We start from the raw sequence: 222,629 nt of genomic DNA on the forward strand, positions 1-222,629 counted from the left end.
ATCGCCATCGATGCCAAGCAGCTGGCCGAACACCCGCTGCGCATCGGCCTGTCGATGAAGGCTGAAGTGAGCCTGCGCGACCAGAAGGGCGAAGTGCTGCCGAGCACTGCGGCCAAGGGCACGGTGTTCGACACCGACGTGTATGCCAAGCAGCTGCATGATGCCGACGAGGTGATCCATACGATCATCCAGGGCAACCTGCCGCAGCAGCAGGCGAAGGTGGGCTGAGGTCGCCATGTCCGCACAAGCTCCAGCCGCGCCCGGCGCTCCGGGTGCACCGGCGGCGACGGGTGCGGCCTCCGGGTTCCTGCCGCCCAGCGTCGCCCTGTGTACCGTCGGCCTGGCGATGGCCTCGTTTATGCAGGTGCTCGACACCACCATCGCCAACGTCTCGCTGCCGACCATCGCCGGCAATCTCGGTGCCAGTTCGCAGCAGGCGACCTGGGTCATCACCTCGTTTGCGGTCAGCACGGCCATCGCGCTGCCGCTGACCGGCTGGCTCAGCCGCCGTTTCGGCGAACGCAAGCTGTTCGTCTGGGCCACGCTGGCCTTTGTCATCACCTCGCTGCTGTGCGGCCTGGCGCAGAGCATGGGCATGCTGGTGCTGTCGCGTGCGCTGCAGGGCTTCGTGGCCGGCCCGATGTACCCGATCACGCAGTCGCTGCTGGTCTCGATCTACCCGCGTGAGAAACGTGGGCAGGCATTGGCGCTGCTGGCGATGATCACGGTGGTTGCGCCGATCTGCGGCCCCATCCTCGGTGGCTGGATCACCGACAACTACAGCTGGGAATGGATCTTCCTGATCAATGTGCCGCTGGGCATCTTTGCCGCGCTGGTGGTGGGCAACCAGTTGAAGGGGCGCCCGGAGCACATCGAGAAGCCGAAGATGGACTATGTCGGCCTGGTCACCCTGGTGATCGGTGTCGGTGCGCTGCAGCTGGTGCTCGACCTGGGCAATGACGAGGACTGGTTCTCGTCGATGAAGATCGTGGTGCTGGCGTGTGTGGCTGTGGTCACGCTGACGGTGTTCCTGATCTGGGAACTGACCGACAAGGATCCGATCGTCGACCTGAAGCTGTTCCGGCATCGCAACTTCCGCGCCGGTACGCTGGCGATGGTGGTGGCGTACGCGGCGTTCTTCAGCGTGGCCCTGCTGATTCCGCAGTGGCTGCAGCGTGACATGGGTTACACCGCGATCTGGGCGGGCCTGGCGACGGCGCCGATCGGCATCCTGCCGGTGATCATGACCCCGTTCGTGGGCAAGTACGCATCGCGCTTCGACATGCGAATGCTGGCCACGGTCGCGTTCATCGTGTTGTCGATGACCAGTTTCCTGCGTTCGAACTTCAACCTGCAGGTGGACTACACCCACGTGGCCGGCGTGCAGTTGATCATGGGCATCGGCGTCGCGCTGTTCTTCATGCCGGTGCTGCAGATCCTGCTGTCGGACCTGGATGGGCGCGAGATCGCGGCGGGCTCCGGCCTGGCCACCTTCCTGCGTACGCTGGGCGGCAGTTTCGCGGCGTCGCTGACGACGTGGCTGTGGGCGCGGCGCACCCAGGTGCACCATGCTGACCTGACCGAGCACATCTCGGTCTATCAGCCGGGCATGCAGGACCAGGTGACGGCGATGGGGCAGGGCGACCTGCAACATGGTGCCGCGGTACTGAACAACATGATCAACCACCAGGCATCGCAGATGGGCTTCAACGACATCTTCTTCCTGCTGGGCTGGATCTTCCTGGCGATCATCGCGTTCCTGTGGCTGGCCAAACCGCCGTTCGGCGCAGGCGCAGGTGCGGCCGCCGGCGGCGGGCACTGAAAACTCCCTGGAAACACGTGCTGTATTTTGACCCCGCCGCAAGGCGGGGTTTTTGTTTGTGCAACGCGGGTCGCACGGGCCCTGCCGTTGGGGGAGTGCAGCGGCGCAGGTTCAGCGCGTGCGATAGATGCGCTTGAACACCACCCGATCACGGAACAATCGGGAAATGGCCCACATTCCCGCCACAAGTACGGCGCCGCACGTGATCCAGCCGGCAGTGGCCTGCAATCGGCTGCCGACCAGTGCGCCGCAGATGATGGCGGCGACAAAGACGAACATTACGGCCTCCTTCGATGCGCCGTAGTGGACCTCGGCCTGGCATCCCACGCATACGCGTACGCCGTGGTTCGAGCCGGTGTGGCAGTGAGGGCAGATGATGCTGCGCTGCATTGGGGCGTCCTTTGGGGAAAGGGGGGCGCTGGTCAGGTCGTGGCGATAGACCTGCAACCGGCTCCCGTAAATCTGCCTTCCACCGAAAAGGAATCGGGTAGATCTCCGACTAGGAAAATTACGAATTGAACGCGCAATGTGAAATGCGACCCAGAAGAAAGCCGTTCAGGGTTTGGTGACGACGCGCTGGGAGGAGGTATGCATCAGCGGGTGACGCCTGGGTGGTGCGAGATACGACAGTTCGAGCGGTAGATGCGATGCCACGCTCGCCAAACCCCGGAAACGAAAAAACCCGCTTTCGCGGGTTTGATCATCTTGAGTCGTGGTGCCCAGGAGAGGACTCGAACCTCCACGGTTTTACCCGCTAGTACCTGAAACTAGTGCGTCTACCAATTCCGCCACCTGGGCGACTCAGGAGATGAATTGTGCGGTACGGCAGAGGATGTGTCAACAACATTTCACAGCTCTCTCTGCGGCTGCACGTCCAGGTGAAGCAGCAGGCTGCGCATTGCCGATGACAACTGCGCCCACTCGGCAAAACAGGCGCACAGGCGGCGCTGTGCCCACGCATCGGCGAGCGGTACGGCGACGGTATGCGTGCTGCGCCGATGCTGGCGGGCGATGGTCCGCGGCACGATGCCGATACCAATGTCGTGGCCGACCATGATGCACACCCCTTCGAAGGTCTTCATGCGGATGCGCACGTCCAGGCGCCGCCCGATGTCGCGTGCCTGGTCCTCGATGTAGGTCTGCAGTGCATTGCCATCGGCCAGGGCGACGAAAGTCTCGCCGGCAACATCGGCGAAGGCCAGGCTGCGCCGCGATGCGAGGCGATGGTCTGCGGGCAGCAGCATCACCAGTGGATCTTCGGCCACCACATGCTGCTGCAGGCCGGCAGCGTCGACCGCATCACTGATGATGCCGGCCTCGGCCTGGCCAGCGCTGATCGCACGCACGACTTCGGGGCTGGTGCGCTCCAGCAGTTCCACGTGCAGGCGTGGGCGTTCGGCCAGCCACGGTGCCAGCCGCGAGGGCAGGTAGTTGGTCAGCGCAGCGGTATTGGCATACAGATGCAGGGTACCGCGCGCGCCATGCGCGAATGCCTGCAGTTCGCCGCGCAGCTGCGCCTGCTGCTGCAGGATCAGGCGTGCATGGTGGGCGAGGGCGGCGCCGGCTTCAGTCAGGCTGACGCCACGCGGATGGCGGTTCAGCAGCACGGTGCCGGCATCGGCTTCGATCGTGCGCAGGCGTTCGCTGGCCGAGGCCAGGGCCAGGTTCGCCTGCGCCGCGCCGGCCGTGATGCTGCCCGCCTCGGCAATCGCCAGGAACAGGCGCAGGTCGGCGATATCCATCCGCATGTCATGCCCTCATCGCAACGCCCGAGCCTTCGGATCAGCCGAAGGGTGGGCCGGGAAGACCGCATTGTGCGCCGGGCGACGGCCCGATCCAATGAGGGCATGAATGAATCGATGTACTTCTACGCGCTGCTGGTGGTGGTGTTCGTGCTGGCTGGCGTGGTCAAGGGCGTGACCGGCATGGGGTTGCCGACGGTGGCGATGGGGCTGCTCGGTGGCGCGTTGTCGCCGGTGGCGGCGGCATCGATGCTGTTCATCCCCACCTTTGTCACCAACGCGTGGCAGCTGTTGTCCGGGCCGTCGCTGGGCCCCATCGTGCGGCGCCTGTGGCCGATGATGCTGGCGGTGGTGGCGGTGACACTGGGTTCGGCGGCGCTGCTGGTGCGGGTCGATCGCACCTGGTCGCGCGTTGCGCTGGGAGTGGCGCTGGTGGTCTATGCCGTCTATGCCCTGCTTGCACCGGTGTTTCGCGTGCCGCAGCGGCGCGAGCGTTGGCTGGGGCCGCTGGTGGGGGCATTGTCGGGCGTGGTGACCGGCGCCACCGGCGTGTTCGTGATGCCGGCGGTACCGTATCTGCAGTCGCTGGGATTGCAGCGCGAGGAGCTGGTGCAGGCGTTGGGGCTGGCCTTCACTGTGTCGACGATTTCGCTGACCACCGGCCTGGTGCTGCATGGCGCATTCGGCATCCAGCAGCTGGGGCTGAGTGCGTTGGCGGTGCTGCCGGCATTGCTGGGCATGTGGCTGGGGCAGGTGATCCGGCAGCGCATCAGTGCACGGGTGTTCCGGGCCTGCTTCCTGGGTTTCCTGCTGCTGCTCGGGCTGGAGCTGGTGCTGCGGCCGTTGTTGTGATGCCGGCCGTCGATCGCGGCGATGCCGAATCACGGGCATGAAAAAACCCGCTTTCGCGGGTTTTTCTCATTCTCGACGTGGTGCCCAGGAGAGGACTCGAACCTCCACGGTTTTACCCGCTAGTACCTGAAACTAGTGCGTCTACCAATTCCGCCACCTGGGCGTCGAGGAGCGAAATTATGGGGTGTTGTGACGGGGGTGTCAACACCCTTGTGAAGATCATTGCGATTACCGGTCGGAGTTCCTTCCTGGAGGAATCAGGGGCGAGCCTCAGGGCCGGATTACAGGCAAAAAAAATCCCCGCCGAAGCGAGGAGTTTTTTCGTTGGTGCCCAGGAGAGGACTCGAACCTCCACGGTTTTACCCGCTAGTACCTGAAACTAGTGCGTCTACCAATTCCGCCACCTGGGCGTTCCAGAGGCGCAATTGTGAAGATGAATCCGCAGGCTGTCAACGACTTCCTGAATATTTTTCACGCAAGGCGTTCAAGACGGCCACTGACCCGTTCTGCACGCCGTCAACGGCTACCATGTAGGGCGATGACTACCAAAAAACCAAGCAAGGGCGGGAGCACCTCCCGCAGCCAGGGCCCGAAGAAGGGCGCCAAGGCGGGGACGGCCCACACCACCAAGCCGGGCAAGCCGTTGCCGGGCTGGTTCCCCGAATTGAATGAAGGCGGCGCACCACCGCGTGGCCGCAAGGTCCGCAATACCGACGCGCCAGGCCCGGCCCCGGGCCGCAAGCTGCCGCCGACCGGCAAGGTGATCGACGATCCCTATGCCGCGCGTGAAGCGGAGAAATACGAACAGCCCATCGCCAGCCGCGAGGCCATCCTGGCCCTGCTGGAGCGTTGCGACGGGCCGCAGACCGCCGAAGAACTGGGCGCGCGCCTGGGCCTGACCGCACCTGACCGGGCCGAGGCGCTGTCGCGCCGGCTTGGTGCCATGGTCCGTGATGGCCAGTTGGTGCAGAACCGTCGTGGTGGTTTCGCCCCGATCCAGACCCTGAACCTGGTCACCGGCGTGGTGATCGCCAACCCGGAAGGATTTGGCTTCCTGCGCCCGGTCGAGGGTGGCGACGACCTGTTCCTGCCACCGTATGAAATGCGCAAGGTGATGCACGGTGACAAGGTGCTGGCCCGTGTGACCGGCATCGACCATCGTGGCCGCCGCGAAGGCAGCATCGCCCGCGTGCTTGAGCGCGGCATGACCCGCCTGATCGGTCGCTTCAGCATCGAGATGGGCATCAACTACGTGGTGCCCGACGACAAGCGCGTGCAGCGCAACGTACAGGTGCCGCCGGACCAGACCGGTGGCGCGCGCGACGGCCAGCTGGTGGTCTGCGAGCTGACCCAGGCGCCGGACAGCCGGCGCCCGCCGATCGGCCGCATCATCGCCGTGCTCGGCGACAAGCTGACCGCATCGCTGGTGGTGGAGACCGCCATCCACGGCCACGAGCTGCCGTTCGAGTTCCCGCAGGAGGTGCTGGACGAAGCCGCCTCGGTGCCGATGGTGGTTGAACCGGCGATGATCGGCGACCGTGTCGATCTGCGCAGCACGCCGCTGGTCACCATCGACGGTGAAGATGCCAAGGACTTCGACGACGCGGTGTACTGCGAGCCGAATGCCGACGGTTTCCGCCTGGTGGTGGCGATTGCCGATGTTTCGAACTACGTCCGCCCCGGCACGCCGCTGGACGAGGAAGCGCAGAAGCGTGCGACTTCGGTCTACTTCCCCGGCTTCGTGGTGCCGATGCTGCCGGAGACGCTCTCCAACGGCATCTGTTCGTTGATGCCGAAGGTCGACCGCATGTGCTTCGTCTGCGACATGCAGATCGACCGCGACGGCCTGGTCACGCATTCGCGCTTCTACGAGGCGGTGATGAACTCGCACGCGCGCCTGACCTACACCCAGGTGTGGAAGGCGGTGGGCGAGGACGATGCCGATACCAAGGCCTGGATGGGTGACCTGCTGCCGCAGGTGCAGCGCCTGCACCAGCTGTACAAGGTGCTGTCCAAGGCGCGCGCCAAGCGCGGTGCCATCGAGTTCGAAAGCAGTGAAGTGCGCTTCGTGCTGGACAACCGCGGTGAAGTGACCCAGGCCGGCATGCTGGTGCGCAACGACGCGCACAAGCTGATCGAGGAATGCATGATCGCGGCCAACGTCGAGGCGGCGAAGTACCTGCTGTCGCGCCACGTGCCGGCCCCGTACCGCATCCACGAGAAGCCGCCGGAAACCAAGTACGCCGACCTGCTGGAGTTCCTCAAGGAGTTCAAGCTGAGCCTGCCGCCGTGGTCCAAGGTGCGCCCGGGTGACTACACCAAGCTGCTGAAGAAGATCCGCGACCGTCCCGATGCCACGCTGCTGGAATCGGTGCTGCTGCGCAGCCAGAGCCTGGCGATCTACAGCCCGGAGAACCACGGTCACTTCGGCCTGGCGCTGGAGGCGTACGCGCACTTCACCTCGCCGATCCGTCGCTATCCCGACCTGCTGGTGCACCGCGCGATCAAGCACGCGCTGTCCGGCAAGCCGTTGGACAAGTTCACCTACAACGCGCGCGAAATGGCTGCGCTGGCGCTGCAGTGCTCCGAGCGTGAGCGCCGTGCCGATGAAGCCGAGCGTGAGGTCGACGAGCGTTATCGCGCGGCGTGGATGGAAAAGCACGTGGGTGGACAGTTCGATGGCGTGATCAGCGGCGTGACCAGCTTCGGCCTGTTCGTCGAGCTGGATGAGTCGAAAGTGCAGGGCCTGGTCCACGTGACCCAGCTGCCGCAGGACTATTACAAGTTCGACGCCACCCGCAAGACGCTGACCGGCGAGCGCCGTGGCGCCAGCTACCGGCTGGGTGACCGCGTGCGGATCCTGGTGCTGAAGGCCAGCATGGAAGAGCGCAAGATCGACTTCCGCCTGGTCGAACACAAGGGCGAGGACGAAGGCGATGGCCTGCCGCCGCTGCCGGAGCGTGGAAAGCCGGCCAAGCGGACGAAGAAGCAGTATTGAAAGGTGTGCCGACCAACGGTCGGCACCTGCCTCACCCGGTAGGTGCCAGCCGTTGGTTGGCACATCCCTCACCCGGTAGGTGCCAACCTTGGTTGGCACGACGTTACGGAGGACCGCAGATGCAGGGCCAACCCGAGTACAGCGGCGGCTGCCAGTGCGGCGCGATCCGCTTCCAGGCGCGTGGCGCGCTCACCGACAGCTCGATCTGCCATTGCCGGATGTGCCAGAAGGCCTTCGGTGCCTACTACGCGCCGCTGGTGTCGGTGCGCGGCGTGCAGTTCAGCTGGACCCGCGGCCAGCCGCGCTATTTCCAGTCGTCCAACGTGGTGCGGCGGGGCTTCTGCGCCGACTGCGGTACGCCGCTGACCTACGAGGCGCCGGACGGCGTGGCGGTGGCGGCCGGTGCCTTTGACGAACCCGAGCGCCTGCCGCCGACGATCCAGTACGGGGTCGAGCGCAAGCTGCCGTTCGTCGATACGTTGGCCAGCCTGCCGGCCCGTCGTACCGAGGAAGACATCGCCGCGCTGGATTTCCTGGCCACGATCGTGTCCCACCAGCATCCCGACCACGACACCCCACACTGGCCGCCGCGCAGCCGTTCAGCCGAAGGGTGAACGGCGGGTAGCGCCGGGCCATGCGCGGCGAGCGCGAAGCGCGGCCGTCGCCGATGCTCTACCATAGCCACCCCCTTTCCGGTCCCCGCCCGCATGAGCAAGAACAGCCAGTGGATTGTCGGCTTCAACGCCGTCGCCTCCTCCATCGAGAACGACGCCGAGAACGTCCGCGAAGTGCTGGTCGAGGCCGGTGCGAAGAACCCGCGCCTGACCGAGATCGAGGAAAACGCCCGCCGCAAGGGCATCGACGTGCGCAAGGTGAACAGCCAGGCGCTGGATGGCGTGGGTGGTTCGGTGCGCCACCAGGGCGTGGCCGCGCGCTATGCCGCCGCTCGTACCTACAGCGAGAACGAGCTGGAAGGCCTGGTCACTGCAGCCGAAGGCAAGGCCCTGCTGCTGGTGCTGGACGAGGTGCAGGACCCGCACAACCTCGGCGCCTGCCTGCGCTCGGCCGCTGCGGCCGGCGCGACTGCAGTAATCATCCCCAAGGACAAGTCGGCCACGGTGAACGCGACCGTGCGCAAGACCTCGGCCGGTGCCGCCGATCTGATCCCGGTAGTGGCGGTGACCAACCTGTCGCGCTGCCTGAAGGACCTGCAGAAGCAGGGCGTGTGGATCTACGGTCTGGCCGGCGAAGCCACCGCTTCGCTGTACCAGCTGGACCTGAAGGGCAACATCGCCCTGGTGCTGGGTGGCGAGGCCGATGGCCTGCGCCGCCTGACCCGCGAGAACTGCGATGGCCTGGTCAAGATTCCGATGCCGGGCGAGATCGAGAGCCTGAACGTCTCCGTCGCCGCCGGCGTCAGCCTGTTCGAGGCCGTGCGCCAGCGCGGTTGATCTGTAGAGCCGAGCCCACGCTCGGCTGCTCTTCGTTGCAGCCGAGCGTGGGCTCGGCTCTACAGGACGGGCCTCAGCCCGCGCTGCCGCCCAGCGCCTTGAACAGGGTCACGTCGTTGTTCAGCTGGCCCTGGCGCACGCGCGCCAACGACAGCTCGGCATCACGCCGGGTCTGCTGCGCTTCCAGCCAGGTGCGCAGGTCGGTGGCACCCACGCGGTAGCGCACTTCCTGCGCGCGCTCCACTTCCACCGCTTCGTCATACGAAGCCTGCGAGGCCGCCACCTGGCGCGCCAGCTGCTCGCGTGCCGACAGTGCGTTGTCCACTTCCGAGAGCGCGGTGTACAGCGTCTTGCGGAAATTGGTCGCGGCGATCTGGTAGCCGGTGCCGGCGATGTCGGTATCCAGCTGCGCGCGCTGCAGATTGAGGAACGGCAATGACAGGCCCGCACCCAGGGTGGCCACCGGGTTGCGCAGCACATCACCCAGCGAGGTCGCACTGGAGCCGAGGCTGCCGGTCAGGCTCAGCGCCGGGTAGTACTGGGTGGCGGTCACCTTGATGGTCTTCAGGCTGTTGCGCAGGCGCAGTTCGGCTGCGCGCAGGTCGGGACGGCGGCCGAGCAGGTCGGTCGGCAGGCCTTCGTTGATCCCGGGGCTGCGTGCGGCCAGCAGGTCCTGCGGCTCGTCCTGCTGTGGCCACGGCGTGCCGTCCAGCAGCACGGTCAGCGCATTGCGCACTTCCACCCGCTGCTGTTCCAGCGCGCTCTGCGAGGAGCGCTGCGACTGCAGGTTCTGCAGTGCCTGGCGTACTTCCAGGCGCGATACCGCACCGGCGTCGAAGCGAGCCTGGACCAGTTCGCGGGTACGTTCCAGCCGCTCCAGGTTGGCCTGGCCGGTGGCGATCGACTGGTTGAGATAGGCCAGGTTCCAGTACTGGGTGATGGTGTCGCCGATCACCAGCAGCGCGGTGTTCTGCCGGTCTTCCTCGCTGGCCTCGGCTTCCCAGCGGGCGATGTCGCGCTGGGTGCGCAGGCGGCCCCACAGATCGACCTCCCAGCCCAGCGAAACGCCGGTGGAGTAGCTGCGGCGCCAGTCATCAGCCTGGTCGGTGGCGCGGCTGGCGCTGCCACTGACCCCGGAGGACGAAGGCTGCGGCCACAGCGCGTTGCTGGCCAGGCCAGCCTGCAGGCGCGAACGCTGCACGGCCAGGCCGGCGGCGGCCAGATCGCTGTTGGCGGCCAGCGCCTGCGCCACCAGGCGGTCCAGTCGTTCATCGCCGAAGCCGGTCCACCAGGTGTCCTGGCGGATGTCGCGGCCGGGTGTATCCAGGCTGCTGCGCGGGTCGTCGGCGGGTGCATTGAGAGTGGCGTCGCCACGCCCGTAGCTGGCCGCCACGTCGGGGGCCTGCACCGGGTAGCGGCCCACCGATGCACAGCCTGAGAGGGCGAGCAGAACAGCGCCCACCAGCAGCAGGCGCGAGGGAGCAGGGAAGGGCAGTCGGGTCATCATCTTCATTCGCGGGCCAGGGCCTCCACCGGGTCGAGCTGCGCGGCATTGCGCGCGGGCAGGAAGCCGAACGCCACGCCGATCAGGGTCGAACAGGCGAAGGCGGCGACAATCGAGGCGGTGGAGAACAGCACCTGGAAGTCGCTGGCGAAGCGGCCGATCATCGAGCCCAGCAGCAGGGCCAGGCCGATGCCGAGCACGCCGCCGAGCAGGCACACCAGCACCGCTTCGATCAGGAACTGTTGGCGGATATCACTCTGCCGCGCACCCACGGCCATGCGCACGCCGATCTCACGCGTACGCTCGGTGACCGACACCAGCATGATGTTCATCACGCCGATGCCACCGACCAGCAGCGCGATGGCTGCGATCGCGCCGATCAGCAGCGTCATCGTGCGCGTGGTCTGTTCGATGGTCTGGCGGATCTCGGCGCTGTTGCTGAGGAAGAAATCCTCGGTGCCATGGCGCATCGTCAGCAAGCGGGTGATCGCTTCCTGCGCCGCATCCATCGGCGTGTCGTCGTCCACGCGCACGGTGATGCTGGAGACGTGGCTCTGGCCGAGCATGCGCGACATCACCGTGGTGTACGGCACCCACACACCGAGGCTGGTGCTGCCGCCGAAACCGAAACTCTGGCGCTTGGCCACGCCGACCACGCGTGCTGGCACGTTGCCGAGCAGGATCACCTGGCCGACCGGGTCGACATCGGGGAAGAACTGGGTCTGGGTGTTCTCGTCGATCACCGCCACCTGGCCGAGGCCCTTCACTGCATCACTGTCGAAGAAGCTGCCACTGAGCAGGGTCACGCCCTTGACCCGGAAGAACTGTTCACCGACGCCGCTGACCTGGGCGGTGGACGACTGGTTGCGGTAACGCGCGGTGACCGAGGTCGACACGCTGGGCGTGGCGCTGTCCACGTAGCTCTGCTTTGCCAGTGCATCGGCATCGCTGGCCTTGAGCGTCTGTACCCGCGCCGACCGCATGTCGCCGAAACCACGGCCTGGATAGACGTCGATGGTGTTGGTGCCGAGCGCGCTGATGTTCTGCAGGATCTGCTGCTGCGAGCCATTGCCCAGCGCCACCACCGAGACCACAGAGGCGATGCCGATGATGATGCCGAGCATGGTCAGGAAGGTGCGCAGCCGATGCGCGTTCATCGCCAGCAGTGCCATGCGGAACGCTTCGGTGAAGCGGTCGCGGGCCGCCCGCCAGCTGTTGCCGCGGGCGACGCCGGTGCTGGCCTCGCGCTGCGCGCGGTAGGTGGGTGCGTTCGGGTTGGCGCGGTCGACGATGATCTCGCCGTCGCGGATCTCGATGATGCGCTGTGCGTGTTCGGCCACGCTCATGTCGTGGGTGACGATGATGATGGTGTGGCCTTCGGCGTGCAGCTCACCGAGGATCGCCATCACCTCCTCGCCGGATTTCGTGTCGAGCGCGCCGGTGGGTTCGTCGGCCAGGATCACCTCGCCGCCGTTCATCAGGGCACGTGCAATCGACACGCGCTGCTGCTGGCCACCGGACAGCTGGCCCGGCTTGTGGTGCATGCGGTCGCTCAGGCCCAGCCGCTGCAGCAGCTGCTCGGCACGCGCGTTGCGCACTGCGCCCGGGCTGCCGGCATACACCGCCGGTACTTCCACGTTGCCGCGCGCGTCCAGGTCGCCCAGCAGGTGATAGCGCTGGAAGATGAAGCCGAAATGTTCGCGGCGCAGTTCGGCCAGCTTGTCCGGTTCCATCTTCCCGGTTTCGCGGCCGGCCACCTGGTAGCTGCCACGGGTAGGGCGGTCGAGGCAGCCGAGGATGTTCATCAGCGTCGACTTGCCCGAGCCGGACTGGCCGACGATGGCCACCATCTCACCGGCGTGGATGTCCAGGTTGACGTCACGCAGCACGGCGATCACATCGTCGCCGGCCGGGAATTCGCGTCGCAGGTCGCGCAGGCGCAGCAGCGGCGCCGTCGTGCTCATCGGCGCCCCATGCCCGGGCCGCCGACCCGCATCTGCATGCCGCCGCGGTTGCCGCCGCCGGCGCTGGCACCGGCCGCACCGCCTTCGCCCACCACCACGCGCTCGCCTTCCTTCAGGCCGGACAGGATCTCGGCCGAGGCGCCGTTATTGATGCCCACGGTGACCTTGCGCGGCTGCGGCTGGCCCTTGTCGTCCAGCACCCGCACCATGCGCTCGTCGCCACGGCGCTTCGGCCCCAGTGCCACCGCCGGCACCATCAGCACATTCTTGGCCTGCTTGAGCAGCACGGAGACCTGGGCGGTCATGTCGATGCGCAGCGTGCCGTCCGGGTTCTCCACATCGAACAGCGCGTTGTAGTAGACCGCGCTGCTGGAACTGGAGCTGGACGAACTGCTGGAGCTGGACGAATTCTCGTTGGCGATCGAGGCCGGCGCCGGATTGATCTGGCGCAGGGTGGCGTGGTACTTGCGGTCCGGGTCGCCCAGCGTGGTGAAGTAGACCGGCATGCCGGCCTTGATCTTGACCACGTCGGCCTCGGAGATCTCGGCGTTGACGGTGACCACGTCCAGCCGCGCCAGCATGACGATGGTCGGCGCGGTCTGGTTGGCGTTCACGGTGCGGCCTTCCTCGGCCACCACCGCCACCACGGTGCCGTCCATCGGCGCGGTGATGCGGGTGTAGGCCAGGTTGGCACGGGCGGTGCCCAGTTCGGTTTCGCGGCCCTTGATCTGCGCCTCGTAGGACTGCAGCTGGGCGCGGGCGGTCTTCAGCTGTGCCTCGGCGGCATCGTATTCCTGGCGCGAGGTGGCTTCGGCGGCGAGCATCTGCTGCTGGCGCGCGAACTCCAGTTCGGCCTGGCGCAGGGTGGCCTGCTGCACGGCACGCTGGGCGGTGACCTGGTCCAGCGAGGCCTGCGCGTTGAGCACCTGGTTCTGCTGGGTGGTGGCGTCGATCTCGGCGATCAGATCGCCTTCCTTCACGGTGTCGCCCAGCTGCACCTTCAGCGACTTGATCTGGCCCGAGGCCTGGGCACCCACGCTGACCAGCTTGTAGGCGTCGATCACACCGGTGGCCTCCACCGTCTGCTCGATGTCACCACGGCTGACGGGCGTGGTCGCCACCGCCGGGGCGGCGGGCTTGCGCAGCAGCCACCAGGCGGCTGCGGCGACGGCAAGGGCAAGCAGGGCGATCAGTATCAGGCGACCCCGGCGGGTCGCGGGCAGCAGGCGGAACGTCACGTCGTGGCTTCACTCTCGGGGCCGCGGCGGCGGCGTTGGTGGGCATTGTGAAGACCGGGCGATGGGCGGCTCAATCCTCGGGGTATGTCTCTATGTAACACTGTCGGTGAATACGCGTAACCACAGGTATCCCGCCCACGGGTGGATACACTGGTACGCATTGCCCCGGATGCGGTTCAGCTGCCGACACGGGATGATCGCGACATGGAGACTGAAAACACGATGCACCGACTGCTGATCGTCGACGACGACAACGACATCCGCACCCTGCTGGCCGAACAGCTCGGCCGTGCCGGCTACCAGGTGAGCACGGCTGCCGACGGCACCGCCATGCGCCAGTTGCTGGACCGCGAGCACGTGGACCTGATCGTGCTCGACCTCAACCTGCCGCGTGAGGATGGCCTGACCCTGTGCCGCGACCTGCGCGCACGCTCGAACACGCCGGTGATCATGCTGACCGCACGCGCCGAGCCGATCGATCGCGTGCTGGGCCTGGAAATGGGCGCCGACGACTACCTGGCCAAGCCGTTCGAACCGCGCGAGCTGCTGGCGCGCATCCGCAACGTGCTGCGCCGGACCGAGGCGCTGCCGGCCAACCTGGAGCCGCTGGCGGTGCGCCGTGCGCGCTTCTCGCGGTGGGTGTTCGATCTGGAGCATCGCCACCTGGTGGACCCGGACGATCGCGTGGTGGTGCTGTCCGGCGCCGAGTTCCGCCTGCTGCGGGTGTTCATCGCCCATGCCAACAAGGTGCTGTCGCGCGAGCAGCTGGTCGCGCTCAGCAGTGGCCGCAACTACGAGGCACAGGATCGCGCGATCGACCTGCAGGTCAGCCGCCTGCGCAACAAGCTGGGCGACGATGGTGGCCCGGACGGGCTGATCAAGACCGTACGCAACGAAGGCTATGTACTGGCCTCCTCGGTGAACCTGGAATAAGCCGCGATGAAGCGCCTGCGCCATTTCCTGTCCTCGATGGTCGGGCGGTTGTTCGTGATCCTGCTGCTGGGCATGAGCGTGGCCGCGATCGGCGCGACCATGCTGGCCACCTCCAAGCGCCAGCAGGAGTTCGAGCGGCAGAACCTGAACCGCATCGCCGACCGCCTGCAGGGCTACGTCAACCTGCTCGACGGCAATCCCGAGCTGCGTGAGCGCCTGCTCGAAATCGGTGGGCCGAGCGTCCGCGCGCTGCAACCCGGCGCGCGCCTGGGGCGGGCCGACACGGCGTTGATGGAAGTCCTGGATGACCGGCCGGGGCCGGTCGCTCGCGCGCATGTGCACTTCGCTTCGTTCCGCTCCTGCATTCCCAAGCTGCAGGACCTGTTGCCGCCGCCGCCGCCCGGGCATCGCAAGCACCCGCGCGAGCGTGATCCGGCATTCATCCCGCCCAAGTGCCGTGCGGTCGACGTGACCCTCAACGACGGCACGTTGCTGAAGCTGGCGCTGGATTCGCCGGCGGTGGCGCACAACGGCATCCTCGCCGTTGATCCGTGGTTCCTGACCCTGCTGGTGCTGGCGATCGCGGTGCTGGCCTACATCGTCGCGCGCATCGCCAGCGCGCCGTTGCAGGAGCTGGCGGCCGCCGCTGAAGACTTGGGCGACGACCTGCAGCGCGATCCCCTGCCGCTGCGCGGGCCGCGCGAGGTGCAGCGTGCCGCGGAAGCCTTCAACGCCATGCAGCATCGCCTGCAGCGGCACCTGGCCGAGCGCACGCAGATGCTGGCGGCGATCACCCATGACCTGCAGACCCCGCTGACCCGCCTGCGCCTGCGCCTGGAGAACGTCAGCGACGAGGTACTGCGCGAGCGCCTGATCGGCGATCTGGCCGCGATGCAGGCGTTGGTGCGCGAAGGCCTGGAGCTGGCGCGCAGCGCTGAGAGCGCCGAGCAGCGTGCCGCACTGGACCTGGATTCGCTGCTGGAGAGCATCGTTGAAGACACCGCCGAGGGTGGCGGTGATGTCGTCTTCGAAGGGGGCAGCGGTGCGGTGTTGATGTTGCGTCCGCTGGCCATGCACCGGCTGTTTTCCAACCTGGTGGACAACGCGGTGATGTACGCCTACCGGGTGAGGGTACGGGTCGAGCGCAGTGGCGGCGCGATCACCGTGGTGGTGGCCGACGACGGCCCCGGCCTGGCCGAAGATCAACTGGAAGCCGTGTTCGACCCGTTCGTGCGGGTGGAGACCTCGCGTTCGCGCGAAACCGGCGGCGCCGGTCTGGGCTTGACCATCGCCCGCGCTCTGGCCGAGAAGGATGGCGCGAGGCTGTGGCTGCGCAACCGCGCCGAAGGCGGGCTGGAGGCGGTAGTGCAGTGGCCGGCCAGTGCACAGGTAACGCCGCCGGGGCGCGCGGGCTGAGTCTTCGCGGCTGGCGATGGTGACGCCGTGGGCCGGGTTTGGCCTATCATCTGCGCATCTTCCCAGTTTCCCCCCGATGAGCCAGCCCGTTCCCGCCGGCATGCCGTTCAGCGCTGCCTGGCAGCTCCCGCATGCTGCCAGGCCCGGCAGCCCTGCCTGGCCGCCGCCGCTGCACTGATGGCCGGACAGGGGGACATCGGGCGCTGGGCGGAGCGCTGCGGATCAGGTATCGGTCGATGGCTGCGACAGGGCCTGCTGTGGCTGCTGCTGGCCCTGTCACTGCCGGTGGCTGCGCAGGAGGGGGCACCGCCGCTGCGCGATTACGCCATCGATGTATGGACGTCGCGCAACGGCCTGCCACACAACTCGCTGCGCGACATCGCGCAGACCCCCGAAGGCCACCTGTGGTTCGCCACCTGGGAAGGCCTGGTGCGATACAACGGCCTCGATTTCACCGTGTTCGACCGCAGCACCCGCCCGGGCCTGCGCGACAACGGCATCGGTGCGCTGTTCGTCGACCGTCAGGGCGGGCTGTGGATCAGTGATTCGCGCGGCAACGTCAGCCACCGCGGTAACGATGGCCAGTGGCGGGTCTGGGAGCACCAGGCCGATACCCCGCAGGTACTGATCCAGTCCATGCAGATGGACAGCCAGGGCCGCCTGTGGCTGCTCTATGAAGGCAAGGGCATCGGCTATCTGACGCCGGACACCGGCATCGTCTACCAGGCGCCGGCCGCCGACCTGCCGATGGCGATGAGCTTCACCAAGCTGGTGGTCGATGCGCAGGACCGGGTCTGGGCCGGTACGTTGGACGGGCTGGTGCTGCGCGACAACGACGGCGTGCTCAAGCGGGCGCCCGCGGCGTGGGGGCTGGGCGCCGGCAGTGGCCTGTCGTGGCCGTACCGCGCTCCGGACGGCGCGCTGTGGATCGTCGCCGGCGAGCGCCTGTACCGCGTGGAAGATGATCAGCTGGTGCTGATGCACCGCCTGCCGGGCCAGCTGCACCTGACCTCGATGCTGCAGGATCGCCATGGAGACCTGTGGCTGGGCACCGAGAACCAGGGCCTGCTACGGATCTCCTCGCATGGACTGGAGCGGCTGCCGGCGGGCCTGAACCTGCCGGGTGGACGCGTGGTCAGCCTGCGCGAGGATGCCGAGGGCAGCATCTGGGTCGGTGCCAACGGCGGCCTGTACCGCCTGCGCGAAACGCTGTTCAGCAGCTACACCGAGCGCGATGGCCTCAGTGGTGATTATGTGCGCACCGTGTTCGAGGACCGCGACCGCCAGCTGTGGGTCGGCAGTGCCAGCGGCCTCGATCTGCAGACCGCCGATGGCCGCTTCCGTGCGATGCCGCTGCACAACCGCGGCGGCAAGGCACCTTCGGTGCTCAGCCTGGCGCAGGGCCCGGACGGTGACCTGTGGGTCGGAACGTTCGGCGATGGCGTCTACCGTCTTGGTCGTGACGGCCGGCTGCGGCACAACTATGCCGCCGCCGATGGCATGCCGGGTGGCAACATCCGCGCGATCAGCGTGGACCCGCAGGGTGTGGTCTGGGCCGGCACGCAGAAGGGCGTGGTCCGCATCGACGGTGACCGTGTGCAGGTATCGAACGTCCCGGGCATGCCCGGCGGCCTGATCACCGCACTTGAGCACGATCATCAGGGCAACCTGTGGATCGGCACCATCGAGGGAATCCGCGTGCTGCGCGGCGACCACGTGCAGTCGATCGACCTGGCGCCGCTGGGCGGTGGCCGCAGCGTGTTCGGCTTCCATCAGTTGGGCGACGCGATGTGGATCAGCAGCGACCGCGGCCTGTACCGCTGGCGGAACGGCACGCTGGCGCGGGTGGGGCTGGAGCAGGGCATGCCGGTAGATGCGGTGTTCCAGCTGGTGCCGGATCGCCTTGGCAATGTGTGGATCAGCAGCAACCGCGGTGTACTGCGCACCGACATGGCCACCCTCAACGCCGTGGCCGATGGTCGCGCACCCCGGGTGATGGTGGAGCGCTACAACGAGATCGACGGCATGGCCAATGCGCAGGCCAACGGCAGCTCCGGGCCCTCGGCGATCCTGCGCCAGGACGGCACGTTCTGGGTGGTCACCGCCGGAGGCCTGAGCACCGTTGACCCGCAACGCCTGCAGCGCTTCCGCGAGCGCCTTTCACCGCCGGCAGCGATTGAAAGCGTGCAGGTGGATGGCGCACCGGTGCATTGGGAAGGCCCGGACCGCAACTACATTCCCGGCGGCCGTCGCTTGACGGTGAGCTATGTCGGCCTGAGCTACCTGATGTCGGACCGGATCCGCTACCGCACGCGGCTGGATGGCCTGGATGCGGGGTGGGTCGAACGCGGCCCGCAGCGCAGCGTGGAGTTCGTCGGCCTGCCGCCGGGCGATTACACCCTGCACGTGGCCGCGGCCCATCCGAGTGGCAGCTGGGGCCAGCAGGAAGCGGTATGGAGCTTCACCGTGGAGCCGTTCTGGTGGCAGCGACGCAGCGTGCAGGGGTTGGGTGGACTGTTGCTGCTGGCCGGGCTGGTGGCGCTGTACCGCCTGCTGCTGCAGCAGCTGAAGGCCAGCAACCTGCGCTTGGCGCGGCGGGTGGACGAGGCCACCTTCGACCTGCAGGCGAAGACCGTGCACCTGCAGGCGCTGAACCAGGAAAAGACCGAACTGGCCGAGCGCCTGGCACGCCAGGCCGAGGCCTTCGAACGGCAGGCCCGCGAAGATGCGCTGACCGGCCTGGCCAACCGCCGTGCCTTCGATGAAACGCTGGCCCGCGACTTTGCGCGTTCGCAGCGCAGTGGTCATCCGCTGTGCCTGGTGGTGCTGGATATCGACCACTTCAAGGACGTCAACGACCGCCACAGCCACAGCATCGGCGATGCCGTGCTGGTGCAGGTGGCGCGGCTGATCGCCGCCGCCAGCCGCGACTCGGACCTGCCCGCGCGGACTGGTGGCGAAGAGTTCGCGCTGCTGCTCAACGACACCCGCCTGGAGGAAGCCGCACAGCTGTGCGCACGCCTGCGCGGCCTGTTCCATGACCACCCCGACTGGGCCGGTGTGGACGGCCTGCGCGTGACCTTCAGCGCGGGGCTGGTGGAGCTGGACGCCGACGACCGCACCCCGGCGCTGCTGTACCAGCGCGCAGACCGCGCGCTGTACCGCGCCAAGAGCGACGGCCGCGATCGCACGAGCATTGGTTGATCGCATCCACGCATGGCGTGGATATGCCTCTATCGATCGGTAGAGTCGAGCCATGCTCGACTACAGCGCGACAGCGCGGAAAAAGGCGCAGCCGAGCATGGCTCGGCTCTACAGAAAGCGCTGCCTTAGCGTGGCCAGGCGTTGGCGATGGTGCAGAACAACCGCGCGGTCTGCTCGGTGTCATACACCGCGCTGTGCGCCTCATTGGCATCCCACCCCAGCCCGGCGGCCGTGGCCGCACGTGCCAGCACGGTCTGCCCGTAGGCGATGCCGGCCAGGGTCACTGTGTCGAACACGCTGAACGGATGGAACGGATTGCGCTTGTGACCTGTACGTGCCACCGCCGCATTGACGAAACCTAGGTCGAAATGGGCGTTGTGGCCGACCAGGATCGCGCGCTGGCAGCCGTATTTCTTCATCGCCGCACGCACCGGGGTGAAGATGTGGTCCAGCGCGGCCTTCTCTTCCTTGGCCAGCCGGAACGGGTGGTCGAGGATGATGCCGGTCACTTCCAGCGACTTCGGGTCGATCTCCAGGCCTTCGGCCGGCACCACGTGGGCGCTGGCGGTCTGGCCGGGGTAGAGCAGGCCGTTCTCGTCCATCTCGATCGGCACGGCAGCGATTTCCAGCAGGGCGTTGCGCTGGCTGTCGAAGCCGCCGGTTTCCACATCCACCACCACCGGCAGGAAGCCGCGGAAGCGTTGTGACATCGCGCGCTGCGCCTGGGGTACTGCGGAATCGGGAGCGGCGGCAGGTGCGGGCGTGGGGTCAGTCATGCGTGAATTCTAGCAGAGCGACCCTGAGCGCCCGGCCAGCCTTCTGTGCATGGGTTCCCTGCGTGGTCGTGTGTCGACCAAGGTCGACACCTACCGGGCACCGCACGCTCAGGATTCCGGTAGGTGCCAACCTTGGTTGGCACGGTGCGCGCCGACCAGGGTCGGCATTTACCGGACTGCGGGCCGTGCCGTCGTGCCCGATGGCTGCCACCGCGCCAACCACGCATCCACGCTCAGCCTGCCGGCGCCGGTGAAGATCAGTGGCAGCAGCATCGCCATGAACAGCACCGGCAGCTTGAAGTTGCCGAAGCCCTGGTCAGTGATCGCGTAGCCCATGGCGAGGTCAGACAGCGAGTTCCACTCCATCGGCCAATGCACCGCATAGGTCGCTACAACGGTCAGCACCAGCAGGCTGGCCGCAGCAAACCGGGTGCCGAATCCAACCAGCAGGCAGGCCGCGCCGATCAGTTCGAACCACGTGGCGAGCTGCCAGTTCAGGGTGGCCGGCAGCTGGTCGAACGGGAACGGGAAGGCATCCTGCAGGTCGGCGAACCAGTTCTGGCCGTGCAGTTTTTCGCGGCCGGATTCGAAGTATTCCCAGGCCAGCAGCAGGCGCAGGCCGAGCGGGGCCAGCCAGGGGGCGAGACGGTCCAGCTGGCCGCGCACGGCGGCCAGGGTCGGGAGGTTCATCGGTGGTTCTCCGGGGGAAGGGGGCGTCAGCCGGGGACTGCGAGCGGGCCGATCACGCCGGCCTGCAGGAACTGCTGCAGCAGCGCGGCACCGGGTCCGGCCAGCGCGTCCTCGGCCAGGCCGTGCGCGGCGGCCAGGTGCCGCAGGTAGCCATGGCCATCGAGGCCGGGGTGTTCGCCGATACTGGACAGCAGGTACACCGCCAGCGGGCTGAGTACGGCAAAGCGCACCTCGCCATCGGCCTCGCGACGGACCAGCAGGCCGGTCGGTTCCGCCGGCGGTTGTGACGGTGCGTCCTCGGCACCGAGCCGGTGCACGGGCCACTGATACAGCAGTGGCCATGCCAGCGGCGAGCGCCGCAGCGGAACCCGTAGTGGGTCGATGTCACCCGGCACCGGCAGCGGCTCGGCAGGAAGCTGGTACAGCGCGGTTTCCACCCACTCGTAATGAGCAAGTTCGGCCAACGCCGGATGCGGCAGCTGTGGCTGCGCCTGCAGCCACTGCACGAATTCGGCGGCCAGTTCGGTGAACAGCGGCGTCTGGCAGCGATGGGTCGCGAAGTACTGGCGCAGCAGTCCGCTCCAGGCCGGTTCGCCGAGCAGGCGCACGCAGACCGGGAAGCCGTTGCTCAACAGGCCGAGCAGATTGTCGAACAGCAGCCGTTGGTACACCGCCACCCGGCGTGGCTCCAGACCGGCCGGTGGTGGTACGCCCTGCGGATCGCGCAGGTGAGCGGTGAACGCGTGCTGCTGCGCGCGCAGGGTGTCGGTGGTGTCAGCCATGTACAGCCCCGGCGTGCGCGGCCTGCAGGCGGCGGATGGTCTGCAGTTCGCCCTGCAGTTCGGCGTAGGGCGGGAAATTGAAATCGCGTTCGAGCAGGGTGGGGCGTGGGCCGATGCGCGCGTAGGTACGCGCCAGCAGCTCCCAGACCGGGTCGATCACCGCGCTGCCATGGGTATCGATCTTCAGGTCCGGTGCCTCGTCCAGGTGCCCGGCCACATGCAGGCAGACGATGCGCTCTGCAGGCAGCCCGGCAATGAAGACGTCGGCGTCGTAACCATGGTTGCAGGCGTTGACATAGACGTTGTTGACGTCCAGCAGCAGGTCGCAGTCGGCCTCGGCGAGCACGGCCTTGGTGAAGGCCAGTTCGTCCATTGCCGGCTCCGGTGCCAGGTAGTAGGACACGTTTTCCACCGCGATGCGGCGACCCAGCAGGTCCTGCACGCGGGCGATGCGTGCGGCGGTATGGCGCACCGCTTCGTCGGTGAACGGAATCGGCAGCAGGTCGTACAGGTGGCCGTCGTCGCTGCAGTAGCTCAGATGTTCGCTGTACAGCGGCACGCGGTGCATTTCCAGGAATTGGCCGACCTGTTCCAGCAGCTGCGTATCCAACGGCGCACTGCCGCCCAGTGACAACGACAGACCGTGGCAGCTCAACGGATGGCGCTGCGCGAGCTCGGCCAGCGCATCCCCAGCGGGGCCACCGACATGGATCCAGTTCTCCGGCGCGCATTCGAGGAAATCGAAGTCACCCGCCGGTGCATCGCGCAGATCCTGCAGCAGCGCCCTGCGCAGCCCCAACCCTGCGGCCGCCGCATGAAGCGGCGGCCGCAGGTGGACGGCGCTGGCGCGGACGTCAGTGCTTGGCACCGCACTTGCCTTCGCCGCACTTGCCCTCGGCCGATTTCTTGTCGCCGGTCTTGGCCTTGGCGCCTGCCGCAGCACCGGCGGCCTTGCCCTTGTCGGCGCCGCACTTGCCTTCGGCACTCTTGCCGTCGGCACCACATTTGCCTTCGGCGTGCTTGGTCGCGTCGGCGGCCATCCTGGTATCTGCTGCCTTGGCATCGGTGCTGGCCTTGGCTGCCTGGCCGGCCACCAGATAGCCCTGGGCCAGGTCGCTCATGCTCAGCGCCGAGGCACTGGCGGTCATGCCCAGGCCGGCGGCCAGGGCGGTAGCAGTCAGCAGGGACAGGGTCTTGTTGGAACTGCTCATCGGTCGTGCTCCTGGGTGGTGTGGGCGGGTGCCCGGGTGGCCGGCAGGGATGCCGGTGGAAACGATGGTGCAGCGATCCTACTCAACGAATCCTCGCCAAGACCTCAAATTTTCGTGAGGTTTGTTACAGAAGCATCCGGAAGGTTCGCACCGGGCAGGCCCGGCGCCCACAACGCGGGTGGAACGCCCAGAAACAGGAAGGCCGCTGTCACCAGGACAGCGGCCACCTTGGAGTCGACTCCGGTGTTGCAGTGCAGCGTCAGGGCTGGCCGGTGCTGGAGGTTTCGTCGCGCTTCTCGCGCGGCGGCAGCGGCTGCTCGCCGTGCACCAGGAACCACACGTTCTCGGCGATGTTGGTGGCGTGGTCACCCACGCGCTCCAGGTTCTTGGCCATGAACAACAGGTGCGTGCACGGGGTGATGTTGCGTGGGTCTTCCATCATGTAGGTCAGCAGCTCGCGGAACAGCGCGGTGTACTGCGCGTCCAGGCGGGCATCGTCCTCGCGCAGTGCCAGCGCGGCGTCGGCGTCGTTGTCGCGGTAGGCGGCAATGGCGCGGCGCACCTGCTGCGCGGCCAGGCGGCCCAGTGCGCGCAGGCCCTGGATCTGCGGCAGCGGCGGCACCTTGCCCAGGGCGATGGAACGCTTTGCGACGTTGGCGGCGTAATCGCCAATGCGCTCGATGTCGGCCGGAATGCGCAGGCCGGCGAGGATCTCGCGCAGGTCGCGCGCCATCGGGCCACGCAGCGCTAGGCGCATCACGTCGTGGCTGATCTGCTGCTCAAGCGCATCGATCGCTTCGTCGTTGGCGATGATGCGATGGGCGGCGTTCTCGTCGCGCTTCTCGATCACGTCCATCGCCGCTTCGAGCTGGGCGACGGCCATCTCGCCCATGCGCACGATTTCGGCCACCAGGCGCTGCTGCTCTTCGTCGTAGCTCTTGACGATGTGGTCGTTGGGAAGATTCATGGTCTGCAATCCGGGTAGAGCCAGGCCATGCCTGGCTGGAACATGTGGCGAAGGAACAGCGTCGATCAGCCGAAGCGACCGGTGATGTAGTCCTCGGTCTGCCGCTGCGACGGCTGCGAGAAGATCACTTCGGTGCGGTCGTGCTCGATCAGGTCGCCCAGGTACATGAAGGCGGTGTAGTCGGATACGCGCGCGGCCTGCTGCATGTTGTGGGTGACGATCACGATCGTGTACTCGTGCTTGAGCTCTTCCACCAGCTGCTCGATGCGGCTGGTCGAGATCGGATCCAGCGCCGAGGTCGGCTCGTCCAGCAGCAGCACCGACGGGCGCAGGGCCACGGCACGGGCGATGCACAGACGCTGCTGCTGGCCACCGGACAGGCCCAGCGCGCTCTGCCCCAGCTTGTCCTTCACTTCGTCCCACAGCGCGCCCTGGCGCAGCGCCTGCTCGACACGGTCGGCCATGTCGGCCTTGCTCAGCTTCTCGTGGTGGCGGATGCCGTAGGCCACGTTCTCGAAGATGGTCATCGGGAACGGCACCGGCTTCTGGAACACCATGCCGACCTTGCTGCGCAGGCGGTTCATCGGGTACTTCGGCGACAGGATGTTCTCGCCGTCCAGCAGCACTTCACCGCGCGCTTCCAGCTTCGGGTACAGCGCGTAGATGCGGTTGAAGATGCGCAGCAGGGTCGACTTGCCGCAACCGGAGGGACCGATCAGCGCGGTTACGCGCTTTTCCGGAATCTCCAGGTTGATGCCCTTCAGGGCGTGGAACTTGTCGTAGTAGAAGTCCAGTCCACGCGCAGCCAGCTTCACCGGCGACGGCGTGTGCAGGCTCTCGTGCGAGGACGGCACGGCGATGCGCTGCATCGGCACGGCGTTGGAAAGGTCGTTCATGGCGTTATCCACGGAAAGGTCAGTCATGGGAGATACGGTTGCGCAGCAGGATGCCGCGGGCGGCAAGGCTGACCAGCAACACGAAGACAGTCAGCACCAGGGCACCGGCCCAGGCCAGCACCTGCCAGGATTCATACGGGCTGCCGGCGAACTGGTTCATCACCACCGGCACCGAGGCCATCGGCTGGAAGATGTTGTTGTTCCAGTACTGGTTGCCGAAGGCAGTGAACAGCAGCGGCGCGGTCTCGCCGGAAATGCGGGCCAGCGCCAGCAGGATGCCGGTGATGATGCCGGCCGATGCACTGCGGTACAGCACCTGCACGATCACCTTCCACTGCGGGATACCCAGCGACAGGGCCGCCTCACGCATCTGCGAGGGCACCAGGCGCAGCATCTCGTCGGTGGTACGCACCACCACCGGCAGCACGATGAAGGCCAGTGACAGGGCACCGGCGAACGCCGAGAAGTTGCCGCCGGTCTGCATCACGTACAGGGTGTAGACGAACAGGCCGAGCACGATCGATGGCGCCGACAGCAGGATGTCGTTGACGAAGCGGACCACGGTGCCGGCTTTGCGGGCGTTGCCGTACTCGGCCAGCCAGGTGCCGGCCAACACGCCCAGCGGGGTGCCGATGCCGATCGCCATCGCGCACATCACCGCGCTGCCGAAGAAGGCGTTGGCGAGGCCGCCTTCCTGCATCGGCGGCGGCGTCATCTTGGTGAACAGATCCCAGTTGATGCCAGCCATGCCCTTGGAGGCCAGAGTGAACAGGATCCAGCCCAGGAAGAACAGGCCGAACAGGGCGGTGGCGCAGGAGGCAGTGATCGCAACGACGTTGCCGATGCGACGGCGCAGGTACAGCGAATCAGCGGTGGTGGACATCAGTTGCCCTCCTTGCGGGACAGGCGCATCAGCATCAGTCGGGCAATGGCCAGCACCACGAAGGTGACGATGAAGAGGACGAAGCCGAGCAGCAGCAGGGCCGAGCGGTAGGTTTCAGTGGCTTCGCCGAAATCGTTGGCGATCAGCGCGGCGATGGTGGTGCCCGGTTCCAGCAGCGACGGCGACAGGCGCACGCTGTTGCCGATAACGAATGCCACCGCCATCGTCTCGCCCAGAGCGCGGCCGAGGCCGAGGAAGATGCCGCCGATCACCGCCGAGCGGGTGTAGGGCAGGACGATGTCCCAGCTCACTTCCCACTTGGTGGAACCCAGCGCGTAGGCCGATTCCTTCAGGCGGGTCGGCACGGTCAGGAACACTTCGCGCATCACCGAGGAGATGAACGGAATGACCATGATGGCCAGCACGAAACCGGCGGTAAGCATGCCGATGCCCAGCGGCGGGCCCTGGAACATCGGGCCGATGATCGGCCATTCGCCCAGGGTTTCGTTGAGGAACGGGGTGACGTACTCGGTCATCACTGGCACCAGCACGAACAGGCCCCACATGCCGTAGATGATCGAGGGGATGCCGGCCAGCAGTTCGATGGCGGTACCGACCGGGCCACGCAGCCAGCGCGGCGCGACTTCGGTGAGGAAGAAGGCGATGCCGAAGCTGACCGGCACGGCGATGACCATCGCGATGACGGCGGTGACCAGGGTGCCGTAGATCGGGGCGAGGGCGCCGAACTTGTTTTCGACCGGATTCCAGTCGGCGGAGAAGAAGAAGCTCAGGCCCTGCATTTGCAGGGCATGGCGGCCGCCCCACAGCATCGACAGCGCGGCGCAGGCCAGGGCGATCAGGACGAAGATGACGGTGCCGACCAGCACCCATCGGAACAGTTTGTCGTTGCGGGCATCACGCGCATCGCGCGTGGACGGGGCGGCTACAGGCTGGGCGATGGCATTCATGGGGACGGCAGGGCCAGGAAGGGGCGGGGCGGCATGGCGTGGAAGAAGCGGTGCCCGCGCGGGGCGGGCACCGTCGGGTCCATCACTTCAGGTCGGTCGCCCAGTAGGCCTCGATCTGCTTGACCAGTTCGGCCGGCAGCGGCACGTAGTGCAGCTCGTTGGCCTGGGCCTGGCCGTTCTCGAAGGCCCACTTGAAGAAGGCCAGGGTGTCCTGGTTGCGCTTGGCGTCCTTCGGCTTCTTCTGCATCAGCATGAAGTTGGTGGCGGTGATCGGCCACGCCTGCTCGCCCGGTGCGTTGGTGATGACCAGGTTGAAGTCCTTGGCGCTGGCCCAGTCGGCGCTCGCGGCCGCTGCGGCAAAGGTTTCCGCGCTCGGCTCGACCCAGTTTCCGGCCGCGTTCTGCATGGCGGTGTACGGCATGCCGTTCTGCAGCGCGTAGGCCAGTTCGACGTAGCCGATCGAGCCCTTGATCTGCTTCACGTAGGAAGCAACGCCTTCGTTGCCCTTGCCACCGACGCCATCCGGCCACTGCACCGAGGTGCCCTCGCCAACCTTGCTCTTCCACTCCGGGCTGACCTTGGACAGGTAGTTGGAGAAGTTGAAGGTGGTACCCGAACCGTCCGAACGATGGACCAGGGTGATCTTGCCGTCCGGCAGCTTCACGCCCGGGTTGGCGGCGACGATGGCCGGGTCGTTCCAGGTCTTGACCTTGCCCAGGAAGATGTCGGCAAGCAGGGCGCCGCTCAGGCGCAGCTTGCCGGCTTCCAGGCCTTCGATGTTGACCACCGGCACCACGCCGCCGATGGCGGACGGGAACTGCGCAAGGCCGGCCTGGGCCAGCTCTTCGCTGCTCAGCGGCTTGTCGGAGGAACCGAAGTCGACGGTGCCGGCCTTGATCTGGGCGATACCGCCGCCCGAGCCGATCGACTGGTAGTTGATCTTGGCACCGGTGCTGGCGTTGTAGTCAGCCGACCACTTGGAGACCAGCGGGAAGATGAAGGAAGCGCCGGCACCGGACACTTCGGCGGTCACCTTGGCACCGGCAGCGGCCGGGGCCGCGGCACCGTCGGCAGCCGGCTGCTGCGCGGCCTGCTTGTCGCCACCGCAGGCCGACAGGCCCAGGGCGATGGCCAGGGAAAGGGCGGCAAGGCCGGCCGAGTGCAGTTTCATGGTCACTCCATAGCGGGGTAGAGCCGACGACGTCGGCGGATGCGGCTATGAAATGATGTTTTTGTTACAGCCGTATTACGACCATGACAGAGGTGTCCTGGATCACGTTCTGACAAGGGTTTCACGGGGTTGGCCGGCCCTTGGCAGGAGCCCTGAGACCCCGGATCTGCGCATCGATATGACGGCCTGGGCGCTGGGTAGAGTCGAGCCATACTCGACTGCTCCCTGTCCTCGGTAGCTGCGGACCGTTGGTCTGCACGCTCCAGCACCCAACCGAGCATGGGCTCGGCTCTACAGAGCCTGGTGCACCCCAAAAACAAGAAGAGCGCGAGATCTCGAGGATCTCGCGCCCGGGTTGGGATCGGCGGGGGAGAGAGGACCCGCCGATCCCGTTCCTGCGGGGGAACGCGCTTACTTCAGGTTCTGGGTCCAGTAGGTTTCGATCTGGCGGACCAGGCTGTCCGGCAGCGGCACGTAGTCCAGTTGGCGGGCCTGGGCATCGCCGTTCTTGTAGACCCAGCGGAAGAACTCCTGGGTGGCCTTGCCATTGGCAGCATTCTTCGGCGTCTTCTGCACCAGGATGAAGTTGGTGGCGGTGATCGGCCAGGATTCAGCGCCCGGCGCATTGGTCATGACCAGGTAGAAATCCTTGGCGTTGGCCCAGTCGGCGCTGGCGGCGGCAGCGGCGAACGACGCATCGCTCGGCTGCACGAACTTGCCGGCGGCATTCTTCATCGCGGTGTACGACAGCTTGTTCTGTAGCGCGTAGGACAGTTCGACATAGCCGATGCCGCCCTTGATCTGCTTCACGTACGCTGCAACGCCTTCGTTGCCCTTGCCACCGATGCCGGCCGGCCACTGCACCGAGGTGCCTTCACCGACCGAGCTCTTCCACTCCGGGCTGACCTTGGACAGGTAGTTGACGAAGTTGAAGGTGGTGCCCGAACCGTCCGAACGATGCACGACGGTGATCTTGGCGCTCGGCAGGGTCACGCCCGGATTCAGCGCGGCGATGGCCGGGTCATTCCAGGTCTTGATCTTGCCTAGGAAGATGTTGGCCAGCACGGCGCCGTCCAGCTTCAGCGCGCCCGGGGCGATGCCGGCCACGTTCACCACCGGCACCACGCCACCGATCACCGACGGGAACTGCGCCAGGCCCGAGGCGGCCAGTTCTTCCGGCTTCAGCGGAGCATCGGAGGAGCCGAAATCAACCGTCTTGGCCTTGATCTGGGCGATGCCACCACCGGAGCCGATCGACTGGTAGTTGACCTTGTTGCGGGTCGCAGCGCTGTAGTCGGCCGACCACTTGGACATGACCGGGTAGATGAACGATGCGCCCGCGCCGGTGATGTCGGCGGCGTTGGCGGCGAACACGGACGATGCAGCCAGGATGGCGACAGCGGCGCGCGATTTGAAGGCGTGGATCACGGGGAGACTCCTGGGGTGGTGGTCGAAGGGCGGTTGCCCGACGTTTCGGTGCACATTCCATAACGGTTGCGTGACATGTCCGCGTCTGTCATATGACGCGGACGTGACACGCGTCATGAGGGGTGTCACGTCCGCTGCGCCGGCAGGGCGGCACGGGCACCGCTGCAACGACGAAGGCACGGACGGGGCCGTGCCTTCGCGGTTCAACGCAGGCGGCTGGACTTACCAGAAGAACTGCGCGCGGGCTTCCAGGATGTTGGGATCGTCGTTGACGAAACCGCGCGCCGTGGAGCTGTACTTCTTGCTGTCGACCATCACGTAGTTGAGCATCAGCTTGAAGTTGGAACGCAGGTACCAGTTGGCGCCCACGGTCCAGATGTCCATCTTGCCGCCCAGCACGCCATCGACGATCGGCGGGCGACCAGCGACCGGGTTGGCGGCGAGGTTGCCGTCATTGAGGTCCATGTGGTCGTAGCGCACGCCCAGCTGCCACTGGCCGCCGGCCGGGTTGTTCGGCAGGCCGGTGCCCGGAGTGCCGCCCTTGTAGCTCCAGGTCTCGCCGGTGACGTTCCACACGCCGCTGATGTAGTAGCCGTCGCTGGTGTAGTTGTCGTGGTCGTAGCGCTTGGCCTTGCTGGTGTAGTACTCGGCCTGGGCCTTGAACGGGCCCTGGAAGTACATCGCTTCGGCACCGATGGTGCTGACCCGGTCGGTGTCGGTCAGGTTGCCGCTGTCGATCAGGCGGGCAGTGGCGAGGTCGGCATTCGGACGCGCACGCACGCGCAGGGTGTCGGCGTCGGCGTCGTAGTTGACGTAGCTCAGACCGAAGTGCAGGACCTGGCCCTTTTCATTGATCGGGGCCCAGGTGCCACGCGCGCCGTAGCCGCTGCCGTGGGCCAGGTTGCGGGTCAGCTCGCGTCCGAAGGCGCTGGCGGTCACCGACCAGTTGTCCTGGCCGTAGCTGTACGCGCCACCCAGGCGGCGGGCGATGGCATAGGTATTGGTGACTGCTGCCTTGGAAATGAAATCGTTGTTCTTGGTGCTGGACAGTTCTTCCAGGCTGTTGGGCTGCTTGAACTGGCCCAGCTGCAGGAAGTGGTTGGCGTTGCCCAGCAGCTTGTACTTCACGTTGGTGTCGAGGAACTTATCGGCCTTGGCATCATAGCCGACCACCCATTCCACGTTGCCCGGGCCCTTGCCCTTCAGCACCAGCTCGGCGCGACGCAGTTCGAATTCGCTGTTCTTGCCGTTGCCGGCGTCGCCACCGTTGAGGTCGGTCAGGTCGTTGTCGAACCAGTTGCCGTCGGCCTGGACCAGGCCTTCGAAGGTGATTTCCGAACCGCCGATCACGTCGATGGCGACTTCGGCGTGTGCAGCCGGCACATACAGCGCAGCAGCCACGGCCACCGTCAGGAGTTGGTGATGCAGTTTCATGGAGAGGAGCCTTGCAGGCAGGTTGGAAGATGCGCGCAGGCTAGAAGGTAAAGATTGCGTAAATGTGACAGTTCGCGCGCGGCAGACATCCACCGCAGGCCCCGTCACGGCATGGCCTGCCATTGAAACCGCTTGCGTATGACGCCCGGATTGCGCCCCGGTTGCAGTAGATCCACGCCATGCGTGGATGCTGTCGTCACTCTGCGAGGGTCTTGTCCTTGAACCGGCACAGGTCGGCGATCACGCAGCCCGGGCAATCCGGCTTTCGCGCCTTGCACACATAACGCCCGTGCAGGATCAGCCAGTGATGCGCGTCGAGCAGGAACTCGGCCGGAATCACCTTCACCAGTTTGTCTTCCACTTCACGCACGTTCCTGCCTGGCGCCAGGCCGGTGCGGTTGGATACGCGGAAGATATGCGTGTCCACCGCCATCACCGGCTCGCCGAATGCAGTGTTGAGCACGACGTTGGCGGTCTTGCGTCCAACGCCTGGCAGCGCTTCCAGTTCATCGCGATCGCGCGGCACTTCACCGCCGTGCTTCTCCAGCAGGATCGCACAGGTGGCGATCACGTTCTTCGCCTTGGCGTTGAACAGGCCGATGGTGGCGATGTACTGCTTCAGCCCGTCCTCGCCGAGTGCGAGGATCTTCGCCGGCGTGTTGGCGACCGGGAACAGACGGCGCGTGGCCTTGTTGACGCCGACGTCGGTGGCCTGCGCCGACAGCGCGACCGCCACCAGCAGCTCGAACGGCGAGCTGTACTCCAGTTCAGTCTTCGGGTGTGGATTGAGTTCGCGCAGGCGGGTGAACATTTCCACCACGTCGGCGCGCGGCATCGTGCCGCCACGCCGCGCCGGGGCGCGTGCGGTCTTCTTCAGGGTGGCCATTACTGCTCCTTGCCGCTGGCGCGGGCCTTGGCCCGGGCGAGGATGGCGGCGGCTGCGGCGGGCAGGGCGGGTTTCACGTCCGGCGCCGGGGCCGGCGTACGGCGCGCATCGCGCTCGGCTTCGCGCCGTGCCAGCCGCACCGCACGCGCACGGTAGCGTTCGCGTGCGGCCCAGGCCGTATGCAATTGCTGCTGCGCCTGCTGCAGGCGTCGCGGAAGGTCCGGGTGACCGGGCAGCAGCTGTTCGTCGCCGGCGCGGGCGACGTAGTCCATCAGGCCTGCCTGCAGGGCACCATCGAGATCGTCTGCCTGGACCCGGGCGAACAGCTGCGCGGGGTTGGGTCGGGATGCCATGGCGTCAGCGGTTCTGGAAGGCCGGCGGACGGCGCTGCAGGAACGCGCTGGTGCCTTCGCGCATGTCCTCGGTGGCGAACAGCAGGCCGAACTGCGCGCTTTCGTACTCCAGCCCTGCCTCCAGGCTGCATTCGCCACCCACGTGCACGGCATCCAGCAGGCCACGCAGGGCCAGCGGCGCCGAGCGCGCCAACTGGCGGGCGACATCCTGCACACGGTTGTCCAGCGCGTCGGCAGGCACCACCTCGTTGACGATGCCCAGTTCCAGCGCACGCGCGGCGTTGATCGGTGCACCCAGCAGGCACAGCTCCAGGGTGGCGGCGCGGCCGCACAGGCGCAGCAGGCGCTGGCTGCCGCCGAAGCCGGGAATCAGGCCGAGGTTGATCTCCGGCTGCCCGACCTTGGCCGTATCGGCAGCGATGCGCAGGTGGCAGGCCATGGCCAGCTCCAGCCCGCCGCCCAGGGCGAAGCCGTTCACGCGCGCGATCACCGGCTTGGGCATGCGCTCGATCTGGCGCATCAGGGCCTGGCCGAGCAGGGAGAAATCACGTCCCTGAACCGCACTGAGTGTGTTCATCTCGGCGATGTCGGCCCCGGCCACGAACGCCTTCGGACCGGCACCGGTCAGCACCACCACGCGCACGTCCGGGTCGGCAGCGGCGGCGCTGAACGCCTCGGCCAGCGCCTGCAGGGTCGCGGCATTCAAGGCGTTGAGCTTGTCCGGGCGCTGGACGGTCACGGTGCGGATGGCGCCGTCGTCGGCGACAGCGATCAGGGCATCGGCCACGGGAAAACTCCTGAAACGTTAAAAAAAAGTGAGATTGAACTCCGCCAACGCAGACGGGTCTTAGCCTGCATCGTGAGTAGCGGTTACACGTTGTGCCCGTTATCCTAACCCGTCGCCTCAGGGCGGCGCAGAACGTCCCTGAGTTACCACCCCTGGAGAACTGTTTGATGAAGTTGCGTTCTATCGCGGTCGCCGTCGCGGCCCTGGCCCTGACGGGCAATGCCTTCGCCCAGGACGTCTCGTCCGAAAAGGGCAAGCTGAGCTACTACTTCGGTTACGACTACGGCAACAACCTGGCGGAGCTGACCGGTCGTGGTGAGCAGCTGGACATCAACTCGGTGGTGAAGGGTCTGCAGGACGCCTACGCCAAGAAGCAGCCGGCGATCACCGCCGACCAGCTGAAGCCGGCCGTTGAAGCGTTCCAGAAGCGCGAGCAGGGCCGTGCCCAGGCTGCCAAGGCCGAGTACGAAAAGGCTGCTGCCGAAAACAAGACCAAGAGCGATCAGTTCATCGCGGCGAACAAGGCCAAGGCCGGCGTGCAGTCCCTGCCGAGCGGCGTCCAGTACCGCGTGATCGAAGCCGGCAAGGGCGCCAAGCCGACCCAGGCCAGCACCGTGCAGCTGGAAGTGGCCGGTCCGTTCCCGTACGGCCAGCGCCCGACCGAAGCCCGCCCGGCCCAGCAGATTCCGTCGATCAAGGTCAGCGACGTCGAAATGAAGGCCATGCGCGAGACCCTGCTGCAGATGCCGGCAGGCTCGAAGTGGGAAGTCACCCTGCCGCCGGACCAGGCCTACGGTGCCGACCCGCGCACCCCGTTCCCGCCGAACGTGGCTGTGCAGTTCGAGATCAAGCTGGTCAGCGTCAAGTAAATCGAAGCCGTAAACGAAACGCGCCGGTGATTCCACCGGCGCGTTTTTGTTTGCGCGGAGCGCGACGGTGCCACGCACCGCATCTGCACCCCGCGCAAATTCAGCCCGATCGCGCTACTGTTGCCGGGTGCAAACAATGGAAGAAACGGCGCGTGTTGTCGCAAGTCCCTGCATCGGAGTGTGCACGCTGGATCCGGACCGGCAATGCACCGGCTGCGGGCGGCACATCGATGAAATCGCACGGTGGTCGTCGATGAGCAACGAGGAGCGCAGCCGCATCCTGCATCGCGTGCAACCCCTGCGTGAACAGCTGCAGCAATCACTGCGCGGCTCGCTGGCCGATCACGAACGCTTGATGCGCGCGCTGCATCCACTGGCCGAGCCGCCGGCCGGCGACGGCTGGAACCGCAGCGAACTGAGTGACCTGCTGCCGCCGGGGCCACCTGTGGAAGCCGCCGTACTGGCCGGCATCGTGCCGCGCGCCAATGGCGCACAGGTCATCCTTACCCGTCGCACCGAAACCCTGCGCCAGCATGGTGGCCAGGTCGGCTTCCCCGGCGGGCGCACCGAACCCGATGACCGCGACGCACTGGCGGCCGCGCTGCGCGAGAGCCAGGAAGAAATCGCACTGGCGCCCGGCCAGGTGCAGGCGCTGGGCTATCTCGATCCCTTTGTGACGATCACCGGCTACCGGGTCACGCCGGTGGTGGCCGTGGTCGATCCGGACTTCGTGCCGGTGCCGCAGCCCAGCGAAGTGGCCGAAGTGTTCGAAGTGCCGCTGGCCTACCTGATGGCCGCAGACAATCTGCGCCAGGTCGAAATCAATCACCGCGGCCGCATCCGCCACGTCCTTGAGTACGGCTGGCCCGGCCAGCGTATCTGGGGCGCGACCGCCGCCATTCTCTACAACCTGCGTCGCCGCCTGGAGCAAGTGCAATGAAGCCGATCGATCCGCCGTGGACCACGCTTGTCGATGTCGCCAGCCTGGCGGCAGCATTGGGTGAGGACGTACGTGTCGTCGATGCACGTGCTACTGCCAGCACCGCCGTACGCGTGGTCGATGCGCGGTCCTCGCTGGCCGATCCGCAGGCGGGTAGCGGCCAGTATCTGGCGGGGCATGTTCCGGGCGCGGTGTATGCCGACCTCAATCGGGATCTGTCGGATCTGACCCGCAGCGGCCACGGCCGTCATCCACTGCCGGACAGCGATGCCTTCGCCGCAAAGCTCGGCCAGTGGGGTATTGGTCCCGACACCCAGGTGGTGGTCTACGACGGCAGCGACGGCAGCATGGCCGCCTCGCGCCTGTGGTGGCTGCTGCGCCTGATCGGGCACCGCAAGGTCGCCGTGCTCGACGGCGGCATCGCCGCTTGGCAGGCCGCAGGGCACCCCTTGGCGACGGGGCAGGATGAGGTGGCCGCGCTGCCGGCTTACCCGGGCCGTTTCGACACCACCCAGATTGCCAATGCCGACGAAATCAGCGCACGCCTGAAGCACGCGCCGGGCTGGCTGGTCGACGCACGCGCGGGCGAACGCTTCCGTGGCGAAGTCGAGCCGCTGGACCCGGTCGCCGGCCATGTACCCGGCGCGGTCAACCGCCCGTTTGCGTTGAACGTTGCCGACGGCCGCCTGCGGGATGCACAGGAACTGCGCGCCGAACTGCAGGGCGTGATCGGCAACCGCGATCCGCAGCAGGTGGTGCTGATGTGCGGTTCCGGCGTGACCGCCTGCCACCTGCTGCTGGCGATGGAAACGGCCGGCCTGAGCGGCGCACGCATCTATGCCGATTCCTGGAGCGGCTGGGTGAGCGACAGCAGCCGCCCGGTGGCGACCGGCGCCTGAGCCGCGCGGGGTCGGATCCGTTTTCCAACGGAGAACGGCTCTGACCCCATCAACCGAAAATCGGGGTCAGAGCCCGTTGCGTAGCAACGGGAGCCGACCCCGTGTCGATTCGAAGGATCGCGGAGAACTGTCGAAGGCGGGGTGGGTCCGGTTGCGGGGGTGTCCGCGGCATGGATGCCGCGGCCAAGCCCCCATGGACGGGTTTACGGCGTCCCCCGCAACCGGACCCACCCCGCCATCCCAGGGAATCCTGCTGTTGCCCTTGCTTCGGCCGTTGCCTCTGCGGGTGCAGGGCGCAGCCCTGCCGCTTACCCAACAGGCTGCAGCGGCACCTTCGCCAGCACCCGCGCCCACGGGAACAACGGTCCCGGATCACGCTTGCGCGCCACCGTCAGCGTCGGATCATCGCTGGCCGGCACCTGCTCCAGATCCAGCTGGTCGTGCCCGGCAATCCGCCGCAGCGACGGATAGCGCGCCACCAGCGCCAGCAGCAGCGCCTCCAGCGCCGCCAGCTGTGCCTCGGTGTAGGCCTCGTCCATCGCCTGATGGCGGCTGTCGAACCAGTCCGGGTAGCGCCCGGTGTTGACCAGCTCGATGCCCAGCGTATGCGCGTTCATGCCGCGCACGTGGTGGGCCACCCGTTCCGGTGCCACGTACTGCACCACGCTGCCATCGCGGTCGATGTAGAAGTGGCCGCTGTTGCCGGCGCCGCTGTCATACAGCACGCGCTCGCCGTACTCGCGGGCCATTGCCAGATCGGGCAGCTCGGTGCAGTGGATCACCACCATCTCCAGCGTGGCCGGGTCGCGCAGCGGCAGGCGGTCTTGATAGGGCAGGGGCTGCAGCTGCAGGTCGGGAAGGAGCGGGTTGGGCATCCAGCGATGCTAGCATTGCGGCATGAACCTGCCTCCTCTTTCGCCGCCGACCCGCTCCCACGGAGCGCGTGCATGAGCCGCGGCCACTGCATCCTGTCCCACGGTTTCGAGAGCGGCCCGGAAGCGACCAAGGTCACCGCGCTGGCCGACGTGGCGCAACGCCTGGGCTGGACCCATGAACGCCCGGACTACACCGACCTGGACGCGATGAGCGAGGTCAGCCGGGTGGGTGACGTGCGCACCCGGCTGCAGCGCCTGGTGGAACGTACCGCCATCGCCGCCCAGCAGGGCCCGGTGGTGCTGGCCGGCTCCAGCCTGGGCGCCTACATCTCCGCCATCGCCTCGCTGCAGGTGCCTGTGGCCGGCCTGTTCCTGATGGTGCCGCCGACCACCATGGGCCCGATGCCGGCGCTGGATGCTGCGGCGGTGCCGACCACGGTGGTGCAGGCCTGGCATGACGACGTGGTACCGGCCGCCGGGGTGATTGCCTGGGCGCAGGCGCGTTCGGCGCAGCTGCTGCTGGTCGACGACGGTCACCGCCTGGAGCACCACGTGGAGGCCTCCGCGCAGGCCTTCGAGCGCCTGCTGCGGCAACTGTGAAGCCCGGGCGCACGGCGCGCCCGCCCGCTTTGACTACAATGACAGCCCCGCCGCCCCCGGCGCGGGCCTGCCGGCCGTGCCTACGGCCCTCCTTTCCGACTGGCCCGGCCCCTGTGCCGCGCCCGACCATCTGCGAACCGATTCCGTGAAATTCTTCGTCTCCTGCGCCAAGGGCCTGGAATACCTGCTTGCCGATGAACTGTCGGCCCTGGGCCTTGCCAAGGCCACTGCCACCATTGCCGGCGTCAACGCCGAGGGCGAACTGGAGCAGGCGCTGCGGATCGTGATGTGGTCGCGCCTGGCCAGCCGCGTGCTGTGGCCGATCGACGAGTTCGAGTGCCCGGACGAGCAGGCCCTGTATGACGGCGTGCGTGCGCTGCCGTGGCATGAGCACATCAAGCCGGAGATGACCCTGGCGGTGGACGCACATGTGTCCGGCGACAAGATCACCCACGCCCGCTTTGCCGCGCAGCGGATCAAGGACGCCATCGTCGACCGCATGCGCGATGAGGGCCTGGAACGCCCCTCGGTCAACACCGACCTGCCGGACGTGCGCGTCAACCTGTCACTGCGCAAGGGCCGTGCCTCGCTGTCGATCGACCTCGGCGGCGGCCCGCTGCATCGCCGGGGCTGGCGCGGTGCCGCCCACGAGGCACCGCTGAAGGAAAACCTGGCTGCCGCGCTGCTGCTGCGCGCGCAGTGGCCGCGCCTGCACGCCGCCGGTGGTGGCCTGCTGGACCCGATGTGCGGCAGCGGCACGCTGCTGATCGAGGGCGCGCTGATGGCCGCCGACGTCGCTCCCGGCCTGATGCGCCATGGCAGCCTGCCGCCGAGCCGCTGGCTGGGCTTCGACAAGGCCGCCTGGAAGACCATCCAGAGCGAAGCGCGTGACCGTGAGGCCGCAGGCCTGGCCGCGCTGAAGCCGGTCATCCACGGCAGCGACATCGACCCGACCGCGATCCAGGCGGCACGCGAGAATGCCGAGGTCGCGGGCGTCGCCCACGCGATCCGCTTCACCCGCGCCGACGTCGCCGACCTGGCCGCGCCGGAGCAGGAGATCGGCGCGGTGGTCTGCAACCCGCCGTACGACGAGCGCCTGGCCGCCGATCCGGCGCTGTACCGCGCACTGGGCAACGCCCTGCAGAAGGCCGTGCCGCAGTGGCGTGCCAGCCTGCTGTGCGGCAACGACGAGCTGGCCTTCGCCACCGGCCTGCGTGCGGGCAAGAAGTACCAGATGTTCAACGGTGCGCTGGAATGCGCGCTGATCGTCTGCGACCCGATCGCCGTGCCGGGCCGTGACCCGGCGCAGCCGCGCGAGCTGAGCGAAGGTGCGCAGATGGTGGCCAATCGCCTGCGCAAGAACCTGAAGAAGTTCAAGAGCTGGCGTGCCCGCGAGGACATCACCTGCTTCCGCGCCTACGACGCCGATCTGCCGGAGTACGCGGCGGCCATCGATGTCTACGAGGAAGACGGTGGCAAGCGCCGCACCTTCCTGCATGTGCAGGAATACGCCGCACCGGCGGCGATTCCCGAGAACGACGTGCGCCGCCGCCGCAACGAGCTGCTGGCGGCAGCGCGCGAAGTGTTCGGCGTGCCGCCGGAGCAGGTGTCGATGAAGTCGCGTGAGCGCGGCAAGGGCGGCAGCAAGTACGGCCGCTTCGAGCAGCGTGACGAGTTCATCGTGGTGCGCGAGAACAACGCGCTGCTGCAGGTGAACCTGTTCGACTACCTCGATACCGGCCTGTTCCTCGACCACCGCCCGCTGCGCCGGATGATGGCCGAGCAGGTGCGCGGCAAGCGTTTCCTCAACCTGTTCTGCTACACCGGCGTGGCCAGCGTGCAGGCCGCGGTGGCCGGTGCCGCCAGCACCACCAGCGTCGACCTGTCGGCCACCTACCTGCAGTGGTGCTACGACAACCTGGCGCTGAACGGGCAGGGCGGCAACCAGCACCTGCTGGTGCAGGCCGATGCCATGGCCTGGCTGGAAGGCGACCGGGGCCAGTACGACGTGATCTTCTGCGACCCGCCGACCTTCTCCAACTCCGCGCGTGCCGATGACTTCGATGTGCAGCGCGAGCAGTTGAAGCTGCTGCGCGCAGCCGTGGCGCGGCTGGCACCGGGCGGCGTGCTGTATTTCTCGAACAACTTCCGCCGCTTCAAGCTGGAAGAGAACGCCATCGCCGAATTCGCCCAGTGCCGCGAGATCACCGCGCGCACCATCGGTCCGGATTTCGAGCGCAACGCGCGCATCCACCGCGCGTGGGAACTGAAGCGGTTGGGGTAAGTCCGTCAGTGCCGGCCGATGGCCGGCACCACCCATCTGGCCAGTAGATCCACGCCATGCGTGGATGGCGGTTACAGCAACCCCACCACCAGCCCGGCCACCGGCAACGCGATCGCCAGCGGCGCGATCCACTTCGGTCGGTACGGGTACAGCCCGAACGACAGCGCCACACCGCCCAGGGTCATCGTGCCCAGCCACAGCACCGGGCCCATCGCCCAGCCATGGTCGACCACGCACAACGCGAACGCCACCGTCAGCAGGGCCCAGCCCAGCACCCGCCACTGCGTGCGCCGTGCCGGGGGAGCTGCAGCCTTACCGTGCAGGTCGTGCTGGTGCTTTTCCATCGCCAGCGACAGGGCGGTGAACGCAGAGAACGACAGCGTCAGAGCCAGCAGCATCATGCGCTGGCCTCCGCTTCGGCCGCTTCGACTGATGCCTTCGGCGCTGCTGCGGCAGCCGCGCGCTTCTTCTTCTCGGCCGCACTCAGCGGTGGCGTCCAGCGCTGCATGCGCCAGCCGCACATCGCCAGCATCGCGCCGAAGGCAATCATCGACAGATCAACGCCGGCCAGCACCCAGTCACCGTTGCGCAGGGTGACGCCCAGGTGGGCATGCGTGGTCAGCGCGTTGACCACCGGCACCAGCGCGAACGCGGCGGCGCCCAGGTACAGCTGCCACGCCCACATCATCCGCTTCGGCCAGATGAAAGCGGCCAGCAGCGCGCCGCCCCAAGCGTAGAAGAACACGTTGGCTTCCGCACTCGAGCGCTCGGCGATGGCCAGCGGCAGCAGGCGGTTGCCCCAGAAGTAGGCGGCAAAGGCGATCGGCAGCCCGGCCACGGTGCCGATGTTCAGCGCATCGACCAGGCGCAGGCCGAAGCCGATGCGTCCACTCTTGGCATGCTTGGGATGTTCCTTCACCGCCCACAGCACCACGCCGCTGGCGACCATCAGGCAGCCGACCAGGCCGGACAGGAAGAACAGTGCACGCAGGCCCCAGTCGGCAAAGCGTGCCAGATGCAGGCCGTACAGCACGCCGCGGGTGGCGGTGGCGCCACCGGAGGGCGGTGTTTCTTCCAGCAATGCACCGCTGACCATGTCGTAGCGCACGGCCGGGGTGTCGGTGGACAGGCGCTTGCCATCACGCTGGCGGATGTCGATCACCGCATTGGCCGCGCCCGGGTTGGACACGGTGAAGCCGGCCACTTCCACGCCGTGCCAATGCGCACGCGCGCTGTCCAGCAGTTGCGCGATCGGCAGCGGTGTTGCGCGGCCTTCGGCCGGCGCGGTCACCTCCGGCATGCCGCCGAAGGCTTCGCTGAAGAACTTGTCCTCGTCCTGCGGGTAGGCGACTTTCACGCCCCACGGCAGGTACATGATCATCAGCGTGACGATGCCGGTGTAGGTGATCATCGCGTGGTAGGGCAGGGCCATCACCGCGCTGACGTTGTGGAAATCGAGCCAGGAGCGCAGGCCCTTGTCCTTGCGGAAGGTGAAGAAGTCCTTGAAGATTTTCTTGTGGGTGATGACGCCGGTGATGATCGCCACCAGCATGAACATCGCGCAGAAGCCGACCAGATAGCGTGCCCACAGCACCGGGATGTAGTGCAGGTCGAAGTGCAGGCGGTAGAAGAAATCACCGCCGCGGGTCTCACGGGCCTTCAGTGCCTGGCCGGTGTTGGGGTCGAGCGTGGCATCGCCGAAGCCGCCTCGACGGCCACGGCTGGGGTCGGCCAGTTCCGGGGGCAGTCGCCAGAACATCTGCATGGCCGGGTTGCGCGGCTGCGGCAGGGTGACGAACCAGTTCTCGGCCTGCGCGGCGTTGGCCTGCAGGTAGTCCACCGCGCGCTGCGCGGCGACGTCGATGCTGACGTTGCTGGACGGCAGTTCGGGACGCATCCAGCGGCTGATTTCCTCGCGGTAGTAGCTGGCCGTGCCGGCCATGAAAATCAGCAGCAGCAACCAACCGACCAGCAGCCCGGTCCAGGTGTGCAGCCAGGCCATCGACTGGCGGAATCCGTTCTTCATGCCCAGGCCCCCAGCATGCGCGCGATGGCAGCCATCAGCAGGGTGGGAGCGAGAATGCCGATCCACGCACGCAGCGCGCTGCGGGTAGCGAACGCCCACAGCGCCGCGCAGGCGGCCACCAGAATCGCCAGCAGCATGCCGGTCAGCACGGTCTGGCCGCGCGCGCCAGGCAGGGCCACCGCGCAGAACACGCTGGTCACCGAGGCCAGCGCGTAGCCGCCGAAGATTGCAGCCAACGAGCGTGACAGCACGCCCCAGCGCGGGTTGGAGAAGAAGGTGCGGGGGCTGGCGGTTGCGGGCGAGCGGTCCACGGCGTTCCTGCAGGTAGGGGAGGGGATGGAACGCGTCCGCGGCCCCCTTGCGCCCTGCGCATGTCGCCCAGCGTGTCCCATCGACGAAGCACCGCCCGCGCAGACGGGCAGCCCAGAGGTCGGGGATGTACACGGGCGATGGGCGCGTCTTCCGCGCCCGTTTGGCTAAGCGTACAACCGATCAGTAAATGATAGGCATTCGCAATTTATGAATCAAGCATGATAAGCGTGAGGAGGGGCGACGCCTAGAACCTGAACACCACGGTTGCCGCATGCAGCAGCAGGCCAATCAGGCCACCTACCAGGGTGCCGTTGAAGCGGATGAACTGCAGGTCGCGGCCCACACTCAGTTCCAGCTGCTCGACCAGGTGCCGCTCGTCCCAGCCCTTCACGGTCTGCGCGATATGCGTGGTCACGCCCTCGCGCAGGCGCCCGGTCAGGCGCTGCGCACCTTCCAGCAGGTGCTGGTTGAGGGCCTCGCGCAGGGCCGGGTCGGCCTGCAGGCTGCTGCCCAGCGACGCCAGGCTGCGCTGCAGGTGGCCGACCAGTGCCGAGTCCTCGCGTTGCAGGTCGGCGCGCAGGCTGGCATGGATGCGCGCCCACAGCCCTTGCACGTAGTCCTGCAGGGCGGGGTGGTCGATCATTTCCTGCTTGAGCTGCTCGATGCGCTCGGCCAGGGCCGGGTCCTCGCGCAGGCGCTGCACGTAGTTCTGCAGCCAGCTCTCGTAGTCCTGGCGCAGCGGATGCTGCGGCTCGGCCAGCACCTGCTGCAGTTCTTCCAGCACCGCCCGCGCCAGGCGCTCGGCCAGGCTGTCGCCGATCTCGTCGATCGGCTTGACCCAGTTCACCGTGCTCGACAGGGTGGGCCACTCGCGCTGGATGTAACGCACGATCAGCTGCGAAGCACGCTCCTTCACTTCCGGTTGCTCCAGCCAGCGCCCCAGGCGCTGCAGGCCCTCGTCGAGCACGCGCTGGTGGCGCCCATCGGCGGTCAGCAGGGCCAGCAGCTCACCGGCGGTGGCGGCGGCATTCCACTGCCGCAGCTGCTGCACCACAAAGGCGTGCAGCTGCCGGCGCACGGCGGTTTCGTCGAAGAAATCCAGCGCCTGCAGCGCCCAGCCGCGGGCCATGTCGGCCAGCATGCGCGAGCGTGCCGGGTCGGCCAGCCAGCTGCCGAGGCGGCTGGCTGGATCGAACACCTGCAGCTTGGCCAGCAGCACACCCGGCTCCAGGAACTGGTCGCGCACGAACAGGGCGAGACTGTCGCCGATGCGTTCCTTGCTGCGCGGGATGATTGCGGTATGTGGGATCGGCAGGCCCATCGGCCGCCGGAACAGCGCGACCACAGCGAACCAGTCGGCCAGCGCGCCCACGGCCGCTGCTTCGCAGAAGGGCGAGACCCAGGCCCAGATGCCGCGCTCGCCCTGCCAGTGGCTGATTGCGAAACCGGCCAGCATCAACAGCAACAGGCCCAGCGCGAGGGCTTTCAGGCGCCGCAGCTGAGCGCGGCGCGGATCGTGGGCAGGCGTCATGCGGAAAGTCTAACCGCAGCTTGGTGACGCCTGTCTGTAGAGCCGAGCCCATGCTCGGCTGCCTTGCGCGTGGAAAAGAGCAGCCGAGCATGGGCTCGGCTCTACAGAAGCGCGTCGAGAGCGCTTAGAGCGCTTCCAGCTGCTTGCGCAGCGCGGCCAGCTGCGCGCGCAGGGTGTCGTTCTCGCGGGTCAGCGCGACCACGCGACGGCGCAGGGCCGGTGCATCCTCGCCCAGCTGTTCCAGTGCCGACAGAACCTCGGCATCGCGGCTGGCCACCTCGTCCTCGCTGGGTTCTTCGAAATCCATCTCGCCTGGTTCAGGCTTCGGTGCACGCGGCTTGCGCTTGGACTCGCGCACGCGCTTGGCGGCCTGCTTCAGCTCGTCCTTGCCACCGGCGGCGGCAGCGCGCTGCTCGTCTTCCGGCAGGTCGGCCACGGCCGCAGCGGCGCTGATCGAGATCACGCCGGCCTTCACCGCTTCCACCACCTCGGCCGCGGCCTGGGCGTGGATGCGCTCGATCATGCCGACCTGGCTTGTGCTCAGCTTGGCCTCGCGGGCCAGCTCGGCGCGGCTGATCTTCGGCGCCGGTTCCCACGGCGGGCTGTCCTCGCCCGCGTCTACGACGACGTCGGCGGTGCCGTCGCTCTCGCGCTGCAGCTGGGCCTGCTCGACCTGCTTGCGGGCGGCCAGGATGTCGCGCTTGCGCAGCGCCAGCACACCGCGCTGGAAATCGGACACGCTGCGGCGGCCCAGGTGCTGCTCGATCATCCACAGGTGCACGTCTTCCATGCTCTGGAAACGGGTGTTCTGCACGGTGTTGAAGGGCAGGCCGTGCTTCTGGCAGATGCCGAAACGGTTGTGGCCATCGACCAGCACATCACCCCACAGCACCAGCGCATCGCGGCAGCCTTCGGCCAGGATGCTGCGCTCCAGCGCGTCATGTTCGTCCGCGGTCAGCGGGTCGATGTAGGCCTTGAGTTCTTCTTTGACGACGATATCCATGGGCACGGCAGCGAGCAGGAGCGGAACCGCCCATTGTACCCGCTCGCCACCGCTGGCCCGGGCTCAGGCGGTGGCCCGGATCATCTCGCCCAGGGTGCCGGTGATCTGGTCGATCTGTGCCTTGTCCACGATCAGTGGCGGCGACAGCGCGATGATGTCGCCGGTGCAGCGCACCAGCAACCGGCCGTCATGGAAGCAGCGCCGGAACACCTCGTAGCCACGGCTGCCGGGAGCATCGCGGCGCGGTGCCAGCTCGACCGCGCCGACCAGCCCGAAGTTGCGGATGTCGATCACGTTGGGCAGGCCCTGCAGCGCATGCAGCCGTTCCTGCCAGTACTCGCCCAGCTCGATGGCGCGCTCGAACAGGCGCTCCTCGGCGTAGACGTCCAGCGTCGCCAGCGCTGCGGCGCAGGCCAGCGGGTGGCCGGAATGGGTATAGCCATGGAACAGCTCGATGGCCTGCGGCGGTGCCTGCATCAGCGTGGTATGCACGGCGTCGCTGGCCAGCACGCCACCCAGAGGCACCGCGCCGTTGCTGACCGCCTTGGCAAAGGTCAGCAGGTCCGGGGTGACCCCGAAGCGTTGCGCGGCGAACGGCATGCCAACCCGGCCGAAGCCGGTGATGACCTCATCGAACACCAGCAGGATGCCGTGGTGGTCGCACAGCTCGCGCAGGCGCTGCAGGTAGCCGGGTGCGGGCAGGATCACCCCGGCGGAGCCGGCGATGGGCTCGACGAAGACGGCGGCAATGGTGGAGGCGTCGTGCAGCGTGATCAGTCTTTCCAGGTCGTCGGCCAGTTCCGCGCCCTGGCGCGGCAGGCCCTTGCTGAACGCATTGCGCGGCAGGTCCAGGGTGTGGCGCAGGTAGTCCACGCCACCCAGTTGCAGGCCGAACGCCCTGCGGTTGTTGGGCAGCCCGCCAAGTGCCATGCCGCCGAAACCGACGCCGTGATAGGCCTTCTCGCGGCTGATGAAGCGGGTGCGCTGGCCCTCGCCACGCTGGCGGTGGTAGGCCAGCACGATCTTCATCGCGGTATCCACCGCCTCGGAGCCGGAGCTGGTGAAGAACACATGGTTGAGCGGGCCCGGAGCCAGTGCGGCCAGTCGCTGCGCCAGCGCGAAGGCCGGCGGCGAGCCCATCTGGAAGGCCGGCGAGTAGTCGAGCGTGCGTGCCTGCTCGGCGATGGCATCGACAATGCGTGGGCGGGCATGGCCGGCGTTGCAGCACCACAGGCCGGCAGCTCCATCGAGGATCTGGCGGCCGTCGACATCCTCATAGTGCATGCCTTCGGCGCGCACCAGCATGCGGGGTGCCGCCTTGTACTGGCGGTTGGCGGTGAACGGCATCCAGTACGCGTCCAGTGACTCGGGGCGCTGGGTGGCCAGGTCGTGCAGGTCGCTTTCGGGACGTTTCATGCCAGCTCCGTCGGGTCCGATGCGACGAATGTAGCGCAGCCGCGTCACGGCGGAGTCGCGGCGGTCCCGGTATAACGAAGGCTCGTTGAATGTTGGAGCTTTCCATGGCTGATTTCCCCGACCGTAGCCATTGGCAGGCGCTGGCCCTCCAGCTGTCGATGCCGGGCCAGGCCTTCATCGACGGCCGCTATGTCGATGCCGCCAGTGGCGCCCGCTTCGACTGCATCAGCCCGATTGACGGTCGCGTGCTGGGCGCGGTTGCCGACTGCGACGCGCAGGATGTCGAGCGCGCGGTCCTGGCCGCGCGACGCAGCTTCGAGGCGGGCCACTGGTCGCAGGCCACTCCGGCCCATCGCAAGCGCGTGCTGCTGGCGATGGCGGCATTGGTGGAAGCGCACGCCGATGAACTGGCCCTGCTGGAAACCCTGGACATGGGCAAGCCGGTGCGTGACGCGCGCCGTATCGACCTGCCCGGCGTGGTGCGCTGCCTGCGCTGGACCGCTGAAGCGGTGGACAAGCTGTACGGCGAGGTCGCGCCCACCGGCCCGCACGAGCTGGGGCTGGTCACGCGTGAGGCCGCTGGCGTAGTGGCGGCCATCGTGCCATGGAACTTCCCGCTGTTGATGGCGTGCTGGAAGATCGCACCGGCCTTGGCCATGGGTAACTCGGTGGTGCTCAAGCCTTCCGAGCGGTCACCGCTGAGTGCGCTGCGGCTGGCCGCACTGGCCGCCGAGGCGGGCCTGCCGGAGGGCGTACTGAACGTGTTGCCGGGCCACGGTGCGCGCGTTGGTGAACCGTTGGCCCTGCACATGGACGTGGACGTGCTGGCCTTCACCGGTTCCACTGCCACCGGCGCGAAGCTGCTGGAGCATTCCGGGCGATCCAACCTCAAGCGGGTCTGGCTGGAATGCGGTGGCAAGAGCCCGCATGTGGTGTTTGCCGACGCCCCCGATCTGGACGTCGCCGCCAAGGCGGTGGCACAGGGCATCTTCTTCAACCAGGGCGAAGTCTGTACTGCCGGCTCCCGGCTGCTGGTCCAGCGCTCGATCCGCGAGGATTTCGTGCATCAGGTGATCGCCCATGGCCAGCACATGCAGCCGCAGCATCCGCTGGAGGCCGATGCACCGATGGGCGCGCTGGTGGATGCCGCGCATCTGCACAAGGTGATGGACGATATTGCACGCGCAGAAGGCGAGGGCGCGCGGCTGCTGCTGGGTGGGCGACGGGCCGAGGTCGAGGCCGGCGGCAGCTATGTGCAGCCGACAGTGTTCGACCAGGTGCGCCCGGAGCAGGCCTTGGCGCGTGAGGAAGTATTCGGGCCGGTGCTGGCCGTACTCGGCTTCGACGACGAGGCCGAAGCGGTGCGCCTCGCCAATGACAGTCGCTACGGCCTGGCCGCGGGCCTGTGGACGCGTGATCTCAGCCGCGCCCATCGGGTCGCGCGGCAGTTGCGCGCGGGTAGTGTCTGGGTGAACGGCTGGGATGGTGGCGACATGACCGCCCCGTTTGGTGGTTACAAGCAGTCCGGCAATGGGCGGGACAAGTCACTGCATGCGTTCGACAAGTACAGCGAGATCAAGGCTACCTGGATCCAGTTGTAACGACGCGATTGCTGGGCGGCTGTTCGCTCTTTGTAGAGTCGAGCCATCCTCGACTGCCGTTCGCCCCTCTGTAGCGCCGAGCCATGCTCGGCTGCATCTCGGCAAGAGCAGTCGAGCATGGCTCGACTCTACAAAGGCGTGCCCTCTACCGGCAGCGGGTGCTCACCTGCAGCACGGCCGCACGCAGCATGTCGCGGTCGGCTTCTTCGACGGCGTTCTGGAAATAGTCCATGTCCTGCTTGCCCAGCTCGCACGGGTCGACGATGTACCCCGGTGGCCACAACCCCAGCAGCTGCGCCACGCCATGCACGATCTGCTCGGGGGTCATCTGCCGACGGATCCGGAAGTAATTGCGGCGCGGCCCGAACGCGGGATGGACCTCGCGCCGACCGATCAGGCGTGGCGCCACGCCCGCCGCGCTGATACCGTCACCGCCATCGATGCTGCCCGCAGGCAGGTCCAGCATCAGTGGCGCCGGTGCAGGCGGTTCCTCGGACGCGGGCGTGTTGACATCCGTGGGTGCCGACGGGGTCGGGCGTGGCGCTGTCGAGGGGGCCGGACGCGCCGCCGATGTGGTGGGGGGCGCCGGATGTGGTTGAACCGCCGGGGGGTGCTCCGGCGGTATCCAGCGCAATGAAATCCTGGCACCTTCGTCGCTGCGCAGCGTCATCCTGCCACTGCCCAGCAGCCACACTGCCATCAACCCATGCACCAGCAGCACCGCCAGCCATGCCGCCATGCGCGGCAGCTTCGGCGAATCGGACCACGACAGCGCGACTGCAGTCATCGGCAAAGCATCCATGCAGGGACCGGTGGCGCAGACTAGCGGGCGGCCCGAAAAATTCCGTTGGCATCGGTGTCGGCTGAAACCATCGCCCCGTGTGGCCATCGGCGCGTGGCAGAATCGGGCGATCCGCCGTTACCCGTGTTGCCGATGTCGACGATCACCGCTGCCGCGCCACCCGTGAATTCCCCCAGTCGAGTCCTGCTGGCCAGCCTGATCGGCACCACCATCGAGTTCTTCGATTTCTACATCTACGCCACGGCTGCAGTGCTGGTGTTTCCGCACCTGTTCTTCCCGGACAGCAGCGAACAGGCCGCGCTGCTGCAGTCACTGGCAACGTTTGCGGTCGCGTTCATCGCGCGCCCGGTGGGCTCGGCGGTGTTCGGCCACTTCGGTGACCGCATCGGCCGCAAGGCCACACTGGTGGCCGCGCTGCTGACCATGGGCCTGTCCACGGTGCTGATCGGCCTGCTGCCCACCCATGCCCAGATCGGCCTGTGGGCCCCGGCGCTGCTGGCGCTGTGCCGCTTCGGCCAGGGTCTGGGCCTGGGCGGGGAGTGGGGCGGGGCGGTGCTGCTGGCCACCGAGAACGCACCGCCGGGCAAGCGCGCCTGGTACGGCATGTTCCCGCAGCTGGGCGCACCGCTCGGCTTTCTGCTGTCGGCCGGCATCTTCCTCGTGCTTGGCCGCTGCCTGAGCCAGGACGACTTCCTGCAATGGGGCTGGCGTATTCCGTTCGTGGCCAGCGCGCTGCTGGTCGGCCTTGGCCTGTGGGTGCGCCTGAACATCCACGAGACACCCGATTTCAAGAAGGCACTGGAGCGCAAGGCGCCGGTGCGGCTGCCGATGTGGACGGTGCTGCGTGACCATCCGGTGCCGATGCTGCTGGGCACCCTGGGCGCGTTCGCCACCTTCGTGCTGTTCTACCTGATGACGGTGTTCAGTCTCGGCCATGGCACTGCAGTGTTGGGCTACAGCCGCGAGCAGTTCCTGCTGATGCAGATGGCCGGCATGCTGTTCTTCGCGCTGGGCATCCCGCTGTCGGCGCGCTATGGCGACCGTTGGGGCACGCGGCGCACGATGATCGTTGCCAGCGTACTGATCGTCGGCTTCGGTGTGCTGTTCGCACCGCTGTTCCAGCCGCACAGCCCGTGGCTGGTCACTGGCTTCCTGTGCCTGGGCCTGTTCCTGATGGGCCTGACCTACGGCCCCTGCGGCACTTTCCTGGCCGAGATCTACCCGGTGGAGGTGCGCTATACCGGCGCGTCGCTGTCATTCAACCTGGCCGGCATCCTCGGCGCGGCGCCAGCGCCGTACCTGGCCACCTGGCTGGCCGAACGCTTCGGCCTGGTCGCGGTGGGCTACTACCTGTGCCTGACCGCGGTGGCGACCCTGTGCGCGCTGGTGGCACTGCACCGGCGCGCGCTGCGGCTCAACCAAAGAAGCGCTTGAGCGTGCGCCCCAGCCAACCGCCGCCCTGGTGTTCGCGGGCGAACTGGTTAAGGTGCGCCTTGACCTGTTCGGCATAGGCCTGGTCATCACCGCGGATGTGGTTGAACAGCCAGCGCGAGAGCATGGTGCGCAGTTCATCGCTGATGTCCTCGCCGGCCTGGAAGCGCATGCGGTATTCCGATACCCGCTTGATGAAGACCTCATGCACGCGCTTGTGCGCGGCACAGAACGGATAGCCCGCTTCCTCCATCAGCTCTTCCTCGAACGCGAAGTGCGACATGGTGTAGTCCACCACCTCATCGATCACTTCACCCACCGCCGCACGCTGCATGCTGGCCTGGGCCACGTGCAGGTGGTTGAGCATCTCGATGATGCGGCGGTGTTGTTGGTCGATCACATCGATGCCGATGTTCAGATCGTCCTGCCAGACCAGTAGTGCCATCCCCGGCTCCCCTTCATGCGTATGTCGGGGCCGACTGTAGAACTGCCGCGCGGGTGCGGCGTTGATCTGGATCAAAGCGGGCCGGTCAGGGCAGGGCAGGCTCGCGTGGGCGCAGCGGGCTGGCCACCGTGGTGCAGCTGACCCGGTTGCGGCCACCGGCCTTGGCCAGGTACAGCTGGCGGTCGGCCTCGGAGATCAACCGGTGCAGTGCATCACGCTGCGGGCGCAGGCAGCACAGGCCGATGCTCACGGTCATGCGCAGGGTGGCGGTGCCGATGTCCACTTCCAGCGCGGCGATGCGCTGGCGCAGTTCCTCGAAGTACAGCAGCGCCTCGTCCTGTTCCATGTCCGGCACCAGCAGGCAGAACTCCTCGCCACCGAAACGTGCGATCAGGTCCTGGCTGCGCGCATGTGCGGCCACCGCGCCGGCCACCGCACGCAGTGCATCGTCGCCGGCTTCATGGCCATGGGTGTCATTGATGTGCTTGAAGTGGTCGATGTCGATCATCGCCACCGCCACGCACTGGCCATGCAGCTGCAGCTGCGGCAGCTGGCGCTGGCTCTGCTCCAGGAAGCAGCGGCGGTTGGGCAGGCCGGTCAGGAAGTCGCGGGTGGCCAGATCCTGCAGGGTGCCGATCAGTTCCAGCTGGTCCACGTTCTGCGAGACGCGGCAGAAGAATTCCTCGCGCGAAAAGGGTTTTCGCAGGAAATCGTTGGCGCCGTTCTTCAGGAAGCGCGGGATCAGCGAGGCATCGGTATTGCCGGAGATGCCAATCACCGCCACCTTGTCGCGCGAGCGCAGGGTGCGCAGGCGACGGGTGAACTCCACGCCCTGCATGCCGGGCATTTCCTGGTCGACCACCGCCAGGCGGATCGCCGGGTGCGCCTCGATCGCAGCCAGGCCCTCGTTGCCGTCGGCGGCTTCATGCACCTCATGGCCGTACATGCGCAGCAGGGCCGCAGCATAGCCACGCGCGGACGGCGAATCGTCCACCACCAGCGCGGCGATGCGGCGGTTGCGTTCCAGCCGCTGCACCAGCCACACCAGGTAGTCGATGCTGCCGGGGGTGTTCTTCAGCACGTAGTCGATGATCTGCTGCTGCAGCACGCGCTTGCGCAGGTCCTCGTCGTACACGCCGCTGACCACCACCGTTGGCAGGTCGCGCTTCAGGAAGAACTCGACCACCGCATCACGGTCGCCGTCGGCCAGCACCAGCCCGGTCAGCACCAGGAACCAGCCGCCACCTTCGCCGAGCAGGCGATCGGCCTCGGCGAGGGTGGAAGCGATCACCACCGGCAGTTCCAGACGCTGTTCGATGGCTTCGCGCAGCATGCCGGTGAACGCACGGGAATTTTCGACCAGCAGGATCCGCTGTGGCAGGGGATCGGCCAGGTCGCCATCGACGGCGGCCTGCGGCAGGACGGGCATGATGCGGTGGCTCACGAAGGAGGGCTCGGCACGGATAGCGGCGGTTTCGGGTGTAACTTTAGCGGCGAACGTTGCGCGCTGGGCCAGATTCCGTGTCAGGCCGCCGCTGGCGCCGCGTGGCTGATCGATTCATGCAGGACCAGTCGCAGCCGATTGCCCCGGCAGTTGACCTTGCCGCCGTAAGCAAGCATTCGACCGGCCAGGCGCTCGACGGCCTGGTCGGTGGTGCGTGCCGACAGCGTGCAACCACGGTCGAGCAGGCTCACGACAGCAACGATGCCGCGACGTCCGCCCGCCCGGCCACTTCGGGCACGCACGCAGACCTGCCCGGTCTCCAGCTCCAGCAGCAGTGACACCGCCTCGATCAAGGAGCGATAGATGGCCAGTTGCAGATCTACAGTCAGCAGACAAGGGTTACCCGCCAGCCTGGGCGGAATGACGCGATGCGTGTTGTTCCAGATCTCGCATGCGCCGCCTGCTTGCAGCGCGATGTACAACCCGACCTGCTCCAGCCCGGTGGGGTAGACCATGCTGGCCTGCTCGCGGAACAGACGTGAGTGCACGGATGACGCGTGTTGCAGGCTGTTCGCCACGGCATGATGACCCTGATCCTTCAGCCAGCTGACCATCTCGCTGAGCGAACTGTCCATGCCCTCGCCTAGATGCTTCAGATGGGCCGCGCGTTCACGCAGCTCACGCTCGCTGGTCTGGTGGGAACTGCGTGCCAGACGCAGGGCGTTCCGTTCAGCCTGCCAACGGGCCTGTGCGCGTTGATGGTGATAGCTGATGCTGGATCCGAGTGCGAGCAATGCGACGCTGATCACAGCCATGTTCTGTTGGGTGGCGAACGTACCGAGGTCGAAAGAGGAGGGCAGGCCGGTACTGGGCGTAGCGCCGTGAAGTGGGAGGTTCAACAGCGGAATCGCGATGGCAGCGCCACGCCAGCCATGCATGAAGGTCAGGGCGATGGCAGGCAGAGCCGCCAGCAGGACAAGGTGTGTGCGGGTGGTATGGGCGCTGCTGTCTGTCAGTTGCATGCCCAACCCCAGTATCAGCATCGCCAGGATCGCCGCAGCTGTAGGCGCGACAAAGCGGGTGCTCCAACTGGGATCCACGTGCCGCTGCGCCCAAAGAAAGGCCAGTGGGAGCAGGGTAATGATGGCCGCGAAGTGGCCAAAGATCGTTCGGTCGACCGCGTCCAGCAGGTTGCTCGGCGGAGGATTCGACCAGAGGACATATGAAATGCTCAGGTTGAGAGCCGGGACGAACAGTGCCGTGCAGATCGACAACGACAGCAGCCAGAGGCCGGTGGCTGCCTCGGACGGCATTCTCCTTCGATGCAGGTAGACCACCAGCATCGCCATCGGCATCAGCAGTGTCGAAGCCAGAATGACCCAATCCAGGCCATAGGAGTCGATCATAGGAATGCGCAGCGTTGCGAAGTACGCATACTCGCCCAGCAGCAGGTAGGGCCACAGACGGGTCGGGACGATCAGCAGCGCCGCTGCCCGGATACCTGCGGGCAGGAAGAACTGATCCAGCGAGAACTGACGCGATATGAGGCAGCTGGCAGCATAGGTGGCGGCCAGCACAAGACCGACCGGACGGATCCGGAAGCTCAGCTCAATTGCCTTCTTGAATCGGTCCAAGCCTGAGCCTCCCATGCTCCGGGGCATCACGCCAAGCCCGATGTGGACACTATCTGTAGACGAAAGGACGTGCAATCTCTACGGGGGGCATAGGGCGCCCACAGGGTGCTGGTAGTTGGTTCCTGATCTTCCGCGGCGGACGCAGTTTTCCACATTGCATCCAGATGCGCGCTGCTATGTATCAAGAGGGCCCATAGACATATAGTGGTCCTTGAATGCCCAGGTGAGGCGAGGGTGCCGTGCGGCGGAGCATTGACGGCGGTGCCCGGCTCAACAGGGTGGGAGTTTCATCGTGCTCTTCGTTTTCTTTATCGAGGAAAAAAAATGCGAGTAACTAATGCTGGGGCGGTGTTGGGAGTGATCATCGCCGCTGGGCTGCCGATGGCGGTTTGGGCACAGTCTGACGATCACGGTATCCGTTTGAGCCGGCAGGGGCTGGGGGAGGCATTCCCTGCGACGGTCAATCTGAGCCAGGATCCTGCTTGGCAGGTCTACGGTTTCCAGCGTGATGGTATTTCCTATTTCCAGGTAAATGACCTCGCTGGTCGCATCCAGGTCATCATAGGCAACGCTGGTGGAGTTTTCTGGGCGCTCCCGGCCGGCAAGGCGCAGATACCTGTGTCGTTGCCAGGCCAGCCGTTGCCAGTACCAGGCAATGCAATCCGCTCGCTGGTCTATCGCGGAAATGGTTTCGTGTTGGTGCGCTACAGCGCCGGTACAAGTGCGGTCTGGGCCATCGAAACGCAGTAATCACTGGTCAGCAGGTGGCAAACATCACCTGTTGGTCAACCGTTCTCAGCCAAATCTCGGTCAGCCATGTGTCCGTTCACCGGCACGCCGGTGCGACTGTGGTCAGGCGTTCACCCGATTTTGAGCCTAGGCGGAAGATGCAACTCGGGCGCCAAATGAACTCCCTTCTTGCGACTCACGCAGTGTCGTGGTGCCAGGCTCCACCAGCACCATGACGATGCGGCTTTGGCGACAGTGAACGGACCCACCAAAGGCCAGCGCACGCCCGGCCAACCGCTCCCTGACGAGACTGACGGTTGTTGGGGACAATGCGCGATGCCGATCCAGCAGCGAGGCTGTCATGACGATTCCTCGCTGTTGTCCCGCGTTGACGCAGCGTGCCCGGACGATGACCTGCCCGGATTCGCACTTCAACAACAAAGAAACGGCATCGATGAGAGTCCGGTATGCCGTCAGCTGCAAGTCCAGGCTGAGACGGCAGGGATCACCGGCAAGGCGCGGTTCGGCTACGCGGTGCGTATTGACCCACGCCGAGCGCACGCCTCCGGCCTGCAGTGCAACATACAGACCCAACTGCTCAAGCGCAGTGGGATACACCAGGCTTGCCTGTTCGCGGAACAGCCGGGAGTGCACATTGGCTGTGTGAGTCAGGCTGTTGGCAATTGCGGAATGACCGTGGCTGTTGAGCCAGTTGATGACTTCCGAAAGCGACAGGTCGATGCCGTCACCCAGCTTGCGCAGGTGAATCGCGCGTTCGCGAAGATCTGACTCGCTCGCTAGGTGCGAGCTGCGCGCAAGGTTGATGGCGTTCTTTTCGCCCACCTCACGCAACTGATAGCGCCGACGAAAGTGGCTTATACGGGAGCCAAGCAGCAGTAGTGCTACTCCCGTGATGGCCATGATTTGCTGTGTGGTGAACGTTGCGGCATCAAAGGCTGCTGCATAGGGCTTTGGCGTTGTCAGGCCAATAATCAGATTCAGCATCGGTACGCCGACGGCCGCACCGCGCCAGCCATGCAGGCACGTGAGTGCGATCACGGGCAGCCCCATCAGTAACTGCAGGGACGTCCGGAGTGTACTGGCTTCGTTGGGAATCAACGATGCGGTAACGCCGAGCAATGTCATCAACAACAGGGCCACGGCGGTGGGGCCTGTGAAAATGGTCTTCCAGTGTGGTTCGGTGTTTCTCATTGCCCAAAGCAATGCGAGGGGAGTCACCGTAAGGATGGCAATGAAATCACCTACGCTGAAACGTGCTGCACGGGAAAGGAACGCAAGCGCCGAATCTGCGGGTGGCGTTGGCCAAAGCAGTTGGGAAAGGCTCACATTCAAGAGAGTGACCACGACGGAGGAAAGGAACGCGATGGCCAGAAGACGGGATGTGACCGAGTTCGCAAAAAAGCTGCGGGCCCAGCGGGTGATGAGCATTACTGCAGGCATCAGCACGCCTGACGCGAGGATGGCCCAGGCTGCGCCGTACTTTTCAACCATCGGCAATCGCATCTGCGCAAAGTAGGCGTACTCACCCAGCAGCAGATAAGGCCAGAACCGCGTTGGGCATAGCAGCACTGCAGCCACGCGAACGCCGGCAGGTAGGTAGAACTGATCAAGGGACAACTGGCGGGTGGCCCAACAGGCAATGGCATACAGCACAGCCAAGGCAAGTCCTGCCGGATGGATGCGCAACTTCAGCTGCAGGCCTTCATTCCACCAATTCAATCGCACTACCCCTTCACAGTACGTTCCCTGTCAGCATCCATTCGCCGCGGGACCCGGTTCGTGCCGACGGTATCGACACGCGTTCGATTATGCAATCTCCGCAGCGCAGCGCCGGGCAAGTGAGAAAATCATCACATGAATTCCCGTGGCGACGGGTTTCACAGTTTCCGAGGGAGCCAATTCAGGGTGATCCCTGATCAACTCACCACAACGCATCCCGCAGCTTGTACCACGACATCGCCGCCACCAGCAGCGGCGTGCGCAGCAGCCGGCCGCCAGGGAAGGGGGCATGCCGCAGGCGCTGGAACACATCCAGGCGCTCGCTCTGGCCTGCAATGGCAGCGGCGATCACCTCACCGGCCAGCCCGGCGGCGGCCACCCCATGGCCGGAGAACCCCTGCGCGAAGTACAGGTTGCCGTCCAGCCGGCCCCAATGCGGGGCGCGGTTGCGGGTAATGTCCACATAACCGCCCCAGACCTGCTCCAGCGCCACGTCGGCCAGCTGCGGGAACACCTGGTGCATGCGCCGCTGCATCACCCCGCGCAGGCCGGGCGGGGGCAGTGCTGAATAGCTGGCACGGCCACCAAACAGCAGGCGGTGGTCGTGGCTGAGACGGAAGTAGTCCAGTGCCCAGGCGGTGTCGGCCACGGCCATGTTGTTGCCGATCAGGGCATGGGCGCGCTCGGCACCCAGCGGCGCGCTGGCGCCGATATAGGTGCCGACCGGCATGATCCGCCGTTCCAGCTCGGGCAGCAGGCCCTGCAGCCAGGCGTTGCCGGCCACCACCAGATGCGCGGCGCGCACGCTTCCCTGCGCGGTATGCAGGGTGGGCTGCGGTCCGAGCTGCACGCGGGTCACTGCGGAGTTCTCGTGGATCACCGCGCCGGCCGCACGCGCCGCATCGGCCAGTCCGCGGGCATAGGCCAGGGGCTGCAGATGCGCGCTGAGCGGATCGAACATCGCGGCGCGGTAGCGCGGGCTGTCCAGCTGTGCGCGCAGGGCATCACGGTCCCACCACTGCATGGGGTAGTCGTAGTGGCGTTGCAGATGCTCGCAGTTGGCCCGCAGGTCGCGCTCATGGCGTTCGCGGATCGCGACGCTGGCGTGGCCTTCCACCCAATGGCAGTCGATGCCGTGGCGATCGATGCGTGTGCGCATTGCCTGCACCGCGTCGCGTGACCAGTCGAACAGGTGGCGCGCATCATCACGACCGAGCTGACGCTCCAGCTCGTCCACCTCGCAGCCATAGCCGACCAGCGCCTGGCCACCGTTGCGACCGGACGCGCCCCAGCCGATCCGCTGCGCGTCCAGCACCACCACGCGCTGGCCGCGCGTAGCCAGTTCAAGTGCGGCGGTCAGGCCGGTATAACCCGCGCCGAGCACTGCGACATCGGCCTGCACATCCCCCCGCAACGAGGGCAGTGCGGGCGGTTCGGGCAGGCTGGCGGCGTACCAGCTGGGCGGGAAGGCGGCGCTCACCGCGGGCCTCGCGGGCGCAGTGCGGGAGGGGGGAGCGGGAGAGGACGATCAGCATTCACCCGCGTAGTTTCGCCGATGCGTGACAGCCATGGTGTGACGGCGACGACTTGCCGCCCTCGGCGGGCGACGGGTAACGTGTCGGCACGTCAAGGAGTTTTTCCATGCGCCGCCTGCCCTGGGTGGGCCTGCCCACCGACAGTACCGTGCTCGGCCATCACCGCTTCGCGGTGGCCGGCGAGAAGTACGTGCGCGCGCTGGCCGAGTCCGCCGAAGTGACCCCGGTGGTACTGCCGAGCCTGCAGCCTCCTTTGCCGGCTGGCGACTGGCTGCAGGGGCTTGATGGCCTGCTGTTGACCGGCGCGGTCAGCAACATCGAACCGCAGCACTACGAGGGCGGTCGCAGCTGGCCGGGCAATCCGCATGACCCGGCCCGTGATGCCAATGCGTTCGCGTTGCTGCGTGAGGCTTTGGCGCAGGATCTTCCGGTACTGGCGATCTGCCGCGGCTTCCAGGAACTGAACGTCGCGCTGGGTGGCAGCCTGCATCCGCAGGTGCATGCGGTGCCGGGCCTGTCCGATCATCGCGAAGACCCGCAGGCGCCGGTGGAGGTGCAGTACGGACCGGCCCACGCGGTTACCCTGGTTGCCGATGGCTGGCTGGCGCAGTGGCACGCCAGTGACCGGGCGCAGGTCAATTCGGTGCACGGGCAGGGCATTGCCCGCCTCGCGCAGGGTCTGCAGGTCGAGGCCGTGGCTGATGATGGACTGGTCGAGGCGGCGCGCAGCCTGCACCATCGTTTCGTGCTCGGCGTACAGTGGCACCCGGAGTGGCGTGTCATGCAGGCGCCGTTCTATCACGCTATTTTCCGTGCGTTCGGCCAAGCTTGCCGGCAGCACCAACAGAACCGACTGGATTCCCGATGAGTTCCCGAACGCGCCCGCGCAAGACGGCCACGCCCCCCGCACCGCAGGAAAGCAGCCTGCTGCGCTGGCTGAAGGAACGGCGCATCACCGAGGTCGAGTGCTTGGTGCCGGACATCACCGGCAACGCGCGCGGCAAGATCATTCCCGCCGACAAGTTCTCGCACGACTACGGTACGCGGCTGCCCGAAGGCATCTTCGCCACCACCGTCACCGGCGAGTTCCCTGATGACTACTACGAGCTGACCTCGCCGTCGGACTCGGACATGATGCTGCGCCCCGATCCGGACACGGTGCGCATGGTGCCGTGGGCGGCCGATGCCACCGCGCAGGTCATCCACGATTGCTACACCAAGAACGGTGAGCCCCACGAACTGGCACCGCGCAATGTGCTGCGCCGGGTGCTGGCAGCCTACGCCGAGCTGGGCCTGCGCCCGGTGGTGGCGCCGGAGCTGGAGTTCTTCCTGGTGCAGAAGAACACCGACCCGGACTTCCCACTGCTGCCACCGGCCGGCCGCTCCGGGCGCCCGGAAACCGCGCGGCAGTCGTACTCGATCGACGCGGTCAACGAATTCGACCCGATCCTCGACCTGATGTACGACTACGCCGACGCGATGAAGCTGGACGTGGACACGCTGATCCACGAATCCGGCGCAGCGCAGCTGGAGGTGAACTTCACCCACGCCGATGCGATGGACCTGGCCGACCAGGTGTTCCTGTTCAAGCGCACCATGCGCGAGGCAGCGATGCGCCACGGGGTGTATGCCACCTTCCTGGCCAAGCCGATGGAGAACGAGCCGGGCAGCGCCATGCACATCCACCAGAGCCTGGTGCGGGTGAGCGATGGCAGCAATGTGTTCGCCGGCGAGACCCATGCCGAAGGCGAGTTCAGCCCGGTGTTCGGCCACTACCTGGGCGGCCTGCAGAAGTACGTGCCGCAGGCAATGGCGTTCTTCGCGCCGAATGTGAATTCCTATCGGCGACTGGTGTTCGGCGAGGTCTCGCCGAGCAACGTGCACTGGGGCTATGACAACCGCACCTGCGGGCTGCGCGTGCCGCTGGACACGCCTGAGAACATGCGCGTGGAAAGCCGCTTCGCCGGCTCCGACGCCAACCCCTACCTGGCGATGGCCGCGACCCTGGCCTGCGGCCTGCTGGGCATCCGTGAGCGGCTGGCACCGGATGCACCGGTGACCGGCAGTGCCAAGGAACTGGGCTACAACCTGCCGCGCTCGCTGGGCGAGGCGCTGGACGGGCTGGAGCAGTGCAGCGAGCTGCAGGCGCTGCTGGGCGAGCGCTTCTGCCGCGCCTACATCTCGGTCAAGCGCAAGGAATACGAGACCTTCTTCCGCGTCATCAGCTCGTGGGAGCGCGAGTTCCTGCTGCTGAACGTCTGAGCATCTGGAATAGAAAAATCCGCCGCCGGGGGGTAGGCTGGCACCCGTTGCCGGCCCCGCCGGCCCCCCTTTCCGCATTCTGGAGCACCCGATGAAGCTGCGTATCCTCACGCTCGGCCTGGCCTCCGCCATGCTCGCCGCCTGCAGCGGTGGCAACGGCGGCGCGCAGGACAGCCAGGTCCTGAACGTCTACAACTACAGCGATTACATCGCCGAGGACACCATCCCGACCTTCGAGAAGGAGAGCGGCATCAAGGTGACCTACGATGTGTTCGACAGTGATGAGATGGTCGAGACCAAGCTGCTGGCCGGCAACAGTGGCTACGACGTGGTGGTGCCGACGCTGAACTTCTTCGGCCGCCAGATCCAGGCCGGCGTGTTCCTGCCGCTGGACAAGAGCAAGATCCCGAACCTGGCCAACCTCGATCCGGCGGTGATGAAGCGCATCGCCACCCAGGACCCGGGCAACCAGTACGGCGTGCCGTACATGATCGGCACCACCGGCATCGGCTACAACGTGGACATGCTGAAGCAGCGCTTCGGCGGCAGCACCGATATCGCCAACAGCTGGGATCTGGTGTTCAAGCCGGAGAACATCAGCAAGATGAAGGACTGCGGCGTGACCATCCTGGACACGCCGGCGGACATGATTCCGATCGCGCTGCATTACCTGGGCCTGGACCCGCACAGCGGTGACCCGGCCGAGCTGCAGAAGGCGGCCGACCTGCTGAAGTCGATCCGCCCGTACGTGCAGAATTTCCACTCCTCGCAGTACGTGGGTTCGCTGGCCAACGGTGGAACCTGCCTGGTGGTCGGCTGGTCGGGTGACATCATCCAGGCCCGCGACCGCGCCGAGGAAGCCAGCAACGGCGTGCACGTGGCCTATTCGATCCCGAAGGAAGGCGCCCCGCAGTGGTTCGACATGCTGGCGATCCCGAAGGATGCCAAGCACCCGGAAGCCGCGTACGCGTTCATCAACTATCTGCTGCAGCCGAAGGTTGCCGCGGCCAACACCAACTTCATCCACTACGCCAACCCGGTGCCGACTGCGACCCCGCTGGTGGATGAGGCGATCCGTACCGACCCGACCATCTACCCGCCGGCCGATGTGGCCGAGAAAATGTTCACGTACTCGATCAACACGCCGGAGACCGACAAGCTCTACACCCGGTTGTGGACCGAGGTGAAGACCGGCCGTTAAGCCGGTCTGGCGCCGCCGGGTCATGCCCGGCGGCTCCCTTACCCTGCGCCGAAGCCTGTACTCCCGCTTCGGCCAAGGTGCCGCAGGATGGCCGGCAGCAGGTCGCGTGCATCGCGGCCGCCGTTGCACAGGAATGACGAACTCATCCGCTGCAGGTTGTGCATGCCGATGAAGAACAACCCCGGCTGCGGTGAAACACCGAACTCGCCGAGCGGATAGCCGTGTGCATCCAGCGCGCCCTGCACGTCGAGCCAGGGCCATTCGGCGACGAAACCGGTGGCCAGCACCACCGAGCGGATGCCTGCGGCCTGCAGATCCAGCGCGCATGGCGACGGTTCCGGCTCCCAGTGCAGATAGACCTCTTCGGGAATATAACGGGCATCGTCGGTGCGCGGTTCGGGCCGCGTGGCGTAGTACGCGCTGGCCAGCGAATCGAGATAGGCATACTCGGCCCGAGTGGCCTCGATCGCGGTGCGCAGCTGCGGGCGGACATCGGCAAAGCGGGCGGTGTTTCCACTGATTTCCTGCAACCGGCCCAGCAACCTGATGCCTGCGCGGTGCATCGCCAGCAGGCTGATCGAGCTGCCCCGGCCGCCGCTTCCCTTGCCCGAGATCAGCGGAAACTCCGCGGTGCGGGCCTTGCGCAGCGCATCCGGTTCTCCGGCCAGTACGGCGGCCGCTTCACTCACATGCTGGTGGATGCGCCCGGCCATGTCCCACCAGGTCATCGAGTCCTTGCCGCGCAGCCGGCGGGTGTGCGAGTGACGCTGGGCCAGTGACCAGTACACGCTGCGACCGCTGTCGCGCAGGTCCTGGGCGATCTGCGCGCCGGACTGGCCGCCGCCGATGACCAACACCGCGCCCTCGGGTAGCAGGCCGGGACTGCGGTAGTCGCTGGAGTGCAGCACGGTGAGGCCTGGTGCGGGCGCGAATGGGACCCGGGGCATCCGCGCGCGACGGTATTCACCGGTGGCGACCACCACCGTCTGGGCATGGATCGGCCCCTCGCTGCTGTCGATGGCATAGCCACCGGACTCGGGCCCGACCCGGTGGACCACGCACCCCTCGCTGATCGGCAGGGAACGCTCGTGGGCATACTCGCGGAGTTGCCGGATCACCTCCGGGGCGCCCATGAAGCCTTCCGGGTCATCGCCGGCATAGGCATGACCGTGCAGGGCCATCGTCGCGTTGGCGGTGTTGGTCTGGAACGACTCCCAGCGCCGTTGCCAGCTGGCGCCCACGGTTTCGGCCTCCAGCACGCGATGCTCGACGCCGGCCTCCTGCAGGAGCGCGCTGAGCGACAACCCGGCCTGGCCGGCGCCGATGATGACCAGTGGCAGCCTTGCAGGCAGGGAGCCCGGCAGGCGGGGCGGGAAGGGGGAGGGGGAGGGGGAGGGGCTGTCCGGGGGAATCACCAGTGTGGGTCCATGCAAGGCCTTGATCCGAGGCATTGCGCGGGGAATGTCCTTGGCTTTCAACGGATCCCGTTCTGAAAAATGTTGCAGATCGGGCTGCTGCCCGTGGTGTCTGGTCGGGACGGCCGCCCGGGCGTCGAAGAGAGCCCGGGCCTTCCGGCGGACAGGCCAGCATGGCGGGGGAAAACCGACACCCCTCGAGGCCCCGAGGCCGGCCAGCGGCCGCTTCCACCTGCTCCCGTCATATCCCCTGCAGCCCCCGGCCGTTAGAATGGCGGCCGCTGTCCACCGCCCGCTCCCGGAGCCCCCATGCCCGTTGAAGCCCAGCCGGTAGCCGCCGTCGTCGACACGACCGGTGCGCCCGGCTATCTCTCCATTCGTGACCTGCGCAAGGAATTCGACGGTTTCGTCGCCGTCGACGACGTCAATCTGGACGTGCGCAAAGGCGAGATCTTTGCCCTGCTCGGTGGCTCCGGCAGTGGCAAATCGACTCTGCTGCGCTGCCTGGGCGGCTTCGAGACGCCCACCAAGGGCAGCATCACCCTCGATGGCCAGCGCCTGGACGCGCTGCCGCCGTACCAGCGGCCGGTCAACATGATGTTCCAGTCCTACGCCCTGTTCCCGCACATGACGGTCGAGCAGAACATCGCCTTCGGCCTGAAACAGGATGGCCTGGGCAAGGACGCGATCAGCAAGCGCGTCGGCGAGATGCTCGACCTGGTGCAGATGGGCCACCTGGGCAAGCGCAAGCCGCACCAGCTCTCCGGCGGCCAGCAGCAGCGCGTGGCGCTGGCGCGGTCGCTGGCCAAGGGGCCGAAGCTGCTGCTGCTGGACGAGCCGATGGGCGCGCTGGACAAGAAGCTGCGCTCGCAGATGCAGCTGGAACTGGTCAGCATCATCGAATCGTCGGGGGTGACCTGCGTGATGGTCACCCACGACCAGGAAGAAGCGATGACCATGGCCACCCGCATCGCGGTGATGGATGCCGGCTGGATCCAGCAGGTCGGCAAGCCGGACGAGGTCTACGAGCAGCCGGCCAACCGCTTTGTCGCCGAGTTCATCGGTTCGGTCAACCTGTTCGACGGGGTGATCGACGAGGACCTGCCCGAGTACGTCACCGTGCGCTCGCCGCTGTTCCCGGCGCCGATCTACATCGCCCATGGCATCACCGGCTATGAAGGGCAGCCGGTCGCGTTCGCGCTGCGCCCGGAGAAGGTGATGATCGGCAAGGACGAGCCGGAAGGGCACACCAACAAGGCCCAGGGTGTGATCGAGGACATCGCCTACTTCGGCAGCCATTCGGTCTACCACGTGCGCCTGCCCAGCGGTGCCAAGGTGCTGGCCAACTTCGCCAACTCGCAGCGCTGGGCCAGCGATGGCCTGACCTGGGGCGACAGTGTGTGGGTGCACTGGCGCGACAACGACGGCGTGGTGCTGACCTCATGAGCACGGCCGGCCTGAAGCGCTGGCTGCCGGGGCTGCGTGCCACGGTGATCGGCATTCCGTACCTGTGGCTGCTGCTGTTCTTCGCAGTGCCGTTCCTGATCGTGCTGATGATCAGCTTCTCGCTCAGCCGGGTCGGCTCGCCGCCGTATACCTGGCTGCTGCAGTACGTGGATGGCGGCTTCTCGCTGAAGCTGAACCTGGAAAACTACCTGGCGCTGTTCCGCGATTCGATCTATGCGCAGGCCTTCCTGAGCTCGATCAAGATCGCGGCGATCTCCACCTTCCTGACCCTGCTGATCGGCTACCCGATGGCCTATGCCATCGCCCGCCTGTCACCGGCCGCACGCAACGTGGCGATGATGCTGGTGGTGCTGCCGTCGTGGACCTCGTTCCTGATCCGCGTGTACGCGTGGAAGGCGATCCTGGACCGCAACGGCCTGCTCGACCAGTTCCTGCAGTTCACCGGCCTGCAGTCGCTGATGACCAGCCTCGGCCTGCCCAAGCTGCAGCTGATCGATACGCCGACTGCCGCCTACATCGGCATCGTCTACTGCTACCTGCCGTTCATGGTGCTGCCGTTGTACGCCAACCTGGTCAAGCATGACCACCGGCTGCTGGAAGCGGCCTACGACCTGGGTGCCAAGCCGTGGCAGGCGTTCCTGCGCATCACCCTGCCGTTGTCGAAGGCGGGCATCATCGCCGGCTGCATGCTGGTGATGATTCCGGCGATCGGTGAATTCGTGATCCCGGAAATGCTGGGTGGCTCGGAGACGCTGATGGTGGGCCGCCAGCTGTGGAACGAGTTCTTCAACAACCGCAACTGGCCGGGCGCCTCGGCGATGGCGGTGGCGATGATCCTGCTGCTGCTGGTGCCGATCCTGCTGTTCAACCGTTCCCAGCAGCGCCTGCTGGAAGGGAAGCAGGCATGAGCCCGCGTAGCGCCAAGGGCCTGGGGCTGGGCGTGCTGCTGCTCGGCTTCGCCTTCCTGTACCTGCCGATCCTGCTGTTGATGTTCTATTCGTTCAACAGCTCGCGGCTGGCGATGGTCTGGGCCGGGTTCTCCACCCGCGCCTACAGCGATCTGTTCGCCGACCGCGCGCTGATGGATGCGATGTGGACCAGCCTGGTGGTCGCGTTCTGGACCGCCTGCACGGCCACCGTGCTGGGCACGCTGGCGGCGATGGTGATGACCCGCTTCAAGCGCTTCCGCGGCAAGCCGCTGTTTGGCGCGCTGGTCACCGCACCGCTGGTGATGCCGGATGTGATCCTCGGCTTCTCGCTGATGGCGCTGCTGGCTTCGATGGGTGCGATTCCCGGGTTCCCGGCGCGTGGCTTGACCACCATCTGGATCGCGCACGTCACCTTCACACTGTGCTTCGTCACCGTGGTGGTGTCCTCGCGCCTGCAGGAGATGGACCTGTCGCTGGAAGAAGCCGCGATGGACCTGGGCGCGAGCCGGCTGACCGTGTTCGGCCGCATCACCCTGCCGATCATCGCGCCGGCGCTGGTGGCAGGCTGGCTGCTGGCGTTCACCCTGTCGCTGGATGATGTGGTGGTGGCCAGCTTCGTCGCCACGCCGGGCTCGACCACGCTGCCGATGAAGGTGTTCGCTTCGGTGCGCATGGGCATCAGCCCGAAGATCAACGCACTGGCCACGCTGCTGGTGTCGGCGGTGTCGATCGCCGCGGTGATCGGCTGGTACATCAATGCGCGTGCGGAGAAGCGGCGCCAGCGCGATCTGCAGCTGGCGCGGCAGGACAACGGCTGAGCACACGGCCTGTCGACAGCGCCGGCAACACCCGGCTCACGGACAGCGGCGCACAATGGGGGTCTTCCAGATGGAGATCCCCCATGACTGTCGAGATCATCAACCCGGCCACCGGCCAGGTGACCTACCGCCATGAACTGATGGGTGCAGCCGACATCGAGCAGCGCCTGCAGGCCGCTGCCGATGCCTTCCCCGGCTGGGCTGATCACTCGCTGCAGGACCGCGGCGCCATCCTTCGCCAGATTGCCGCGCAGCTGCGCGCCCGTCGCGATGACCTGCAGCAGGCGATGACCCACGAGATGGGCAAGCTCAAGGCTGAGGCGCTGGCCGAGGTCGACAAGTGCGCGGCCGCCTGCGAGTACTACGCCGACCACGCGGCCGACTACCTGAAGCCGCAGCTGATCGACACCGAAGCCCAGCGCAGCTATGTGCGCTACGAGCCGATCGGCTGCGTGTTCGCGGTGATGCCGTGGAATTTCCCGATCTGGCAGGTGTTCCGTTTTTTGGCCCCGGCGTTCATGGCTGGCAACGTGGCCGTGCTCAAGCACGCCAGCAACGTGCCGCAGTGCGCCGACCTGATCCTGGCGGTGTGCCGTGACGGCGGCCTGCCCGATGGCGTGTTCGATGTACTGCACATCGACAACGACCAGGCCGCCGAGGTGCTGCGCGACGCACGGGTGAAGGCGGTGACGCTGACCGGCAGCGAGCGGGCAGGGCGCTCGATCGCTTCCAATGCCGGCAGCCAGCTGAAGAAGTCGGTGATGGAGCTCGGCGGCAGCGATGCCTTCGTGGTGCTCGACGATGCCGACCTCGACAAGACCGTGGCCGCGGCAGTGAAGTCACGTTTCGACAACAGCGGGCAGACCTGCATCGCGGCCAAGCGCTTCATCGTGGTCGATGCGGTGGCCGATGAATTCACCCGCCGCTTTGTCGAAGCGGCGGGTGAGCGCCAGTATGGCGACCCTGACGAGCGCAGTACCACGCTGGCGCCGATGGCGCGTGCCGACCTGCGCGACGAACTGCACAAGCAGGTGCAGGCCAGCGTGGCCAAGGGCGCGCGGGTGCTGGTGGGTGGTGAGCCGATTGCGGGCACGCACGCCGGCTATCCGGCCACCGTGCTCGACCAGGTCGGCCCTGGCATGCCGGCGTATGACGAGGAATTGTTCGGCCCGGTAGCTGCGGTGATCCGTGTCGCTGACGAGGCCGAGGCACTGCGCGTGGCCAACGACACCCGCTTCGGCCTGGGCGGCAGCGTGTGGACGCGCGACCCGGTGCGCGGTGAACGTTTCGCCCAGCGCATGGAATGCGGTGCGGCGTTCGTCAACGCCATCGTCAAGAGCGACGCGCGGTTGCCGTTCGGTGGCAGCAAGCAGTCCGGTTTCGGTCGCGAACTGGCCGACCATGGCATCCATGAGTTCATGAACATCAAGACTGTCTACGTGGCTTGATGGATCATCCAATGCGCCACGACCAACGGTCGTGGCCTACCGGTCTGGCGGGTATCGACCGTTGGTCGATATGTCCCCGGTTTTGTGGGTATCGACCGTTGGTCGATACGCTCTACAGCCACTTGGCGCGCTTGAACAGCCGGTACAGCCCCACGCACACGCCGCCCACGCCAACGATCATCAGCGGGTAGGACCACGGTTCGCTCAGCTCGGGCATGTGGCTGAAGTTCATGCCGTACCAGCTGGTGATCAGCGTCGGCGCCGCCAGCAGCGCCGCCCATGCACCCAGCCGCTTGACCGTCTCGCCCTGCGCCAGCGTCACCAGCGACAGGTTCACGCTCAGTGCGGTGCCCAGCATCTCGCGAAGGGTGTCGATCACATCGCTGATGCGTACCGCGTGGTCGTGCACGTCGCGGATGTACAGCTTCACCTCGTCGGGGATCAGTTCGCCCTGATAGCGACGCAGCTGTGCCAGCACGTCCTGCAGCGGCGCCACCGCCATGCGCATCTTGTTCAGTTCGCGCTTGAGCTCGTACAGCCGCACCACGGTGCTGCGCTTGTAGGTGTCGGCGAAGATGTCCTTTTCGAGCAGGTCCAGGGTGTCGCGGAAGCGGTGCACGATGGGCAGGTAGTTGTCGACCACGAAGTCGGTCACCGCATACAGGCAGTACGACGGGCCCATTTTCAGCAGCTGGGGCTCGCGCTCGACCCGCGCGCGTACCGGGGCGTAGGACAGCGAAGCGCCATGGCGCACCGTCACCAGAAAGCGTGGGCCGAGGAAGGCGTGGGTTTCGCCGTACTGGATGCGCTCGTCGACCATCTGCGCGGTCGTCACCACCACGAACATCGAATTGCCGTAGGTCTCGACCTTGGGCCGCTGGTGCGCATTGCGCGCATCCTCGATGGCCAGGTCGTGCAGGCAGAACTCTTCCTGCAGTTTCAACAGCACATCGTCATTGGGGTCGTACAGGCCGACCCAGACGAAGCCATTGCCACCGGCAATGACATCGCTGATGGCGTCCAGGGTGATGTCGTGGCGTTTGCCCTCGTCATCGTAGTGGACGCAGTTGATGACGCAGGCGGGGTTGGCCGAGGCGGGCGCGGCAGCGGAGGCGGGCAATGACATGCCCGCCATCGTGCGTCAGGGCTGTGTTTTGGACAAGTGAGGAGTACGCCCCAGCACCCATGCCAGCGCGGCGTGGACGGGCAGCAGCAGCACGATCCACTGCACGTTGTACTGCGCCTGCAGGCTCAGCCAGTGCAGTACCAGCGCGGCCACCGCCTGTACCGCCAGCAGCCACAGTACGATCCTGAACATGCGGCCCGGCACGCGCCGGCGCAGCAGGCTGATCGCCCCAGGCAGCAGCAGCACCGCCAGCGGCGAAAGCAACAGCAGGTTGCGATTGGCCCACGCGGCGTAGTGGATGCTGAAGCCCCACAGGAACACCAGCACGCCGCCGAACAGGGCACACAGCAGCCAGAACGGCAGCGCCAGCCCGGCCAGCAGGCGCGGACGGCGGCGCAGCGCCAGCACGCCGCCGGCCACGATCAGCCCGAGCAGCAGCCACGGCCACCAGCGGCGCGCGAATTCCTTCGGCTCCGGATCGATACGGTGCGGCAGCAGTTCCTGTTCGGACTGCACCAGCGGACGGCCATCGCTGTTACGTGCCTGGCGCAGCGCATCGGCCAGGCGCATCGGTACGAAGGCTTCCTGCCAGCGCGACAGCGGCTGGTCGGCGAACGGCCCCAGGCCTACATCGAAGCCCAGCCACATCCAGGGTGCCGGCGAGGCCAGGCGCACCGATTCACTGCGGTAGGTGTTGCCGCGCGAGCGCCCCGACAGCTGCGACTGCAGGCCGCCGCCGAGTGCCTTGTCCACCGTGTCGCGCACCATCGTGGCGCAGTTGGCGGTGTAGTAGTCGTAGTGGTAACGCGCGTTTTCCGGCTTGGCCCGTTCGGCCAGATCGGCAGCGAGCGCACGTGCCTGGTCGGGGCGCAGGTCCAGCCACTGCACGCTGGCGCCACGGCCGGTCTCGTCGTAGTAGGACAGATCCTGCTGCAGCGGTAGCGCCACCAGGTAATACATCATGTCGCCGCGTGCGAAGCGGCTGATGAAATCGTCCTCGGACGGGTCGAAGTAGCCGAAGTTGTACGAGGTCGCCTCACCGCTGACTGGATCAAGCACCACGATGGCGTCATGGCCGAAGCGTTCGAAGAACACCGTGCCCGGCTGCATGGTGACCACGCCGATGCGCGGGGCGGGGGCTTCAGTACTGGCGGGCGCTGTAGCGGCAGGCGGGGCCGCCGCCGGCTGCGCGAACGCGGCCAGCGGCAGGGCCATGGCCAGCACGCACAGTGCCAGCCACAGCTTCAGGATCAGGCCGCGGCGCTTCAAGCGTCGTCCTGCGCGTCCGGCGGCAGCACGGTCACGTGGAAGGCCTGCACCCGGCGCGCATCGGCGCGGGCCACGCGGAACATGAAACGGTCCAGCGCCAGTTCGTCACCGACTTCCGGCAGATGGCCCACGGCCTCGGTGACCAGGCCGCCGATGGTGTCGTAGTCCTCGTCGGAGAAGGTGGCACCGAAGCGTTCGTTGAAGTCGCCGATCGGGGTCAGCGCGTCGACCACGTACTGGCCGTCGGACTGGATCGCGATCTGCGCCGAGGGATCTTCAGCTTCGTCATGCTCGTCGTCGATCTCGCCGACGATCTGTTCCAGCACGTCCTCGATGGTGACGAGGCCGGCGACACCGCCGTACTCGTCCACCACGATGGCCATGTGGTTGCGCGACAGGCGGAATTCCTTCAGCAGCACGTTGAGCTTCTTCGCCTCCGGGATCAGCACCGCCGGGCGCAGCAGCTCGCGCACGTTGGCCGGGCCGTTGTCGGCAACCACGCCGCGCAGGAGGTCCTTGGCCAGCAGGATGCCAAGGATGTCGTCCTTGTTCTCGCCGTGCACCGGGAAGCGCGAATGGCCGGATTCGACCACCTGCTTCATCAGTTCCAGGAAGGGCGCTTCGACCGGCAGCGAGACCATCTGCGAGCGCGAAATCATCACGTCGCCCACGGTCAGCTCGGCGACCGAAATGGCGCCTTCCATCATCTTCAGGGTATCGGCGGCGATCAGACCCTCTTCCTGCGCGGTGTGCAGGACAGCGACCAGCTCGTCGCGGGTATGGGGTTCGCCGGAGAAGGCGGAGGTCAGGCGTTCAAGCCAGCCGCGCTTCTTTTCACTGTGCTCCGCAGGGGAGCTACTACTGTCGTCTTCTGACATCTCTGGAAAAAAGGCACCCGGCAGGCCGGGCGTTGGCCCAAGTCTAGCAGGATGTGACGGCCTGTCAGTGACTGCCGGTGGCCGGGGCAGGGGCGGCCGGGGCCGGCTCCTCCTCGGGCAGGTCCAGGCTGTAGGTGCAGCCGGCCAGGGTCTTGCCCGGGTGGGAGGCCACGGTGGAGACGCTGAGGATGATCGACTCGATCTGGGCCTCGCCGGTCTTCGGGTCGGTCACGTCGCGGCTGACCAGCTCGCGGCCGGCCATGAACTTGCCATCCTGGTCGTAGCCGGTCTCCAGCGCCAGGCGCTTGGCCAGCGGGCGTGGGTCGGCTTGGTCGAGCACCGCCATGATGCTGGCGCCGGCCACGGCCACCCGCTCGGTGCTCATGCCGAACACGCTGATCGGCTGGGCCAGGCGGAACTCACTCATGAACTGGTTGCCCTGTGGCAGCGGCTGCAGGCCCTGGGCCACGGCCTTCAGCGGGTCGGCCAGCAACGGCGCCAGCGCGGCCTGATCGGCCACGCCCTGGCGGCATTCGATCAGCGCCGGCAGGTCCAGGCTGGAAGCGAAGGCGGATGGGACCGCAAGGGCACACAGCAAAGGCAGGCAGCAGCGCAGTGACACGGGCGGTTTCCGCAGGCGAAGGGCCGCCATCATAGCTCCGGTGAGCGCCTGAACAGCCCGGTGAGAAGGCGCAGGAATCCGGTCATCGCCCGTCGCGCGACCATCAGTGAGAGGGTCAGCACGACCGCAAGCATGGCGATCTGCATCGATTGCCCCGCGATGCGCGCCACTGCCGGCCACAGGCCCGGGCTGGTCAGCCAGGGCATCAGTTCCGATGCGGCTGTCCTGGCCACTTTCATGTAGATCACGGCCAGCACGAACAGCACCAGCAACGAGGTGCGGCTGGCATGGAAGAACGGGAGTGCGTTGACCGGCCTGCCAAGCCGCTGCTGCAGCAGCGTTCGCCACAGCACCGGCAGGGTCAGGGCACCGACCAGCATCAGCACCATCGACGTTTCCCACAGCCCGGGCAGGTGGGCGGGTTCCGCTCTACCCGTGAGGTGGGGGCCGATCATGCCGGTCGCCAGCCCAGCCAGCAGGCACAAAGGCGAGAGCAGGGCCAGGCTGCCCAGCAGCCAATGCCTGCCGGCGGGTTCACGAGCGCTGAGGCGGCGCACGGTGTGCGCGCCCAGCATCAGCAGGCCGGCGAACAGGCCCGCGCTCATCGCAAACGTCGTGAAGCTGTTTCCCGGAGTCATCCTTGATCCCCTTGTAGTCGTGGCGACGGGCGGTGGCCCGCTCAGCGCTCGCCCGCGTACGGGTCGTCGATGCCCAGCTCGGCCAGGATCTCGCGTTCCAGCTGCTCCATCGCCTCGGCTTCCTTGTCGTCCTCGTGGTCCCAGCCGAGCAGGTGCAGTACGCCGTGCACGGTCAGGTGCGCGTAGTGGGCGTTGAGCGCCTTGCCCTGTTCGTCGGCCTCGCGTGCCACCACCGGTGCACAGATCACCAGGTCACCCAGCAGCGGGAACTTGACGCCCTTGGGCAGGCCTTCGGGTACTTCGGCCGGGAAGCTGAGCACATTGGTCGCGTAGTCCTTGCCGCGGTAATGGCGGTTCAGCGACTGCCCTTCCTTGGCATCGACCACGCGGATGGCCAGGTCGGCCTCGCGGATGCGGCCCTTCAGCGCGGCAGCCACCCATTTGCGGAAACTCACCGCCGACGGCAGGCCGGCACGCGGGAGGGCATAGCTGACGGCGACGTCCAGTCGCACGGGACCACGGGTCATGGAGTCGCTCCAGGTTGGATCTGATGCAGGTCGCGGCGGTCGTAGGCGCTGACGATGCGTGCGACCAGCGGGTGGCGGACCACGTCACGGGATTCGAAGAAGGTGAAGCTCACGCCCTCGACCTCACGCAGCACGTCGATGGCGTCGCGCAGGCCGGACTTCACATGCTTGGGCAGGTCGGTCTGGGTCAGGTCACCGGTGACCACCGCAGTGGAGCCGTAACCCAGGCGGGTCAGGAACATCTTCATCTGCTCGATGGTGGTGTTCTGTGCTTCGTCCAGGATCACGAACGCATCGTTGAGCGTGCGGCCGCGCATGTAGGCCAGCGGTGCGATCTCGATGACGTTCTTCTCCAGCAGCTTGACCACCTTCTCCACGCCCATCATCTCGTACAGGGCGTCGTACAGCGGTCGCAGGTAGGGATCGACCTTCTGGCTCAGGTCGCCGGGCAGGAAGCCCAGCTTCTCGCCGGCCTCCACCGCCGGGCGCACCAGGATCAAGCGCTGCACCCGCGATTCGTTCAGTGCTTCGACCGCGCTGGCCACGGCCAGGAAGGTCTTGCCGGTACCGGCCGGACCGATGCCGAAGTTGATGTCATGCGTGGCGATCTGGTGCAGGTAGCGGCCCTGGTTGGCACCGCGACCGCGCACCGTACCGCGCTTGACCTTGATCGCCACCTCCTGCGCTTCGTAGGAGCGTTCGGCGATCTGCTCGACGTTGGCCTGCGCCAGGCGCAGGTGGATGGCGTGGTTGTCGAAGGTGGTTTCGCCGGCTTCGGCGTACAGCGCTTCAACCAGTTTCTGCGCCTCGACGATGGCTTCGTTCGGCCCGCTGATGCGGAACACGAAGCCACGATTTGCGATCTCCACGCCGAGCTTCAGCTCGATCTGGCGCAGGTGCCCGTCGAAGGGGCCGCACAGGTTGGCCAGTCGCTCGTTGTCTTCCGGCGACAGGGTGAAGTCTCGATGATCGATGCTTTTCATTGCTTGGGGTGGGGCCGACGCCTTCCACCGCAGTGTATTCAGGGAGGACAAGGGTAGCGCGCGTGCGGGGCACACGGCCAGCAGACGGTCGATACAGCGTTTTCCACACCCGGTGTGGACGGGGCACGCGGAAACCTGTGGATAGACCTCTGCGATGCTTGTGCCACAAGGACCATGAGGTCCTGGTGAAAAAGCGTCATGGCCGTTCGTCGCTGCGGCAGCACTGCCACGGGTGGCCTGTACGGGGTCATTCATCGTGATGGCAGTGCAGGTTTCGTTGCCGGGCGAGCAACAAAGCCACGTCCCTGCGGATTTCCACAGCGGTTGTGGAATGATGCCGAATCAACCTGTGGATAGGTGGTGCGGAGCCTTGCGGCAAAAGGCTTGCCCACGTGTGGTGAAAAAACCGTCAGGGCTGATCGGAATCATTGAGGGTGCACGGGGCACATGGCACCGTGTCGCCGTCGCAGGAGGGGATGGCATGGGCATGGGCATCGGCAACGGGATGCGTGGAATCGGACTGGCGGGCATCGGCCTGCTGGCGGGGTGTGGGCAGTCAACGCCGACTGCACTGGGCACGCTGGAATGGGACCGGATCACGGTGCCGGCGCCGGCGGCCGAAGTCATCGCCACGGTGGAGGTGCGCGAGGGACAGCAGGTCAAGGCCGGGGCCGTGCTGATGCGCCTGGACCCGGCGCGGGGAGACGCGCAGTTCGCCACGGCTCAGGCTGATGCGGCGCGTGCGCAGGCCCAGCTGGAAGAACTGCAGATCGGTCCACGCCAGGAGCAGATCGCGCAGGCCCAGGCGCAACTGGCCGCGTTGCGCGCACAGGCTGCCGAAGCAACTGCCTATTACCGACGTGTCCAGCCGTTGGCACGGCAGCGCCTGATTGCCGCCGCTGAACTGGATCGTGCACGCGCCGCTGCCGGCAATGCCGAGGCCAGCGCGCGTGCTGCCGAGCAGGCCTGGCTGGAGCGGGTGCACGGCAGCCGTGTGCAGGATATCGCCCAGGGCCAGGCGGCCGCGGATGCCGCACAGGCACAGCAGGTGGTGCAGGGCGTCAACCTGCAGAAGCTGCAGCTGCGCGCACCGCGCGACGGCGTGGTCGATGCCTTGCCTTACCGGCAGGGGGACCAGGCGCCGGTCGGCGCGCCGCTGGCGGTGATGCTGGTCGGCGAGCGCCCCTATGCACGCGTCTACCTGCCGCAACCGCTGCGCCTGCAGGTCAAGGTCGGACAGGCCGCGCAGATACAGCTGGAGGGAGGCAGCACGGTGCTGACGGGGCACGTGCGTGCGATCCGCAGTGAGCCGTCGTTCACGCCGTACTACGCACTGACCGGTGATGACGTCGAGCGCCTGAGCTATCTGGCCGAGATCGAAGTGGACGGGAACAGCGACATGCAGAAGCTGCCAGCGGGCCTTCCGGTACAGGTGCGCTTCTGAACACCGGTGCGGACATCGCGGTGCACGCGCAGGGCCTGACCCGCCGCTTCGGCGATCTGCTGGCCGTGGACAATGTCGACCTGACCGTGCCGCGTGGCCAGGTCTATGGCTTCCTGGGGCCGAACGGGTCGGGCAAGTCGACCACCATCCGCATGCTGTGCGGCCTGCTGGAACCGAGTGCCGGGCAGATCGAGGTGCTGGGCCTGGCGGTTCCCGAGCAGGCCGAAGCACTGCGCCGGCGCATCGGCTACATGACCCAGCGCTTCTCGTTGTATGAAGATCTTTCGGTACGCGAGAACCTGGAATTCCTCGCCGCCATCCAGGATCTGCCACGCGCGCAGGCCCGGCAGCGGGTCGACGAACTGCTGCAGCAGTATCGTCTTCTGGACAGGCAGCCGCAGCTGGCCGGCACCCTCAGTGGTGGCCAGAAGCAGCGCTTGGCGCTGGCCGGCGCCGTCGTGCATGCGCCCGAGCTGTTGTTCCTGGACGAGCCGACCAGCGCAGTCGATCCGGAATCGCGCCGCGATTTCTGGGAGGCCCTGTTCGAACTGGCCGATGCGGGCACCACCGTGCTGGTCTCGACCCACTACATGGACGAGGCCGAGCGCTGCCACCGCCTGGCGATCCTTGATCGTGGCGCGCTGGTGGCCGACGGCACGCCGGCCGAACTGTGCGCACGGCTGGAAGGGCGCACGCTGCAGGTCACCGCGTCGCAGCCGCGCCTGGCCAGCCGCGCACTGGCCGATCTGCCCGGCGTGCTCAGCGTGGCGCAGATCGGCACCCATCTGCGCGTGCTGTGCAATGAGGGAGCGGCGGACATCGCAGTGCTGGGCCGTGCGCTGGCCAGTGCTGACCCGCAGGCCAGCATCGAGAAGGTGGCACCGAACCTGGAAGACGTGTTCGTGGCCGCCACCCGTGGTCGTGGCCGGGAGCCGGCGGAATGAACCTGCGCAGGCTGTGGGCGATCATGCTCAAGGAACTGCGGCAGCTACGGCGCGACCGCATCACGCTGGCGATGATCGTCGGCATTCCGGTGATGCAGCTGCTGCTGTTCGGCTATGCGATCAATCTCAGCCTGCGTCACCTCGACGCCGGTGTCGCCGATCAGGCCAACAGTGCCGCCTCGCGCGCGCTGGTGCAGGACATGGTCGCCACCGGCGTGATCACGCCGCGCAGCGAGGCGTACACGCCTGACCAGCTGATGCAGGCGCTGCGCCGTGGCGAGATCAGTGTCGGCATCGTGGTGCCGGCCGACTTCGAGCGTCGCCGCTTCGACGGTCGCGAAGCAGTGCAGGTGCTGGTCGATGGCAGCGACACCGTGGTGCAGAGCGCAGCGATCCAGCTGGCGCAGGTGCCGCTGGACACGCGTCCGACCAGCAACACGCGTCCCCTGCGCGAAGGCAGCATCTCCAGTGGTCCTATCAGCGTGACCAGCTTCTACAACCCGCAGCGGCGCTCGGCGGTGAACATCGTGCCGGGCCTGATCGGGGTGATCCTGACCATGACCCTGGTGATGTTCACGGCCGTGGCGGTGGTGCGCGAACGCGAGCGCGGCAACATGGAGCTGCTGATCGCCACGCCGGTGTCGCGCAGCGAACTGATGGTGGGCAAGGTGCTGCCTTATGCAGCGATTGGCCTGCTGCAGACCACGCTGGTGCTGGTGCTGGGCACCTGGCTGTTCCAGGTGCCGATCCGCGGCAGCCTGCTGGACATCTACCTGGCCGCAGTACTGCTGGTGCTGGCCAACCTCGCACTGGGCCTGCTGATTTCCACGCGCGCGCGCTCGCAGTTCCAGGCGATGCAGATGACGTTGTTCCTGTTCCTGCCGTCGATCCTGCTGTCGGGCTTCATGTTCCCGTTTGCGGGCATGCCGCGGCCGGTGCAATGGCTGGCGGAAGTGCTGCCGCTGACCCACTTCCTGCGGCTGGTGCGCGGCATCATGCTGCGCGGCGCCTCGCTGTGGGAGCTGTGGCACGACGCGCTGGCGCTGCTGGCCTTCATCGTGGTGATGATGACGCTGGCGATCCTGCGCTTCCGCAAGCGATTGGATTGAGGCCTGTCATTCGGTAGTGCCGGCCGCTGGCCGGCATCATTTCCGGTGGGTGCCGACCGTTGGTCGGCACACCCAGACCTTACTCCGCCACCACCCGCGCGCGCAGCGAATTGGTCAGCGCTTCGGTGATCACCACATCCACGAACTGGCCGATCAGCCGTGCCGGCGCCGGGAAGTTCACCGAGCGCATGTTCTCGGTCTTGCCGGTCAGCTCGTTCGGATTCTTGCGCGACGGACCTTCCACCAGCACGGTCTGCACCGTGCCCACCATCTTCTGGGAGATACTGGCCGCGTGCGCATTGATGCGCTCCTGCAGGCGCGACAGGCGCGCGTGCTTTTCGGCATCGCTGATCGTGTCCTCCAGGTCGGCCGCTGGCGTGCCCGGGCGGCGCGAATAGATGAAGGAGAAGCTGTGGTCGAAGCCGATGTCTTCGATCAGCTTCATGGTCTTCTCGAAATCGGCGTCGGTCTCGCCGGGGAAGCCGACGATGAAGTCCGAGCTGATCGAGATGTCCGGGCGCACCGCGCGCAGCTTGCGGATCTTCGACTTGAATTCCAGTGCGGTGTAGCCGCGCTTCATCGCCGACAGCACGCGGTCGCTGCCGGCCTGCACCGGCAGGTGCAGGAAGTTGGCCAGCTGCGGTACGTCGCGGAACGCGTCGACCAGCGAATCGCTGAACTCCAGCGGATGCGAGGTGGTGAAGCGGATGCGGCCGACGCCATCGATCTCGGCGATGGTGCGGATCAGCAGGCCCAGGTCGGCGAACTCACCATCGCCATACGGGCCACGGTAGGCGTTGACGTTCTGGCCGAGCAGGTTGATCTCGCGCACGCCCTGCGCGGCCAGCTGGGCCACTTCCACCACCACGTCCTCGAACGGGCGGCTGACCTCCGTGCCGCGGGTGTAGGGCACCACGCAGAACGAGCAGTACTTCGAGCAGCCTTCCATGATCGACACGAACGCCGAGGCGCCATCGGCACGCGGCTCCGGCAGGCGGTCGAACTTCTCGATCTCGGGGAAGCTGATGTCCACCTGCGGGCGCTTCTGTTCGCGCCGCGCGCGGATCAGTTCCGGCAGGCGGTGCAGGGTCTGCGGTCCGAACACCAGGTCGACGAACGGCGCGCGCTTGATGATCGCTTCGCCTTCCTGCGAGGCGACGCAGCCGCCGACGCCGATGATGACCTCACGGCCCTTGTTCTTCAGGCCCTTCCACACGCCCAGCTGGCTGAATACCTTCTCCTGCGCCTTCTCGCGGATGGAGCAGGTGTTGACCAGGATGACGTCAGCGTCGTCCGGGGTATCGGTCAGTTCCAGGCCATCGCTGGCGGCAAGCACGTCGGCCATCTTGGCCGAGTCGTACTCGTTCATCTGGCAACCGTGGGTCTTGATGTACAGCTTGCCCTTGACCTGGTCGGGCTTGCGCGGACCAGCGGGCAGGGCAACGAGCGGGGTACCGCCCGGCGTGGCGGGCGGAAAGACGTCTGGCGTCCCGGTCATGGCGCTTAATCCATTCGGGTGGCGGGAAAGCGGGCAATTCTACCCGCATCCCGCGCCAGCCGCCGCGTTCATGCGGCCAAGCCCAAGCCCGGCGTGGTCATCACTGTAGAGCCGAGCCCACGCTCGGCTGCCTTGTGCAAGGCGGAGGAGCAGCCGAGCGTGGGCTCGGCTCTACAAGGGGGCGCTGATTACGCCGCCACCAGCTCCGCATCGATCCGCCGCGACCGGTCGAAGGCGGTCATCGCGCTCATCCGGGCGATGTAGTCGGCCGTTGCCGGCGCCGGCTGCACGAGGCCAAAGGCGGTGGTCCAGGCCAGCGCATTGCCCCACAGCACATCGGCGGCGCTCATCGTCTCGCCGAGCAGGTACGGGCCCTGCGCCAGCTGGGCCTCGACCACCTGCAGCACGGTCTCGGCGTCGTTGTACGGCGACATCAGGCGCGGCGGCGGCTCGCGATGCATCGCCTTGTCGATCATCGCGGGCTCGAAACAGGCGCCATAGAAGGCCATCCAGCGCAGGTAGGGCCCGCGCAGGGCGTCGCCGATCGGCGGGGCCAGCCCGGCTTCCGGATACAGGTCGGCCAGGTACAGATAAATGGCCACCTGTTCGGTTACCAGTGCGCCGTTGTGGACGATGGCCGGCACCTTGCCCATCGGGTTGATGGCCAGGTAGGCCGGGGCCAGGTTGGCGCCGGCCTTCAGGTCCAGCACCTGCATGCGGTAGTCGGCACCCAGCGCTTCGAGCAGGGCCACGGCGCCGCTCGAGCGGGAACGGGCGGCGTGGTACAGGGTGATCCGGCGTGAATTCATGGCATTGCTCCTTGCGGTGGGTGGTGAACTGGAGGCCATCCTGGGGCACTATTGCGGACGACTTCTGTCCTCGATCCTTCATGCGCCATACCGCCCACCGACTGCTGCGCCTGATCGCCCTGTTGCAGGCCCGCCGCCAGTGGTCCGGGGCCGAGCTCGCCGAGCGCATGGGTGTGGACCGGCGCAGCATCCGCCGCGATATCGAGCGCCTGCGCGAGCTGGGCTACCCGGTGCAGGCCTCGGCCGGGGTCGGCGGCGGCTATCAGCTGGGGGCCGGGGCACCGGTACTGCCGATGCTGCTGGACGAGGAGGAGGCAACCACCCTGGCCATCGCCCTGCGCGCGGCCTCGGCCACCGTCGCCGGCATCGACGACACCGCGCGTGGCCTGCTGTCCAAGCTCGACCCGCTGGTGCCGACCCGTCGCCGCCAGCAGGCCGGCGAGGTGCATGCAGCGACGGCCACCCTGTCCGATCTTCCGTCCACCGACGCACGCCTGCTCGGACGGCTGGCCCAGTACTGCCGGCAGGCGTCACGGCTGGCCTTCGAATACCGCAGCGCGCAGGAGGCTGTTACCCAGCGCGAAGTCGAGGCACAGCACCTGGTCAATTACGGCCGGCGCTGGTACCTGTTGGCCTGGGATCTGGGCCGGCAGGACTGGCGCACCCTGCGTGTGGACCGGATGGGCGCGGTGCGCGAATGCACCGAGCCCGGCCTGCATCGCCGCACGCCGGCACCCCCGGACGTGATGGTGCGGCAGGCGGTCAGCCAGGCCCCGTTCGTGCTGCAGGCCATCGTCCGCCTGGCCGGCAGCCGCGCCGAGCTGGAAGGCCGCATTCCTCCCTGGTGCGGGGTGCTGGAGGCGGATGGTGCCGAGCACTGCCTGCTGCGAATGGGGGCCGAGAGCCGGGGCATGATGCTGGCGCAGATCCTCAGCCTGGACCGCGTGCCGGTGGCGCTGTGGACCACGCCGCCGGGCCTGCGCGACGAACTGGCCCAGCGCCTGGCCGGGCTGGGCCAGGTGCTGGCCGTGCCGCCGGTCACAGGCTGAGCCACATCGCTTGGCAAGCCCCGGCGAAGCTGGGACACTCGCCGCCATGAAGGGGATACTGGGGACAACGGCGATCATCATCGCTGCGCTGACCGCTGCGCCGGCCAGCGCTGGCACCCTGTACAAGTGCCAGGGCCCTGACGGCGTCACCAGTTATGTAAGCAAGCGGGTGGCAGGTGCGCGCTGCAGCACCATCAGCTACAGCCGCGACACCCGCCCTGCGCCGCGCCCGGTGGTGGCCGCATCCAGGCCGGCGCCGACCACGGTGGCCAGCATCGAACGCAACCCGGTTGCCGTTGCCGCCAGCGCCGCAGCGCCGGCAACGGTTGCGCCGGCACCTGCATCCGCGCCCGCAGCTGCTCCGGCACAGCCGGCCGCCTCGCGTGCCGGGCGCATGGTCAGCGGTCAGGTCTATTCCTTCATGAAGGACGGCGTGCGCCACTACACCAGTGCGCGCCCGACCCAGGTCGCCAACCTCGGCCCGGTGCGGACCATCCGCTACAGCTTCATGGAGCGCTGCTACGCGTGCGGGGTCAATCCACGCGTGGACTTCGGCAGCGTGCGCCTGAACACCTCGGCCTTCCAGGCCGAGATCACCTCGGCCGCGCGCGAGTTCGGCGTGGAAGAGGCGGTGGTGCGGGCCATCATCCATGCCGAGTCGGCCTACAACCCGACCGCGCTCAGCCGTGCCGGTGCGCAGGGCCTGATGCAGCTGATGCCGCCAACCGCCGCGCGCTTCGGGGTCAGTGACTCCTACGATGCCGGGCAGAACATCCGCGGCGGCGTGCAGTATCTTGCGTGGTTGCTGAAGCGCTTCAATGGCGACCTGACCCTTGCCGCAGCCGGCTACAACGCTGGCGAAGGCGCGGTCGACCGCCATGGCGGCGTACCGCCCTACAGCGAAACCCAGTACTACGTGCGCCGGGTCGGTCAGCTGGCCGAGCGTTACCGCACCGCATTGAGCAAGCAGTAGCGCCAGGCCATGCCTGGCGAGCGAAGCGGCAAGCAGCCGGTAGTGCTGGTCGCTGGCCGGCAACCCAAAAATCAATGTTGTTGCAATGCGTTGTGTGGCGCGCGACGGTTCCGCTACACTCAACCGTGATTCAATGCGGCTCTGGCCCCCACCGGATCCGCTGGCAGCCTTAAAGCTACCTAATCAATATCGGAGTGCCGGATGGCCAACGATGGGGTACACGATCCAGTCAACACCGGACGTCGGCGTTTTCTTTCTGCCACCACAGCCGTGGTGGGCGCCGTCGGCGTCGGATTCACCGCAGTTCCTTTCATCAAATCCTGGAACCCCAGTGCCCGCGCCAAGCTTGCCGGCGCACCGGTGGTGGCCGACATCAGCGCCCTGCAGGAAGGCCAACGCCTGATCGTGGAATGGCGTGGCCAGCCGATCTGGATCGTCAAGCGGTCCAAGGCGATCCTCGATGCGCTGCATGGGCTGGACGGCCGTCTCAAGGACCCCGAGTCCGGCGAGAAGGACCAGCAGCCGGAGTACGTGCTGAAGCAGAACCCCGAGCTGCGCTCGATCAAGCCGGATATTTCCGTGCTGGTCGGCCTGTGCACGCACCTGGGCTGCTCGCCGGAAATGGTGGCCGAGATCCGGCCTGAGCCCTACGACCCGCAGTGGAAGGGCGGCTACTTCTGCCCCTGCCACAAGTCGCGCTTCGACATGTCCGGCCGCGTCTTCAAGGACGTGCCGGCGCCGATCAACCTGAAGGTGCCCGCGCACCACTACCAGGACGACAACACCATCATCATCGGTGTCGATCCGCAGGGGGCTGCCTGATGGCCAATATCCTCAGCCGTACCGCCAGCGGCGTGGCCGACTGGGTCAATGCCCGCGCACCGGGCCTGATGCCGGTGTACCGCAAGCACGTCAGCGAGTACTACGCGCCGAAGAACTTCAACATCTGGTACTACTTCGGTTCGCTGGCGCTGCTGGTGCTGGTCAACCAGATCGTCACCGGCATCTTCCTGACGATGCACTACAAGACCAACGCCGCCGAGGCGTTCGGCTCCATTGAATACATCATGCGTGATGTGGAGTGGGGCTGGCTGATCCGCTACATGCACTCCACCGGGGCCTCGCTGTTCTTCATCGTGGTCTACCTGCACATGTTCCGCGGCCTGCTGTACGGCAGCTACCAGAAGCCGCGCGAACTGGTGTGGATCCTGGGCATGCTGATCTACCTGGTGCTGATGGCCGAAGCGTTCATGGGCTACGTGTTGCCGTGGGGCCAGATGTCGTTCTGGGGCGCCAAGGTGATCATCTCGCTGTTCGGCGCGATACCGGTGATCGGCAACGGCCTGACCGAGTGGATCATGGGCGACTACCTGCCCAGTGACGCCACGCTCAACCGCTTCTTCGCACTGCACGTCATCGCCCTGCCGCTGGTGCTGTTGCTGCTGGTGGTGCTGCACCTGGGCGCGCTGCACGAAGTGGGGTCGAACAACCCCGATGGCGTGGAGATCAAGAAGGGGCCGAAGGGCAACCGCTGGTCGCCGAACGCACCGGCCGACGGCATTCCGTTCCACCCGTACTACACGCTCAAGGATGGCGTCGGCGCCGGCTTCCTGCTGATCATCGCCGCCTTCATCATCTTCTTCGCGCCTGGTTTCGGCGGCCTGTTCCTGGAGCACGACAACTTCACCGAGGCCAACCGCCTGGTGACGCCCGAGCACATCAAGCCGGTCTGGTACTACACGCCCTACTACGCGATGTTGCGCGTGGTGCCGAACAAGCTGGGCGGCGTGCTGGTGATGTTCTCGGCCATTGCGATCCTGTTCCTGGTGCCGTGGCTGGACAAGGCCAGGGTGAAGTCGGTGCGCTACCGCGGCTGGATCTCGAAGGTGATGCTGGGCGTGCTGGCGGTGTGCTTCGTCTGGCTGGGCGTGATTGGTTCCGGCCCGGGCACCGACGTGCACGAGACCTACATCGGGCGGGTGCTGACCTTCCTGTACTTCGCGTTCTTCATCACCATGCCGCTATGGACACGGTTGGACAAGACCAAGCCGGTACCGGAGAGGGTGACCACCCATGACTGATCGCTGGATGGTCCGGCTGGCCCTGACGGCCGCCCTGATGCTGGGCAGTTTCCTGGCCTCCGCCGCCGAAGGCGGCACCAAGCTGCTGCAGGCTGGCAACGACCTGGGTGACCGCGCTTCGCTGCAGCGCGGCGCGCAGCTGTACATGAACTACTGCTCCGGCTGCCACGCGCTGAAGTACCTGCGCTATTCGCGGATGGCGCAGGACCTGGGCCTGACCGAAGAGGAGGTGATGAACAACCTCAACTTCACCGGCTCGGCGATCGGCGATCCGATCCCGGTGGCGATGCCCAAGGAGAATGCCGAGAAGTGGTTCGGCAAGATGCCGCCAGACCTCAGCCTGATCTCGCGCGTGCGGGGCAGTGACTGGGTCTACACCTATCTCAAGTCGTTCTACCTGGACAGCAGCCGGCCGCTGGGCTGGAACAACGCGCTGTTCGCCAACGCGTCCATGCCCAACCCGCTGTGGGAAATGCAGGGCCTGCAGCATGCCGTGCATGGCAAGCCCGAAGCGCCGGGCATGGACCCGCCGGTGACCGGCCTGAAGATTGAAACGCCGGGTTCGGTCGATGCCGGGCAGTACGACCAGGCCGTGCGGGACATCACCAACTTCCTCGAATATGCCGGCGAACCGGCCGCGCTCAAGCGCCAGCAGCTGGGCGTGTGGGTAATCCTGTTCCTGGCCCTGCTGACCTTCCTGCTGTATCTGTTGAAGAAGGAATACTGGAAGGACGTTCACTGAATCTGCCGCCGGCCATCGCACGGGCCTATTGGCTTTTGTGATGGTCGGTTGCACACTCGGGGAGGAGTCGATCGCTGGCACGGTGCCGGCGGCGCCGATGCGGCAGGCGGTCTCCTGTCGTGGGAGAGCCTTTGATGGCGGCGAGCGTACGCATGCGCAATACACTGACGCTGTTTTCCTCGAACGACGATGTACTGTGCCACCGTGTACGCCTGGTCCTGGCGGCCAAGGGTGTGACCTTCGACTTCGTTCCGGTCGATCCACAGAACCCGCCTGAAGACCTGATCGACCTCAATCCGTACCACTCGGTGCCGACCCTGGTCGAACGCGAACTGGTGCTTTACGCCGCGTCGGTGGTCAGCGAGTACCTGGACGAGCGCTACCCGCATCCGCCGCTGATGCCGGTCGACCCGCTGTCGCGTGCGCGCATCCGCCTGGCCATGCTGCGCATCGAGCACGACTGGGTGCCGCAGGTGCAGGCCATCCAGCTGGGCAACAAGACCCAGGCCGAGGCCGGCCGCAAGCGCCTGAAGGAGTTGCTGACCGCCTCGCTGCCGCTGTTCAAGGCCAGCAAGTTCTTCCTCAACCCGGAAATGAGCCTGGCCGACTGCGCGATGGCGCCGATCATCTGGCGCCTGCAGTCGCTGGACGTACCGCTGCCGAAGGACGGCAAGGCGATCGAAGACTACGGCAACCGCATCTTCCGCCATCCCGGTTTCGTCCGCAGCCTGACCGACCAGGAAAAGAAGCTGCGCGATCTGCCGGTCTGATCCGGGCATGCGTTACCCGTCTGCACGCCGACCGGCGTGCAGGCGATCCGCCCCGGCAGGGCGCCGGGCGCGTACACTTCACGCATGACCGAAGACTTCTTCCACATGACCAGCCACCGCCCGTACCTGCTGCGGGCGCTGGTGGAATGGATCAACGACAACCAGCTGACCCCGCACATCCTGGTCGACGCCGGCGTTCCCGGCGTGCAGGTCCCGCCTTCGGCGGTCAAGGATGGCCGGGTCGTGCTCAACATCGCCGAACGTGCCGTCGTGCGGCTGATGATCGACAACGAGATGGTGAGCTTCTCGGCGCGCTTCTCCGGCACCAGCTACCCGGTGCAGGTACCGATCAGCGCCGTGCTGGCCGTCTACGCCCGCGAGACCGGGCAGGGCATGGCATTGCCGGATGACATTCCGGGCAACGAAACCGCGCCGACCAGCGACGAGCTGCTGCACGAGGAAGGCACGCCGCCGGACGATACGCCGCCGGCCAGTCCGCCGCCGAAGGGGCGCCCGAACCTGCGCGTGGTCAAGTAATGTTTCCGACGCCGCCCCGATGGGCGGCGTTTTCCTTTGCAGGATTTATCGGCGGATGCCGGAATTGTGTGGGTGCCGACCGTTGGTCGGCACACCTTCAGGTCCTACACATCCTCGGCATCGTCCACATCTGCGCGGATCTGGCTGATCCGCGCCGCGCCCGGGCCAGTGAATGAGATCAGCTGATCGCCGCGCAGCACCATGCGGCCTACATGGCGATCGATGCCATCGTAGGAATACTCGAACTTGAAGGTGCGCTCGAAGCCGAGTCGGCCATCCTCGCCGCGCGACAGGCGCAGGCCGGTGGCGTGCACCGCCTGGTCCAACCATTGCACATCGGCGGCGCGGCAGGCATTGCGCCCCAGTTCGACCGCGCGCTCGGCGGCCGAACGTGCGGCATTCCAGAAGAAATAGATGATTCCGCCGGCAATCAGCAACAGCAGCAGGGTGGGCATGGCTTCAGCCGTCAGAGGTCGATCCCGCAAAGATGGCGGCGAACGCGCGCTGGATCAAGCGCCTCGCATCACCGCGTCGGTTGTGGACCAGCAGAGACTGGTTGAGGCGGTATGACGACCGGCTGCGGTGGCGCGGACTGCATTGGCGTCGCAGTTGGCGACGGCATCACCAGCGGTGATGTGGCGGTCAACTGCAGCAGCGCTGCCCAGTCCTGGCGGTTGAAGCTGCATTCGTCCTCGCGGCCGGGCGTGCAGCTGGGGTCGATGCCGGTACTGTTGCGTTCGCGTGCCGGGGGCAACTTGATCAGCCCGGTGCGGTCCAGCTGCAGCAACCGCATCGCCACGGTGTTCATGACGTTGCCACCGACCAGGTACAGGGTCTGGTCGCCCCCCAGGTTGGCAGCCACCACCACTTCGCAATGCGATTTCCAGTGGCCCACCGAACCGTTGCCCAGCGCCTGCACCAGCCCGCTGTAGCTGAGCGTGGTGCTGCGGTCGCGCAGGAAGCACAGCAGGTCGCCGGGCGCGGGCTTGGCGGTGGCCGGGTCGACCAGCCGGTAGGGCACGCCCGAAGGCCCACCCTGGTACGCGGCGCGGATGTAGTCGATATGGCGCGGCGAGGTGTTGAAGCCGGGAACGCCGGACTGCACCATCACCCAGGAAATGAACGCGGCCGACCACGGGTTGTCGACCAGGAAGGCGCGGCAATCGCTGTCGGTGTAGCGCGTGCCCAGCGGTGCCAGACAGCTGCTGGCGCCCGCGATGCTTCCCATGGCGTTGAGCGTGCCGCTGTTGCGCCAGTAGCCTGCCACGCGCTGCCAGGCGATCAGGCCGTTGTCGGCCAGGTGATCGCTTTCGGCCTCGGTGACACTGAGGCTGGCGGCGCGGCCATCGCGGTCGATGAAGGGCCGGTACCAGAGCCGGTGCTCGTTGCAGGCAGTGTTGCGGATGGCCACCGCCAGCGGACTCAGGCCGAAGCGCGGTGGCACATCGCAGGCTTCGGCGGCCATTGCGGACAAGGGGGCTGCCGCGAGCAGCAGACAGGCAGGCAAGAGCATCCGGCGCATGCGCGGCTCCTGTGGGGGATGCCGGCAGCGTCGCAGAGGCAGGCGTGGCCGAGCCGTGAAGGCGTCCCGGATCGTGTAGAGCCGAGCCCATGCCCGGCTTATCGCGCGAAGCGCGTGCAGGGCGCGCCGCAGATCGAGAAGCAGCCGAGCGTGGGCTCGGCGCTACAAGGTCCCGTAGGCCTCAACCCGGCGGCGGGCCCAGCTTCAACGACAGGTCAATCGCCTGCACGTGCTTGGTCAGGCCACCAATGGAGATGCAGTCCACGCCGTCCTCCGCGATCGAACGCAGGCCACCCAGGCCCACGCTGCCGGACACTTCCAGCGGAATGCGGCCCGCCGTGATGCGCACCGCCTCGCGGCGCAGGTCCGGGCTGAAGTCATCCAGCAGGATGCGTTCGCAACCGGTTTCCAGCGCCTGGCGCAGCTGCGCCAGATCCTCCACCTCGACCACCAGCGGCAGCGCGGGCCATTGCCGGCGCGCGGCAGCCACGGCTGCGGGCAGCGAACCGGCAGCACGGATGTGGTTTTCCTTCAGCATCACCGTGTCGTACAGACCGAAGCGGTGGTTCTCGCCGCCGCCACAGCGCACTGCGTACTTCTGCGCCAGGCGCAGGCCGGGCAGGGTCTTGCGGGTATCGAGAATGCGCGTGCCGGTGCCGGCCACCGCCGCCACGTAACGCGCGGTGGTCGTGGCGGTGCCGGACAGCGTCTGCAGGAAGTTCAGCGAGGTGCGCTCGGCGCTCACCAGGCTGCGGCTGCGCCCATGCAGCAGGGCCAGCACGGTGCCGGCAGTGACCGCGTCACCTTCGGAGACACGCCATTCAATGCGCACCTCCGGGTCGAGCGCGCGGTGGGTGGCGTCGAACCAGGGGCGACCGGCGATCACCCCGTCCTGCTTGCACAGCAGGTACGCGCTGTCAGCCTGGTCGGGCAACAGCGCAGCGGTGACGTCGCCGCTGCCCAGGTCCTCGGCCAGCGCACGCGCGACATCGGCGGCGACAACGGCCGCATCCGGCGTCGGCAGCGCGCTCATGCGGCCGGGAAGTCGGCGATCTGGGCGGTGGGGATGGCTTCCTCGGCCAGCAGCACCGGGATGCCGTCGTCAACGCGGAAGACCTGCTTGCGGTCGCGGGTGACCAGCGCTTCGCGCAGCGGCTGCGCCAGCGGGTTGCCATCGGCCTTGTTCACCGCGCCGGCGGAAATGGCCTTGTTGAGGGCTTCCAGGCCCTTGCCATCCAGCAGGGACAGGGGCTGGCGGGTGTCCGGCGACACCAGCAGGTCGAGCAGCTTGCGATCCATGGTTCTTCGTCTTGCGTGGAAGATGGCTAGAATACGTCTTTAAGGCAGGTGACGGCCAATGACCCCCAACCCGATCGCGCCGCTTGTCGGCATCGTCATGGGTTCCCGTTCCGACTGGGAAACCATGCAGCACGCCGCCCAGAAGCTTGAAGCCCTGGGTGTTCCGTTCGAAGTGAAGGTGGTGTCCGCGCATCGGACGCCGGATGTGTTGTTCAGCTACGCCGAGCAGGCGGGCCCGCGTGGCCTGCGCGCGATCATCGCCGGAGCCGGCGGGGCCGCGCACCTGCCGGGCATGATCGCCGCCAAGACCGCCGTGCCGGTGCTGGGCGTGCCGGTGCAGTCCAAGGCCCTCAACGGCATGGATTCGCTGCTGTCGATCGTGCAGATGCCGGCCGGCATTCCGGTCGCCACCTTCGCCATCGGCAATGCCGGCGCCTCCAACGCCGCGCTGTTCGCCGCAGCGATGCTGGCCAGCGACCAGCCGGCGATCGGCCAGGCGCTCGACGCCTTCCGTGCACGCCAGACCGAAGACGTGATGGCCCACGACGATCCGCGCCAATGAGCCTGACCGTCGGCATCCTGGGCGGCGGTCAGCTCGCCCGCATGATGGTCCTGGCCGGTGCGCCGCTGGGATTGCGCTTCGAACTGTACGACCCGGCAGCCGACGCCTGCAGCGGCCCGCTGGCGCCGCTCACCGTCGGTGCCTTCGATGACCGCCAGGCGTTGGCGGATTTCGCCGCCAAGGTGGACGTGGTCACCTTCGATTTCGAGAACGTGCCTGCCGACAGCGCGCAGTTCCTGGCCGACCGCGTGCCGGTCTACCCGCCGCCGGCTGCGCTGGCGGTGGCCCAGGACCGGTTGAGCGAGAAGACCCTGTTCCAGCAGTTGGGCATTCCGCTGCCCGCCTTTGCTGACATCCGCAGCCGTGACGAGTTGGCCGCGAAGGCCGCCGAGTTCGGCCTGCCGTGCATCCTCAAGACCCGCCGCCTCGGTTACGACGGCAAGGGCCAGTTCCGCCTGCGCAGCGAAGCCGACATCGACGCTGCATGGGACGCGCTTGGCGCACAGGTCGAGCGCACCGGGCTGATCCTGGAAGGCTTCGTTGCCTTCCAGCGCGAGGTCAGTGTGGTCGCTGTGCGTGGCCGCGATGGCAGCTTCGAGGCCTGGCCGGTCACCGGCAACTGGCATGTCGACGGCGTGCTGTCGGCCAGCGTGGCCCCGGCCGTGCTGTCCGATGCCGATCAGCAGGCCGCGATCGGCTATGCCCGCCGCGTCGCCGAGCACCTGCAGTATGTGGGCGTGTTCGCACTGGAGCTGTTCTGTCGTGACGGCGAACTGCTGGCCAACGAGATGGCACCGCGCGTGCACAACTCCGGCCACTGGACCATCGAAGGCAGCGAGACCTCGCAGTTCGAGAACCATCTGCGTGCGGTGCTGGGCCTGCCGCTGGGCAGCACCCGCATGCTCGGCCACGTCTGCATGCTGAACTGGTTGGGCGCGATGCCCGACCCGGCGCCGGTGCTGGCGCAGGCCAGTGGCCATTGGCACGACTACGGCAAGGAGCCGCGCGAAGGCCGCAAGGTCGGCCACGCCACGTTGCGCGACGATGATGCCGCTGCATTGGCCGATGCGCTGGACCAGATCGGCATGGAGCTGGATCGCCAGGCCCAGGTGGCACCGGCGGTACACGCGCTGCGCAATCGCTGAGCCCGGTAGTGCCGGCCGTTGGCCGGCAGTGCAACGCTGTGACGCGCCGGTGCAGGCATCGGCGCAACATTCCCGGTGGTAGCGTGGAGCTCCTTTCTCAGGAGTCACCCCCATGCTCGACTGGAACGCCTACCGCAAGGAACTGAAGGGTCGCATCGGCGAGATCGGCAAGCTCTCGCCGGACACGGTCAAGGGCTATGCCACGCTGGCCAACGCCGGTGCCCAGACCAACCACCTCGATGCCAAGACCCGCGAGCTGATCGCGCTGGCGGTGGCGGTGACCACCCGCTGCGACGGCTGCATCACCGTGCACGTGGATGCCGCGCTGAAGCACGGCGCCAGCCGCGAGGAGATCGCCGAGGCGCTCGGTGTGGCGGTGTCGCTGAACGCCGGTGCGGCGCTGGTGTACTCGGCGCGGGTGATGGACGCCGTGGCCGCGCACGAGAGCGCGTGATGCCTGATCTGTAGAGCCGAGCCCATGCTCGGCTGGCCGGACCGCAGCCGGGCATGGGCTGGGCTCTACAGGGGTCAGCGCAGCTGGCTTTCGGCAAATTCCCAGTTGACCATCTGCCAGAACGCGTCCAGATACCGCGCGCGATCGTTCTGGTAGTCGGTGTAGTAAGCGTGCTCCCAGACGTCGCAGCACAGCAGCGGGGTGCTTTCACCGGTCAATGGCGTGCCTGCATTGCGGGTGGCCTGCAGGCCCAGCTGCCCGCCCGGATGCTGCACCAGCCAGACCCAGCCGGAGCCGAACAGGCCCAGTGCGGTGCGGTTGAATTCCTCGCGCAGGCGCTGCACGTCGCCGAACTGGCGCTTGACCAGTTCGCCCAGTCGCCCCTGCGGCTCACCGCCGCCGCGCGGGCGCAGGCACTGCCAGTAGAAGGCATGGTTCCAGGCTTGGGCGGCGGCATCGAACAGCGTGCCCTGGGCGTGGCGGACGATCTCCTCCAGCGACGCTTCCTCCCACTCGGTGCCGAGAATGCCGGCGTTGACGGCATCCACATAGGCGCGATGGTGGCGGCCGTGATGCAGTTCCACGGTCTGTGCGGACAGGTGCGGCTGCAGGGAGCCGGGAAGATAGGGCAGGGCGGGCAATTCGACAGGCATGGACAGGTTCGTGGCCAGGGGGCGGCGGCAGCCGGTTCCATCCGCTTACAATGGCGGCTACCGTGGGCAGTCTAGCCGACCATCACGGTCGGTTTGTCCGGCGAAGCAAGGAGTGTGGTTGTGGCGGTAATGCAGCAAATCCAGGCCGAGGTCGATCGTTACCCGCTCGTGCTGTTCATGAAGGGCACCCCGCAATACCCGATGTGCGGCTTCTCCAGCCGCGCCGTACAGGCGTTGATGGCGGCCGGCGCAGTCACCCTGCGCACCGTCAACGTGCTGGAAGAGCCCGAGATCCGCGCCAACCTGCCGCGTTTTTCCAACCTGCCGACTTTCCCGCAGCTGTTCATCAACGGTGAGTTGATTGGCGGCTGTGACATCGTGCTGGAGCTGTTCGAAGCCGGCGAGCTCAAGCGCATCGTCGAAGAGGCGACCCAGGGATGAGTGCCTGGCCATCGACGTCACCGACCGACGGGGCGCTCGATGGCCGCCCGTTGCAGGATCGCGTGGTGCTGGTCGCCGGTGCCGGTGGCGGATTGGGTAGTGCGGCGGCAGTGGCTGCTGCGGCCGCCGGGGCCACCGTGGTTCTGCTGGGCCGCAAGCCTCGCCGCCTGGACCGTGTCTACGCCCAGGTGCAGGCGGTCGGCCCGGAACCGCTGCTGTATCCGCTGGACCTGGAAGGCGCGGGCCCCGACGACTATGCCGAGCTGGCCCAGGCCCTGCAGCGCGAGCTGGGGCGCCTGGATGGCCTGCTGGTCTGTGCCGCTCACTTCCCGGGCCTGACCCCGTTTGAGCTGGCAGACCCAGCGAGTTTCGCCCGCGCGGTGCACGTCACCCTGACTGCGCCCGCCTGGCTGGCCCAGGCCTGCCTGCCGCTGCTGCGGCAGCGCGAAGATGCGGCGCTGGTGTTTGCGGTCGATGCCCCCGAGCGGGTCGGTCAGGCCTACTGGGGCGGTTACGGTGTGGCCCAGCACGGCCTGCGTGGCCTGATCGCCAGCCTGCACGACGAGCTCGGCCGCAGCCCGGTAAGGGTGAGTGGCCTGTACCCCGGCCCGCTGCGCACGGCCTTGCGGGCCCGGGCCTATTCCGTAGACCAGGACCCGGCCGCGCAAGGCCCGGAGGCCGCCGCCGCCGCGGCCGTGACCCTGTTGTCCGGTGCTGGCGCTACCTGGCGCGGCCAGATTCTCGATGCCAGCGAGGCGCCCCCCGGCGAGTAAATCCCGGGGAAAGGCGGAGTGAAGAACCCGTCACGATTGCGTTGCGATCCGGTGCCGTTTGTCGCACAACCGTCACATTGATGGCGTAGCGTGTTAATCTAGTGTTAACCGTTGTGGCTTCCTTCAGCCAAGCGGTAGGGAACCCCAGATAAATGTCCGACCAGCCACCCGCAGGGCTGTTTGGATGCGCTTTTTTTTCCGCCATCGCCAACTCGCATCGAGGCTACCGAAAAATGACCCACCCACTCCGGATGTCCAAGCTCACCCTTGGTCTCGTGGCTGCGCTCGCCGCCGCTCCCGCCTTCGCCCAGAGCACCTCTGCCGGTGTCGGCGGCCAGGTGATGTCCGCCGCAGGCCAGCCTGTTGCTGGTGCTGAAGTCACCATCACCCACACCGAGTCGGGCACCGTTTCGCGTGCCACCACCGATGCGTCGGGTCGCTACAACGCGCGCGGCCTGCGCGTGGGTGGCCCGTACACCATCACCATCACCAAGTCCGGTGAAGGCACCAAGACCGAAGAAGGTGTCTACCTGAACCTGAACCAGGTCAACACGGTCAATGCCAACCTGGGCGGTGACCTGGCTGCCACCAACCTGGACGCCGTGAACGTTGTCGCCACCGCCGGCGGCCTGGACCTGTTCAGCGCCACCAAGATGGGTACCGGCACCAACGTGACCCGCGAAACGATGGACGCGCTGCCGTCGGCCAACCGCAACATCCAGGACTACATCCGCCTGGACCCGCGCATCTCGCAGGTCAGCAAGGCTGACGGTGCGATCTCGGCCGGTGGCCAGAACACCCGTTACAACGCCATCCGCATCGACGGCATCAGTGCCTCCGACCCGTTCGGCCTGGGCTCCAACAACCTGCCGACCGAGCGTCAGCCGGTGTCGATGGACGCCATCCAGGAAATCAACATCGACCTGGCCAACTACGACACCACCATCGCTGGTGGCACCGGTGCGGTGATCAACGCCGTGACCAAGTCGGGTACCAACGAATTCCATGGCACCGTGTACGGTTCGTACCGCGACAAGGACATGGTCCGCTCGCGCCTGGAAGGTGATCGTACGGACTTCAACGGCTTCAAGGACGAGAAGACCTACGGCATGACCTTCGGCGGCCCGATCGTCAAGGACAAGCTGTTCTTCTTCACCAACTACGAAAAGTATGAGCGCAGCGGCGGCGGCGTCAGCCTGAGCGAAAGCCCGTACAACAAGGATCCGGCGAAGGGTGGCATCAGCGACGCCGACATCTCGGCCGTGCAGAAGCGCATGGCGGAACTGGGTCATCCGGTCGGTAGCGTCAGCGACCTGAACAACAAGACCGAGATCGAAGAGTACGCGGTCAAGCTGGACTGGAACATCAACGAGAACCATCGTGCAGCCCTGCGCTACAACAAGATGAAGCAGGACGTCGTCCGCTTCCCGCAGGTCAGCAGCAGCGCGCTGTCGCTGAGCGACTTCTGGTACACCCAGCCGACCGAATACGAAACCTGGATGGGTGAACTGTTCAGCGACTGGTCCGAGAACTTCTCGACCGAGTTCAAGGTTTCGCACAAGGACTACTCGTCCGACCGTGTTGCGGCTTCGCACCTGCCGCAGATGCGCGTCCGCTTCGGCAACAACTCGCTGTACCTGGGTACCGAGCAGAACACCCACACCAACCTGGTCGAGTCGAAGGAACTGAGCGCCTTCGGTGCCGGTACCTGGTACGTCGGTGACCACACCATCAAGTTCGGTTTCGATTACACCGACAACGACCTGATGAACTTCTACGGCCGCAACCTGTACGGCGCGTATGACTTCCGTGACCTGGCCTCGTTCCTGAAGGGCACCGCGAACGGCTACCAGCTGCGTGTTCCGCGTCCGGGCGGCAGCCTGGATGACATTCCGGCCAAGTTCCACCTGAAGAACACCGGTCTGTTCATCCAGGACACCTGGGCGATCAACTACAACCTGAGCCTGATGTTCGGTGTCCGCGTGGACATCCCGGACTTCACCAGCCAGACCAAGTACAACGCGGACATCCAGTCCCGTTACGGCTATGACAACACCAAGCTGGTGGACAAGAGCCTGATCCAGCCGCGCGTTGGCTTCAACTACACCTTCGACAGCGATCGCCCGACCCAGCTGCGCGGCGGCGTGGGCCTGTTCGGCGGCGCCGCCCCGAACGTGTGGCTGGCAGGTGCCTACCAGAACACCGGCCTGAACTACGTCGAGTACAACGTTCCGGGTAATCCGGGTGGCTTCAGCGTCGATGCCGATAATCCGTTCATTCCGGACCCGTCGCGTATCGTTGCGCGCCAGAACGTCGACATCATCAACCCGGGCACCCGCCTGCCGTCGGTGTGGAAGGCCAACCTGGCGTTCGATCACGAGCTGCCGTGGTACGGCATCGTGGCGTCGGCCGAACTGCTGTTCACCAAGGTCAAGGATGGCCTGTACTTCGAGCGTCTGGACCTGACCGATGGCAAGGGCAATGGCCCGACCTACGTGTCCGCACAGGACGGTCGTGAGATCTACTGGAACGACAAGGGCCTGAACCAGGCCAACAGCAAGATCGACAACCGCACCGGTGACAATCTGGGCATGGAGAACGGCACCAATGGCGTGCTGAACCGCAACTACCGCCCGAACAACATCGGCGACGTGCTGCTGCTGCGCAACACCAACAAGGGCCGTGGCAGCCAGGCGACCTTCTCGCTGGCCAAGCCGCTGACCGAGAACTGGGGCTGGTCGCTGGGTTACACCTACACCCAGTCGAAGGAAGTGAGCCCGCTGACCAGCTCGCAGAACACCTCGAACTGGAACAACACCCAGATCCTGAACGCCAACGAGAACATCGCGTACAACTCGCGCTATGCGATCAAGGACCGTATCACCGGTACCCTGGAGTGGAAGCACAACTTCTTCGGTGACAACGCCACCCGCGTCGGCCTGTTCTATGAAGGCCGTTCGGGCCGTCCGTACAGCTACGTGTTCTACAACGATGCCAACGGCGACAGCGCAATCGGCAACGACCTGTTCTACGTGCCGAAGGGCCCGGGTGACGTGCTGTTCGTTGGCGGCGTGGACATGGAGAAGAAGTTCTTCGACTGGCTGGCGCAGAACCCGGAACTCGATGCCTATCGTGGCAGCACGGTGCCGGCCAACCAGCACCGCGCCAAGTGGGTCAACAGCTTCGATGTCCGCATCAGCCAGGAGTTCCCGGGCTTCGCGAAGACCCACAAGGGTGAGATCGCGCTGGACATCATGAATGTCGGCAACCTGCTCAACAAGAAGTGGGGCCTGATCGACGACTACGGCTTCTACGCCACCCGTCGCGTGGGCAACTTCGCGGGTATCGATCCGGCCACCGGCAAGTACGTGTACTCGTTCACCGGTGCGGACGATTCCTCGGTCCAGGAAAACAACAACGACAAGGGCAACACCGCCGTGTCGCGCTGGTCGATGCAGCTGACCGTGAAGTACAAGTTCTGATCCATCAGAGCTTGAAGCAGTAAGTGAAAACGGCCGGGGAAACCCGGCCGTTTTCCGTTCAGGCGAAAGTCCTTGCAGGTCACCTGGCATCGGCGTAGCATCCGGAAATGTGCGCGGTGCCAACGCCGCCGATGCGGTCCCGGAAAGGCGAACGCGGGAAGCACACATCCAACGGTCGGGCTTTCCCGGCCGTTTTGCTTTTTAAGGGGGCGGCAGTACAGTCGGAAACCTTGAAGGAAGCGAAAAATTGGACATGACCACGAACGAAAAATCAGCCCGTGCACTGCCGGTGCAGGACGCGCGGATCTACCCGCGCGGTGGGCTGGATGTGCTGTCGCGGGCCGAAGTGGCCCGGCTGCGCGATGCGTCTGCCGGCGGCATGCACGAGCTGCTGCGCCGCTGCGCACTGGCCGTGCTGACCAGCGGCAGTGCTTCTGACGATCCGCGCGCGGCGCGCGATCTGTATCCCGATTTCGACATCCAGGTGGCGCAGCAGGATCGCGGCGTGCGCATCGACCTGGTCAATGCACCGGCGATGGCTTTCGTCGACGGCGAGATCATCCGCGGCGTCGCCGAACTGTTGTTCGCGGTGGTGCGTGACCTGGCCTACATGGCCATCGAGATGGGCCCGGCCTACGCGGCCGAGCTGGAGTCGTCCGAGGGCATCACCAATGCGGTGTTCGGCCTGCTGCGCAACGCGCGCATCCTGAACCCGGGTGACCCGAATCTGGTCGTCTGCTGGGGCGGCCACTCGATCTCGCGCGACGAGTACCTGTACACCAAGCAGGTGGGCTATGAGCTGGGCCTGCGCGGCCTGGACATCTGCACCGGCTGCGGTCCGGGCGCGATGAAGGGCCCGATGAAGGGCGCCACCATTGCCCATGCCAAGCAGCGCCGTACCGTGACGCGTTACATCGGCCTGACCGAGCCGGGCATCATCGCGGCCGAGTCGCCGAATCCGATCGTCAACCACCTGGTGATCATGCCGGACATCGAGAAGCGCCTGGAGGCCTTCGTCCGCATCGGCCACGGCATCATCGTGTTCGCCGGTGGTGTCGGCACCGCCGAGGAAATCCTGTACCTGCTCGGCATCCTGCTGCGCGAGGAAAACAAGGACCTGCCGTTCCCGCTGATCCTGACCGGCCCGACGGTGGCGGCGCCGTACTTCGAGCAGATCGACCGGTTCATCCGCCTGACCCTGGGTGATGCGGCCGCCGAGCGCTACGAGATCGTCATCGGCGACCCGGTGGCGGTGGCAAAGAAAATGGCCAACGGCATCAAGCGCGTGCGCGAGCACCGCCTGGCGCAGAAGGACTCGTTCTTCTTCAACTGGTCGATCGAGATTCCGTGGGAGTACCAGCAGCCGTTCGTGCCGACCCACGAGGCGATGGCCGCGCTGGACCTGCACCACGGGCGTGCCCCGCACGCGCTGGCGGCCGACCTGCGCCGGGCGTTCTCGGGCATCGTGGCCGGCAATGTGAAGGAAGACGGCATGCGCCGCATCGAGCAGTTCGGGCCGTTCCAGATCCATGGCGACCCGGACATGATGCAGGCCCTGGACGCGCTGCTGCGTGCCTTCGTCGAACAGCGCCGGATGAAGATCTCCGGCGAGTACCAGCCCTGCTATCAGGTGCTGGCCTGAGTCTGCGCCGGCGCGATGGGGATCGCGCCGGTACAGGCAGGGGAGGGCGGGTCGTCAAGGCCTTGACGCCCGTCGCCCCGGAATGACCGTTCATCCTGCCGCCGCTTGCCGGTGGCAGGGCGATGGCCCATCGTGGCCATCAACACGCTGGGGAGCGTCCAATGTCTTTGCGCCGGCAAAACGGCTTTACGCTGGTTGAGTTGATGGTCACGGTTGCCGTCCTGGCGATCCTGAGCACCATCGCGTATCCCAGCTTCCAGAGTACGATCCGCTCAAATCGTGTGGCCACGACGACCAACGAACTGATCGCGTCGCTGGCACTTGCCCGTTCCGAGGCAATAAAGAACACGCGTGGCGGGGCTGTATGCGCATCCACAGCGGGCAAAGAATGTGATGGCAGCAGCTGGGCCGACGGCTGGATGGTCTGGGAGGATCGCAACGGGAACGGGTCGCTTGATTCCGGTGAGAACGTGCTGCGCTACAGCGAAGGTCGCCCAACGATGAAGTCCGCAACCGAAACGTTGACCATCGGCTTCGATGGCCGTGGCCGCAATCGCGCCAACGCGGAAGTGGATGTGACACTGCGCCCTGAAAAGTGTGGCGACCAGCCCCTGCAGCGAACGCTGCGCATATCGCCTACGGGACAGGTGAGGCTGTTGAAGGAGAGTTGCTCATGAGAAAGATCGGCTTCCAGCCGCACCGTACGGCGCAGGGCGGTTTCACCCTGATCGAGGTCATGATCGCGATCCTGGTGATGGGTATCGGCCTGCTGGGCTTCGCGCTGCTGCAGACGATGAATGTGCGGTTCGTCCAGAGCGCGAACTACCGCACCCAGGCCACCAACCTGGGGTACGAACTGCTTGATCAGATCCGGGCTAACCGGATCAACGCGCTCAGCTATGCCGGTACCTATGCTGCTACCACCGGCAAGGGTGACTGCGCGCCGTCCATTGGCAAGGATATCGGCAAGGATGACTTCACCCGCGACTGGCGCTGCCGCCTGGGCCGCGCACTGGGTGACTCGGCATCCGGAACGGTAACCGTCAATGACGGCCGGGTACGGGTGTCGGTCAGTTGGGGCGATGAGCGTTGGAATCCCGATTCGAAGGCTGACACCACCTTTGCTGCGGAGAGCCTGCTGTGATGACCAGAATGCGCTCCCGCCAAACGATGAGTGGCCTGTCGCTGATCGAGTTGATGATCGCCCTGACCATCGGCCTGATCATCATGCTGGGCGTGGTCCAGGTGTTCGCCGCTTCACGCACGGCCTACCAGCTGTCTGAAGGGCTGGCGCGGGTCCAGGAGAACAGCCGTTTCGCGATGGATTCCCTGCAACGCGAACTGCGCATGGCGGGACACTTCGGCTGCGTGAACGATCAGGCGCATGATCCGCAGGGCACCTTGGCAACCACCTTCGCTGCGGGAGGCCACCCCGCGCTGGACTTTGCGCGGTCGATCCAGGGCTACGAAGCAACGAATACCAAGCCGGGCGACGCGGTGACGTTGGCGGCAACGCCGTCAACGGGGGGCGACAAGTACTCCCCGGCGTTGCCGAGTGAGTTCGCCGCGGCCATCAAGAACCGGGTCGACGGCAGCGATATCGTCGCTCTGCGCTATCTGGTGCCCACCGGTGTGCCGGTCACGGCGGTAGCCGGTACGGTTGCCCAGCCGGTTTTCAGCTTTGATCCCAAACGTCTTGCCGTGCTTGATAGCGGAGTTACCGACCCGGGGCTGTTCGGTGTGGCCGACTGCATTTCCGCCACGGTCTTCCAGGCTCGTGCGATCGATGCAAAGGCCGGCACCGTGACGGTGGGCACCGCACCCAACAACGACGTGGCCATCGCCCGCAACTACCAGCCCGGCCAGGCGGTGCTGTATCGCGCCGAGACGTCGATCCTGTACGTGGGCTACGACGCTACGACCAAGCAATCGTCGCTGTATCGCCTTCGATTCACCGCCAAGCCCGGTGCTGCCTTGGTCGCGGGACCAGCAGAGGCGCTGGTCGAGGGCGTGGAGAACATGCAATTGCTGTATGGCCAGGATCACGGTCTGAGCACGGTGTCGCCGACCGGCTACATTGATCGCCAGGGTACCGCGACCGATGTTCAGGCCTCCATCGTGCCGGCCTCGCGTGGCTGGCAGCGCGTGGGCACGGTGCAACTGGGGCTGGTGGTGTCCAGTCCAGACCCGGCCGCATCTGTCCAGGCCAGTTCAAGTACGCCGCTGACCGCGCTTGGCGTGACCTACACCGCGCCTTCTGACGGCCGCATGCGCGCCGCCTACCAGAGCACGATCGCTCTGCGCAATCGCCTATATGGCAACTGAGGCCACCATGCGTACCCATCCCGCCCGCCGCCATTCTCTGCATTCACCGCGTTCCCAGCGCGGCGCGGTGCTGTACGTCGTGCTGATCATGCTGGTGCTGATGGCCCTGCTGGGCATCGCCGGCATGCAGGTCACAAGCATGCAGGAACGGATGGCTGCCAACTATCTGCGCAGCAACGTTGCCTTCCAGAACGCTGAGGCCGACGCCCGGCAGACCGAGAAATCCATCGAGAAGGCGCTGGCTGACGGGGGCATCTTCAAGGCCAGCCAGGAGGAATGCAGTCCCTCCTACGATCCGCAGACGTGGGCCGATGGTCTCAGTGAGACCAAGTCCACCTATACGCGTCGCATCGACAAGTGCTTTGCAGCGTCCAGCCGGCGCACCGGCGGCCGACAGAACGAAGAAACCGGGAACATCTACCAGGTCACGGCGCTTGCCAGTGACGATCCCTCCAATGCGTCCGCCAGTGCGGTCATCGATACGATCTTCATCCCATGAACAGCGAGCGCCGTTTCCTTCGACTTCGTTCCTCCACCTGGCTGCGGGCCGGTGTGGGTGTTGCTGCGCTTGCCGGCCTTGCCGCGTTGATCATTCCGCTGCAGGCTGCGCTTGGTGACTACGACATCGCGCAGGAGCCGCTGTACAGCAAGCAGAGCCAGCCGCCATTGATGATGATGGTGATGTCGCGTGACGAGCAGCTGTTCAACAAGGCCTACAGCGATTACAGCGACCTGGACGGGGACGGGGTGCTGGACACCACCTACCAGGACAAGTTCGATTACTCAGGCTACTTCGATTACAACCTCTGTTACTCGTACAACAGCGGTGTCTTCAAGGCCAGTGCAGAGGCAAAGGGCGCCAACAAGCACAGCTGCAGCGGCGCGTGGTCGGGCAACTTCCTCAACTGGGTGACGATGAGTCGCCTGGATGTGATGCGCTACGTGCTGTACGGCGGCCAGCGCTTCACCGATACGAAGGAAAAGACGGTGTTGGAGCGGGCGCCGATCCCCAGCGATCTGCATGCGTGGGTCAAGGTCTACAGTGGATCGGATCTTCGCGAGTTCGCCAACCTTGCTGGAAGCGGGACAACCTTCAGCTTCTGCAGTGTGACCCGTTCTGCAACCGGGGCGCCGCTGATGCGCGTGGCCGAAGGTGCACTGGGCGAGTGGGCCTCGACAGCCAGCAACCAGTGCGATACCGGACGAGCCAGCAACGCCGATGGCTACGCGGACATTCCCCGCTCAGCCACGGACTACACCGTGCGCGTGGAAGTGTGTGATGCCAGCTCAACGGTGCGTGAGAGTTTCTGCCGGAAATACAACGATGGCATCACCGACCGTTTCAAGCCGGCCGGGCTGCTGCAGACCTACGGTGAGAGCGGGCGACTGCGCTTTGGGCTCGTGACGGGAACCTACGCCAATCCGCGGGATGGCGGTGTCCTGCGGCGGAACATCGGCAAGATCGCGGGCAACGGGACGAAGTTCTGCGGCGTGGGTGATGAAATCGACCTGTCTACGGGGCAGTTCTGCTACCTGAATCTGACGGGAAACGCCAAGGCCGACGATGAGGGCGTGATCAACGCGATTTCAAGCTTCCGTCTGGACAACTGGAACTGGTCCAACAACTGGAATGACTGCAACACCTACGGCATTCTCAATCGCCAGGACCAGAAGGGAAATGGCAATCTGACCGATCCGGGGACCGGAGGCCAGAAGTGCAGTGCCTGGGGCAATCCATTGGCGGAAATGTATGCGGAGGCGCTGCGCTACATCACTGCGGGTTCCAAGGTCTATAGTGACAGCGGAGATCTCAGTGGGCTGCCAACCAATATCAGCTGGAAGGATCCCTACCGCCTGCCCGCAGAAGGTGGCAACTCTTATTGTGCGACCTGCAATATCCTGGTGCTATCGTCGGGCCTGCCGTCCTTTGACAGCGACAACGTCGGTTCCGTGACCGGCCTTGCGTCTGCGGTGTCCGCGACGGATGCAGTCGGCACGGCCGAAGGAATCGCTGGCAAGAGCTACATGATCGGTCGCGTGGGTGATACACCGCGCGGTGCTTCGCTTGATACCCACAGTGATATCTGCCAGGGCCAGACAATCGGTAGCCTCAGCAAGGCGCGCGGCATCTGCCCGGACATTCCCTCCATGGAAGGCAGCTTCCTGATGGCGGGGCTGGCCAAGGCGGCCGCGGAGACCGATCTGCGTCCCAACGTGCAGAACAAGCCAAGCACGTACAAGGTCACCGCCACCACCTACGCCGTTGCCATGGCGGAAAATCTCCCGCAGTTCGAAATTGCGGTGGGCAACAGCAAGATCGGACTGGCCCCGCTCTGCCAGGCGAACAACACCGGCGGCGCAACGGCAACAAGTGCTGGCTGGCGCAGCTGCTTCCTGGGCTCGGTCGGCATTGGCACCAAGCAGGCCAACGACACTGGCGGGAAGCTGGTCTATGGCCGTCCCTACCGGACAGATGCGAAGTCCGGCAGCTTCTCGCTGGTGTGGGAAGACTCGCTGTGGGGCAATGACCATGACAACGACGTCGTTGCCATGCTGAGCTACTGCGTGGGCGCCGCGTGCAACGATACCGGCACCTTCAACAACATCTGCTGGCGTGCTGATGCGAAAGTGAGCAACAGTGCCGCGGGCAATACGCGACTGTGCGACTACACAACTGCAAACAAAGGGGTGGATTGGATCGGCACGACTTTGGCCGGCAAGGTCGAGGAGGATGAAGTGCTCATCCGGATCGAGAACCTGTCGGCGTACGCTGGCAACGCAATGCTGACGGGCTACACGATCACAGGGTCAAATGCCTCCAGCACCGTGCAACGTCTGGCGCTGCGTCCGGGCAATAGCAATGGCTCCGTGCTGACCAGCACAAACAACTTCCCGAGCAACTGGCAGAGGCCGGTAGTCATCAAGTACAAGGCCTCTACCACTGCTGCGGGCCAGCTGCAGAGCCCGCTGTGGTATGCCGCCAAGTACGGTGTCCCGGCCGGTAAGAAGTGGGACAGCAAGAAGCCAGGGGTGCCGGATAACTACTTCCTGGCACGCAATCCGACCAAACTGAAGGAGGCGCTGGAGGCGATCTTCAAAAGCGCAGCGGAAGGTGATGCGCCGGTCGGTGGTAGCGGCAGTGGCGCGCGCATTTCGACCAACTCGTTCACCGTATCGTCCCATTACAGCGTGCCCTCTGGCACTGTGGACTGGACCGGTGATGTCATTGCCACCCAGGTCGACGGCCAGGGTGCGGACGGAGCCGTGCTGTGGAAGGCGTCCAGCAACATCGGCAGCGCCACGCGCCGCATCTACATGGCGACGTCCCCGACCAAGACCGCGTCCGATGGCACGGTGACCCCGGTCAATGCGAACGAGTTCCTGGCCACCAATCTGCCGGGCAATGATGAGCGGGCGAAGCTGTCGGCATTGGGATTCAGTGACTCGATTCCTGCATGGTTCGCGAATCAGACCTCGACCACCCTGGTCAACTATCTGCGCGGCGCGGCGGTGAGCGGGCTCCGTTCGCGTACTTCGCCGTTGGGTGACATCGTCAATTCCACCACCGAGATCGTCTCCAAAACGGATGACTTCGGCTATGCAGGCTGGGCGAGGCAGTCGACAGTCAAGTGGAAGGCGACGCTGGGCACGTCTTATGACGTCTTCCTGAAAGCGAAGCGCGCGACATCGGGGCCGCCGACGATGATCTATGTTGGCGCCAATGACGGCATGGTGCATGGTTTCAACGGTTCGAATGGAGCATCCGGCGGTACCGAAGAACTGGCCTTCATTCCGTCAGCTGCCATGCAGCACATTGCCGAGCTGGCCAACCCCAAGTATGGGCATCGCTACTACGTGGATGGCCCACTGACGTCGTCCGACGTCTACTACGGGGATGCCTGGAACACGGTGCTGGTGGGCACCACGGGTGGTGGTGGTTCCAGCAAGGCGCCCAATGCGACGAGCGTAGGCAATGGCTCCGTGTTCGCGCTGAATGTCAGCGATCCGACCGCGTTCGGTGCATCGAGTGTGTTGTGGGAAGTCTCGGGGAAGACAGAGTCGGATCTCGGGTTTGTGCTGGGCAAGCCGGCTGTGGTGGCGGTAAAGGGCGCCGATGCCAACGCTTCGCCACGCTTCGTTGCGATCTTCGGCAATGGCGTCAACTCCACCAGCGGCAAGGCAGCGCTGTTCGTGGTTGATATCCAGACCGGCAAGGTGCTCAAGCGGCTTTCGCCGGTAGGTGCCAAGTACGCGGCACGCAATGGCCTGATCAACATCGCCACGGTGGCGTTGAAGAACAATGATGGCATCACCGACACTGTGTATGGCGGTGACATGCAGGGCAATATCTGGAAGTTCGATCTTTCCAGCACCGATCCGACCGATTGGAACATCGCCCTGTCTGGAACGCCGCTGTTCACCGCTACGCGCAATAGCAGCCCGCAGCCGATCATGAGCGGCATCGAGATCAGCACGGGTCCGGGCGGCGGCATCAGTCTGTTCTTCGGTACCGGCCAGTATTTCGCCGCCGATGACAATGCGGTCAGCAGCACCTCGCCAGTGCAGTCGCTGTATGGCATCTGGGATAACCTTGCCAGTGCGGTTGGCACGCGCGACAACCTGGTACAGCAGGTGATCACTACCGGCACATCGGCCAGCGGCTATCAATTGCGTGATGTCACCCGCAATGCGGTGAACTACGGTTCGGCCCGCGGCTGGTATGTGGACCTGCAGGCTGGATCGGCAGTCGAAGGCGAACGCTTCGTCGGCAACCCCCGTGTGCAGAACGGCATCGTGTTCTTCACGTCCTATGTGCCAGGTACCGCCATCTGCGGCAGCGGCGGTGGCGTGAACTGGCTGTACGGTCTCAATCTGCTGACCGGTGGTGGCCAGATGTCCGGCTTGAGCCCAACCATCGGCGGAGAAGCGCTGTGCACCGGCAACTGCGGTGGTGTTGCCCTGACCAAGAAAGGTGACCTCAGCCAAGGGCCGCCAGTGAAGGACACCAACATCTTTGTGCCCAAGCTTACGCCCTGCAAGCCTGGCGACACGGGGTGCACGGTCGACAAGATGCTGCAGGCCAGCCAGTGTACGTTCGTGCTGCGTGCGGCCGGCGCTGATCCGCTTTACATGCCACGGCCCTGTGGGCGGCAATCGTGGCGGCAGATCCGTTGATGAATCCGATATCGAGGTTGCCCATGCATCTGTACAGCAGGCGTCGAACCACCGCCGGCTTCACCCTGATCGAGCTGATGATCACCGTGGCCGTGGTCGCCATTCTTGCTGCCATCGCGTTGCCTTCGTACCAGGCCTATGTGCGCAAGGCCAATCGTGCCCAGGCCAAGGCCGATCTGGTCGAGCTGGCGCAGATGCTGGAGCGGCGGCATACCGTGGAGAACACCTACGCGGGCATGACGCTGCCGTTCTCGCAATCGCCACGGGACGGTGCCGCCAGATACACGCTTTCCTACGTGGGAACGCCGAATGGCACCTCCTTTACCCTCCAGGCGGCACCGACCGAGATCCAGAAGAAGGACGACTGCGGCACACTGACCCTGGACCAGGCCGGACGAAAGACGCCGAATGCCAGCAAGGGGCCCGGATGCTGGTGAAGGGCGGGCCGTTTCGCCACATCGCATAAAAGGCTTGCACTCTCCGGCGAACGCTGGCTAAAATGCGCACCCCGCCCGAATAGCTCAGCCGGTTAGAGCACTTGACTGTTAATCAGGGGGTCGTTGGTTCGAGTCCAACTTCGGGCGCCAGATTCGAAAAAGCCGCGAGAAATCGCGGTTTTTTTCGTTTCCGCGATGGCATTTCAGTTTTCAGCAGGGGATCGGCCTGCGCGGGCGCTGGCTCCTGACCCGCCCGGGGACGCTGATGATGACGCGGCTGTGCTCCTGTCCATTCATGCACAGCACGATGGACTGGTTGGTGCCGGCATTGCGGCCGTCGGGCCGGAACCGGATGTCGGGCCGATGATCGCTGGTGCGCAGGTCGACATGACGCCGGCGTGCCCTGTGCACGCGGAGTTCCCTTGCGGCGCCGGTCGCGCTGTTGGCCGGTTCGACCTGCACCCGCCAGCCCTGGCTCCATGCCTGGTCACATCTCATGCCATCCGACGAACCGCAGACCGTCACACGGCGGCGTTCGGTGATGGCGGCGTTGCGTGCCATCGACAAGCTGGCGACCAGTTCGGCGCGCAGCGTTTCCGCCTGGAAGTGCCGCAGCGTGCGTTGCCAGGGGCCCCAGGCCAAAGCCAGCAGGACCGACAGCACCATGACAGCGATCAGCAGCTCGATCAGATGGAGGCCGCGGTGGAGCCGGGCAGGGCGAAGATGAAGGGACATGCCTCCAGCCTCGTTCCGTGCTCGCGCATTCACCATCGGCCAACGCCGCGGCTGCCTGCCCGGAAACCCCTCAGCCGGCCGTCACCGCTTGCCCCGTATACTCACCCTTCCCGGGAACTGGCAACACCATGAGCGACCGTTTTGAACTCGTCTCGCCGTATTCGCCGGCGGGCGACCAGCCTGATGCCATCGCAAAGCTGACCAGCAACTTTGAAGCGGGCATCGCCAAGCAGACCCTGCTGGGCGTCACCGGCTCGGGCAAGACCTACACCATCGCCAACGTCATCCAGAACGTGCAGAAGCCGACGCTGATCATGGCGCCGAACAAGACGCTGGCGGCGCAGCTGTATGGCGAGTTCAAGGCGTTCTTCCCGCACAACGCGGTGGAGTATTTCGTCAGCTATTACGACTACTACCAGCCGGAAGCCTACGTGCCGTCGTCGGACACCTTCATCGAGAAGGACAGTTCGATCAACGAGCACATCGAGCAGATGCGACTGGCGGCGACCAAGACCCTGCTGTCGCGCCCGGACGCGATCGTGGTGGCGACGGTATCTGCGATCTACGGCCTGGGCGCGCCGGAAGACTACCTGTCGTTGCGCCTGATCCTGTCCAAGGGCGAGCGCATCGACCAGCGCGATCTGATCAACCACCTCACCCAGCTGCAGTACACGCGCAACGAGTACGAGCTGCAGCGCGGTACGTTCCGCGTGCGTGGCGAAGTGATCGACGTGTTTCCGGCCGAGTCGGACAGCGAAGCCCTGCGCCTGGAACTGTTCGATGGCGAGGTCGAGAAGATCACCCTGTTCGACCCGCTCACCGGCGAGACGCTGCGCAACATGCAGCGCTTCACGGTCTACCCGAAGACCCACTACGCCACCACGCGCGAGCGTGTGCTGGCAGCGATCGAGACGATCAAGGTCGAGTTGAAGGAGCGGCTGGAGCAGCTGTACGCACAGAACAAGCTGGTCGAAGCACAGCGCCTGGCGCAGCGCACCCAGTTCGACCTGGAAATGATGGCCGAGGTCGGCTTCTGCAACGGCATCGAGAACTACTCCCGGCACCTGACCGGCAAGAATGCCGGCGAACCGCCGCCGACCCTGTTCGACTACCTGCCGGCCGACGCGCTGCTGGTGATCGACGAATCCCACGTGACCATTCCGCAGATCGGTGCCATGTTCAAGGGCGACCGTTCGCGCAAGGAGACGCTGGTCGAATTCGGGTTCCGGCTGCCCTCGGCGCTGGACAACCGGCCGCTGCGCTTCGAGGAGTGGGAGGAGCGCTGCCCGCGCAGCATCTATGTGTCGGCCACGCCGGGCCCCTACGAGTACCGCGAGGCCGGTGACGAGATCACCGAGCTGGTCGTACGTCCCACCGGCCTGATCGACCCGGTGGTGGAGATCCGCCCGGTGGGGACCCAGGTCGACGACCTGATGAGCGAAGCCAACGCGCGCATCAAGGCCGGTGACCGGGTGCTGGTCACGACGCTGACCAAGCGCATGGCCGAGAACCTCACCGAGTACCTGACCGAGCACGGGATACGCGTGCGCTACCTGCACTCGGACGTGGACACGGTCGAGCGCGTGGAGATCATCCGCGACCTGCGCCTGGGCAAGTTCGACGTGCTGGTGGGCATCAATCTGCTGCGCGAAGGCCTGGACATGCCGGAAGTGTCGCTGGTGGCGATCCTGGATGCCGACAAGGAGGGCTTCCTGCGCTCGACCGGCTCGCTGATCCAGACCATCGGCCGTGCCGCGCGCAACGTGCGCGGCAAGGCGATCCTGTATGCGGACAAGATCACCCGTTCGATGCAGGCCGCGATCGATGAGACCGACCGTCGTCGCGCCAAACAGGTCGAGTACAACGAGGAGCACGGCATCGTGCCGCGCTCGGTGGCGCGCCCGATCGTCGACGTGCTGGAAGGGGCGCGTTCGGACGCCGCCGAGAAGGAAGCAAAGAAGGGCAAGGGCAAAGGCAGGCCCGGCGTTGCCGAGGAGGGGAGTGACTATCGATCGCTCAGCCCGGCCCAGCTGGCGTCCCGTCTCAAGGCACTGGAACAGCAGATGTACCAGCACGCCAAGGACCTGGAATTCGAGGATGCCGCCCGCGTGCGTGACCAGATCCGGCAGCTGAAGGAAGCGAGTCTGGGCTGAACGCGGCAGTGCAGCATCTTCTTCACAAAAGTGTTGCGCTTCACGGCCGGCATCCGTAATATACGCGGCCTGCACCGACGCAATCGCGGACGTTCAGAAGCAAAAACGGGCGGTTAGCTCAGCGGTAGAGCACTACCTTGACATGGTAGGGGTCACAGGTTCGAACCCTGTACCGCCCACCACGAAGTCTCCGGAAGGAGGCTGTCGTGAACTGCAAAGCCCGGCCCTGGCGCCGGGTTTTTACGTAGCAAGGCCAGCTCTCGGGCGGCAAGAACAAGATGGGCGGTTAGCTCAGCGGTAGAGCACTACCTTGACATGGTAGGGGTCACAGGTTCGAACCCTGTACCGCCCACCACCTGGCTCCCGGCATTGCCGGTGCAGCGGTGGATCACGATGGAAGCCGGCCCTGGGCCGGCTTTTTTCGTTTGCGCCGGTGGGTTGCAACCAGCGATCAGCGTTGGGCCACCCATTCGTCGATGCTGATCATGCGCTGCAGCCGCCAGTGCCCGTCCACGCGTTCCCAGACCTGCGCGAATCGCGCCGAGCCGGCGTGCCGCTGTGGGGCGTCGGCCTGCAGCGGCTGATTGCCCACGCGCAGTACGCGATCCTGGCGCAGCCGGTACAGCTGCAGGGGGGCCGGGGCCGCTTTCCGATCCGGCATCGATGATGTTTCTGCCTGCCCAGCGTCGGCCTGCAGGATCTGGCTGCGCAGGGAAGGATCCCCTGCGTCGGTATCGCAACCGAACAGGCCAGCGCACAACAGCAGCAGGGCAAGCATCGGCATGGCACGGTGCTCCGGAGAAGGGAGTCCAGCGTGGCACTGCCCCCTGCGGTGTGAAACCGGTATGCGACGAAAGCCGGTAAAGCGCGCGCCAAGGCGCCCGGGGAAGGATGAATCCGGGGCCGGAAGTGCCGGGCCGCCCCTGGAGGCGGCCCGGCGCGGTGCCCAATGTGCGGGTGGGCACCGATCATCGCCGCAGGGCTGGCTCAGCGCTGCGGCACCTGCAGCAGATCAGCGGGGCCGACCTGCGGTGCGGCTTCGATTACAGCGGATCACAGCACAGCAGCTGGCCAGGCTTGCCCGAGTTGCCGAACGGGCAGCTCGGATGCGGCTCGCACCCGGGCGCATAGCCGGTTTTGGGGGCGACGGCGAAGGCCTGGCTGGCACCGAATGCCAGGGCCGCAACAACGACGATACCGGCGACGGATGAAAGTACGTTCTTTCCGATCATGTGTATCTCCTTGGTTGGCGTTGTGGTGTTGCAGTTGCCGAAGGCACCGGGGTGCCGGTTGTGGCGCGGATGCGGTGAACCATGACGCGCGCCGACGCGGCGCACGGCAATCAGGGCAGTGCAGGGGCTGGCGTCAGCGAGTTCATGGCGGCGCGCACCACCTGCTCATCAAGCTGGCCCACATGCTTGTAGGTCACGCTGCCATCGGTGGCCAGCACCATCAGCATCGGCGTGACCGTGGCGCGGTAGCGCTTGGACGCATCGCCTTCACTGTCGATGGCGATCGGGAACTGCAATACATGCTGTCCGGCGTAGTCGGCCAGTTGGTCGTAAGGGGGGAGTCCCACACCGATCAGTTCACTGCGGCCGCGTGCTGCTGCGATCTGTTGCAGCTGTGGCATCGAGGCCAGGCAGTAGCGGCAGGTGGTGGAGAAGAAGTAGAGGATCTGAGGTGCGTCGCGCGCGCCGCCGATGTTGACGTGAGTGTGCTGGGTCGTGCGCAGCGCCAGTGCTTCCGGGCGACTGCCCAGGCTGAGACCATGTGCTTCCAGCCGCATGTTCTGCAGTTGGGCAGCCATCTGCGCGTTGATTTGCCGGAGCTGGTGGTTCTGCCATCCCAGCGCGACGATCAGCGCGGACAGCAGCAGGGCGACAACGGGGAACAGGACGCGCTTGGGCATCGATCATCCTTGAACGCAGCGTTGGGCCGAACATACCGGAACGGGCGCGCGGGTTGTTAAGGTGATGTTGCCCGCACGTCCGCAGAGGCGCCGCGTGTACTAGAGTGGTGCCTGCGCGGTCAGGCACGCGCACCCCGCAACCACCACCAGGATCAAACACCGATGAGCGATCACGTTCCGGTTTCCCGACCCAATCCCATCCTCGAGCTGCTGTTCGGCGGCAACATGCTGGAGGGTACCTTCAAGGCGGTGATCTGGGTGGCCCTGCTGGCGGCGGTGCTGGCGTGGACCACATTCCGCTGAGTCTTCCCACTGCCCTGCAGCGCCGGCAGCGTTGCTGCCCTGCGCTCAGGCGCTGAAGGCCTGGCGCAGACTGCGCAGGGTGGCCTGGCGATGTTCCTTTGCGGTTGCTTCGCCCATCTCAAGTTCCTGCAGGCGCAATCCCACCAGCGTCATCGACAACGCATAGCCGCGTGCCGCATCGGCGGCACGCGAAAGGCCAAGTGCGCGGCGCGTCAACGCGTTCACGTGTTCCAGGTCCGGCAGCAGCCCCAGGTAGGCGCGCTCGGCGCTGTCCAGGTCCGGGGCACGCAGGATCGCGTGCGCTTCAGCAGCAGGGGAGACGGAGGCCATGGGGGGGTCCTTGTCCGTTGCGGGCGCTCGATCAGAACGAGCGCATCAGGGAAACGAAGGCCGACGTCTGCGTACCGCGACGGGCCATCGGGCTGTCCTTTACGGCATCGCCGAACCACTGGTTGGCGACGACGCCGGTCGCGCGCCACTTCGTGCCCAGGGGCGTGCTGCCCGCGATCTGCAGGTTTGGTGATGTCGCGCTGCCCGGGTTGTACGCGGCAAGTCCCGAGCGCAGCGCTTCTTCGTCGGTGATGCCGTAGTAGTAGTCGAGCAGGCGCGCACTGGAGTGCACCACGCCGACCTTGGGCACCCAGGTGAAGCGACCGGCCTGGATCGGATAGCTGTAGTGCAGACGCGATTCCATGCCACCTCCGTGGCCGGTGACCTCGCGCATCACGCTGGCCTCGACGATGCCCCAGTCGGCGCTGTATTCACCATTGATGCCGGCCATGGCAGACATCTGCCGGCTGTGCAGGCGACGCAGCTGAGGATCGTTCACGTCGTCGGTCTTGAAGCGCAGCGTGTAGGGCGTGACCGCCGCCGACAGGCGCAGGCCTTCGCGCTTGTAAAGGTACATGCCCAGCGAGCCCGGGCTGGCGAAGAAGCGCTCGCCCTGCCAGGCAATGGACGGTACGACCAGCGGCTTGACGTCGTAGTGGGCGTAGGCCCCTGAGGTCGCGCCGGCACTGATACCGGCCTGCACCCCCGGGTTCCGGTCGGCGGCGTGGGTGATCAACGGGAGGCCGATGGCAGCGGAGAACAGCAACGGGCGCAGCAGGGTCGGGGACAGCGACGGCATCGATCAGCCACTTTGCGGGGGATGGCTGTGCATGGTGCGGCCACAACATTGTCAGAACATTGCGCCTTGGCATTCGGCACGCGAAGGCGCCCAAAGCCGGCGCCAGGCACTATGATCGGCACCGTTTCCGGTAGCCGAGCCCCTGATGCGCATCCTCCTGGTCGAAGACGATCCCGATCTGTCCCGTGCCCTGCAATCGGGCCTGGAGCGGCAGGGCGTGGTCGCCGACGTGGTCGGCAGCCTGGCCGAAGCCGCGATCGCGCTGCGCGAGCCGGTGCACCAGCTGATGCTGCTCGACCGCCAGCTGCCCGATGGCGATGGCGTGGCGTTCGTCGCCACCGCGCGCGCGCTGCGCCCGAACCTGGCGGTGATCATGCTGACCGCCAAGGGCACGCTGTCGGACAAGGTCGAGGGGCTGGATGTCGGTGCCGATGACTACCTGGTGAAGCCGGTGGCGATCGAAGAGCTGATGGCGCGGATCCGCGCGGTCTCGCGCCGGCCCTCGGCGATGGTGACGCCAAGCCTGCATCTGGGCCGGCTGGAATTCGACTTCGAATCGCTGCAGGCGCAGGTGGAGGGCCAGCTGTTGGCGCTGCCCCGGCGCCAGGTGCTGGTGCTGCAGGCGCTGGCGATGCGACAGGGACGCACCGTCACCCGCAGCGCGTTGGAGGCGGCAGTGTACGGCTTCGATGACGAGATCCAGTCCAATGCACTGGACGCGCATATCTCCAAGCTGCGCAAGGCGCTGCAACAGGCCGGGGCCGGCGTGGAGATCCATGTGATCCGCGGCGTCGGCTACCTGCTGGCGGAGGCCTGAGATGGCACGTCCTATCCGCTCCATCACGCTTGGGCTGGCCTGGCGGTTGTTCCTGGCGCAGGCCTTCACCGTGCTGTTCGCTGTGGTTGCGTTGATCCTGACCTGGGGTGACAAGGACACCTGGGGCATGGACATGTTCATGGCCGAGGCGGTGGCCAAGGCGGTGCACAGCGATGGTGGCCGGCTGGTGCTGGACCAGGCGCGCTGGGAAAAGCTCGATGCCAGTGCCGGCGGCAACCTCTGGTTCGCGGCAGTCGACGACAAGGGGGTCTGGTTGGAGCGCGGCACGATTCCGGCGATCCACGCGCCGCTGCTGGCGCGGTTGCCGACGCTGGGCGCGACCGAACTTGGTTCGCTGGTGCCGCCCTACCTGGATGTGGCGCGGGTGATGATCCGCAACGAGGATGGACGGCGCATCACGGTGATGGTGGGCGGGGCACCGAAGGGCGGGCTGCTGGATGGCGCGCTGATGGTGCTGCGTCTGATCGGCCTGTGGTTCTTCCTGCCGCTGATCGTGGTCACGCTGCTGGTGATGCCGACCGTGATCCACCGCGCGATGCGTGGCGTGCGCCGCTCCGCGCAACAGGCCAAGGAGCTGGATATCGGCCAGCCGGGTGCGCGGCTGGATGCGCAGCTGGTGTCGACCGAGGTCGCGCCGTTGGTCGAAGCCTTCAACGACGCGATCGACAAGGTGCAGCAGGGCTATGCTGCGCGTGACAAGTTCCTTGCCGATGCCGCGCACGAGCTGCGTGTGCCGATCGCGGTGGTGCAGGCGCGTCTGTCGCAGCTGCCGCAGGGCGAGCTGAAGTCGCAGCTGCTGACCGACGTGGCGCGGCTCGGCAACGTCGCCGAGCACCTGCTTGACCTGCAGCGACTTGATCGCAATGTCGGCGCACTGCAGAGGCTGGATCTGGCGCTGCTGGTGCGTGAAGCGGCCGCCGATCTGGCGCCGCTGGTGGTCGGTGCCGGCTACGGCTTCGAAGTGGATGCACCTGAGATGCCGGTGTGGATCCACGGCGACAGCCTGGCGTTGGGACGGGTGATCGCCAACCTGGTGCACAACGCCATTGTCCACGGCGGCGGACGCGGCACCATCTGCGTGCGCCTGGATGCACGTGGCCTGCTGGAAGTCAGCGATCAGGGTGCCGGTATTCCGGTGAGCGATCGTGAAGCGATCTTCGAGCCGTTCCATCGCCTGCGCGCGGCGGGCAGTGGCAGTGGCCTGGGCCTGCATCTGGTGAAGGAAATCGTGCAGCACCACGGCGGCTCGGTCAGTGTCGGCGAGGCCGCTGGCGGTGGTGCCAGCTTCCGGGTCAATTTCCACCGCGGCACCGTCCGGCGCTGACAGCCGCGCGGGGAAAACCCCGATAGGCAACCTGTCGCGCCCGGCGGCAGGCTGCTGGAATGGTTTCCGAACGTTCCGCGCCGGCCCTGTTCGGCCCCGGCTGCGCCGCCGGCCTGGTGCTGGGCGCGCTGGCCTGCGTGCAGATGCCGGCGCTGCTGCCGCTGTGGCTGAGCGTGCCGATGGCGGTTGCCGGTGGCGCGGGCTGGCTGCTGCGCTGGCGAGGCCGCACCTGGGCTGCAGTCATGCTCGGCCTGGCATGGGCAACAGTGCACGGGCAGTGGGCCCTGCACGACCAGCTTCCACCCGACGCGCCGCCGCAGGATGTGCAGGTGCGCGGGCGGGTGGCCGATCTTCCGCAGAGAGGCCCCGGTTACACGCGTTTCGTGCTGCACGTGAAGGAGGCCGATACGCTGCCAGTGCTGCGCGGCAAGCGCCTGCAGGTCACCTGGAACGACCCGTGGCGCGGATCGTCAGCGCACGAGGCCGGCGGGCGCCATGCGGTTCGTGCCGGGGCGCATTGGCAGATGTCGTTGCGCGTGCGTGCGCCACGCTCGCGGATCAATCCCGGTGGCTTCGATGGCGAACGCCATGCATTGCTGCGTGGTATCTCCGGCAATGGCACGGTGCGCGACCCGGGCGCTGCCCGTGAGCACGCGCCTGCGCAGGGCCTGCCGGCCTGGCGCGAGCGCAGCAGTGATGCCATCGCCACGCAGGTGGCACATCCTGCCGCGCGGTTCGTGCAGGCCTTGGCCCTGGGCGACACCCGCGGGCTGTCTGATGCCGACTGGGAACACCTGCGCGCCCTGGGCCTGACCCATCTGGTCGCCATCTCCGGGTTTCACGTGGGCGTGGTGGCGGGCTTCGGCGTGCTGCTGTGCCGCGTGTCGTGGTGGCTGTGCCCGCTGCTGGGACGGTACTGGCCACGGCCGCAGGCGGCGGCATGGGGCGCGGCGCTGGCCGCAGCTGCCTATGCCGTGGCAGCCGGTGGCGCGCTGCCAACGGTGCGCGCGGCGCTGATGATCGGGTTGGTGGCACTGGCCCGTGCCGGACGTCGCCCGGTGGGTGCGGGGCAGGGGCTGGCCCTGGCCGCGATGGTGATGCTGCTGCCGGCGCCGCTGTCGGTGCTGTCGGCCGGCTTCTGGCTCAGCTTTGGCGGCGTGCTGTGGCTGCTGTGGTGCCTGCCGCGAACCGGGCCGGAGGGCGCCAGTGGGGGCCTGCGTGGCTTCCTGGCCGCGCAGGGCGTGGCCAGCCTCGGCCTGTTGCCGCTGTGCGTGGCCCTGTTCGGCGGCACCGCGCGCTTGGGGCCGCTGGTCAACCTGCCGATCATTCCGTGGTGGACCCTGCTGGTGGTGCCGTTGTCGTTGCTGGGTACTGCGCTGCAGGTGCTGCACGACGGTGCCGGGCGCTGGGCCTGGCGTGCCGCGGCCTGGCTGTTCGAGCTGAGTTGGCAGGCGCTGCAGCCACTGGCGCTGCACCCGCAGGCGATGTGGTGGTTGGCCGAGGCGCCGCGCTGGGCGGTACCGGCGGCACTGGCCGGGGTGTTCTGGTGGCTGCTGCCACGCGGCGCCGGCGGTGGCCTGGCGGGCCTGCTGCTGTGCCTGCCGCTGCTGTGGCCCGCCCGGCATGCACCGGCCGAAGGAGAACTGGAGCTGCTGGTGCATGACGTAGGGCAGGGCACTGCGGTGCTGGTGCGTACGGCGCGGCACGCGCTCTGGTACGACGTGGGGCCGCCGACCGGCGGCGAAGGCAACGAACGGATTCTGGTCCCGGCCCTGCGCGCGCTCGGCCAGGGGCCGCCCCGGCAGGTGATGCTCAGCCATGACCATCTTGATCACACCGGCAGCCTGTCCAGCCTGCGACGGCAGCTGCCCGGACTGCAGCTGCTGGCGCCACCGGGCAGCACCATCGCTGGCGCCACGCCCTGCCAGCAGGGGCTGCGCTGGCAGTGGGACGGGGTAGATTTCCAGGTCCTGCACCCGGCGCCGGGCAGCCGTCAGGCCGAGAACGAAGACAGCTGCGTGCTGCGCATCGCCAGCCGCCACGGCGCGGTCCTGCTGCCGGGTGACATCGGCCGGCCGGCCGAGCGGACGCTGCTGCAGGCGTCTCCGGCAGCGCTGAAGGCGGATGTGGTCCTGGTGCCCCACCATGGCAGCGGCGGCAGCTCCAGCGCGCCGTGGGTTGAGGCCGTGGCGCCACGGCTGGCGGTGGTCTCGGCCGGGCACCGCAACCGCTTCGGGCACCCTCGCCAGGACGTGGTCCAGCGCTGGCGGGCGCAAGGGGCCGAGGTACTGGCCACGGCCGATTCCGGGGCGATCCGCATATGGCTTGGCGCACAAGGGCTGCAGCTGCGTGAACAGCGCATCCACGCATCCCGCTGGTGGGATGCCGCTGGGCGGGCGCGGTCGGCTGCTATCCTATCGCCGATCGAACAAGCGGCCGTTGGGCCGGAGGGTTGAAACGTGTGGGAACTGGTCAAGGCCGGTGGCTGGCCGATGGTGCCGCTGCTGCTGGTGGGCGTACTGGCTTTGGCGATCATCCTGGAGCGTTTCTGGTCCCTGCGGCGTACTGAAGTGCTGCCGCCCGGCCTCGGCCAGGAAGTGCGCAACTGGGCGGCACGCGGCAAGCTCGACCCGGCCCACCTGCAGACCCTGCGCGCGAACTCGCCGCTGGGCGCGCTGCTGGCCGCGGCGCTGGAAGCGCGCAACCGTCCGCGCGACCAGATCCGCGAGCGCATCGAAGACACCGGCCGCCACCTGGTGCACCGCATGGAGCGTTTCCTCAACGCGCTGGGCACCATCGCTTCGGCCGGGCCGCTGCTGGGCCTGCTGGGCACGGTGATCGGCATGATCCAGATGTTCCTGGGCATCCTCGACCACGGCGTGGGTGATGTGAACCAGCTGGCCGGTGGTATCGGCAAGGCGCTGGTGTGCACCGCCACCGGCATGATCGTCGCCATTCCGGCGCTGATGTTCCACCGCTACTTCAAGGGCCGCATCCACGGTTACGTGGTGGAGATGGAGCAGGAAGCCAGCGCGCTGCTGGATACGCTGGATGGCCGACCCGGGGTGATGAACCCTGCCGCTGCCACGCGCCCGGCCGGCGCGGCGATGGCGAAGGCCTGATCGATGCGTATCGGCAACGACCGGTCCCAGGATGAGCCGCATATCGACCTGGTGCCACTGATCGACGTCATCCTGGTGTTGATCATCTTCTTCGTGGTCACCACTACCTTCGATGCGCGCTCGACACTCCAGGTGGAGCTGCCCACGGCCAGCCAGCAGCCCAGCAATGAGCCACCGCGCTCGTTGAGCGTGCTGATCAACGCCGAAGGCCGCTACTTCATCAATGACCAGGAAGTGCTGCGCAACGACGTCGAGTCGGTCAAGCAGACCATCGCGGCCGTTGCCGGCAGCGACCGCACCCAGCCGGTGCTGTTGCGTGCCGATGCCCGCACGCCCTATCAGGCCGTGGTGACCGCGCAGGATGCGCTCGGTCAGCTCGGCTTCCGCCGTATTGCCATTGCAACAGCACCCGAGGTGCGTCCATGAGTTCCAAACACGCGCCGGTGTGGCCGATCTACAAACGTCTGCTGGGATACACCCGCGCCTACTGGGGCATGATGGTCGCCGCCGTCATCGCCATGGCGGTGGAGTCGGTGGCCGGCTACCACTTCACCAAGCTGATGGAGCCGCTGGTCAACCGCGGCTTTGTCAATCCCGAACCGAAAATGGCGGTGATCCTGCCGCTGACCATCCTCGGCCTGTTCCTGATGCGCAGCGCCGCCACCTGGGTGAGCGACTACGCGCTGGCCAAGACCGGTCGCAGCGTGGTGCGCGACCTGCGTGAACAGGTGCTGGCCAAGTACCTGCACCTGCCGTCCTCGCATTTCGATACCGAATCGACGCCGGTGATGGTCAGCCGCCTGAACTTCGATACCGAGCAGGTCACCCAGGCCAGTGCCGACGCGCTCAAGACCGTGGTTGCCGACACCCTGACCATCATCGCCATGCTGGCGGTGATGCTGCAGATGAGCGTCAAGGTGACCGTGGCCATGCTGGTGGTGGTGCCGATGATCGGCGTGATCGTGTCCTACGTCGGCAAGCGCTACCGGCGCATCAGCCGCGGCATCCAGGACGGCATGGGCACGATGGCGCAGACTGCCGAGCAGTCGCTGGCGGCCCAGCAGGAAGTGAAGGTGCACGGCACGCAGCAGCACGAAATGTCGCGCTACTCGCGCTTGGCCAACCGCATGCTGGCGCTGAACATGAAGGTGGAAATCACCCGTGCCGGTGCCTCCAGCGTGGTCCAGTTCCTGGCCGCGCTGGCGCTGGCGGTGATCGTCTGGGTGTCGACCCGCGAAGCACTGGCGGGCCGCCTCAATGCCGGCCAGTTCATGGGCCTGATGATCTCGATGACGGCGATCATCCCGTCGCTGCGCCGCCTGACCAGCGTGCAGTCCTCGATCTCCCGCGGTGTGTCCGCCGCCGAGCGCCTGTTCGACATCCTCGACATGCCGGTCGAGCGCGACGATGGCCGCAACACGGTGCAGCGCGTGCGTGGCGAACTGGCCTTCGAGCACGTCATGCTGCGTTACCGCGAAGACAGTGGCATCGCCCTGGACGACATCAGCTTCGTGGCCAAGCCGGGTACGGTCACCGCCATCGTCGGTCGCTCGGGCAGCGGCAAGACCAGCCTGATCCGGCTGGTGCCGCGCTTCTACGAACCCAGCGGCGGGCGCATCACCCTCGATGGGGTGGCGCTGGATGACTATCCGCTGGCCGACCTGCGTCGCCAGGTGGCGATGGTCGGGCAGAAGGTCATGCTGTTCGATGACACCATTGGCGCGAACATCGCCTATGGCATGGACGCGACCGATGAACAGATCCGAGCGGCGGCCGAAGCCGCAAACGCCTGGGAGTTCATCGCGCGCATGCCGCAGCAGCTGCAGACCCCGGTGGGCGAGAACGGCGCGCTGCTGTCCGGCGGCCAGCGCCAGCGCCTGGCGATCGCCCGTGCGATCCTGCGCGACGCGCCGATCCTGATCCTCGATGAAGCCACCGCAGCGCTCGACAACGAATCGGAGCGCCTGGTGCAGGACGCGCTGCAGCGATTGATGCCCGAGCGCACCACGCTGGTCATCGCGCACCGCCTGTCGACCATCGAGCATGCAGACCAGGTGCTGGTGATGGACCACGGTCGCATCGTCGAGCGCGGTACCCACAAGGAGCTGCTCACCATGGGTGGCCTCTACCAGCATCTGCACAGCATGCAGTTCCGCGAAAGGCAGGACTGATGGCCGGCAAGGGTACCCAGACCCCGCCGTACTGGTACGACGGCAGCCCGGTTCCGTGGGCGATGCGCCTGCTGGCGCCGCTGTATGCCGGCGTCACCGCGCTGCGCCGGCGCGCCTATCGGCGTGGCTGGCGCAAGCGCTACACGCTGCCGGTGCCGGTCATCGTGGTTGGCAACATCACCGCCGGTGGTACTGGCAAGACGCCGCTGACCATCGCGCTGGTGGAGCGCCTGCGTGCCGCCGGCTGGAAGCCGGGCGTGGCCAGTCGTGGCTACGGCCGCGAAGATGCGGACAAACCGCTGTGGGTGAAGGCGGATACGCCGACCGCCAAGGGCGGCGACGAACCGGTGCTGATTGCCTGGAAGACAGGCGTACCAGTGCGCGTGGACAGTGATCGCGTTGCTGCCGGCAGGGCGCTGATCGAGGCCGGCTGCGATGTGATTGTCTGCGACGACGGCCTGCAGCACTACCGGCTGGCGCGCGACATCGAGATCGAAGTGGTCGATGCGCAGCGCCGCTACGGCAATGGCCGGATGATTCCGGCCGGACCGCTGCGCGAGCCGGTCAGCCGCGCCAGCGAGTGCGATTTCCGTGTGGTGAATCTTGGCCAGGCCAATGAGGAATCTGCGGCCCAGGCCTGTGGTTTCGGCCAGTGGCCGATGGCCCTGCACATCGACAGCGCGCAGCCGCTGGCCGGTGGCCGTGCCCGTCCACTGTCGTACTTCAAGGGCCAGCGCGTGCACGCCGTGGCCGGCATTGCCCACCCGCAGCGCTTTTTCGACATGCTGCGCGCGCGAGGCATCGGCGTGGTGCCGCACGCCTTCGCCGACCATCAGGCCTATCAGCCGCAGGACCTGTCCTTTGGCAGCCAGCTGCCAGTGCTGATGACCGAAAAGGACGCGGTGAAATGCCGGGCGTTCGGCAATGACTGGCACTACGCGGTCCCGCTGCGCGCCGAGCTGCCTGCCGCGTTCTGGGTGGCGCTGACCGACCGCCTGGACAAGCTGCGACCGAACTGAGTGGCACGGCGGCGCTTGCATTCATGCGCCGCCGGCCGCATTCCCGTTGTAACGAGCCTGCCGAGTACCGCCCCATGACCGAATTCGTCGTCGCCATCCCGGCCCGCTATGCCGCCTCGCGGCTGCCGGGCAAGCCGCTGCGCCTGCTGGGCGGTGAGCCGCTGGTGCTGCATGTGGCGCGCCGCGCGCTGCAGGCCGGTGCCGGCGAGGTCTGGGTCGCTACCGACGATCAACGCATTGCCGACGCACTGTCCGGCCTGGCCGAAGTGAAGGTGGCAATGACCGCCACCTCGCATGCCTCCGGCACCGACCGCCTGGCCGAGTGCGCGCGCATCGCCGGCTGGGCCGATGACACCGTGGTGGTCAACCTGCAGGGCGACGAGCCGTTTGCACCCGCTGCGGGTATCCGTGCGGTGGCCCAGGCGCTGGTTGACGGCAATGCGCCGATGTCGACCCTGGCGACCGCCGTGGAGGATGCAGAAACCCTGTTCGATCCGAACGTGGTGAAGCTGGTGCGCAACGTGCGCAACGAGGCGATGTACTTCAGCCGCGCGCCGATCGCGTGGCACCGCGATGGCTTTGCGCGCAGCCGCGACACGTTGCCGGCTGGTCACAACTGGCTGCGCCATATCGGCATCTACGGCTACCGCGCCGGCTTCCTGCAGCAGTTCGCGGCGATGCCGCCGGGCCAGCTGGAGCAGGTCGAATCGCTGGAACAGCTGCGCGTGCTGGAAGCGGGCTTCCCGATCAGCGTGGCGATCTCGCCGGAGCCGTTCCCACCCGGCATCGACACGCCCGAGGACCTGGAGCGCGCCGAAGCACTGCTGCAGACGCTGGCGGCACGATGAAGCTGCTGGTCGTCTGCCTCGGCAACATCTGCCGTTCGCCGATGGCCGAAGGTGCGCTGCGCGCACGCCTGGAGGCCTCGCCGCTGGCCGGGCGGGTGCAGGTGGATTCGGCCGGCACCGGCGACTGGCATGTGGGCGAGCCGCCGGACCGGCGTGCGATCGCCTGCGCGGCCGGGCACGGCGTGGACATCGGCGGCCTGCGTGCACGCCAGCTGCAGGCTGTGGATTTCGAACGTTTCGACTGGATCCTGTGCGCCGACGAGGCCAACCTGCGTGATGCCGGCCGTATCGCCACACCGGCCCAGCGCGAACGCCTGGCACTGTACCTGCCATGGTCGGGCGGAGAGGGCCGGGTGGCGATCCCGGATCCCTACACCGGCGGCAGTGATCATTTCGAACAGGTCTGGACATTGGTCGACAATGCTGCAAAACGTGCCGTGGCACGACTGTTGCATGACGCCGACTCCGGCATAATCGGGCCATGAACGTCCAGCCCGTCCCGGACCTGCCCGAGTTCGCCACCTGGCTCAATGCCACCCCCTGCACCCTGACCGAACTGCGCGGTCGGCCGGTGGCGCTGTTGTTCGTCAACGCCGCCTCCGCCTGGAGCGCGCAACGCCTGGCCGAGTTTGGCCAATGGCTGTCGCGCCACCCAGGCAAGCTGCAGCCGCTGGTGCTGCAGGTGCCGCGCTTCGACTTCGAACGCGACGCCGGTGCAGCACTGAAGCTGTTGCGTCGCCAGGGCCTGACGATGCCGGTCCTGCTTGATGCCGACTGGGATGGCTGGCGCCGCTTCGGCATCACCGCCTGGCCAACCCTGGTGCTGCTGGATGCGCAGGGCCGCGAACAGCAGCGGCTGGTCGGCCAGGGCGCGCCCGGCGAACTGGAGCGTGCCTTGAACGCACTGTGCGAAGGCGCACCGTCGGCGCCGCCGCGCGGCGGCAGCGAACTGCATCCGGAACCGCGCCAGTCCCTGCGCTTCCCGCAGGGACTGGCGGTCAGCACCGAACGCCTGTACATCGCCGACAGCGGCCATCACCGCATCCTCGAATGCAGCCATGGTGGCCGCATCCTGCGCCAGTTCGGCCTCGGCACCGCCGATTTCATGGACGGCAACCTCGCCGAAGCGGCGTTCCACCGCCCGCAGGCGCTGGTGCTGGAGCGCGATGCGCTGTACGTGGCCGATACCGGCAACCACGCCGTGCGCCGCATCAACCTGCTGACCGGCATCGTCGACACGCTGTGCGGCAATGGCCGCCCCGGTGCGCCGGTGGAAGGTCCGGTCGCGCAGGCCCGGCAGGTCTCGCTGGACCATCCGGTCGGCCTGGCCATCGCCGACAACCAGCTGCACATCGCCATGGCCGGCGACAACCGCATCTGGAGCTACCACTTGGGCCAGCGCAGCCTGCAATGGCGCGCGGGCAGTGGTTCCATTGACGAGCGGGATGGCAGCGGCCATCTGGCTGCCTTTGCCCAGCCAACCGCGCTGGCCGTGGTGCAGCAGGTGCTGTACGTGGCCGATGCGCTGGGTTCCTCGATCCGCGCGCTGCAACTGCGCGGCGACCTGGTGCAGACGCTGGTCGGGCAGGGGCCGTGGCGCTTCGGCAGTGAAGACGGCCCGCGTGCGCAGGCCAGCCTGCAGTTCCCCCAGGCGATCGCCTTGAGCTCGGACGCCCCGCTGCTGTGGATTGCCGATACCGGCAACGGTCGCCTGCGCACGCTGCGCCTGGGCGGTGGCGAACTGACCACCCAGCCGCTGCCGCGCCGCCTGCATGGCCCGGCTGGACTGGCGGTGGGCGCAGGTGCGGTGTGGATCGCCGAGACCGACGCCCATGCCGTGCTGCGCTTCGATCCCGACAGCGGCGTGCTCAGCGAAGTGCCGATCAGCGAATGACCGACGTTCCCGCTCCGGTCTTCGACGGCAAGGCCTTCGCGGCCCAGCTCAGCACCGCTCCCGGCGTGTACCGCATGTACGCGGCGGACGACACCCTGCTGTACGTCGGCAAGGCCCGTGCGCTGCGCAACCGCGTCGGCAGCTATTTCAACGGCAGCCCGAAGAACGCACGGATCATGTCGATGATCTCGCAGATCACGCGCATGGACGTGACCGTGACGCGCTCGGAAGCCGAGGCGTTGCTGCTGGAAAACCAGCTGATCAAGTCGCTGTCGCCGCGTTACAACGTCTCGCTGCGCGACGACAAGACCTATCCGCATGTGCTGCTGACCCGCGAGGACTGGCCGCGCATCGCCCTGCATCGCGGCCCGCGCGCCATTCCCGGTCGCTATTTCGGGCCCTATCCCGGCGTGACCGCGGTGCGCGAAACGCTGAACCTGATGCACAAGCTGTTCAAGCTGCGCAGCTGCGAAGACAGCGTGTTCCGCAACCGCTCGCGGCCGTGCCTGCAGTACCAGATCGGCCGCTGCAGCGCGCCCTGCGTGGAGCTGGTACCGGCGCCGGACTACGCCGAGTCGGTGCGCCGCGCTGCGCTCTTCCTGGAAGGCAAGAGCGACGAACTGACCCGCGAGCTGGGCGAGCAGATGCAGGCCGCCAGCGAGGCGCTGGAGTTCGAGCAGGCCGCGCGCCTGCGCGACCTGATCTCCTCGCTGCGCAGCATGCAGACCCGTCAGTACGTGGACGGCCGCGCCGCGGATCTGGACGTGCTGGCGGTGGCCATGCAGGGGTCTCAGGCCTGCGTGCTGCTGCTGGCCTTCCGCGATGGCCGCAATCTCGGCACCCGCCCATTCTTCCCGCGCACCAACGGTGAGGAGAGCCCGGAGGAAGTGCTGGCCGCGTTCGTCTCGCAGTACTACATCGAATTCGAGCCACCGCGCGAGATCCTGCTGGATCGCGAGATTCCCGACGCCGACCTGCTGGTCGCCGCGCTGTCCGCCTCGGCCGAGCGCAAGGTGCAGTTGAAGTGGAACGTGCGCGGCGAGCGTGCCGGCTATGTGGAGCTGGCCAGTCGCAACGCGCAGCTGACCTTGGCCACCGAGCTCAACAGCCGCAACGCGCAGCACGCGCGCAGCGATGCACTGCGCGACATGCTGGGCCTGGCCGAGCCGGTCAAGCGGGTCGAGTGTTTCGACATCAGCCACACCTTGGGCGAGGCCACCGTGGCCTCATGCGTGGTGTTCGACGCCGCCGGTCCGGTGCGCGCGCAGTACCGCCGTTTCAACATCAGCGGCATCGAGCCGGGCGACGACTATGCCGCCATGCGCCAGGCCATCGACCGCCGTTTCCGCCGCGCGGTGGAAGAGCAGGGCGTGCTGCCGGATGTGCTGCTGATCGACGGCGGCGCCGGCCAGCTGGCACAGGCGCAGGCCGCACTGGCCGACCTGGGCGTGGAGGGCGTACTGCTGGTGGGCGTGGCCAAGGGCGTGGAGCGCCGCGCCGGCCACGAGGCGCTGGTGATGCCCGACGGCCGCGAGCTGCGCCCCGGCGCGGCCAACCCGGCGCTGCAGTTCATCCAGCAGGTGCGCGACGAGGCGCACCGTTTCGCCATCACCGGCCATCGCGGCCGCCGCCAGAAGGCGCGGATGACCAGCAAGCTGGAGGACATCCCCGGTATTGGGCCGCGCCGCCGCGCCAGCCTGCTCAAGCATTTTGGTGGCCTGGTCGGCCTGAAAGCCGCTGGCGAAGCGGAAATCGCCAAGGTGGAAGGCATCAATGACGCCCTCGCGGCACGTATCTACGCTAACCTGCACGGGTTGGCCACGCCTGATGCGGCCGAGTAGAGAGAGAAGCACGCAAGCATGAAGTTGACCCTGCCCACCTGGCTGACGTTGTTGCGGATCGTGATGATCCCGGTGCTGGTGCTGGTGTTCTACCTGCCCTACACCTGGACCAACCTCGCTTCGGCGGCGATCTTCGGCCTGGCCGCGATCACCGACTGGCTCGATGGCTGGATCGCCCGCCGCTACCAGTTGGAGTCGGCATTCGGCGCCTTCCTCGACCCGGTCGCGGACAAGCTGATGGTGGCAGTGGCACTGTTCCTGATCGTGCAGGGCCACCCGACGCCGTGGATGGCGTTCTGGGCGGCGGTCATCGTCGGCCGCGAGATCGCGGTGTCGGCGCTGCGCGAATGGATGGCCGAACTGGGCCAGCGCGCGAAGGTACGCGTGGCGATGATCGGCAAGGTCAAGACCACCGCGCAGATGGTCGCGCTGCTGTGCCTGCTGTATTCGGTGGCCCCCAACGTGCCGGTGGAAGACATCTGGATGGGCTGGCCGGTGTTCCACATCGGCGACTGGACCCTGGCGATTGCCGCGGTGCTGACCCTGTGGTCGGGCCTGCAGTACCTGCACGCCGCCTGGCCGAGCCTGCGCGAAGACGAGCGCGCCGCACGCGAGCGCTCGCGGCAGAAGAAGCTGGGCAACTGACCCCATCGATGCGCGTATCCACGCATGGCGCGGATACGCGACGCCGGGCACCTCGCAGACCCTGAAAAAAGCGCTTGACGGCATCCTTGGAATAGGTAAAATTTCGCCTCCCAAGCGGGAATAGCTCAGTTGGTAGAGCGCAACCTTGCCAAGGTTGAGGTCGCGAGTTCGAGTCTCGTTTCCCGCTCCAGATTCAAGAAAAACGCTCCCGTAAGGGGGCGTTTTTCGTTTGCGTAGAGCCCGCTTCATCCCCACTTCACCGCCACCCCATCGCGTCACCACGCACCCGTTCGAAGCTGCATCTGTGTTCCTCCAGGACGATGCAGCAATGCCCCACACTCCCTCCGCCTACGACCACGATGTGGTCATCGTCGGCGCCAGCTTCGCCGGTGCCGCCTGCGCATTGGCCGCTGCCCAGTACGGCCTGCGCGTCTGCGTGCTGGAACGCAAGGCCGACCCCGGCGAGCGCCTGCACACCACCGGCATCGTGGTGAAAGAGGCGATGGAGCAGACCTGGCTGGGGCGCATGCCCGAACATCTCGTGCAACGCGTCGCAAACGTGCGCCTGTATGCGCCGAATCTGTGCAGCGTGTTGCTGGCCGCGCCCGGCTACTACTTCCTCACCACCGATACGCCGAACCTGATGCGCTGGCTGGCCAGCGAGCTGCGCGCGAACGGTGTCGACCTGCGCCTGCAGCAGTCCTTCACCGATGCACATCGCAATGGTGACGGCTGGCTGGTGGATGGGGCGGGGCGGTGTGCCTATCTGGTTGGCGCTGATGGCGCACGCTCACGTGTGGCACAGCGCACTGGGCTCGGCCAGGTGCGTGACAACCTCTACGGCGTCGAACGTGAGTTCGCCGGCCTGCATGTCGCGCAGGGCGACGCGCTGCATTGCTTCGTCAGCAAGCGCTACGCGCCGGGTTACATCGGCTGGGTCGCGCAGAATCCGACCGGCCTGCAGGTCGGGTTGGCGTTGCGTCATGACCCGCAACAGGTGCGGCCGCCGGATATTGAAGGTTTCCTCGGCCACGTGCGCGATGGGGTCGGCATTCCGCCTTCGGCGCGTCCCTCGGCCACCCGCGCCGGACTGGTGCCCTGCGGCCGGCCGGATGGGCCGATTACCGGCCAACGCGTGATCCTGACCGGCGACGCGGCGGGCATCGTCTCGCCGCTCTCCGCCGGGGGCATCCACTCCTCGTGGCGGCATGGCTGGGCGGTCGGCGAGGCGATGGCCCGCCATCTGCGTGGGCAGGGGCCGGAAGCGGAACGGGTGGCGCGGCAGGTGGCGCCGGCATTCCATGGAAAGCGCCTGCTGCGCTGGGCGATGGATCATCTGCAGGTCGACTGGCCGCTCAACGCGCTGCTGCACACGGCGGCCACGCGGCGCATTGCCGAGCAGGTCTACTTCCACCGCCGTGGCCTGCGGACCTGAGGTATTGGTCCTGGAGGCCTGAACGCCGCCCTTCACTTCAGGTGAAAATTCCTGTTGACGCCGTGCAGCAATATCGACACAATAGCGCTCCTTCGACGCAGGTCGAACGAAATCTGCGGGAATAGCTCAGTTGGTAGAGCGCAACCTTGCCAAGGTTGAGGTCGCGAGTTCGAGTCTCGTTTCCCGCTCCAGATTCTAGAAAAACGCTCCCGCAAGGGGGCGTTTTTCGTTTGTCACACCGGTTGCACCACCGACGCGCTAGCGTGCCTTGCCGGGCAGGGCACTGCACCAGGTCCGGGCATTCTGCCGGTCGAAACCGGGGCAGCGGTTGTCCTGCGGAATGTAGACGTAGGGAACGTCATCTTCGTAGGTGAAGTGGTAGTAGTAGGTGCGGTCCTTCCCATACAACCAGTAGTTCGACGAGCCGTCGTTGATCGCATACGGCTCGAAGGTGAGGATCGAGGATTCGGCGGGAATGAAGTTGCTGCGCTCCATCAGTAGCAGCAGGGCGTTCGAGACCAGTGGGGTGGTCAGGACGAGCACGATCACACCGACAGTCGCTGTCGTGATCGAGCCAATCAGCAGCCAGCGGCGAGGGTGTTTCACGGTCGGGCAGCATTGAAGCAAGGAATTGCCGCAATGTGCAATACGCCGTGAAAGTCGTCCAGTGTTCCGTGCTGGGAACGCATTGAAAGCGTAGTGAAAGGCTGGGTCGGCGTTGCCTGAACCGCACGCGTGCTGTGACCTTTTTCGGACGATTTCTCCATGTTCGCTCCACAATCGCACGGTAGCCTTCATGCTCCTTCTACACGTTGGCGGGCTGGTGGTCAGGCGTATCACTTCAGTGGCAGTGCCCAGGACAGGGCGTGGACTCTCCCTGCAGGCAGTGCTGCGCCCCGGCGCGTTGTTGGCAACCCTGGCCTTGGCGGGTTGCATGTCGGTGTCCGTCCCGGACCTGCCGGATCGCACACCCAGCGCCTGGACCCAGGTGCCGCAGGGGCAGGGTGTGGCGGTGGACGCCAGGCAGTGGTGGAAGGTGCTGGCCGACCCGGCGCTGGACGGACTGGTGGACCAGGCCATCGCAGGCAACCTCGACCTGCAGCAGGCCACGCTGCGGCTGCAGGCCGTGCGGATCGTCGCCGGCACCTCCGACTCGCGTTTCCTGCCGGAAATCTCGGCCAGCGCCAAGCAGGTGCAGGACGCCGCCGCCGTCGATACCTACTTCCATGCCGGCATCGAAGCGATCTGGGACCTGGGCCTGTTCGGCGCCGCCGAAAGCGCGCAGCTGAGCGCGCAGGCCTCGGCCGGCAACGCCGAGGCGCTGCGCAATGCCGCACAGGTGGCGGTGATTGCCGACGTGGTGCGCAGCTATCTGGACCTGACCGTGGCACAGGCCCAGCAGGACCTGCTGGCCCGGCAGCAGACCGTGGACGACCGCGGTGAACAACTGGCCCTGGTCCGCCAGCGCCTGCGCCTGGATGAGCCCGGCGAGCTGGACCGCCTGCGTGCACGCCAGGCCGCCACCCGTGCCGCCATCGCACAGGCTCGGGAAAACGCCGACAACGCGGCTCGCGCGCTGGCATTGCTGCTGGGCCGTGACGGCCCGGATCCGGCCTGGCGCGCGTATCGCACGCCGCCGAGGCTGGGCACGTTCTCGCTGCAGCAGGTTCCTGCGGATCTGTTGCGCCATCGTCCGCAGATCCTGTTGGCCGAGTCGGAGGTGATGCAGGCTGCGGCCAGCAAGGGTTCGGCACGCGCCGCGATGTATCCGCGGGTCAGCCTTGGCGGCTCCATCCTGTATGCCTACAACCTTACCCAGAACGCCCGCTCCAATTCCGATTCCAGTCCGTCGATCGGCCCGTACGTCGATATTCCGCTGTGGGACTGGGGTCAACGCCGCGCGCGCTTCCAGGCCGATGAGAAGCAGCTGGACGCCGCATTGCTCGGTTACCGCAAGGCGGTGCTGGAAGGCGTGAGCGAAGTGGAAGGTGCGCTCGGCAGCCTGGCGCGCCAGGGCAGCAGCATCCAGTCGCTGCGTGTGGCCAATGATGCCGCCGACCAGCAGGTCAAGCGCCAGGCGCGGCAGGTGCAGCTGGGTTTGTCCAGCGAGTTCGATGGGCTGGACACGCAGCGTGCGGCACTCGCCTCGCAGGCCGACCTGATCGGCGCGCAGGGTGCACGCGTGCTGGCCTTTGCGTCGCTCTACCGTGCCCTCGGCGGCGCACCGCTGCCGGTCGAGGGGGAGGGCGAGCAGCAATGATCGCGCTGGCCCGCAAGACCCTGGCCTATGAGTGGCGCCGGTTCCTGCCGGTGGTGCTGGCGATGTGTTTCGCCGGCGTGCTGCTGATCGTGCAGGCCGCACTGGTGCTGGGCATCTTCGGTACCGCCGCGATCTATGTGAAGGCATCGTCGGCCGACATCTGGGCCGGTTTCCCCGGCACCCAGAGTGTCAACTACGGTCATGCGATCAGCGCGGATGTGGAAAGCCACCTGCGCATGGATCCGGATGTCACCCGCGTCGAATCCTACGAGTGGGTTGATGGCGAATGGCGTTCCAGTGCGCAGGGCACCGGCAATGTGTCGGTATACCTGTCCGGCATTTCCACCCGCGACGACGCGATGATGTTCGCTCGCATCCTGCCGGCCGATCTGCGCGCGCAGCTGCGCGAGCCGGGTGCGGTGATCGTCGACAGCGCCGATCTGGATACGCTCGGCGTGGACCTGCAGAACAACCGTGCCTGGATCAATGGCAAGGCCGTGCGCGTGGTTGCCGCGCAACCGGGCCTGCGTGGCCTGGGGGGCGTAAACGTGCTGGCCTCACTCGACACCGCGCGCGCCATCGCCGGTACCGACCCACATGAGGGCAGCACCTATTTCGTGGCGGGCCTGCGCTCGCCGGACCTGGCCGATCGCGTGCGTGACCGCTTGTCCGCGTCGATGGGCCGGGCCACGCCGGTCGAGTTCTGGACCGCGCCGGAGTTCGCCAGCCGCTCGCAGCAGTACTGGCTGTTCGATACCGGCGCCGGCATCGCGGTGTTGTTCATGGCCGTCATCGTCTGCTTCGTCGGCGCGGTGATCACCAACCAGTCGTTCGCCTCTGTGGTGGCCGGCTCGGTGCGTGAGTACGCCACGCTCAATGCACTCGGTGCAGGCCGCTATGCGCTGGCGCGGGTGGTGTTCGAGCAGGCCTTGCTGATCGGCGGCGTGGGTATGTTGCTGGCGGCGGCCTTCAGCACCGTGGTGCTGTTGATCGCGCAGACCCAGCGCGTTCCGGTGCAGCTGACACCGATGGTGATCCTCGGCTGCGTGGCGCTGGTTGCGGTGATGGCCATGCTCTCCAGCATCATGGCGGTACGCAGTGTCGTCCGCTCCGATCCATCGTTGCTGCTGCGTTGAGGACCGGCCAATGACTTCCTTGCGCGCCGTCGCCCCGACCCTGCAGGCCGATGCACTTGAAAAGGGCTTCATGTCCGGCGACGTGCAGGTGCCGGTGTTGCGCGGGCTGTCGCTGGACATCTACCCCGGCGAGCTGACCCTGGTATCGGGCCCGTCGGGTTGCGGCAAGAGCACGCTGCTGTCGCTGCTGTCCGGCCTGTCATCGCCCGATGGCGGTCGCGTGCACGCACTCGGCCACGATGTGGGCCACATGAGCCGCAGCGAAGTGGAGCGCTTCCGCCTGCATCATGTCGGCTTCGTGTTCCAGGGCTTCAATCTGTTCCCGGCACTGACTGCGCTGGAGCAGGTGCAGCTGCCGCTGGGCTACCGCGGGATGAGCAATCGCGAAAGCGAGCCGCTGGCCCGCAAGGCGCTGGAAGAAGTGGGCCTCAGCCATCGCAGCCACATGCGACCGGCGCAGTTGTCCGGCGGTGAGAAGCAGCGTGTAGCCGTTGCCCGCGCCTTCGCCAAGTCGCCGACGCTGATCTTCGCCGACGAACCCACCAGCGCGCTGGACGCCGAGAACGGCCAGCGCGTGATCGACATCCTGCATCGCTACGCACGTGCGCATGGCGCCACCGTGCTGTGCGTGAGCCACGATCCGCGCCTGATCCGGCATGCCGATCGGGTGATCGCCATGGAAGACGGCATGGTCCGTGGTGACCGCCGCCAGAATCAAACTGTAGAGTCCGCCCCATGACCAAGATGTCGCACCTGCTTCCCCTCAGCCTGGCCCTGTCGGCGGCATTGCTGCTCGGTGCCTGCTCCAGGGAGGCGCCCACCCCGGCATCTGCACCCTCAGGCAAGGCGGACACTGCCGTCGCCAGCAAGGTCGCCGTAGCGCGGGGCATCATTGACGTCGAAGGCGGGCTGATCGCACTGGCGCCGCCGGTGGATGGCTCGATCACTGCCGCACCGGTGAAGGAAGGTGCCACGGTGAAGAAGGGGCAGCTGCTGCTGTCGCTGGATGGCGCCCTGCTGCAGCAGGAAGTGGCAATGGCCACCGCCGATCTGGCGTTGGCCAATGACCGCCTGAAAGGCAGCCAAGTGCAGCTGCGCGAACTGGAGCGCAACGCCACCCGCCTGTCCACGGGCGCCAGCGAAGGTGTGTCCTCGAACCAGCAGGCCGATGCGGCCAAGCAGCAGTTGGCCGGTGTGCGCGCCGACGTCGACGTGGCCGGTGCGCAGGTCGACATGGCCCAACACAAGCTGGAACACGCCAGGCTGAAACTGCAGCAGATGTCGTTGAGCGCACCGGAAGCCGGCACCGTGGTCGGCCAGGTACCGGGCCTTGGCGCATTCGTGCAGGCCGGCAAGCCGGCGATCTCGCTGTTGCCGGCGCGTCCGCTGCAGGTGCGTGCCGAACTGAGCGCCGCCTATGCCGATGCCGTGCAGGTGGGCATGAAGGCTACCGTCGTGCCGGACAGCGATGGCGCCGAGAACACCGGCACGCTGCCGCCGGCACGCGTGGTGCGCATCAGCCCGGTGTTCGCGCAGGCGCGCCTGCCTGAAGACGCAGGGCGTGGCGTGGCCAAGGTGGTGGAGTGCGTGCTGGAGTTCGACGGGCAAGCCAAGGCGCGCTTCGGCCAGCACGTGCGGGTGGAGTTCCTGAAGTAGGCCTGGCGTTGGGTGGGGCCGTCTATGGGCCCTTTCGATGCCTGAGTGCCCGCCACGCGCTCACCGCCGACACCGCGCACAGCGCCAGTAGCAGGCCCACGTCCAGCAGCAGCAACCACAGCAGGTGCATGCCATGCACCGGCGGCTGGTGCATGGCCGACAGCATCCACGGTACCGACCACGCCAGCAGCAGAACGAAGGCGATCAACAGGCGCAGCCACAGTCGTTTCAGTCGCCACGGCCGCACGATCAAGGCGGCCACCACCAGTTCAACCGTACCCAGCAACGCGAACACGATGACGGTGCTGGTCGGGTAGGGCAGCTCGGCGCCTTCCAGACGATGCAGCAGCCAGTAGTCCGGAGTGAAGCCGGCATTGACCAGCGCGGCGATCAGCGCCAGCCATGTGAGCGCGACCAGCAGCCAGAACAGGCGGACGTAGCGTCTAGGCATCGGCGGTGCCCGTGGTGGTGGGCAAGTGGCTACGTGATGCATGGCGCACGGATATGGCGATCGCGGCCAGTGCCAGCAGGCCGGGCCCGACCGTGAAGTACAGCAGACGCAGCGGGTGGTTGTGCATCAGTGTCCAGGTTGCGAATGCCAAGGGAATGGCCAGCACCAGCAGCTTGGCGAAGAGCGGCCGCAGCACTGCGATCAGCGGCTGCGCGCCAATGAACATCCAGAACAGATAAAACTGGGCGATGCCCAGGCCGATGTCCCGATGGGAAGTGAAGCCGAAATGGTCGCGATACCCGTTCATTCCCAGTGGTATCAGTGCCCAGTACAGCAGGGCCACCAGCAGATGCAGCAGCAGGGCGATCAACAGGGGCGAGCCGCGAAGGAGCATGGGCGCAAGGGGCTGGGCGGGGCAGCGTACCTCAGTGCGGACGCCTGTGACCGCATGGTGTGAAGACTGTTGACGGCGTGAAGGAATTTGGACACAATAGCGCTCCTTCGACGCAGGTCGAACGGAATCTGCGGGAATAGCTCAGTTGGTAGAGCGCAACCTTGCCAAGGTTGAGGTCGCGAGTTCGAGTCTCGTTTCCCGCTCCAGATTCTACAGGGCCCCGGTAGGGGCCTTGTTTTTCTCCCGCCATGGCAAGGCGGGGCACGTTGGGCCACAAGGCTTTACGCGCAGTCAGAAAAGTGAAATCGCTGGTGTGTTTTCCGGATTTCCGGTAGCATGTCGGCTTACGCGGGAATAGCTCAGTTGGTAGAGCGCAACCTTGCCAAGGTTGAGGTCGCGAGTTCGAGTCTCGTTTCCCGCTCCATGTTCCGACAGGCCCCATCTTGGGGTTTTGTCTTGTCAGGGCTACGTTCCTGGCGTGAAGTACGTTGGCCTCATGGCAGAGTGGCTATGCACCGGATTGCAAATCCGTTTACAGCGGTTCGATTCCGCTTGAGGCCTCCAAATAAAGCCCTGATTTATCAGGGCTTTTTCTTTGCCTGGCGTTCGGCACGCGAGGCCGAAATCCCCTGATTCGCCCCCAAAATCATCGGTCTGCCACCCGTTTTCGGGTGGCAAACTCGCGTTAACATGTGCCGAGTGCGTTTACGTGAGTTTGAGCAGGGATGGCAACCAAGCGACGCCGGGGCGACTCCTGGCAGTACACGATCAAGCGGGCGGGGCTGCTGCCCCAGCCGGTCTACCTGAGCTTTGCCTCGGAGGCGGAAGGCGACGAGTATGTGCGTCGCCTTGAGGCGCTGCTCGACCGTGGGGTGGTGCCGGAGGAGCTGGCAAACACCAAGGCGGCGGCGAAGGACCTGCGCAGCCAGGTGACGGAGTATCGGAGCGCGCAGCACATTTCTGTCGATGACGAGCAGCTGCTTCCCGTCCTGCTCTCGCGGTTGCCTATTGGCATCACCTTGCCGCAGCTGACCTTCACTTGGGCGACAGAGTGGGTCACCACCATGAAGCGCGAGCAGAACCTTGCGCCTTCAACGATCCGGCACTACGTGGGGGCACTCTCGCGTGCCTTGGATTGGCTGGCTGCCCATGGCGCACTGCCAATGAATCCACTGCGACTCCTGCCTCGGGGTTATTCGACGTACACAGCTGATGACAAGATCGCCGTGAAGCGCATAGATGGGGAGGCGAAAGCTGACCAGGAGCGCGATCGCCGTCTGGAACCTGGTGAGGAAGAACGCATCCGCGAGATCCTGGCCGGCGCCAAGCCACCGGGGCGGCAGCGGCCGCTCGACCTGCCACAGCAGGAGGCGTTGATACTGATGTTCGACATGGCGCTGGAAACAGCCATGCGCATGCGCGAGATCTATACGCTCGAGCGCAGCCAGCTCGATGTGGCGCAGCGCACGATCTTCTTGGACAAGACCAAGAACGGGAGCAAGCGTCAGGTACCCATGACCTCAGTTCTGCTGGCGAAGCTTGCCGTGTATGAGGGTGACTACGATGGGCGGCTGCTGCCATTCTGGGCCGGCGAGCGTAGCCCGCTGGCCCTGCGGCGTGTATCGAGTAAGCTGTCGCGCCAGTTCGAGCGCATCTTCGTTGCGGCCGGGTGCGCGGATCTCGGCTTCCATGATTTGCGCCACGAAGCGACAAGCCGGCTGTACGAAAGGACCTCGCTGACGGACATCCAGATAGCGAAAATCACTGGGCATCGCGATCCGCGACAGTTGAAGCGGTACGCCAACCTCCGCGCTTCTGATTTGGCCGATCAGCTCTGGTGATCGGCCTGCTCGTAGGCGCGGAGGTCGGGCAGCTTGGTGCGACGCGACTTGCTCGCACGTCTTGTCGGCCCAGGTGTGGGTGAGTTGGCTGCAGGCTGGGTGCCGATCGCCGACTTCTTTCGCTCAGCAGCTTGCCTGCGCCCTTCCGAGCGCAGGAAGTCGATCAGGTCCTCACGCAGCATGACCGTGTGCTTCTGATTCAGGCGCACGGCTGGCACCTGGCCCCTGTCCACCAGGTCTTTCATCGCTTCCAGGCCGAGCCGCAGCATCCTTGCCGCGCCTTCGAGGCCCATGGTGTCGTCAAGGTCGTCCATGATCTGCTGTCGCTTAGCGCTCAAGGATTGCTCCTTTCTGCATCGCGGTAACGGGATGGCGACCAGTCACAGCTTTCATCGGCAGGAATGTGGCCGAACATTGCCGTGCAGCGCCGGTAATGCACGCAGTCGCCGCAGGTCTTTCCTTCAGGCAGATCCATGTCGTCGCCAGTGCGGCCGTACGGCTTTCGCTCAGCCATGGGCGGACTCCTTCTTGCATTGGCTGCACGCCGCGCTCTGTGGCGCCCTAACGGAGAACCTGGTGCCGCGCACATGCTCTCCGGGACGGATGACGATGTGGCCGCAGTCCAGTTCGCACTGGAAGCGACCCTCAAGCACGGACACTCCGGGGCTCGCAATGAACTTCGCATTGACCACCGTGCGGACAGGATCAACGTTGGAAGATTGATTAGCCACGCTCGCCTCCGGGGACTACTTTCCAGTTCTGAACAATCGAGCGATGACCGCACGGGCATTGGTGATCCAGTCCCTCCTGCATATGCAGGGCAACGTAGATGCTTACCGTATGTGCTTTTCGGCAAGTAGGGCATTTCCAGCTGCCCCCGACGTCTTTTGGCGTGATCCTGATCGGTGCGCTCATTTTCCAATCGCCTGGTTTTCGACGCCTTTCTGGTGCTCAATAACCTTGTGCGTGAGGTGCCGCGCAGCAGCCTTCGACGTCTCGACGATGCTCTCGGCACAAGTGCGAAAGATCTCCTCGATGTGGTGATCGTTGAGGTTGAGGATGACGGTTCCAGCCTCTCCGGAGAATGTGGCCTTGCCACTGTGCTTGCCCTTGTTCGGGCCGTACTCTTCCAGCCTGATGGTGAGATTGGTCAGGATCATTTGCCCACTGCCTGGCTGTCGTTGAAGACCGGCGCGGTCTGTTCGGGGTCGCGCGTGATGTGACGCCCGGCAGCATCGAAGTGCTGCTCGCTGTGAAAGTCGCCGTCGTCGCAGTCCTGGCAGATGATCTCCACCGTGTGCGTCTCGGGGTAATCGGTGTCTCGCCGCTGGTCTTCTCCGGCCTTGCGGCACTTCGGGCAGCGAAGGTTGATGGTGTCAGCCATTGCGAACCACCTTGCCTTCCACTGCGCCATGGAGCGACACGGCTTTGCCGCCTTTAGCCTTCAGTGCGCGGAAGCCCAGTTCCTTTGCCAGCTCGTCCCAGTCAACAGTGATCCCTACCGTGACTTCCTTCCCCGACCGCTGGTCCACGAAAAGGTACACACGGGTTTCGTTGTCAGTCATTGCGCAACACCTGGTAGCGGATCGCCTGAATCTCAGCTTCAGCGGCCTCGGCCCACCCTGCGCCATGTGCGAGGTAGTAATTGAGCATGAACCGAATCACCGCTGCCTGTTCCTCTTCGGCCTTGCAGGGAATTACATCGCCGCGCCTGCGCAGGACGTTCGCCCACGGGCTGCACCAGAAGTTGGGACGGCCGAGAATGTCGCGCACTTCCGGCGTGTCGGGGATCGAGGCAGGTGCCAAGTCCACGGCCTGCGCGGTTGGGGTGGCGTAGAGCGGCTTGGTGAACTGTCCGTCGCGCGTGAAGCGTGCCGGCAAGTACGCGCCGCCGTCACCAGGCACGCGGTCCTTGTGAGCCGCCAGCTGGCCGGGACTGACCCAGATCACTGGCTGCTTCACCGGCTGGCGGGCGGCGAGTGCTGCTTTCAGTTCGGCCAGCTCGCCGTGAACAGCGGCATAAATGTCGTGCGGTACGCGGAACTCAATCGCTTCCTCGATCCGCCCGATGCAGTCCAACACATCCTGGCCACTCGGGGAGGGCTGGGCGGAGAGCAATGCGGTCTGAATCGCTGCAACCACCCAGTCATGCGGCTGCCAACTGTTGGTCTCTTCGCGCGTCTGCGGCAGGTAGGCGTGGTCGTTGCAGTGGCCGAGCGCCGACTCGCGGGCCAGCTTAATGGCCCACGCACCTCCCTTGCTGCCTGGGGAGGGGTGGTGCGGACCGCTGCACGGGCCACCCATCCAGTCCTTGTCGCCACAATCGAGACAGCGTTCGCCCACGTCGTCCCATCGATGGGCGCGAGGTTCTCGGTTCAGCCTCACCCGCTTTGCTGTCCCCGCGCTTGATGCGGATCTCTTCTCCATCACCCTTCGCCTCATGACGGTGTAATCCATGACGATTCTTGCTACCGATATCAAGCTGCGGCAGTCGCAGCGTTTGACCGATAACCCTGACGGCGGTGGCCGCATGGTTCAGACCGAAATCGTTGACGGGGCGATGAACAACCTGTTCCCGGATATCGGTGATGAAGAGCGGACTACCGGCCGAACTACTCTCCGCAAGATGTTTGTGCATGTGGATACGCCCGCACCGGACGTCCTGAAGGACGCGATCGCTGTGTTGATCGATCCGCCCGCAGACCCGCGCGTGACCGTCACGATGTTTGCGACGGGCTCCTACAGTGACGTGCGCCTTGATGCCAAGAACCGCGTGGAGAGCTACATCACGCGCGGCACGGAGTCCCGCTTTGTGCTGCTCGGCAACCACTTCAGCGGCCAGATGACGATCCAGGTCTACGCGATGAAGGACGCGCCGAGCCCCGACATCAATGACAACTTCTCGCTGCTGACGCTCGCCAGCTCCGGGCATGATCCGGCCGAGCAGTACGTGCGGGTCAAAGGCGTGCTTTCCCGTACGACACGGACTTTTACCGATGACCAAGGGGCATTTGAGCGGGATGTCTTGGTGATCGAGCTGGTGAACGCGTTGCTGCGTGATTTCTACGGCCAAGAAGTGGTGCGTTACTCGGCCACCAAGCCCCCGACCAGGATCTACGAGACCAACGTGGTGGAGGCGACGAGCTATCACAGCGTCAAGCGCCTCACCGTCGCTGGGAAGCCTGGCGATCTGGCTGTGCAGGTCGATACCCCGTACGTCTCCATCGTTCCCACCTCCACGGCCGAAACCCCGGTCAGTGATGTCCTGGCCGGCATGGGCACCATCAGCCAGGTCCCGTCCGGCCCTGCCGGCAGCCTCGGCCAGAACTTCAGTGCCAGCTTTGCTGCTGGCGTGCCGGTCAGCCGATACCTCGGTACTGGGTTGGTAGTGGGCGCAGTAAGGGTGGTTGCAGGCAGTGTCGAACTCACCGACGACGGTACGGGCGGGCTCGCTTCCGCCGTGGCGACGCCCTGGAGCGGTACGGTCGACTATCAGAGCGGGGTCGTAGCGTTGACGCACGCGAGCGGCGTAGGCAGTACCAGTGTCAGCATCACTGCGTCCCCGGCGGGCTCCATCCCCATGCAGGGCTTCACCGACGAGATTGAGGTGACGCAGAACAACCAGGGCATGGTCTGGCTGTTCCAGCTGACCCCGCTGCCGGCCCCGGGTACGGTAGTAGTCGACTATCGCGCCCTGGGGCGCTGGATCAGGCTCACCGACAACGGCCGCGGCCGCCTGCTCGGCAAGCCCGGCCAAGGTACCGGAACCATCAATTACCAGACTGGCTCTGTCGTGGTAACCGCCGGCGCGCTGCCGGATCTGAAGAGCAGCATCATCTCCAACTGGGGCACGCCAATCATCGCGGAAGCCCGGGTCGGCGATACTGCTATCCTGCCGCCGGCGCTCCGCTTTGTGCTGGGAGAGGGCTCGGCGGTTCCCGGGACGGTGCAGCTGACGCTGCGAGTTGGCGGCGCCAATGTGGCGGTCACCGACAACGGGAACGGCGGCTTGCTGATCGGCGGGCAGGTCCGTGGACAGATCAGCTACTCGACCGGCGAGATCTCGCTCCGACCGCTGAATCTGCCTGATGCGGATAGCCAGCTCTCGATTGCCTATGACTGGGGGCAGCCGCTCCACGCGGCGCCGCAACCTGTTCCGGACTCGGCCGGGATCGTCTCGTTCACCCTGCCCCAGGGACCGGTGAGGCAAGGCACAGTGCTTCTCGACTGGCTTGTGAGTGTGCGGCGCGATCGCGATGACCTGTCGTCGGCGCCTCAGGCGATGCGGGTCATCGCCAAGGATGATGGCGCAGGCAACCTGGTCGGGGTTTCGGTTGGGGACACGGTCTTCAGCACTGTGCTGGGTGCTGTGAACTACAGCACTGGCGCGGTCTCGCTGCAGGCAGGGAAGTTCATGGTCCGTCAGGTTTCCTATCCCGTGTACGAGATCCGCTCCGGGCGTCTGAAGGTGGTTGGCTACGAGCGCCTGGACGTGCTGGCGCAGTTCTCCGCCGGCAGTATCGTTTCAGCCGGTTGGATGCTCGCCGGCGAAGCCGCCCAATCTGCGCAGGAAGTCATGCCGCTGCCTGCGGTCCAGCTGCAGCTCACCCCGACGATCAGCGACAGCATCGTTCCGGGTAGCGTCCGCTTCGCATTCCGTGGGCGCACCTACGTTGACCGTAGCGGCGGGCTGTATCACTCCATCGATCCCACCACTGGTTCGGGCATCTACGCAGGGACGATCGACTACGCCGCAGGTGTGGTGAACCTGGTGCAGTGGCTGGCAGGCGGCGCGAACAGTGTCCAGATCCAATCCCTCCTGACACGGATCGCCGATCCGGGCGTGGCGGTCAGCTTTTTCCGTGCGCCAGGTTCACCACTGCGGCCAGGCATGTTCACGCTGCGCGCGACCCGTATCGACGGTGAGCTGCTCACGGTGACTGCAGACATTAACGGCGTGCTATCAGCTGCGGAAATTCGTGGCAAGGTCGATTGGGAAAGTGGCGTGGTCAAGGTTCAGTTCGGCCAGCTGGTACCCGTGGCCGGGAATGAGGGCAAGCCCTGGTTCGATCCCGATCAGGTGGAGGGGGATCAGGTCTGGAGGCCGACGCTCGTACTGCCGGGCACGATCTACATGGGCGCGGTCGTGTATCGATCGATCCCACTGTCGGAGGTCGTGATCGGCTTGTCGTCTGTGCGTCTGCCCAGCGACGGCCGTGCGCCAGCGTTCAAGCCGGGACAGACCGTGCTGATCCACCACACGGCAAAGCACGTGGTGCCGTCGCCACAAGCGGGACAGCTCGTCACCTTTGGTCGCGGCAGGATTGCAGGCATCGAAGTACGTGACGCGGCCGGACGTCCGGTCGACGCCGCATGGTTCACGGCGGATCTGGACGTTGGCAATCTGCGCTTCAGTGACCCGCTGAACCTGGCCGCGTACACGCTACCGCTGACGATCAGTGAGCGCGTCGAGGACCGGCGCTTGGTGGTTCAGCCTCAGATCACCGGGGAAATCGAGATCAACACCTCCCTGACGCACGACTATCCCGTGGGGGAGGCGATGATCAGCACCGCACTGCGCTTGGGCGAGGCCAACGGGTCGCTGGACCTGCAGGCGCGTGTGGTGAGTCTGTTCGACCAGGCCGCATGGAGCAACGTGTGGGCCGATTCCCCGAGCGGCAGTGTTGCGCCCGGCACCTACAACGACACGGACTATCCGCTCGCCGTGACGAACAAGGACGCGATCACTGAGCGTTGGGCGGTGCGGTTTACCAGTGCAACCCAGTTTGAGGTGATCGGCGAGACGGTCGGCACGATTTCTGCCGGAAACACCACCACCGATCTCGCACCCATCAATCCTCGCACCGGGCAGCCGTACTTCGTGATGAAGAAGGAGGGGTGGGGAACTGGGTGGTCTACGAACAACGTTGTTCGCTTTAACACCGTCGGTGGCTTGGCACCCATTTGGATGATGCGTACGACGCTCCCGGGTACGCCGGAGGGTGCAACTGACTCCACCCGTTTTCAGGTCATCGGCAATATTCCAAGCGAGTAATCATCTATGAGTCTTGTACCAACCGTTTACGAAAGCACCGATCCGGGAGCACCGCAGCTTACTGGCCAGGTTGGCAGCCTGGTCGCGCTGTTAGATGCCGTTCTCGTGGATGGGTATGGCGTGGGGGCATCGAGGAAGACTGGAGCGGGATGGACCCGTGAGTTCAGCGCTCTGAACGTGCGTGCGTACCGAGGAAGTTTGGTCAGCGGCAGCGGGTACTTCCTCCGCATTGATGACTCCGCAACCGTGGGGAACGCCCGACATGGCTTTGCGCGTGGCTATCAGTCGATGACCTCCGCGTCATCAGGCAATAACCCTGTGCCCGCTGCTGCTCAGAAATCCAATGGCGTGCTTCTGCCGAAGTCGATAACTTTGGATGGAACTTCTCGCCGCTGGCGAGTTGTTGCCAACGAACGATTTATCTACCTGTTCATCGACACACGCAACGCAGGTAGCTTTTTTAGTTGGTTTGCCGGTGATTGCATTAGCTACAAGCCTGGCGATATGCATGGATTCGTCATTGCGTGCGTTGATCCGCAGGAGTGGAATGGTGGGTATGTGGAAAGCGCTTATTCGTTGAGCTGGGAGGACTACACCTTCTCTCCAATTGAAAGCTCATGCGGCTTGTATGTTGCCAGGTCGCATACTCTTGCGATCGGTGCGGTGCCATGCAATTTCTTTGGGATTCTTCGCGGAAGACTTCAGTTCGGTGGTTCTGGTACCGGTGCCTACCCGAGTGGCTCGACCATGGGGCTCCTCTACGAGTCCGTTAGGTTTGTAAACGGAGCTTGGTTTCCGCGCGGTGAGCTTCCTGGGGCGCTCGCGCCAATGCAACAGATCGGGATCATCGACAGTCTCCCGGACGGCATGATCATTGAGGGGCTCGATGGAACTGTGACGGATCGAGTTCTTGTTGTTCGAATCAACCGTGCATGCAACATCGAAGTCGATGCGCGATGGCGTGGTGCGCTACTCATTCGCATAAGTGGAGCATGGGAATGATGAATGCGCAGGGCTTTTTTATGAGGGTATCGCGCCCGCCAGAATTCTGTGGGCGAGGGGTCATCGGTGGATTGCCACCAGATCAGACTGGCAGCGATGGGCGCCTTCGAAAGATGAACCAGCCTTTCCGAGGGCGAGTGCTTGTGCTGGAACGAAGCACGCTCGTCTGCTGCGCTCAGGTCCTTAGTAGCGGTGCTGGGGAGTGGTTGGTCAGCGGACTGTCTCCTAACCATCGCTACATGGTGGTCGGAATAGACGCGACAGGTGAGGTCAACTCCGCGATTCAGGATTGGGTTCAGCCCTACGCCGAAAGCTGATGACCGATCCTACTCCTTTGCGTCTGCGACTTAATTTGGGTCCCTTCGTCGAGGCGGATGCGCGACGCGCTGGACTCAATCTTGGGGTGTACTGGGACGACGATGCTCCGGAACCTGTCATCCGGGGAATTCGGCAGGCTGCTGCAATTGCCTGGGCGCCTGCGGGGCGGCTTGGCCGCCTTTCTTCGATCCAGTGGCAACGCTCAGCCGCAGTCGATATGGCTGTCCGCCAGTGCTGGGTTGAATCGTCTCGAGTTCGGCGAGAGATCTCTGTCGGTTGGGGAATGAGCGGTTTGATCCACGGAGAGACGGGGTTTGTGTGGCGAACCGGCATGGCCCTGGTTGGGGGCAAGTGGCGAGCGGGGTGGGATCCCCTTCCGCTTGCAGGGTGCCAAGCACTGTACGCGTGGCACTCTTCGATGCACAGCGTGAGGCGATTGACCACGTTGCCTGCTCGCGGGCTTGCGGCCGAGCGGACCTCTCGCCGTTTGCAGTGGGGTAGTCGGCTGACCCCGGCTAGTGCCGGCCACTTGATAGCGTGGGCAAATCCAGTTGCCAGCCGAAGGGCCTCCCGGTTGCCCTGGGGCGCTGCGCGGCGAGTTCCTTGGGGCGTTCGCCCAACGCCCGGCCCGGGCCCAGATCCCGACCCCGATCCCACCTTCCCGCCTGGGAACCGGGTCGGTCTCAACCTTGGTTGCGCCGTGATTGGCGTGTCCGGCCTGGCTCCCCTGAATCTTGGTATCTCGGCGTGCTATGTGGTGCGCCCCCAACGTAGGACTTACGTCGTGATCAATGAAGTTTCATTTGTGCGGCTTCCTGATCGGGTACCGATCGAACTGGCCCGCGTCTCGCTCAGCGCCGGCCGTTCGGCTTGGGGCTGGACCTTTGACATCGAGCTGGCCGATGCCGATCAGCTGGGACTGCTCAAGCCCACGGCCTTGGGCCCGCGACAGTTCGAGCTGGTGCTGAACGGCTACGTCTGGACGGGCATCATCGAGAGCTTCCAGAAACAGCGCGAGTTTGCTGGGGGCGGTGTGCGTTTGAGTGGGCGATCAAGGACAGCGTTGCTGGCACCGCCTTACGCCCCCGCTCGCGTCAAGGCCACGACGGAAGAGCGCAGCATGGCCCAGCTTGTCGCCGAGGAACTGGCGGACACGGGCTTTGCCAGTCGGTACGACACGGTTGATTGGTTGGTGCCGCCTGGCGCATGGTTCTATGACGCGAACACGCCGCTGGATGCCATCAGTGCGCTCGCTGGTGCGAGTGGCGGGGTGGTGCAGTCCCATCCCTCGGACTTGGCGCTGGTTGTCCGTCCCAGCTACCCGGCCAGCCCATGGCTCTGGCGGGAGACAACGCCGGATCACCTACTGCAGGAAGACATTGTGCTGACCGAGAGCCTGCAGATGCGCAGTGCGCCCCTGTATGACGCGGTGGTGGTCACGGGAGAGCTGGCCGGGAAGGGGGTCACCTGCAAGGTGCGCAAGGCCGGCGAAGCGGGCCAGCTCTACGCGCAGCAGGTAAGTAGCCCCTTGATCAACGTTGCTGCCGCCGCAGCCGAGCGGGGGCGCAACATCCTCTGCGATCGCGGTGAGCAGGCGGCGGTGGACCTGACGGTGCCGCTTTTCCCGAGGCCGCTGAAAGCAGGGGAGATCGGGGTGATCCTGCCGCTCGACCTGGTACAGGTGCTGAGTTCTGAAGGAACTTGGCACGGCCAATGCGAGTCGATCCGCATTGAGGTCGTCGTGGATCAACAGGCGGTCGTGATCGAGCAGACAGCGACTCTGGAGAGGCATTTCACCGATGCGGACTGATCTGTGGGATCAATTCGGCGAACTGGTCAGCGGCCGGCCGCGATTGTTGGCAACGGTCACTGCACACAATGCAGATGGCACCAGTAGCCTGACAACCTACGACGGCGCGCAGATGCGAGCCTTCGGTCAGCTGCAGCAGCCCATTCCGTACAACGTTTGGGTCAGTGGTGGTCGATTGCTGGAAGCCGCGCCCAATCTCCCGTTGCTAGAAGTAGTCGTGTAACGAGACAGGGCTGACTGGCTACCAGCAACATTCGATAGACTCAGCTATAACCCAGGCCCTCAATGGAGTACTTAGACGCGCGTTCATGCCTGAGTGTTTGAGGCGAGCCTAGCTGATAAGCTAGGCAAAACTTGGCATGCAACCGCAGATCATGGAGGATTAGATGAGAAGTTTGTACAAGGGGCTGCTCGCTGGTGGTCTCGGCGCCGTGACGGCTGCAGTCGCTGGCTACGTGATTATCGGATCGAATACTGCTGGGTCCGGTGCAAATGTCGTCAAGGCCGCCGAGAGAAATTTGACCTCGGCGAAATTTGGGCAGTGCCAGGCGAGGCTTGATGGCTCGTATTTTGGCGACGACGAGGCTTGCAGGGAATACTTCACGGCCGTCGCCATCAAGCTCAAAGATAACCCTGAGTTGACCGCGATATCAGGTGTCCCTGTGGCTAATATTCGACAGGTGCATGCTGATTTGAATCGCGAAAAAGTAAAGGCTGGTGCGCCCGTGTACCCAGACCTTCCCAAAGCCGCAGTTGATCAAGCCCACCAGTGACGCGCCTATAAAGTGGTGGGCGGCAAATTTGTAGGATGGTCGTCCAAACCGGGGGCCGCTTTGGCAATCAGGCTACAAGTTCCAGCAGTGCCTCGGTGTTGTTACGCGGACTGTTCACTGCGCGGCTGACCCTATACGCCTCCATAGACGGAGGCGAGCTTGCCAGCAGCATCGCTATGGCATCGTCGGGGCTCGCTGTCATCCACTCATCGATCTGGCCGGCCTGCAACCAGACCGGCATGCGGTCGTGGATGTCGGCGGAGACGCCGCTGCTGTCGCCGGTGATGATCGTGAATGTGCCAAGGTTCCCGTCGGGTAGTAAGGGGCTGGTGTCCTCCCACAGACCTGCAGCCAGCAGCGGTTGCGCCGCGTGGATGAACCACGGGTCTTTCTTGCCGTCCTCGGGGCTGACCGACCACTCGTAGTACCCGGCCATGGGGATCACGCACCGGCGCTTCTTGAACGCAGACCGGAAAGCGGGCTTGGTGGCCACCGTCTCGATCCGCGCGTTGATGGTCGAACCCTGCAGGCCCTTGGCCTTGGCCCAGAACGGCAGCAGGCCCCACGCCAGCCGAGTTACCTGCCGGCCTTCACCCTGGTCCAAGATCACCGAGGCGCGCTGTGTCGGCGCGAGGTTGTAGCTTGGCTGGATCTCGGCCAGGCCGTGGGCAAGGTCAGCCAGCCCCGGCTGGCCGAAGTCGACAACGGGGAGCTGGACGAATCGGCCGCACATGCGCGGATCAGGCTGGCATCGCGAGGGGTAACGTATGCCCCAGCACGTCGTCGCATTCGACTAGGCGGGCGTTGCTGACGGCCTGGCGCTCGCCGCATCCGGCGCACGCGAGTAGGGTGCCGCCTTGCATTGTCTCCAGCTCCGGCGCCTTGGCATGGGTGATGTGCTTGCAGTGGTTGCAACGGACGCTAATAGCGGTCACGCGGTCGAGGTTGCCATCGCGGTCGCGTACTGCATCTAGATCGAGAACGTAGAAAAGGCCTGTATCGGGCATTGCGGTTTACCAAGAATTTTGGGGGATGCTGCCCTGATCGCTGCCTCCATCTTGTGATGACCGTCCGCATTCAGCATCACGCCTTCCTGAATTGTTGTGCAAGGCGTCGCTACCTCACGTAAACGTTCCCAAGCGTCTGGTAGGGTCGTGCCTCATCAAGGAGATGCGCAATGCCCATCAGGGCGGTTGTATACGTGAGCAGTGCCGGCGAGGCGATCGCCGGCGACAAGCTGGGCCTGTCCAACGGAAAGCTGGATCAGATTGTGGACGACGCGGCCCGGTTCAACCGTAATGCTGGCGTTACGGGGGTGCTCCTCTTCGATGGCGAACGCTTCCTCCAGTACCTGGAGGGGCCGGAAGACGGATTGTCAGTGGCGTACTCCCGCGTGCTGGGCGCGAGCAGCCACAACGGCGTTGTCGAGCTGCAAAGGGGCAGGGTGGGGCAACGCCGCCTGCCGTTCTGGCCGATGAAGTGGCTTCCGGTAGAGCCAGTGGAACTGAAGCGCTTGGCCCACGCCGACTGGACCCGATTCAATCAGCGCGGCGATGCCGACGATGCCAACGCTACGGCCATGGACCTCTTGGCTGCGTTGGTCGAACCGTACGCTATTGCCGCGTAGTCGGTGCCAAGTGGGCTCCATGGCGCTAGCATGGCCATGGAGCCCTTGACTGAAGTGGCCGGACTGGATCATGGAAGAATTGCCGAAGCGGAAGAAGAAGCCCAGCCGCAAAGACGGCTTCCCTTGGAAGAGCGCTATTGCCGTCGTGATTATCGTCGGCGTTGTCCTTGCCGTATTTGAAATGGGACGGGTCGAACGCGCGTACCGCGCGCAAGCCAACCGACAGGCCCTTGAAGCCATGCACGCTGTCCTTCAGCGGGAAGAGAGCGTCGGCCATCCGGCTGCGGACACGATCCCGGCCAGCGATGCAGATCAGAACGATCAGCAGGCCGGACCAGAACCCTCCAGCAAAGCGAAGTGAGGTGCCGGGGCGTAGGGCAAGCACCTGATCAGCCCCGCGCCGGCCCCAGTCCGAACGATTCAGCCAGGTCGCCGGCGCGTTCGCAGGATCTGCGACGGCCGGTCGTATCCTTCCGGCCATGTATTCCTCCCACGGCTTCCGCACCGCCCCGATCCCCTCTGGCTGGGTCCAGACCGGTGAGCGCTGGGCGCTCTGGTACAACGGTCGGGAGACGGCCAGCGTCACACCCGATGGTGGTCCCGGGGTGCGCCTGTGGATGGAGGGCCAGAAGTTCTGGGACGTGAAGGAAGTACGCGCGGCCAACGTTCGGCAGGCGAAGCGCTACGGCGAGCGCTGGTGCGCCGCCAGGTTGTATCCCGACCTGCCTCTGCGCGAGGCAGTCGCCCGGCTGACTGACACCACGCCGATCCAGCCGGAGCCGCCATTGCCCGGCCTGCCTCCGACCCGCGAGCAGCAGCAACAGGCCCGGCGTCTGGCCGAGGCCGGGGCGAAGGAGGTGGAGCGCATCAAGGCAGCGCTGGAGCCGCGTAAGCCTCCGGCCGAGACGAAACCCCGTCCGAGGGATGCGCGTAAGGCATGGGTGAGGGCAGGGCTGCGCGATCTACGTGGTTGGTGAGCGGAGAGGGTTCCCGAATACACGGGAGCTGCCCATTGCGAGACTAGCGGCCTGTTCGCAGGCCTCCTGAATTGAACTCAATCTAAGCTGTTGACTACAATGCACAGTACGCCAGCTTTCTAAGCCGGCCACCACTGATCGGGCCATTCCCAGCCGGAGTGTGATAAAACCCCGCTTGCGTGATATGAGCCAGGGGATCAGGGAAGGATGTTCATTTCTAGTGTGCGGGTGACTAATTTCAGGTCGCTCGTCGACTTGCATGTCGATTTTACAGTTTACACTGCGTTGGTTGGCCTCAACGATGCAGGCAAAAGCAACGTTCTTCGTGCTCTTAATCTTTTCTTCAATCAGGAAACTGATATTGATGAGCCATTGGTGTTTGAGAGGGACTTCTCTCAGAAAGCGCGAGTCGGTAAGAAAAAGGCGCGAGAAATAGTCATTGAGCTGGAGCTTCAACCTCCGGCGCACTATCGCGATTCTGAGGCGATAATATGGCGTAAGGTCTACCGAGGAGGTCCGCAGGATCCATTCCCGGATGAGATTAGGCGGAAAGATGGACAGCCTTTTTCACCGAATTCAAGAGTTAACTACTGGGCGCGAAACCTTGCTTTTGAGTACGTTCCAGCAGTTCGCGGGAGGCCCTTCTTCAACATACTTAAGCGACGCCTTCATGCTGCTCTGGCAGCAACCGTGGCTGGAAAGCTCAAAGACGCATCGGGGATGTTTTTAGAGGGTCTCCGTGTTGAGGTTGCAAAGATTGAGCAAGATTCGCTGCGTCTGCTGGATCTGAAGACAGAGTTCTCCCTGCCAGAGGATCTAGGTGATCTATTCGAGGCATTGGAGTTCAGCTCTTCAGACGTCGGCGTTTTGACTGCGCTTCACAACAGAGGCGATGGCGTTCAAGGGCGCCATGTCCCCCTCATTCTGAAATTTCTGGCGGAGCAGCGAAAGAAGAATTCTGCTAAAGGTAAGCCCGCCCCCGAGACGATATGGGGTTTCGAGGAGCCAGAGAACAATCTTGAGCTTGCAAAGCAAGTTGAGGTGGCTCGTGAGTTTGGCGAGTATGCAAAAGATGTTCAAATAATTGTAAGTACCCACTCTCCGGCCTTCTACAAAGCCGCAAAGGATAGCGAGTCGGGATCTATCCAGTTTGCTGCTCGCATCGACGGGCGAACTCAATTCCGCGACGAACCGTTGCCAGAGGCGGTTGACGGAAGCCTGGGGCTGATGCCATTCGTGGAGCCATACTTGGATCGCGCGGAGATGGAGCGACAGAAAGTATTGCGGGCACTAATGCAACTTCGCGATGAAGGCTTGGTATATAAAGGCAATGCACTTTTCATTGAGGGTTCGTCCGATCAGGTTGTTCTGCTCGGCGCGCTACAGGTTCTGGATATCCAGCTCGATGCCAAGATCGAGGTCGTGGAAGGCATGGGGGGAGGTGCAAATTGGGTGGCAGATAGGTGTATCGCTCGGGTTGCCTTGGCGGATGTGACCGGTAAAACCGTGGCACTATTAGATGATGATGACGCCGGTCGGGGCGCAGCTGAGCGAATTCGAACGGTGAGTGAGGCGCTTGGTCGAGCGGGGAAGGTGAGGTGTATCTTCGTCGGAAGAGATAATGGTGATGACCATGTCCGAGCAATTAAGCAAAGCGGCATGGGTATCTCTTGGGCGCTTGATGAAATGTGTGACGTGGACGATTGGCGTGCTGCCGAAGAGGCAGGATGGCTTGAGCCGCGAACTGAGGAGTTGCTCAAGCTCAATTTTCAGAAGCTCGGAGGGGATAAGACTCTGGCGCAATTGATCGAGGATCGCGTGGCTTCTCCGGTTCACAGGAGAATTGTCGCCAATTCGGTAAGGCCAGAGCGGAAGATGGCCTTCGCCAGAGCGGCTGCCGATACGATGGCGGTGCTTGGATATGTGCCTCCATCCCTAGAGCGACTGGTGAAGCAATTGCATGAGGTATTCTCGCCTGCGAGGTAGATTGGGGCGAGTGGAGAAAAATGGGGCGGGGGCTCGTCGGCCTCCGCGCTTCGGAAGTCCAAGGTGTCTTTCGCGCGCTTCTAGCTGTTAGTTATTTGGATCAGGGCGGAGTAGCTTGTTGGCAATTAGTGGTGGCCTTAAGCGTGACCCTGGCATTATATGATCAGCAATTTTAGGGGGTCTTTTGAGCTATCCAGGTGAGGCGCTATTTATTAGATTCATGGAGATTGCAGAGCGGAATTTTATTCTTCCATTTGTGTCGCCTTGGAAGGTAAAGCGCGAAGGTCGGGCTGCCCTAGAGCTCCAGCGGGCTCAGATGTTGGCTTTGGCCCAAGCCGAGAAGGAAGTTGAGAAGATCCGATCCGGCGAACTGGTCTGGTCGCCGGATGCTCAGCGCTTGGAATCTCCGCGTTCGGTTGATGTTTCCCCTCAGGCCGTGATCGCGACCACTAGCGAGTCCACTGCTGGTCCCTTCACTAGCGTTGCACTCCGTATGCTACGGCGAGAGGTTAACGTCGCAAAAGCGATGGTTCGGGCAGGCGATATTCTGTTGAATGAGGGCGCAGCCGTCCCGGACGAAGAGCCGGACCCAGATTGGCTGGACCGCTGGCGAGAGAATGCGGCTGCGGTGTCTGCTGAAAAGATGCAGGAGCTGTGGGCGCAGGTTTTAGCCAGGGAAGTTAGATCGCCAGGTAGCCTGTCACTACGTGCGCTCGATTTGCTTCGTAACTTAGACAGTGGTGATGCACAGCTGATTGAGCGCTTGGCAGGTGTTGCCTTGCATAAGTCTTTTGTCTATTGCCCACCTATGCAGAATGGTGGTTTTTCCTCGGGTATATCCTATCGCGATGCTTTAGATCTGCAGGAGCTGGGTTTTCTAGGGGGCGTTGAAGCCCAAGGGCTCACTGTCACCTGGGATTCCGCAGCGACGACAGAGTTCTTGCTTGGAGTAACGTGTGGCGGGCACGGACTGGCCATCAAGGGCCCGAGTGCGGAAGCAAAAATTACACTGCCGGGCTACAAGGTGACTGGAGTAGGAAGACAGATCCTGCAGTTGGTTGAGGCCGCAGAGGTGGATGTTCCGTACTTGGAGGCGGTTGCAACGCACGTCAAATCTCAGGGCTTCGATGTTGAAATCGGTGAGGTGAAGTCTCGTGAAGCTGGCGTTATTGAGTTCATCAATTTGAGGCAGGTATGACCTCCGCAGGTGGCGCTTCGGGTGGCATCCATTGTTAGTGTATTGAAAACACAGGGAAAATTACGGATTGCAAATCCGTTTACAGCGGTTCGATTCCGCTTGAGGCCTCCAATTGAAAAGCCCTGACCTCGGTCAGGGCTTTTTGTTTGCCTGGATACCGGCACGCGCCCGGATCGATACCCGCTACAGCCGGGCCAGCGCCTGCACCGTGGCCTGCGTGAGCGGCTGGGGCAGAGCATCCAGCGCGAACCAGCCCAGCCCGGTCTGAACCCCCGGCTCTTGGATGGAGGCCTCGGCACCCGCAGCTGCCCGAGCCTCGAAGATCGGCGCGACCCAGTGCTGCGCGAGCGCAGGCTCGAAATGATCGGCCACGCACAGCAGGCGCAGCAGCGTCACTTCCAGCGCCGTTTCCTCGCGGATTTCGCGGACCACGGCGGCCTCCACCGTTTCCATCCAGTCGACTTTGCCGCCGGGCAGGCCCCAATGCCCGCGCTCCGGATCGCGTCCGCGCTGGATCAGCAGGATGCGGCCGTCGGCATCACGGACGACGGCGCCGCATCCAACGCGGGGAATCTGCAGCTCAGTCATGGCGGAGAAGGAGAATGAAAAAGGACGTTCCACATTCTTGCATGCACGCCGCATCAGTGGACCCGCGCTACGCTGGGCACCTGTGCATCAACAGCTTCACGAGGGTGTCGCATGCTTATCCGGCAACTCAGCGCTGAAGACGCCGAGATTCTCTGGCAAGCGCGGTTGCAGGCGCTTTGCGAGTCGCCTGCGGCGTTCCTGTCCACGCTGGCCGAGGCGCAGAATGACTCGGCGGAGGTGATGCGCGCCCAGCTTGCTGATCCCGGCACGCGCTACTTCGGCGCTTTCATCGACGGCATGCTTGCGGGCTTCCTGCGTTATGTACGCCCGATGCGAATGGCGCGACGGCATACGGCAAAAGTGCACAGTATCCACGTGGGCACCGACCATCGTGGCCAGGGTGTCGCCCGCCAGCTTCTTCTTGCAGCGTTCGCGGCTGCGCGCGCGGAAGGCATTGAATCGCTCTCCCTCACGGTGCTGGCGGACAATACTGCCGCGCGCGCTGTATGAATCGCTGGGCTTCAGCGCAATTGGCACAGAGCCGCGGGCAGTCAAACGCGCGGGCAGCTACGCGGTTATCGTCTCGTACTGGATCTCGCTGCACTGACGGTGAAATGTTGCCGCAGGCACGGTCATGTTTCCGTGGCACGATGAGGCTGGACACATGTTCCAGGAAGACAGGGCAATGCACGTTCAGGTATCCAGCAGGGAGCGCGTGGCGCCGGATCACCGTCACCAAGCGGAGGATCTGCTCCGCGAGGCGTTCCCGGACATGCAGGGCGACGGCTATGCCATCCCGGGGCCGGTCGCTCTGGTCCTGGCGATGGAAGGTGATCAGGTGGTCGCCCACCTCGCACTGTACGAACGCAACGTACTGCTGGACGGCGAGCCGGAACGCATAGGCTTGATCGGCGGCGTGGTGGTACGCGTTGACGTTCGCAGGAAGGGCATCGCGTCACGCTTGATCGAAGCTGCGCACGCCGAGTTGCGCCAACGCGGTATCGATTTCGCCGTGCTGTTCGCCCTGGATCATCGGCACTACGCCTCTGCGGGCTATGTGCCAATGCAGAACGAGACCTGCTTCATCGAAGACGGTCACGCGCGCCGTTTCGTCTATCGAGGCGGCATGGTGGCCGCGCTGGGGGAGCGCCGCTGGACCACGGCCTTGCTCGATCTGCAGGGCGAAACGGTCTAGAGAGCTAGACAGAAGCCCCCACGGGCGTCTCCGCGCGGAAGTTGCGCCCGACCGGTTCGCTTACGCCCAGGTAGTGGCGGAACAGGTAGATCAGCGGTTTCCAGTGCGCAACGTCGATGTGCTGGGTGCCCGCCACGGTGATCGCTTCGTGCGCATGCACGCAACGGATCCGTCCCTCAACGATCACGAAGCCCTGGCCGTCATCCTAGCCGGGCGGGTGCATCGCCATCACGCTGACTTCCACCTGCAGCGGGCACTCGGCAATCGCCTCTGGCGCGACGTGGGTGGAGGCGACTGCACTGAATCCACCCAGCGCGAACTTGTCGCGCACGTGCACGTAGCCCATCGCCTGTTTGGCAGTGGGCACCGGATCGCAGCCTGTCGCCCGCGCGATGGCCTCGACCTGTACGGCCTGCGCGGATGAGGGGAAGTTCAGTACACACTCGTTGCGCAACTGCAGGTTGCGATAGCCCTGACCCTGCACGCCGAGGCCCAGCACCACCCGGTTGCCCAAGGCCCAGAACGAAGACAACGGACTGATGTTGCTGCTGCCATCGTCGTTCAGCGTGGTCATCAGCAGCACCGGTGTGCCGGGATACAGGACCGAAGGGGTGATGCGGCGGCGGGGGATCGGAGCGGCTTTCACGGCAGGCCTTGTGCTATCGGGGTGTCCACTGTGCCGTGGCAGCGGGTGCCGATGCTTCGGCCTGCATCGAACTGTCGGCGCGCAACGGCGTGCCACAATGCGGGCATGGTCCACACCTCCGGTTCCCTTGTCAGCGTCGGTGCCCTGGTCGGTGACCAGGCGCGCGCGGCCATGCTGCTGCAGCTGATGGATGGGCGTGCGTATACCGCGACGGAGCTGGCTCGTGTGGCCGGAGTGACACCGCAGACGGCGAGCACGCATCTGCGCAGGCTGATTGAGGGCGATCTGCTGGTCGCCGTCGCGCAGGGGCGACACCGCTACCACCGGCTGGCCTCGCACGAGGTTGCCGACATGCTGGAGGGCATCCTGCGCGTTGCCGACCGCACGCCGTCCTGCACGGTTTCCGCATCACGCAGCATGCCGGCGTTGCGTCAGGCGCGGAGCTGCTATCGGCATCTGGCTGGCGTGCACGCAGTGGCGATCACCGACCGCTTGCTGGGGGCAGGACACCTGGTCCCGCACGAGGGGCATTGGCAGGTGAGTGTGGAGGGTGCAGCGTTCCTGCGGGAGCTTGGCCAGCCGCTGACTGAACTGTTGCGGCTTCCCGTGACGGTCAAGCCTGCACGCTATTGCCGAGGATGCCTGGATTGCACCGAGCGGCGCCCGCATCTGGCCGGGCTGGTCGGCGAGGCGATGCTGGACAGCTTCGTGAAGAACGATTGGCTTCGGCGGATTGAGGGCCGACGCGAACTGCGGCTGACGCAGCCGGGGCGCGAAGCACTGTGGAAGCGGTTCGGCCTGGCGACATAAGTGCCCTGCCAGTCTCATTCGCCCACGACATGGCAAGGCGCTATGGTCGAGTTCCAAGTCTTAGGGAGCTGCAATGGCGAGCAAGGACATGAACGATCGCGGCACGCTGGCGGTACGCCGGCAATGAGCAAATCTTCTGTGGAAGTACGTTGGCTGACGTTCCGGCTGATGAACGGCCAGTCGATTGGACCGGATCGACTGAAGGATGGATGGGTGATTGCTTCGGAGACCCGCCACTGCGGGGTGCGCCGCGAGTCCATCGAAGGCGCGGGCGTGGTTTACGCGCTGTATGCACCGGCCAACCTCGCCTCACCGCGGCGCGCGGAGATGCGCATGCGCGAATTCCTGATGAGCTCCGGCTACACCTTCACCATGGGCACGCTGGGCGGCTGACGCCGCCCGTTGGGATCACGGGCGCACGGTCAGTGCCTGGCCGAGCATGCCGATCGGACCGCGTGCATCGTGCAGCACGGTGCTGGTCAAGCCGAGACCCTGGTGGCCAAACGACACCGACGTGTCGATGCCCAGCCACTCGCCTTCGGGCATGCCGAACAGGTGCGCGGTCAGATCGAGGTTGGGGAAGGCGACCTCCTTCGGATCGGCGCGTACGGCCATGCCATTGGACAGATCGAACAGGGTGGCGGCACGGGCCAGTGGACTGACCGGCTCGCCGTCCAGCAGCGCATGCTTCGCGCGCGCCCAGTAGGTGGCACGGCCTGGCCCCTGATCGTGCCGGCGGATCTCCACGCTCTTGATGAATCCGCCTGGCCAGGCCGTACCTGGATCCCATGCGGGCATTGATTCCGGCGGTGCAATGGCAGCGATCGGCGTGCCGGCGATGGCCTGCGTATCGTTCGGGTGCATCAACCATGCACGCACGCGCAGCGCCGGGCGATCGTCATGACGCAGCGTAGCTTCGACCAGTTCGATGGTGCGACCAGCGCGCAGCACCTGTACGTCGGCCTCCATCGCTTCGATCGGAATGGTGCCGAGCAGTCCTTTGGGTGGGTCCCTGATGAACTGCGGCACACGCCGGCTCAGTGCTGGACCGTCTTCAACGCATCGACAATCTGTGATCCAGAGAAGCCACAATGCCCTTCGCCCACTGGCGGCAGCACGCGCGGCAATGGTCGCGCGCCAGCCCGTGCGGCCATCTGCGGATACACCGCCTGCATGTGCGGCACGATGGTGGGGTCGTTGTGGTTGAACTGGATCGCCAGCGGTCGCTTCACCGCGCCGGTCAATGCGAGCGCATTGCGGACATGCGCCTGCGCCGCAGGCACGGGATCGATGCGCTGCACGCCGGCATTGAACGCGGCGTCGTCACCGAATCCGCTGTACACCACACCAAGGTTGCCGACCGGCATGCCGCCGCTGCGCGTGGCCAGTTCATGCAGGACCAGCGCATGCAGGCTGATCGTGCCGGCCAGTGCATCAGCGGAGACCTGCAGCCGCTGCGCCAGCAACGCGGCGTGCAATGGATCGTGCTGCAGTGCATTGGCGATGCCCTGGTACAACTCGCCCTGTGGCAGCGCGGCGGCTTCGCGCGATGCCAACCCGGTGCCCGGCAGCCCCTTCGCCTTGGGGAAGAAATAATCGAACGCGACCAGCGTGGTCAGCAGGTCGGCCGCGATCTGTTCGCCACTGAGATTGGCACCGCACAGCGACACGCCACCGGCATAGTGCTGCGGGAAGCGCTCGAGGCTGCCAATGGTCACGGCACCGCCCATCGAGAATCCCAGCATCCAGGTGTGGCGCACATGCTTGAGTTCAGCCACTACCTGCTGGCGCAGGCGTTCCGTATCGGTAATCGCATCGGTCACTGCCCAGCCCTGGCTGGAGTATGCGCTCTGCGCGACGGCGTAACCGGCGCCCAGCAGCGCTGCCGTGCTGTCGTTGGCGGCCATCGGCGTGGTGCGCGGCACGCCCACGGGCTCATAGCCGTGGGCCAGCATCACCAGGTCGCCGTTCCAGTCTGCCGGTACATCCAACCGCCAGGGCGCGCCCTGCAGTTCGCCGCTGAGCATGCGTGCCGCCGTCGGCGGTGCAGCCAGCGATGTCATCCAGGGCAGCAGGCAGAGGGCAACAGTGCATCGAAGCAAGGGACGCATCGGGGTCATTCCATGCGGGAATGGCGCCGAGCATAGATGCCAACGAAACGTTGCGCGCGCTGCACTGCCGCAGGGGGTTGCGGGCCGAACAGGCGGCGCTCTACGCTAGCGGCATGGCCCTGCACAGCACCGCGTCGATTATCCGCATTCCTCACGGGAAGGCGGGGTAGCGCGCGGTCGTCACGGCCATGCAGCCCGCCCGGGAAGGCGGGCTGCACGCAGCGCTCTCCCGGGTAGATGAATCCACCCAGGAGAACGCAGATGCACGACTTTTCATCGAACGACCCTGCGCCGACCCTGCACCTGGTGTGCGGCAAGATCGGTGCCGGCAAATCCACCCTGTCTCAGCAGTTGGCATTGGCGCCGCGCCACGTATTGATCAGCGAAGACGCATGGCTGGCGGCGCTGTACCCGGGCGAAATCCATTCCATTGCCGACTATCTGCAGCGCGCAGCCACGTTGCGCACTGTGCTGGCCGATCATCTGCGCGCATTGCTGCAGGCGGGTGTTTCGGTGGTGCTCGATTTTCCATTCAATACGCCAGCCAGCCGCGCGTGGGCACGTGAAGTGTTCTCGCCGGCTGGCGCTGCACATCAACTGCATTTCCTCGATGTTGCCGACGACGTCTGCAAGGCGCGGCTGCGCGCGCGCAATGCACTCGGCGAGCATCCGTTCCAGGCCAGCGACGAGGAGTTCGCACAGATCACCCGCCACTTCGTGGCACCGGCCGCGGAAGAGGGCTTCGTGGTGATCCGCCATACGGCGTAGGACTGGGCGCGGTGCCGGTCAGGTCGCGGGCACCGGTCCACCGCATGCGACGCGATGCATCGGGAAGTCCATTGCCTGCTTCGGATTGTCCTGCGCGATCTCGATGCGCGCATGCGCGCGCTGGTCGTCGAGGCGCCGATAGTGGATACGCTGCGGGAAGTCGTTGGCGGGATTCTCGAACACGGCTTCATTGCCATCGACCCGGGTGGCGTTGAAGTCTGTGGCGTTCTGGCCAGAGGGCAGGGCGGTCAGCACCAGGCGTCCATCATCGTGCTGGCGCAGCTGCATGAACTCGAAGCCCACCGTGCGGCCATCCCGCAGGGTGCGGCTGCTGCCGAACAGGGTGTTTCCAGCCAGGATGGACCACTGCTCGCCGGCACCGGCCGGCTGGCCATCAAGCTGCCAGCAACCGGCCAGCCAGGCCAGGTGTTCGATCTTCGAGGGTGAGGCGGACAGTGCGTGCGGGGCCGCGAGCAGCAGCGGCAACAGGGCCAAGGCGATGCGGAGAGACATCGGTGCCTCCATGCGCGGGAATGTGCGGCCTGTATAGCGCCCGGGGGATCACGCGGCCAGTGCCGTCCCTTCCAGTGCTGATTCCGATACGATCTGTCGCATTGAGCCATTTTTGATTGACCCGGAGTCCCGCCATGGTCGACCGCCTCGCCATCCTTCTTGAACGCTTCGCGGTCACGGCTTCGGTGTTCCATGCCGGCGCGCTGTGCGGCATCAACACGCTGGAGGGTGAGGATGAGGCGGGTCAGTTGCACCTGGTGCGGCGCGGGCCGCTGCAGGTCAGTCACGGGCAGCAGACCGTGCAGGTCGAAGTGCCGAGCCTGCTGCTGTATCCGCGGCCGATGCCACATCGCTTCAGTACCGACCCGCAGCAGGGCGCCGACATGGCCTGCGCCAACCTGCATTTCGAGGGCGGACGGCTCAATCCGATCAGTGCTGCGCTGCCCGATTTCATCTGCTTGCCGCTGGCCGACCTGTATGGAGGCAATGCGGCGCTGGAACTGCTGTTCGAAGAGGCGTTCGAGCAGCGCTGCGGGCGGGCAGCGATGGTCAACCGGCTGTTCGAGGTGGTGATGATCCAGGTGCTGCGCCAGCTGATGGAAGGTGGCGAGATGCGCGGCGGCCTGTTCGCCGGGCTGGGTCATCCGCGGCTGCGGCTGGCATTGGTGGCGATGCATGAAGCGCCAGCACAGTCCTGGACCCTGGAAGACCTGGCCGAGGTCGCCGGCATGTCACGCAGCGTGTTCGCCGCCAGCTTTCGCGAGGCGATGGGCACCACGCCAGGCCAGTACCTGCAGGGGTGGCGGGTTGGGCTCGCGCAACAGGCGCTGCGGCAGGGGCGGCCGCTGAAGCGGATCGCCGACGAAGTGGGCTATGGCAGCGAAGCGGCGTTGTCGCGCGCGTTCAAGGCGCATACCGGGCAGTCGCCACGGGAATGGCGCGGGCAGGCGCGGGCCAGCGCGGCCTGATCGGTCAGCCCAGCGCCAGCCGGGCCAGCTTCATGCCACCAAACAGACCGGCCAGGCCCAGCGCCACCGAGCCACCGGCATACAGTGCCGCCAGCCCATGCTGGCCACGCTGCAGCAGCAGGCCGATCTCCAGCGCGTAGGTGGAAAACGTGGTGTAGCCGCCGAGGATGCCGGTGGCCAGCAGCAGGCGCAGCTGCGGCGAGGCGCCATTGCGCATGGCAAAGGCCTCGACCACCACGCCCATCAGCAGCGCACCGCTGATGTTGATCAGGAAGGTCGACCAGGGCCAGGGACTGCCGACCGCCACCCGCGCGCCGATCAGGTTGCAGGCGTGGCGCAGGCAGGCGCCGATGCCGCCGCCGACGAAGACCAGGAAATAATTGTTCAATGCTTGCATGGCGTGCCTCGAATGCGGGTTCGCAGGGTCAATGGCGAACGCCGAGGGCAGGCACGACCTGCCGTCGACGAACACCGGGTTCGTCCTGGCAGGAGCCATCAGCCTTCTCAGGCGGTTATCGGGGGAGCCCCATCCCCATCGCGGTCCATGCTACCAGCGGCGGTGCATTCACGTCATCGAGGTCGTCAGAACGCGAGCCACCTTGCTGCGGCTGAAGCCATCCATCAGCAGTTCGAACGCGAGCAGATCCAGCGCCGCATGGCGGCGGTGGTCGATCTCCAGCCCGTTCTCGGCCACCAGATGGCTGACCAGCTCGTAGGCGTCCTGCCAGACATCCAGATGGGCCTGGCTGGGGATGTAGGCACTGCCGGGCTCACCGACGCCGAGCCCGCTGACCCCGTACAGCAGCTCGCGGGCGTCCAGCTTGGCCGCATCTGCGATGCGGAACAGCTGTTCGGCTTTCACGTGCGAGGCGCTCACGTGATCGTTGAGCCAGTTGCTGATGGTTGCTGTCGTTGATTTGGCGGCGCGTGCCAGATCGGCCGGGCGTGGGTGCCCGGCTTTCTTCATGGCTGCCGCGAGTCGTTGGCCGAGAGTATTCATCTATGCAAGCCAGCTTAACGCGTGGATTGCGAAGACGCCTTGTCGCAAGAATCAGTCTGGTTAACAGAAGGACCGACCGTGACCGAATTCTGGAGCAAGCGGCAGGTGCGCACCCGGCTGGGATTCCGCACCGACGCCGAACTGGCACGCTTCTTTGGCATAAGCCGTTCCGCAGTGTCGCAATGGCCGAGGGACTTCCCGATTCCGGCCCTGCGGCAATACATCCTGCATCAGCGCTATCCGAACCTGTTCCCCACGACAGAAGCGTCGGCGGGCGAATCCATCTGACTTGCGCCGCCTTTTGTCGCATCTAGCACGCTAAGCGCCTTTTGCTAAGTATGCTTAGCAAAATAGGTAAGATCGATCGATCTGAGAATCACAATCGGCGCCATCTACTGGAGTTGTCGGTTCCTGAGTCCCGCTTACTGTCGGCTTCACCCCATCCGGGGGGGCCGGGTCCCCGTATGTAGTTTCGTGAACGATTAATAATTTCAATCACGAAAGTCGCTGCATGTAATTGACCTGTCGTGAAATCTATGACTAATTGGAGTCAACCAAGCGTGAAGCCTGGGAGTCTTTCAGTAGCACGCAAGTGAGTCGGTAGACCGTCAACAATGCAGAACAAGTCCAACGGAGGTCGTATGGAATACGGCATGCATGGCTTGGCTGAACGGGTACGCCGCGAACTGGAAGCCAGTTACCACAAACACGGATGCGGTCCGGCGTTCTGGGATACCTACCAGCAGGTGCTGGACCGTCTGGTCCCGCAGGGGACCGAGCGTACCGAAGTCACCAACGAAATGGCGCTGATCATCGAACAGCTGGGCATCGTCCGGCGTGCGCAGCTTGTGCCGCCGCACGCCAACGGGGCGCGTTGATTCAGAGCAGGCGCCAGGCGCCGCAGGCAAGCAGCGCCAGCAACAAGGACAGCAGGACCAGGGTCCGGGGTCGCCACAGGCGCTTCGGTTGTCCAGCCATCGCCTGCGGACTGCAGTAGCGCACCAGCCCCGGACCGAAACCGGCCCGGTGCTGTTGTTGTGCGCAGGCCTCCAGGCAGGCGCCGCAGGCCAGGCAATCGGCCTGCGGCCCCTGGCGGATGTCCAGCTGCATCGGGCAGGCGCTGACACAAGCAGCGCAGTCGATGCAGTCACCGAGGCGGTCGGCGCTGAAGGTCGGCATCGGTCCGGCCAGCAGCGGATGCGCGGCGCGGAATACGTAGTCCTGCGCAGTGGTCGGGTCGAGCAGGCCGCGGCCCCGGCCCAGTACTCCGCCAAGCCCGGACGGACGTGGCCCGCGCGGCTCACCGCGACGGGCGTCGTACAGCATGCGCGGTGTGTGCGGATCGGTCAGCAGCGGCTGCATGCGTGCGAACGGGCACAGCGAGCGGCAGACCTGCTCGCGCAGGAAACCGGCATTGCCCCAGGTCGCGGCTGCATAGAACAGCACCCAGAAGGTTTCCCAGCGGCTCCAGCCGGCGTGGGGCGCAGCGGTCACCAGTTCGGCGATGGGGCTGAACAGGCCGACGAAGGTAACGCCGGTCCACACGGATAGCAGTCCCCAGGCCAGCTGGGTGGCCGGGCGTACAGCAGGTGCAGGCAGCATGCGGGCCGCGCTGCGGGCGATCCCGTCGAAGGCGCGCCGCCACAGGGTCTGCGGGCAGGCATGGCCGCACCAGATGCGCCCGGCGAGGTGGGTAAGCAGCGCAAGGCCCACCGCCAGCACCGCCAGCAGTCCGATCAGCACGCCGGCGTCGCTGGGCCACAACGTCCAGCCAAACAGGTCGAATCGCCGCGCGTTGATGTCCAGCAACAGCGCCTGGCGACCCTCCCAGCGCAGCCACGGCAGTGCGTAGAACAGCGCCAGCAAGGCGGCGCTGAGCGTGCCGCGCCAGTGCCAGGGACGAGGGATCCGGGTGCAGGACGTACTCATCCCAGCGGCAGCTCGTCGTCGTCATCGCTCGGCATCGGCCGCTGCAGGTACCAGGTGACCGCGCTGGACAGTGCCGTCACCGACCAGAACATGAAGAATCCCGCCGTATAGCCCAGTTCGCGACTGATGGCCGTGCCCGGGAAACTGATGGCCTGCAGGCGCAACGGATCGACGAAGGCGAAGAACACCACGCTGGCAACGCCGGCGGCGATGAAGCTGGGCCAGAGGATGGCGCCCCACTGCTGGATCAGCCTCTGGCGGCGGTTGGGAGAAGGTCTGTTCATGCTGTCCCGGATCGAAAAGTGGGCGGCGCGTATACTTCGCCAAGGCTGGCGCGGCATCCGCAGGGCATGCTTCCTGCAAGCGTGCCAGCCTAGGTGCAGCGGACTGCGCCGACATTGATCTGGATCAACGGCGCTGCCGCCTGGGTGCGGCACACTGCCGGCACGCTTTGGGTACCCCGATGAACGCAACACCGCCGCCTGTCCTCCCCGTCGCCTCGCCCGGGTTGTGCACCGAGCAGGACGTGACCCGCCTGGTTCACGATTTCTATGCCCGCGTGCGTGAGGAAGAACGGCTGGGACCGGTGTTCGAGGCGCACGTCCACGATTGGCCTGAGCATCTGGCGCAGCTGGTCGACTTCTGGTCGGCGATGCTGCGCGGTACCCGCCGCTTCAAGGGCTCGCCGATGTCCAAGCACATGGCCATCGAGCTGGACAAGGACCTGTTCGACCGCTGGCTGGTGCTGTTCCGGATCACCACTGCCGAATGCAACAACCCGCCGATGCAGGAACTGGCCAACGACGTGGCCGCGCGCATCGGTGACACCTTCTGGAAGCGCTACCAGATGCTGCGCTGGCCGCAGGTGGGCCTGCCGGTGCTGGGGATCCCCGGCAAGGATTGATCTGGGTCAAGGCGGCGCAGGCCGCCCGGCGCGATGCTGGCGGCATGGACACGTTCTCTCCCGCCGCCGGTGGCCTGGCCTGGACCTTCGACCCCGACCTTCTGCGCCGGCACGACCGGCCGGGCCCGCGCTACACCTCGTATCCGACCGCGCCGCATTTCCATGATGGCTTCGACGCGCCGGCGCTGCGCCAGGCGATCTCCGACAGCAACCAGCTGGCCCGCGCGCTGTCGCTGTATGTGCATGTGCCGTTCTGTTCCAGCCCCTGCTTCTACTGCGGCTGCAACCGGGTGATCACCCGCGATCGCGGTCGTGGCCACAGTTACGTCTCGCGCGTGCTGGCCGAGGCCGACCTGTTGGCGCCGCAGTTCGATGACGGCCGCGAGGTGATCCAGCTGCACCTGGGCGGTGGTACGCCGAACTTCCTCGATGCCGAGGCGATGACCACGCTGGTGGAAGGGTTGCGCCGGCGCTTCGATTTCAGTGATTCGCCGCAGCGCGATTTCTCGATCGAACTCGATCCGCGCTTCATCGACACCCGCGACGTCGCCATGCTGGCGCGGCTGGGCTTCAACCGGGCCAGCCTCGGCGTGCAGGATTTCGACCCGCAGGTGCAGGAATCGATCAACCGCATACAGGGTGTGCAGCAGACGCTGGACATCCTGCGCGCCTGCCGCGACAGCGGCATGCGTTCGGTCAACGTCGACCTGATCTATGGCCTGCCGGGGCAGAGCCTGGAAGGATTCGGCCGCACCCTTGAACTGGTGCTGGCGCTGCGCCCGGATCGCCTGGCGGTGTATGGCTACGCGCATCTGCCGCATCTGTTCCGCGCGCAGAAGCAGATCGACGAAAGCCGCTTGCCTTCGCCGGAAGACAAGCTGGCGCTGCTGGGCCTTGCGGTGGAGAAGCTCTCCGCGGCTGGCTACCAGTACATCGGCATGGATCACTTCGCACTGCCGGAAGAGGATCTGTCGCGCGCACAGCGCGCCGGCCAGCTGCATCGCAACTTCATGGGCTATACCACCCACGCCGATACTGATCTGCTTGGCTTGGGCGTGAGTGCGATCAGCCACATCGGTGCCACCTACAGCCAGAATCCGCGCGATCTGCCGTCGTGGGAGGATGCGGTGGACCAAGGCCAGCTGCCGGTCTGGCGCGGCGTGGCGTTGAGTGCCGACGACCAGCTGCGTGCGGAACTGATCCAGCAGCTGATGTGCCAGGGCGAGGTGGATGGCGTGCTGCTGGGGCAGCGTCACGGTGTGGATTTCGAGCAGTACTTCGCCGAGGACCTGCGTTCGGTGCAGCGGCTGCAGGAAGACGGCCTGGCCGAATACCGCGATGGCGTGGTGCGTGCCAGCGAACCTGGGCGGCCATTGCTGCGGTTGCTGGCGATGTGCTTCGACCCGTACCTGCGTGCCGCACATGAGCAACCGCGCTACTCGCGGGCGATCTGAAGGCAGCGTGTGCTGCGCTCGCGTGGTGCCCGGAGCCGGAATCGAACCGGCATGGGGTTGCCCCCGGCGGATTTTAAGTCCGATGCGTCTACCAGTTTCGCCATCCGGGCCTGCAGCGCGGCGCCGATTGTAGCCCACCTGCGGTGCCGCGACCGGATTGCATCACGGCGGCGGCGTGCTTAACTGTCGATCGCATTCATGTCATAGTCCCTGCCATCGTTCCCAGGGGGGGAGCCACCTGATGTCGCTGCACGCGATTGCCTATGCCAGTGAGGCCCGCGCCGATCTGCAGACAACCGATCTTGACCGCCTGCTGGCCGACGCCACGGCATTCAATCGTGTAGCCGGTGTCACCGGTGTCCTGATGTTCGACGGAGCACGCTTCCTGCAGTATCTCGAGGGCCCGGAGGACGGCATCGATTCGGTGTTCCAGCGCATTCTCAACGCGCGCAGCCACGTGCAGCTGAAGGTGCTGTGCCGTGCACCCGTGGTGCAGCGCGCATTTCCGCGCTGGTCGATGGGCACGCGGCGGATCGAGCCGGAGCTGCTGGCGCAGATTGTCGATGCCGCGTGGCCCGGCTTCCTGCTTGGCAGCGGTGGATTCGAGCGCCTGCTGCAGGCCTGGACCGGCGCCGACGGTGAACTGGAACCGGCCGCGGTGGCGTTGGGGTCCTGAGCCCGCCTTGGCGGCAGGGCGCCGGGGCCGGTAGGCTGTAGCCTTTCTGGCGCAGGTTTCCCGGAGTGGTGCAGCAGATGAGTGTGTTGGCCGAAGCCATGGCAGCGTATGTGCGATCGCATCCGTTGCACGGGATGTGCCGATGAGTGCGCCGGTTGCGGCGGCCAGCGCCCCCCGGTTTGCGGTGATCGGCCTGGGTTATGTCGGCCTGCCTTTGGCGGTGGCGTTCGGACGGCAGTGGCCGACGTTGGGCTTCGATATCGATGCCGGTCGCATCGCCGAGCTGCACAGCGGCCAGGACCACACGCTGGAAATGGAAGCCGACGAGCTGGCCAGTGCGCAGCTTCTGCAGTACGGCAGCGATCCGGCATTGCTCGATGCCTGCAATGTCTACATCGTCACCGTGCCGACCCCGATCGATGCTTACGAGCAGCCTGACCTGGAGCCCCTGCGTTCGGCGACACGGCTGATTGCCAGTCATCTTCGCGCCGGCGATCTGGTGATCTACGAGTCCACGGTGTACCCCGGCACCACCGAGGAAGTGTGCGTGCCGCTGCTGGAACAGGGGTCGGGCCTGCGCTTCAACGAAGACTTCTATTGCGGCTACAGCCCGGAACGGGTCAGTCCCGGCGACCGCCAGCGGCGCCTGGCCGACATCCGCAAGATCACTTCCGGCTCGACACCGGAAGTCGCTGCGGTGATTGATGGTCTGTACCAGCGCATCATCGCCGCCGGTACGTTCCCGGCACCGTCGATGCGCGTGGCTGAAGCGGCCAAGGTGGTCGAGAACATCCAGCGCGACGTCAACATCGCGCTGGTCAACGAGCTTGCCCTGATATTCGATCGGCTCGGCATCGATACCCAGGACGTGCTCGACGCCGCCGGCAGCAAGTGGAATTTCCTGCCGTTCCGGCCGGGGCTGGTCGGCGGTCACTGCATCGGCGTCGATCCGTATTACCTGCTGCACAAGTCAGAGAGCGTGGGCTACCACCCGGACCTGATCCACACCGCACGGCAGGTCAACAACCGCGTCGGCGAGCACGTGGCCGCGCGGGTGCTGGCGATGCTGGCCGAGCGTGGCCGTGCGCCGGCGGACGCACGCATCCTGGTGCTGGGCGTGACCTTCAAGGAGGATTGCCCGGACCTGCGCAACAGCCGCGCGCTGGAACTGGCGCAACGGCTGCGCGATGCCGGCGCGCAGGTAGAGGTCAGCGACCCGTGGGTCGGCCCGGCGGCATTGACCGGCGAGGGCCTGGATTGGCTGGCCGAGCCCGGGGCAGGGCGCTATGACGCGGTGGTGCTGGCGGTGGCCCACGCCCGTTTCAAGGCGATGGATGAATCCGCAATCCGGGGGCTGTTGGCGCCGGGTGGCCTGGTCTACGACGTGAAATCGGCCTGGCCGCGCAACGTGGTTGACGATCGCTTGTAAGCCCGGGCAGTGAACGGCGCGGTAGACTCGGGGGCAGTTGCAACCGAGGAAAGCCATGCACCGGTATATCGTCTACCTGCTCGCCATCCTGATGTTCCCGATATGCCTGTGGCTGGCCACGATCTGGCCGGCCTGGTATTGGGGCGTCGGCCTGACTGCCGCGATGGTGGCGCTGGGGACCTGGGACCTGCTGCAGAAGCGCAGCACGCTGCGCCGCAATTATCCGGTGATGGCGCACTTCCGCTACGGGCTGGAATCGATCGGCCCGGAGATCCGCCAGTACTTCGTGCAGAGCGACCTGGAAGACGTGCCGTTCTCGCGCCAGCAGCGGGCACTGATCTACCAGCGCGCCAAGAACGAGATGGACACGGTGCCGTTCGGCACCCTGCGCAGCACCTATGCGGTGGACTACGAGTGGATCAATCATTCGCTGGCACCGACCGCCATCGCCAAGCATGACTTCCGCGTGTTGATCGGCCCGAACTGTGCCAAGCCCTATTCGGCCAGCGTGTTCAACATCTCGGCGATGAGCTTCGGTTCACTGTCGGCCAATGCCATCCGCGCGCTGAACGAAGGCGCGCGCCAGGGCGGCTTCTATCACGACACCGGCGAGGGTTCGATCTCGCCCTACCACCGCGAGATGGGCGGTGACCTGGTATGGGAGATCGGCTCGGGCTACTTCGGTTGCCGTGACGAGAAGGGCGGTTTCAGCGAGGAGCGCTTCGTTGCCAATGCCACCCATGATCAGGTCAAGATGATCGAGATCAAGCTGTCGCAGGGCGCCAAGCCCGGCCACGGTGGCGTGCTGCCGGCGCCGAAGGTGACCGCCGAGATCTCGGTGACGCGTGGCGTGCCGATGGGAGTGGACTGCGTGTCGCCGTCGCGTCACTCGGCGTTCTCGACGCCGGTTGAGCTGCTGCAGTTCGTCGCGCGCCTGCGCGAGCTGTCCGGTGGCAAGCCGGTCGGTTTCAAGCTGGCCATCGGCCACCCGTGGGAGTGGTTCGGCATTGCCAAGGCGATGCAGGAAACCGGGTTGCTGCCGGATTTCATCGTGGTCGATGGCGCCGAGGGCGGCACCGGTGCGGCACCGGCCGAGTTTGTCGACCATGTCGGCGTGCCGATGCACGAGGCGCTGCTGCTGGTGCACAACACCCTGGTCGGCCTCGATCTGCGCGATCGCATCCGCATTGGTGCGGCCGGCAAGATCACCAGTGCGTTCGACATCGCGCGCACCATCGCGCTGGGGGCCGACTGGTGCAATGCCGGCCGGGGCTTCATGTTCGCGCTGGGCTGCATCCAATCACTGAGCTGCCATACCGACAAGTGCCCGACCGGCATCGCGACCCAGGATCCCGCGCGCTGGAAGCATCTGGATGCACCGGACAAGGCCACCCGTGTGTACAGCTACCACGAGCACACGCTGCATGCCTTGAAGGAACTGTTGTGTGCCGCGGGCCTGAATGATCCAGCCGAACTGGGGCCGGAACACATCCTGCGCCGTGTTTCGCCGGTGGAGATCCGTTCGCTGGCCTCGCTGTACCGTTACCTGGAACCGGGCGAGCTGCTGCACAAGGTGCCGGACCATGCGGTGTTCCATGCGTTCTGGGCCGATGCGCGCAGCGATTCCTTCCAGCCGCCGCCGAAGATCCAGGCACTGCGTGCCAGCAAGTCGCGATAACGTGATGTTGTAGAACCGAGCCCATGCTCGGCTGCTTCTCGATCACGCATCGCGATGTTGGAACGAAGATCAGACGAGCATAGGCTCGGCTCTACAAGGAGATGCCATGCAGTTCAGGACCGGCACCATGGATGACGTGGCCATGTTGTGGGCGCTGCGCACGCGGTGCGTGCGGGAGACCTGCAGCAGTCATTACCCGCCTGAGGTCATTGCGCCCTGGTCTGCCTCGCCGCCACCGTCGCAGTACGCGCGGCTGTTGTCGCAGGGTGGCTGCGTGGTGGCCGAGGACGAGCAGGGCGGTCTGCTCGGCTTTGGCGTGTTCGATGCCGATGCCAATGAAGTCGATGCGTTGTTCGTCGATCCGGATCGTGGCGGCAAGGGCATCGGCCAGGCGCTGATGCAGCGCCTGCTGGCGATGGCCGATCCTGGGCGCGAGGTGGTGCTGTCAGCCTCGCTCAACGCCGTGCCGTTCTATCAGCGGCAGGGGTTCATCAGTGTGCGCGAAGAGGCCTACCCGCATCCCAGCGGCGTGGCGCTGGCTTCGGTGAGCATGCGCCGGCCGTGGTGAGTGCCCGTTTTCTGCGTTCTGTAGAGCCGAGCCCACGCTCGGCTGCTTTTGATTCAAGCCGAGCGTGGGCTCGGCTCTACAGGCAGCGCAGTCGAGCATGGCTCGACGCTACAAGGCAGGCGTCACCGCTCCGCCAGCCACCCGATCACGCCTTCCGCAGCGCGCAGGCCACTGGCGTAGCACGCGGTCAGCAGGTAGCCACCCGTCGGTGCCTCCCAGTCCAGCATCTCGCCGGCACAGAACACGCCGGGCACTGCCCGCAGCATCAGGCCATCATCCAGCGCACCCAAGCGCACGCCGCCGGCGGTGCTGATCACTTCGGCCATCGGCCGGGGACGCAGCAGGCGCAGCGGCAGGCGCTTGAGCGTAGCCGCCACGGCAGGCAGATCATTGCCCGCTTCTTTACCCAGAATCTCGAACACCAGCGCGGCTTTCACTGCATCCAGGCCGGCCTGGCGGCGCAGGTGCTCGCCGAAGCTGCGGCCCTTGCGCGGGCGTGACAGATCGGCCAGCAGGCGCGCCTCGTCACGGCCCGGCACCAGGTCCAGCCACAGCATCGCGTGGCCATCGCGGTTGATGGTCTCGCGCAGGTCCGCCGCCAACGCATAGATCAGGCTGCCTTCGATGCCGTACTCGCTGGCCACGCATTCGCCCTGCAGCGACTGTGGCTGTCCGGCCAGGTCGATCCAGTGCGCGACCACCGGCTTCAACGGCGCGCCGGCATTGCGCTGGGCGAAGAATGGGGTCCAATCCGCGTCGAAACCGCAGTTGGCCGACTGCAGCGGTGCGATGTCCACGCCATGGGCCTGCAGTGGCGCGACCCAGGCGCCGTCGCTGCCCAGCTGCGGCCAGCTGCCGCCGCCCATGGCCAGCAGGGTGGCATCGGCATGTACTTCAACGGCGCCGTCTTCGGTTTCAAAGCGCAATGCGCCTTCATCACTCCAGCCGATCCAGCGGTGGTTGGCGTGCAGGCGCACACCCTGCTCCTTCAACCGACGCACCCAGCCGCGCAGCAGCGGCGCTGCCTTGCGGTCGACCGGGAACACGCGGCCAGAGCTGCCCACGTAGGTCTCCACGCCGAAGCCGGCGGCCCAGTCACGCAGTGCCTGCGCGTCGAAGCCATCCAGCCAGCTGCCGACCACGGCAGCCTGCTCGCGGTAGCGGCTGTCGAACAGCGGGCGCGGATCGGAATGGGTCAGGTTGAGTCCGCCCTTGCCGGCGATCAGGAACTTGCGGCCGGGCGAACCCTTGGCTTCGTACAGGTCGACCTCCAGCCCAGCGGCGCGCAGGCGCTCGGCGGCGAACAGGCCGGCCGGGCCGCCGCCGATGACGGCGACCCGCTGGGGCAGTGCGGTATTACGGTTTGACATCGAGCAGCTCGACGTCGAACACCAGAGACGAGCCGGCCGGAATCGGGCCAACCCGGCGGTCGCCGTAGCCGTAGTCCGGTGGGATCATCAGCGTGCGCTTGCCGCCGACCTTCATGCCGGCCACGCCCTCATCCCAGCCGCGGATGACCTGGCCGGCGCCGAGTGCGAAGGTGAACGGCTCGCCACGGCTGACCGAGCTGTCGAAGGTCTTGCCGTGCTTGGTCTCGGTGCGGTTGTCATAGATCCAGCCGGTGTAGTGCACGGTGACCTTGTTGCCGGCAACGGCCTCGGTGCCGGTACCAGGGACGGTATCGATGCGCTCGAAGGTGGTCAGGGTGCCACCCGGCGGCGGGCCGGACGGTTCGGTCGAGCAGCCAACGGCGGCGAGGGACAGCAGCAGGGGAAGCAGCAGGCGGCGCATCGGGCGTCTCCGGAAGGGCGCAGGGCGAGGGCGGCAAGGGTAGCGCATCGGCGCCGGGTATCATGGGGGCATGGCAAAACTCCTGCTCAATCTGCGCAATGTCGGCGACGACGAATATGCCGATGTCTGCACGCTGCTCGACCAGCACGGCATCGCCTGGTATCGCACCGAACCCAGCCCCTGGGGCATTTCCAACGGCGGCCTGTGGCTGCGCGAGGACGCCGATCATCCGCGTGCGAAGGCGCTGATGGCGGAGTACCAGGCCGAACGCGGGCCGCGCATCCGTGCCGAGCGCGAGCAGGCGTTGCGCGAGGGCACGGCGGAGACCTTCGGTAGCCTGTTCCGGCGCCGACCGGGGTATGTGGTGCTGGTGCTGCTGGCGATGGCCGGTGCGGCGGCGCTGGTGCTGCTGCCGTTCGTGCTGTTGCGGGGGTAAGGGGTTTCGGCCGGGTTGCACCCGGCACCCGCAGAGGCAACGGCAACGGCAAAAGCTGGTTCCCGTGGGATGGCGTGGCGATGTGGGCAGGCGGGACACGCCGTGAACCCGTCCGTGGGGGCTCGATGGCGCCATCCATGGCGCCAACGGTCCCGCCTGCCCACACCGCCACGCCTCTGACAGTTCCCCGCGGCTGTTGGTAGGTGTCGACCTTGGTCGACACGGCAGACCCACGCCATGCGTGGATGAACGGGTAAATCTGACCCTGGGGCACTCTGGCGCTAAAATGGCGGGATGATCGCCAATACCGCCGCTTACCATTTCGCCGTCATCGACGCTCCCCAGGCCCTCTGCGACCAGCTGCTGGCGCGTGCCGAGGCGGCGGAGCTGCGCGGCACGATCCTGGTGGCGGGCGAGGGGCTGAACCTGTTCCTGGCAGGTGCGCCAGAGGCGGTCGAGGGTTTCTACGTGGCACTGCGTTCCGACGCGCGCTTTGCCGATATGCGGGTCAAGACCAGCCTCAGTGAGCACCAGCCGTTCGCGCGGCTGAAGGCCAAGGTGAAGGACGAGATCATCAGTTTCCGCCGCAATGATGGCCAGCCGCTGGACTATCCGCGTGCGCCGGCGGTCGATCCGGCCACGGTGCAGCGGTGGCTGCGCCAGGGGCATGACGACGCCGGCAAGCCGGTGGTGATGCTCGACACGCGCAACCTGCAGGAAGTGGAGTACGGCACCTTCAAGGACGCGCTGGTGCTGCCCATCCACAAGTTCACCGACCTGCCCGAGGCGTTGGCGCCGCATCGCGAGGCGCTGAAGGGCAGCACCGTGGTCAGTTTCTGCACCGGCGGCATCCGCTGCGAGAAGGCCGCGCTGTGGATGGTCAATGACGGCATGGACAATGTACTGCAGCTCGATGGCGGCATCCTCGGCTACTTCGAGGAGGTGGGCGGCGAAGGCTACGAAGGCCGCTGCTTCGTGTTCGATGAGCGCGTGGCGCTGGACGCCGAGCTGAAGCCGATGGTGGACCAGCCGCTGCCGGAGCCGCGCCCCAGCGCGTTCTGACCGCGCCTCTGTAGCGCCGAGCCCATGCTCGGCCGCTGTTGGTCGACGAACGGCAGCCGAGCATGGGCTCGGCTCTACACGATCCGGTGGGCGCTGAACCTGCCCCCACGGGAATCAGCATCCCGCCACCGTCACTGGCCGCGGCGCCGGGCCGTCCCCATGCATGGGGGATCCTGTGACGGAAAAACGCCTGATGATCCCGTTGTCGATCCTTGACCTGGCCCCGGTCTGCGAGGGCAGTGACACCACAGCCGCTTTCGCCAACATGCTGGAACTGGCCCAGCACACCGATGCGCTGGGCTACCGCCGCTACTGGCTGGCCGAACACCACAACATGCCCGGCATCGCCAGCGCGGCCACCGCTGTGCTGATCGGCCATGTGGCCGGGGGTACAAAGCGCATCCGCGTCGGTGCCGGCGGCATCATGCTGCCGAACCATGCCCCGCTGCAGGTAGCTGAGCAGTTCGGCACGCTGGCCTCGCTGTATCCGGATCGCATCGACCTCGGCCTGGGCCGCGCGCCGGGCACCGATCAGCCGACCGCGCGTGCACTGCGCCGCTACTTCGACAGCGCCGACCAGTTCCCGCAGGATGTGCGCGAGCTGCTGCACTACTTCGAGCCGGTACAGCCCGGGCAGGCGGTGCAGGCGGTTCCAGGTGGTGGCCTGCGGGTGCCGACCTGGATCCTCGGTTCCAGCCTGTTCGGTGCGCGCATGGCCGCCTCGATGGGCCTGCCGTATGCGTTCGCCTCGCACTTCGCGCCCGACGTGATGGACGAAGCGCTGGCGGTGTACCGCCGCGAGTTCCGCCCTTCGGCCACGTTGAAGCAGCCGCACGCGATGCTGGCCCTGAACGTTGTCGCCAGCGACAGCGAAGCCGAGTCACGCCGCCTGTTCACCAGCCAGCAGCAGAGTTTCGTCAATCTGCGCCGTGGCCGGCCGGGCAAGATTCCGGCGCCCATCGACGACATCGAATCGTTCTGGGAACCGCATGAAAAGCTGGGTGTGGAGCGGGCATTGGCCTGCACCGTGCTGGGTGATCCGCAGCAGGTGGCCGAGGGCATCGCCGCCTTCGTCGAACGGCACAAGCCCGACGAACTGATGCTCACCGCCAATCTGTACGACCACCGCGCACGCCTGCGTTCGTTCGAACTGGCGATGCAGGCCTGGCACGCCCGCCACGCGGGCTGAACAATTGCGTCACGGCCTGTTGCGGCCGATCCGCGTCTGATGGGGGCTCCCACTTCTGGAGTCCCCACCATGGCCGAGACCCGTGCCGAACACATTGCCCAACTGGCCGAGCTGATCAAGGACGTGGAGGTGGCCATGTTCACCACCACCGGCGTCGACGGGCGACTCTACAGCCGGCCGCTGGCCACCCAGCAGGTCGCCTTCGACGGTGACCTGTGGTTCGTGATCACCGGCGACAGCCCGAAGGTGGCCGAGATCGCGCTCGATCCGCGGGTCAACGTGGCCTACGCCTCGCCCTCGAAGAACACCTACGTGTCGGTGGCGGGGCGGGCATGCGTGGTCGATGATCGCGCGAAGATCGAGGAGCTGTGGTCACCGGCGATGAAGCTGTTCTTCCCCGGTGGCAAGGATGACCCCAACCTTCGCCTGATCCATGTGCGCGCCGACAGTGCCGAATACTGGGATGGCCCGGGCACTCTGCTGGGCACGGCGCTGAGCTTCGTGCTGTCTGCAGTGCAGGACGAGCCGACGGCGTTGGCCGACAACGGGTTCATCGACCTTCGGTGATGGCCGATGTCCGGTAGTGGTAGTGCCGGCCAGCGGCCGGCTCTACCGGCTTCCGGCTCAGAACCAGCGCTGGAACAGTTCCACCGTATAGCCCACCAGCTGCCCCGAACTGAAACCGAAGAATGCGATCGCTGCCAGCGCCGCGATCCAGTTGAACAGCATCAGCGCGCCATCGCGTTCCAGCAGCGCCAACGAGAACAGCAGCAGCTGGAAGCCGAACAGGAAGTTGGTGAAGGGAATCGGCAGCGACAGCAGCAGGCCCAGCAACACCAGCAGCAGGCCGCTGAAGGCGTGGGCGGGCAGCGGTGTCAGCAGTTGCGGCATGCGTGGTTTCAGCATCTTGTCCAGGCGCCGAAGCGGGCGGTCGATGCGGTCCAGGAAACGGTGCATGGTGCCGCGCTTTGGCCCGCGGCGGGCGATGAAGCCCGGCAGCCAGGGGCGGCGCAGGCAGCACAGCATCTGCAGGCCGATCAGGATCACCAATGGACCGCTGACCGCGCCGCCCATGCCCGGAATCGGAATGAACGAGGGCAGGATCGCCACGAACAGGAACACGCCGAACGCGCCCTGCTGCAGGTTGCACAGGATCTGGCCCAGCGGCATGTGCTCGGCCGGATCGCCGGAGGCGAACATCTCCAGCAGGGTGCGGATGCCCTCGTTGCGGTAGGCGGGGCGCTGGGCGCCCGGACCCTGGCCGGCCTCAGGCGGTGAGCTCATCGGCCTGCTCGTCGGACAACGTGCGCAGCAGCAGCTTGTCCACCCGCGCACCGTCCAGGTCGACCACCTCGAAGCGCCAGCCGGCCCAGTCGAAGTACTCGCCCGCGTGCGGAATGCGGCCGAAGTAGTGGATGCACATGCCGGCCAGCGTGTAGTAGTCGCCGTCCTCGGCGTCGGGCAGGTCGTTGCTGCCGATCAGTTCGCGCACGTCTTCGATCGGCAGTGAGCCGTCCACCAGCAGCGAGCCGTCCTCGCGGGTCACCACCAGTGCATCTTCGTCGGCGTTCTCCACCGCCTGCAGGCGGCCGACCACGGCACCCATCAGGTCACTGATGGTCACCAGGCCCTGGATCTCGCCGTACTCGTCCACCACCAGCGCCATCGACTGCTGTTCCTCGCGGAAGATCTCCAGCAGCTTCATCGCGTGGGTTGATTCGGAAACGTACAGCGGTTCCCGCAGGGTCTGGAACAGCGCGTTGTCGCCGCGCGCCATGCGCGTGGCCAGCGATTTCAGTTCGAGCACGCCGACCACGTCCATGTCGTTGTCGCGGTACACCGGGTACCGCGAGAACTCGTGCTCGGCCATGATTTCCAGGTTGCGCTCCAGCCCGGCCTGGGTGTCGAGCCAGGCGATGCGGTTGCGCGGGGTCATCAGGCTGTCGGCGGTGCGGTCGCCCAGGCGCATCACGCGGTTCATCATGTCGCGCTCGTGGGCGTCGATCACCCCGGCCTCGTGGCTCTCGGCCACCAGCATGCGGATCTCTTCTTCGGTCACCGAGGCGACTTCATCCTTGCCCAGGCCGAACAGCCGCAGGACCAGCTGGGTCGTCTTGGACAACAGCCAGACGAAGGGCAGGGCCAACCTGGCCAGCCAGCTCATCGGCATGGCGACCAGGCCGGCAATGGCCTCGGAGCGGGTCAGGGCCAGGCGCTTGGGAACCAGTTCGCCGAAGATCAGCGTGATGAAGGTGATCAGCGAGACCGCCAGGGCGGTGCCTACCTCGCGCGCGTACGCAAAGCCGGGCATCAGGCCCTGCAGCCAGCCGGCGATCGCGTCGCCGATCGCATCACCGCCGAGGTAGCCGGTCAGCACGCCGATCACGGTGATGCCGATCTGCACGGTGGACAGGAAGCTCTCCGGCTTTTCCGACAGCTCCAGCGCCTTGGCGGCGCGCTTGGAGGTGGCGGCCATCTGCTTCAGGCGGCTCTTGCGCGAGGTCATGACCGACATCTCGGACATGGCGAAGAAGCCGTTCAGGAGAACCAGCGCGAAGACAATCAGGATCATTTCAAACACGGGCATCGTCCCCGGTTGATGGCAGGGAGGGCGGGTGCTTGCGATGGCGGCTGGCGCTCAGGAACAGGGTCCGGCGCGGCGCAGGGAGATAAGGGTCGTCGTCCATAAGGTGCGCCCGAGGGCGCGCTGGCATCTTAGCAAAGGGGCGTAGCAGGGTGGCAACCGCCTGTTCAGGTTGGGGGCTCCAGAGCCCCGAAAGGGGACGGGGATACCCGTGATGGTCATCTAGCCGTCATAATTCCGTCTGGTGCCGTCCTTCCCGCGACGGCTGACAGGTTTCTCAATGTTCTCTCTGCAGACCATTTTCGGTTCCGGCAAACAGTTCTACACCCTGCTTGATGAGGCTGCCGTCGCGGCCTCCGACGCCGCCAAGGCGCTGCATTCCATGCTGCGCGAGGCCGACCGCCAGCCCGCGCTGGACGCCTTCAAGCTGGCCCGCCTGCGCGAGCGCGCGGCCTCGGACAAGATCAGCCAGGCGCTGGTAGACAGCTTCATGACCCCGATCGAGCGCGAAGACATCGAAGCGCTGGGTTCGGCCCTGTACAAGATTCCGAAGCAGATCGAGAAGTTCGCCGATCGCTATTCGCTGGCCACGACCCACCTGGAGCACATCGACTTCGCGCCGCGCGCGGCGATGCTGGAACAGGCTGCCGGCGTGGTGGTGGAGATGGTCGCCGACCTGCGCCACATGAACCTGGACCGGATGACCGCGCTCAACGAGAAGCTGCGCTCGCTGGAGAACGAGGCCGACCGCCTGATGCTCGAGCTGTACCGCGATATCTATTCCGGTCGCCTGGACAACCTGCAGATGTTCCTGCTGAAGGAATTCTTCGAGATCCTGGAAAAGGCCATCGACCGTTGCCGCGAGGCCGGCGTGGTGGCGTACCAGATCGTGTTGAAGAACAGCTGACGGACGCCGCCGCATGTTGACCCTTGTCCTGGTGGTGATCCTGGCCGCGCTCGTTTTCGAGTTCATCAACGGCTTCCACGACACCGCCAACTCCATTGCCACCGTGGTGGCGACCAAGGTGCTCTCGCCCGGCTGGGCGGTGATGCTGGCCGCCTTCATGAACCTCATCGGCGCGTTGACCGGTACCGCGGTGGCGCTGACCATCGCCTCGGGCCTGCTCAACACCAACGTGGTCGACGTCACCCCGCAGGTGATCCTGTGCGCCCTGCTGGGCGGCATCATCTGGAACCTGATCACCTGGTGGAAGGGCCTGCCGTCCTCGTCCTCGCACGCCCTGATCGGTGGCCTCTGCGGCGCCGGCCTGGCTGCGGCCCACAACAACTGGGACGCCCTGATCTGGTCCGAGCGCCTGGGCAGCTGGGCGCAGAACAAGGGCCTGCTGTGGAAGGTGTTCGTGCCGATGATCACCTCGCCGATCGCCGGCTTCCTGCTCGGCATCGTGGTGATGGTGCTGCTGTGGGGCCTGATTGCCGGCCTGGCCAAGATCGGTGGCGCCATCGGCCGCCTGGCCCGCCCGCGCATCGTCAACGCGTTCTTCGGCAAGGCGCAGATCGCCTCGGCGGCCTACATGGGCTTTGCCCACGGCCACAACGATGCGCAGAAGACCATGGGCATCATCGCCATGACACTGATCGGTGCCGAAGCCACCGGCGCACTGAACGACCTGCCGTCCTGGCTGGCCTTCATGCACCCGGACGCCCACGCCGGTGACGGCATCGCGATGTGGATCGTGCTGACCTGTGCGGTGGTGATGGCGGCCGGTACCGCCTCGGGTGGCTGGAAGATCATCAAGACCCTGGGCCACAAGATGGTCAAGCTGCACCCGATCCATGGCTTCGCCGCGGAGACCAGCTCGGCCACCATCCTGACCCTGGCCGCCCACTTCGGCATGCCGGTCTCGACCACGCACAGCATCTCCACCGCGATCATGGGCGTTGGCTTCGCCAAGAACCCGCGCTCGCTGAAGTTCGGCGTGATCGAACGCATCGTCTGGGCCTGGATCCTGACCATCCCGGCAGCAGGCGGTTGTGCGTACCTGATCCTGAAGCTGTTCGAGCTGTTCGGCTGGACCTGATCTGCACGCACACGTTGCACAAAAAAAGCCCGCCGTATTCCGGCGGGCTTTTTTCATGGGCAGATCATTCTTCCGTATCAAGCGTGTCGACCAAGGTCGACACCCACCAGAGCAGTGCACGACGCCGTTCCGACAGTTCGCGGAGATCTGTCGAAGGCGGGGCGGGGCCGGTTGTTGGGGTGTCCGCGGCATGGATGCCGCGGCCAAGCCCCCAGGGACGGGTTTACGGCGTCCCCCGCAACCGGCCCCACCCCGCCCAACCACGGAAAGCCCGCTTTTGCCGTTGCCGTTGATTCGGCGGGTGCCGGGCCGCAGGCCCGGCCGAACCCCTCAATTACGCTGGAACAACGCCTGCACATCCTTGCGGAACGCCGCCTGGCTGTCGGCCCGGCTGTAGAACATGTGCCCACCCGGATAACTACGCACCTGCACCCGGTCCGGGTTGCTGCCCATCGCCGGCATCTGGTCCACCGTCAGGATCGACCCCATGAACGGGCACGACAGGTCGTTCCAGCCATGCACGATCAGCACCTGCAGATGCGGATCGATCGCCACCGCCTGGCGCAGCTGGGTCACCGCGCCCTGGCGCAGCTCGCCGTTGCGGTCCCACAGCCGGTTCACGTCGTAATTCAGCGCCTGGTAGCGCGCATCCACCTTCCAGCCGACCACGCGCGTCACGAAGTCGACCATCGCCGTGGTGGTCGGCGCAATGATGCTGTCCAGCAACGGATCATTAGCGCGCTGCTCCGGATCATTCGGGAACGGATCGAACGCGGTCACGTTCGAGTCGTAGCGGCTGCCCAGCGTGCCCTTGTCGCGGAACACTTCACGCAGATAGGCCTGCGTCTCCAGGCGTCCACCGGCGCGGCGCACGAACTGCGGGTCCAGCCCGGTCAGTTCGGTTACCCGGCGCAGCATCGCCTCGGTCGCCTGCGGGTCGCTGCGCCCCTTCATCAGCGCGGTGGCGTAGTCGCCACGGGTGTACTCCACCACGTCACGCATCGCTGCATCGGTCAGCTTGCCCTGGCGCTCCAGGTGCGCGGCGGCGATCGACGGCAGTGTCTGCATCCATGCCATCGGCGAGACATCGGCGTTGTCTTCCAGGGTCGGGCTCAGGTAGGGCGAGACCAGCACCAGGCCGTTCATCGCCACGCCCAGCCGGGTCTGCAGGAAGTGGGTGATGCGGGGGCCACGGTAGCCACCGTAGCTCTCGCCGGTCAGGTACTTGCGTGCGCCCATGCGCTGGTTGCGCAGCAGCCAGTCGTAGATCGAGCGCGACAGGTACTCGATGTCAGCGCTGGGGTTGTACAGCTGCTTCTTCGCTTCGTCATCGCCGATGCGCGCGCGGCTGAAGCCGGTGCCGACCGGATCGATGAACACCAGGTCGGTGAAGTCCAGCCAGGTGCCGGGGTTGTCGTGCAGCGTGGCGGGTGCCGAGGCGCTGTCACCCTCGGAGCCGAAGGTCACCACCTTGGGTCCGATTGCGCCCATGTTGAGGTAGACCGACGATGCCCCCGGGCCGCCGTTGAGCGCGAAGGTCACCGGCCGGTCCTTGCCCGGCATCGTATAGGCGGTGAACACCACATCGGCGACCACCTTGCCTTTCGTATCACGCACCGGCAGGGTGCCGACGGTGGCGGTGTAGTCCAGGGTGCGGCCGGCCAGGCGCATGCTCTGGCGGGCCGACGCATCGGCGGGCAGCGCAGGTGCTTCGGTCTTGTCGTCTTTCGGATCGGGCTTGGCCTCGGCGTCAGGCGCGGCCAGCACGCTGGCAGGGGCGATGAGCAGGCCGACGCAGAGCGCGGCAGTATGCAGCAGGGACTTCATGGCACCGGATTGGCAGCGGAAGGGGGTTCCGATGCTAGGCCGGTGGCGGGCATGCCGTATGTGTCCAAAGGCATGCCCGCGCGTCGAGGCCACCACTGGCCAGATTGGGTCAAGCGGGCAGGGGAGTGCGCACGTCGTCGTCGGCCAGCAGGCCGTATACCGCCGAATCGGACAGTTCGCCCTGGATGCGCCAACGCTGCCGCAGCACGCCCTCCAGGTGAAAGCCCAGCCGTTCAAGCACGTGTGCCGAGGGCCGGTTGCGCGGGTCGACTTCGGCTTCCACGCGATGCAGGCGCAGGGTCTGGAACAGGTAGTCCAGCAGGTGCTGCAGCGCTTCGTGCATGTAGCCCTGGCCCTGCCTGTCGGGGGCCAGCAGGTAGCCGATCTCGGCACGTGCGGCATCGCGGTCCAGGGCGAACACCACGCAGATGCCCAGCAACGGTCCGTCCAGCGTTTCGCGCACGGCCAGCTTGAGCTGGGTGCCGGTGGCCTGTGCGGCCAGGTCATCGTCGATCTGCGCACGCGCCTCGGCCGGTCGTGTCCACGCCGGGTGGTTCCAGAACCGCATCACGTCCGGATCGGACTGGATCGCGAACAGGGCGGCCGCATCGTCGCGGCGGATCGGGCTCAGGACCAGGCGTGCGCTGTGCAGCGGCAGGCCCGGGAACAGCAGCGAGTGGCTGGCCAATACGATGGTCCACGCGGATGGACGCGCATTATGGCGCCGCCGGGTTTGCCGATGGGGGCGGGATCTCTGTAGAGCCGAGCCGATGCTCGGCTGCCCGGCACGGCGCGGAATGCAGCCGAGCGTGGGCTCGGCTCTACAGGAGGGCTGCGGGAGTCAGACTTCCAGGGAGGCGAGATCGCCCTTCGACTCCAGCCAGCCCTTGCGGTCGGACGCACGCTTCTTGGCCAGCAGCATGTCCATCAGCGAGCTCGTCTGCTCGCGATCGTCCACGGTCAACTGCACCAGACGGCGGGTGTCGGGGTGGATGGTCGACTCGCGCAGCTGTGGCGGATTCATCTCGCCCAGGCCCTTGAAGCGGGTGACGTTGATCGCGCCCTTGATCTTCTCGCGTTCGATCTTGTCCAGCATCGAGCGCTTTTCTTCCTCGTCCAGGGCGTAGAACACCTGCTTGCCCACGTCGATGCGGAACAGCGGCGGCATCGCCACGAACACGTGGCCGGCATCGACCAGCGCCGGGAAGTGCTTGAGGAACAGCGCGGTGAGCAGGGTAGCGATGTGCAGGCCGTCCGAGTCCGCGTCGGCCAGGATGATGACCTTGCCATAGCGCAGGCCGGCAATGTCGTCCTTGCCCGGGTCGCAGCCGATGGCCACGGCCAGGTTGTGCACTTCTTCCGACGCCAGCACGCTGTTGGAGGACACTTCCCAGGTATTGAGGATCTTGCCGCGCAGCGGCAGGATCGCCTGGAAGTCCTTGTCGCGAGCCTGCTTGGCGCTGCCGCCTGCCGAGTCACCCTCCACCAGGAACAGCTCGGTGCGCGACAGGTCCTGGCTGATGCAGTCGGCCAGTTTGCCGGGCAGGGCCGGGCCTTGGGTGACCTTCTTGCGGACGACCAGCTTTTCGGTCTTCAGGCGCGCACTGGCGCGTTCGATGGCGATCTGGGCGATCTTCTCGCCCAGTTCCACGTTCTGGTTCAGCAGCAGGCTGAAGGCATCGTGGGCGGCGCCTTCGATGAAGCCAGCAGCCTGGCGCGAGGACAGGCGTTCCTTGGTCTGGCCGCTGAACTGCGGGTCGGTCATCTTCAGCGACAGCACGAACGACACGCGGTCCCACACGTCTTCCGGGGCCAGCTTGACGCCACGCGGCAGCAGGTTGCGGAAGTCGCAGAACTCGCGCAGCGCCTCGGTCAGGCCGGTACGCAGGCCGTTGACGTGGGTGCCGTGCTGGGCAGTGGGAATCAGGTTGACGTAGCTTTCCTGCACCAGCTCGCCTTCCGGCAGCCAGGCCACGGCCCAGTCAACAATTTCGGTGTCCTTCTTCAGGTTGCCGACGAACAGCTCGGCCGGCAGCATCTCGCGATCGCCCAGTTCCAGCTTCAGGTAATCGCGCAGGCCGTCTTCGTAGTACCAGGTATCGACTTCACCGGTGGCTTCGTCGGTCAGCTTCACGGTCAGGCCCGGGCACAGCACGGCCTTGGCGCGCAGCAGGTGCTTGAGCGCGCGCACCGCGAACTTGGGCGTGTCGAAGTACTTCGGGTCGGGCCAGAAGCGCACGCGGGTACCGGTGTTCTTCTTGCCGACGCTGCCGACCACTTCCAGCGGGGTGGCACGGTCGCCGTTGCGGAAGGTGATGCGGTGTTCGGCACCTTCGCGCTTGATGTGCACTTCCACCAGGGTCGACAGCGCGTTGACCACGCTGACGCCGACGCCGTGCAGGCCGCCGGAGAAAGTGTAGTTGTTGTTGCTGAACTTGCCGCCGGCGTGCAGGCGGGTGAGGATCAGCTCGACGCCCGGGATCTTCTCTTCCGGATGGATGTCCACCGGCATGCCGCGGCCGTCATCGCTGACCTCCACGCTGCCGTCCTTGTACAGGGTGATCTCGATCGAGCGGGCGTGGCCGGCGAGGGCCTCGTCCACCGAGTTGTCGATCACTTCCTGCGCCAGGTGGTTCGGGCGCGCGGTGTCGGTATACATGCCGGGACGGCGCTTGACCGGGTCAAGGCCGGACAGGACTTCAATATCGGCGGCGTTATAACGGGCGTTCATCTGTCTTCGAAAGCTTGGAGCGACGGGCAAGTGTGGGGTCTGGCACGGGATTTTGCACGCCTGCGGTTCAGTCTCGGCGACGCAGAGGGGGTAAAATGGCAGCCGCTGGAATCTGAACGCCGGCGACCCCCGTTGGGTCGAAACATCCAAGCCGTACCGCGAGGAGGACCTCATGAAGAAGTTGCTGACCATTGCGATCCTGGCCGCTGCCGCCGTTGCGGTGCCGCTGGTGATGGCGCAGAACGCCGGCCAGCCGGCCCCGCAGCAGGGTGACCAGGCCGACAAGGCGCAGGCCGAGGCCGATGCCAAGGCCAAGCGTCGGGCCCAGGCCAATGCCGAAATGAAGGCGCAGGGCCAGCCGGCCCCGCAGCAGGAAGAGGAAGAGGAGGCGCGCAAGAAGCGCTGATCCCGCAACCTGCCAGGCGCCCTTGCGACAAGGGCTGCGCTCCGGAACGCCCCGCATTGCGGGGCGTTTCTTGTTAGTGGCGTGCCATCTGCCTCTTGGGTTGGCGGCCATCAATCTGTAAACTATGGCTTTCCGGGAGTAAGTGCGTGTCCACCCTTTGCGAATGGGCTGGAGCGGCCAAGCGTGGCTTCCAGCATGGCGGGTCGCAGGTGACGGTCGATTTGACCGGCACGGCCGCCCCGACCTCGCACGGTGGTCCCGGTCCGGCGCCTGCCGCCGCACGGATCCGCACCTCCCTCGCTGTCCCAGCGAACCGGAAAACCCCCTCTGAGCACCATGCCTGCCCTCCGGGCGCGCGTGGTGCTGCCGTTTTCCATTTCCAGACAGGATGCTTGCAGCCATGACTCCCTTGATTTTCGTAACCGGCGGCGTGGTGTCCTCGCTCGGCAAAGGCATTGCCGCTGCGTCACTGGCCGCCATTCTTGAAGCCCGTGGCCTGAAGGTCACGATGATGAAGCTCGACCCGTACATCAACGTCGACCCGGGCACCATGAGCCCGTTCCAGCACGGTGAGGTCTACGTCACCGACGACGGCGCCGAGACCGACCTCGACCTGGGCCACTACGAGCGCTTCGTGCGCACCCGCCTGAGCCGCAAGAACTCGGTCACCACCGGCCGCATCTACGAGAACGTGATCCGCAAGGAGCGCCGCGGCGACTACCTGGGCGCGACCGTGCAGGTCATTCCGCACATCACCGATGAAATCCGCCGTTGCATCGACGAAGCCACCGAAGGCTACGACGTGGCGCTGGTCGAGATCGGCGGTACCGTCGGCGACATCGAGTCGCTTCCGTTCCTGGAGGCGATCCGCCAGGTGCGCACGGAGCGTGGCCCGGAGAAGGCACTGTTCATGCACCTCACCCTGGTGCCGTACATCGGCGCCGCCGGTGAGCTGAAGACCAAGCCGACCCAGCACTCGGTGAAGGAACTGCGCTCGATCGGCATCCAGCCGGACGTGCTGCTGTGCCGCTCCGAGCAGGCGGTGCCGGATTCGGAGCGCCGCAAGATCGCCCAGTTCACCAACGTTTCCGAGCGCGCGGTGATCAGCGTGCCGGACGTGGACGTGCTGTACCGCATTCCGTCGGGCCTGCACGCGCAGGGCCTGGACGAAATCGTGGTCAACCAGCTGAAGCTGGCCGACAAGGCCGGTCCGGTCGATCTGTCGATGTGGGAAGACGCGGTCGACGCCACCCTGCACCCGTTGGACGAAGTGACCATCGCCGTAGTCGGCAAGTACGTGGACCATCAGGACGCCTACAAGTCGGTCGGTGAAGCACTCAAGCATGGCGGCCTGCGCCAGCGCACCAAGGTCAACCTGAAGTGGCTGGAAGCACAGGACCTGGAAGGCACCGACATGGCCGCACTGGCCGATGTTGACGGCATCCTGGTGCCGGGTGGCTTCGGTGACCGTGGTTTCGAAGGCAAGGTGCAGACTTCGAAGTTCGCCCGCGAGCAGCACGTGCCGTACTTCGGCATCTGCTACGGCATGCAGGCGGCCGTGGTCGATTACGCGCGCAACGTGGTCGGCCTGGAAGGCGCCAACAGCACCGAGAACGACCGCCAGTCGCCGAACCCGGTGATCGGCCTGATCACCGAATGGCGTACCGCCACCGGTGATGTCGAGAAGCGCGACGACAAGAGCGACCTCGGCGGCACCATGCGCCTGGGCCTGCAGGAGCAGCGCCTGAAGCCGGGCACGCTGGCCCGCGAGCTGTACGGCAAGGACGTGGTCGCCGAGCGCCACCGCCACCGTTACGAGTTCAACAACCGTTACCGCACCCAGCTGGAAGACGCCGGCCTGGTGATCGCCGGCAAGTCGATGGACGACACCTTGGTGGAAGTGGTTGAGCTGCCGCGCGATGCGCACCCGTGGTTCCTGGCCTGCCAGGCGCACCCGGAATTCCTGTCCACGCCGCGTGACGGCCATCCGCTGTTCATCGGTTTCATCCGTGCCGCGCGCGAGCGCAAGGCCGGTGGCAAGCTGCTTTCCGAAGCGCGCGCCTGACTTGTGAATGGGGGCTTCGGTCCCCATCCTGCATGCTTCAACCCCCAGCGCACCGGCCCGGCCGGTGCTGCGGACAACAAGGAAACGCCATGAAACTGTGTGGATTCGAGGTCGGGCTGGACCAGCCCCTGTTCCTGATCGCCGGCCCCTGCGTAATCGAGTCGATGCAGCTGCAGCTTGATACCGCCGGCAAGCTGAAGGAGATCACCGACAAGCTCGGCGTCAACTTCATCTTCAAGTCCAGCTTCGACAAGGCCAATCGCACCTCGGGCACCGCCTTCCGCGGCCCGGGCATGGAAGAAGGCCTGAAGGTCCTGGCCGAGGTCAAGAAGCAGATCGGCGTGCCGGTGCTGACCGACGTCCACGAGTACACCCCGATGGATGAAGTGGCCTCGGTGGTGGACGTGCTGCAGACCCCGGCGTTCCTGGTCCGCCAGACCGACTTCATCCGCAAGGTGTGCTCGGCCGGCAAGCCGGTCAACATCAAGAAGGGCCAGTTCCTGGCGCCGTGGGACATGAAGCCGGTCGTGGAGAAGGCCAAGGCCACCGGCAACGAGCAGATCATGGTCTGCGAGCGCGGTGCCAGCTTCGGCTACAACAACCTGGTCAGCGACATGCGTTCGCTCGCGGTGATGCGCGAGACCGGTTGCCCAGTGGTGTTCGACGCCACCCATTCGGTGCAGCTGCCGGGCGGGCAGGGCACCAGTTCCGGTGGCCAGCGCGAGCACGTGCCGGTGCTGGCCCGTGCTGCCGTGGCGGTGGGCATCTCCGGCCTGTTCGCCGAGACCCATCCGGACCCGTCCAAGGCGCTGTCCGATGGCCCCAACGCGTGGCCGCTGGACCAGATGGAAGCGCTGCTCGAGACCCTGATGGAGCTCGATGCGGTGACCAAGAAGCACGGCTTCTCGCGCTTCGCGTGAGTCGTGACCCGTGGCTGGCGCTGGAAAACCAGCGCCGCCGCCGGCACTGGAAACAGTGGCCCTGGGGCCTGATTGCACTGGGCCTGGCCGTGCTGTTCACCGTGGGCATGTTCGGCCTGGTGCTGATCGGCGCTGCGTCAGTGCGCCCACCGGGCGATGGCGGCAGCGCGCTCAATCTGCGCGCGTACTTCATTGCGCTGCTGGTGGCAGAGCTGCTCGGCGCCGTGGGATGCGTCGCTGCCGCTGTACTGGCCTGGCGGCTGAATCGCGGCAAGGTGATGGCTGGCCTGGCGATCATCCTGCTGTCGCTGTGGCTGGGCGCCCTGTTCTACGGAGTGCTTTGATGAATACGACCACGTCGGCGCGCGGCTGGCCATGGGGGCTGATCGCTCTGGGCCTGGCCGTGTTGACCTGGATGGCCCTTGTGGTGGGCGTGCTGGCCTTCACCGCCAGTTTCCGGCCGCCGGGGGACGGAAACAACGGCGTGCAGGCCACGCAGTGGTGGTTGCTGGGCGCGCTGGTCACGATGATGCTGTCCTTCCTGGGCAGTCCGGTGGCGATGGTGCTGGCCTGGCGACGGCGGCGTGGCCCCATCCTGGCGGCGATTGCTGGTGCGTTGCTGGTGATGTTGGTGTCGCTGGTGCTGATCGTGATCGGGTCCAGCTGGGGCTGAAGCCGCCCATTCCATTTGGCAAGTGGCGGGCAGCCGGGGATAATCACGCGGCATTCGTTTTGTCGCCCCTCTCCAGACAGGTAACCGGTCCGACCATGAGTACGATCCGCAGCATCCACGCCCGTGAAATCCTCGACAGTCGTGGCAACCCCACGCTGGAAGCCGAAGTCATCCTGGAGGACGGTTCGTTCGGTCGTGCCGCGGTTCCCTCCGGCGCCTCGACCGGCACCAAGGAAGCGGTCGAGCTGCGTGACGGCGACAAGACCCGTTACCTGGGCAAGGGCGTGCGCAAGGCCGTCGACAACGTCAACACCACGATTGCCGCCGCGCTGAAGGGCGTCGAGGCCACCGACCAGGCCGGCCTCGACCGTCGCCTGATCGACCTCGACGGCACCGAGAACAAGGGCCGCCTCGGCGCCAACGCACTGCTGGGTGTTTCGATGGCCGCCGCGCACGCCGCTGCCGCATCGAGCAAGCAGGCGCTGTGGCAGTACCTGGCCGCCAAGACCGGCGTGACCCCGTCGCTGCCGGTGCCGATGATGAACATCATCAACGGCGGCGCGCATGCCGACAACAACGTCGACTTCCAGGAGTTCATGGTGCTGCCGGTCGGCTTCACCTCGTTCTCCGAAGCGCTGCGCGCCGGTACCGAAATCTTCCATTCGCTGAAGTCGGTGCTGAAGGGCCACGGCCTGAGCACGGCGGTCGGCGACGAAGGCGGCTTCGCACCGGACTTCCGCAGCAACGTCGAAGCGCTGGACACCATCCTCGAAGCGATCGGCAAGGCCGGCTACACCGCCGGTGAAGACGTGCTGCTGGGCCTGGACGTGGCTTCCAGCGAGTTCTTCGAGAACGGCAAGTACAACCTGGTCGGCGAGAACAAGCGCCTGACCTCCGAGCAGTTCGTCGACTTCCTCGCCGACTGGGCCGCGCAGTACCCGATCATCACCATTGAAGATGGCCTGGCCGAGAACGACTGGGCCGGCTGGAAGCTGCTGACCGACCGCATCGGCAAGAAGGTGCAGCTGGTCGGCGACGACCTGTTCGTGACCAACCCGAAGATCTTCCAGGAAGGCATCGACTCGGGCACCGCCAACGCGATCCTGATCAAGGTCAACCAGATCGGTACCCTGAGCGAAACCCTGGAAGCGATCGCCATGGCCGATCGCGCCGGCTATGCCGCCGTGGTCTCGCACCGTTCGGGCGAAACCGAAGACACGACCATTGCCGACATTGCCGTGGCCACCACCGCCACCCAGATCAAGACCGGCTCGCTGTGCCGCAGCGATCGCGTGGCCAAGTACAACCAGCTGCTGCGCATCGAGGAAGCCCTCGGCGCCGGCGCGCGTTACGCCGGTCGTGACGCGTTCGTTTCGCTGAAGCGCTGAGCCGATGCGCGACTGGCGCTGGATGCTGCTGGTGCTGGCCCTGCTGCTGGGTTGGCTGCAGTACCGCTTCTGGTTCGGTCCGGGCAACTCGGGCGAAGTGATGATGCTCGAAGCCCAGGTCACCAACCAGGAGCGGGACAATGAGGGCCTGCAGCAGCGCAACGATGCGCTGGCTGCCGAAGTGAAGGACCTCAAGGAAGGCCAGTCCGCCATCGAGGAACGCGCGCGCAGCGAGCTGGGCATGATCAAGCCCGGCGAGAAGTTCTACCGCGTGGTCGAGGATGTGCCGGTGCATCCGGCGCAGCCTGCGGCAGGTGTGAGCGCGCAGGTCGGCGAACACCCGGCGGACGTGCCATGAGTGCGGCGATCTGGGTCGTGGTTCCTGCTGCTGGCCGTGGCACCCGCTTCGGCGCGCCGTTGCCCAAGCAGTACCTGCAGGCAGGTGGACAGATCCTGCTCGCCCATACCCTGGACGCCCTGCTGGCGCACCCGGCTGTGGCCGGGGCGATGGTGGTGATCGGCCAGGACGACGCCGACTGGCCCGGCTGGAACGAGTGGGCGGGCAAGCCGGTGCTGACCTGCATCGGTGGCGCGACCCGTGCCGCTTCGGTGCTGTCTGGCCTGCAGGCGCTGCCGGAGTCGGTGCGCGCCGATGAGTTCGTGCTGGTGCATGACGCAGCCCGACCGAACCTGTCCCTGGCCGATCTCGGCCGCCTGCTTGAAGTCGGCCGTGCCGACCCGGTTGGCGCGATCCTGGCCGCCCCGGTGCGCGACACCCTCAAGCGTGCGGGTGACGACGGTGGCATCGACGGCACCGAGCCGCGCGAGCGCCTGTGGCGCGCACTGACCCCGCAGCTGTTCCGTCGCCATCAGCTCAGCCGCGCGCTGTCCGAAGCTGCCGCCGCCGGTGTTGAAGTCACCGACGAGGCCATGGCCATGGAGCGCCAGGGCCAGCGCCCGCTGCTGGTGGAAGGCAGCGAGGACAACTTCAAGGTCACCACCCCGGCCGATCTGGACCGGTTCGAATTCGTACTTTCCCGCCGCGCCAGCTGATTGCCCGCGCGGCCCTGCTGCAAGGGTTGCATCCATGAGCACCGCACCTTTCCCGCCCGTCCGCATCGGCCAGGGCTATGACGTCCATGCCTTCGGTGAAGGCGATCACATCATGCTCGGCGGCGTGAACGTACCGCACAGCTGCGGCGTGCTCGCACACAGCGACGGCGACGTGATCCTGCACGCTCTGTGCGACGCGATGCTGGGCGCACTGGCGCTGGGTGACATCGGCCAGCATTTCCCACCAAGCGACAGCCGCTGGAAGGGCGCCGACAGCAGTGATTTCGTGCGCCACTGCGACAGCCTGCTGCGTGAGCGTGGCTGGCGTGTCGGCAACACCGACATCACCGTGATCTGCGAGCGGCCCAAGGTTGGCCCGCATGCGCTGGCCATGCGTGAGCGCATCGGCGAGCTGCTGCAGTTGCCGCTGGATGCGGTCAGCGTCAAGGCCACCACCTCGGAAAAGCTGGGCTTCACCGGCCGTGGTGAAGGCATCGCCGCGCAGGCCGTGGTGCTGCTGGTGGCCGCATGATTCCCCTGCCGCTTGCATTCGGTGCGCCATTGCTCACAGCGCGCATCCGCACCACGCCGGACGATTTCCAGGTGGACGAACTGCCGGCCTTCGAGGCCACCGGCGAAGGTGAGCACCTGCTGCTGCACATCCGCAAGCGCGGTGCCAACACCGTGCATGTGGCCAAGGTGCTGGCCAAGTGGGCCGGCCTGCCGGAAATGGCGGTCAGCTACGCCGGCATGAAGGATCGTCACGCGGTCACCACCCAGCGTTTCAGCGTGCACCTGCCCAAGCGCATTGCGCCGGACCTGGCCGAGTTGGCCAGTGATGAGATCGAAGTGCTCGAAGCGACTTGGCATAACCGCAAGCTGCAGCGTGGCGCACTGGCCGGCAACCGTTTCAAGCTGGTGTTGCGTGAAGTGCAGGGCGATGCCGCAGCGATCGGCGAACGCCTGCAGCAGGTTGCCGAGCGCGGCCTGCCGAACTGGTTCGGCGAACAGCGCTTTGGCCGCGACGGCGGCAACGTGCCGGCGGCACTGGCGATGTTCGGTGGCCGCCGCATGCGCAAGGATCAGCGTTCGCTGCTGCTGTCAGCCGCGCGTTCGGCGCTGTTCAACCGCGTGCTGGCCGCGCGCGTGGAGCAGGGCAACTGGGATCAGCCGCTGGAGGGCGAAGTGTGGATGCTCGATGGCAGCCGCAGTGTGTTCGGACCCGAGCCGTACACCGACGTGCTGGCCGAGCGCCTGGCGCGTTTCGACATCCATCCCAGCGCGCCGCTGTGGGGCGAAGGCGAGCTGCGCAGCACCGATGCGGCACGCGAGCTGGAGCTGGCCGCGCTGGACAACGAGGAATCGAAGGCCCTGCGTGCCGGCCTGGAAGGCGCACGGCTGAAGCAGGAGCGCCGCGCGCTGCGGCTGCGCCCGGCGCTGCTGCAGCACCAATGGCTGGCCGATGACGTACTGGAGCTGTCGTTCGCGCTGCCGCCGGGCTGCTACGCCACCGCCGTGCTGCACGAGCTCGGCCCGGTCGAAGACGCCTCGCAGGCCTGAGCAGGGCGCGCGGTAGAGTCGACTGTCAGTCGACTTGCGCGCGCAGCGCGCGGTATTCGCTTGCCGCTGGAAGAGCAGTCGACTGACAGTCGACTCTACCTGGACACATGGTGTCCCCTTTTTTCACCGCCGTGCCAGCAGCACCAGTACCGCGCCGGTGCCGCCTTGTCCGGTCGGCGCCGAATGGAAGGCCAGCACGTCGTTGCGCAGCCGCAGCAGGCGATCAACCAGGTTCTTCAGCACCGGCGCACCGCCATCGGACTGCAGGCCCTTACCGTGGATGATGCGCACGCAGCCATACTCGTGTGCATGCGCCTCCAGCAGGAACTGGCGCAGCAGCGTCTCCGCCTGCGCGGCGGTGGCACCATGCAGGTCCAGCTCGTCCTGCACCGAATACTGGCCACGCTTGAGGCGCTGGAACAGGCGCGGTGGCAGGTTGTCGCGGCGATAGCTGGCCACGTCGCCGGCTTCCAGCGGCGTGCTGTCGCGCAGCAGCCGGGCGAACTCGCCGGCGGCTTCGGCCTCGTCACGTTCGGCCATGCGCGCGCGCGGCTTCGGCCGGGGCGCAGCCGGTGCCGGCTCGGCATCCTTGCGCAGCGGCGTCACTTCGCCGATGGCCGCACGGAACAATGCGGCCGGATCTTCATCTTCAGGGTGCGACATGCGCACAGGGTAAACCGCCGGCGCAGGTCTGCCTATGACGGTTCGATGTCGGCCGTGACCGCCGGCAGGGTAGGACCAGCGGCTCGCATGCGGCACAATAGACGATGCCCTTGCAGGGTCGACGGCTTCCGCAGGGGAGTACGACGGTCCCGCCCACACTGCACGGTGATGGAATCGAATTCTTGGAAAATCAAGCGGTTAAATCGAAGATGCGAATCCTGGTCAGTAACGACGATGGCGTCGACGCCGCAGGCATCCGGATGCTTGCTTCGGTGCTGCGCGAGGCCGGACACGAAGTCACGGTGGTGGCACCCGACCGCGATCGCTCCGGCGCCAGCAACTCGCTGACCCTGGACCTGCCGATCCGCCTCAAGCGCATCGACCATTACACCGTCTCGGTGGCCGGCACCCCGACCGACTGCGTGCACCTTGCGCTGACCGGGCTGCTTGAGTTCGAACCCGACATTGTCGTGTCCGGCATCAACAACGCCGCCAACCTCGGCGATGACGTGATCTATTCCGGCACCGTCTCGGCGGCGATGGAAGGCCGCTTCCTCGGCCTGCCGGCGGTGGCGGTCTCGCTGGTTACCCGCAACCATGATCCGAAGCACTTCGAGACCGCCGCGCGCGCCGCGGTGGAGATCGTCGCCCGGCTCAAGGCCGATCCGTTGCCGGCTGACACCATCCTCAACGTCAACGTGCCGGACCTGCCGTGGAGCGAGGTCAAGGGCTTCGAGGTCACCCGCCTGGGGAACCGCCATCGCGCCGAAGGCTGCATCGCGCAGAAGGATCCGCGCGGCAATGAGGTGTACTGGATCGGCCCGGCCGGTCGTGAGCAGGACTCCGGTCCCGGCACCGATTTCCATGCGGTGCGCACCGGCCACATCTCCATCACCCCGATCCAGGTCGACCTGACCCGCTACCAGGCACTGGAGAAGGTGGCCAGCTGGGTTGGCGGCCTCAGTGCGGCGCTGGACCAGCCGGCATGAGCCCACGCCTGCGCCTGCAACCGGAAGCCGTCGGTATCGGCATGACCTCGCAGCGCGTGCGTGACCGACTGGTCGACCGCCTTCGCGAAGCCGGGATCGTCGACGAGCCGACCTTGAACGCGATCCGGGTGGTGCCGCGCCATCTGTTCATCGACGAGGCACTGGCCTCGCGCGCGTATGAAGACACCGCGCTGCCGATCGGCCACGGCCAGACCATCTCGCAACCCTGGGTGGTCGCGCGGATGACCGAGGCGGTGCTCCAGGTCGCGCCGAAGCGGGTGCTGGAAGTCGGCACCGGTTCCGGTTACCAGGCCGCCATCCTCGGTGCGCTGGGCCTGGAGGTCTACACCGTGGAGCGCATCGGCGATCTGCTGCGCCAGGCCCGCAAGCGCTTCCGTGCGCTGGGCATGAACATCCGCACCAAGCATGACGACGGCCGCGTCGGTTGGGCCGAGCACGGTCCGTTCGATGCCATCGTGGTCACTGCGGCGGCGCCGGCACTGGTCGACGCCCTGATCGAGCAGCTGGCCGAGGGCGGCCGCCTGGTGGCGCCGGTCGGTGGCCCCGGAGCGCAGTCGCTGGTACAGCTGGACCGCAAGGCCGACGGCAGCATCGAACAACACGTGCTGGCGCCGGTCACGTTCGTGCCGCTGCTGTCTGGCATGCTCGACTAATCCACGGAGCAGGGTTGCATGAAGATTTTCGGGCCGCTGTACGAGCGGGCGATGAAGTGGGCGGCGCACGAGCGCGCGCCGACCTACCTGACGGTGTTGAGCTTCTTCGAGGCGATCATCTTCCCGGTGATGCCGGAGGTGATGCTGGCGCCGATGTGCGTGGCCCAGCCCAAGCGCGGCTGGTGGTTCGCCACCCTCAGCCTGGCCGGCTCGATGGTCGGCGCGCTGGTTGGCTATGCACTGGGTCATTACGCCTTCGAGGCGATCAAGCCGCTGTTCGAAGCGCTGGGCATGCTGCCGGCGATCGAGCAGGGCATCATCACCGTGCAGGCGAAGATGGCCGAGTCGCCCTGGGCGGTGTTCACCTTCCTGGTGCTGGGCGGATTCATGCCCATCCCGATGAAGGTCTTCACGTGGGCATCGGGTATCGTCGGCGTACCGATGCCGCAGTACCTGCTGAGCATGCTGATCGGTCGCGGCAAGCGCGTGTTCGTGCTGGCTGCGGTCATCCGTATCGGTGGTGCGCGTGCCGAAGCGGCACTGCGTCGCTGGATTGAACCGCTGGGCTGGATCGCCACCGCGTTGGTGGTGGTGCTGATCGCCTGGCTTGTATGGAGGTCGAAGTTCGCATGAGTCCTGATCGTCTGAGCAAGGGAGTGCGCATCGGCGCGCTGGCGTTGCTGGTTTCCACCCTGGCCGCCTGCGGCACCGCCACCGTGGTCCGCCCGGGCGGCGGCAGCACTGGTGGCGTGACCACGCCGAAGACCTCGGTGCCCAAGCCCGGGCAGACCGTGGTGGTGCGCAAGGGCGATACCATCTATGCGCTGGCCCGCATCCATGACATCACCCCGGCCGACCTGATTGCCTGGAATCGTCTGGACAACCCGTCGACCATCTACCCCGGCCAGGTGATCCGCCTTTATCCGCAGGGGGCCACCAGCGGCCGTGCGCCGACCACGGTGGTCACCCCGCCGCGTTCGGCTGGCAGCAGTGGCGGCAGCACCGCGCCGGCCCCGGCGCCGGTCGGGCCGGTCAAGAGCAACATCGCCTGGCGCTGGCCAGCCGATGGCGCGATCGTCGGCCGCTACGTGGCCGGTGATGCGACCAAGCAGGGCGTGGACATCGCCGGCACCAGCGGCCAGCCGGTCAAGGCAACCGCCAATGGCGTGGTGGTGTACTCCGGTGCCGGCCTGGTCGGCTACGGCGAACTGATCATCATCAAGCACAGCGACCAGTGGCTGTCCGCCTATGGTCACAACCGCAAGCGCCTGGTCAATGAAGGGCAGAGCGTGAAGGCTGGCGAGCAGATCGCCGAAATGGGCCGCACCGGTGCGAACCGCGACATGGTCCACTTCGAGATTCGCTACAACGGCAAGCCGGTCGACCCGCAGCAGTATCTGCCGGCACGCTGATCACCGTGTGATCGGGTAGCGCCGGGTCACGCCCGGCGGCTTTCCGCGCCGCGACGCGGCGCCGCCCGAGCATGGGCTCGGGCGCTACAGAGTAGGTGTGATCCAGGGCGCCGCCGGGCCATGCCCGGCGACGCCACGTCAGCCTTCGAGAATGAAGGCGGCGGCGACCTTGCGGCCTTCGCCGGCCAAGATGTTGAAGGTGCGCGCGGCGGCCGGATTGTTCATCACTTCCAGGCCGATGCCGCGTGACAGGCAGGCGGCCATCACCACCGCCGGCGGGAACACCTGGCGGTCACCGGTGCCGAGCACGATCAGCGCCGGGTTCAGCGCCAGGATCGGCTCCAGGTCGGCCAGCTGCAGTTCGGTGGCCTGCTTCACCGGCCAGCGCTCGACCAGCTGGTCCGGGGTCAGGAAGAAGCTGCTGCCCAGCACCAGCTCGTTGACCCGGGCCGAGCGGCCATCGGCGGCGCGCAGGCTGTAGGCGTAATCCGGCGGTTCGTGGTTCAGCTGCATGGCAGTAGGGCGATCAGCCGCGCGGCAGCACGATCTGTCGCTGTTCCTTGCTCGGGCGGTACAGCACGGCGACATGGCCGATGCGCTGCACCAGCGCGCTTTCGGTGGCTTCGACGATCTCGCCGATCATCACGTCACGGGCGTCGCGGTCTTCGGCCGCGACCTTCACCTTGACCAGCTCGTGGCGCTCCAGCACTTCGTTCAGCTCAGCGATGAAGGCCGGGGTCACACCCTTGCCGCCGGTCTGCAGCAGGGCCTTCAGGTCGTGGGCTTGGCCGCGCAGGAAACGGGTCTGGGAAGCGGTCAGGGCGATGGACATGCAGGAAAACACGGTTGAATGGGGCGATCAGGGTATCATGAGGACCCCATCAGCCCCTATTTTCAATGGCTACCCGCAGCAAAAGCAGCCAGCGCTGGCTCAAGGAACACTTCTCCGACCCCTTCGTGAAGAAGGCCCAGGCCGAAGGCATGCGTTCGCGCGCCGCCTACAAGCTCGAAGAGCTGCTGGAACGTGACCGGTTGCTGAAGCCGCACATGGTGGTGGTCGACCTCGGCGCGGCCCCGGGCGGCTGGTCTCAGCAGGTTCGGAGACAGATCGGCGACACCGGCCGCGTGCTGGCCCTGGACATCCTGGACATGCCGCCGCTGGCCGGCGTCGAGTTCCTTCATGGTGACTTCAGGGAAGAAGCCGTTCTATCGCAGTTTGAAGCCATGCTCGGAGATCAGCCGGTAGACCTTGTGCTGTCGGACATGGCCCCCAATAAGAGTGGTGTGGGCGCGGTCGACCAGCCGCGGATGATGCACCTGGCGGAGCTGGCCCTGGATTTTGCCGACAACCACCTGAAAACCGGTGGGGCATTCCTGATCAAGCTGTTCCAGGGCGAGGGCTTTGACGACTACGTGCGCGACATGCGCCGCCGGTACGACAAAGTCTCCATCCGCAAGCCGGAAGCCTCGCGCAAGCGCTCTCCCGAGGTGTATGCCTTGGGTCAGGGAAAACGCGCCCACATGAAGTAAGCTCGCAACGTACGCAAGTTCGACCCCAACGCAACGCCAGCACTGAGAGGAACACCGGAGCCAATGAGGATGAACGACTTGACCAAGAACCTCCTGCTATGGGTGGTCGTCGCCGTCGTGCTGATGGTGGTCTTCCAGAGCTTCTCGCCGAAGTCCTCCGGGGCCGGGGCGCAGGGTGCGTCGTATTCGCAGTTCCTGGACCAGGTGGACAGCGGCAACGTGCAGAAGGTCGCCTTTGGCGGCGACATGCGCGGCGGTACCAGCCAGCTGACCTACACCACCCGCGGTGGGCAGTCGTCCACCATCACCGCGCCGTTCGATCGTGACCTGATCAACGTGCTGCGCACCAAGAACGTGGAGATCGTGCAGGAGGAGCCGTCCAGCGGCATTTCCCTCGGCGCGATCCTGATGAATTTCCTGCCGGTCATCCTGATCATCGGCTTCTGGTTGTTCATCATGCGCCAGATGCAGGGCGGTGGCGGCGGTGCCAAGGGCGCGATGTCCTTCGGCAAGTCGCGCGCCAAGCTGCAGGGCGAAGACCAGATCAAGGTCACCTTCGCCGACGTCGCCGGCTGCGACGAGGCCAAGGAAGAAGTGGGTGAACTGGTCGACTTCCTGCGCGACCCGTCCAAGTTCACCAAGCTGGGCGGCAAGATTCCGCGCGGCGTGCTGATGGTGGGCCCGCCGGGTACCGGCAAGACGCTGCTGGCCAAGGCCATCGCCGGCGAAGCCAAGGTGCCGTTCTTCTCGATCTCCGGTTCGGACTTCGTTGAAATGTTCGTCGGCGTCGGCGCCAGCCGCGTGCGCGACATGTTCGAGCAGGCCAAGAAGCACGCGCCGTGCATCATCTTCATCGACGAAATCGACGCCGTCGGTCGCCACCGTGGCGCCGGCCTGGGCGGCGGTCACGACGAGCGCGAGCAGACCCTGAACCAGCTGCTGGTCGAGATGGACGGGTTTGAAGGCGGCGAAGGCGTGATCGTGATCGCCGCGACCAACCGTCCGGACGTGCTGGACCCGGCGCTGCTGCGCCCGGGCCGTTTCGACCGCCAGGTCGTGGTCGGCCTGCCGGACGTGAAGGGCCGCGAGCACATCCTGAAGGTCCACATGCGCAAGCTGCCCCTGGCCGACGATGTCGAGCCGATGGTGATCGCGCGCGGTACCCCGGGCTTCTCCGGCGCCGACCTGGCCAACCTCTGCAACGAGGCCGCCCTGTTCGCTGCGCGTGGCAACGAGAAGGAAGTCCGCATGGACCACTTCGACCGTGCCCGCGACAAGATCCTGATGGGTGCCGAGCGCCGCTCGATGGCCATGAGCGAAGAAGAGAAGACGCTCACCGCCTACCACGAGGCCGGTCACGCCATCGTCGGCCGCCTGGTGCCCGAGCACGACCCGGTCTACAAGGTCACCATCATTCCGCGCGGCCGTGCGCTGGGCGTGACCATGTACCTGCCGGAAGGCGACAAGTATTCGATGAACCGCGTGGCGATCAAGTCGCAGCTTTGCTCGCTGTATGGTGGCCGCGTCGCCGAAGAGCTGATCTTCGGTGCCGACAAGGTCACCACGGGCGCCTCCAACGACATCGAACGCGCCACCAAGATGGCCCGCAACATGGTCACCAAGTGGGGCCTGTCCGACCAGCTCGGCCCGATCGCCTATGGCGAAGAAGATGACGAGGTGTTCCTGGGGCGCTCGGTCACCCAGCACAAGAGCGTGTCCAACGACACCGCGCGCCGCATCGACGAGGAAGTGCGCAACATCCTCGACGAGGCTTACGCACGCACCACCGAGCTGATGACGGCCAACCTGGACAAGCTGCACGCGATGTCGCAGCTGCTGCTGCAGTACGAGACCATCGACGCGCCGCAGATCGACGCCATCATGGAGGGCCGCGATCCGCCGCCGCCGGCCGGCTGGAGCAAGTCGAACAAGGATGGTGGCAACGACAAGGGCGGCGACGCCCGCCCGCTGCCGCCGATCGCGGGCCCGGCCGAATCGCACTGACGGCCCGCTGCACGTGACACCAGACGAGGCCGGGGTAACCCGGCTTCGTTGTTTATGGGCCATCGGCCCATCCTGAAGAACCGATCTGACGCTGGAGCCCGCATGTCCGCCCCGAAGCCCGAACCGATTTCCCACACCGCCGAAATGGTCATCGCCACCGTGGTCGGCGTGGGTGTGGGCCTTGGCGCAGACAACCTGCTGCTGGGCTGTGGGGTGGGTATCGCCGTTGGCATTGTGCTGAGCATCGCCAAGACCCTGTACGTGGATCGCAAGCGCCGCCGCCGTTGAGGGCGCGGCAGGGCTGCGCCCTGCACCTGCTACGAGCCAGAGCAACAGCAACAGCAACAGCAACAGCGTGCATTCCGTGGTTTGGCGGGGCGGTGTCGGAGTGCGGGGACGCCGTAAATCCGTCCATGGAGGCTTGGCAGCCGCATCCATGCGGCTGACACCCCGCACTCCGACACCGCCCCACCTCTGACAGATTCCGGGAGCTGTTGGTAGGTGTCGACCTTGGTCGACACGTAGATCCACGTCATGCATGGATGAATCTCTGTCAGATGTCGAAATCAATATGGGGTCAGATCCGTTTTCCGGAGGAAAACGGATCTGACCCCAATAGTCGTTCCAACAGATCGCGGAAATCTGTCGAAGGCGGGGTGGGTCCGGTTGCGGGGGCGTGAGCCGCATGGATGCGGCGACCGAGCTTACATGGACGTACTTGCAGCGGCCCCCGCAACCGGACCCACCCCGCCATTCTTCAGTGAACCCGCTGTTGCTCCGGCTGTTGCTGTCGCTCTGGCCTCTGCGGGTGCAGGGCGCCGCCCTGCCGAACTAAACTACCTTTCGTTGTCCCAGCAGGATTGCCCATGTTCGATACCTCGCCCCAGCTCGATTGCGCCGGCCGCATCCTGCGCCTGGACCGTGCCCGGGTCATGGGCATCGTCAACGTCACCCCGGACTCGTTCTCCGATGGCGGCGCGCACGACACCACCGAGGCGGCCGTCGCCCACGGTCTGAAGCTGGTCGAGGAGGGCGCCGACCTGCTCGACATCGGCGGCGAATCGACCCGCCCGGGCGCTGCGCCGGTGTCGATCGAGGATGAGCTGCGCCGGGTGATTCCGGTGATCGAGCAGCTGGCCGCCCGCACCCAGGTGCCGATCAGCATCGACACCTTCAAGCCGGAGGTGATGCGCGCGGCGGTGGCCGCTGGCGCCGGCATGATCAACGACATCTTCGGCCTGCGTCAGGACGGGGCGCTGGACGCCGCCGCTGCAACCGGCGTGCCGGTGGTGCTGATGCACATGCAGGGCGAGCCAGGCCACATGCAGGCCGATCCACATTACGACGACGTGGTCGCCGAGGTGCACGGCTTCCTGGTCCAGCGCCTGTTCGCTGCCGAGATGGCGGGCATTGCGAAGAAGAACCTGTTGATCGATCTCGGTTTCGGTTTCGGCAAAACCACTGCCCACAACATGACCCTGCTGGCGCGCTCGGAACGCTTCCTGGAACTGGGCGTGCCGATGTTGGCTGGCCTGTCGCGCAAACGCAGCCTGGGCGAACTGACCGGCCGCGATACGCCATCCGAACGGGTGGCGGCTTCGGTAGCCGCACATCTGATCGCGGTGCAGCGCGGTGCGCGCATCGTGCGCGTGCATGACGTGGCGGCCACCGTTGATGCGCTGAAGATCTGGCAGGCCGTCGACGCCGTGCCGACGCCGCGTGCCGATGCCACGCCGTCGATCCGCTGGCCGGACGAAGACTGATGGGCATCGACCGGCGGCCGCTGGCGATCGCCGTGATGGGGCCGACTGCCAGTGGCAAGACCGCCACGGCGATCGCCCTGGCGCGGCAACTGGACGGCGAGATCGTCAGCGTCGATTCGGCGCTGGTCTACCGGTATCTGGATATTGGTTCGGCCAAGCCCGACGCCGCCGAGCGTGCGCAGGCGCCGCATCATCTGCTGGACCTGCGCGATCCGTGGCAGACCTATTCGGCGGCCGAGTTCGCGGCCGATGCCAGCCGGGTCGTGGCCGACATCGTGGCGCGTGGCAAAACGCCGATCCTGGCAGGTGGTACGGGGCTGTACTTCCGGGCCCTGCTGCAGGGCCTGTCGCCGATGCCGGAGGCTGACCCGGTGATGCGCGAGGCGCTCAGCGCCGAGGCGGCCGAGCGTGGTTGGGCGGCACTGCATGCGGAGCTGGCCGAGGTCGATCCGGCAGCGGCCGCGCGCATCCATGCCACCGACCCGCAACGCATCCAGCGGGCGCTGGAGGTCTATCGCCTGACCGGCACGCCCATTACTGAATGGCAGCGCCGGCCGGGCGTAGCGCCGTTGCCGGTGCGCACCCTCAAGCTGATCCTAGCGCCGCGTGATCGCGCGATGCTGCACCAGCGTATCGAGGCACGTTTCGACGCCATGCTGGCACAGGGCTTTCTCGATGAGGTACGGGCATTGCGCGCGATGCCGGAAATGGCCGCCGTGGAGGCGCCGCTGGACCTGCCGGCAGTGCGCGCGGTCGGCTATCGCCAGGCCTGGGAGTACTTGGACGGGGAGGGCGATGCCGCCCGCTTCCGGGACAAGGCGATCTTCGCTACCCGGCAGCTGGCCAAGCGCCAGCTGACCTGGCTGCGCGGCGAACTTGATGCGCGCTGGTTCGACCCCCATATCGACCACGAGCGCCTTGCCGGCGCGGTGTCGACCTTCGTCGCACGCTGAACCCCCGCCAGCCGTGTAACATCATCGGTCGGCGGGCGGCTCGGGGGCCGTGGCAACCGTCGGCAACCCAATAAGAACAATAAACAGGAGTGTGCAATGTCCAAGGGGCAATCGCTGCAGGATCCTTTCTTGAACGCACTGCGGCGCGAGCGCGTGCCGGTTTCGGTGTACCTGGTCAACGGCATCAAGCTGCAGGGCACGATCGAGTCGTTCGACCAGTTCGTGGTCCTGCTGCGCAATACGGTCAGTCAGATGGTCTACAAGCACGCCATTTCCACGGTCGTTCCGGCACGCAACGTGAAGGTCGGTCCGGGCGGTGGTTACGTGCAGTCGGGTGAAGGTGGTCAGGCAGGTGATGAAGCAGACGAGTAATACCGGAGCGGTGAATGTTTGACCGCTCGAAGAAGGGCGAACACGCCCTGTTGATCCAGCCCCATTTCGGCAAGCTGGAAGACGATGTGCTGGAAGAATTCGGTGATCTGGCGCGCTCGGCTGGGGCCAGCATCGCCGCGACGATCACCGCACGCCTGGACCGTCCGAATCCGTCGACCCTGATTGGCAGCGGCAAGCTGGACGAGATCAAGGCCGCGGCCGATGCCAGCGGTGCCGACCTGATCCTGGTCAACCATGCATTGAGCCCGGGCCAGGAGCGCAACCTGGAACGCTTCCTTGAGCGCCGGGTGATCGACCGTACCGGCCTGATCCTGGACATCTTCGCCCAGCGTGCGCACAGCCACGAGGGCAAGCTGCAGGTCGAGCTGGCGCAGCTGCGCCACCTGGCCACGCGGCTGGTGCGCGGCTGGACCCACCTGGAGCGCCAGCGCGGTGGTTCGATCGGCCTGCGCGGCCCGGGTGAAACCCAGCTTGAAACCGACCGCCGCCTGCTGCAGAAGCGGGTCGAGCAGCTGCAGAAGCGCCTGGAAAAGGTTGAGGTGCAGCGTACCCAGATGCGGCGCGCGCGCGTGCGCAGCGAGTTGCCGCGCGTGGCCCTGGTGGGCTACACCAACGCCGGCAAGTCGACCCTGTTCAACGCCATGACCGGCGCCGAGGCGTATGCCGCCGACCAGCTGTTCGCAACGCTGGACCCGACCGTGCGACGCATCGCGGTCCCCGGCGGCAACGTGGTGCTGGCCGATACCGTCGGCTTCGTCCGTGATCTGCCGCATGACCTGGTCGCCGCGTTCCGCTCGACCCTGTCCGAGGCGCGCGAGGCCGATTTCCTGCTGCACGTGGTCGACGCTGCCGATCCGCATCGCGAGGAGCGCATCGCCCAGGTGGACGAGGTGCTGACCGCGGTCGGTGCCGGCGACTTGCCGCAGCTGCTGGTGTTCAACAAGATCGACCGCATCGACGGTGCCGACGTCCGCCACGATGGCCAGGACGGTATCCCGGATGAGTCGCGTCGCGAGCGGGTGTGGATTTCCGCGCGTGACGGGCAGGGCCTGGAGCTGTTGCAGGCAGTGCTGGGCAAACGTCTGGGCCTGCAGCATGTCACCGGCGAACTGCGACTGCCTCCGGATGCCGGTCGCCTGCGTGCACGCCTGCACCAGCTGGAAGTGATCCGCAGCGAGCAGGCCGATGAAGACGGCTGGCTGCTGCAGGTCGACCTGCCGATCGCCGAAGCCGAAAAGCTGGCCGCCAGTGTCGACGGCGCGCCGATCCGCGCGCTGCTGCCGGAGAAGCTGCCGGAGTGGTGAGCTAGCGGCCGATACCGGATAGTGCCGGCCGCTGGCCGGCAGTGCAGCCGCGCCGGAGGGCCGCGACATCCGCCTGTCATCTGCGGTACAACGTGCAGGCTCTTCATCCCACCGTCATGCCGATGTCCATCCCCACCGACGCTGAACTCAACGCCCAGTCCGCCGCGCTCGGGCAGCGCCTGCAGCAGGCCTCGCTGCAGCTGGTGACCGCTGAAAGCTGCAGTGGTGGCTGGATCGCCAAGTGCATGACCGACATCGCCGGTTCCTCGGCGTTCTTCGACTGCGGCATGGTGGTCTACAGCTACGAGGCCAAGCAGCGCCTGCTGGGCGTACGTGCGCAGACCCTGGAGCAGTTCGGTGCGGTCAGCCGCGAAACCGTGCTGGAAATGGTCTCCGGCGCGCTGGTCAATTCTGGTGCCGGCATCGCGGTGGCGGTGACCGGTATCGCCGGCCCCGGCGGCGGCAGCCCGGACAAGCCGGTGGGCAGTGTCTGGATCGGCTGGAAGCGCCGTGGCGGCTATGCCCGCGCCGAGCTGTTCCAGTTCGATGGCGACCGCGAAGCCATCCGCCGGCAAACCGTGGCGGCGGCATTGCGCGGTATCGACGCCCAGCTGTGACATGCTGCTCCGGTAATCGTCCGGAGCACGCATGATGTGGGAAACGCTGGGCACGGTCCGTGACCTGGGCCGACTGCAGGAAATCGCCGTTGTCCTGATCCGCTATGGCTTCGGCGACGTGGTGCGGCGCATCGGCCTGGCCACCACGCTGGAGCGGGCAGGGCGCCTGCTGCACTGGAACGAGGACCGCCAGGAGCTGCTGCGGATGACCGCACCGGTGCGCGTGCGCAGCGCGATGCAGGATCTCGGCCCGACCTTCGTCAAGCTCGGCCAGGTGCTGGCGACGCGCGTCGACCTGCTGCCACCGGAATGGATCGCCGAGCTGTCCGAACTGCAGAACGCGGTACCTGCGCTGCCGTATGCGGACATCCGCGAGCAGCTCGAAGCCGATCTTGGTGCGTCTCCGCAGGACGTGTTCGCGTTCCTCGACGAAACCCCGATGGCGGCCGCCTCGCTGGCGCAGGCCCATCGTGCGCGCCTGCATGACGGTCGCGAGGTGGTGCTGAAGGTGCGGCGCCCCGGCATCCGCGATGTGGTCGAGGCCGACCTGCGGTTGCTGGCCCGCCTGGCCGAGATCGTCGAGGCCCGACTGCCGGATCTGCGACGTTACCGCCCGGCCGAAGTCGTGCAGCAGTTCACCGTGTCGCTGCGCCGCGAGTTGGATTTCGCCGCCGAATGCCGCAATGCCGAGCGCATCGCGCGCAACTTCAATGGTCGTGATGACATCCTGATTCCCCGCGTGCACTGGCAGTGGACCTGCGAAAGCCTCAACGTGCAGGACTTCGTCGACGGCATTCCAGGGCGTGACCTGGCCGGTGTCGATGCGGCTGGGCTGGACCGCCGCGAACTGGCGCGACGCGGTGCCGACATCGTGTTGAAGATGGTGCTGGAGGACGGCAGCTTCCATGCCGACCCGCACCCGGGCAACATCATCTACCTGCGTGACGGCCGCATCGGCGTGATCGATTTCGGCATGGTCGGCGCCTTGTCGGAAGTGCGGCGTTTCCAGGTGGCTCAGCTGCTGCACGGGCTGGTCGAGCAGGACCCGCAGGGCGTGGCCGACGTGCTGCTGGACTGGGCCGGCGGTGTCGAGGTGGACGAGAACCGGCTGCAGCACGACATCAGCCAGTTCGTCGACCAGTACCGTGGCGTGCCGCTGAAGGACCTGCGCATCGGCCTGATGCTGGGCGACATCACCCAGCTGCTGCGCAGCTACAGCCTGACCCTGCCGGCTGACCTGGCGTTGATGATCAAGGCGTTCCTGACCCTGGAAGGGATGGGGCGGCAGCTGGACCCGGATTTCGACATGGCCAGCGCCGCGCGCCCGTTCCTGGAGCGGGTGGTGCTGCAGCGCTATGCCCCCACGGCGCTGCTCAAGCGTGGCCGACGCAGCCTGCTGGGCCTGGTCGACTTCGCCGGCGAACTACCGCGCGACCTGCGCAAGCTGGTACAGGCAGCGCGCCGTGGGCGCCTGCAGCTGAAGGTGGAAACCACCGCACTGCAGGGCTTTGGCGAACAGGTGAACCGGGCCGCGAACCGGCTGGTAATGGGCATCGTCACTGCTGCGCTGATCATCGGCTCGTCGATCGTGATGCACAGCGTCGGTGGCGTCTCCAGCCGCTGGCTGCTGGCGTTGGGGGTCTGCGGCTTCATCGGCGCCGGCTTCTGCGGTGTGTGGATCCTGTTCTCTATCTGGAGAAGCGGCAAGCACAACTAGTGTGCTTGCCGCAGCGATTCCTGTAGAGCCGAGCCATGCTCGGCTGCTCTTGCCCAGGTCAGCCCAGACATTCACCACATTGCCGAGCACGGCTCGGTACTACAGATGTCGCCGTGTCGTCTCCGGCACTTGCAGTCCTGTGAGTTAGTAGTAATACTACTAATCATGGACCTGACCGACACCCAGCAGGCGATCCTGCAGTTGATCGCCGAGCGTATCGAGAGCGAAGGCGCACCGCCGTCGCAGACTGAAATCGCACGTGCGTTCGGCTTCAAGGGCGTGCGCGCGGCCCAGTACCACCTGGAGGCCCTGGAGCAGGCCGGTGCGATCCGTCGCATCCCGGGCCAGGCCCGCGGCATCCGGCTGGTGCAGGCGCCGCCGGTCGAGAAACTGGCCGAGCCAGGCCTGCCCGACAGCGTGCTGCGCCTGCCGGTGCTCGGCCGGGTTGCGGCGGGCCTGCCGATCGGCGCCGATATCGGCTCGGACGATTTCGTGGTGCTGGACCGGGTGTTCTTCTCGCCAGCGCCGGACTACCTGCTGAAGGTGCAGGGCGATTCGATGATCGACGAGGGCATCTTCGACGGTGACCTGATCGGCGTGCACCGCACCCGCGACGCCCATTCCGGGCAGATCGTGGTGGCCCGCATCGATGACGAGATCACCGTCAAGCTGCTGAAGATCGCCAAGGATCGTATCCGCCTGCTGCCGCGCAACCCCGACTACAAGCCGATCGAGGTGCAGCCGGACCAGGACTTCTCGATCGAAGGCCTCTATTGCGGCCTGTTGCGACCCAACCGTTGACCCGTTCCATAGCGCATTACCCCGCGGTCTTTTGTGGCGATTCTCTGGTTCCACTGAGGTTGGAACGGATGTCCGATAATTCTTTTCAGAGCGCCGGGCAGAATCTCAGCCTGTGCGATACGTCCGACTTAAAGTGAGCCCATGGCAAAGAAGACCCCCAAAGACAGCACCTCCAACGACACGACCTCTGCAAGGACCCAACCGATGGACGAGAACAAGAAGCGCGCCCTCGCTGCAGCTCTGGGCCAGATCGAAAAGCAGTTCGGCAAAGGCTCGGTGATGCGCATGGGCGACCGCGTGGTCGAGCCCGTCGAAGCCATCCCGACCGGTTCGCTGATGCTCGACATCGCACTGGGCATCGGCGGTCTGCCGAAGGGCCGTGTCGTCGAGATCTACGGGCCGGAATCCTCGGGCAAGACCACGCTGACCCTGCAGGCCATCGCCGAATGCCAGAAGATGGGCGGCACCGCGGCCTTCATCGACGCCGAGCACGCGCTGGACCCGATCTACGCCGCCAAGCTGGGCGTGAACGTGGACGACCTGCTGCTGTCGCAGCCGGATACCGGTGAGCAGGCGCTGGAAATCGCCGACATGCTGGTCCGCTCGGGTTCGGTCGATATCCTGGTGATCGACTCGGTCGCCGCACTGACCCCGAAGGCCGAAATCGAAGGCGAGATGGGCGATCAGCTGCCGGGCCTGCAGGCCCGCCTGATGAGCCAGGCGTTGCGCAAGCTGACCGGCAACATCAAGCGCTCCAACACTCTGGTGGTCTTCATCAACCAGCTGCGCATGAAGATCGGTGTGATGATGCCGGGCCAGAGCCCGGAAACCACCACCGGCGGCAACGCGCTGAAGTTCTATGCCTCGGTGCGCCTGGACATCCGCCGTATCGGCGCGATCAAGAAGGGCGACGAGATCATCGGCAACCAGACCAAGATCAAGGTCGTCAAGAACAAGCTGGCGCCTCCGTTCAAGCAGGTCATCACCGAGATCCTGTACGGCGAGGGCATCAGCCGCGAGGGCGAGCTGATCGACATGGGTGTGGATGCCAAGCTGGTCGAGAAGGCCGGTGCCTGGTACAGCTACGGCGAAGAACGCATCGGCCAAGGCAAGGACAACGCCCGCGGTTACCTGCGCGACAACCCGACAGTTGCTGCGAAGCTCGAAGCCGAGCTGCGCGAGAAGTTCCAGCCGACCGAAGCCAGCCGTGAGGAAGGCGACGACGAAGGCGACGACGAGTAAAGCTTGCTGTGGGGCAGGGCGGCGCCGTCAGTGACGTCGCCCTGTCCCGCAGGTTCGAATCGCCCAGGGATGGGCTGGGCGCCACGGATGGCGCCACCCTTGGAGTACGCATGTCCGACGCCGACGACATTCCCAACGGTCGCAAACGCCGGCCGCGTGAGCAGACCCCCGTGCAACGGGCGCTGGGCCTGCTGGTTCGCCGCGAGCACTCGCGCAAGGAACTCACCCGCAAGCTGACCGCACGCGGCATCGAAGACGATGCGGCGCAGGCGGCTGTCGCCAAGCTCACCGAGGCCGGCTGGCAGGACGACACCCGTTTTGCCGAGAATCTGGTGCGGATGCGTGCCAACACCGGCTATGGGCCGATCCATGTCCGCGCCGAGCTGGGGACCCACGGCCTGGACAGTGCCGCGATTGCCGCGGCGATGGACAGCTACGAAGGCGACTGGCAGGAAAACGCCCGTGACCTGGTCCGCCGACGCTTTGGCCAGGCCGGCCCGCAGGACCTGACGCAGCGGCGCAAGGCCGCCGATCTGCTGGCCCGACGCGGCTTCGACGGCGACAGCATCCGCCGCGCGACCCGCTACGACCCGGATGACTGAGACTGGCGGCGCCGGGCCTGATACCCTTTAGGTTTTCGGCGGTCCCTCGCGACCCTGGCCAATGCGGCCGGTGGTCCGGGCCCGCCGGCCCGCAGACTGCCAGCCCCCCAATGAACGCATCCGCCAAATTCACGACTTCCCAGATCCGCAGCGACTTCCTTGAATTCTTCAAGGGCAAAGGCCACACCATCGTGCCGTCGGCGCCGCTGGTGCCGGGCAATGATCCGACCCTGCTGTTCACCAACTCCGGCATGGTGCAGTTCAAGGACGTGTTCCTTGGTGCGGAGAAGCGCAGCTATGTGCGCGCGGCCGACGTCCAGCGCTGCCTGCGCGCCGGCGGCAAGCACAACGACCTCGACCAGGTCGGCTACACCGCACGCCACCACACCTTCTTCGAAATGCTGGGTAACTGGTCCTTCGGCGACTACTTCAAGAAGGACGCGATTGCCTGGGCCTGGGAACTGCTGACCCAGGTCTGGAAGCTGCCGGCCGAGCGCCTGCTGGTCACCGTCTACCAGACCGATGACGAAGCCTACGAACTGTGGCGCGACATGGTCGGCATTCCGGAAGCGCGCATCGTGCGCATCGGTGACAACAAGGGCGCGCCGTTCGCTTCGGACAACTTCTGGCAGATGGCCGACACCGGCCCGTGCGGCCCGTGCACCGAGATCTTCTACGACCACGGCGACCATATCGCCGGTGGTCCCCCGGGATCCCCGGATGAGGACGGCGACCGTTTCATCGAGATCTGGAACCTGGTGTTCATGCAGTTCGACCGCCAGCCCGACGGTACCCTGGTGCCGCTGCCGGCGCCGTGCGTGGATACCGGCATGGGCCTGGAGCGCCTGGCGGCGATCCTGCAGCACGTGCACACCAATTACGAGATCGACCTGTTCCAGGCCCTGATCCGTAAGGCCTCCGAGCTGACCGGCACCGCCGACCTGGAAAACAAGTCGCTGCGTGTGATCGCCGATCACATCCGTGCCTGTTCGTTCCTGATCGTCGATGGCGTGCTGCCTTCCAACGAAGGCCGTGGCTATGTGCTGCGCCGTATCATCCGCCGCGCCCTGCGCCATGGCTGGATGCTGGGTGTGCGCCAGCCGTTCTTCAGCAAGCTGGTGCCGACCCTGGTCGAGCAGATGGGCGAGGCCTATCCGGAACTGCCGGCAGCGGTTGACACCGTCACCCGTGCGTTGCAGGCCGAGGAGGAGCGTTTCGCTGAAACCCTCGACGCCGGCATGAAGATCTTCGAAGACGTCGCGGGCAAGGCCAGCAATGGCGTGATCCCGGGCGTTGACGCCTTCCGCCTGTACGACACCTATGGCTTCCCGCTCGACCTGACCCAGGACATCGCCCGCGAGCGCGACCTGACCGTCGACATCGCCGGCTTCGATGCTGCGATGGAACAGCAGCGCGAAACCGCACGTGCGGCCGGCAAGTTCGGTGGCGGCGTGACCCTGCCGGCCGAGCTGGTGGCGACCCTGAGCCCGACCCGGTTCCTCGGCTACGACCGCCTGCAGGCCGACGGCCTGACCGTGCTGGCCGTGCTGAAGGACGGTCGTCCGGTGCAGTCGGCCGATGCCGGTGACGCAGTCATCGTGATCACCGACCAGACCCCGTTCTACGCCGAATCCGGTGGCCAGGTCGGCGACACCGGCGTGCTGACCGGCAACGGAGTGCGCCTGGCGGTGGACGATACCCAGAAGTTCGCCGGCCAGTTCCATGGCCACGTCGGCACCCTGTCCGACGGCGGCCTGAAGGTCGGCGACGTGCTGTCCGGCCAGGTCGATGGCGAGCGCCGCGGCGCCACCATCCTCAACCACTCGGCCACCCATCTGCTGCATGCCGCCCTGCGCGAAGTGCTGGGCACCCACGTGCAGCAGAAGGGCTCGCTGGTCGCTCCGGACCGCCTGCGTTTCGACTTCTCGCACTTCCAGCCGATCAGCGCGGAAGAGCTGGCTGTGATCGAGCGCAAGGTCAACCAGCAGGTGCGCGCGAACAACGCTGCCGAAGTGCACAACATGGGCATGCAGGAAGCGCTGGACTTCGGCGCCATGGCCCTGTTCGGCGAAAAGTACGGTGAGCACGTGCGCGTGCTGAAGATGGGTGACTACTCCACCGAGCTGTGCGGCGGTACCCACGTCAACCGCACCGGCGACATCGGCCTGTTCAAGATCACCTCCGAGGGCGGTGTCTCGGCTGGCGTGCGCCGTATCGAAGCGGTCACCGGCCAGGGCGCCCTGGACTACGTGGACGCCGAAGAGGCCCGCCTGGCCGAGGCCGCCGACCTGCTCGGTGGCAGCGCTGCCGACGTGGTCGAGAAGATCCGTGCCCTTGGCCAGCGCCAGAAGCTGCTGGAGCGCGAGCTGGAGGCCGTGAAGGCCAAGGTCGCCGCCGGTGCCACGGCCGACCTGTCCGGCCAGGCTGTCGAGGTTGCCGGCGTGAAGGTGCTGGCTGCCCGCCTGGAGGGCTTCGATGCCAAGGCCCTGCGTGACGCCATGGACCGCCTGAAGCAGCAGCTGGGCGATGCGGTGATCGTGCTGGCCGGTGCCCAGGACGGCAAGGCTGCCCTGGTTGCGGGTGTGAACGGCAGTGCAATGGGCAAGGTCAAGGCCGGGGAACTGTTGTCCCATATCGCCAGTCAGATCGGGGGCAAGGGCGGCGGACGCCCGGACCTCGCCCAGGGTGGTGGCGAGGACGGGCCCGCCCTTGCCACTGCGCTGGCTGCAGTCGTCGAATGGGTCAGCCCCCGCCTGTGATGAACCTGGCCGTCCCCCTCCTTGTAGGAGCGGGACGGCTGACGGTACCATTGCGAATCTTTTCCCTTTGTCGTGGTAGCGCTTCTTGACGGAGCGTCAAGCCGGTGGGGGATACCCTTCCACACGGTTCCATGGAGACTTACAAAAATGTTGATCCTGACTCGCCGCGTCGGCGAAACCCTGATGATCGGTGACTCGGTGAGCGTCACCGTGCTTGGCGTCAAGGGTAACCAGGTGCGTATCGGCATCACCGCGCCGAAGGACGTCGCTGTGCATCGCGAAGAGATCTATCAGCGCATCCAGCGTGGTGATGAAGCCGGTGGCACCGGTAGCGAAAATTCTGCCGAATAACGCTTTACCTTCGCACTCGATTAACGTTATGATTCACGCCCCGCTGAGGTGCAACGCACCAGACGCGGAGAAAACCCCGGAGTGATGCCCGAGTGGCCGAAGGGGCTCCCCTGCTAAGGGAGTATAGGGTCAAAAGCTCTATCGAGGGTTCGAATCCCTCTCACTCCGCCAGATACAAAGAAGCGCCTGCAGATCCTCGATCTGCAGGCGTTTTTCTTTGTTCAACGCGGTAATACACGGCTGCGCCGCACCGACGTTGTGCAGGCCTAGTGGGTGGTGCCAGCCGCGTCCTGCCCGACTTCGGGCGAGGAATAGAGCCTGGGCTCCGGCACCGCATGACCCGGATGAGCGGGCGGCGCAATGCCGCTTGGCGTTTCGCGCCAGAGAATTGCCAGTGTGCAGTCATTGGCACGTTGCCTGCACATTCTTTCCGCTTTGCGTTGTGCGGCGTCCGCCGTCTTTTCCCCAAGTGCAAAGCCCATGGCGACGGTGCCGGTAGCGATCGCCGAATATCCCACCGCGGTGGTCGTGGCAGTCTGCGCACAGTTGCGGGACCGAACGGCGCAGTGCTGCAGTGCGCGCTGCATCGCAGCCGACAGCGTGCTGTGGTTCATGGCGTAGCCGTAGCGGCCATCGTCGTCGTAGACGATGGCGGAGGCCGCGTTGGCGCCGGATGACAGGCACAGCAACAGGCCAAGTGACAGGGGGCGCATCCAGTTCATTCCCATCTCCATTTTCTGCTGATGGTGGATCAGACCGGGTTTGAAGCGCAACGTTGCCGCCACTACGCCGAGCCCGCAGTTCATCGAACCGCGGGCGGCGCCATCGGTTGACCGTCAGAGCCTCACCGTCACCCCCACCTGGAAACCACGCCCCGGCAACGGCGCGATGTACTTCAACGGCGAGTTGTGCGGGCGTGCTTCTTCATTGAGCAGATTGCTGCCGTTGACGAACACCTCCATGCCGGCGATGTAGCTGTTGCGTACCGGCAGCTCACGGCTGACCTGCAGGTCGACCAGGTTGAAGGCATCCAGTGGCACTTCCTCGCTGACGTTGCGGCCGAGGTACTTCTGCGTGTCGTAGTAGGTGCTGGACAGCTGCGCCTTCCAACCCTCGCGTTGCCACTGCAGATTGGCGCCGTAGCGGTTGGTCGGCATGTTCGGCAGGTACTCGCCGTCGTTGTGGGCACGCAGCGAATCGGGGTGATCGGCCTTGTTCTTCACCAGGTCGGCGAAGGCGGAGATGTTCAACGTGCCATAGCGGCCAAGGTCCAGGGCCTGCGATGCGTCGATCTCGAAGCCCTTCACCGTGGTGTCGGTCTGCTTCCAGTATTTCAGCGGCAGGCGGTTGGCGGTCTGCACGCCCGAGTAACCCAGGTACAGATAGTTCTCGTACTTCATCCGATACGCGGTGGCCGACAGTTCGAACCCTCCGATATGGAACAGGCCGGTCAGCTCCAGGTTTTTCGCGCGCTCTGGCTCGAGGTTCTGGTTGCCTTCTTCCTGGGTCATCACCGAGTAGTGCGCGTTGCTCGCATACAACTCATTGATCTCCGGTGCGCGCTGCGAGGACGAGTAGCGCACCTTGGCGGCGAACAACGGACCGAGCTCGACGTACGAACCCAGGCCGTAGCTGTTGAGCCGGTAGGAACGATCCTGCAGTTTCGTGTTGGCGGCATTGCGCGCGGTCTTGAAGCGGCTTGGTTGCAGGTCATGGTCAATGCGCTCGTGGCGCACGCCAGCGTCGAAACTGGCCCAGCCGAAGTCCAGCGTCTCCTTCAGGAACACCGCGTTGCTGCGGGTGTCGACGTCAGGCAGGTAGCGCAGCGAGCCGCTGCCGGTGACATCGCGCGACTGGTGGCTGTAACCGAGCAGGCCGCTGAGTGGACCGACGCGCTGATGGCTCAGCAGCAGTTCGGCCTGGGTGCTCTCGAAATCGTAGTCGTTGGCCCGGGTGGCACCCAGCCGTTCGCCCGAGGTGTTGTCCAGCTTGGAAACACGCAGTTCGGCGCGCTCGAACCACGGCAGCGGGTCGCGCAACAGGGCTTCCAGTGCGTAGCGTTCCTGCTTGATCACCACGCCCACCGGCAATGCGTTGGCGTAGTTGGAACCGAACGACAGGTTCTGCATCGAGAACCCGGGCACGCCGTATTCGCTGTCCTTGGCATCAATGCTGACACCCACGTAACCACGGTCGAAGAACAGGGTCGACCCGAACGCCACCTGCGAATTGCGCGCGTAACTGTTGCCCAACCGGTGATGGTAATCGGGCGTCACATCATTGTTGATCTGCTTCTGTACGTATGACGGCGTGCCGGCGACATAGGCCGGATTGACCGGATTGATATAGGTACGGCGCTGCCAGACCGAAGTCGGGTTGTTGGTGTAGAACGAGAAATCACCATCGGCCCAGTCCGGGTTCTCGGTCATGAACTGGTCGATGTAAGGTTGCGAGGCCTTGTTGTAGATCTGCTGGACGCGCGCCTCCTTCTGGCAGCTGTCGGCCAGCGCCGAGTTGACGCCGCCGGTCGGCGGAAACAGTCGGGTGTTGCAGACACTGGCCTTGCTGTTGCCGGGGATGTCGTAGTGCGAGATGCGCTGCCGAGAGACCTGCAGGTTGGTCGAGAGGTTGCGCTGGTTGTTGAAGTTCATGCGGAAGCCCTGCGCGTCGGCGGCATTGAAGCCCTTGCGCAGGACCAGTTCCATCGACTGGTCCTTGTCTTCCATGCTGCGCGAGATCAGGCCCGGATCGATCTCCACGCTGCCTCCGATCGCATTGCCGCCGTAGCGCACGGTGTCGGAGGACTTGTTGACGGTCACACTGCGTACGAACAGCGGATCGAACGGAATGTTGATGTCGCCGCTGATCGCGTTCATGCCGAGGATGGACTGGCCGTCCTGCAGGATCTGCACGCGGTTGCCGCTGAGGCTGCGGATGACCGGAGCGCCCGCGTTTGGCCCGAAGGCGCTGCTCTGCACGCCGGAGACGTGTTCGAGCAGGCCGCCGAGGGTGCGGTTCTGCGCCTGTGGGTTGTCGACAGTGACCCGGGTGTCGATGCGCGAGGGCTGGGAGGCCTGGACCTGGAGGGTGGGGAGGGTGGGTTCGTCCGCGGCCTGGGCGGTGTGGACGGCGAACAGAATGGCAGCAGCAAGCAGGTGGCGACGCATGGCATGATCCGTGAAAACAAGGTGAAATGTTATAATGTAACTATTTGTATCGACAAGGGCGAAATGGGCCTTGCGGCAGGCGGTGGATATGAGAATGGTTCTCATATGAAAATGCGGGACGATCCCCTCTGGTCCCATCATGCTCAACCTCACCCTTGCCGACCTTGATCGCCTGGGCCGCAGCAGCGGCTTCCGCTATCGCCTGCCGGCGTCGGCCGCCGATCTGTCGGGTGAACAGTGCGTGGTGCAAGGCAGGGTGGAGCAGCGTCGCCTGCGCCCGGGCATGACCCTGGCGCTGTCGGACGTGATCGCCCATCAGCCGTTCGAGGCAACTTCGGAATCGCCGCCGGCCTTCTCGGCGATCGTGATGCTGGAGGGACGCGCAGGGGCGCGGCTGGCGGGGCAGGCAGTGATCGGCATGAACCCGGGTGCCGGCACGATGGTGCTGGCCGAGGCAGCACCGATGACCGCGATTCATCCCGCCGGGCAGCGGATGCGCAGCCTGAATGTCTCGTTGGACGCACCTGCCGGGATTGACGACCCGATGATCAGCGAACTGCTATCCACCGCGCATCGCACCGGTCACCCGCGGTTACGTGGTTGGCAGGTTCCCGGGCATCTCGAGCACGCCGCTGACCAGCTGCTGTCGGGCAGCTGGCACGGCGCGATGCATGCACTGCTGTGCGAGAGTATCGGCCTGCAGATGCTGGCCCTGGCGCTGGGGGCGCCTGCGAGGGAGGCATCGCCGGACCTGCGTGTTTCAGCACGTGACCGCCGCATGCTGCAGCGGGTGATGGATTGCCTGCAGGCGGCTCCAGCCGCCGACCATTGCCTGGAGGATCTGGCGCGCCTGGCCTGCATGAGCCCAAGCAGCCTGCGCCTGAAGTTCCAGCAGGTGTATCAGTGCTCGGTGTTCGGCTGGCTGCGCGAGCATCGCCTGCAACTGGCCTGCGCACAGCTGCGGCAGGGCTGCAGCGTACAGCAGGCCGCGCATTTCGTCGGTTATCGACATGCCACGAATTTCGCGACCGCGTTCCGTGCGCGCTACGGCATCGCGCCCAGCCAGCTGCGCTGACGCCGGATCAGCGTCGGCAGTGTGCATACATCTGCTGCGTCTACGCATACGTGTGCTCACGCTCAAATGACAATAATTCTCATCCAGCCTTTCTCTCCTGCTGGATCTCCCATGCCCGCCTGTATCCGCCCGCGCGCCCTGGCAACCGCCATCGGCACGACCCTGGCGCTGTTCAATACTGCCCACGGCGCCGAGCGCGCCCCCGCCGCGAACACCTCGCAGCTGCCCACCGTGCAGGTCACGGCCGATCTCGATGGCAGCACCGAATCCTCACGTTCCTACACCACCGACTCCATGGGCACGGCGACGGGGTTGTCACTGACCTCGCGGCAGACGCCGCAGTCGGTCAGCGTCATCACCCGCCAGCAGATCGAGGACCGGGGCCTGCTCAGCACCGCCGATGCGCTGGCCACTGCTCCGGGCATCTCGGTCACGCGCAGTGATGCCAACCGCTACTCGTTCTCGGCACGCGGCTTCGACATCGACAACTATCAGTTCGATGGCGTGGTGATGCCGGTGCTGTCGCCGTGGAATTTCGGCGAGAACAACCTGGACATGGTGGTGTACGACCGCATCGAGATCGTGCGCGGCGCCAATGGCCTGATGACCGGTGCCGGCAATCCGTCGGCGGCGGTGAACTACGTACGCAAGCGCCCGCTGCGCGACGTTGCTGCCAGTGGCGGCATCAGCCTCGGCAGCTGGGACGCGCGCCGTGCCTGGGTGGACGTGTCCAGCCCACTCAGCCGGGAAGGGCGCGTGCGTGGCCGCATGGTCGCTGCGCAGGCCGAGGGCGACAGCTACACCGCTGGCCTGGACAGCACCACGAAGACGCTCTACGGCGTGGTCAGCGTGGACCTGGGCGAGAACACCGGCTTGATTGCCGGCATCTCCTACCAGGGCAACGACAATCGTGGCTTCGGCAGTGGCTTTGCGCTGTTCAATGCCGACGGCACGCGTACCCGCTTCGACCGCTCGGTATCGGCCACCGCGCCGTGGGCACGGATGAGCACCGATACCCGCAACGGCTTCTTCGATTTCAACCATCGCTTCGGCAACGACTGGCAGGCACGCGTGTCCTACAGCCGCTCGCATACCGATATGGAGATGAAGCATCTCTACCGGGGCGGCTATCCCGATCCGGTGACCGGGGCGATGCCCAATGGCAACAGCTTCACCCGCTACGACGGTCCGGTGCGCCGTGAGGCGGTCAGTGTCAGCCTGACCGGTCCCTTCCAGCTGTTCGGCCGCCAGCACACGGCGTCCGTCGGCTGGTCGCGCTCACGCGACGAGATCGCACTGGGGCAGTACCGCGCACTGGCCCCGTTGCCGCCGTTGGCCAGCTATTTCGAATGGCACGGGCCGGGCACGCCCGAGCCGGTGTGGGCCAGCAACAAGACCCAGGCCGATGATCTGGACAATCATCAGAGCGGTGCCTATGCCGTGGCGCGGCTGTCGCTGGCTGATCCGCTGCATGTGATCGTCGGTGGCCGCCTGAGCAACTGGGAGACCGACCAGGTCTACTTCGGCAGCAAACGGAAGTACCGCTACCGCAACGAGTTCGTACCGTATGCCGGTGTGGTCTGGGACCTCAACGACTACAGCAGCGCCTACGCCAGCTACACCGGCATCTTCAAGCCGCAGAACAACCGCAACGAATCCGGGCAGATCCTCGACCCGGTCAGCGGCCGCAGCTATGAGCTGGGCCTGAAGGGCAGCTGGTTGCAGGAGCGCTTGAATGCGTCGGCGGCGCTGTTCCGCACCCAGCAGGACAATCTGGCCGAGGCCACGGGGGGGCTGGTCGAGGGCAGTACGCAGGCGGCGTATCGTGCGGTGAAGGGCGCAACGGTGGACGGCCTGGAACTGGAACTGGCCGGTGAGCCGCTGCCGGGGTGGAGCTTGGGCACCAGCTTCACCACCTTCATCGCGCAGGACGCGCAGGGCAGGGCGATCAACACCGCCAAGCCGCGCAGCCTGTTCAAGCTGTTCACCACCTGGCGACTGCCGGGTACCTGGGACCGGCTGACGATCGGCGGTGGCGTGGACTGGCAGAACCGCATGTACCAGACCGCCACCGCGCCCGGAAATCGCCGGGTGCCGGTGCAGCAGCCCAGCTACGCGTTGATGAACCTGATGGCGCGCTACCAGTTCAGCTCCAATGTGTCGGCGGCGGTCAACATCAACAACCTGTTTGATCGCCATTACTACTCGCAGATCGGCTTCTACAACCAGGGCTGGTACGGCGCACCGCGAAACGTGATGTTCACGGTGAAGGTCGGTTACTGAAGATGCCGTCGCGCGGTTCAGGGATCCAGCGGATCCATCGGATCGATGCGCAGCGATTCGGGAGCCGGCACGAACGGGATCGCGTAGGGGGAAACACGTGAACCGACCTCGCCCGGAACGTAACCCAGTTCATGGCGGTTGCGCTCGCTGAAGGCGCTGCTGGCGACCGAATCGATATGTGATGGACTGCTGACCACCAATGCCGGTTGCCGCGGCGGTGCCTGCAGGGCCGCCAGCAACCGGGCTGCATTGCGCAGGTTGGTGGTGGTGTGGCGGGCATACGGCTCGATGATGATTGCATCTGCGGGAATGCCGAAGCGTGCCATCAGCGCTTCGCGCATCTGCACCGCTTCGACGCTGCGGGTGCCGCGTGGGTGTACCGCACCACCCGAGACGATGAGGAAGGGTGCATCACCTGCCGCGTAGCGCTGCGCGGCCGCCTTCAGGCGCAGCTTGCTGCCGGCGCTGAGCGGGGTGGTCAGTTCGTCCGGTCCCTGGCCCAGCACGATGATCGCGGTGTACGGATGCGCATTCCAATCGAGCTGCCGCGCACGCGCAAACGGCGCGGCGTTCATTCCCGCGCTGATGGGCTCGAAGCGGATCGCATCGAGGCGGTCATTGGCATCGAGCAGGCCTACCGCCACCGCGATGCTGCGATCGAAGGCGGTGTAGGCCGCGCTGGCGTCCACCTCGCTCATCTGCATGGCAATGGCGACGTCGCCGGCCAGTCGCGTGCTGCCCGCCGCGCCGACCGGGCCGTCGATGGCGTCGTAGCGGGGCGGCTGGCCCTGGCCATAGACGGAGAGAATGTTGTTGAGGCCTGCCAGTTCCCGTTCGATGGCTTGGGCGTGCGCGGGAGCCGCGGCGATCAACAGGCCGGCCTGCGTGGGCGTCCAGCGTGCGGACGCGAGCATGCAGGTGGCGGTCCGGCAGTCGGCCAGCTGCTGCATGCGTTCGGCCAGGAGGGCACGCGCATCACCGGGCAGTGTATCGGGCTTCAACTGCATGAGGGTGGGGAACAGTCGTGCGGCCAGCGCGGCGCTGTCGCGGTCGTCGGCCGCCGCCGCAAGCGGCAGCGCCGCCGCGGCAAGCAGGGCAAGGGACAAGGCAAATCGTCGATGCATCACCAGCTCCTGCTCACCATCAGGCGGACGTTGCGGCCGAACAGCGGCCGTCCATAGATTGCCTCGGCCGAACCCTGGCCGGCCAGGGCATCGGTGCGGGTGTTGCCCTCGGTGAGTCCCTTTTCATTGGTCAGGTTGTCGCCCACCAGCTGTGCGCCCCAGTTGCCGCGTTTCCATGAAACGCCCAGCCCCAGGGTCTGGTAGGCAGGCAGCGCCGTCTGGTTGAACAGATCAACATAGGATTTGCCGACCACGTCATAGCGCAGCCAGGTCTCGAACTGGTCCTGGCCGTGCTGGAAGCTGAAGGTCGGGCGGAGGTTGCCGTAGAGCTTGGGCTCGCGAACGATCTGCTTGCCGTTGACGGCGGCCGGATCGGCGCCGGAATCGTTCTGCAGGCTGTCGTACTGCGGATCGCTGACCGTGATCGAACCGGCAATGCTGAACCAGTCGAGCGGCCGGAACAGCCCATCCAGTTCGATGCCCTTGGAGACGGCGGTACCGATGAACGGCACCGACTGGTCATTGCGGCCGGTCGTCGGGTTGAACGCCACGAACGAGGCGTTGAGCGGGTCGAACTTCGTGTAGAACGCAGTCAGGTACAGGTAGGACCGGGCGAATCCGGCCTTCAGGCCCAGCTCGTACTGGTCCAGCTGGGTCTGCACGATGGTGGGATCGATCGAGCGTGCCACTGACGAGTTGGGAACGATCTCCATGTGCGAGACGCGGGCGTAAGCACCCACCGAAGAGGTGAAATCGAAGTTCGCACCGACGGTCCAGTTGGTCGCGGACGGATCCAGGCGATGGTTCTGGACGACGCCGGTGAACCGGCGCGTGGTGTTGTCGGCCAGTGTGGTGCGGTCGCCGAGGTCGACCTGGGCGGTCTGCTCTGCATAGCCTTCATAGCGGTAGCGTTCATGGCGGATACCTGCGTCGAGCTTGAAGCGGTCCGTCAGTGCCCACGTGTCATTGGCATACACCGCGAACATGCGGGCATCCACTTTGCCGCGATTGAGGGTAGTGGTGTAACGCAGCGTGCCCTTGTCGGTGACGTATCCCAAGGGGGCGCCATCGTTGCCGTAGGCCACCAGATCCAGCAGGCGTGGCTTGCCGCGCATCTCCATCAGCATGTCCTGGTACAGACTGAAGGCCGTGGTGCCGAAGAAGGCCGTATATGCGCCGATGTTCAGATCGTGGCTGCCCCAGGCCGTTTCAAACAACCGCGTCGCACTGAAGTCGGCCTGGCCGGAGTAGAAGTCCGAATCTGCGGCCCGGTACTGGGCCGAGATCACCAGGCCGGAGTCGGCATAGGGGTCGTAGGCGCTCGCCCCGTTGCTGCCGGCCAGAGCGTAGCCCATCCGCGCGACGCCGGCGCCGAAGGCGCTACGGGCCGCGCCCAGATAGCCGTTGGCGAAAGTGCGTGCGTCGACCGGGTTGGTGGTCGAGTACAGTGCGTCGAAGGTGTTGCGGCCCTTGGTGTAACCGGTTTTCAGCGAGATCGTCCAATCGCTGGCGGTATTCTCGTACTGGAAGCCGATGTTGCCGAAGCGCATGTGCCGGCCATCGGCCAGGTCGCGGTTCATGCCCTGCAGGACGCCGCCGCCATCGAGGTATTTCAGGTTGACACTGCGCAGCGACGGCGAGTTCAGCGTACCGTCGAAGTAGTCGATGTACGGGTCCAGCGGGACGCTGGGATTGCGCGGATCGGCGACCGGGATCGGCAGGTAGAACGTATTGTGGTCATCGACGAAGGTACCGCTGACCTTGAACCAGCTGGTGTCATCGAAGTAGTGCTTGATGTTGCCCCTGATCTGCCCGCCCTTGTCGTTCGGGAAGCCGTTGTCGCGGTAGCCATCGTGCTGGCGCAGGAATCCACCGACCGCATAGAAGGTGTCCTTGCCGAGGGCGCCGGACTGGTACATCTCGCCACGGTACAGCCCGGTGTCACCGACGGTCAGCTGGGCCTTGCCGTGGGTCTGTTCCGAGCCCTCGTCCAGGATGTTGTTGACGATGGCGCCGCCACTGCTCGCATAGATCGGCGCCGGACCACCACGCACGATCTCCACCCGCTGGTTCATCACGTCGAACCGGTTCATGCCGTCGCCGGAATTGAAGAAGTGGCCATCCAGCTCCTGGTAGAGCGGCAGGCCGTCCTGCTGGAAGGCGATGAAGCCACGATCGGTGGGAATGCCGCGCAGCCGGGTGATGTTCTGCACCTCGCCTCCGGTGGCTTCGACATGGATGCCGGGCACGGACCCGAGCAGGTCGGCATAGCTTTTCGGTGCGAGTTTCTGCACGTCTTCGCGGCTGAGCGAATTGACTGCGAAGGACGCATCGAAACGACGCTGGGTGCGCGCCGCACCGGTGACGACCACCGCATCCAGCGTTGCGGCGTCGACGCTGCCCTGGTTCTGGACCGGGGCGTCCTGCGCAGAAGCGTTGCCGTGCAGGGATATCAAGGCCAGGGAGATTCCCAGGACCAGGGGGCTGATGTTCATCGGAGGGCGGCCATGCAGGGAAGGGGGACCGCTGCACGGTAGGTCCGGGCGATGACGGAATTGTTTACTTCGGCGGAAATAAACAATTAAACGATGGCATCGGCGCCCAGCTGGTGGATCGGCAGCAGCGCCGCGCCCACCGATACCGCAGATCCTCCCAGCCGTGACACATGCACCTGCGGCAGGCGCAGGCTGTCCAGCGCGCTGCTCCAGCGTGCCGGCTGCTGCAGGTGTTGCCCCAACGCTTCCAGTACCTGGCGGGGCAGCGAACCGGACAGGATCACGGCGCCCGGATCGAGCCACGCCACGCCGGTATTGGCCGCCGCGCCCAGCTGGTTTCCCGCGCGTTCGGCCCAGGCACTGATGATGCCGGCATGGCTTTCCAGGCAGGCCTCCAACTCGAACAACGAAGGAATCCCGGCGCCGGCGTCGCGCAACGTGGCCAGCAGGTCGATGCCCGAGGGGCGCGGTGCGTCCATGCGGAACAGGCGGCCGATGTCGCCTGCATTGCCGAACTCACCGCGCATCACATCACGCCGGTGGATCACGCCGCCACCCACGCCGTGGCCGACATACAGCAGCAGCGCCGAAGCGCAGTCGCGGATCAGCCCGCTGTCGTAGTACTCCGCCAACGCCGCCAGGGTTGCATCGTTCTCCACCCACACCGGGAAGCCGAAGTAGTCTTCGAAGAACTGGTCGTTGTCGATATCGCGCCAGCCATGCAGCCAGTCCACCGCGTGCCGGCGTGCCGGACCGGTTTCGACCACGGGCCCCGGAACGGCCACGCCGAGGCCAAGGAACCGCGCGCGCATCAGTCCGGTGCTGCTGGTGAGGCTGCGCAGGCGCTGGTCCACGCAATGGACGAAATCGTGGGGATCTGCGCTGTCGAATGCGGTGGCATCACGGGCGATGAGCTGACCGGCGAAATCCACCAGTGCGATCTCCAGCCAACCGGGATGCACCGTGGCACCGGCGGCATAGCCGCCCCGGCCGGACAGCGCCAGTGGCACCGACGGACGGCCGCGCTGGCCATCGGACAGCTGTTCCTGCTCCTCGATCACTTCCAGCATCAGCAGCTCACGCGCCAGGCGGGTCAACGCGCCGTTGTGCATGCCCAGCTGGTGGGCGATGGTGATGCGGGGAACCGCGCCCATCGTGCGCAACAGCCAGATGATGCGCTTATGGTCGGCCTCCAGCGCGATCAGCGGCTTGCGGCGCAGCCGCGATGTCGGGGCCAGGCTCACGGGCGCATGCCCTCGGTGCGTGCTGGAGGGATGGGCCAGGCCAATGCAGCCAGCGAAAGCAGGCTGCCGATGGCGACCAGCGAGATCAGGGCGACCGAGGTGTCCAGATCGCCCGCCTGTATACCGGGCAGCACTTCGCCCAGCAGCAAAGAAGAGGCCGCGATGGATAGCTTCATGGTTCCGGTGAGCAGTGCAAAGCAGCTGAGGTCATCGTCGCGTCCGCCATGGATGGCGTGGCGACGGGCGATCAGCGCGGTGCGTCGCCACAGTACCAGGCCGACGCTGGCCACCGCCGTCCCGTGGGTCGCGGCACATGCAATCGCTATGGGCGTGGAGGGGATGGCCAGGTACACGCCGACGGCTCCGACGGCCAGCACCGACATCAACGCGAGCATCCCGGTCTCGCTGTGCAGCGTTGTACGCAGGCGCAGGCAGAGCCAGGGGGCAACCACCATGCCCGCCACCATCGCGAAGGTCAGCGCTGCCCCATGTTCGGCGAAGGGGAACAGACGCCCTGCCAGGCCAACCAGCGCCGTCTCCGCCGCCGCGGCCAGCAGAACCGGCAGCAGCGCTGGCAGGGGCAGGGCAACAGCAGCGGGCGTCCTGGTTGCGCCGGGCCGTGGGGGCGTTGCGACGCAGGCCAAAGGAAGCGCAGCGGCCGCGATCAGCACGCCGATGACCATGCAGATCAGCAACGCGTTGCCACTGCCCTGGGACGCAGGCGTACCGACCACGACGAACAGCGCCGAGGCAATGCACAGCTTGGAGATCGGCACTACCACGGCGCGGGTGGAGACATAGCGCATGGCCTCGTCCTCGTCACGGGGCAGCAACGACGTCAACGCGTTCTGGGCCACGTCGTAGACTGCATAGCAGGTACGGAACAGCAACGATGCGACCAGCAATGGCAGGAAGGCGGGCTCGGTTGCGTTGCCCGGGCTGAACAGCAGGCAGGCGCTGGCCGCCGTGCCGAGCCCGCCGATGAGCTGCAGGCGCAGGGCGAGGCGCTGCTGGTTGCGCAGGCGGGTGAACACGGCGGCCAGCAGCAGATCGAGCAAGCTGCTGTAGGCCAGTGAAATGGCCAGCAACTGGCCGGTGTGGGCCGCCGACAGCCCCAGCCGGGCGTGCAGGTAGTAGCCCAGCACCAGATCCACGAATGACCAGGCCAGGGTGCGGGCAAAGTGGCCGGCGGCATAGAGGTGCCGTGGCGAGGGCTGCGCGTTCAACGCCGTGTACTGGGGGAGAAGAGCCGGAGATGCTGGATCGTTCTACTACCCCTGTGTGACATGGTCCTGACATGGCGGGTGGCCGGGCATTCAGCGCGTGGCTTGCACCCCCTGCCGCGGGCGTGCAGCATTTGCCCTGCTGCCCCCACCACGCGTCACGCAGCGCTTTCTTCACTGGAACGGAGCAACGTATGAAACTGTTGTCCGCTGTGTTGTTGTCTGCGCTTTCGCTCTCCGCCGTTCCGGCGCTGGCAGTGGAAGCTTCGCCCTCACCGCTGTTGGGGCGCTGGTCGCTGGATATCGCCACGTCTGCACTTCCCGAAGCGCAGCGCCCGAAGCATGTGGTGCTCGAGTTCAAGGACGCCGGTGCGGGGCGTTGGAGTTCACATGTGGACATCGTCCTGCACGACGGCAAGACCATGAAGTCCGACGGCACGCTGGCGCTGGACGGCACGCCGGGGCCCTTGTCCGGTACTTACGGTGCGGACAAGGCCAACCTGAAACTGCCGGCGCCGAACACCCTGGTGATGCAGCTGGTGGACCACGGCACGCCGGCCTCCACCCGCATCTATACCGTGGCGGCCGACCGTACGACGATGACCGAGACCAAGGCGTTCTACGGTCACGACGGTACGCCGATCCTGCAGACCAATCTGTTCAAGCGGATACCGTAGCGGCGCCGCCTGCACCACGCCCGCACAGCGGGCGTGGTGAATGCAGCAGCCTTATACCGTAGCCGGGTCGCGCTTGCCGGTGTCGATGCCGTACTTGTCGATGGCCTCCTGCATCCGCGAGCGCTCGATGCGGCCTTCGTCGGCCAGCGACTTCAGGGCTGCCAGCACGATGAAGTGGCGATCCACTTCGAAGAACGTGCGCAGCGACTCACGCGTGTCGGAACGGCCGAAGCCATCGGTGCCGAGTGCGGTGAAGCGACGGTCGTTGACGAAGGGACGGATCTGGTCGCCTACGATCTTCATGTAGTCGGTGGCCACCACCACCGGGCCTTCATGGCCCTGCAGGCACTGCTGCACGTAGGGTACGCGCGGCTCCTCGGCCGGATGCAGCAGGTTCCAGCGTTCGGCGGCCAGGCCGTCGCGGCGCAGTTCGGTCAGGCTGGTGGCGCTCCACACATCGCTGGCGACGCCGAAGTCCTGCTGCAGCAGTTCTGCCGCGGCTTCCACTTCGCGCAGGATCGAGCCGCTGCCCATCAGCTGCACGCGTGGCTGCGAGGCGGTATCGGCGGCTGCCGGATGCAGCAGATACAGGCCCTTCAGGATGCCCGCTTCCACGCCCTCCGGCAGTGCCGGCTGCGGGTAGTTTTCGTTGAGCACGGTGATGTAGTAGTAGATGTCTTCCTGGTCGACATACATGCGGCGCAGGCCGTCATGGATGATCACCGCCAGCTCGTAGTTGTAGGTCGGGTCGTAGGACACGCAGCTCGGAATCACCGACGACAGCACGTGGCTGTGGCCGTCATCGTGCTGCAGGCCTTCGCCCATCAGCGTGGTGCGGCCCGACGTGGCACCGAGCAGGAAGCCGCGGGTACGCGCATCGGCAGCGGCCCAGGCCAGGTCACCGACACGCTGCAGGCCGAACATCGAATAGAAGATGTAGAACGGAATCGTGGCCAGGCCGTGGTTGCTGTAGGCGGTGCCGGCGGCGATCCACGAACAGATCGCACCGGATTCATTGATGCCTTCCTGCAGGATCTGGCCGTCCTTGGCTTCCTTGTAATAGCTCAGCTGGCCGGCATCCTGCGGGGTATACAGCTGGCCCAGGTAGGAGTGGATGCCGATCTGGCGGAACAGGCCTTCCATGCCGAAGGTGCGCGATTCATCGGGCACGATCGGAATCACCAGCTTGCCCAGGTCCGGGTCCTTCAGCAGGCTGGTGAGGATGCGCACGAAGCCCATGGTGGTGGACTGGCCACGATCGCCGCTGCCCTGCAGCTGGGTGTTGAAGATCGACAACGGCGGCAACGGCAGCGGATCGACCTTCGCCAGCCGCGCCGGCAGCTGGCCGCCCTGGATGCGGCGGCGCTCGGCGAAGTAGGCGGCCTCGGCGCTGCCGGGCTCCGGACGCAGATAGGGCATCTCCTCCAGCTGCTCGTCGCTGACCGGCAGGTTGAAGCGGTCGCGGAAGGCGCGCACCGCATCGGCGCTCATCTTCTTCAGCTGGTGGTTGATGTTCTGGCCTTCGCCGGCTTCGCCCATGCCGAAACCCTTGACCGTCTTGGCCAGGATCACCGTCGGCCGGCCGCGGGTGTTCACCGCCTGCTGGTAGGCGGCGTACACCTTCTGCGGATCGTGGCCACCACGTGCCAGCGCCCAGATCTCGTCGTCGCTCATGTGCGCGACCCGCTCCAGCAGCTCGGGGTAACGGCCGAAGAAGTGTTCGCGCACATAGGCGCCGCTCTGCGACTTGAAGGTCTGGTAGTCGCCATCCACGCATTCCATCATGCGCTGGCGCAGCAGGCCGCTGTGGTCGCGGGCCAGCAGGTCGT

The 222,629-nt window shown here is 66.0% G+C and carries 219 protein-coding genes, 14 tRNA genes, 1 pseudogene and 1 riboswitch (2 of these 235 running past the window's edge); of the genes and pseudogenes, 139 read left to right on the top strand and 95 right to left on the bottom strand.

The annotated features are described in order from the left end of the window. A protein-coding gene (emrA, locus tag GOC52_RS06750) for a multidrug efflux MFS transporter periplasmic adaptor subunit EmrA (RefSeq protein ID WP_010486273.1) crosses the window boundary here: on the top strand, positions 1-228 show its final stretch. The gene continues 954 nt to the left of window position 1, outside the view; 228 of the gene's 1,182 nt are visible here — the last part of the coding sequence; its start codon lies off the left edge, out of view; its stop codon occupies positions 226-228. A 7-nt stretch (positions 229-235) separates the two neighbouring features. Then, on the top strand, positions 236-1,822 hold the full coding sequence (emrB, locus tag GOC52_RS06755; protein WP_043403278.1) for a multidrug efflux MFS transporter permease subunit EmrB: 1,587 nt from the start codon (positions 236-238) through the stop codon (positions 1,820-1,822). Positions 1,823-1,933: 111 nt separating this feature from the next. On the opposite strand, the gene GOC52_RS06760 is transcribed toward emrB, so the two are convergent. From GOC52_RS06760 to GOC52_RS06770, 3 genes are all read right to left on the bottom strand, one after another. Beyond that, positions 1,934-2,212 (bottom strand): hypothetical protein, encoded by a 279-nt coding sequence (locus GOC52_RS06760; RefSeq protein WP_010486261.1) that lies wholly within the window; start codon positions 2,210-2,212, stop codon positions 1,934-1,936. Positions 2,213-2,535: 323 nt separating this feature from the next. After that, positions 2,536-2,620, bottom strand: a tRNA-Leu gene (locus tag GOC52_RS06765). A 50-nt stretch (positions 2,621-2,670) separates the two neighbouring features. Then, complete coding sequence (locus tag GOC52_RS06770; protein ID WP_043403272.1) at positions 2,671-3,570, bottom strand: LysR family transcriptional regulator; 900 nt, start codon at positions 3,568-3,570, stop codon at positions 2,671-2,673. A 99-nt stretch (positions 3,571-3,669) separates the two neighbouring features. Between GOC52_RS06770 and GOC52_RS06775 the strand changes: the two genes are divergently transcribed. After that, complete coding sequence (locus GOC52_RS06775) at positions 3,670-4,416, top strand: sulfite exporter TauE/SafE family protein (protein ID WP_010486252.1); 747 nt, start codon at positions 3,670-3,672, stop codon at positions 4,414-4,416. A 78-nt stretch (positions 4,417-4,494) separates the two neighbouring features. On the opposite strand, the gene GOC52_RS06780 is transcribed toward GOC52_RS06775, so the two are convergent. Both GOC52_RS06780 and GOC52_RS06785 read right to left on the bottom strand, forming a co-directional pair. Beyond that, a tRNA-Leu gene (locus GOC52_RS06780) sits at positions 4,495-4,579 on the bottom strand. Between the two features lie 162 nt (positions 4,580-4,741). Further along, positions 4,742-4,826 (bottom strand) — tRNA-Leu (locus GOC52_RS06785). A 128-nt stretch (positions 4,827-4,954) separates the two neighbouring features. On the opposite strand from GOC52_RS06785, the gene rnr reads away from it, so the two are divergent. The 3 genes from rnr (at position 4,955) to rlmB (ending at position 8,865) form a co-directional block, all read left to right on the top strand. Next, on the top strand, positions 4,955-7,414 hold the full coding sequence (gene rnr, locus GOC52_RS06790) for a ribonuclease R (protein WP_043402593.1): 2,460 nt from the start codon (positions 4,955-4,957) through the stop codon (positions 7,412-7,414). Positions 7,415-7,533: 119 nt separating this feature from the next. Then, positions 7,534-8,028, top strand: coding sequence for a GFA family protein (locus GOC52_RS06795; RefSeq protein WP_043402597.1), 495 nt, complete (start codon positions 7,534-7,536; stop codon positions 8,026-8,028). 93 nt (positions 8,029-8,121) lie between these two features. Then, the gene (rlmB, locus tag GOC52_RS06800) at positions 8,122-8,865 is read left to right on the top strand and encodes a 23S rRNA (guanosine(2251)-2'-O)-methyltransferase RlmB (protein ID WP_043402600.1); all 744 of its coding nucleotides are present in this window, start codon (positions 8,122-8,124) and stop codon (positions 8,863-8,865) included. A 73-nt stretch (positions 8,866-8,938) separates the two neighbouring features. Here rlmB and GOC52_RS06805 read toward each other — a convergent pair whose 3' ends face one another. The 3 genes from GOC52_RS06805 to GOC52_RS06815 are packed head-to-tail and all read right to left on the bottom strand — an operon-like array spanning position 8,939 to position 13,571. Then, positions 8,939-10,378, bottom strand: a complete 1,440-nt coding sequence (locus GOC52_RS06805) for an efflux transporter outer membrane subunit (protein WP_043402603.1) — start codon at positions 10,376-10,378, stop codon at positions 8,939-8,941. After that, positions 10,375-12,333: a MacB family efflux pump subunit gene (locus GOC52_RS06810; protein WP_191850986.1), complete on the bottom strand. Its 1,959-nt coding sequence runs from the start codon at positions 12,331-12,333 to the stop codon at positions 10,375-10,377. Before GOC52_RS06810 ends, GOC52_RS06805 begins: the two co-directional genes overlap by 4 nt. Then, a complete protein-coding gene (locus GOC52_RS06815; RefSeq protein WP_191850988.1) occupies positions 12,330-13,571 on the bottom strand; it encodes an efflux RND transporter periplasmic adaptor subunit in 1,242 nt (413 codons plus the stop codon). Before GOC52_RS06815 ends, GOC52_RS06810 begins: the two co-directional genes overlap by 4 nt. 204 nt (positions 13,572-13,775) lie before the next feature. On the opposite strand from GOC52_RS06815, the gene GOC52_RS06820 reads away from it, so the two are divergent. The 3 genes from GOC52_RS06820 to GOC52_RS06830 all read left to right on the top strand — a co-directional run bounded on the left by GOC52_RS06820 (position 13,776) and on the right by GOC52_RS06830 (position 19,124). After that, positions 13,776-14,504, top strand: coding sequence for a response regulator (locus GOC52_RS06820; RefSeq protein ID WP_005408779.1), 729 nt, complete (start codon positions 13,776-13,778; stop codon positions 14,502-14,504). Between the two features lie 6 nt (positions 14,505-14,510). Next, positions 14,511-15,920, top strand: coding sequence for an ATP-binding protein (locus GOC52_RS06825; protein WP_010486233.1), 1,410 nt, complete (start codon positions 14,511-14,513; stop codon positions 15,918-15,920). A gap of 177 nt (positions 15,921-16,097) precedes the next feature. Further along, entirely contained in the window at positions 16,098-19,124 is a 3,027-nt protein-coding gene (locus tag GOC52_RS06830) for a ligand-binding sensor domain-containing diguanylate cyclase (protein ID WP_010486230.1), read from the top strand. Between the two features lie 125 nt (positions 19,125-19,249). Here the strand turns inward: GOC52_RS06830 and rnt are convergent, their stop codons facing one another. From rnt to GOC52_RS06905, 15 genes are all read right to left on the bottom strand, one after another. Continuing rightward, positions 19,250-19,900, bottom strand: a complete 651-nt coding sequence (gene rnt, locus GOC52_RS06835) for a ribonuclease T (protein WP_014036542.1) — start codon at positions 19,898-19,900, stop codon at positions 19,250-19,252. Positions 19,901-20,068: 168 nt separating this feature from the next. Beyond that, the gene (locus GOC52_RS06840) at positions 20,069-20,590 is read right to left on the bottom strand and encodes an HvfX family Cu-binding RiPP maturation protein (RefSeq protein ID WP_049411501.1); all 522 of its coding nucleotides are present in this window, start codon (positions 20,588-20,590) and stop codon (positions 20,069-20,071) included. Positions 20,591-20,616: 26 nt separating this feature from the next. Beyond that, entirely contained in the window at positions 20,617-21,372 is a 756-nt protein-coding gene (locus GOC52_RS06845; RefSeq protein WP_010486224.1) for an HvfC family RiPP maturation protein, read from the bottom strand. Further along, positions 21,365-22,240 (bottom strand): HvfB family MNIO-type RiPP peptide maturase, encoded by an 876-nt coding sequence (locus GOC52_RS06850; protein WP_029380076.1) that lies wholly within the window; start codon positions 22,238-22,240, stop codon positions 21,365-21,367. Before GOC52_RS06850 ends, GOC52_RS06845 begins: the two co-directional genes overlap by 8 nt. Then, positions 22,227-22,583 (bottom strand): hypothetical protein, encoded by a 357-nt coding sequence (locus GOC52_RS06855; RefSeq protein WP_010486221.1) that lies wholly within the window; start codon positions 22,581-22,583, stop codon positions 22,227-22,229. The genes GOC52_RS06850 and GOC52_RS06855 overlap by 14 nt, the downstream gene beginning before the upstream one ends. Positions 22,584-22,842: 259 nt before the next feature. Then, positions 22,843-23,550, bottom strand: a complete 708-nt coding sequence (gene phoU, locus GOC52_RS06860; protein ID WP_008265615.1) for a phosphate signaling complex protein PhoU — start codon at positions 23,548-23,550, stop codon at positions 22,843-22,845. 65 nt (positions 23,551-23,615) lie between these two features. After that, positions 23,616-24,446 (bottom strand): phosphate ABC transporter ATP-binding protein PstB, encoded by an 831-nt coding sequence (gene pstB, locus GOC52_RS06865; RefSeq protein WP_005408788.1) that lies wholly within the window; start codon positions 24,444-24,446, stop codon positions 23,616-23,618. A 19-nt stretch (positions 24,447-24,465) separates the two neighbouring features. Continuing rightward, entirely contained in the window at positions 24,466-25,329 is an 864-nt protein-coding gene (pstA, locus tag GOC52_RS06870; RefSeq protein ID WP_010486218.1) for a phosphate ABC transporter permease PstA, read from the bottom strand. Then, entirely contained in the window at positions 25,329-26,297 is a 969-nt protein-coding gene (pstC, locus tag GOC52_RS06875; RefSeq protein ID WP_005412771.1) for a phosphate ABC transporter permease subunit PstC, read from the bottom strand. Before pstC ends, pstA begins: the two co-directional genes overlap by 1 nt. Positions 26,298-26,379: 82 nt before the next feature. Further along, positions 26,380-27,468 carry a phosphate ABC transporter substrate-binding protein PstS gene (gene pstS, locus GOC52_RS06880; protein ID WP_049411494.1) on the bottom strand — a complete coding sequence of 363 codons (1,089 nt, stop codon included), beginning with the start codon at positions 27,466-27,468 and terminating at the stop codon, positions 26,380-26,382. A gap of 411 nt (positions 27,469-27,879) precedes the next feature. Continuing rightward, positions 27,880-28,896, bottom strand: coding sequence for a phosphate ABC transporter substrate-binding protein PstS (gene pstS, locus GOC52_RS06885; protein ID WP_010486211.1), 1,017 nt, complete (start codon positions 28,894-28,896; stop codon positions 27,880-27,882). A 222-nt stretch (positions 28,897-29,118) separates the two neighbouring features. Then, a complete protein-coding gene (locus GOC52_RS06890) occupies positions 29,119-30,330 on the bottom strand; it encodes an OprO/OprP family phosphate-selective porin (RefSeq protein ID WP_010486208.1) in 1,212 nt (403 codons plus the stop codon). A gap of 196 nt (positions 30,331-30,526) precedes the next feature. Continuing rightward, positions 30,527-31,216, bottom strand: coding sequence for an endonuclease III (gene nth, locus GOC52_RS06895; RefSeq protein ID WP_029380075.1), 690 nt, complete (start codon positions 31,214-31,216; stop codon positions 30,527-30,529). After that, the gene (locus GOC52_RS06900; RefSeq protein ID WP_043402629.1) at positions 31,216-31,569 is read right to left on the bottom strand and encodes a hypothetical protein; all 354 of its coding nucleotides are present in this window, start codon (positions 31,567-31,569) and stop codon (positions 31,216-31,218) included. The genes nth and GOC52_RS06900 overlap by 1 nt, the downstream gene beginning before the upstream one ends. Before the next feature lie 4 nt (positions 31,570-31,573). Beyond that, positions 31,574-32,356, bottom strand: coding sequence for an enoyl-CoA hydratase/isomerase family protein (locus GOC52_RS06905; RefSeq protein ID WP_043402633.1), 783 nt, complete (start codon positions 32,354-32,356; stop codon positions 31,574-31,576). Between the two features lie 167 nt (positions 32,357-32,523). On the opposite strand from GOC52_RS06905, the gene GOC52_RS06910 reads away from it, so the two are divergent. The 3 genes from GOC52_RS06910 (at position 32,524) to GOC52_RS06920 (ending at position 35,064) form a co-directional block, all read left to right on the top strand. Next, complete coding sequence (locus GOC52_RS06910) at positions 32,524-33,225, top strand: FKBP-type peptidyl-prolyl cis-trans isomerase N-terminal domain-containing protein (RefSeq protein ID WP_010486198.1); 702 nt, start codon at positions 32,524-32,526, stop codon at positions 33,223-33,225. A gap of 136 nt (positions 33,226-33,361) precedes the next feature. Continuing rightward, complete coding sequence (locus tag GOC52_RS06915) at positions 33,362-34,165, top strand: CoA pyrophosphatase (RefSeq protein ID WP_043402636.1); 804 nt, start codon at positions 33,362-33,364, stop codon at positions 34,163-34,165. Beyond that, the gene (locus tag GOC52_RS06920) at positions 34,162-35,064 is read left to right on the top strand and encodes a sulfurtransferase (RefSeq protein ID WP_191850990.1); all 903 of its coding nucleotides are present in this window, start codon (positions 34,162-34,164) and stop codon (positions 35,062-35,064) included. Before GOC52_RS06915 ends, GOC52_RS06920 begins: the two co-directional genes overlap by 4 nt. Before the next feature lie 308 nt (positions 35,065-35,372). On the opposite strand, the gene GOC52_RS06925 is transcribed toward GOC52_RS06920, so the two are convergent. Then, positions 35,373-35,939 (bottom strand): N-acetylmuramoyl-L-alanine amidase, encoded by a 567-nt coding sequence (locus GOC52_RS06925; RefSeq protein ID WP_010486193.1) that lies wholly within the window; start codon positions 35,937-35,939, stop codon positions 35,373-35,375. A gap of 72 nt (positions 35,940-36,011) precedes the next feature. On the opposite strand from GOC52_RS06925, the gene GOC52_RS06930 reads away from it, so the two are divergent. Together GOC52_RS06930 and rlmKL are read left to right on the top strand one after the other, a co-directional pair. Then, a complete protein-coding gene (locus GOC52_RS06930) occupies positions 36,012-36,539 on the top strand; it encodes an alpha/beta hydrolase (protein WP_019336678.1) in 528 nt (175 codons plus the stop codon). A 145-nt stretch (positions 36,540-36,684) separates the two neighbouring features. Next, positions 36,685-38,823 carry a bifunctional 23S rRNA (guanine(2069)-N(7))-methyltransferase RlmK/23S rRNA (guanine(2445)-N(2))-methyltransferase RlmL gene (rlmKL, locus tag GOC52_RS06935; protein ID WP_019336679.1) on the top strand — a complete coding sequence of 713 codons (2,139 nt, stop codon included), beginning with the start codon at positions 36,685-36,687 and terminating at the stop codon, positions 38,821-38,823. 71 nt (positions 38,824-38,894) lie between these two features. Here the strand turns inward: rlmKL and GOC52_RS06940 are convergent, their stop codons facing one another. The 6 genes from GOC52_RS06940 to GOC52_RS06965 form a co-directional block, all read right to left on the bottom strand. After that, positions 38,895-39,224 (bottom strand): DUF3325 domain-containing protein, encoded by a 330-nt coding sequence (locus GOC52_RS06940; protein WP_010486188.1) that lies wholly within the window; start codon positions 39,222-39,224, stop codon positions 38,895-38,897. After that, a complete protein-coding gene (locus GOC52_RS06945; protein WP_191850992.1) occupies positions 39,221-40,849 on the bottom strand; it encodes a PepSY-associated TM helix domain-containing protein in 1,629 nt (542 codons plus the stop codon). The genes GOC52_RS06940 and GOC52_RS06945 overlap by 4 nt, the downstream gene beginning before the upstream one ends. Next, positions 40,846-41,160 (bottom strand): DUF3649 domain-containing protein, encoded by a 315-nt coding sequence (locus tag GOC52_RS06950; RefSeq protein WP_019336682.1) that lies wholly within the window; start codon positions 41,158-41,160, stop codon positions 40,846-40,848. Before GOC52_RS06950 ends, GOC52_RS06945 begins: the two co-directional genes overlap by 4 nt. Before the next feature lie 245 nt (positions 41,161-41,405). Next, positions 41,406-42,692 (bottom strand): DUF445 domain-containing protein, encoded by a 1,287-nt coding sequence (locus tag GOC52_RS06955; RefSeq protein ID WP_191850994.1) that lies wholly within the window; start codon positions 42,690-42,692, stop codon positions 41,406-41,408. Between the two features lie 124 nt (positions 42,693-42,816). Then, a complete protein-coding gene (locus tag GOC52_RS06960) occupies positions 42,817-43,695 on the bottom strand; it encodes a ParB N-terminal domain-containing protein (RefSeq protein ID WP_191850996.1) in 879 nt (292 codons plus the stop codon). A gap of 63 nt (positions 43,696-43,758) precedes the next feature. Further along, positions 43,759-45,111, bottom strand: coding sequence for an omega-aminotransferase AptA (locus GOC52_RS06965; protein ID WP_191850998.1), 1,353 nt, complete (start codon positions 45,109-45,111; stop codon positions 43,759-43,761). 104 nt (positions 45,112-45,215) lie between these two features. On the opposite strand from GOC52_RS06965, the gene GOC52_RS06970 reads away from it, so the two are divergent. After that, a complete protein-coding gene (locus tag GOC52_RS06970) occupies positions 45,216-46,712 on the top strand; it encodes an aldehyde dehydrogenase (protein WP_191851000.1) in 1,497 nt (498 codons plus the stop codon). 145 nt (positions 46,713-46,857) lie between these two features. On the opposite strand, the gene GOC52_RS06975 is transcribed toward GOC52_RS06970, so the two are convergent. Further along, a complete protein-coding gene (locus tag GOC52_RS06975; protein WP_057504259.1) occupies positions 46,858-47,499 on the bottom strand; it encodes a hypothetical protein in 642 nt (213 codons plus the stop codon). A gap of 147 nt (positions 47,500-47,646) precedes the next feature. On the opposite strand from GOC52_RS06975, the gene GOC52_RS06980 reads away from it, so the two are divergent. Beyond that, positions 47,647-48,948: an MFS transporter gene (locus tag GOC52_RS06980; protein ID WP_010486179.1), complete on the top strand. Its 1,302-nt coding sequence runs from the start codon at positions 47,647-47,649 to the stop codon at positions 48,946-48,948. Here the strand turns inward: GOC52_RS06980 and GOC52_RS06985 are convergent. From GOC52_RS06985 to GOC52_RS06995, 3 genes are all read right to left on the bottom strand, one after another. Continuing rightward, on the bottom strand, positions 48,929-49,390 hold the full coding sequence (locus tag GOC52_RS06985) for a bacteriohemerythrin (RefSeq protein ID WP_004151683.1): 462 nt from the start codon (positions 49,388-49,390) through the stop codon (positions 48,929-48,931). The two genes, GOC52_RS06980 and GOC52_RS06985, sit on opposite strands and share 20 nt — an antisense overlap. An 85-nt stretch (positions 49,391-49,475) precedes the next feature. After that, the gene (locus tag GOC52_RS06990; RefSeq protein WP_010486178.1) at positions 49,476-50,819 is read right to left on the bottom strand and encodes a diguanylate cyclase; all 1,344 of its coding nucleotides are present in this window, start codon (positions 50,817-50,819) and stop codon (positions 49,476-49,478) included. 95 nt (positions 50,820-50,914) lie between these two features. After that, positions 50,915-52,468 (bottom strand): MASE1 domain-containing protein, encoded by a 1,554-nt coding sequence (locus tag GOC52_RS06995; RefSeq protein WP_043400407.1) that lies wholly within the window; start codon positions 52,466-52,468, stop codon positions 50,915-50,917. Between the two features lie 357 nt (positions 52,469-52,825). Between GOC52_RS06995 and GOC52_RS07000 the strand changes: the two genes are divergently transcribed. Beyond that, positions 52,826-53,218: a hypothetical protein gene (locus GOC52_RS07000; protein WP_235304002.1), complete on the top strand. Its 393-nt coding sequence runs from the start codon at positions 52,826-52,828 to the stop codon at positions 53,216-53,218. A 126-nt stretch (positions 53,219-53,344) separates the two neighbouring features. Here the strand turns inward: GOC52_RS07000 and GOC52_RS07005 are convergent, their stop codons facing one another. Both GOC52_RS07005 and GOC52_RS07010 read right to left on the bottom strand, forming a co-directional pair. Next, positions 53,345-54,943 (bottom strand): MASE1 domain-containing protein, encoded by a 1,599-nt coding sequence (locus GOC52_RS07005; protein ID WP_043400413.1) that lies wholly within the window; start codon positions 54,941-54,943, stop codon positions 53,345-53,347. Between the two features lie 196 nt (positions 54,944-55,139). Further along, positions 55,140-56,417 carry an NAD(P)/FAD-dependent oxidoreductase gene (locus tag GOC52_RS07010; protein ID WP_049455535.1) on the bottom strand — a complete coding sequence of 426 codons (1,278 nt, stop codon included), beginning with the start codon at positions 56,415-56,417 and terminating at the stop codon, positions 55,140-55,142. 161 nt (positions 56,418-56,578) lie between these two features. Between GOC52_RS07010 and GOC52_RS07015 the strand changes: the two genes are divergently transcribed. The 3 genes from GOC52_RS07015 (at position 56,579) to GOC52_RS07025 (ending at position 59,935) form a co-directional block, all read left to right on the top strand. After that, positions 56,579-57,340, top strand: a complete 762-nt coding sequence (locus GOC52_RS07015) for a gamma-glutamyl-gamma-aminobutyrate hydrolase family protein (RefSeq protein ID WP_191851002.1) — start codon at positions 56,579-56,581, stop codon at positions 57,338-57,340. Next, positions 57,337-58,734 (top strand): glutamine synthetase family protein, encoded by a 1,398-nt coding sequence (locus GOC52_RS07020; protein ID WP_019337139.1) that lies wholly within the window; start codon positions 57,337-57,339, stop codon positions 58,732-58,734. The genes GOC52_RS07015 and GOC52_RS07020 overlap by 4 nt, the downstream gene beginning before the upstream one ends. A 91-nt stretch (positions 58,735-58,825) precedes the next feature. Beyond that, entirely contained in the window at positions 58,826-59,935 is a 1,110-nt protein-coding gene (locus GOC52_RS07025) for a polyamine ABC transporter substrate-binding protein (RefSeq protein WP_010486170.1), read from the top strand. Between the two features lie 38 nt (positions 59,936-59,973). Here GOC52_RS07025 and GOC52_RS07030 read toward each other — a convergent pair whose 3' ends face one another. Then, positions 59,974-61,386 carry an NAD(P)-binding domain-containing protein gene (locus GOC52_RS07030; RefSeq protein WP_191851004.1) on the bottom strand — a complete coding sequence of 471 codons (1,413 nt, stop codon included), beginning with the start codon at positions 61,384-61,386 and terminating at the stop codon, positions 59,974-59,976. Positions 61,387-61,659: 273 nt separating this feature from the next. On the opposite strand from GOC52_RS07030, the gene GOC52_RS07035 reads away from it, so the two are divergent. From GOC52_RS07035 to GOC52_RS07050, 4 genes are all read left to right on the top strand, one after another. Beyond that, complete coding sequence (locus GOC52_RS07035; protein WP_010486163.1) at positions 61,660-62,796, top strand: ABC transporter ATP-binding protein; 1,137 nt, start codon at positions 61,660-61,662, stop codon at positions 62,794-62,796. Further along, on the top strand, positions 62,793-63,725 hold the full coding sequence (locus GOC52_RS07040; RefSeq protein ID WP_049431291.1) for an ABC transporter permease subunit: 933 nt from the start codon (positions 62,793-62,795) through the stop codon (positions 63,723-63,725). Before GOC52_RS07035 ends, GOC52_RS07040 begins: the two co-directional genes overlap by 4 nt. Continuing rightward, positions 63,722-64,564, top strand: coding sequence for an ABC transporter permease subunit (locus GOC52_RS07045; protein WP_008267688.1), 843 nt, complete (start codon positions 63,722-63,724; stop codon positions 64,562-64,564). The genes GOC52_RS07040 and GOC52_RS07045 overlap by 4 nt, the downstream gene beginning before the upstream one ends. Before the next feature lie 83 nt (positions 64,565-64,647). Beyond that, positions 64,648-66,012, top strand: coding sequence for an NAD-dependent succinate-semialdehyde dehydrogenase (locus tag GOC52_RS07050; protein WP_099560219.1), 1,365 nt, complete (start codon positions 64,648-64,650; stop codon positions 66,010-66,012). 112 nt (positions 66,013-66,124) lie between these two features. On the opposite strand, the gene GOC52_RS07055 is transcribed toward GOC52_RS07050, so the two are convergent. From GOC52_RS07055 to GOC52_RS07085, 7 genes are all read right to left on the bottom strand, one after another. Beyond that, complete coding sequence (locus tag GOC52_RS07055; protein ID WP_019337144.1) at positions 66,125-67,147, bottom strand: magnesium and cobalt transport protein CorA; 1,023 nt, start codon at positions 67,145-67,147, stop codon at positions 66,125-66,127. A gap of 6 nt (positions 67,148-67,153) precedes the next feature. Next, entirely contained in the window at positions 67,154-68,407 is a 1,254-nt protein-coding gene (locus GOC52_RS07060) for a lipoprotein N-acyltransferase Lnb domain-containing protein (RefSeq protein ID WP_126559777.1), read from the bottom strand. After that, complete coding sequence (locus GOC52_RS07065) at positions 68,404-69,285, bottom strand: HlyC/CorC family transporter (protein ID WP_005408827.1); 882 nt, start codon at positions 69,283-69,285, stop codon at positions 68,404-68,406. Before GOC52_RS07065 ends, GOC52_RS07060 begins: the two co-directional genes overlap by 4 nt. Positions 69,286-69,349: 64 nt before the next feature. After that, positions 69,350-69,937, bottom strand: a complete 588-nt coding sequence (locus GOC52_RS07070) for a hypothetical protein (RefSeq protein ID WP_043400435.1) — start codon at positions 69,935-69,937, stop codon at positions 69,350-69,352. Next, positions 69,937-70,545 carry a hypothetical protein gene (locus tag GOC52_RS07075; RefSeq protein ID WP_191851005.1) on the bottom strand — a complete coding sequence of 203 codons (609 nt, stop codon included), beginning with the start codon at positions 70,543-70,545 and terminating at the stop codon, positions 69,937-69,939. The genes GOC52_RS07070 and GOC52_RS07075 overlap by 1 nt, the downstream gene beginning before the upstream one ends. 41 nt (positions 70,546-70,586) lie before the next feature. After that, entirely contained in the window at positions 70,587-71,072 is a 486-nt protein-coding gene (ybeY, locus tag GOC52_RS07080) for an rRNA maturation RNase YbeY (RefSeq protein WP_071305463.1), read from the bottom strand. Then, positions 71,069-72,055: a PhoH family protein gene (locus GOC52_RS07085; RefSeq protein WP_019337148.1), complete on the bottom strand. Its 987-nt coding sequence runs from the start codon at positions 72,053-72,055 to the stop codon at positions 71,069-71,071. Before GOC52_RS07085 ends, ybeY begins: the two co-directional genes overlap by 4 nt. 487 nt (positions 72,056-72,542) lie before the next feature. Between GOC52_RS07085 and GOC52_RS07090 the strand changes: the two genes are divergently transcribed. The 3 genes from GOC52_RS07090 to GOC52_RS07100 are packed head-to-tail and all read left to right on the top strand — an operon-like array spanning position 72,543 to position 75,552. After that, a complete protein-coding gene (locus GOC52_RS07090; RefSeq protein ID WP_143993891.1) occupies positions 72,543-73,499 on the top strand; it encodes an HlyD family secretion protein in 957 nt (318 codons plus the stop codon). A gap of 20 nt (positions 73,500-73,519) precedes the next feature. Next, complete coding sequence (locus GOC52_RS07095; RefSeq protein ID WP_010486131.1) at positions 73,520-74,443, top strand: ABC transporter ATP-binding protein; 924 nt, start codon at positions 73,520-73,522, stop codon at positions 74,441-74,443. After that, the gene (locus GOC52_RS07100) at positions 74,440-75,552 is read left to right on the top strand and encodes an ABC transporter permease (RefSeq protein WP_010486130.1); all 1,113 of its coding nucleotides are present in this window, start codon (positions 74,440-74,442) and stop codon (positions 75,550-75,552) included. The genes GOC52_RS07095 and GOC52_RS07100 overlap by 4 nt, the downstream gene beginning before the upstream one ends. A 79-nt stretch (positions 75,553-75,631) precedes the next feature. Here GOC52_RS07100 and miaB read toward each other — a convergent pair whose 3' ends face one another. Together miaB and GOC52_RS07110 are read right to left on the bottom strand one after the other, a co-directional pair. Then, positions 75,632-77,050 (bottom strand): tRNA (N6-isopentenyl adenosine(37)-C2)-methylthiotransferase MiaB, encoded by a 1,419-nt coding sequence (miaB, locus tag GOC52_RS07105; protein WP_010486129.1) that lies wholly within the window; start codon positions 77,048-77,050, stop codon positions 75,632-75,634. 188 nt (positions 77,051-77,238) lie between these two features. Beyond that, positions 77,239-77,859: a glutathione S-transferase family protein gene (locus GOC52_RS07110; protein ID WP_010486127.1), complete on the bottom strand. Its 621-nt coding sequence runs from the start codon at positions 77,857-77,859 to the stop codon at positions 77,239-77,241. An 80-nt stretch (positions 77,860-77,939) separates the two neighbouring features. Between GOC52_RS07110 and GOC52_RS07115 the strand changes: the two genes are divergently transcribed. The 7 genes from GOC52_RS07115 to GOC52_RS07145 all read left to right on the top strand — a co-directional run bounded on the left by GOC52_RS07115 (position 77,940) and on the right by GOC52_RS07145 (position 84,011). Beyond that, the gene (locus tag GOC52_RS07115) at positions 77,940-78,908 is read left to right on the top strand and encodes a helix-turn-helix transcriptional regulator (protein WP_100448182.1); all 969 of its coding nucleotides are present in this window, start codon (positions 77,940-77,942) and stop codon (positions 78,906-78,908) included. Positions 78,909-78,954: 46 nt separating this feature from the next. Then, a complete protein-coding gene (locus tag GOC52_RS07120; RefSeq protein ID WP_191851007.1) occupies positions 78,955-79,881 on the top strand; it encodes a lytic transglycosylase domain-containing protein in 927 nt (308 codons plus the stop codon). 201 nt (positions 79,882-80,082) lie between these two features. Then, positions 80,083-80,703 carry a ubiquinol-cytochrome c reductase iron-sulfur subunit gene (gene petA, locus GOC52_RS07125; protein ID WP_010486121.1) on the top strand — a complete coding sequence of 207 codons (621 nt, stop codon included), beginning with the start codon at positions 80,083-80,085 and terminating at the stop codon, positions 80,701-80,703. Next, positions 80,703-81,962, top strand: a complete 1,260-nt coding sequence (locus GOC52_RS07130; RefSeq protein WP_006429450.1) for a cytochrome b — start codon at positions 80,703-80,705, stop codon at positions 81,960-81,962. Before petA ends, GOC52_RS07130 begins: the two co-directional genes overlap by 1 nt. After that, positions 81,955-82,704, top strand: a complete 750-nt coding sequence (locus GOC52_RS07135) for a cytochrome c1 (RefSeq protein ID WP_010486117.1) — start codon at positions 81,955-81,957, stop codon at positions 82,702-82,704. The genes GOC52_RS07130 and GOC52_RS07135 overlap by 8 nt, the downstream gene beginning before the upstream one ends. Positions 82,705-82,838: 134 nt before the next feature. Beyond that, entirely contained in the window at positions 82,839-83,474 is a 636-nt protein-coding gene (locus GOC52_RS07140; protein ID WP_005408842.1) for a glutathione S-transferase N-terminal domain-containing protein, read from the top strand. 84 nt (positions 83,475-83,558) lie between these two features. Beyond that, on the top strand, positions 83,559-84,011 hold the full coding sequence (locus GOC52_RS07145) for a ClpXP protease specificity-enhancing factor (RefSeq protein ID WP_005412806.1): 453 nt from the start codon (positions 83,559-83,561) through the stop codon (positions 84,009-84,011). Between the two features lie 104 nt (positions 84,012-84,115). Here the strand turns inward: GOC52_RS07145 and GOC52_RS07150 are convergent, their stop codons facing one another. The 4 genes from GOC52_RS07150 to GOC52_RS07165 form a co-directional block, all read right to left on the bottom strand. After that, entirely contained in the window at positions 84,116-84,466 is a 351-nt protein-coding gene (locus GOC52_RS07150; RefSeq protein ID WP_005408844.1) for a DUF3301 domain-containing protein, read from the bottom strand. 68 nt (positions 84,467-84,534) lie between these two features. Next, positions 84,535-85,533, bottom strand: coding sequence for a DUF2272 domain-containing protein (locus GOC52_RS07155; protein WP_029380067.1), 999 nt, complete (start codon positions 85,531-85,533; stop codon positions 84,535-84,537). A gap of 181 nt (positions 85,534-85,714) precedes the next feature. Beyond that, on the bottom strand, positions 85,715-86,566 hold the full coding sequence (nadC, locus tag GOC52_RS07160) for a carboxylating nicotinate-nucleotide diphosphorylase (RefSeq protein ID WP_010486110.1): 852 nt from the start codon (positions 86,564-86,566) through the stop codon (positions 85,715-85,717). After that, positions 86,563-86,832: a Trm112 family protein gene (locus GOC52_RS07165; RefSeq protein WP_005408847.1), complete on the bottom strand. Its 270-nt coding sequence runs from the start codon at positions 86,830-86,832 to the stop codon at positions 86,563-86,565. Before GOC52_RS07165 ends, nadC begins: the two co-directional genes overlap by 4 nt. A 58-nt stretch (positions 86,833-86,890) precedes the next feature. On the opposite strand from GOC52_RS07165, the gene purE reads away from it, so the two are divergent. The 3 genes from purE (at position 86,891) to GOC52_RS07180 (ending at position 88,993) form a co-directional block, all read left to right on the top strand. Further along, on the top strand, positions 86,891-87,394 hold the full coding sequence (gene purE, locus GOC52_RS07170; RefSeq protein WP_005412808.1) for a 5-(carboxyamino)imidazole ribonucleotide mutase: 504 nt from the start codon (positions 86,891-86,893) through the stop codon (positions 87,392-87,394). After that, on the top strand, positions 87,391-88,539 hold the full coding sequence (locus tag GOC52_RS07175) for a 5-(carboxyamino)imidazole ribonucleotide synthase (RefSeq protein ID WP_191851010.1): 1,149 nt from the start codon (positions 87,391-87,393) through the stop codon (positions 88,537-88,539). The genes purE and GOC52_RS07175 overlap by 4 nt, the downstream gene beginning before the upstream one ends. A 112-nt stretch (positions 88,540-88,651) precedes the next feature. Then, positions 88,652-88,993, top strand: a complete 342-nt coding sequence (locus tag GOC52_RS07180) for a carboxymuconolactone decarboxylase family protein (RefSeq protein WP_004152082.1) — start codon at positions 88,652-88,654, stop codon at positions 88,991-88,993. 74 nt (positions 88,994-89,067) lie between these two features. Here the strand turns inward: GOC52_RS07180 and GOC52_RS07185 are convergent, their stop codons facing one another. Further along, on the bottom strand, positions 89,068-89,646 hold the full coding sequence (locus GOC52_RS07185) for a superoxide dismutase (RefSeq protein WP_019337156.1): 579 nt from the start codon (positions 89,644-89,646) through the stop codon (positions 89,068-89,070). 120 nt (positions 89,647-89,766) lie between these two features. On the opposite strand from GOC52_RS07185, the gene grxD reads away from it, so the two are divergent. The 11 genes from grxD to GOC52_RS07240 all read left to right on the top strand — a co-directional run bounded on the left by grxD (position 89,767) and on the right by GOC52_RS07240 (position 104,071). Further along, on the top strand, positions 89,767-90,087 hold the full coding sequence (gene grxD, locus GOC52_RS07190; RefSeq protein WP_005408852.1) for a Grx4 family monothiol glutaredoxin: 321 nt from the start codon (positions 89,767-89,769) through the stop codon (positions 90,085-90,087). Continuing rightward, positions 90,084-90,860 carry an SDR family NAD(P)-dependent oxidoreductase gene (locus GOC52_RS07195; RefSeq protein ID WP_049455524.1) on the top strand — a complete coding sequence of 259 codons (777 nt, stop codon included), beginning with the start codon at positions 90,084-90,086 and terminating at the stop codon, positions 90,858-90,860. The genes grxD and GOC52_RS07195 overlap by 4 nt, the downstream gene beginning before the upstream one ends. 233 nt (positions 90,861-91,093) lie before the next feature. After that, positions 91,094-94,342, top strand: a complete 3,249-nt coding sequence (locus tag GOC52_RS07200; RefSeq protein ID WP_191851012.1) for a TonB-dependent receptor — start codon at positions 91,094-91,096, stop codon at positions 94,340-94,342. 253 nt (positions 94,343-94,595) lie between these two features. Next, positions 94,596-95,984, top strand: a complete 1,389-nt coding sequence (ppnN, locus tag GOC52_RS07205; protein WP_010486098.1) for a nucleotide 5'-monophosphate nucleosidase PpnN — start codon at positions 94,596-94,598, stop codon at positions 95,982-95,984. A gap of 161 nt (positions 95,985-96,145) precedes the next feature. Further along, the gene (locus tag GOC52_RS07210; RefSeq protein WP_043400476.1) at positions 96,146-96,661 is read left to right on the top strand and encodes a GspH/FimT family pseudopilin; all 516 of its coding nucleotides are present in this window, start codon (positions 96,146-96,148) and stop codon (positions 96,659-96,661) included. Next, positions 96,658-97,128 carry a type IV pilus modification protein PilV gene (pilV, locus tag GOC52_RS07215; RefSeq protein WP_043400479.1) on the top strand — a complete coding sequence of 157 codons (471 nt, stop codon included), beginning with the start codon at positions 96,658-96,660 and terminating at the stop codon, positions 97,126-97,128. The genes GOC52_RS07210 and pilV overlap by 4 nt, the downstream gene beginning before the upstream one ends. A gap of 8 nt (positions 97,129-97,136) precedes the next feature. Then, positions 97,137-98,309, top strand: coding sequence for a PilW family protein (locus GOC52_RS07220; RefSeq protein ID WP_308822315.1), 1,173 nt, complete (start codon positions 97,137-97,139; stop codon positions 98,307-98,309). Positions 98,310-98,316: 7 nt separating this feature from the next. Then, complete coding sequence (locus GOC52_RS07225; RefSeq protein ID WP_043400485.1) at positions 98,317-98,808, top strand: pilus assembly PilX family protein; 492 nt, start codon at positions 98,317-98,319, stop codon at positions 98,806-98,808. Beyond that, positions 98,805-103,484 (top strand): pilus assembly protein, encoded by a 4,680-nt coding sequence (locus GOC52_RS07230; protein ID WP_191851014.1) that lies wholly within the window; start codon positions 98,805-98,807, stop codon positions 103,482-103,484. Before GOC52_RS07225 ends, GOC52_RS07230 begins: the two co-directional genes overlap by 4 nt. 23 nt (positions 103,485-103,507) lie before the next feature. After that, entirely contained in the window at positions 103,508-103,921 is a 414-nt protein-coding gene (locus tag GOC52_RS07235; RefSeq protein ID WP_043400488.1) for a type IV pilin protein, read from the top strand. Between the two features lie 73 nt (positions 103,922-103,994). Then, positions 103,995-104,071: transfer RNA gene (locus GOC52_RS07240), tRNA-Asn, on the top strand. Positions 104,072-104,131: 60 nt separating this feature from the next. Here GOC52_RS07240 and GOC52_RS07245 read toward each other — a convergent pair. Continuing rightward, entirely contained in the window at positions 104,132-104,656 is a 525-nt protein-coding gene (locus GOC52_RS07245) for a GspH/FimT family pseudopilin (protein ID WP_043400494.1), read from the bottom strand. A 128-nt stretch (positions 104,657-104,784) separates the two neighbouring features. Between GOC52_RS07245 and uvrB the strand changes: the two genes are divergently transcribed. The 3 genes from uvrB (at position 104,785) to GOC52_RS07260 (ending at position 107,164) form a co-directional block, all read left to right on the top strand. Then, positions 104,785-106,809, top strand: a complete 2,025-nt coding sequence (uvrB, locus tag GOC52_RS07250; RefSeq protein WP_019337166.1) for an excinuclease ABC subunit UvrB — start codon at positions 104,785-104,787, stop codon at positions 106,807-106,809. Positions 106,810-106,916: 107 nt separating this feature from the next. Next, positions 106,917-106,991: transfer RNA gene (locus GOC52_RS07255), tRNA-Val, on the top strand. A gap of 98 nt (positions 106,992-107,089) precedes the next feature. Beyond that, positions 107,090-107,164: transfer RNA gene (locus tag GOC52_RS07260), tRNA-Val, on the top strand. Between the two features lie 96 nt (positions 107,165-107,260). Here the strand turns inward: GOC52_RS07260 and GOC52_RS07265 are convergent. The 3 genes from GOC52_RS07265 to GOC52_RS07275 form a co-directional block, all read right to left on the bottom strand. Continuing rightward, positions 107,261-107,593, bottom strand: coding sequence for a hypothetical protein (locus tag GOC52_RS07265; protein ID WP_019337167.1), 333 nt, complete (start codon positions 107,591-107,593; stop codon positions 107,261-107,263). 259 nt (positions 107,594-107,852) lie between these two features. Beyond that, on the bottom strand, positions 107,853-108,146 hold the full coding sequence (locus tag GOC52_RS20725; RefSeq protein ID WP_238794425.1) for a hypothetical protein: 294 nt from the start codon (positions 108,144-108,146) through the stop codon (positions 107,853-107,855). A gap of 5 nt (positions 108,147-108,151) precedes the next feature. Then, positions 108,152-108,721: a TlpA family protein disulfide reductase gene (locus GOC52_RS07275; protein WP_043402987.1), complete on the bottom strand. Its 570-nt coding sequence runs from the start codon at positions 108,719-108,721 to the stop codon at positions 108,152-108,154. 162 nt (positions 108,722-108,883) lie between these two features. On the opposite strand from GOC52_RS07275, the gene GOC52_RS07280 reads away from it, so the two are divergent. Further along, positions 108,884-109,024 (top strand): hypothetical protein, encoded by a 141-nt coding sequence (locus GOC52_RS07280; protein WP_010486087.1) that lies wholly within the window; start codon positions 108,884-108,886, stop codon positions 109,022-109,024. A gap of 45 nt (positions 109,025-109,069) precedes the next feature. Here the strand turns inward: GOC52_RS07280 and GOC52_RS07285 are convergent, their stop codons facing one another. Together GOC52_RS07285 and GOC52_RS07290 are read right to left on the bottom strand one after the other, a co-directional pair. Then, positions 109,070-109,354, bottom strand: a complete 285-nt coding sequence (locus tag GOC52_RS07285; RefSeq protein ID WP_019337170.1) for a hypothetical protein — start codon at positions 109,352-109,354, stop codon at positions 109,070-109,072. 31 nt (positions 109,355-109,385) lie between these two features. Next, positions 109,386-110,153 carry a MipA/OmpV family protein gene (locus GOC52_RS07290; protein ID WP_191851016.1) on the bottom strand — a complete coding sequence of 256 codons (768 nt, stop codon included), beginning with the start codon at positions 110,151-110,153 and terminating at the stop codon, positions 109,386-109,388. 145 nt (positions 110,154-110,298) lie between these two features. Here GOC52_RS07290 and GOC52_RS07295 point away from each other — a divergent pair, with 145 nt between their 5' ends. The 15 genes from GOC52_RS07295 (at position 110,299) to GOC52_RS07365 (ending at position 125,481) form a co-directional block, all read left to right on the top strand. Continuing rightward, positions 110,299-110,970 carry a response regulator transcription factor gene (locus tag GOC52_RS07295; RefSeq protein ID WP_010486084.1) on the top strand — a complete coding sequence of 224 codons (672 nt, stop codon included), beginning with the start codon at positions 110,299-110,301 and terminating at the stop codon, positions 110,968-110,970. Between the two features lies 1 nt (position 110,971). Continuing rightward, entirely contained in the window at positions 110,972-112,315 is a 1,344-nt protein-coding gene (locus GOC52_RS07300; RefSeq protein ID WP_010486083.1) for a sensor histidine kinase, read from the top strand. A gap of 59 nt (positions 112,316-112,374) precedes the next feature. Further along, positions 112,375-114,771 (top strand): DNA internalization-related competence protein ComEC/Rec2, encoded by a 2,397-nt coding sequence (locus tag GOC52_RS07305; protein ID WP_191851018.1) that lies wholly within the window; start codon positions 112,375-112,377, stop codon positions 114,769-114,771. 3 nt (positions 114,772-114,774) lie between these two features. Then, positions 114,775-115,437: a MotA/TolQ/ExbB proton channel family protein gene (locus GOC52_RS07310; protein ID WP_191851020.1), complete on the top strand. Its 663-nt coding sequence runs from the start codon at positions 114,775-114,777 to the stop codon at positions 115,435-115,437. 3 nt (positions 115,438-115,440) lie between these two features. After that, positions 115,441-115,863: an ExbD/TolR family protein gene (locus GOC52_RS07315; protein WP_010486080.1), complete on the top strand. Its 423-nt coding sequence runs from the start codon at positions 115,441-115,443 to the stop codon at positions 115,861-115,863. Next, positions 115,860-117,608, top strand: a complete 1,749-nt coding sequence (msbA, locus tag GOC52_RS07320) for a lipid A export permease/ATP-binding protein MsbA (RefSeq protein WP_010486079.1) — start codon at positions 115,860-115,862, stop codon at positions 117,606-117,608. Before GOC52_RS07315 ends, msbA begins: the two co-directional genes overlap by 4 nt. Beyond that, a complete protein-coding gene (gene lpxK, locus GOC52_RS07325) occupies positions 117,608-118,627 on the top strand; it encodes a tetraacyldisaccharide 4'-kinase (protein ID WP_010486078.1) in 1,020 nt (339 codons plus the stop codon). The genes msbA and lpxK overlap by 1 nt, the downstream gene beginning before the upstream one ends. Before the next feature lie 74 nt (positions 118,628-118,701). Beyond that, positions 118,702-119,475 (top strand): 3-deoxy-manno-octulosonate cytidylyltransferase, encoded by a 774-nt coding sequence (kdsB, locus tag GOC52_RS07330; protein ID WP_019337177.1) that lies wholly within the window; start codon positions 118,702-118,704, stop codon positions 119,473-119,475. Beyond that, entirely contained in the window at positions 119,472-119,960 is a 489-nt protein-coding gene (locus GOC52_RS07335) for a low molecular weight protein-tyrosine-phosphatase (RefSeq protein ID WP_019337178.1), read from the top strand. Before kdsB ends, GOC52_RS07335 begins: the two co-directional genes overlap by 4 nt. Continuing rightward, complete coding sequence (locus tag GOC52_RS07340; RefSeq protein WP_191851022.1) at positions 119,957-121,369, top strand: hypothetical protein; 1,413 nt, start codon at positions 119,957-119,959, stop codon at positions 121,367-121,369. Before GOC52_RS07335 ends, GOC52_RS07340 begins: the two co-directional genes overlap by 4 nt. Then, positions 121,366-123,210 (top strand): excinuclease ABC subunit UvrC, encoded by a 1,845-nt coding sequence (uvrC, locus tag GOC52_RS07345; RefSeq protein WP_010486074.1) that lies wholly within the window; start codon positions 121,366-121,368, stop codon positions 123,208-123,210. The genes GOC52_RS07340 and uvrC overlap by 4 nt, the downstream gene beginning before the upstream one ends. Positions 123,211-123,228: 18 nt before the next feature. Beyond that, positions 123,229-123,855 carry a CDP-diacylglycerol--glycerol-3-phosphate 3-phosphatidyltransferase gene (pgsA, locus tag GOC52_RS07350; protein WP_191851024.1) on the top strand — a complete coding sequence of 209 codons (627 nt, stop codon included), beginning with the start codon at positions 123,229-123,231 and terminating at the stop codon, positions 123,853-123,855. Positions 123,856-123,969: 114 nt separating this feature from the next. Continuing rightward, a tRNA-Gly gene (locus GOC52_RS07355) sits at positions 123,970-124,045 on the top strand. Positions 124,046-124,183: 138 nt separating this feature from the next. Continuing rightward, positions 124,184-125,290 (top strand): NAD(P)/FAD-dependent oxidoreductase, encoded by a 1,107-nt coding sequence (locus GOC52_RS07360; RefSeq protein ID WP_191851026.1) that lies wholly within the window; start codon positions 124,184-124,186, stop codon positions 125,288-125,290. Positions 125,291-125,405: 115 nt separating this feature from the next. Then, positions 125,406-125,481, top strand: a tRNA-Gly gene (locus GOC52_RS07365). Between the two features lie 67 nt (positions 125,482-125,548). Here the strand turns inward: GOC52_RS07365 and GOC52_RS07370 are convergent. Then, entirely contained in the window at positions 125,549-125,896 is a 348-nt protein-coding gene (locus GOC52_RS07370; protein WP_238794426.1) for a hypothetical protein, read from the bottom strand. A 190-nt stretch (positions 125,897-126,086) separates the two neighbouring features. On the opposite strand from GOC52_RS07370, the gene GOC52_RS07375 reads away from it, so the two are divergent. Genes GOC52_RS07375 through GOC52_RS07390 form a run of 4 tightly spaced genes read left to right on the top strand, consistent with a single transcriptional unit; the run spans position 126,087 to position 130,342 of the window. After that, a complete protein-coding gene (locus GOC52_RS07375) occupies positions 126,087-127,550 on the top strand; it encodes an efflux transporter outer membrane subunit (protein WP_191851028.1) in 1,464 nt (487 codons plus the stop codon). Further along, entirely contained in the window at positions 127,547-128,686 is a 1,140-nt protein-coding gene (locus tag GOC52_RS07380; RefSeq protein ID WP_191851030.1) for an ABC transporter permease, read from the top strand. Before GOC52_RS07375 ends, GOC52_RS07380 begins: the two co-directional genes overlap by 4 nt. A 10-nt stretch (positions 128,687-128,696) precedes the next feature. Beyond that, a complete protein-coding gene (locus GOC52_RS07385) occupies positions 128,697-129,425 on the top strand; it encodes an ABC transporter ATP-binding protein (protein ID WP_010486064.1) in 729 nt (242 codons plus the stop codon). Next, positions 129,422-130,342, top strand: a complete 921-nt coding sequence (locus GOC52_RS07390) for an HlyD family secretion protein (RefSeq protein WP_191851032.1) — start codon at positions 129,422-129,424, stop codon at positions 130,340-130,342. The genes GOC52_RS07385 and GOC52_RS07390 overlap by 4 nt, the downstream gene beginning before the upstream one ends. A 22-nt stretch (positions 130,343-130,364) precedes the next feature. On the opposite strand, the gene GOC52_RS07395 is transcribed toward GOC52_RS07390, so the two are convergent. Both GOC52_RS07395 and GOC52_RS07400 read right to left on the bottom strand, forming a co-directional pair. Next, positions 130,365-130,793, bottom strand: a complete 429-nt coding sequence (locus tag GOC52_RS07395; protein WP_191851034.1) for a hypothetical protein — start codon at positions 130,791-130,793, stop codon at positions 130,365-130,367. Beyond that, positions 130,786-131,187 (bottom strand): hypothetical protein, encoded by a 402-nt coding sequence (locus GOC52_RS07400; RefSeq protein ID WP_010486061.1) that lies wholly within the window; start codon positions 131,185-131,187, stop codon positions 130,786-130,788. Before GOC52_RS07400 ends, GOC52_RS07395 begins: the two co-directional genes overlap by 8 nt. A gap of 130 nt (positions 131,188-131,317) precedes the next feature. Here GOC52_RS07400 and GOC52_RS07405 point away from each other — a divergent pair. The 4 genes from GOC52_RS07405 (at position 131,318) to GOC52_RS07420 (ending at position 133,028) form a co-directional block, all read left to right on the top strand. Beyond that, positions 131,318-131,393 (top strand) — tRNA-Gly (locus GOC52_RS07405). A 142-nt stretch (positions 131,394-131,535) separates the two neighbouring features. Then, a tRNA-Gly gene (locus GOC52_RS07410) sits at positions 131,536-131,611 on the top strand. A 66-nt stretch (positions 131,612-131,677) separates the two neighbouring features. Next, a tRNA-Cys gene (locus GOC52_RS07415) sits at positions 131,678-131,751 on the top strand. A 161-nt stretch (positions 131,752-131,912) separates the two neighbouring features. Beyond that, a complete protein-coding gene (locus GOC52_RS07420) occupies positions 131,913-133,028 on the top strand; it encodes a site-specific integrase (RefSeq protein ID WP_191851036.1) in 1,116 nt (371 codons plus the stop codon). On the opposite strand, the gene GOC52_RS07425 is transcribed toward GOC52_RS07420, so the two are convergent. The 6 genes from GOC52_RS07425 to GOC52_RS07450 form a co-directional block, all read right to left on the bottom strand. Further along, entirely contained in the window at positions 133,016-133,366 is a 351-nt protein-coding gene (locus GOC52_RS07425; RefSeq protein WP_191851038.1) for a hypothetical protein, read from the bottom strand. The two genes, GOC52_RS07420 and GOC52_RS07425, sit on opposite strands and share 13 nt — an antisense overlap. Next, positions 133,363-133,542 carry a hypothetical protein gene (locus tag GOC52_RS07430; RefSeq protein ID WP_191851040.1) on the bottom strand — a complete coding sequence of 60 codons (180 nt, stop codon included), beginning with the start codon at positions 133,540-133,542 and terminating at the stop codon, positions 133,363-133,365. Before GOC52_RS07430 ends, GOC52_RS07425 begins: the two co-directional genes overlap by 4 nt. A 397-nt stretch (positions 133,543-133,939) precedes the next feature. Continuing rightward, the gene (locus GOC52_RS07435; protein ID WP_191851042.1) at positions 133,940-134,188 is read right to left on the bottom strand and encodes a hypothetical protein; all 249 of its coding nucleotides are present in this window, start codon (positions 134,186-134,188) and stop codon (positions 133,940-133,942) included. Beyond that, the gene (locus tag GOC52_RS07440) at positions 134,185-134,412 is read right to left on the bottom strand and encodes a hypothetical protein (protein WP_191851044.1); all 228 of its coding nucleotides are present in this window, start codon (positions 134,410-134,412) and stop codon (positions 134,185-134,187) included. The genes GOC52_RS07435 and GOC52_RS07440 overlap by 4 nt, the downstream gene beginning before the upstream one ends. Beyond that, a complete protein-coding gene (locus GOC52_RS07445) occupies positions 134,405-134,593 on the bottom strand; it encodes a hypothetical protein (protein WP_191851046.1) in 189 nt (62 codons plus the stop codon). Before GOC52_RS07445 ends, GOC52_RS07440 begins: the two co-directional genes overlap by 8 nt. Beyond that, positions 134,586-135,485 (bottom strand): hypothetical protein, encoded by a 900-nt coding sequence (locus tag GOC52_RS07450; RefSeq protein ID WP_191851048.1) that lies wholly within the window; start codon positions 135,483-135,485, stop codon positions 134,586-134,588. Before GOC52_RS07450 ends, GOC52_RS07445 begins: the two co-directional genes overlap by 8 nt. Between GOC52_RS07450 and GOC52_RS07455 the strand changes: the two genes are divergently transcribed. The 6 genes from GOC52_RS07455 (at position 135,484) to GOC52_RS07475 (ending at position 142,986) form a co-directional block, all read left to right on the top strand. Then, on the top strand, positions 135,484-139,083 hold the full coding sequence (locus GOC52_RS07455; protein ID WP_191851050.1) for a hypothetical protein: 3,600 nt from the start codon (positions 135,484-135,486) through the stop codon (positions 139,081-139,083). The genes GOC52_RS07450 and GOC52_RS07455 overlap by 2 nt on opposite strands. 6 nt (positions 139,084-139,089) lie before the next feature. After that, the gene (locus tag GOC52_RS07460; protein ID WP_191851052.1) at positions 139,090-140,085 is read left to right on the top strand and encodes a hypothetical protein; all 996 of its coding nucleotides are present in this window, start codon (positions 139,090-139,092) and stop codon (positions 140,083-140,085) included. Between the two features lie 1,102 nt (positions 140,086-141,187). Beyond that, a complete protein-coding gene (locus GOC52_RS20730; RefSeq protein WP_238794427.1) occupies positions 141,188-142,213 on the top strand; it encodes a hypothetical protein in 1,026 nt (341 codons plus the stop codon). Beyond that, complete coding sequence (locus GOC52_RS07470; RefSeq protein WP_191851054.1) at positions 142,203-142,436, top strand: hypothetical protein; 234 nt, start codon at positions 142,203-142,205, stop codon at positions 142,434-142,436. Before GOC52_RS20730 ends, GOC52_RS07470 begins: the two co-directional genes overlap by 11 nt. A gap of 46 nt (positions 142,437-142,482) precedes the next feature. Continuing rightward, a complete protein-coding gene (locus GOC52_RS20905) occupies positions 142,483-142,548 on the top strand; it encodes a PsiF family protein (protein ID WP_458309527.1) in 66 nt (21 codons plus the stop codon). A gap of 51 nt (positions 142,549-142,599) precedes the next feature. Beyond that, complete coding sequence (locus GOC52_RS07475; RefSeq protein ID WP_191851056.1) at positions 142,600-142,986, top strand: hypothetical protein; 387 nt, start codon at positions 142,600-142,602, stop codon at positions 142,984-142,986. A gap of 67 nt (positions 142,987-143,053) precedes the next feature. Here GOC52_RS07475 and GOC52_RS07480 read toward each other — a convergent pair whose 3' ends face one another. Together GOC52_RS07480 and GOC52_RS07485 are read right to left on the bottom strand one after the other, a co-directional pair. Beyond that, positions 143,054-143,719: an SOS response-associated peptidase gene (locus GOC52_RS07480; protein ID WP_191851058.1), complete on the bottom strand. Its 666-nt coding sequence runs from the start codon at positions 143,717-143,719 to the stop codon at positions 143,054-143,056. A 7-nt stretch (positions 143,720-143,726) separates the two neighbouring features. Continuing rightward, positions 143,727-143,993, bottom strand: coding sequence for a hypothetical protein (locus GOC52_RS07485; RefSeq protein ID WP_191851060.1), 267 nt, complete (start codon positions 143,991-143,993; stop codon positions 143,727-143,729). Between the two features lie 170 nt (positions 143,994-144,163). Between GOC52_RS07485 and GOC52_RS07490 the strand changes: the two genes are divergently transcribed. From GOC52_RS07490 to GOC52_RS07515, 6 genes are all read left to right on the top strand, one after another. After that, the gene (locus GOC52_RS07490; RefSeq protein ID WP_191851062.1) at positions 144,164-144,613 is read left to right on the top strand and encodes a BLUF domain-containing protein; all 450 of its coding nucleotides are present in this window, start codon (positions 144,164-144,166) and stop codon (positions 144,611-144,613) included. A 70-nt stretch (positions 144,614-144,683) separates the two neighbouring features. Beyond that, positions 144,684-144,974 (top strand): hypothetical protein, encoded by a 291-nt coding sequence (locus tag GOC52_RS07495; RefSeq protein ID WP_191851064.1) that lies wholly within the window; start codon positions 144,684-144,686, stop codon positions 144,972-144,974. A gap of 118 nt (positions 144,975-145,092) precedes the next feature. Then, positions 145,093-145,590, top strand: coding sequence for a hypothetical protein (locus GOC52_RS07500; RefSeq protein WP_191851066.1), 498 nt, complete (start codon positions 145,093-145,095; stop codon positions 145,588-145,590). Between the two features lie 207 nt (positions 145,591-145,797). Beyond that, positions 145,798-147,576 carry an ATP-dependent nuclease gene (locus GOC52_RS07505; RefSeq protein ID WP_191851068.1) on the top strand — a complete coding sequence of 593 codons (1,779 nt, stop codon included), beginning with the start codon at positions 145,798-145,800 and terminating at the stop codon, positions 147,574-147,576. A gap of 220 nt (positions 147,577-147,796) precedes the next feature. After that, positions 147,797-148,774 carry a DUF2806 domain-containing protein gene (locus GOC52_RS07510; protein WP_191851071.1) on the top strand — a complete coding sequence of 326 codons (978 nt, stop codon included), beginning with the start codon at positions 147,797-147,799 and terminating at the stop codon, positions 148,772-148,774. Between the two features lie 23 nt (positions 148,775-148,797). After that, positions 148,798-148,885: transfer RNA gene (locus GOC52_RS07515), tRNA-Cys, on the top strand. 72 nt (positions 148,886-148,957) lie between these two features. On the opposite strand, the gene GOC52_RS07520 is transcribed toward GOC52_RS07515, so the two are convergent. Then, positions 148,958-149,416, bottom strand: coding sequence for an NUDIX hydrolase (locus tag GOC52_RS07520; protein WP_029380061.1), 459 nt, complete (start codon positions 149,414-149,416; stop codon positions 148,958-148,960). Between the two features lie 57 nt (positions 149,417-149,473). Between GOC52_RS07520 and GOC52_RS07525 the strand changes: the two genes are divergently transcribed. Further along, on the top strand, positions 149,474-149,872 hold the full coding sequence (locus tag GOC52_RS07525; RefSeq protein WP_010486059.1) for a GNAT family N-acetyltransferase: 399 nt from the start codon (positions 149,474-149,476) through the stop codon (positions 149,870-149,872). 154 nt (positions 149,873-150,026) lie between these two features. Then, entirely contained in the window at positions 150,027-150,557 is a 531-nt protein-coding gene (locus GOC52_RS07530; protein WP_224329178.1) for a GNAT family N-acetyltransferase, read from the top strand. A 4-nt stretch (positions 150,558-150,561) separates the two neighbouring features. Here GOC52_RS07530 and GOC52_RS07535 read toward each other — a convergent pair. After that, positions 150,562-151,203 (bottom strand): annotated as a pseudogene (locus GOC52_RS07535) (flavin reductase family protein). A gap of 105 nt (positions 151,204-151,308) precedes the next feature. Between GOC52_RS07535 and GOC52_RS07540 the strand changes: the two are divergent. After that, entirely contained in the window at positions 151,309-152,013 is a 705-nt protein-coding gene (locus tag GOC52_RS07540) for an ArsR/SmtB family transcription factor (RefSeq protein WP_010486056.1), read from the top strand. Between the two features lie 123 nt (positions 152,014-152,136). Then, positions 152,137-152,406, top strand: coding sequence for a hypothetical protein (locus GOC52_RS07545; RefSeq protein WP_029380059.1), 270 nt, complete (start codon positions 152,137-152,139; stop codon positions 152,404-152,406). A gap of 15 nt (positions 152,407-152,421) precedes the next feature. On the opposite strand, the gene GOC52_RS07550 is transcribed toward GOC52_RS07545, so the two are convergent. Beyond that, the gene (locus GOC52_RS07550) at positions 152,422-153,042 is read right to left on the bottom strand and encodes a thioesterase family protein (RefSeq protein ID WP_010486053.1); all 621 of its coding nucleotides are present in this window, start codon (positions 153,040-153,042) and stop codon (positions 152,422-152,424) included. Between the two features lie 8 nt (positions 153,043-153,050). Continuing rightward, positions 153,051-154,124 carry an alpha/beta hydrolase family protein gene (locus GOC52_RS07555; RefSeq protein WP_029380058.1) on the bottom strand — a complete coding sequence of 358 codons (1,074 nt, stop codon included), beginning with the start codon at positions 154,122-154,124 and terminating at the stop codon, positions 153,051-153,053. A gap of 261 nt (positions 154,125-154,385) precedes the next feature. Here GOC52_RS07555 and GOC52_RS07560 point away from each other — a divergent pair, with 261 nt between their 5' ends. Then, positions 154,386-154,892, top strand: coding sequence for an AAA family ATPase (locus GOC52_RS07560; protein ID WP_010486051.1), 507 nt, complete (start codon positions 154,386-154,388; stop codon positions 154,890-154,892). Between the two features lie 18 nt (positions 154,893-154,910). Here the strand turns inward: GOC52_RS07560 and GOC52_RS07565 are convergent, their stop codons facing one another. After that, positions 154,911-155,405 carry a DUF6265 family protein gene (locus tag GOC52_RS07565; protein WP_010486050.1) on the bottom strand — a complete coding sequence of 165 codons (495 nt, stop codon included), beginning with the start codon at positions 155,403-155,405 and terminating at the stop codon, positions 154,911-154,913. Positions 155,406-155,539: 134 nt separating this feature from the next. Here GOC52_RS07565 and GOC52_RS07570 point away from each other — a divergent pair, with 134 nt between their 5' ends. Continuing rightward, a complete protein-coding gene (locus tag GOC52_RS07570; RefSeq protein ID WP_010486049.1) occupies positions 155,540-156,373 on the top strand; it encodes an AraC family transcriptional regulator in 834 nt (277 codons plus the stop codon). A 4-nt stretch (positions 156,374-156,377) separates the two neighbouring features. Here GOC52_RS07570 and crcB read toward each other — a convergent pair whose 3' ends face one another. Together crcB and GOC52_RS07580 are read right to left on the bottom strand one after the other, a co-directional pair. After that, positions 156,378-156,770, bottom strand: coding sequence for a fluoride efflux transporter CrcB (gene crcB, locus GOC52_RS07575; protein WP_010486048.1), 393 nt, complete (start codon positions 156,768-156,770; stop codon positions 156,378-156,380). 82 nt (positions 156,771-156,852) lie between these two features. Then, positions 156,853-156,916: riboswitch (Fluoride riboswitch) on the bottom strand. Positions 156,917-156,938: 22 nt separating this feature from the next. Next, positions 156,939-157,340, bottom strand: coding sequence for a transcriptional regulator (locus tag GOC52_RS07580; protein ID WP_010486043.1), 402 nt, complete (start codon positions 157,338-157,340; stop codon positions 156,939-156,941). Positions 157,341-157,451: 111 nt separating this feature from the next. Here GOC52_RS07580 and GOC52_RS07585 point away from each other — a divergent pair, with 111 nt between their 5' ends. Together GOC52_RS07585 and GOC52_RS07590 are read left to right on the top strand one after the other, a co-directional pair. After that, positions 157,452-157,661 carry a helix-turn-helix domain-containing protein gene (locus GOC52_RS07585; RefSeq protein WP_010486042.1) on the top strand — a complete coding sequence of 70 codons (210 nt, stop codon included), beginning with the start codon at positions 157,452-157,454 and terminating at the stop codon, positions 157,659-157,661. Between the two features lie 353 nt (positions 157,662-158,014). Further along, positions 158,015-158,251, top strand: coding sequence for a hypothetical protein (locus GOC52_RS07590; protein WP_010486041.1), 237 nt, complete (start codon positions 158,015-158,017; stop codon positions 158,249-158,251). Position 158,252: 1 nt separating this feature from the next. Here the strand turns inward: GOC52_RS07590 and GOC52_RS07595 are convergent, their stop codons facing one another. Both GOC52_RS07595 and GOC52_RS07600 read right to left on the bottom strand, forming a co-directional pair. After that, positions 158,253-159,302 carry a 4Fe-4S dicluster domain-containing protein gene (locus GOC52_RS07595; RefSeq protein ID WP_191851073.1) on the bottom strand — a complete coding sequence of 350 codons (1,050 nt, stop codon included), beginning with the start codon at positions 159,300-159,302 and terminating at the stop codon, positions 158,253-158,255. Further along, positions 159,299-159,586: a hypothetical protein gene (locus tag GOC52_RS07600; RefSeq protein ID WP_010486039.1), complete on the bottom strand. Its 288-nt coding sequence runs from the start codon at positions 159,584-159,586 to the stop codon at positions 159,299-159,301. The genes GOC52_RS07595 and GOC52_RS07600 overlap by 4 nt, the downstream gene beginning before the upstream one ends. 179 nt (positions 159,587-159,765) lie before the next feature. Between GOC52_RS07600 and GOC52_RS07605 the strand changes: the two genes are divergently transcribed. Then, on the top strand, positions 159,766-160,206 hold the full coding sequence (locus GOC52_RS07605; RefSeq protein ID WP_029380056.1) for a group III truncated hemoglobin: 441 nt from the start codon (positions 159,766-159,768) through the stop codon (positions 160,204-160,206). Positions 160,207-160,250: 44 nt separating this feature from the next. After that, entirely contained in the window at positions 160,251-161,660 is a 1,410-nt protein-coding gene (gene hemN / locus GOC52_RS07610) for an oxygen-independent coproporphyrinogen III oxidase (protein WP_049436603.1), read from the top strand. 23 nt (positions 161,661-161,683) lie between these two features. On the opposite strand, the gene GOC52_RS07615 is transcribed toward hemN, so the two are convergent. Next, positions 161,684-161,770 (bottom strand) — tRNA-Leu (locus GOC52_RS07615). 131 nt (positions 161,771-161,901) lie between these two features. Here GOC52_RS07615 and GOC52_RS07620 point away from each other — a divergent pair. The 4 genes from GOC52_RS07620 (at position 161,902) to GOC52_RS07635 (ending at position 166,011) form a co-directional block, all read left to right on the top strand. Continuing rightward, a complete protein-coding gene (locus GOC52_RS07620; RefSeq protein WP_010486035.1) occupies positions 161,902-162,336 on the top strand; it encodes a BLUF domain-containing protein in 435 nt (144 codons plus the stop codon). Between the two features lie 142 nt (positions 162,337-162,478). Further along, complete coding sequence (locus GOC52_RS07625) at positions 162,479-163,765, top strand: nucleotide sugar dehydrogenase (protein WP_191851075.1); 1,287 nt, start codon at positions 162,479-162,481, stop codon at positions 163,763-163,765. 55 nt (positions 163,766-163,820) lie between these two features. Beyond that, a complete protein-coding gene (locus tag GOC52_RS07630) occupies positions 163,821-165,443 on the top strand; it encodes an FMN-binding glutamate synthase family protein (protein WP_043402155.1) in 1,623 nt (540 codons plus the stop codon). Positions 165,444-165,549: 106 nt separating this feature from the next. Next, positions 165,550-166,011: a GNAT family N-acetyltransferase gene (locus GOC52_RS07635; protein WP_191851078.1), complete on the top strand. Its 462-nt coding sequence runs from the start codon at positions 165,550-165,552 to the stop codon at positions 166,009-166,011. A 122-nt stretch (positions 166,012-166,133) separates the two neighbouring features. Here GOC52_RS07635 and GOC52_RS07640 read toward each other — a convergent pair whose 3' ends face one another. Further along, positions 166,134-167,381 (bottom strand): TIGR03862 family flavoprotein, encoded by a 1,248-nt coding sequence (locus GOC52_RS07640; RefSeq protein ID WP_191851080.1) that lies wholly within the window; start codon positions 167,379-167,381, stop codon positions 166,134-166,136. Beyond that, positions 167,368-167,802 carry an FKBP-type peptidyl-prolyl cis-trans isomerase gene (locus GOC52_RS07645; RefSeq protein ID WP_004152813.1) on the bottom strand — a complete coding sequence of 145 codons (435 nt, stop codon included), beginning with the start codon at positions 167,800-167,802 and terminating at the stop codon, positions 167,368-167,370. Before GOC52_RS07645 ends, GOC52_RS07640 begins: the two co-directional genes overlap by 14 nt. A 70-nt stretch (positions 167,803-167,872) precedes the next feature. Between GOC52_RS07645 and GOC52_RS07650 the strand changes: the two genes are divergently transcribed. The 4 genes from GOC52_RS07650 (at position 167,873) to GOC52_RS07665 (ending at position 171,056) form a co-directional block, all read left to right on the top strand. Beyond that, positions 167,873-168,238, top strand: coding sequence for a DUF6164 family protein (locus tag GOC52_RS07650; protein ID WP_010486017.1), 366 nt, complete (start codon positions 167,873-167,875; stop codon positions 168,236-168,238). Positions 168,239-168,532: 294 nt separating this feature from the next. Then, complete coding sequence (locus GOC52_RS07655) at positions 168,533-169,300, top strand: sulfurtransferase (protein WP_191851082.1); 768 nt, start codon at positions 168,533-168,535, stop codon at positions 169,298-169,300. Positions 169,301-169,493: 193 nt separating this feature from the next. After that, complete coding sequence (locus GOC52_RS07660) at positions 169,494-170,489, top strand: LLM class flavin-dependent oxidoreductase (RefSeq protein WP_010486013.1); 996 nt, start codon at positions 169,494-169,496, stop codon at positions 170,487-170,489. A 69-nt stretch (positions 170,490-170,558) separates the two neighbouring features. Further along, positions 170,559-171,056 (top strand): pyridoxamine 5'-phosphate oxidase family protein, encoded by a 498-nt coding sequence (locus tag GOC52_RS07665; protein WP_191851084.1) that lies wholly within the window; start codon positions 170,559-170,561, stop codon positions 171,054-171,056. 57 nt (positions 171,057-171,113) lie between these two features. Here GOC52_RS07665 and GOC52_RS07670 read toward each other — a convergent pair whose 3' ends face one another. Further along, positions 171,114-171,773, bottom strand: a complete 660-nt coding sequence (locus tag GOC52_RS07670) for an exopolysaccharide biosynthesis protein (RefSeq protein WP_010486010.1) — start codon at positions 171,771-171,773, stop codon at positions 171,114-171,116. After that, positions 171,757-173,061 carry a hemolysin family protein gene (locus tag GOC52_RS07675; RefSeq protein ID WP_032952709.1) on the bottom strand — a complete coding sequence of 435 codons (1,305 nt, stop codon included), beginning with the start codon at positions 173,059-173,061 and terminating at the stop codon, positions 171,757-171,759. The genes GOC52_RS07670 and GOC52_RS07675 overlap by 17 nt, the downstream gene beginning before the upstream one ends. Positions 173,062-173,353: 292 nt before the next feature. Between GOC52_RS07675 and GOC52_RS07680 the strand changes: the two genes are divergently transcribed. Together GOC52_RS07680 and GOC52_RS07685 are read left to right on the top strand one after the other, a co-directional pair. Continuing rightward, positions 173,354-173,980 (top strand): DUF47 domain-containing protein, encoded by a 627-nt coding sequence (locus tag GOC52_RS07680; RefSeq protein WP_004152833.1) that lies wholly within the window; start codon positions 173,354-173,356, stop codon positions 173,978-173,980. 13 nt (positions 173,981-173,993) lie between these two features. Further along, positions 173,994-175,115 carry an inorganic phosphate transporter gene (locus tag GOC52_RS07685; protein ID WP_006431323.1) on the top strand — a complete coding sequence of 374 codons (1,122 nt, stop codon included), beginning with the start codon at positions 173,994-173,996 and terminating at the stop codon, positions 175,113-175,115. A 330-nt stretch (positions 175,116-175,445) separates the two neighbouring features. Here GOC52_RS07685 and GOC52_RS07690 read toward each other — a convergent pair whose 3' ends face one another. The 3 genes from GOC52_RS07690 to parE all read right to left on the bottom strand — a co-directional run bounded on the left by GOC52_RS07690 (position 175,446) and on the right by parE (position 179,673). Then, the gene (locus tag GOC52_RS07690; protein WP_171954121.1) at positions 175,446-176,942 is read right to left on the bottom strand and encodes a S10 family peptidase; all 1,497 of its coding nucleotides are present in this window, start codon (positions 176,940-176,942) and stop codon (positions 175,446-175,448) included. A 109-nt stretch (positions 176,943-177,051) separates the two neighbouring features. Continuing rightward, on the bottom strand, positions 177,052-177,630 hold the full coding sequence (locus GOC52_RS07695; protein WP_049421510.1) for a GNAT family N-acetyltransferase: 579 nt from the start codon (positions 177,628-177,630) through the stop codon (positions 177,052-177,054). A 153-nt stretch (positions 177,631-177,783) separates the two neighbouring features. Next, a complete protein-coding gene (parE, locus tag GOC52_RS07700; protein ID WP_010486000.1) occupies positions 177,784-179,673 on the bottom strand; it encodes a DNA topoisomerase IV subunit B in 1,890 nt (629 codons plus the stop codon). Between the two features lie 172 nt (positions 179,674-179,845). On the opposite strand from parE, the gene GOC52_RS07705 reads away from it, so the two are divergent. The 10 genes from GOC52_RS07705 (at position 179,846) to truD (ending at position 187,738) form a co-directional block, all read left to right on the top strand. Continuing rightward, complete coding sequence (locus GOC52_RS07705) at positions 179,846-180,079, top strand: hypothetical protein (protein WP_010485998.1); 234 nt, start codon at positions 179,846-179,848, stop codon at positions 180,077-180,079. A 400-nt stretch (positions 180,080-180,479) separates the two neighbouring features. Then, positions 180,480-182,144, top strand: a complete 1,665-nt coding sequence (locus GOC52_RS07710) for a CTP synthase (RefSeq protein WP_019338186.1) — start codon at positions 180,480-180,482, stop codon at positions 182,142-182,144. Positions 182,145-182,233: 89 nt separating this feature from the next. After that, positions 182,234-183,064 carry a 3-deoxy-8-phosphooctulonate synthase gene (gene kdsA / locus GOC52_RS07715; protein ID WP_010485995.1) on the top strand — a complete coding sequence of 277 codons (831 nt, stop codon included), beginning with the start codon at positions 182,234-182,236 and terminating at the stop codon, positions 183,062-183,064. Next, positions 183,061-183,408, top strand: coding sequence for a hypothetical protein (locus GOC52_RS07720; protein ID WP_100448258.1), 348 nt, complete (start codon positions 183,061-183,063; stop codon positions 183,406-183,408). The genes kdsA and GOC52_RS07720 overlap by 4 nt, the downstream gene beginning before the upstream one ends. Further along, entirely contained in the window at positions 183,408-183,737 is a 330-nt protein-coding gene (locus GOC52_RS07725; protein ID WP_191851086.1) for a hypothetical protein, read from the top strand. The genes GOC52_RS07720 and GOC52_RS07725 overlap by 1 nt, the downstream gene beginning before the upstream one ends. A 95-nt stretch (positions 183,738-183,832) precedes the next feature. Then, complete coding sequence (gene eno / locus GOC52_RS07730; protein WP_049455326.1) at positions 183,833-185,125, top strand: phosphopyruvate hydratase; 1,293 nt, start codon at positions 183,833-183,835, stop codon at positions 185,123-185,125. A 4-nt stretch (positions 185,126-185,129) separates the two neighbouring features. Continuing rightward, complete coding sequence (gene ftsB, locus GOC52_RS07735; protein ID WP_010485987.1) at positions 185,130-185,483, top strand: cell division protein FtsB; 354 nt, start codon at positions 185,130-185,132, stop codon at positions 185,481-185,483. Then, entirely contained in the window at positions 185,480-186,178 is a 699-nt protein-coding gene (gene ispD, locus GOC52_RS07740; RefSeq protein WP_143993668.1) for a 2-C-methyl-D-erythritol 4-phosphate cytidylyltransferase, read from the top strand. Before ftsB ends, ispD begins: the two co-directional genes overlap by 4 nt. 34 nt (positions 186,179-186,212) lie before the next feature. Continuing rightward, complete coding sequence (ispF, locus tag GOC52_RS07745) at positions 186,213-186,710, top strand: 2-C-methyl-D-erythritol 2,4-cyclodiphosphate synthase (protein WP_043402123.1); 498 nt, start codon at positions 186,213-186,215, stop codon at positions 186,708-186,710. Beyond that, on the top strand, positions 186,707-187,738 hold the full coding sequence (gene truD, locus GOC52_RS07750) for a tRNA pseudouridine(13) synthase TruD (RefSeq protein ID WP_191851088.1): 1,032 nt from the start codon (positions 186,707-186,709) through the stop codon (positions 187,736-187,738). The genes ispF and truD overlap by 4 nt, the downstream gene beginning before the upstream one ends. A 123-nt stretch (positions 187,739-187,861) precedes the next feature. On the opposite strand, the gene GOC52_RS07755 is transcribed toward truD, so the two are convergent. After that, complete coding sequence (locus GOC52_RS07755; RefSeq protein ID WP_005409007.1) at positions 187,862-188,401, bottom strand: Smr/MutS family protein; 540 nt, start codon at positions 188,399-188,401, stop codon at positions 187,862-187,864. Positions 188,402-188,610: 209 nt separating this feature from the next. Here GOC52_RS07755 and surE point away from each other — a divergent pair, with 209 nt between their 5' ends. From surE to GOC52_RS07775, 4 genes are read left to right on the top strand one after another with little or no spacing between them, the layout of a single operon-like run. Further along, positions 188,611-189,390, top strand: coding sequence for a 5'/3'-nucleotidase SurE (gene surE / locus GOC52_RS07760; RefSeq protein WP_010485979.1), 780 nt, complete (start codon positions 188,611-188,613; stop codon positions 189,388-189,390). Then, positions 189,387-190,064, top strand: coding sequence for a protein-L-isoaspartate(D-aspartate) O-methyltransferase (locus tag GOC52_RS07765; protein WP_010485977.1), 678 nt, complete (start codon positions 189,387-189,389; stop codon positions 190,062-190,064). The genes surE and GOC52_RS07765 overlap by 4 nt, the downstream gene beginning before the upstream one ends. 18 nt (positions 190,065-190,082) lie before the next feature. Beyond that, positions 190,083-190,697 (top strand): YqaA family protein, encoded by a 615-nt coding sequence (locus GOC52_RS07770; protein WP_043402113.1) that lies wholly within the window; start codon positions 190,083-190,085, stop codon positions 190,695-190,697. Next, entirely contained in the window at positions 190,694-191,476 is a 783-nt protein-coding gene (locus GOC52_RS07775; RefSeq protein WP_010485973.1) for a peptidoglycan DD-metalloendopeptidase family protein, read from the top strand. Before GOC52_RS07770 ends, GOC52_RS07775 begins: the two co-directional genes overlap by 4 nt. A gap of 138 nt (positions 191,477-191,614) precedes the next feature. On the opposite strand, the gene GOC52_RS07780 is transcribed toward GOC52_RS07775, so the two are convergent. Both GOC52_RS07780 and yhbY read right to left on the bottom strand, forming a co-directional pair. Beyond that, positions 191,615-191,989: an Mth938-like domain-containing protein gene (locus GOC52_RS07780; protein WP_010485970.1), complete on the bottom strand. Its 375-nt coding sequence runs from the start codon at positions 191,987-191,989 to the stop codon at positions 191,615-191,617. Between the two features lie 13 nt (positions 191,990-192,002). After that, the gene (gene yhbY / locus GOC52_RS07785) at positions 192,003-192,308 is read right to left on the bottom strand and encodes a ribosome assembly RNA-binding protein YhbY (RefSeq protein ID WP_004152868.1); all 306 of its coding nucleotides are present in this window, start codon (positions 192,306-192,308) and stop codon (positions 192,003-192,005) included. A gap of 65 nt (positions 192,309-192,373) precedes the next feature. On the opposite strand from yhbY, the gene rlmE reads away from it, so the two are divergent. From rlmE to GOC52_RS07860, 15 genes are all read left to right on the top strand, one after another. Beyond that, positions 192,374-193,006: a 23S rRNA (uridine(2552)-2'-O)-methyltransferase RlmE gene (gene rlmE, locus GOC52_RS07790; RefSeq protein ID WP_005409014.1), complete on the top strand. Its 633-nt coding sequence runs from the start codon at positions 192,374-192,376 to the stop codon at positions 193,004-193,006. A 69-nt stretch (positions 193,007-193,075) separates the two neighbouring features. Next, positions 193,076-195,010, top strand: a complete 1,935-nt coding sequence (gene ftsH, locus GOC52_RS07795; RefSeq protein WP_043402105.1) for an ATP-dependent zinc metalloprotease FtsH — start codon at positions 193,076-193,078, stop codon at positions 195,008-195,010. Positions 195,011-195,112: 102 nt separating this feature from the next. Then, the gene (locus GOC52_RS07800) at positions 195,113-195,298 is read left to right on the top strand and encodes a hypothetical protein (protein WP_143994871.1); all 186 of its coding nucleotides are present in this window, start codon (positions 195,113-195,115) and stop codon (positions 195,296-195,298) included. A gap of 578 nt (positions 195,299-195,876) precedes the next feature. Next, complete coding sequence (gene folP / locus GOC52_RS07805; protein ID WP_191851090.1) at positions 195,877-196,773, top strand: dihydropteroate synthase; 897 nt, start codon at positions 195,877-195,879, stop codon at positions 196,771-196,773. Then, on the top strand, positions 196,773-197,726 hold the full coding sequence (gene miaA, locus GOC52_RS07810) for a tRNA (adenosine(37)-N6)-dimethylallyltransferase MiaA (RefSeq protein ID WP_043403365.1): 954 nt from the start codon (positions 196,773-196,775) through the stop codon (positions 197,724-197,726). The genes folP and miaA overlap by 1 nt, the downstream gene beginning before the upstream one ends. Before the next feature lie 96 nt (positions 197,727-197,822). Beyond that, entirely contained in the window at positions 197,823-198,098 is a 276-nt protein-coding gene (hfq, locus tag GOC52_RS07815; RefSeq protein ID WP_004152891.1) for an RNA chaperone Hfq, read from the top strand. A 14-nt stretch (positions 198,099-198,112) separates the two neighbouring features. Beyond that, the gene (gene hflX, locus GOC52_RS07820) at positions 198,113-199,423 is read left to right on the top strand and encodes a ribosome rescue GTPase HflX (protein ID WP_010484248.1); all 1,311 of its coding nucleotides are present in this window, start codon (positions 198,113-198,115) and stop codon (positions 199,421-199,423) included. 122 nt (positions 199,424-199,545) lie between these two features. Next, positions 199,546-200,040: a CinA family protein gene (locus GOC52_RS07825; RefSeq protein WP_010484249.1), complete on the top strand. Its 495-nt coding sequence runs from the start codon at positions 199,546-199,548 to the stop codon at positions 200,038-200,040. 34 nt (positions 200,041-200,074) lie between these two features. Continuing rightward, positions 200,075-201,757 carry a 2-polyprenylphenol 6-hydroxylase gene (gene ubiB, locus GOC52_RS07830; RefSeq protein WP_029550825.1) on the top strand — a complete coding sequence of 561 codons (1,683 nt, stop codon included), beginning with the start codon at positions 200,075-200,077 and terminating at the stop codon, positions 201,755-201,757. 165 nt (positions 201,758-201,922) lie between these two features. After that, positions 201,923-202,558: a transcriptional repressor LexA gene (gene lexA / locus GOC52_RS07835; RefSeq protein WP_010484251.1), complete on the top strand. Its 636-nt coding sequence runs from the start codon at positions 201,923-201,925 to the stop codon at positions 202,556-202,558. A gap of 204 nt (positions 202,559-202,762) precedes the next feature. After that, entirely contained in the window at positions 202,763-203,800 is a 1,038-nt protein-coding gene (recA, locus tag GOC52_RS07840; protein WP_010484252.1) for a recombinase RecA, read from the top strand. 110 nt (positions 203,801-203,910) lie between these two features. Continuing rightward, positions 203,911-204,402: a recombination regulator RecX gene (recX, locus tag GOC52_RS07845; RefSeq protein ID WP_043402468.1), complete on the top strand. Its 492-nt coding sequence runs from the start codon at positions 203,911-203,913 to the stop codon at positions 204,400-204,402. A 110-nt stretch (positions 204,403-204,512) separates the two neighbouring features. Then, positions 204,513-207,161, top strand: coding sequence for an alanine--tRNA ligase (gene alaS / locus GOC52_RS07850; RefSeq protein WP_010484254.1), 2,649 nt, complete (start codon positions 204,513-204,515; stop codon positions 207,159-207,161). A gap of 147 nt (positions 207,162-207,308) precedes the next feature. Continuing rightward, positions 207,309-207,512, top strand: a complete 204-nt coding sequence (gene csrA, locus GOC52_RS07855; RefSeq protein WP_004152909.1) for a carbon storage regulator CsrA — start codon at positions 207,309-207,311, stop codon at positions 207,510-207,512. 78 nt (positions 207,513-207,590) lie between these two features. Further along, a tRNA-Ser gene (locus GOC52_RS07860) sits at positions 207,591-207,683 on the top strand. A 95-nt stretch (positions 207,684-207,778) separates the two neighbouring features. On the opposite strand, the gene GOC52_RS07865 is transcribed toward GOC52_RS07860, so the two are convergent. After that, positions 207,779-208,234, bottom strand: coding sequence for a DUF4189 domain-containing protein (locus GOC52_RS07865; RefSeq protein ID WP_032953406.1), 456 nt, complete (start codon positions 208,232-208,234; stop codon positions 207,779-207,781). Positions 208,235-208,348: 114 nt separating this feature from the next. After that, on the bottom strand, positions 208,349-210,679 hold the full coding sequence (locus tag GOC52_RS07870; RefSeq protein ID WP_134958760.1) for a TonB-dependent receptor: 2,331 nt from the start codon (positions 210,677-210,679) through the stop codon (positions 208,349-208,351). 139 nt (positions 210,680-210,818) lie between these two features. On the opposite strand from GOC52_RS07870, the gene GOC52_RS07875 reads away from it, so the two are divergent. Beyond that, positions 210,819-211,754 carry a helix-turn-helix transcriptional regulator gene (locus tag GOC52_RS07875; protein WP_043402458.1) on the top strand — a complete coding sequence of 312 codons (936 nt, stop codon included), beginning with the start codon at positions 210,819-210,821 and terminating at the stop codon, positions 211,752-211,754. Between the two features lie 111 nt (positions 211,755-211,865). Beyond that, entirely contained in the window at positions 211,866-214,037 is a 2,172-nt protein-coding gene (gene fauA / locus GOC52_RS07880; RefSeq protein ID WP_099559261.1) for a TonB-dependent alcaligin siderophore receptor FauA, read from the top strand. A 17-nt stretch (positions 214,038-214,054) separates the two neighbouring features. On the opposite strand, the gene GOC52_RS07885 is transcribed toward fauA, so the two are convergent. From GOC52_RS07885 to GOC52_RS07900, 4 genes are all read right to left on the bottom strand, one after another. Next, on the bottom strand, positions 214,055-215,161 hold the full coding sequence (locus GOC52_RS07885) for a YdcF family protein (protein WP_099559262.1): 1,107 nt from the start codon (positions 215,159-215,161) through the stop codon (positions 214,055-214,057). Next, positions 215,161-217,656 (bottom strand): TonB-dependent receptor, encoded by a 2,496-nt coding sequence (locus tag GOC52_RS07890; RefSeq protein ID WP_191851092.1) that lies wholly within the window; start codon positions 217,654-217,656, stop codon positions 215,161-215,163. Before GOC52_RS07890 ends, GOC52_RS07885 begins: the two co-directional genes overlap by 1 nt. A gap of 86 nt (positions 217,657-217,742) precedes the next feature. Next, a complete protein-coding gene (locus tag GOC52_RS07895) occupies positions 217,743-218,900 on the bottom strand; it encodes an ROK family protein (RefSeq protein ID WP_049412646.1) in 1,158 nt (385 codons plus the stop codon). After that, positions 218,897-220,126 (bottom strand): MFS transporter, encoded by a 1,230-nt coding sequence (locus tag GOC52_RS07900; protein ID WP_053442809.1) that lies wholly within the window; start codon positions 220,124-220,126, stop codon positions 218,897-218,899. Before GOC52_RS07900 ends, GOC52_RS07895 begins: the two co-directional genes overlap by 4 nt. A 191-nt stretch (positions 220,127-220,317) precedes the next feature. Between GOC52_RS07900 and GOC52_RS07905 the strand changes: the two genes are divergently transcribed. Then, entirely contained in the window at positions 220,318-220,800 is a 483-nt protein-coding gene (locus GOC52_RS07905; protein ID WP_010484263.1) for a hypothetical protein, read from the top strand. Positions 220,801-220,851: 51 nt separating this feature from the next. On the opposite strand, the gene aceE is transcribed toward GOC52_RS07905, so the two are convergent. Next, positions 220,852-222,629 carry the 3' portion of a pyruvate dehydrogenase (acetyl-transferring), homodimeric type gene (gene aceE, locus GOC52_RS07910; protein ID WP_191851094.1) on the bottom strand. 895 nt of this gene lie beyond the right edge of the window, so only the last 1,778 of its 2,673 coding nucleotides appear in the window; its start codon lies off the right edge, out of view; its stop codon occupies positions 220,852-220,854.

The organism is Stenotrophomonas sp. SXG-1 (assembly GCF_014083965.1).
Taxonomy (GTDB): Bacteria; Pseudomonadota; Gammaproteobacteria; order Xanthomonadales; family Xanthomonadaceae; genus Stenotrophomonas; species Stenotrophomonas geniculata.

Excerpts from the sequence above, each read along its gene's own strand:
- GOC52_RS07665 (WP_191851084.1), top strand. The coding sequence starts at position 170,559 with ATGGCCGAGACCCGTGCCGAACACATTGCCCAACTGGCCGAGCTGATC.
- GOC52_RS06855 (WP_010486221.1), bottom strand. The coding sequence starts at position 22,583 with ATGAGCAGTTCCAACAAGACCCTGTCCCTGCTGACTGCTACCGCCCTG.
- pstA (WP_010486218.1), bottom strand. The coding sequence starts at position 25,329 with ATGTCCACCACCGCTGATTCGCTGTACCTGCGCCGTCGCATCGGCAAC.
- GOC52_RS07885 (WP_099559262.1), bottom strand. The coding sequence starts at position 215,161 with ATGCATCGACGATTTGCCTTGTCCCTTGCCCTGCTTGCCGCGGCGGCG.
- GOC52_RS07275 (WP_043402987.1), bottom strand. The coding sequence starts at position 108,721 with ATGCCCAAGCGCGTCCTGTTCCCCGTTGTCGCCCTGCTGCTGTCCGCG.
- GOC52_RS06840 (WP_049411501.1), bottom strand. The coding sequence starts at position 20,590 with ATGAACCTCCCGACCCTGGCCGCCGTGCGCGGCCAGCTGGACCGTCTC.
- pstC (WP_005412771.1), bottom strand. The coding sequence starts at position 26,297 with ATGAATGCCATCGCCCAGCCTGTAGCCGCCCCGTCCACGCGCGATGCG.
- GOC52_RS06945 (WP_191850992.1), bottom strand. The coding sequence starts at position 40,849 with ATGAAGAACGGATTCCGCCAGTCGATGGCCTGGCTGCACACCTGGACC.
- GOC52_RS07050 (WP_099560219.1), top strand. The coding sequence starts at position 64,648 with ATGACTGTCGAGATCATCAACCCGGCCACCGGCCAGGTGACCTACCGC.
- GOC52_RS07385 (WP_010486064.1), top strand. The coding sequence starts at position 128,697 with ATGACTTCCTTGCGCGCCGTCGCCCCGACCCTGCAGGCCGATGCACTT.
- GOC52_RS06990 (WP_010486178.1), bottom strand. The coding sequence starts at position 50,819 with ATGCCCGTCCTGCCGCAGGCCGCCGTCGATGGCGACCTGGCCGATCCC.
- GOC52_RS07285 (WP_019337170.1), bottom strand. The coding sequence starts at position 109,354 with ATGGCCTCCGTCTCCCCTGCTGCTGAAGCGCACGCGATCCTGCGTGCC.
- GOC52_RS07230 (WP_191851014.1), top strand. The coding sequence starts at position 98,805 with ATGAACAGCGAGCGCCGTTTCCTTCGACTTCGTTCCTCCACCTGGCTG.
- GOC52_RS07130 (WP_006429450.1), top strand. The coding sequence starts at position 80,703 with ATGGCCAATATCCTCAGCCGTACCGCCAGCGGCGTGGCCGACTGGGTC.
- lexA (WP_010484251.1), top strand. The coding sequence starts at position 201,923 with ATGGACCTGACCGACACCCAGCAGGCGATCCTGCAGTTGATCGCCGAG.
- phoU (WP_008265615.1), bottom strand. The coding sequence starts at position 23,550 with ATGAATCTTCCCAACGACCACATCGTCAAGAGCTACGACGAAGAGCAG.
- GOC52_RS07040 (WP_049431291.1), top strand. The coding sequence starts at position 62,793 with ATGAGCACGGCCGGCCTGAAGCGCTGGCTGCCGGGGCTGCGTGCCACG.
- GOC52_RS07640 (WP_191851080.1), bottom strand. The coding sequence starts at position 167,381 with ATGTCAAACCGTAATACCGCACTGCCCCAGCGGGTCGCCGTCATCGGC.
- GOC52_RS07675 (WP_032952709.1), bottom strand. The coding sequence starts at position 173,061 with ATGATCCTGATTGTCTTCGCGCTGGTTCTCCTGAACGGCTTCTTCGCC.
- GOC52_RS07635 (WP_191851078.1), top strand. The coding sequence starts at position 165,550 with ATGCAGTTCAGGACCGGCACCATGGATGACGTGGCCATGTTGTGGGCG.
- GOC52_RS07100 (WP_010486130.1), top strand. The coding sequence starts at position 74,440 with ATGAACCTGCGCAGGCTGTGGGCGATCATGCTCAAGGAACTGCGGCAG.
- GOC52_RS06825 (WP_010486233.1), top strand. The coding sequence starts at position 14,511 with ATGAAGCGCCTGCGCCATTTCCTGTCCTCGATGGTCGGGCGGTTGTTC.
- ppnN (WP_010486098.1), top strand. The coding sequence starts at position 94,596 with ATGACCACGAACGAAAAATCAGCCCGTGCACTGCCGGTGCAGGACGCG.
- surE (WP_010485979.1), top strand. The coding sequence starts at position 188,611 with ATGCGAATCCTGGTCAGTAACGACGATGGCGTCGACGCCGCAGGCATC.
- GOC52_RS06760 (WP_010486261.1), bottom strand. The coding sequence starts at position 2,212 with ATGCAGCGCAGCATCATCTGCCCTCACTGCCACACCGGCTCGAACCAC.
- GOC52_RS07145 (WP_005412806.1), top strand. The coding sequence starts at position 83,559 with ATGACCGAAGACTTCTTCCACATGACCAGCCACCGCCCGTACCTGCTG.
- GOC52_RS06930 (WP_019336678.1), top strand. The coding sequence starts at position 36,012 with ATGAGCCGCGGCCACTGCATCCTGTCCCACGGTTTCGAGAGCGGCCCG.
- GOC52_RS07565 (WP_010486050.1), bottom strand. The coding sequence starts at position 155,405 with ATGTCTCTCCGCATCGCCTTGGCCCTGTTGCCGCTGCTGCTCGCGGCC.
- GOC52_RS07175 (WP_191851010.1), top strand. The coding sequence starts at position 87,391 with ATGAGCCTGACCGTCGGCATCCTGGGCGGCGGTCAGCTCGCCCGCATG.
- petA (WP_010486121.1), top strand. The coding sequence starts at position 80,083 with ATGGCCAACGATGGGGTACACGATCCAGTCAACACCGGACGTCGGCGT.
- GOC52_RS07825 (WP_010484249.1), top strand. The coding sequence starts at position 199,546 with ATGTCCATCCCCACCGACGCTGAACTCAACGCCCAGTCCGCCGCGCTC.
- GOC52_RS07870 (WP_134958760.1), bottom strand. The coding sequence starts at position 210,679 with ATGCGTCGCCACCTGCTTGCTGCTGCCATTCTGTTCGCCGTCCACACC.
- GOC52_RS07390 (WP_191851032.1), top strand. The coding sequence starts at position 129,422 with ATGACCAAGATGTCGCACCTGCTTCCCCTCAGCCTGGCCCTGTCGGCG.
- purE (WP_005412808.1), top strand. The coding sequence starts at position 86,891 with ATGACCCCCAACCCGATCGCGCCGCTTGTCGGCATCGTCATGGGTTCC.
- GOC52_RS07135 (WP_010486117.1), top strand. The coding sequence starts at position 81,955 with ATGACTGATCGCTGGATGGTCCGGCTGGCCCTGACGGCCGCCCTGATG.
- GOC52_RS07245 (WP_043400494.1), bottom strand. The coding sequence starts at position 104,656 with ATGTCCCTTCATCTTCGCCCTGCCCGGCTCCACCGCGGCCTCCATCTG.
- GOC52_RS07395 (WP_191851034.1), bottom strand. The coding sequence starts at position 130,793 with ATGCCTAGACGCTACGTCCGCCTGTTCTGGCTGCTGGTCGCGCTCACA.
- ispF (WP_043402123.1), top strand. The coding sequence starts at position 186,213 with ATGAGCACCGCACCTTTCCCGCCCGTCCGCATCGGCCAGGGCTATGAC.
- GOC52_RS07440 (WP_191851044.1), bottom strand. The coding sequence starts at position 134,412 with ATGGCTGACACCATCAACCTTCGCTGCCCGAAGTGCCGCAAGGCCGGA.
- GOC52_RS07115 (WP_100448182.1), top strand. The coding sequence starts at position 77,940 with ATGCGCCATACCGCCCACCGACTGCTGCGCCTGATCGCCCTGTTGCAG.
- uvrC (WP_010486074.1), top strand. The coding sequence starts at position 121,366 with ATGACCGACGTTCCCGCTCCGGTCTTCGACGGCAAGGCCTTCGCGGCC.
- GOC52_RS07435 (WP_191851042.1), bottom strand. The coding sequence starts at position 134,188 with ATGATCCTGACCAATCTCACCATCAGGCTGGAAGAGTACGGCCCGAAC.
- GOC52_RS07055 (WP_019337144.1), bottom strand. The coding sequence starts at position 67,147 with ATGGCGGGCATGTCATTGCCCGCCTCCGCTGCCGCGCCCGCCTCGGCC.
- GOC52_RS06890 (WP_010486208.1), bottom strand. The coding sequence starts at position 30,330 with ATGAAACTGCATCACCAACTCCTGACGGTGGCCGTGGCTGCTGCGCTG.
- GOC52_RS06985 (WP_004151683.1), bottom strand. The coding sequence starts at position 49,390 with ATGGCACTACTGGTCTGGCAGGACGATCTGAACATCGGCATCGATGTG.
- GOC52_RS07510 (WP_191851071.1), top strand. The coding sequence starts at position 147,797 with ATGGAGATTGCAGAGCGGAATTTTATTCTTCCATTTGTGTCGCCTTGG.
- GOC52_RS07480 (WP_191851058.1), bottom strand. The coding sequence starts at position 143,719 with ATGTGCGGCCGATTCGTCCAGCTCCCCGTTGTCGACTTCGGCCAGCCG.
- recX (WP_043402468.1), top strand. The coding sequence starts at position 203,911 with ATGTCCGACGCCGACGACATTCCCAACGGTCGCAAACGCCGGCCGCGT.
- fauA (WP_099559261.1), top strand. The coding sequence starts at position 211,866 with ATGCCCGCCTGTATCCGCCCGCGCGCCCTGGCAACCGCCATCGGCACG.
- GOC52_RS06820 (WP_005408779.1), top strand. The coding sequence starts at position 13,776 with ATGGAGACTGAAAACACGATGCACCGACTGCTGATCGTCGACGACGAC.
- ubiB (WP_029550825.1), top strand. The coding sequence starts at position 200,075 with ATGTGGGAAACGCTGGGCACGGTCCGTGACCTGGGCCGACTGCAGGAA.
- GOC52_RS06910 (WP_010486198.1), top strand. The coding sequence starts at position 32,524 with ATGAAGTTGCGTTCTATCGCGGTCGCCGTCGCGGCCCTGGCCCTGACG.
- GOC52_RS07905 (WP_010484263.1), top strand. The coding sequence starts at position 220,318 with ATGAAACTGTTGTCCGCTGTGTTGTTGTCTGCGCTTTCGCTCTCCGCC.
- GOC52_RS07380 (WP_191851030.1), top strand. The coding sequence starts at position 127,547 with ATGATCGCGCTGGCCCGCAAGACCCTGGCCTATGAGTGGCGCCGGTTC.
- GOC52_RS07065 (WP_005408827.1), bottom strand. The coding sequence starts at position 69,285 with ATGTCAGAAGACGACAGTAGTAGCTCCCCTGCGGAGCACAGTGAAAAG.
- GOC52_RS07690 (WP_171954121.1), bottom strand. The coding sequence starts at position 176,942 with ATGAAGTCCCTGCTGCATACTGCCGCGCTCTGCGTCGGCCTGCTCATC.
- folP (WP_191851090.1), top strand. The coding sequence starts at position 195,877 with ATGTTCGATACCTCGCCCCAGCTCGATTGCGCCGGCCGCATCCTGCGC.
- GOC52_RS07110 (WP_010486127.1), bottom strand. The coding sequence starts at position 77,859 with ATGAATTCACGCCGGATCACCCTGTACCACGCCGCCCGTTCCCGCTCG.
- GOC52_RS07625 (WP_191851075.1), top strand. The coding sequence starts at position 162,479 with ATGAGTGCGCCGGTTGCGGCGGCCAGCGCCCCCCGGTTTGCGGTGATC.
- GOC52_RS07200 (WP_191851012.1), top strand. The coding sequence starts at position 91,094 with ATGACCCACCCACTCCGGATGTCCAAGCTCACCCTTGGTCTCGTGGCT.
- GOC52_RS07335 (WP_019337178.1), top strand. The coding sequence starts at position 119,472 with ATGAAGCTGCTGGTCGTCTGCCTCGGCAACATCTGCCGTTCGCCGATG.
- GOC52_RS07605 (WP_029380056.1), top strand. The coding sequence starts at position 159,766 with ATGAACGCAACACCGCCGCCTGTCCTCCCCGTCGCCTCGCCCGGGTTG.
- GOC52_RS07035 (WP_010486163.1), top strand. The coding sequence starts at position 61,660 with ATGCCCGTTGAAGCCCAGCCGGTAGCCGCCGTCGTCGACACGACCGGT.
- GOC52_RS06915 (WP_043402636.1), top strand. The coding sequence starts at position 33,362 with ATGGAAGAAACGGCGCGTGTTGTCGCAAGTCCCTGCATCGGAGTGTGC.
- GOC52_RS07025 (WP_010486170.1), top strand. The coding sequence starts at position 58,826 with ATGAAGCTGCGTATCCTCACGCTCGGCCTGGCCTCCGCCATGCTCGCC.
- parE (WP_010486000.1), bottom strand. The coding sequence starts at position 179,673 with ATGAACGCCCGTTATAACGCCGCCGATATTGAAGTCCTGTCCGGCCTT.
- GOC52_RS07455 (WP_191851050.1), top strand. The coding sequence starts at position 135,484 with ATGACGATTCTTGCTACCGATATCAAGCTGCGGCAGTCGCAGCGTTTG.
- pgsA (WP_191851024.1), top strand. The coding sequence starts at position 123,229 with ATGAAGTTGACCCTGCCCACCTGGCTGACGTTGTTGCGGATCGTGATG.
- miaB (WP_010486129.1), bottom strand. The coding sequence starts at position 77,050 with ATGACCGGGACGCCAGACGTCTTTCCGCCCGCCACGCCGGGCGGTACC.
- GOC52_RS07045 (WP_008267688.1), top strand. The coding sequence starts at position 63,722 with ATGAGCCCGCGTAGCGCCAAGGGCCTGGGGCTGGGCGTGCTGCTGCTC.
- GOC52_RS07165 (WP_005408847.1), bottom strand. The coding sequence starts at position 86,832 with ATGGATCGCAAGCTGCTCGACCTGCTGGTGTCGCCGGACACCCGCCAG.
- ftsB (WP_010485987.1), top strand. The coding sequence starts at position 185,130 with ATGCGCGACTGGCGCTGGATGCTGCTGGTGCTGGCCCTGCTGCTGGGT.
- GOC52_RS06805 (WP_043402603.1), bottom strand. The coding sequence starts at position 10,378 with ATGAAGATGATGACCCGACTGCCCTTCCCTGCTCCCTCGCGCCTGCTG.
- GOC52_RS07290 (WP_191851016.1), bottom strand. The coding sequence starts at position 110,153 with ATGCCGTCGCTGTCCCCGACCCTGCTGCGCCCGTTGCTGTTCTCCGCT.
- lpxK (WP_010486078.1), top strand. The coding sequence starts at position 117,608 with ATGGCCGGCAAGGGTACCCAGACCCCGCCGTACTGGTACGACGGCAGC.
- GOC52_RS06965 (WP_191850998.1), bottom strand. The coding sequence starts at position 45,111 with ATGAAACGTCCCGAAAGCGACCTGCACGACCTGGCCACCCAGCGCCCC.
- GOC52_RS07210 (WP_043400476.1), top strand. The coding sequence starts at position 96,146 with ATGTCTTTGCGCCGGCAAAACGGCTTTACGCTGGTTGAGTTGATGGTC.
- GOC52_RS07560 (WP_010486051.1), top strand. The coding sequence starts at position 154,386 with ATGCACGACTTTTCATCGAACGACCCTGCGCCGACCCTGCACCTGGTG.
- recA (WP_010484252.1), top strand. The coding sequence starts at position 202,763 with ATGGACGAGAACAAGAAGCGCGCCCTCGCTGCAGCTCTGGGCCAGATC.
- GOC52_RS06845 (WP_010486224.1), bottom strand. The coding sequence starts at position 21,372 with ATGGCTGACACCACCGACACCCTGCGCGCGCAGCAGCACGCGTTCACC.
- GOC52_RS07645 (WP_004152813.1), bottom strand. The coding sequence starts at position 167,802 with ATGCGCCGCCTGCTGCTTCCCCTGCTGCTGTCCCTCGCCGCCGTTGGC.
- eno (WP_049455326.1), top strand. The coding sequence starts at position 183,833 with ATGAGTACGATCCGCAGCATCCACGCCCGTGAAATCCTCGACAGTCGT.
- rnt (WP_014036542.1), bottom strand. The coding sequence starts at position 19,900 with ATGACTGACCCCACGCCCGCACCTGCCGCCGCTCCCGATTCCGCAGTA.
- GOC52_RS07195 (WP_049455524.1), top strand. The coding sequence starts at position 90,084 with ATGAGTGCCTGGCCATCGACGTCACCGACCGACGGGGCGCTCGATGGC.
- GOC52_RS07375 (WP_191851028.1), top strand. The coding sequence starts at position 126,087 with ATGCTCCTTCTACACGTTGGCGGGCTGGTGGTCAGGCGTATCACTTCA.
- GOC52_RS07225 (WP_043400485.1), top strand. The coding sequence starts at position 98,317 with ATGCGTACCCATCCCGCCCGCCGCCATTCTCTGCATTCACCGCGTTCC.
- hflX (WP_010484248.1), top strand. The coding sequence starts at position 198,113 with ATGTTTGACCGCTCGAAGAAGGGCGAACACGCCCTGTTGATCCAGCCC.
- GOC52_RS07725 (WP_191851086.1), top strand. The coding sequence starts at position 183,408 with ATGAATACGACCACGTCGGCGCGCGGCTGGCCATGGGGGCTGATCGCT.
- GOC52_RS07505 (WP_191851068.1), top strand. The coding sequence starts at position 145,798 with ATGTTCATTTCTAGTGTGCGGGTGACTAATTTCAGGTCGCTCGTCGAC.
- GOC52_RS07710 (WP_019338186.1), top strand. The coding sequence starts at position 180,480 with ATGACTCCCTTGATTTTCGTAACCGGCGGCGTGGTGTCCTCGCTCGGC.
- GOC52_RS07315 (WP_010486080.1), top strand. The coding sequence starts at position 115,441 with ATGCGTATCGGCAACGACCGGTCCCAGGATGAGCCGCATATCGACCTG.
- GOC52_RS07500 (WP_191851066.1), top strand. The coding sequence starts at position 145,093 with ATGTATTCCTCCCACGGCTTCCGCACCGCCCCGATCCCCTCTGGCTGG.
- GOC52_RS07520 (WP_029380061.1), bottom strand. The coding sequence starts at position 149,416 with ATGCGGCGTGCATGCAAGAATGTGGAACGTCCTTTTTCATTCTCCTTC.
- GOC52_RS06975 (WP_057504259.1), bottom strand. The coding sequence starts at position 47,499 with ATGACTGCAGTCGCGCTGTCGTGGTCCGATTCGCCGAAGCTGCCGCGC.
- GOC52_RS07765 (WP_010485977.1), top strand. The coding sequence starts at position 189,387 with ATGAGCCCACGCCTGCGCCTGCAACCGGAAGCCGTCGGTATCGGCATG.
- GOC52_RS07680 (WP_004152833.1), top strand. The coding sequence starts at position 173,354 with ATGTTCTCTCTGCAGACCATTTTCGGTTCCGGCAAACAGTTCTACACC.
- GOC52_RS07090 (WP_143993891.1), top strand. The coding sequence starts at position 72,543 with ATGGGCATCGGCAACGGGATGCGTGGAATCGGACTGGCGGGCATCGGC.
- GOC52_RS07545 (WP_029380059.1), top strand. The coding sequence starts at position 152,137 with ATGAGCAAATCTTCTGTGGAAGTACGTTGGCTGACGTTCCGGCTGATG.
- GOC52_RS07580 (WP_010486043.1), bottom strand. The coding sequence starts at position 157,340 with ATGAAGAAAGCCGGGCACCCACGCCCGGCCGATCTGGCACGCGCCGCC.
- GOC52_RS07475 (WP_191851056.1), top strand. The coding sequence starts at position 142,600 with ATGAGAAGTTTGTACAAGGGGCTGCTCGCTGGTGGTCTCGGCGCCGTG.
- GOC52_RS07420 (WP_191851036.1), top strand. The coding sequence starts at position 131,913 with ATGGCAACCAAGCGACGCCGGGGCGACTCCTGGCAGTACACGATCAAG.
- GOC52_RS07775 (WP_010485973.1), top strand. The coding sequence starts at position 190,694 with ATGAGTCCTGATCGTCTGAGCAAGGGAGTGCGCATCGGCGCGCTGGCG.
- GOC52_RS07685 (WP_006431323.1), top strand. The coding sequence starts at position 173,994 with ATGTTGACCCTTGTCCTGGTGGTGATCCTGGCCGCGCTCGTTTTCGAG.
- GOC52_RS07800 (WP_143994871.1), top strand. The coding sequence starts at position 195,113 with ATGTCCGCCCCGAAGCCCGAACCGATTTCCCACACCGCCGAAATGGTC.
- GOC52_RS07490 (WP_191851062.1), top strand. The coding sequence starts at position 144,164 with ATGCCCATCAGGGCGGTTGTATACGTGAGCAGTGCCGGCGAGGCGATC.
- GOC52_RS07495 (WP_191851064.1), top strand. The coding sequence starts at position 144,684 with ATGGAAGAATTGCCGAAGCGGAAGAAGAAGCCCAGCCGCAAAGACGGC.
- GOC52_RS06925 (WP_010486193.1), bottom strand. The coding sequence starts at position 35,939 with ATGCCCAACCCGCTCCTTCCCGACCTGCAGCTGCAGCCCCTGCCCTAT.
- GOC52_RS06900 (WP_043402629.1), bottom strand. The coding sequence starts at position 31,569 with ATGGCATCCCGACCCAACCCCGCGCAGCTGTTCGCCCGGGTCCAGGCA.
- GOC52_RS07655 (WP_191851082.1), top strand. The coding sequence starts at position 168,533 with ATGATCGCCAATACCGCCGCTTACCATTTCGCCGTCATCGACGCTCCC.
- GOC52_RS07780 (WP_010485970.1), bottom strand. The coding sequence starts at position 191,989 with ATGCAGCTGAACCACGAACCGCCGGATTACGCCTACAGCCTGCGCGCC.
- GOC52_RS07015 (WP_191851002.1), top strand. The coding sequence starts at position 56,579 with ATGCGCCGCCTGCCCTGGGTGGGCCTGCCCACCGACAGTACCGTGCTC.
- msbA (WP_010486079.1), top strand. The coding sequence starts at position 115,860 with ATGAGTTCCAAACACGCGCCGGTGTGGCCGATCTACAAACGTCTGCTG.
- GOC52_RS07020 (WP_019337139.1), top strand. The coding sequence starts at position 57,337 with ATGAGTTCCCGAACGCGCCCGCGCAAGACGGCCACGCCCCCCGCACCG.
- GOC52_RS07150 (WP_005408844.1), bottom strand. The coding sequence starts at position 84,466 with ATGCCCACCCTGCTGCTGTTGCTGATTGCCGGCGGAATCATCTATTTC.
- uvrB (WP_019337166.1), top strand. The coding sequence starts at position 104,785 with ATGAGCGACCGTTTTGAACTCGTCTCGCCGTATTCGCCGGCGGGCGAC.
- GOC52_RS07400 (WP_010486061.1), bottom strand. The coding sequence starts at position 131,187 with ATGCTCCTTCGCGGCTCGCCCCTGTTGATCGCCCTGCTGCTGCATCTG.
- GOC52_RS07470 (WP_191851054.1), top strand. The coding sequence starts at position 142,203 with ATGCGGACTGATCTGTGGGATCAATTCGGCGAACTGGTCAGCGGCCGG.
- GOC52_RS07755 (WP_005409007.1), bottom strand. The coding sequence starts at position 188,401 with ATGTCGCACCCTGAAGATGAAGATCCGGCCGCATTGTTCCGTGCGGCC.
- hemN (WP_049436603.1), top strand. The coding sequence starts at position 160,251 with ATGGACACGTTCTCTCCCGCCGCCGGTGGCCTGGCCTGGACCTTCGAC.
- GOC52_RS07430 (WP_191851040.1), bottom strand. The coding sequence starts at position 133,542 with ATGGCTGAGCGAAAGCCGTACGGCCGCACTGGCGACGACATGGATCTG.
- GOC52_RS07525 (WP_010486059.1), top strand. The coding sequence starts at position 149,474 with ATGCTTATCCGGCAACTCAGCGCTGAAGACGCCGAGATTCTCTGGCAA.
- rnr (WP_043402593.1), top strand. The coding sequence starts at position 4,955 with ATGACTACCAAAAAACCAAGCAAGGGCGGGAGCACCTCCCGCAGCCAG.
- GOC52_RS07445 (WP_191851046.1), bottom strand. The coding sequence starts at position 134,593 with ATGACTGACAACGAAACCCGTGTGTACCTTTTCGTGGACCAGCGGTCG.
- GOC52_RS07630 (WP_043402155.1), top strand. The coding sequence starts at position 163,821 with ATGCACCGGTATATCGTCTACCTGCTCGCCATCCTGATGTTCCCGATA.
- GOC52_RS06970 (WP_191851000.1), top strand. The coding sequence starts at position 45,216 with ATGGCTGATTTCCCCGACCGTAGCCATTGGCAGGCGCTGGCCCTCCAG.
- GOC52_RS06795 (WP_043402597.1), top strand. The coding sequence starts at position 7,534 with ATGCAGGGCCAACCCGAGTACAGCGGCGGCTGCCAGTGCGGCGCGATC.
- GOC52_RS07280 (WP_010486087.1), top strand. The coding sequence starts at position 108,884 with ATGAGCGATCACGTTCCGGTTTCCCGACCCAATCCCATCCTCGAGCTG.
- GOC52_RS07620 (WP_010486035.1), top strand. The coding sequence starts at position 161,902 with ATGTCGCTGCACGCGATTGCCTATGCCAGTGAGGCCCGCGCCGATCTG.
- GOC52_RS06940 (WP_010486188.1), bottom strand. The coding sequence starts at position 39,224 with ATGATGCTGCTGGCTCTGACGCTGTCGTTCTCTGCGTTCACCGCCCTG.
- GOC52_RS06830 (WP_010486230.1), top strand. The coding sequence starts at position 16,098 with ATGGCCGGACAGGGGGACATCGGGCGCTGGGCGGAGCGCTGCGGATCA.
- GOC52_RS06960 (WP_191850996.1), bottom strand. The coding sequence starts at position 43,695 with ATGGATATCGTCGTCAAAGAAGAACTCAAGGCCTACATCGACCCGCTG.
- GOC52_RS07340 (WP_191851022.1), top strand. The coding sequence starts at position 119,957 with ATGAACGTCCAGCCCGTCCCGGACCTGCCCGAGTTCGCCACCTGGCTC.
- GOC52_RS07570 (WP_010486049.1), top strand. The coding sequence starts at position 155,540 with ATGGTCGACCGCCTCGCCATCCTTCTTGAACGCTTCGCGGTCACGGCT.
- GOC52_RS07460 (WP_191851052.1), top strand. The coding sequence starts at position 139,090 with ATGAGTCTTGTACCAACCGTTTACGAAAGCACCGATCCGGGAGCACCG.
- GOC52_RS07660 (WP_010486013.1), top strand. The coding sequence starts at position 169,494 with ATGATCCCGTTGTCGATCCTTGACCTGGCCCCGGTCTGCGAGGGCAGT.
- emrB (WP_043403278.1), top strand. The coding sequence starts at position 236 with ATGTCCGCACAAGCTCCAGCCGCGCCCGGCGCTCCGGGTGCACCGGCG.
- GOC52_RS07890 (WP_191851092.1), bottom strand. The coding sequence starts at position 217,656 with ATGAACATCAGCCCCCTGGTCCTGGGAATCTCCCTGGCCTTGATATCC.
- nth (WP_029380075.1), bottom strand. The coding sequence starts at position 31,216 with ATGGCCACCCTGAAGAAGACCGCACGCGCCCCGGCGCGGCGTGGCGGC.
- GOC52_RS07070 (WP_043400435.1), bottom strand. The coding sequence starts at position 69,937 with ATGGCGGCCCTTCGCCTGCGGAAACCGCCCGTGTCACTGCGCTGCTGC.
- alaS (WP_010484254.1), top strand. The coding sequence starts at position 204,513 with ATGAACGCATCCGCCAAATTCACGACTTCCCAGATCCGCAGCGACTTC.
- GOC52_RS07530 (WP_224329178.1), top strand. The coding sequence starts at position 150,027 with ATGTTCCAGGAAGACAGGGCAATGCACGTTCAGGTATCCAGCAGGGAG.
- GOC52_RS07450 (WP_191851048.1), bottom strand. The coding sequence starts at position 135,485 with ATGGATTACACCGTCATGAGGCGAAGGGTGATGGAGAAGAGATCCGCA.
- yhbY (WP_004152868.1), bottom strand. The coding sequence starts at position 192,308 with ATGTCCATCGCCCTGACCGCTTCCCAGACCCGTTTCCTGCGCGGCCAA.
- ispD (WP_143993668.1), top strand. The coding sequence starts at position 185,480 with ATGAGTGCGGCGATCTGGGTCGTGGTTCCTGCTGCTGGCCGTGGCACC.
- GOC52_RS07220 (WP_308822315.1), top strand. The coding sequence starts at position 97,137 with ATGCGCTCCCGCCAAACGATGAGTGGCCTGTCGCTGATCGAGTTGATG.
- hfq (WP_004152891.1), top strand. The coding sequence starts at position 197,823 with ATGTCCAAGGGGCAATCGCTGCAGGATCCTTTCTTGAACGCACTGCGG.
- GOC52_RS07650 (WP_010486017.1), top strand. The coding sequence starts at position 167,873 with ATGGCAAAACTCCTGCTCAATCTGCGCAATGTCGGCGACGACGAATAT.
- GOC52_RS06920 (WP_191850990.1), top strand. The coding sequence starts at position 34,162 with ATGAAGCCGATCGATCCGCCGTGGACCACGCTTGTCGATGTCGCCAGC.
- GOC52_RS07875 (WP_043402458.1), top strand. The coding sequence starts at position 210,819 with ATGCTCAACCTCACCCTTGCCGACCTTGATCGCCTGGGCCGCAGCAGC.
- GOC52_RS07295 (WP_010486084.1), top strand. The coding sequence starts at position 110,299 with ATGCGCATCCTCCTGGTCGAAGACGATCCCGATCTGTCCCGTGCCCTG.
- pstS (WP_049411494.1), bottom strand. The coding sequence starts at position 27,468 with ATGAAACTGCACTCGGCCGGCCTTGCCGCCCTTTCCCTGGCCATCGCC.
- ftsH (WP_043402105.1), top strand. The coding sequence starts at position 193,076 with ATGAACGACTTGACCAAGAACCTCCTGCTATGGGTGGTCGTCGCCGTC.
- GOC52_RS06955 (WP_191850994.1), bottom strand. The coding sequence starts at position 42,692 with ATGACGCCTGCCCACGATCCGCGCCGCGCTCAGCTGCGGCGCCTGAAA.
- truD (WP_191851088.1), top strand. The coding sequence starts at position 186,707 with ATGATTCCCCTGCCGCTTGCATTCGGTGCGCCATTGCTCACAGCGCGC.
- ybeY (WP_071305463.1), bottom strand. The coding sequence starts at position 71,072 with ATGACCCGTGGTCCCGTGCGACTGGACGTCGCCGTCAGCTATGCCCTC.
- GOC52_RS07265 (WP_019337167.1), bottom strand. The coding sequence starts at position 107,593 with ATGCCGATGCTTGCCCTGCTGCTGTTGTGCGCTGGCCTGTTCGGTTGC.
- GOC52_RS07705 (WP_010485998.1), top strand. The coding sequence starts at position 179,846 with ATGAAGAAGTTGCTGACCATTGCGATCCTGGCCGCTGCCGCCGTTGCG.
- pstB (WP_005408788.1), bottom strand. The coding sequence starts at position 24,446 with ATGAACGACCTTTCCAACGCCGTGCCGATGCAGCGCATCGCCGTGCCG.
- rlmB (WP_043402600.1), top strand. The coding sequence starts at position 8,122 with ATGAGCAAGAACAGCCAGTGGATTGTCGGCTTCAACGCCGTCGCCTCC.
- GOC52_RS07590 (WP_010486041.1), top strand. The coding sequence starts at position 158,015 with ATGGAATACGGCATGCATGGCTTGGCTGAACGGGTACGCCGCGAACTG.
- GOC52_RS07180 (WP_004152082.1), top strand. The coding sequence starts at position 88,652 with ATGCTCGACTGGAACGCCTACCGCAAGGAACTGAAGGGTCGCATCGGC.
- GOC52_RS07185 (WP_019337156.1), bottom strand. The coding sequence starts at position 89,646 with ATGCCTGTCGAATTGCCCGCCCTGCCCTATCTTCCCGGCTCCCTGCAG.
- GOC52_RS07075 (WP_191851005.1), bottom strand. The coding sequence starts at position 70,545 with ATGACTCCGGGAAACAGCTTCACGACGTTTGCGATGAGCGCGGGCCTG.
- GOC52_RS07770 (WP_043402113.1), top strand. The coding sequence starts at position 190,083 with ATGAAGATTTTCGGGCCGCTGTACGAGCGGGCGATGAAGTGGGCGGCG.
- GOC52_RS07140 (WP_005408842.1), top strand. The coding sequence starts at position 82,839 with ATGGCGGCGAGCGTACGCATGCGCAATACACTGACGCTGTTTTCCTCG.
- GOC52_RS07540 (WP_010486056.1), top strand. The coding sequence starts at position 151,309 with ATGGTCCACACCTCCGGTTCCCTTGTCAGCGTCGGTGCCCTGGTCGGT.
- GOC52_RS06980 (WP_010486179.1), top strand. The coding sequence starts at position 47,647 with ATGTCGACGATCACCGCTGCCGCGCCACCCGTGAATTCCCCCAGTCGA.
- GOC52_RS07555 (WP_029380058.1), bottom strand. The coding sequence starts at position 154,124 with ATGCGTCCCTTGCTTCGATGCACTGTTGCCCTCTGCCTGCTGCCCTGG.
- crcB (WP_010486048.1), bottom strand. The coding sequence starts at position 156,770 with ATGCAAGCATTGAACAATTATTTCCTGGTCTTCGTCGGCGGCGGCATC.
- rlmE (WP_005409014.1), top strand. The coding sequence starts at position 192,374 with ATGGCTACCCGCAGCAAAAGCAGCCAGCGCTGGCTCAAGGAACACTTC.
- GOC52_RS07670 (WP_010486010.1), bottom strand. The coding sequence starts at position 171,773 with ATGAGCTCACCGCCTGAGGCCGGCCAGGGTCCGGGCGCCCAGCGCCCC.
- GOC52_RS07085 (WP_019337148.1), bottom strand. The coding sequence starts at position 72,055 with ATGAAAAGCATCGATCATCGAGACTTCACCCTGTCGCCGGAAGACAAC.
- GOC52_RS07120 (WP_191851007.1), top strand. The coding sequence starts at position 78,955 with ATGAAGGGGATACTGGGGACAACGGCGATCATCATCGCTGCGCTGACC.
- GOC52_RS06775 (WP_010486252.1), top strand. The coding sequence starts at position 3,670 with ATGAATGAATCGATGTACTTCTACGCGCTGCTGGTGGTGGTGTTCGTG.
- GOC52_RS07865 (WP_032953406.1), bottom strand. The coding sequence starts at position 208,234 with ATGAACTGGATGCGCCCCCTGTCACTTGGCCTGTTGCTGTGCCTGTCA.
- GOC52_RS07030 (WP_191851004.1), bottom strand. The coding sequence starts at position 61,386 with ATGCCTCGGATCAAGGCCTTGCATGGACCCACACTGGTGATTCCCCCG.
- kdsB (WP_019337177.1), top strand. The coding sequence starts at position 118,702 with ATGACCGAATTCGTCGTCGCCATCCCGGCCCGCTATGCCGCCTCGCGG.
- GOC52_RS07155 (WP_029380067.1), bottom strand. The coding sequence starts at position 85,533 with ATGCGCCGGATGCTCTTGCCTGCCTGTCTGCTGCTCGCGGCAGCCCCC.
- GOC52_RS06810 (WP_191850986.1), bottom strand. The coding sequence starts at position 12,333 with ATGAGCACGACGGCGCCGCTGCTGCGCCTGCGCGACCTGCGACGCGAA.
- nadC (WP_010486110.1), bottom strand. The coding sequence starts at position 86,566 with ATGAGCGCGCTGCCGACGCCGGATGCGGCCGTTGTCGCCGCCGATGTC.
- GOC52_RS07360 (WP_191851026.1), top strand. The coding sequence starts at position 124,184 with ATGCCCCACACTCCCTCCGCCTACGACCACGATGTGGTCATCGTCGGC.
- GOC52_RS07485 (WP_191851060.1), bottom strand. The coding sequence starts at position 143,993 with ATGCCCGATACAGGCCTTTTCTACGTTCTCGATCTAGATGCAGTACGC.
- GOC52_RS07600 (WP_010486039.1), bottom strand. The coding sequence starts at position 159,586 with ATGAACAGACCTTCTCCCAACCGCCGCCAGAGGCTGATCCAGCAGTGG.
- GOC52_RS07305 (WP_191851018.1), top strand. The coding sequence starts at position 112,375 with ATGGTTTCCGAACGTTCCGCGCCGGCCCTGTTCGGCCCCGGCTGCGCC.
- kdsA (WP_010485995.1), top strand. The coding sequence starts at position 182,234 with ATGAAACTGTGTGGATTCGAGGTCGGGCTGGACCAGCCCCTGTTCCTG.
- miaA (WP_043403365.1), top strand. The coding sequence starts at position 196,773 with ATGGGCATCGACCGGCGGCCGCTGGCGATCGCCGTGATGGGGCCGACT.
- csrA (WP_004152909.1), top strand. The coding sequence starts at position 207,309 with ATGTTGATCCTGACTCGCCGCGTCGGCGAAACCCTGATGATCGGTGAC.
- GOC52_RS07300 (WP_010486083.1), top strand. The coding sequence starts at position 110,972 with ATGGCACGTCCTATCCGCTCCATCACGCTTGGGCTGGCCTGGCGGTTG.
- GOC52_RS06770 (WP_043403272.1), bottom strand. The coding sequence starts at position 3,570 with ATGCGGATGGATATCGCCGACCTGCGCCTGTTCCTGGCGATTGCCGAG.
- GOC52_RS07235 (WP_043400488.1), top strand. The coding sequence starts at position 103,508 with ATGCATCTGTACAGCAGGCGTCGAACCACCGCCGGCTTCACCCTGATC.
- GOC52_RS07595 (WP_191851073.1), bottom strand. The coding sequence starts at position 159,302 with ATGAGTACGTCCTGCACCCGGATCCCTCGTCCCTGGCACTGGCGCGGC.
- pilV (WP_043400479.1), top strand. The coding sequence starts at position 96,658 with ATGAGAAAGATCGGCTTCCAGCCGCACCGTACGGCGCAGGGCGGTTTC.